Source organism: Micromonospora sp. NPDC005171 (genome assembly GCF_040608575.1).
GTDB lineage: Bacteria > Actinomycetota > Actinomycetes > Mycobacteriales > Micromonosporaceae > Micromonospora.
Genome location: NZ_JBEXIM010000001.1, coordinates 571,490 through 799,814, shown reverse-complemented (window position 1 = coordinate 799,814; position 228,325 = coordinate 571,490). Strand labels below are relative to the sequence as shown.

General features: G+C 70.8%; 211 protein-coding genes, 5 tRNA genes and 4 pseudogenes (2 of these 220 cut by a window edge). 133 read left to right on the top strand and 87 right to left on the bottom strand.

Going from position 1 to position 228,325, the window contains the following annotated elements; all coding sequences use genetic code 11:
• On the bottom strand, positions 1-455 hold the beginning of the coding sequence (locus ABZU74_RS03760; protein WP_355418099.1) for a ricin-type beta-trefoil lectin domain protein. The gene continues 658 nt to the left of window position 1, outside the view; 455 of the gene's 1,113 nt are visible here — the first part of the coding sequence; it begins with the start codon at positions 453-455; its stop codon lies beyond the left edge, outside the window.
• A 662-nt stretch (positions 456-1,117) separates the two neighbouring features.
• On the opposite strand from ABZU74_RS03760, the gene ABZU74_RS03755 reads away from it, so the two are divergent.
• The gene (locus tag ABZU74_RS03755; protein ID WP_355418096.1) at positions 1,118-1,459 is read left to right on the top strand and encodes a hypothetical protein; all 342 of its coding nucleotides are present in this window, start codon (positions 1,118-1,120) and stop codon (positions 1,457-1,459) included.
• Positions 1,460-1,876: 417 nt separating this feature from the next.
• Here the strand turns inward: ABZU74_RS03755 and ABZU74_RS03750 are convergent, their stop codons facing one another.
• The 3 genes from ABZU74_RS03750 to ABZU74_RS03740 form a co-directional block, all read right to left on the bottom strand.
• Entirely contained in the window at positions 1,877-2,596 is a 720-nt protein-coding gene (locus ABZU74_RS03750) for a PRC and DUF2382 domain-containing protein (RefSeq protein WP_355418093.1), read from the bottom strand.
• A 498-nt stretch (positions 2,597-3,094) separates the two neighbouring features.
• Positions 3,095-3,167 (bottom strand) — tRNA-Arg (locus ABZU74_RS03745).
• A 35-nt stretch (positions 3,168-3,202) separates the two neighbouring features.
• Positions 3,203-3,293 (bottom strand) — tRNA-Ser (locus tag ABZU74_RS03740).
• A gap of 788 nt (positions 3,294-4,081) precedes the next feature.
• Here ABZU74_RS03740 and ABZU74_RS03735 point away from each other — a divergent pair.
• Positions 4,082-4,846, top strand: coding sequence for a hypothetical protein (locus ABZU74_RS03735; RefSeq protein ID WP_355418091.1), 765 nt, complete (start codon positions 4,082-4,084; stop codon positions 4,844-4,846).
• Positions 4,847-4,850: 4 nt separating this feature from the next.
• On the opposite strand, the gene ABZU74_RS03730 is transcribed toward ABZU74_RS03735, so the two are convergent.
• A complete protein-coding gene (locus ABZU74_RS03730; RefSeq protein WP_355418088.1) occupies positions 4,851-5,621 on the bottom strand; it encodes a CPBP family intramembrane glutamic endopeptidase in 771 nt (256 codons plus the stop codon).
• 144 nt (positions 5,622-5,765) lie between these two features.
• Between ABZU74_RS03730 and ABZU74_RS03725 the strand changes: the two genes are divergently transcribed.
• A complete protein-coding gene (locus ABZU74_RS03725; protein WP_355418085.1) occupies positions 5,766-6,881 on the top strand; it encodes a globin domain-containing protein in 1,116 nt (371 codons plus the stop codon).
• A gap of 68 nt (positions 6,882-6,949) precedes the next feature.
• Here ABZU74_RS03725 and ABZU74_RS03720 read toward each other — a convergent pair whose 3' ends face one another.
• Positions 6,950-8,479 (bottom strand): peptide deformylase, encoded by a 1,530-nt coding sequence (locus tag ABZU74_RS03720; RefSeq protein ID WP_355418082.1) that lies wholly within the window; start codon positions 8,477-8,479, stop codon positions 6,950-6,952.
• 326 nt (positions 8,480-8,805) lie between these two features.
• Between ABZU74_RS03720 and ABZU74_RS03715 the strand changes: the two genes are divergently transcribed.
• Positions 8,806-9,582: a hypothetical protein gene (locus tag ABZU74_RS03715; RefSeq protein ID WP_355418079.1), complete on the top strand. Its 777-nt coding sequence runs from the start codon at positions 8,806-8,808 to the stop codon at positions 9,580-9,582.
• 61 nt (positions 9,583-9,643) lie between these two features.
• Here ABZU74_RS03715 and ABZU74_RS03710 read toward each other — a convergent pair whose 3' ends face one another.
• Positions 9,644-11,479: a hypothetical protein gene (locus tag ABZU74_RS03710; protein ID WP_355418076.1), complete on the bottom strand. Its 1,836-nt coding sequence runs from the start codon at positions 11,477-11,479 to the stop codon at positions 9,644-9,646.
• 212 nt (positions 11,480-11,691) lie between these two features.
• On the opposite strand from ABZU74_RS03710, the gene ABZU74_RS03705 reads away from it, so the two are divergent.
• Positions 11,692-12,402: a class I SAM-dependent methyltransferase gene (locus ABZU74_RS03705; RefSeq protein WP_355418073.1), complete on the top strand. Its 711-nt coding sequence runs from the start codon at positions 11,692-11,694 to the stop codon at positions 12,400-12,402.
• Positions 12,403-12,531: 129 nt separating this feature from the next.
• Here ABZU74_RS03705 and ABZU74_RS03700 read toward each other — a convergent pair whose 3' ends face one another.
• Complete coding sequence (locus ABZU74_RS03700) at positions 12,532-13,074, bottom strand: YbhB/YbcL family Raf kinase inhibitor-like protein (RefSeq protein WP_355418070.1); 543 nt, start codon at positions 13,072-13,074, stop codon at positions 12,532-12,534.
• Positions 13,075-13,218: 144 nt separating this feature from the next.
• Here ABZU74_RS03700 and ABZU74_RS03695 point away from each other — a divergent pair, with 144 nt between their 5' ends.
• Positions 13,219-13,374: a hypothetical protein gene (locus ABZU74_RS03695; RefSeq protein ID WP_355418067.1), complete on the top strand. Its 156-nt coding sequence runs from the start codon at positions 13,219-13,221 to the stop codon at positions 13,372-13,374.
• Between the two features lie 346 nt (positions 13,375-13,720).
• Here the strand turns inward: ABZU74_RS03695 and ABZU74_RS03690 are convergent, their stop codons facing one another.
• The 5 genes from ABZU74_RS03690 to ABZU74_RS03670 form a co-directional block, all read right to left on the bottom strand.
• Positions 13,721-14,593 carry a hypothetical protein gene (locus tag ABZU74_RS03690; protein ID WP_355418065.1) on the bottom strand — a complete coding sequence of 291 codons (873 nt, stop codon included), beginning with the start codon at positions 14,591-14,593 and terminating at the stop codon, positions 13,721-13,723.
• Positions 14,594-14,759: 166 nt separating this feature from the next.
• On the bottom strand, positions 14,760-15,986 hold the full coding sequence (locus tag ABZU74_RS03685; protein WP_355418062.1) for a hypothetical protein: 1,227 nt from the start codon (positions 15,984-15,986) through the stop codon (positions 14,760-14,762).
• Positions 15,974-16,465, bottom strand: coding sequence for a DUF4365 domain-containing protein (locus ABZU74_RS03680; protein WP_355418059.1), 492 nt, complete (start codon positions 16,463-16,465; stop codon positions 15,974-15,976). Before ABZU74_RS03680 ends, ABZU74_RS03685 begins: the two co-directional genes overlap by 13 nt.
• A 284-nt stretch (positions 16,466-16,749) precedes the next feature.
• The gene (locus ABZU74_RS03675; protein ID WP_355418056.1) at positions 16,750-17,463 is read right to left on the bottom strand and encodes an HAD family phosphatase; all 714 of its coding nucleotides are present in this window, start codon (positions 17,461-17,463) and stop codon (positions 16,750-16,752) included.
• Positions 17,460-18,326 carry a GntR family transcriptional regulator gene (locus ABZU74_RS03670; RefSeq protein WP_355418053.1) on the bottom strand — a complete coding sequence of 289 codons (867 nt, stop codon included), beginning with the start codon at positions 18,324-18,326 and terminating at the stop codon, positions 17,460-17,462. Before ABZU74_RS03670 ends, ABZU74_RS03675 begins: the two co-directional genes overlap by 4 nt.
• Before the next feature lie 405 nt (positions 18,327-18,731).
• On the opposite strand from ABZU74_RS03670, the gene ABZU74_RS03665 reads away from it, so the two are divergent.
• The 11 genes from ABZU74_RS03665 to ABZU74_RS03615 all read left to right on the top strand — a co-directional run bounded on the left by ABZU74_RS03665 (position 18,732) and on the right by ABZU74_RS03615 (position 28,766).
• A complete protein-coding gene (locus tag ABZU74_RS03665; RefSeq protein WP_355418050.1) occupies positions 18,732-18,977 on the top strand; it encodes a DUF6284 family protein in 246 nt (81 codons plus the stop codon).
• On the top strand, positions 18,977-19,351 hold the full coding sequence (locus ABZU74_RS03660; RefSeq protein WP_355418047.1) for an RRQRL motif-containing zinc-binding protein: 375 nt from the start codon (positions 18,977-18,979) through the stop codon (positions 19,349-19,351). Before ABZU74_RS03665 ends, ABZU74_RS03660 begins: the two co-directional genes overlap by 1 nt.
• The gene (locus ABZU74_RS03655; protein ID WP_355418044.1) at positions 19,348-20,139 is read left to right on the top strand and encodes an ABC transporter permease; all 792 of its coding nucleotides are present in this window, start codon (positions 19,348-19,350) and stop codon (positions 20,137-20,139) included. The genes ABZU74_RS03660 and ABZU74_RS03655 overlap by 4 nt, the downstream gene beginning before the upstream one ends.
• 90 nt (positions 20,140-20,229) lie before the next feature.
• Complete coding sequence (locus ABZU74_RS03650; RefSeq protein ID WP_355418042.1) at positions 20,230-22,446, top strand: cell division protein FtsK; 2,217 nt, start codon at positions 20,230-20,232, stop codon at positions 22,444-22,446.
• A gap of 142 nt (positions 22,447-22,588) precedes the next feature.
• Positions 22,589-22,837, top strand: coding sequence for a hypothetical protein (locus tag ABZU74_RS03645; protein ID WP_355418039.1), 249 nt, complete (start codon positions 22,589-22,591; stop codon positions 22,835-22,837).
• Positions 22,834-23,124, top strand: coding sequence for a hypothetical protein (locus ABZU74_RS03640; RefSeq protein ID WP_355418036.1), 291 nt, complete (start codon positions 22,834-22,836; stop codon positions 23,122-23,124). Before ABZU74_RS03645 ends, ABZU74_RS03640 begins: the two co-directional genes overlap by 4 nt.
• Before the next feature lie 4 nt (positions 23,125-23,128).
• A complete protein-coding gene (locus ABZU74_RS03635; RefSeq protein ID WP_355418033.1) occupies positions 23,129-24,289 on the top strand; it encodes a bifunctional DNA primase/polymerase in 1,161 nt (386 codons plus the stop codon).
• The gene (locus ABZU74_RS03630; RefSeq protein WP_355418030.1) at positions 24,286-25,059 is read left to right on the top strand and encodes a DUF6884 domain-containing protein; all 774 of its coding nucleotides are present in this window, start codon (positions 24,286-24,288) and stop codon (positions 25,057-25,059) included. The genes ABZU74_RS03635 and ABZU74_RS03630 overlap by 4 nt, the downstream gene beginning before the upstream one ends.
• On the top strand, positions 25,056-26,657 hold the full coding sequence (locus ABZU74_RS03625; protein WP_355418027.1) for a YfjI family protein: 1,602 nt from the start codon (positions 25,056-25,058) through the stop codon (positions 26,655-26,657). Before ABZU74_RS03630 ends, ABZU74_RS03625 begins: the two co-directional genes overlap by 4 nt.
• 481 nt (positions 26,658-27,138) lie before the next feature.
• Complete coding sequence (locus tag ABZU74_RS03620) at positions 27,139-27,339, top strand: helix-turn-helix domain-containing protein (RefSeq protein ID WP_203174352.1); 201 nt, start codon at positions 27,139-27,141, stop codon at positions 27,337-27,339.
• Positions 27,336-28,766, top strand: a complete 1,431-nt coding sequence (locus ABZU74_RS03615) for an integrase (protein WP_355418024.1) — start codon at positions 27,336-27,338, stop codon at positions 28,764-28,766. Before ABZU74_RS03620 ends, ABZU74_RS03615 begins: the two co-directional genes overlap by 4 nt.
• Positions 28,767-28,874: 108 nt before the next feature.
• Here the strand turns inward: ABZU74_RS03615 and ABZU74_RS03610 are convergent.
• Positions 28,875-28,961: transfer RNA gene (locus ABZU74_RS03610), tRNA-Ser, on the bottom strand.
• Positions 28,962-29,122: 161 nt separating this feature from the next.
• Here ABZU74_RS03610 and ABZU74_RS03605 point away from each other — a divergent pair.
• Positions 29,123-30,121: an NAD(P)H-quinone oxidoreductase gene (locus ABZU74_RS03605; protein ID WP_355418021.1), complete on the top strand. Its 999-nt coding sequence runs from the start codon at positions 29,123-29,125 to the stop codon at positions 30,119-30,121.
• Positions 30,122-30,174: 53 nt separating this feature from the next.
• Here ABZU74_RS03605 and soxR read toward each other — a convergent pair whose 3' ends face one another.
• A complete protein-coding gene (gene soxR / locus ABZU74_RS03600) occupies positions 30,175-30,648 on the bottom strand; it encodes a redox-sensitive transcriptional activator SoxR (protein ID WP_355418018.1) in 474 nt (157 codons plus the stop codon).
• Positions 30,649-30,695: 47 nt separating this feature from the next.
• Between soxR and ABZU74_RS03595 the strand changes: the two genes are divergently transcribed.
• Both ABZU74_RS03595 and ABZU74_RS03590 read left to right on the top strand, forming a co-directional pair.
• A complete protein-coding gene (locus tag ABZU74_RS03595; RefSeq protein ID WP_355418016.1) occupies positions 30,696-31,391 on the top strand; it encodes a transketolase in 696 nt (231 codons plus the stop codon).
• A gap of 5 nt (positions 31,392-31,396) precedes the next feature.
• Complete coding sequence (locus ABZU74_RS03590; RefSeq protein WP_355418013.1) at positions 31,397-32,290, top strand: transketolase; 894 nt, start codon at positions 31,397-31,399, stop codon at positions 32,288-32,290.
• Here the strand turns inward: ABZU74_RS03590 and ABZU74_RS03585 are convergent.
• Positions 32,276-32,983, bottom strand: a complete 708-nt coding sequence (locus tag ABZU74_RS03585; RefSeq protein ID WP_030487790.1) for a glycosyltransferase family 2 protein — start codon at positions 32,981-32,983, stop codon at positions 32,276-32,278. The two genes, ABZU74_RS03590 and ABZU74_RS03585, sit on opposite strands and share 15 nt — an antisense overlap.
• A gap of 122 nt (positions 32,984-33,105) precedes the next feature.
• On the opposite strand from ABZU74_RS03585, the gene ABZU74_RS03580 reads away from it, so the two are divergent.
• Both ABZU74_RS03580 and ABZU74_RS03575 read left to right on the top strand, forming a co-directional pair.
• Positions 33,106-35,409: a glycosyltransferase family 39 protein gene (locus ABZU74_RS03580; protein WP_355418010.1), complete on the top strand. Its 2,304-nt coding sequence runs from the start codon at positions 33,106-33,108 to the stop codon at positions 35,407-35,409.
• Positions 35,410-35,584: 175 nt separating this feature from the next.
• The gene (locus ABZU74_RS03575; RefSeq protein WP_355418007.1) at positions 35,585-37,186 is read left to right on the top strand and encodes a ricin-type beta-trefoil lectin domain protein; all 1,602 of its coding nucleotides are present in this window, start codon (positions 35,585-35,587) and stop codon (positions 37,184-37,186) included.
• A 59-nt stretch (positions 37,187-37,245) separates the two neighbouring features.
• Here the strand turns inward: ABZU74_RS03575 and ABZU74_RS03570 are convergent, their stop codons facing one another.
• The 6 genes from ABZU74_RS03570 to ABZU74_RS03545 form a co-directional block, all read right to left on the bottom strand.
• Positions 37,246-37,845, bottom strand: a complete 600-nt coding sequence (locus ABZU74_RS03570) for a hypothetical protein (RefSeq protein ID WP_355418005.1) — start codon at positions 37,843-37,845, stop codon at positions 37,246-37,248.
• 56 nt (positions 37,846-37,901) lie between these two features.
• Positions 37,902-39,368, bottom strand: coding sequence for a HAMP domain-containing sensor histidine kinase (locus ABZU74_RS03565; RefSeq protein WP_355418002.1), 1,467 nt, complete (start codon positions 39,366-39,368; stop codon positions 37,902-37,904).
• On the bottom strand, positions 39,361-40,053 hold the full coding sequence (locus tag ABZU74_RS03560) for a response regulator transcription factor (protein WP_124822475.1): 693 nt from the start codon (positions 40,051-40,053) through the stop codon (positions 39,361-39,363). Before ABZU74_RS03560 ends, ABZU74_RS03565 begins: the two co-directional genes overlap by 8 nt.
• Before the next feature lie 90 nt (positions 40,054-40,143).
• The gene (locus ABZU74_RS03555) at positions 40,144-40,650 is read right to left on the bottom strand and encodes a hypothetical protein (protein WP_355417999.1); all 507 of its coding nucleotides are present in this window, start codon (positions 40,648-40,650) and stop codon (positions 40,144-40,146) included.
• 111 nt (positions 40,651-40,761) lie between these two features.
• A complete protein-coding gene (locus tag ABZU74_RS03550) occupies positions 40,762-41,775 on the bottom strand; it encodes an aminoglycoside phosphotransferase family protein (RefSeq protein WP_355417996.1) in 1,014 nt (337 codons plus the stop codon).
• Between the two features lie 55 nt (positions 41,776-41,830).
• Positions 41,831-43,003: an acetyl-CoA C-acyltransferase gene (locus tag ABZU74_RS03545; RefSeq protein WP_355417993.1), complete on the bottom strand. Its 1,173-nt coding sequence runs from the start codon at positions 43,001-43,003 to the stop codon at positions 41,831-41,833.
• 112 nt (positions 43,004-43,115) lie between these two features.
• On the opposite strand from ABZU74_RS03545, the gene ABZU74_RS03540 reads away from it, so the two are divergent.
• Positions 43,116-43,544, top strand: coding sequence for a PH domain-containing protein (locus ABZU74_RS03540; RefSeq protein ID WP_355417990.1), 429 nt, complete (start codon positions 43,116-43,118; stop codon positions 43,542-43,544).
• Here the strand turns inward: ABZU74_RS03540 and ABZU74_RS03535 are convergent.
• Positions 43,537-44,454 (bottom strand): rhomboid family intramembrane serine protease, encoded by a 918-nt coding sequence (locus ABZU74_RS03535; RefSeq protein WP_355417987.1) that lies wholly within the window; start codon positions 44,452-44,454, stop codon positions 43,537-43,539. The genes ABZU74_RS03540 and ABZU74_RS03535 overlap by 8 nt on opposite strands.
• 88 nt (positions 44,455-44,542) lie before the next feature.
• The gene (locus ABZU74_RS03530) at positions 44,543-45,073 is read right to left on the bottom strand and encodes a peptidylprolyl isomerase (protein ID WP_355417984.1); all 531 of its coding nucleotides are present in this window, start codon (positions 45,071-45,073) and stop codon (positions 44,543-44,545) included.
• A gap of 84 nt (positions 45,074-45,157) precedes the next feature.
• On the opposite strand from ABZU74_RS03530, the gene ABZU74_RS03525 reads away from it, so the two are divergent.
• Positions 45,158-45,937: a hypothetical protein gene (locus ABZU74_RS03525; RefSeq protein WP_355417981.1), complete on the top strand. Its 780-nt coding sequence runs from the start codon at positions 45,158-45,160 to the stop codon at positions 45,935-45,937.
• A gap of 200 nt (positions 45,938-46,137) precedes the next feature.
• On the opposite strand, the gene corA is transcribed toward ABZU74_RS03525, so the two are convergent.
• The 4 genes from corA to ABZU74_RS03505 all read right to left on the bottom strand — a co-directional run bounded on the left by corA (position 46,138) and on the right by ABZU74_RS03505 (position 49,746).
• The gene (gene corA / locus ABZU74_RS03520) at positions 46,138-47,292 is read right to left on the bottom strand and encodes a magnesium/cobalt transporter CorA (protein WP_355417978.1); all 1,155 of its coding nucleotides are present in this window, start codon (positions 47,290-47,292) and stop codon (positions 46,138-46,140) included.
• 322 nt (positions 47,293-47,614) lie between these two features.
• Positions 47,615-48,709 carry a PLP-dependent aminotransferase family protein gene (locus ABZU74_RS03515; RefSeq protein WP_355417975.1) on the bottom strand — a complete coding sequence of 365 codons (1,095 nt, stop codon included), beginning with the start codon at positions 48,707-48,709 and terminating at the stop codon, positions 47,615-47,617.
• Positions 48,710-48,815: 106 nt separating this feature from the next.
• Positions 48,816-49,274, bottom strand: coding sequence for an ester cyclase (locus ABZU74_RS03510; RefSeq protein ID WP_355417972.1), 459 nt, complete (start codon positions 49,272-49,274; stop codon positions 48,816-48,818).
• Between the two features lie 79 nt (positions 49,275-49,353).
• A complete protein-coding gene (locus ABZU74_RS03505; RefSeq protein WP_030487774.1) occupies positions 49,354-49,746 on the bottom strand; it encodes a CBS domain-containing protein in 393 nt (130 codons plus the stop codon).
• A 112-nt stretch (positions 49,747-49,858) separates the two neighbouring features.
• Between ABZU74_RS03505 and ABZU74_RS03500 the strand changes: the two genes are divergently transcribed.
• The 5 genes from ABZU74_RS03500 (at position 49,859) to ABZU74_RS03480 (ending at position 53,634) form a co-directional block, all read left to right on the top strand.
• On the top strand, positions 49,859-50,308 hold the full coding sequence (locus ABZU74_RS03500) for an NUDIX domain-containing protein (RefSeq protein WP_355417969.1): 450 nt from the start codon (positions 49,859-49,861) through the stop codon (positions 50,306-50,308).
• Positions 50,305-51,072 carry a hypothetical protein gene (locus tag ABZU74_RS03495; protein WP_355417966.1) on the top strand — a complete coding sequence of 256 codons (768 nt, stop codon included), beginning with the start codon at positions 50,305-50,307 and terminating at the stop codon, positions 51,070-51,072. The genes ABZU74_RS03500 and ABZU74_RS03495 overlap by 4 nt, the downstream gene beginning before the upstream one ends.
• Positions 51,073-51,150: 78 nt before the next feature.
• Positions 51,151-51,882 carry a phosphocholine cytidylyltransferase family protein gene (locus ABZU74_RS03490; RefSeq protein WP_355417963.1) on the top strand — a complete coding sequence of 244 codons (732 nt, stop codon included), beginning with the start codon at positions 51,151-51,153 and terminating at the stop codon, positions 51,880-51,882.
• Positions 51,870-52,937 (top strand): iron-containing alcohol dehydrogenase family protein, encoded by a 1,068-nt coding sequence (locus ABZU74_RS03485; protein ID WP_355417960.1) that lies wholly within the window; start codon positions 51,870-51,872, stop codon positions 52,935-52,937. Before ABZU74_RS03490 ends, ABZU74_RS03485 begins: the two co-directional genes overlap by 13 nt.
• On the top strand, positions 52,912-53,634 hold the full coding sequence (locus ABZU74_RS03480) for a CDP-alcohol phosphatidyltransferase family protein (RefSeq protein WP_355417957.1): 723 nt from the start codon (positions 52,912-52,914) through the stop codon (positions 53,632-53,634). The genes ABZU74_RS03485 and ABZU74_RS03480 overlap by 26 nt, the downstream gene beginning before the upstream one ends.
• A 167-nt stretch (positions 53,635-53,801) precedes the next feature.
• Here ABZU74_RS03480 and ABZU74_RS03475 read toward each other — a convergent pair whose 3' ends face one another.
• Positions 53,802-55,073 (bottom strand): glycosyltransferase, encoded by a 1,272-nt coding sequence (locus tag ABZU74_RS03475; RefSeq protein ID WP_355417954.1) that lies wholly within the window; start codon positions 55,071-55,073, stop codon positions 53,802-53,804.
• Between the two features lie 136 nt (positions 55,074-55,209).
• Here ABZU74_RS03475 and ABZU74_RS03470 point away from each other — a divergent pair, with 136 nt between their 5' ends.
• The 5 genes from ABZU74_RS03470 to ABZU74_RS03450 all read left to right on the top strand — a co-directional run bounded on the left by ABZU74_RS03470 (position 55,210) and on the right by ABZU74_RS03450 (position 60,685).
• Positions 55,210-56,070: a DNA-formamidopyrimidine glycosylase family protein gene (locus ABZU74_RS03470; protein ID WP_355417951.1), complete on the top strand. Its 861-nt coding sequence runs from the start codon at positions 55,210-55,212 to the stop codon at positions 56,068-56,070.
• A gap of 263 nt (positions 56,071-56,333) precedes the next feature.
• Positions 56,334-57,905 carry a sugar transferase gene (locus ABZU74_RS03465; RefSeq protein ID WP_355418248.1) on the top strand — a complete coding sequence of 524 codons (1,572 nt, stop codon included), beginning with the start codon at positions 56,334-56,336 and terminating at the stop codon, positions 57,903-57,905.
• 39 nt (positions 57,906-57,944) lie between these two features.
• Positions 57,945-59,171 carry a histidine kinase gene (locus ABZU74_RS03460; protein WP_355417948.1) on the top strand — a complete coding sequence of 409 codons (1,227 nt, stop codon included), beginning with the start codon at positions 57,945-57,947 and terminating at the stop codon, positions 59,169-59,171.
• 23 nt (positions 59,172-59,194) lie between these two features.
• Positions 59,195-59,956, top strand: coding sequence for a LytTR family DNA-binding domain-containing protein (locus ABZU74_RS03455; protein WP_238657880.1), 762 nt, complete (start codon positions 59,195-59,197; stop codon positions 59,954-59,956).
• A gap of 66 nt (positions 59,957-60,022) precedes the next feature.
• A complete protein-coding gene (locus ABZU74_RS03450; protein ID WP_355417945.1) occupies positions 60,023-60,685 on the top strand; it encodes a DUF5701 family protein in 663 nt (220 codons plus the stop codon).
• Between the two features lie 32 nt (positions 60,686-60,717).
• Here the strand turns inward: ABZU74_RS03450 and ABZU74_RS03445 are convergent, their stop codons facing one another.
• The gene (locus ABZU74_RS03445; RefSeq protein ID WP_355417942.1) at positions 60,718-61,269 is read right to left on the bottom strand and encodes a Uma2 family endonuclease; all 552 of its coding nucleotides are present in this window, start codon (positions 61,267-61,269) and stop codon (positions 60,718-60,720) included.
• A gap of 183 nt (positions 61,270-61,452) precedes the next feature.
• Between ABZU74_RS03445 and ABZU74_RS03440 the strand changes: the two genes are divergently transcribed.
• The 20 genes and pseudogenes from ABZU74_RS03440 to ABZU74_RS03345 all read left to right on the top strand — a co-directional run bounded on the left by ABZU74_RS03440 (position 61,453) and on the right by ABZU74_RS03345 (position 82,487).
• Positions 61,453-62,133: a response regulator transcription factor gene (locus ABZU74_RS03440; RefSeq protein ID WP_355417939.1), complete on the top strand. Its 681-nt coding sequence runs from the start codon at positions 61,453-61,455 to the stop codon at positions 62,131-62,133.
• Complete coding sequence (locus tag ABZU74_RS03435) at positions 62,130-63,212, top strand: HAMP domain-containing sensor histidine kinase (protein ID WP_355417936.1); 1,083 nt, start codon at positions 62,130-62,132, stop codon at positions 63,210-63,212. Before ABZU74_RS03440 ends, ABZU74_RS03435 begins: the two co-directional genes overlap by 4 nt.
• Entirely contained in the window at positions 63,209-65,020 is a 1,812-nt protein-coding gene (locus ABZU74_RS03430) for a DUF4153 domain-containing protein (RefSeq protein ID WP_355417933.1), read from the top strand. The genes ABZU74_RS03435 and ABZU74_RS03430 overlap by 4 nt, the downstream gene beginning before the upstream one ends.
• A gap of 44 nt (positions 65,021-65,064) precedes the next feature.
• The gene (locus ABZU74_RS03425; protein ID WP_355417931.1) at positions 65,065-65,478 is read left to right on the top strand and encodes a hypothetical protein; all 414 of its coding nucleotides are present in this window, start codon (positions 65,065-65,067) and stop codon (positions 65,476-65,478) included.
• A 1-nt stretch (position 65,479) separates the two neighbouring features.
• A complete protein-coding gene (locus ABZU74_RS03420) occupies positions 65,480-67,123 on the top strand; it encodes a cation acetate symporter (protein WP_355417929.1) in 1,644 nt (547 codons plus the stop codon).
• 132 nt (positions 67,124-67,255) lie between these two features.
• Positions 67,256-68,020 (top strand): ABC transporter ATP-binding protein, encoded by a 765-nt coding sequence (locus ABZU74_RS03415; RefSeq protein WP_091396824.1) that lies wholly within the window; start codon positions 67,256-67,258, stop codon positions 68,018-68,020.
• Entirely contained in the window at positions 68,005-69,708 is a 1,704-nt protein-coding gene (locus ABZU74_RS03410) for an ABC transporter permease (RefSeq protein WP_355417926.1), read from the top strand. The genes ABZU74_RS03415 and ABZU74_RS03410 overlap by 16 nt, the downstream gene beginning before the upstream one ends.
• A gap of 89 nt (positions 69,709-69,797) precedes the next feature.
• Positions 69,798-70,565 (top strand): annotated as a pseudogene (locus tag ABZU74_RS03405) (alpha/beta hydrolase); the annotation flags it as partial.
• Between the two features lie 60 nt (positions 70,566-70,625).
• Positions 70,626-71,211, top strand: a pseudogene (locus ABZU74_RS03400) (flavin reductase family protein).
• 175 nt (positions 71,212-71,386) lie between these two features.
• Positions 71,387-71,752: a DUF485 domain-containing protein gene (locus ABZU74_RS03395; protein WP_196920279.1), complete on the top strand. Its 366-nt coding sequence runs from the start codon at positions 71,387-71,389 to the stop codon at positions 71,750-71,752.
• Positions 71,730-73,421, top strand: a complete 1,692-nt coding sequence (locus tag ABZU74_RS03390; RefSeq protein WP_355417922.1) for a cation acetate symporter — start codon at positions 71,730-71,732, stop codon at positions 73,419-73,421. The genes ABZU74_RS03395 and ABZU74_RS03390 overlap by 23 nt, the downstream gene beginning before the upstream one ends.
• A gap of 91 nt (positions 73,422-73,512) precedes the next feature.
• A complete protein-coding gene (locus tag ABZU74_RS03385; protein ID WP_355417919.1) occupies positions 73,513-74,490 on the top strand; it encodes an NAD-dependent epimerase/dehydratase family protein in 978 nt (325 codons plus the stop codon).
• 75 nt (positions 74,491-74,565) lie between these two features.
• Positions 74,566-75,792, top strand: a complete 1,227-nt coding sequence (locus tag ABZU74_RS03380; RefSeq protein ID WP_355417916.1) for an LCP family protein — start codon at positions 74,566-74,568, stop codon at positions 75,790-75,792.
• Positions 75,793-76,029: 237 nt separating this feature from the next.
• Entirely contained in the window at positions 76,030-77,214 is a 1,185-nt protein-coding gene (locus ABZU74_RS03375) for an LCP family protein (protein ID WP_355417913.1), read from the top strand.
• A 220-nt stretch (positions 77,215-77,434) separates the two neighbouring features.
• Entirely contained in the window at positions 77,435-78,352 is a 918-nt protein-coding gene (locus tag ABZU74_RS03370; protein WP_355417910.1) for an LCP family protein, read from the top strand.
• 58 nt (positions 78,353-78,410) lie between these two features.
• Entirely contained in the window at positions 78,411-78,746 is a 336-nt protein-coding gene (locus ABZU74_RS03365; RefSeq protein ID WP_355417907.1) for a rhodanese-like domain-containing protein, read from the top strand.
• 9 nt (positions 78,747-78,755) lie between these two features.
• A complete protein-coding gene (locus ABZU74_RS03360; protein ID WP_355417904.1) occupies positions 78,756-79,544 on the top strand; it encodes a glycerophosphodiester phosphodiesterase family protein in 789 nt (262 codons plus the stop codon).
• A 55-nt stretch (positions 79,545-79,599) separates the two neighbouring features.
• Positions 79,600-81,054 (top strand): PAS domain-containing sensor histidine kinase, encoded by a 1,455-nt coding sequence (locus ABZU74_RS03355; protein WP_355417901.1) that lies wholly within the window; start codon positions 79,600-79,602, stop codon positions 81,052-81,054.
• 66 nt (positions 81,055-81,120) lie between these two features.
• Positions 81,121-81,540 carry an ATP-binding protein gene (locus ABZU74_RS03350; RefSeq protein WP_355417898.1) on the top strand — a complete coding sequence of 140 codons (420 nt, stop codon included), beginning with the start codon at positions 81,121-81,123 and terminating at the stop codon, positions 81,538-81,540.
• A 59-nt stretch (positions 81,541-81,599) separates the two neighbouring features.
• Entirely contained in the window at positions 81,600-82,487 is an 888-nt protein-coding gene (locus ABZU74_RS03345) for a DUF5926 family protein (protein ID WP_355417895.1), read from the top strand.
• Positions 82,488-82,638: 151 nt separating this feature from the next.
• Here ABZU74_RS03345 and ABZU74_RS03340 read toward each other — a convergent pair whose 3' ends face one another.
• Complete coding sequence (locus ABZU74_RS03340; protein WP_355417892.1) at positions 82,639-83,856, bottom strand: arginine deiminase; 1,218 nt, start codon at positions 83,854-83,856, stop codon at positions 82,639-82,641.
• A 163-nt stretch (positions 83,857-84,019) separates the two neighbouring features.
• Here ABZU74_RS03340 and ABZU74_RS03335 point away from each other — a divergent pair, with 163 nt between their 5' ends.
• The 5 genes from ABZU74_RS03335 (at position 84,020) to pheA (ending at position 87,519) form a co-directional block, all read left to right on the top strand.
• Complete coding sequence (locus ABZU74_RS03335; protein WP_355417889.1) at positions 84,020-84,757, top strand: hypothetical protein; 738 nt, start codon at positions 84,020-84,022, stop codon at positions 84,755-84,757.
• Positions 84,758-84,926: 169 nt separating this feature from the next.
• On the top strand, positions 84,927-85,385 hold the full coding sequence (locus ABZU74_RS03330; RefSeq protein ID WP_355417886.1) for a hypothetical protein: 459 nt from the start codon (positions 84,927-84,929) through the stop codon (positions 85,383-85,385).
• 75 nt (positions 85,386-85,460) lie between these two features.
• On the top strand, positions 85,461-85,850 hold the full coding sequence (locus tag ABZU74_RS03325; protein ID WP_355417883.1) for an ACT domain-containing protein: 390 nt from the start codon (positions 85,461-85,463) through the stop codon (positions 85,848-85,850).
• A gap of 207 nt (positions 85,851-86,057) precedes the next feature.
• Positions 86,058-86,552: a hypothetical protein gene (locus ABZU74_RS03320; RefSeq protein WP_355417881.1), complete on the top strand. Its 495-nt coding sequence runs from the start codon at positions 86,058-86,060 to the stop codon at positions 86,550-86,552.
• 10 nt (positions 86,553-86,562) lie between these two features.
• Positions 86,563-87,519 (top strand): prephenate dehydratase, encoded by a 957-nt coding sequence (gene pheA, locus ABZU74_RS03315; RefSeq protein ID WP_355417878.1) that lies wholly within the window; start codon positions 86,563-86,565, stop codon positions 87,517-87,519.
• 120 nt (positions 87,520-87,639) lie between these two features.
• On the opposite strand, the gene ABZU74_RS03310 is transcribed toward pheA, so the two are convergent.
• The 3 genes from ABZU74_RS03310 to ABZU74_RS03300 all read right to left on the bottom strand — a co-directional run bounded on the left by ABZU74_RS03310 (position 87,640) and on the right by ABZU74_RS03300 (position 89,428).
• The gene (locus ABZU74_RS03310) at positions 87,640-88,362 is read right to left on the bottom strand and encodes an AIM24 family protein (RefSeq protein ID WP_030331719.1); all 723 of its coding nucleotides are present in this window, start codon (positions 88,360-88,362) and stop codon (positions 87,640-87,642) included.
• Positions 88,363-88,500: 138 nt separating this feature from the next.
• Positions 88,501-88,848 (bottom strand): metallopeptidase family protein, encoded by a 348-nt coding sequence (locus ABZU74_RS03305; RefSeq protein WP_030487733.1) that lies wholly within the window; start codon positions 88,846-88,848, stop codon positions 88,501-88,503.
• 148 nt (positions 88,849-88,996) lie between these two features.
• Positions 88,997-89,428: an OsmC family protein gene (locus ABZU74_RS03300; RefSeq protein WP_355417875.1), complete on the bottom strand. Its 432-nt coding sequence runs from the start codon at positions 89,426-89,428 to the stop codon at positions 88,997-88,999.
• Positions 89,429-89,559: 131 nt separating this feature from the next.
• Between ABZU74_RS03300 and ABZU74_RS03295 the strand changes: the two genes are divergently transcribed.
• The 3 genes from ABZU74_RS03295 to ABZU74_RS03285 all read left to right on the top strand — a co-directional run bounded on the left by ABZU74_RS03295 (position 89,560) and on the right by ABZU74_RS03285 (position 92,659).
• Complete coding sequence (locus ABZU74_RS03295; protein WP_355417872.1) at positions 89,560-90,300, top strand: hypothetical protein; 741 nt, start codon at positions 89,560-89,562, stop codon at positions 90,298-90,300.
• A gap of 725 nt (positions 90,301-91,025) precedes the next feature.
• Positions 91,026-91,847: an HAD hydrolase family protein gene (locus tag ABZU74_RS03290; RefSeq protein ID WP_355417869.1), complete on the top strand. Its 822-nt coding sequence runs from the start codon at positions 91,026-91,028 to the stop codon at positions 91,845-91,847.
• The gene (locus ABZU74_RS03285; protein ID WP_210787440.1) at positions 91,847-92,659 is read left to right on the top strand and encodes an HAD family hydrolase; all 813 of its coding nucleotides are present in this window, start codon (positions 91,847-91,849) and stop codon (positions 92,657-92,659) included. The genes ABZU74_RS03290 and ABZU74_RS03285 overlap by 1 nt, the downstream gene beginning before the upstream one ends.
• Positions 92,660-92,661: 2 nt before the next feature.
• Here ABZU74_RS03285 and ABZU74_RS03280 read toward each other — a convergent pair whose 3' ends face one another.
• Positions 92,662-93,264, bottom strand: a complete 603-nt coding sequence (locus ABZU74_RS03280; protein WP_091396749.1) for a bacterial proteasome activator family protein — start codon at positions 93,262-93,264, stop codon at positions 92,662-92,664.
• Between the two features lie 84 nt (positions 93,265-93,348).
• Between ABZU74_RS03280 and ABZU74_RS03275 the strand changes: the two genes are divergently transcribed.
• On the top strand, positions 93,349-94,146 hold the full coding sequence (locus ABZU74_RS03275; protein WP_355417864.1) for a prolyl oligopeptidase family serine peptidase: 798 nt from the start codon (positions 93,349-93,351) through the stop codon (positions 94,144-94,146).
• A gap of 80 nt (positions 94,147-94,226) precedes the next feature.
• Positions 94,227-95,414: an ABC transporter substrate-binding protein gene (locus ABZU74_RS03270; RefSeq protein WP_355417861.1), complete on the top strand. Its 1,188-nt coding sequence runs from the start codon at positions 94,227-94,229 to the stop codon at positions 95,412-95,414.
• Between the two features lie 66 nt (positions 95,415-95,480).
• On the opposite strand, the gene ddaH is transcribed toward ABZU74_RS03270, so the two are convergent.
• Positions 95,481-96,314, bottom strand: coding sequence for a dimethylargininase (gene ddaH, locus ABZU74_RS03265; RefSeq protein ID WP_355417858.1), 834 nt, complete (start codon positions 96,312-96,314; stop codon positions 95,481-95,483).
• A gap of 59 nt (positions 96,315-96,373) precedes the next feature.
• On the opposite strand from ddaH, the gene ABZU74_RS03260 reads away from it, so the two are divergent.
• Both ABZU74_RS03260 and ABZU74_RS03255 read left to right on the top strand, forming a co-directional pair.
• A complete protein-coding gene (locus ABZU74_RS03260) occupies positions 96,374-96,838 on the top strand; it encodes an Lrp/AsnC family transcriptional regulator (RefSeq protein WP_355418245.1) in 465 nt (154 codons plus the stop codon).
• 75 nt (positions 96,839-96,913) lie between these two features.
• Positions 96,914-97,870, top strand: coding sequence for a zinc-binding dehydrogenase (locus tag ABZU74_RS03255; RefSeq protein ID WP_355417855.1), 957 nt, complete (start codon positions 96,914-96,916; stop codon positions 97,868-97,870).
• A 7-nt stretch (positions 97,871-97,877) separates the two neighbouring features.
• Here the strand turns inward: ABZU74_RS03255 and ABZU74_RS03250 are convergent, their stop codons facing one another.
• The 3 genes from ABZU74_RS03250 to ABZU74_RS03240 form a co-directional block, all read right to left on the bottom strand.
• The gene (locus ABZU74_RS03250; RefSeq protein ID WP_355417852.1) at positions 97,878-98,984 is read right to left on the bottom strand and encodes a hypothetical protein; all 1,107 of its coding nucleotides are present in this window, start codon (positions 98,982-98,984) and stop codon (positions 97,878-97,880) included.
• A gap of 82 nt (positions 98,985-99,066) precedes the next feature.
• Positions 99,067-99,333 (bottom strand): DUF6457 domain-containing protein, encoded by a 267-nt coding sequence (locus ABZU74_RS03245; RefSeq protein WP_355417849.1) that lies wholly within the window; start codon positions 99,331-99,333, stop codon positions 99,067-99,069.
• Entirely contained in the window at positions 99,330-100,121 is a 792-nt protein-coding gene (locus tag ABZU74_RS03240; RefSeq protein ID WP_355417846.1) for an NTP transferase domain-containing protein, read from the bottom strand. The genes ABZU74_RS03245 and ABZU74_RS03240 overlap by 4 nt, the downstream gene beginning before the upstream one ends.
• A 467-nt stretch (positions 100,122-100,588) precedes the next feature.
• Here ABZU74_RS03240 and fdhD point away from each other — a divergent pair, with 467 nt between their 5' ends.
• A complete protein-coding gene (gene fdhD, locus ABZU74_RS03235; RefSeq protein WP_355417843.1) occupies positions 100,589-101,455 on the top strand; it encodes a formate dehydrogenase accessory sulfurtransferase FdhD in 867 nt (288 codons plus the stop codon).
• Positions 101,456-101,468: 13 nt separating this feature from the next.
• On the opposite strand, the gene ABZU74_RS03230 is transcribed toward fdhD, so the two are convergent.
• Positions 101,469-102,185, bottom strand: a complete 717-nt coding sequence (locus ABZU74_RS03230) for a GAP family protein (RefSeq protein ID WP_355417840.1) — start codon at positions 102,183-102,185, stop codon at positions 101,469-101,471.
• Positions 102,186-102,366: 181 nt separating this feature from the next.
• Positions 102,367-103,317 carry an NADP-dependent oxidoreductase gene (locus ABZU74_RS03225; RefSeq protein WP_355417837.1) on the bottom strand — a complete coding sequence of 317 codons (951 nt, stop codon included), beginning with the start codon at positions 103,315-103,317 and terminating at the stop codon, positions 102,367-102,369.
• Positions 103,318-103,366: 49 nt separating this feature from the next.
• On the opposite strand from ABZU74_RS03225, the gene ABZU74_RS03220 reads away from it, so the two are divergent.
• A complete protein-coding gene (locus ABZU74_RS03220; RefSeq protein WP_355417834.1) occupies positions 103,367-103,990 on the top strand; it encodes a helix-turn-helix domain-containing protein in 624 nt (207 codons plus the stop codon).
• A 60-nt stretch (positions 103,991-104,050) separates the two neighbouring features.
• Here ABZU74_RS03220 and ABZU74_RS03215 read toward each other — a convergent pair whose 3' ends face one another.
• Entirely contained in the window at positions 104,051-105,094 is a 1,044-nt protein-coding gene (locus ABZU74_RS03215; RefSeq protein ID WP_355417831.1) for a DUF4192 domain-containing protein, read from the bottom strand.
• A gap of 173 nt (positions 105,095-105,267) precedes the next feature.
• On the opposite strand from ABZU74_RS03215, the gene ABZU74_RS03210 reads away from it, so the two are divergent.
• From ABZU74_RS03210 to ABZU74_RS03190, 5 genes are all read left to right on the top strand, one after another.
• On the top strand, positions 105,268-106,182 hold the full coding sequence (locus ABZU74_RS03210) for a fructosamine kinase family protein (protein ID WP_355417828.1): 915 nt from the start codon (positions 105,268-105,270) through the stop codon (positions 106,180-106,182).
• On the top strand, positions 106,179-107,192 hold the full coding sequence (moaA, locus tag ABZU74_RS03205; RefSeq protein ID WP_355417825.1) for a GTP 3',8-cyclase MoaA: 1,014 nt from the start codon (positions 106,179-106,181) through the stop codon (positions 107,190-107,192). The genes ABZU74_RS03210 and moaA overlap by 4 nt, the downstream gene beginning before the upstream one ends.
• Positions 107,193-107,194: 2 nt before the next feature.
• Positions 107,195-107,449, top strand: coding sequence for a MoaD/ThiS family protein (locus ABZU74_RS03200; protein ID WP_355417822.1), 255 nt, complete (start codon positions 107,195-107,197; stop codon positions 107,447-107,449).
• Positions 107,450-107,462: 13 nt separating this feature from the next.
• Positions 107,463-108,707 (top strand): metallophosphoesterase, encoded by a 1,245-nt coding sequence (locus ABZU74_RS03195; protein WP_355417819.1) that lies wholly within the window; start codon positions 107,463-107,465, stop codon positions 108,705-108,707.
• Between the two features lie 61 nt (positions 108,708-108,768).
• Entirely contained in the window at positions 108,769-111,948 is a 3,180-nt protein-coding gene (locus tag ABZU74_RS03190; RefSeq protein WP_355417816.1) for a UvrD-helicase domain-containing protein, read from the top strand.
• Between the two features lie 96 nt (positions 111,949-112,044).
• Here ABZU74_RS03190 and ABZU74_RS03185 read toward each other — a convergent pair whose 3' ends face one another.
• Entirely contained in the window at positions 112,045-112,698 is a 654-nt protein-coding gene (locus tag ABZU74_RS03185; RefSeq protein WP_355417813.1) for a prepilin peptidase, read from the bottom strand.
• A 10-nt stretch (positions 112,699-112,708) separates the two neighbouring features.
• Positions 112,709-113,713: an EamA family transporter gene (locus tag ABZU74_RS03180; RefSeq protein WP_355417810.1), complete on the bottom strand. Its 1,005-nt coding sequence runs from the start codon at positions 113,711-113,713 to the stop codon at positions 112,709-112,711.
• Between the two features lie 357 nt (positions 113,714-114,070).
• On the opposite strand from ABZU74_RS03180, the pseudogene ABZU74_RS03175 reads away from it, so the two are divergent.
• The 3 genes and pseudogenes from ABZU74_RS03175 to ABZU74_RS03165 all read left to right on the top strand — a co-directional run.
• A pseudogene (locus ABZU74_RS03175) lies at positions 114,071-114,538 on the top strand (hypothetical protein); the annotation flags it as partial.
• 506 nt (positions 114,539-115,044) lie between these two features.
• Complete coding sequence (locus ABZU74_RS03170) at positions 115,045-115,491, top strand: hypothetical protein (RefSeq protein WP_355418243.1); 447 nt, start codon at positions 115,045-115,047, stop codon at positions 115,489-115,491.
• Positions 115,492-115,647: 156 nt separating this feature from the next.
• Entirely contained in the window at positions 115,648-116,889 is a 1,242-nt protein-coding gene (locus tag ABZU74_RS03165; RefSeq protein WP_355417807.1) for an ATP-binding protein, read from the top strand.
• Between the two features lie 24 nt (positions 116,890-116,913).
• On the opposite strand, the gene ABZU74_RS03160 is transcribed toward ABZU74_RS03165, so the two are convergent.
• Positions 116,914-117,462 carry an N-acetyltransferase gene (locus ABZU74_RS03160; protein ID WP_355417804.1) on the bottom strand — a complete coding sequence of 183 codons (549 nt, stop codon included), beginning with the start codon at positions 117,460-117,462 and terminating at the stop codon, positions 116,914-116,916.
• A gap of 133 nt (positions 117,463-117,595) precedes the next feature.
• Between ABZU74_RS03160 and ABZU74_RS03155 the strand changes: the two genes are divergently transcribed.
• Positions 117,596-118,141 (top strand): DoxX family protein, encoded by a 546-nt coding sequence (locus ABZU74_RS03155; protein WP_355417801.1) that lies wholly within the window; start codon positions 117,596-117,598, stop codon positions 118,139-118,141.
• Positions 118,142-118,356: 215 nt separating this feature from the next.
• Positions 118,357-119,823, top strand: a complete 1,467-nt coding sequence (locus ABZU74_RS03150; protein WP_355417798.1) for a glycosyltransferase 87 family protein — start codon at positions 118,357-118,359, stop codon at positions 119,821-119,823.
• 4 nt (positions 119,824-119,827) lie between these two features.
• Here the strand turns inward: ABZU74_RS03150 and ABZU74_RS03145 are convergent, their stop codons facing one another.
• From ABZU74_RS03145 to ABZU74_RS03125, 5 genes are all read right to left on the bottom strand, one after another.
• Positions 119,828-120,256: a molybdenum cofactor biosynthesis protein MoaE gene (locus tag ABZU74_RS03145; protein ID WP_130405760.1), complete on the bottom strand. Its 429-nt coding sequence runs from the start codon at positions 120,254-120,256 to the stop codon at positions 119,828-119,830.
• Entirely contained in the window at positions 120,253-121,509 is a 1,257-nt protein-coding gene (locus tag ABZU74_RS03140; protein WP_355417794.1) for a molybdopterin molybdotransferase MoeA, read from the bottom strand. The genes ABZU74_RS03145 and ABZU74_RS03140 overlap by 4 nt, the downstream gene beginning before the upstream one ends.
• 76 nt (positions 121,510-121,585) lie before the next feature.
• Complete coding sequence (locus ABZU74_RS03135; protein WP_355417791.1) at positions 121,586-122,056, bottom strand: MogA/MoaB family molybdenum cofactor biosynthesis protein; 471 nt, start codon at positions 122,054-122,056, stop codon at positions 121,586-121,588.
• On the bottom strand, positions 122,053-122,544 hold the full coding sequence (gene moaC / locus ABZU74_RS03130; protein ID WP_355417788.1) for a cyclic pyranopterin monophosphate synthase MoaC: 492 nt from the start codon (positions 122,542-122,544) through the stop codon (positions 122,053-122,055). The genes ABZU74_RS03135 and moaC overlap by 4 nt, the downstream gene beginning before the upstream one ends.
• 287 nt (positions 122,545-122,831) lie before the next feature.
• Positions 122,832-125,915 carry a BTAD domain-containing putative transcriptional regulator gene (locus tag ABZU74_RS03125; protein ID WP_355417785.1) on the bottom strand — a complete coding sequence of 1,028 codons (3,084 nt, stop codon included), beginning with the start codon at positions 125,913-125,915 and terminating at the stop codon, positions 122,832-122,834.
• 742 nt (positions 125,916-126,657) lie between these two features.
• Between ABZU74_RS03125 and ABZU74_RS03120 the strand changes: the two genes are divergently transcribed.
• From ABZU74_RS03120 to ABZU74_RS03100, 5 genes are all read left to right on the top strand, one after another.
• Entirely contained in the window at positions 126,658-129,180 is a 2,523-nt protein-coding gene (locus ABZU74_RS03120; RefSeq protein ID WP_355417782.1) for a bifunctional diguanylate cyclase/phosphodiesterase, read from the top strand.
• A 50-nt stretch (positions 129,181-129,230) separates the two neighbouring features.
• Complete coding sequence (locus ABZU74_RS03115) at positions 129,231-130,589, top strand: glycosyltransferase family 87 protein (protein ID WP_355417779.1); 1,359 nt, start codon at positions 129,231-129,233, stop codon at positions 130,587-130,589.
• Between the two features lie 41 nt (positions 130,590-130,630).
• Complete coding sequence (locus ABZU74_RS03110; RefSeq protein ID WP_355417776.1) at positions 130,631-131,263, top strand: phosphoribosyltransferase; 633 nt, start codon at positions 130,631-130,633, stop codon at positions 131,261-131,263.
• A gap of 22 nt (positions 131,264-131,285) precedes the next feature.
• Positions 131,286-131,666: a zf-TFIIB domain-containing protein gene (locus ABZU74_RS03105; RefSeq protein ID WP_238670049.1), complete on the top strand. Its 381-nt coding sequence runs from the start codon at positions 131,286-131,288 to the stop codon at positions 131,664-131,666.
• Between the two features lie 105 nt (positions 131,667-131,771).
• Positions 131,772-132,449, top strand: a complete 678-nt coding sequence (locus ABZU74_RS03100; protein WP_355417773.1) for a maleylpyruvate isomerase N-terminal domain-containing protein — start codon at positions 131,772-131,774, stop codon at positions 132,447-132,449.
• Positions 132,450-132,472: 23 nt separating this feature from the next.
• Here ABZU74_RS03100 and ABZU74_RS03095 read toward each other — a convergent pair whose 3' ends face one another.
• Positions 132,473-135,169: a replicative DNA helicase gene (locus ABZU74_RS03095; protein WP_355417770.1), complete on the bottom strand. Its 2,697-nt coding sequence runs from the start codon at positions 135,167-135,169 to the stop codon at positions 132,473-132,475.
• A 381-nt stretch (positions 135,170-135,550) separates the two neighbouring features.
• Between ABZU74_RS03095 and ABZU74_RS03090 the strand changes: the two genes are divergently transcribed.
• A complete protein-coding gene (locus ABZU74_RS03090; RefSeq protein ID WP_355417767.1) occupies positions 135,551-137,095 on the top strand; it encodes a hypothetical protein in 1,545 nt (514 codons plus the stop codon).
• A 102-nt stretch (positions 137,096-137,197) separates the two neighbouring features.
• Here ABZU74_RS03090 and rplI read toward each other — a convergent pair whose 3' ends face one another.
• From rplI to rpsF, 4 genes are all read right to left on the bottom strand, one after another.
• Entirely contained in the window at positions 137,198-137,644 is a 447-nt protein-coding gene (gene rplI / locus ABZU74_RS03085) for a 50S ribosomal protein L9 (RefSeq protein WP_355417764.1), read from the bottom strand.
• 14 nt (positions 137,645-137,658) lie between these two features.
• Positions 137,659-137,898 (bottom strand): 30S ribosomal protein S18, encoded by a 240-nt coding sequence (gene rpsR, locus ABZU74_RS03080; RefSeq protein ID WP_013289355.1) that lies wholly within the window; start codon positions 137,896-137,898, stop codon positions 137,659-137,661.
• A gap of 41 nt (positions 137,899-137,939) precedes the next feature.
• Positions 137,940-138,482, bottom strand: coding sequence for a single-stranded DNA-binding protein (locus ABZU74_RS03075; RefSeq protein ID WP_238687929.1), 543 nt, complete (start codon positions 138,480-138,482; stop codon positions 137,940-137,942).
• Between the two features lie 80 nt (positions 138,483-138,562).
• Positions 138,563-138,853 (bottom strand): 30S ribosomal protein S6, encoded by a 291-nt coding sequence (gene rpsF / locus ABZU74_RS03070; RefSeq protein WP_036391391.1) that lies wholly within the window; start codon positions 138,851-138,853, stop codon positions 138,563-138,565.
• Between the two features lie 628 nt (positions 138,854-139,481).
• On the opposite strand from rpsF, the gene ABZU74_RS03065 reads away from it, so the two are divergent.
• Positions 139,482-140,273, top strand: coding sequence for a deoxyribonuclease IV (locus tag ABZU74_RS03065; RefSeq protein WP_355417760.1), 792 nt, complete (start codon positions 139,482-139,484; stop codon positions 140,271-140,273).
• Positions 140,270-142,660, top strand: coding sequence for a hypothetical protein (locus ABZU74_RS03060; protein WP_355417757.1), 2,391 nt, complete (start codon positions 140,270-140,272; stop codon positions 142,658-142,660). The genes ABZU74_RS03065 and ABZU74_RS03060 overlap by 4 nt, the downstream gene beginning before the upstream one ends.
• Before the next feature lie 91 nt (positions 142,661-142,751).
• On the opposite strand, the gene ABZU74_RS03055 is transcribed toward ABZU74_RS03060, so the two are convergent.
• The 3 genes from ABZU74_RS03055 to ABZU74_RS03045 form a co-directional block, all read right to left on the bottom strand.
• Complete coding sequence (locus tag ABZU74_RS03055; RefSeq protein ID WP_355417754.1) at positions 142,752-144,254, bottom strand: glycosyltransferase 87 family protein; 1,503 nt, start codon at positions 144,252-144,254, stop codon at positions 142,752-142,754.
• Positions 144,255-144,377: 123 nt separating this feature from the next.
• A complete protein-coding gene (locus tag ABZU74_RS03050) occupies positions 144,378-147,266 on the bottom strand; it encodes a transglycosylase domain-containing protein (RefSeq protein WP_355417751.1) in 2,889 nt (962 codons plus the stop codon).
• Between the two features lie 197 nt (positions 147,267-147,463).
• A complete protein-coding gene (locus tag ABZU74_RS03045) occupies positions 147,464-147,913 on the bottom strand; it encodes a DUF5318 domain-containing protein (protein WP_355417748.1) in 450 nt (149 codons plus the stop codon).
• A gap of 175 nt (positions 147,914-148,088) precedes the next feature.
• Here ABZU74_RS03045 and ABZU74_RS03040 point away from each other — a divergent pair, with 175 nt between their 5' ends.
• Positions 148,089-148,727, top strand: a complete 639-nt coding sequence (locus ABZU74_RS03040) for a PadR family transcriptional regulator (protein WP_030331823.1) — start codon at positions 148,089-148,091, stop codon at positions 148,725-148,727.
• A gap of 23 nt (positions 148,728-148,750) precedes the next feature.
• Entirely contained in the window at positions 148,751-149,830 is a 1,080-nt protein-coding gene (locus ABZU74_RS03035; protein ID WP_238669615.1) for an inositol-3-phosphate synthase, read from the top strand.
• Positions 149,831-149,924: 94 nt separating this feature from the next.
• Here ABZU74_RS03035 and ABZU74_RS03030 read toward each other — a convergent pair whose 3' ends face one another.
• Complete coding sequence (locus tag ABZU74_RS03030) at positions 149,925-150,854, bottom strand: hypothetical protein (protein WP_355417745.1); 930 nt, start codon at positions 150,852-150,854, stop codon at positions 149,925-149,927.
• 140 nt (positions 150,855-150,994) lie between these two features.
• Positions 150,995-151,480 (bottom strand): methylated-DNA--[protein]-cysteine S-methyltransferase, encoded by a 486-nt coding sequence (locus ABZU74_RS03025; RefSeq protein ID WP_355417742.1) that lies wholly within the window; start codon positions 151,478-151,480, stop codon positions 150,995-150,997.
• 149 nt (positions 151,481-151,629) lie between these two features.
• On the opposite strand from ABZU74_RS03025, the gene ABZU74_RS03020 reads away from it, so the two are divergent.
• Both ABZU74_RS03020 and ABZU74_RS03015 read left to right on the top strand, forming a co-directional pair.
• Positions 151,630-152,142, top strand: a complete 513-nt coding sequence (locus ABZU74_RS03020) for a hypothetical protein (protein ID WP_355417739.1) — start codon at positions 151,630-151,632, stop codon at positions 152,140-152,142.
• Positions 152,143-152,170: 28 nt separating this feature from the next.
• Positions 152,171-153,688 carry an SPFH domain-containing protein gene (locus ABZU74_RS03015; protein WP_355417736.1) on the top strand — a complete coding sequence of 506 codons (1,518 nt, stop codon included), beginning with the start codon at positions 152,171-152,173 and terminating at the stop codon, positions 153,686-153,688.
• Between the two features lie 152 nt (positions 153,689-153,840).
• On the opposite strand, the gene ABZU74_RS03010 is transcribed toward ABZU74_RS03015, so the two are convergent.
• Complete coding sequence (locus ABZU74_RS03010; protein WP_355417733.1) at positions 153,841-155,301, bottom strand: CCA tRNA nucleotidyltransferase; 1,461 nt, start codon at positions 155,299-155,301, stop codon at positions 153,841-153,843.
• A gap of 126 nt (positions 155,302-155,427) precedes the next feature.
• Here ABZU74_RS03010 and murJ point away from each other — a divergent pair, with 126 nt between their 5' ends.
• The 7 genes from murJ (at position 155,428) to ABZU74_RS02975 (ending at position 163,822) form a co-directional block, all read left to right on the top strand.
• Positions 155,428-157,179, top strand: a complete 1,752-nt coding sequence (gene murJ / locus ABZU74_RS03005) for a murein biosynthesis integral membrane protein MurJ (protein ID WP_355417730.1) — start codon at positions 155,428-155,430, stop codon at positions 157,177-157,179.
• Positions 157,180-157,623: 444 nt separating this feature from the next.
• Complete coding sequence (locus ABZU74_RS03000) at positions 157,624-159,231, top strand: protein kinase family protein (RefSeq protein WP_355417727.1); 1,608 nt, start codon at positions 157,624-157,626, stop codon at positions 159,229-159,231.
• Between the two features lie 43 nt (positions 159,232-159,274).
• Complete coding sequence (gene sigM, locus ABZU74_RS02995; RefSeq protein WP_355417724.1) at positions 159,275-159,985, top strand: RNA polymerase sigma factor SigM; 711 nt, start codon at positions 159,275-159,277, stop codon at positions 159,983-159,985.
• On the top strand, positions 159,982-160,998 hold the full coding sequence (locus ABZU74_RS02990; protein ID WP_355417721.1) for a hypothetical protein: 1,017 nt from the start codon (positions 159,982-159,984) through the stop codon (positions 160,996-160,998). Before sigM ends, ABZU74_RS02990 begins: the two co-directional genes overlap by 4 nt.
• 183 nt (positions 160,999-161,181) lie before the next feature.
• Positions 161,182-162,132 carry a thioredoxin-disulfide reductase gene (gene trxB, locus ABZU74_RS02985; RefSeq protein ID WP_355417718.1) on the top strand — a complete coding sequence of 317 codons (951 nt, stop codon included), beginning with the start codon at positions 161,182-161,184 and terminating at the stop codon, positions 162,130-162,132.
• 31 nt (positions 162,133-162,163) lie between these two features.
• Positions 162,164-162,487, top strand: a complete 324-nt coding sequence (gene trxA, locus ABZU74_RS02980) for a thioredoxin (protein WP_030331849.1) — start codon at positions 162,164-162,166, stop codon at positions 162,485-162,487.
• Positions 162,488-162,658: 171 nt separating this feature from the next.
• Positions 162,659-163,822, top strand: coding sequence for an N-acetylmuramoyl-L-alanine amidase (locus tag ABZU74_RS02975; protein WP_355417715.1), 1,164 nt, complete (start codon positions 162,659-162,661; stop codon positions 163,820-163,822).
• A 13-nt stretch (positions 163,823-163,835) separates the two neighbouring features.
• On the opposite strand, the gene ABZU74_RS02970 is transcribed toward ABZU74_RS02975, so the two are convergent.
• A complete protein-coding gene (locus tag ABZU74_RS02970) occupies positions 163,836-164,501 on the bottom strand; it encodes a GNAT family N-acetyltransferase (RefSeq protein WP_110564833.1) in 666 nt (221 codons plus the stop codon).
• Positions 164,502-164,796: 295 nt separating this feature from the next.
• Between ABZU74_RS02970 and ABZU74_RS02965 the strand changes: the two genes are divergently transcribed.
• Positions 164,797-166,110, top strand: coding sequence for a PLP-dependent aminotransferase family protein (locus ABZU74_RS02965; RefSeq protein ID WP_355417712.1), 1,314 nt, complete (start codon positions 164,797-164,799; stop codon positions 166,108-166,110).
• A 7-nt stretch (positions 166,111-166,117) separates the two neighbouring features.
• Positions 166,118-167,119, top strand: a complete 1,002-nt coding sequence (locus ABZU74_RS02960) for a D-alanine--D-alanine ligase (protein ID WP_355417709.1) — start codon at positions 166,118-166,120, stop codon at positions 167,117-167,119.
• Positions 167,120-167,847: 728 nt separating this feature from the next.
• Here ABZU74_RS02960 and ABZU74_RS02955 read toward each other — a convergent pair.
• The 9 genes and pseudogenes from ABZU74_RS02955 to rpmH form a co-directional block, all read right to left on the bottom strand.
• A pseudogene (locus tag ABZU74_RS02955) lies at positions 167,848-168,213 on the bottom strand (hypothetical protein); the annotation flags it as partial.
• A 1,486-nt stretch (positions 168,214-169,699) separates the two neighbouring features.
• On the bottom strand, positions 169,700-170,713 hold the full coding sequence (locus ABZU74_RS02950; RefSeq protein WP_355417706.1) for a ParB/RepB/Spo0J family partition protein: 1,014 nt from the start codon (positions 170,711-170,713) through the stop codon (positions 169,700-169,702).
• A gap of 27 nt (positions 170,714-170,740) precedes the next feature.
• Complete coding sequence (locus tag ABZU74_RS02945) at positions 170,741-172,066, bottom strand: AAA family ATPase (RefSeq protein ID WP_355417703.1); 1,326 nt, start codon at positions 172,064-172,066, stop codon at positions 170,741-170,743.
• Positions 172,067-172,322: 256 nt separating this feature from the next.
• A complete protein-coding gene (gene rsmG, locus ABZU74_RS02940; protein WP_355417700.1) occupies positions 172,323-173,174 on the bottom strand; it encodes a 16S rRNA (guanine(527)-N(7))-methyltransferase RsmG in 852 nt (283 codons plus the stop codon).
• Between the two features lie 4 nt (positions 173,175-173,178).
• Positions 173,179-173,796 carry a R3H domain-containing nucleic acid-binding protein gene (locus tag ABZU74_RS02935; RefSeq protein ID WP_355417697.1) on the bottom strand — a complete coding sequence of 206 codons (618 nt, stop codon included), beginning with the start codon at positions 173,794-173,796 and terminating at the stop codon, positions 173,179-173,181.
• 212 nt (positions 173,797-174,008) lie between these two features.
• Positions 174,009-174,998, bottom strand: a complete 990-nt coding sequence (gene yidC / locus ABZU74_RS02930; RefSeq protein ID WP_355418241.1) for a membrane protein insertase YidC — start codon at positions 174,996-174,998, stop codon at positions 174,009-174,011.
• A 2-nt stretch (positions 174,999-175,000) separates the two neighbouring features.
• A complete protein-coding gene (gene yidD / locus ABZU74_RS02925; RefSeq protein WP_355417694.1) occupies positions 175,001-175,297 on the bottom strand; it encodes a membrane protein insertion efficiency factor YidD in 297 nt (98 codons plus the stop codon).
• A complete protein-coding gene (rnpA, locus tag ABZU74_RS02920; RefSeq protein WP_355417691.1) occupies positions 175,294-175,710 on the bottom strand; it encodes a ribonuclease P protein component in 417 nt (138 codons plus the stop codon). Before rnpA ends, yidD begins: the two co-directional genes overlap by 4 nt.
• Before the next feature lie 34 nt (positions 175,711-175,744).
• Positions 175,745-175,882, bottom strand: a complete 138-nt coding sequence (gene rpmH, locus ABZU74_RS02915) for a 50S ribosomal protein L34 (RefSeq protein ID WP_007453904.1) — start codon at positions 175,880-175,882, stop codon at positions 175,745-175,747.
• A gap of 626 nt (positions 175,883-176,508) precedes the next feature.
• Here rpmH and dnaA point away from each other — a divergent pair.
• The 5 genes from dnaA to ABZU74_RS02890 all read left to right on the top strand — a co-directional run bounded on the left by dnaA (position 176,509) and on the right by ABZU74_RS02890 (position 182,903).
• Positions 176,509-178,338: a chromosomal replication initiator protein DnaA gene (gene dnaA, locus ABZU74_RS02910; protein ID WP_355418239.1), complete on the top strand. Its 1,830-nt coding sequence runs from the start codon at positions 176,509-176,511 to the stop codon at positions 178,336-178,338.
• 774 nt (positions 178,339-179,112) lie between these two features.
• On the top strand, positions 179,113-180,246 hold the full coding sequence (dnaN, locus tag ABZU74_RS02905) for a DNA polymerase III subunit beta (RefSeq protein ID WP_355417688.1): 1,134 nt from the start codon (positions 179,113-179,115) through the stop codon (positions 180,244-180,246).
• A gap of 39 nt (positions 180,247-180,285) precedes the next feature.
• The gene (gene gnd, locus ABZU74_RS02900; RefSeq protein ID WP_203122499.1) at positions 180,286-181,158 is read left to right on the top strand and encodes a phosphogluconate dehydrogenase (NAD(+)-dependent, decarboxylating); all 873 of its coding nucleotides are present in this window, start codon (positions 180,286-180,288) and stop codon (positions 181,156-181,158) included.
• Positions 181,159-181,174: 16 nt separating this feature from the next.
• Positions 181,175-182,308, top strand: a complete 1,134-nt coding sequence (gene recF, locus ABZU74_RS02895) for a DNA replication/repair protein RecF (RefSeq protein ID WP_355417685.1) — start codon at positions 181,175-181,177, stop codon at positions 182,306-182,308.
• Complete coding sequence (locus ABZU74_RS02890) at positions 182,298-182,903, top strand: DciA family protein (RefSeq protein ID WP_355417682.1); 606 nt, start codon at positions 182,298-182,300, stop codon at positions 182,901-182,903. The genes recF and ABZU74_RS02890 overlap by 11 nt, the downstream gene beginning before the upstream one ends.
• Before the next feature lie 10 nt (positions 182,904-182,913).
• Here the strand turns inward: ABZU74_RS02890 and ABZU74_RS02885 are convergent, their stop codons facing one another.
• Positions 182,914-183,141 carry a hypothetical protein gene (locus tag ABZU74_RS02885; RefSeq protein WP_355417679.1) on the bottom strand — a complete coding sequence of 76 codons (228 nt, stop codon included), beginning with the start codon at positions 183,139-183,141 and terminating at the stop codon, positions 182,914-182,916.
• Positions 183,142-183,266: 125 nt separating this feature from the next.
• Between ABZU74_RS02885 and ABZU74_RS02880 the strand changes: the two genes are divergently transcribed.
• Entirely contained in the window at positions 183,267-183,755 is a 489-nt protein-coding gene (locus ABZU74_RS02880; RefSeq protein WP_210861593.1) for a MarR family transcriptional regulator, read from the top strand.
• Here ABZU74_RS02880 and ABZU74_RS02875 read toward each other — a convergent pair.
• The gene (locus ABZU74_RS02875; RefSeq protein ID WP_196920372.1) at positions 183,740-184,294 is read right to left on the bottom strand and encodes a hypothetical protein; all 555 of its coding nucleotides are present in this window, start codon (positions 184,292-184,294) and stop codon (positions 183,740-183,742) included. The genes ABZU74_RS02880 and ABZU74_RS02875 overlap by 16 nt on opposite strands.
• 521 nt (positions 184,295-184,815) lie before the next feature.
• Here ABZU74_RS02875 and gyrB point away from each other — a divergent pair.
• The 6 genes from gyrB (at position 184,816) to ABZU74_RS02845 (ending at position 190,844) form a co-directional block, all read left to right on the top strand.
• Positions 184,816-186,762 carry a DNA topoisomerase (ATP-hydrolyzing) subunit B gene (gene gyrB, locus ABZU74_RS02870; protein ID WP_355417675.1) on the top strand — a complete coding sequence of 649 codons (1,947 nt, stop codon included), beginning with the start codon at positions 184,816-184,818 and terminating at the stop codon, positions 186,760-186,762.
• A 130-nt stretch (positions 186,763-186,892) separates the two neighbouring features.
• The gene (gene gyrA / locus ABZU74_RS02865; protein WP_124776802.1) at positions 186,893-189,415 is read left to right on the top strand and encodes a DNA gyrase subunit A; all 2,523 of its coding nucleotides are present in this window, start codon (positions 186,893-186,895) and stop codon (positions 189,413-189,415) included.
• A gap of 4 nt (positions 189,416-189,419) precedes the next feature.
• The gene (locus ABZU74_RS02860; protein WP_355417672.1) at positions 189,420-190,331 is read left to right on the top strand and encodes a DUF3566 domain-containing protein; all 912 of its coding nucleotides are present in this window, start codon (positions 189,420-189,422) and stop codon (positions 190,329-190,331) included.
• A gap of 150 nt (positions 190,332-190,481) precedes the next feature.
• Positions 190,482-190,555, top strand: a tRNA-Ile gene (locus ABZU74_RS02855).
• Positions 190,556-190,597: 42 nt separating this feature from the next.
• Positions 190,598-190,726, top strand: a complete 129-nt coding sequence (locus ABZU74_RS02850) for a DLW-39 family protein (protein ID WP_209444550.1) — start codon at positions 190,598-190,600, stop codon at positions 190,724-190,726.
• 42 nt (positions 190,727-190,768) lie between these two features.
• Positions 190,769-190,844: transfer RNA gene (locus ABZU74_RS02845), tRNA-Ala, on the top strand.
• A 218-nt stretch (positions 190,845-191,062) separates the two neighbouring features.
• Here the strand turns inward: ABZU74_RS02845 and ABZU74_RS02840 are convergent.
• On the bottom strand, positions 191,063-191,530 hold the full coding sequence (locus ABZU74_RS02840) for a MarR family transcriptional regulator (protein ID WP_355417669.1): 468 nt from the start codon (positions 191,528-191,530) through the stop codon (positions 191,063-191,065).
• A gap of 128 nt (positions 191,531-191,658) precedes the next feature.
• On the opposite strand from ABZU74_RS02840, the gene ABZU74_RS02835 reads away from it, so the two are divergent.
• The gene (locus tag ABZU74_RS02835) at positions 191,659-193,089 is read left to right on the top strand and encodes an MFS transporter (RefSeq protein ID WP_355417666.1); all 1,431 of its coding nucleotides are present in this window, start codon (positions 191,659-191,661) and stop codon (positions 193,087-193,089) included.
• 22 nt (positions 193,090-193,111) lie between these two features.
• On the opposite strand, the gene ABZU74_RS02830 is transcribed toward ABZU74_RS02835, so the two are convergent.
• The 3 genes from ABZU74_RS02830 to ABZU74_RS02820 all read right to left on the bottom strand — a co-directional run bounded on the left by ABZU74_RS02830 (position 193,112) and on the right by ABZU74_RS02820 (position 195,190).
• Complete coding sequence (locus ABZU74_RS02830) at positions 193,112-193,420, bottom strand: hypothetical protein (RefSeq protein ID WP_355417664.1); 309 nt, start codon at positions 193,418-193,420, stop codon at positions 193,112-193,114.
• A gap of 115 nt (positions 193,421-193,535) precedes the next feature.
• Positions 193,536-194,336, bottom strand: coding sequence for an MBL fold metallo-hydrolase (locus ABZU74_RS02825; protein ID WP_355417661.1), 801 nt, complete (start codon positions 194,334-194,336; stop codon positions 193,536-193,538).
• A gap of 95 nt (positions 194,337-194,431) precedes the next feature.
• Positions 194,432-195,190, bottom strand: coding sequence for a TetR/AcrR family transcriptional regulator (locus tag ABZU74_RS02820; protein ID WP_355417658.1), 759 nt, complete (start codon positions 195,188-195,190; stop codon positions 194,432-194,434).
• A gap of 108 nt (positions 195,191-195,298) precedes the next feature.
• Here ABZU74_RS02820 and ABZU74_RS02815 point away from each other — a divergent pair, with 108 nt between their 5' ends.
• The gene (locus tag ABZU74_RS02815; protein ID WP_355417655.1) at positions 195,299-196,507 is read left to right on the top strand and encodes a DUF418 domain-containing protein; all 1,209 of its coding nucleotides are present in this window, start codon (positions 195,299-195,301) and stop codon (positions 196,505-196,507) included.
• Between the two features lie 95 nt (positions 196,508-196,602).
• Positions 196,603-196,791, top strand: coding sequence for a hypothetical protein (locus ABZU74_RS02810; protein ID WP_355417652.1), 189 nt, complete (start codon positions 196,603-196,605; stop codon positions 196,789-196,791).
• A gap of 136 nt (positions 196,792-196,927) precedes the next feature.
• Here ABZU74_RS02810 and ABZU74_RS02805 read toward each other — a convergent pair whose 3' ends face one another.
• A complete protein-coding gene (locus tag ABZU74_RS02805; RefSeq protein WP_355417649.1) occupies positions 196,928-201,394 on the bottom strand; it encodes an HAD-IC family P-type ATPase in 4,467 nt (1,488 codons plus the stop codon).
• Positions 201,395-201,612: 218 nt separating this feature from the next.
• Between ABZU74_RS02805 and ABZU74_RS02800 the strand changes: the two genes are divergently transcribed.
• From ABZU74_RS02800 to ABZU74_RS02780, 5 genes are all read left to right on the top strand, one after another.
• A complete protein-coding gene (locus tag ABZU74_RS02800) occupies positions 201,613-201,873 on the top strand; it encodes a hypothetical protein (protein ID WP_355417647.1) in 261 nt (86 codons plus the stop codon).
• 59 nt (positions 201,874-201,932) lie between these two features.
• Positions 201,933-203,321: an MFS transporter gene (locus tag ABZU74_RS02795; protein WP_355417644.1), complete on the top strand. Its 1,389-nt coding sequence runs from the start codon at positions 201,933-201,935 to the stop codon at positions 203,319-203,321.
• Between the two features lie 51 nt (positions 203,322-203,372).
• Positions 203,373-204,026: a GAP family protein gene (locus ABZU74_RS02790; RefSeq protein WP_355417641.1), complete on the top strand. Its 654-nt coding sequence runs from the start codon at positions 203,373-203,375 to the stop codon at positions 204,024-204,026.
• A gap of 116 nt (positions 204,027-204,142) precedes the next feature.
• Positions 204,143-204,337 (top strand): hypothetical protein, encoded by a 195-nt coding sequence (locus ABZU74_RS02785; RefSeq protein ID WP_030331904.1) that lies wholly within the window; start codon positions 204,143-204,145, stop codon positions 204,335-204,337.
• A 95-nt stretch (positions 204,338-204,432) separates the two neighbouring features.
• Positions 204,433-204,981: a YbaK/EbsC family protein gene (locus ABZU74_RS02780; protein WP_355417638.1), complete on the top strand. Its 549-nt coding sequence runs from the start codon at positions 204,433-204,435 to the stop codon at positions 204,979-204,981.
• 74 nt (positions 204,982-205,055) lie between these two features.
• Here ABZU74_RS02780 and ABZU74_RS02775 read toward each other — a convergent pair whose 3' ends face one another.
• From ABZU74_RS02775 to ABZU74_RS02760, 4 genes are read right to left on the bottom strand one after another with little or no spacing between them, the layout of a single operon-like run.
• Complete coding sequence (locus ABZU74_RS02775) at positions 205,056-205,697, bottom strand: DsbA family oxidoreductase (protein WP_355417635.1); 642 nt, start codon at positions 205,695-205,697, stop codon at positions 205,056-205,058.
• A 20-nt stretch (positions 205,698-205,717) separates the two neighbouring features.
• A complete protein-coding gene (locus ABZU74_RS02770) occupies positions 205,718-206,146 on the bottom strand; it encodes a SufE family protein (protein WP_355417632.1) in 429 nt (142 codons plus the stop codon).
• A gap of 35 nt (positions 206,147-206,181) precedes the next feature.
• Positions 206,182-206,607 carry a CBS domain-containing protein gene (locus tag ABZU74_RS02765; RefSeq protein ID WP_355417629.1) on the bottom strand — a complete coding sequence of 142 codons (426 nt, stop codon included), beginning with the start codon at positions 206,605-206,607 and terminating at the stop codon, positions 206,182-206,184.
• Between the two features lie 57 nt (positions 206,608-206,664).
• Positions 206,665-208,434, bottom strand: a complete 1,770-nt coding sequence (locus ABZU74_RS02760) for a proline--tRNA ligase (RefSeq protein WP_355417626.1) — start codon at positions 208,432-208,434, stop codon at positions 206,665-206,667.
• Positions 208,435-208,575: 141 nt separating this feature from the next.
• On the opposite strand from ABZU74_RS02760, the gene ABZU74_RS02755 reads away from it, so the two are divergent.
• From ABZU74_RS02755 to ABZU74_RS02725, 7 genes are all read left to right on the top strand, one after another.
• On the top strand, positions 208,576-209,106 hold the full coding sequence (locus ABZU74_RS02755; protein WP_355417623.1) for a SigE family RNA polymerase sigma factor: 531 nt from the start codon (positions 208,576-208,578) through the stop codon (positions 209,104-209,106).
• Positions 209,103-210,278 carry a hypothetical protein gene (locus ABZU74_RS02750; RefSeq protein WP_355417620.1) on the top strand — a complete coding sequence of 392 codons (1,176 nt, stop codon included), beginning with the start codon at positions 209,103-209,105 and terminating at the stop codon, positions 210,276-210,278. Before ABZU74_RS02755 ends, ABZU74_RS02750 begins: the two co-directional genes overlap by 4 nt.
• Before the next feature lie 229 nt (positions 210,279-210,507).
• Positions 210,508-211,629 carry a hypothetical protein gene (locus tag ABZU74_RS02745; RefSeq protein ID WP_355417617.1) on the top strand — a complete coding sequence of 374 codons (1,122 nt, stop codon included), beginning with the start codon at positions 210,508-210,510 and terminating at the stop codon, positions 211,627-211,629.
• 172 nt (positions 211,630-211,801) lie between these two features.
• Positions 211,802-212,569, top strand: coding sequence for an SGNH/GDSL hydrolase family protein (locus tag ABZU74_RS02740; RefSeq protein WP_355418237.1), 768 nt, complete (start codon positions 211,802-211,804; stop codon positions 212,567-212,569).
• A gap of 2 nt (positions 212,570-212,571) precedes the next feature.
• On the top strand, positions 212,572-213,018 hold the full coding sequence (locus tag ABZU74_RS02735) for a hypothetical protein (protein ID WP_355417614.1): 447 nt from the start codon (positions 212,572-212,574) through the stop codon (positions 213,016-213,018).
• Between the two features lie 126 nt (positions 213,019-213,144).
• Positions 213,145-214,503: a hypothetical protein gene (locus tag ABZU74_RS02730; RefSeq protein WP_355417611.1), complete on the top strand. Its 1,359-nt coding sequence runs from the start codon at positions 213,145-213,147 to the stop codon at positions 214,501-214,503.
• Positions 214,504-214,655: 152 nt separating this feature from the next.
• Positions 214,656-215,558 carry a sulfurtransferase gene (locus ABZU74_RS02725; protein ID WP_355417608.1) on the top strand — a complete coding sequence of 301 codons (903 nt, stop codon included), beginning with the start codon at positions 214,656-214,658 and terminating at the stop codon, positions 215,556-215,558.
• 214 nt (positions 215,559-215,772) lie between these two features.
• Here ABZU74_RS02725 and ABZU74_RS02720 read toward each other — a convergent pair whose 3' ends face one another.
• The 3 genes from ABZU74_RS02720 to ABZU74_RS02710 form a co-directional block, all read right to left on the bottom strand.
• The gene (locus ABZU74_RS02720) at positions 215,773-216,966 is read right to left on the bottom strand and encodes a hypothetical protein (RefSeq protein ID WP_355417605.1); all 1,194 of its coding nucleotides are present in this window, start codon (positions 216,964-216,966) and stop codon (positions 215,773-215,775) included.
• The gene (locus ABZU74_RS02715; protein WP_355417602.1) at positions 216,963-217,511 is read right to left on the bottom strand and encodes a SigE family RNA polymerase sigma factor; all 549 of its coding nucleotides are present in this window, start codon (positions 217,509-217,511) and stop codon (positions 216,963-216,965) included. Before ABZU74_RS02715 ends, ABZU74_RS02720 begins: the two co-directional genes overlap by 4 nt.
• 70 nt (positions 217,512-217,581) lie before the next feature.
• Positions 217,582-218,163, bottom strand: a complete 582-nt coding sequence (locus tag ABZU74_RS02710) for a TetR family transcriptional regulator (protein WP_355417599.1) — start codon at positions 218,161-218,163, stop codon at positions 217,582-217,584.
• A 106-nt stretch (positions 218,164-218,269) separates the two neighbouring features.
• Here ABZU74_RS02710 and ABZU74_RS02705 point away from each other — a divergent pair, with 106 nt between their 5' ends.
• Entirely contained in the window at positions 218,270-219,427 is a 1,158-nt protein-coding gene (locus ABZU74_RS02705) for an FAD-dependent oxidoreductase (RefSeq protein ID WP_355417596.1), read from the top strand.
• Here ABZU74_RS02705 and ABZU74_RS02700 read toward each other — a convergent pair.
• Positions 219,424-220,653, bottom strand: coding sequence for an MFS transporter (locus ABZU74_RS02700; protein ID WP_355417593.1), 1,230 nt, complete (start codon positions 220,651-220,653; stop codon positions 219,424-219,426). The two genes, ABZU74_RS02705 and ABZU74_RS02700, sit on opposite strands and share 4 nt — an antisense overlap.
• Positions 220,654-220,860: 207 nt before the next feature.
• Here ABZU74_RS02700 and ABZU74_RS02695 point away from each other — a divergent pair, with 207 nt between their 5' ends.
• The 3 genes from ABZU74_RS02695 to ABZU74_RS02685 all read left to right on the top strand — a co-directional run bounded on the left by ABZU74_RS02695 (position 220,861) and on the right by ABZU74_RS02685 (position 223,887).
• Positions 220,861-221,460, top strand: a complete 600-nt coding sequence (locus ABZU74_RS02695) for a TetR/AcrR family transcriptional regulator (protein ID WP_355417590.1) — start codon at positions 220,861-220,863, stop codon at positions 221,458-221,460.
• 71 nt (positions 221,461-221,531) lie between these two features.
• A complete protein-coding gene (locus tag ABZU74_RS02690; protein WP_355417587.1) occupies positions 221,532-222,869 on the top strand; it encodes a biotin carboxylase N-terminal domain-containing protein in 1,338 nt (445 codons plus the stop codon).
• A gap of 97 nt (positions 222,870-222,966) precedes the next feature.
• Positions 222,967-223,887, top strand: coding sequence for a hydroxymethylglutaryl-CoA lyase (locus ABZU74_RS02685; RefSeq protein WP_355417584.1), 921 nt, complete (start codon positions 222,967-222,969; stop codon positions 223,885-223,887).
• Positions 223,888-223,941: 54 nt separating this feature from the next.
• On the opposite strand, the gene ABZU74_RS02680 is transcribed toward ABZU74_RS02685, so the two are convergent.
• Positions 223,942-224,502, bottom strand: coding sequence for a snapalysin family zinc-dependent metalloprotease (locus ABZU74_RS02680; RefSeq protein WP_355417581.1), 561 nt, complete (start codon positions 224,500-224,502; stop codon positions 223,942-223,944).
• A 169-nt stretch (positions 224,503-224,671) separates the two neighbouring features.
• Here ABZU74_RS02680 and ABZU74_RS02675 point away from each other — a divergent pair, with 169 nt between their 5' ends.
• From ABZU74_RS02675 to ABZU74_RS02665, 3 genes are all read left to right on the top strand, one after another.
• The gene (locus tag ABZU74_RS02675; RefSeq protein WP_355417578.1) at positions 224,672-226,204 is read left to right on the top strand and encodes an acyl-CoA carboxylase subunit beta; all 1,533 of its coding nucleotides are present in this window, start codon (positions 224,672-224,674) and stop codon (positions 226,202-226,204) included.
• Between the two features lie 78 nt (positions 226,205-226,282).
• A complete protein-coding gene (locus ABZU74_RS02670; RefSeq protein WP_355417575.1) occupies positions 226,283-227,431 on the top strand; it encodes an acyl-CoA dehydrogenase family protein in 1,149 nt (382 codons plus the stop codon).
• Between the two features lie 133 nt (positions 227,432-227,564).
• Positions 227,565-228,325 carry the 5' portion of a helix-turn-helix domain-containing protein gene (locus tag ABZU74_RS02665; RefSeq protein WP_355417572.1) on the top strand. 1,894 nt of this gene lie beyond the right edge of the window, so the window shows 761 of its 2,655 coding nt (coding positions 1-761); the start codon lies at positions 227,565-227,567; its stop codon lies off the right edge, out of view.

Sequence of the window (228,325 nt, the reverse complement as noted above, 5' to 3'; positions counted from 1 at the left end):
TCTGCGGTGGGGGCTGTGGTGGTGATCCGGTCGATCAGGGTGGAGAGCCGGTTCGGCGCGGTGCTCACGTTGTAGTTCTGCAGGATGTCGTTGGTGCCGATGTGCAGCAGGACGGTCTGTGGCCGTTGGGTGTTCAGCCAGCCGACGATGTTCGCGTCGATCTGGTCGATGCGCCAGCCGGGATGCCCCTGGTGGTCGTGGTCACCCAGGCTGGCCGGCCCGTTGAACTGCGACCCGACGAAGTCCACCGTGTACCGACCGTTGACGAGGCGCTGCCAGAGCCCGATCCGGTACCCGCCCGGCACCTGGGTGCCCTCGGTGATGGAGTCGCCGAGCGGCATCACCCGCACCCCGCCGTTGGATTCCGCGTTGGCCGGGCCGGTCGAGGTCAGCACCCCGGCAAGCACGACACCGAGTGCGGCGGTCGCCGCGAGCCATCTTGCCCTCGTTCGCATAGATTTCTCCCCTGCAGTGGTAGTGCTGACCGAGGAGTCAGGCCGTGGCGACCGCTGCCACACCGGCATGACGATGCCGTCGCAGCACTGGGACGGATTGTTAACGCTAACAGCGATTCATGTAAATTCTTGTCGCTGATCTGCCTGGCGTCAAGCGCCAGCAACCGGGGTTCGCGCGCCGGAGCCCGCGCCATCGATCGCCACCTGCGTCGACGGTCACCTGGGTTGAGGGTCGTCGGTGCCGCCCGTCGTCGGTGCCGGCTTGCCGCCCGTAGTTCCGGTGAGCCCGTATACCTCTGAGTCAGATAAATACCTCTGAGGTATACCGCCTTCGACCGACCCGGCCTCCCGCATCCCCGGCACGCCGAGCGAGTGATCCTCCGTCTCGTGAAGTCGGCCGGTCCTGGTCGGCGCATGCTCGGCGGCCGGTTGGGCATGGGCAGGGTGGGGCCGGCGCGACGTGGGGTGACAACTACGCCGAATGTAGGTTTTTTTTCGCATAAGACCGTTTGATGTAAGGATCGCTCGACTACGTTCGTCTTGGTGGCAGCGAGGGCGGCGGAATCTTCTCCGACGGCGTCTTCCACCTCCGGCAGGGCAAGGTCCACCACAACGAAGCCGGCCAACGGGGTGGCGGCGTCTTCACCCAGATCGGCCAGTTCGTGGCCGAAGAGACCTGGATCAGCGAGAACGTCGCCAGCACGAACAGCACCATCGAAAACGGCGGTGGCATCTACAACACCAGCGGCAGCGTCGTACTGCGCCGCACCCACGTCGACCGGAACCGGGCCATCGGCTCGAGCTCCCAGGGCGGCCGGATCTACAACAATGCCACGCTCACTCTCACCGAGAGCAAGGTCACCGACAACATCTCCACCCTGGCACCCGGCGGGATCTTCAACGACGGCGGCCAGGTCACCGTGGACCAGAAGACCGTCATCAGCGGCAACCGGCCCACGAACTGCACACCCAGCTCACCGCCTGCGCCCAACTGCTTCGGTTGATCATCCGATCGCCCGGCACCCGGGCGGCAAGAGGTAAGGGGGCAGGTAGGAGCATCCGGTCCCGCACAGGTTCGGTCACGAAGATCGGACCTGCGGCGGGACCGGATGCCGTCCACCGGGATCCCCGGCTTCCTGCTTTCGCATCATCGGTTGCGTCGAGGAGCCGGCCGCCGCACACGTTGCGGGAGGTCAGGACCTGCCGGCGTAGGTAGTCGAGGTTGTCGGCCTCGGTCAGGATCGGCATTCCCGATAAGACGGTTCGGCGGAGTGCCGCAACGCTCCACTGGGCGGGCCGGACGCCGTCACAGCCTGAATCCAGCCGAACCTGGAGGCGAGGGCGGGCGGGTCCGCACGACCTGCCCGCCCCCAGCGAGCTCTCGGCACGGCAACGCGAGTGCGTTGCCGCGCCAAAGCCAGTTACCGCCGTCGCCGACTGGGCTCCGGGATGTTCGCCTCAACCTCTTCGTGACGGACCTGCTCGTCGACCGGCTGGTCCTGGACCACCTCGTCCTTGGCCAGACGGACACGCTCGACGGGCACCTGCTCCTTGCCCACCACGGGCCGCTCGGCGCGCAGGGTCATTTCCTGCTCACTCTCTCCGATGTCGGCCCGAGTGTTACCCGCGTTCGCGGCGGTGATCGGCTCGCGCTGCACATAGGCCTCGTCGTGCTCAACCGGCACCGAGGTGTGCACGTCCTCGGTCACCACGTACTTGCGCAGCACCGCCTTGCCCGCCGGCTGGCTCTGCGTACCGACGCGCAGCCGCTCCTCCGAGCGGATCACATCGCCAGCGCTCTGCGGAGCCTGTCGCGGCGGCTGCTGCTGGATCCGGTAGTGCGCGAACAACTGCGCGGTTTGTTCGGCGTTCAGCGGCTGGTCGGTGTCCGGCTGCACGGTCGGAGCGCTCTTAACCGTCGCCTTGTCGTGGGCGACCATCAATCGCCCGTCGCGCATCCGCGCGTCAACCAGCGGAGCCATCGACTCGTGATGACCCATGACGCCGGTCTTCACGCTGACCCACGTCGGATACCCCTCGGCGTCGGCCCACACCTGGCCGACCTTACCGATCTTGGCACCCGACTGGTCCTGGACATCCTGGCCGTACAGCGAACGCACCTGCTCGTCAGTGAGTCGCATCGATCGTCCTTCCTCTCGCGTGTCCACCCGCCGCGTACCCGAGCACACCCACGCCACGCATGCCCAACCGCCCTCGTCCAGCCGAGGCCGCAGCCCGTGGCAGTCGAGACGAGCGTGCCCTGCGGGCATGACCAGCGACCGATCGGGCAATTACGACCGACCTGCGGCCGACGCGTCGGACGGTGGCGCCGTGAACCTGGATGGCCAACTGAGGCATCACGCCCGGCACAGATGCTGAACTTTCTGGAAGGGCAGCCACAACGGCCACGACGGGCCAGCCGATCCACAGCTGTTTAATCGGCCCACGTCGACGGAATCGGTGATCCCCATTTGCGGCGCCGCTCGAACCAGATCGGACACACTCGGAGCCACACGGACACGCCGGGACGGAGGGGATGCTCGTCGGACGCGCAGCCACCGAGCAGCCAAACGTCCACGAGGGACAGAACGGCAGAGAGCGTGACTCGCGTTTCCGCAGGTCACGCTCTCTTGATCTTGTGCGCCCGAAGGGACTCGAACCCCTAACCTTCTGATCCGTAGTCAGATGCTCTATCCATTGAGCTACGGGCGCTTGTGCTCAGCCAGTCTACACACCCGGCTTTCGCGCGGAGACTCCGGGATTCGAACCCGGGAGGGGCTTTAAGACCCCAACCGCATTAGCAGTGCGGCGCCATAGACCAGACTAGGCGAAGTCTCCCTGGTGATCCTCAGACCACCGCGCCCGAGGATACAGGTCGCCACCCACCGGGAGCAAAACGACTTCCGGTGTACGCCCACCGGCGTCCGCCCGCCCCCGTGTTTCAACGCTGTGCGTCGGCGTGATCGGGACTACGCTCCATCGATATGCAGGAGCAGCCGCCCAGCGAGTCGACCCGTCGAGAGCCTGCTGAACGAGCGCGTCGGCGCTCCCCACGGGCCACCTTCCGGCCGCCGATCGTGGCCGAGCAGCCCACCGAGGCGGTGGAGCCGGCGGAGACGGCGCCGCCGGCAGCCGCTCCGGGGGGACAGCGTCCTCGACGGGCCAAGGCTGCCCCGGCTGTGCTCTTCCAGCCGCCGGAGCCGGACCGCGCCCTGCCTCGACAGCCCCGACGCGCACCGACCGAGCTAAGCACCGAGGCGAGCGCGGAGCAGCCGGAACTGCCGGACGGCGATCAACCAGGCCCCGCAACAGGCGTCGCACCGACACCGCCGAAGGCCCGGATCAACCCCGTTCGGAAGGCTGCCCCTCGGAAGGCAGCCGAGACGCCTACCGAGGTGACCCCGGCCCCGCCGGCACCACGCAAGCGCACCGCAAGCCCCACCAGAGCGGCAAGGACCACCAAAACAGCTAGCAGCACCAGAGCCGCGAGCACCACCGAAGAGGCGAGCCCGACCGAAGAGGCGAGCGCCGCCACTCCAACGACCCCGGCCAGAGCCGCAAAGACCACCAAGCGCGCGGTCACCCCACGCAAGAGCACCACGCTGACAGAGCCCGCCCCCGAACCCGTGGCCACGCAGCAGACGACACCCGCCACGCAGCAGTCGACACCCAATGAGCAGCAGACGACACCCACCGAGCAGCAGCTGGCACCGGCAGCACCCGCCGCGCGGCAGGCTGAGCCGGCTCTGAGGCGTACCCCGGAATCGGAGCTGCGCGCGGTCGCCGCGCGCGTGCTCGACCACCCGGGCTTCGCACCGGAGCTGTTGGCTCTGGCCGCGGTGCGGGCGTTCGGGCCCGGCGCGGCCGGGTGGGCTCTGGGGTTGCGCACCCGGTATCCGGACGCGTCAGCGGACGGCCTGGCCCGGTTGGCGACCCGACGGTTCGTCCGCTCGGCGAGGGCGGGTGGGGCGACGGCCGCGCTGGCCGGCTTCTTCGCGCCGGTGGCGGAGTTGGCTGCGGTGCTGTGGACGCACTCGGAGCTGGTGCTGCACCTAGCCGCCGCGTACGGCGAGGATCCGACGCATCCCGACCGGGCCGTCGACCTGTTGGTGCTGACTCAGGTGCACCCGGACCGGGCGAGCGCGGCGGCTGCTCTGGCCGCCGCCGAGTCGGCGGGCGATCCGGTCGAGGGGGCGTGGCCGCGGGCGGCGGAGGCGGCCTGGCGGCTGGCCGCGCCACTCACCGCGCAGGCCGGCGGTTGGGTGGCGTTGCGGCTGGTGGCCCGGTTGCTGCCGGGCGCGGCGGTGCTCGCGGCGGCGTTGGGTGACGCGGCGGCGGCCGACCGGCTCGCGGCCCGGGCGGTGGCCGTCTACCGACCCGACCGGCGTTGACCGGTCAGAGCCAGTCGAACCATTCCCTGGGCAGCAGCGCGTAGCCGACGAAGGCGAACACGTCGAGCAGTGTGTGCGCGATGACCAGCGGCATCACCCGCCGGGTGCGCAGGTAGAAGAGGCTGAACACGACGCCCATGATCGCGTTGCCGACGAACGCGCCGAAGCCCTGGTAGAGGTGGTACGAGCCGCGCAGCAGCGCGCTGGCCGCGATGATCGCGGCGAGCCGCCACTGGAGCTGGCGCAGCCGGGTGACCAGGTAACCGACCACGATCACCTCCTCCAGCACGGCGTTCTGCACGGCGGCGAGGATCAGCACCGGGACCGCCCACCACACGTCCGGCAGCGAGGCCGGCACCAGCGTGGCGTTGAGGCCCAGGTGGGCTGCCACCCAGAACAGCGCCAGCCCGGGTAGGCCGATCAGCGCCGCCAGCCCGGCTCCGCGTGCCACGTCCTGACCGGGCCGCCGGGCGTCCAGGCCGAGGGTCCGCGCCGGGTCGCCGGGGTCACGGCTGAGCAGGTGTACGGCGAGCAGCACCGGCAGCAACGCGAACACGATGCCGAGCAGTTGGTATGTGAGGTCCAGCCAGGGTCGGGCCGACGCCGAGGTGTTCAGCGAGGCGGTCTGCTTGGAGAGCGGACCGTCGGCGGTCAACTTCGCGATGATCGAGACCACCGCGTAGATCGCGGACTGGCCGAGGGAGAGGCCGAGGACCAGCAGCGCCTCGGTGCCCAGCAGTCGGCGGGACACCGGGCGGGTCAGCTCAACGGTCACCGCACCACTCTGCCCGACGGGCGGCACCCGGGACACAGCCGACCGGGCAGCGTGAGCCGATCGCACATTCTGTGCGACCGGTCGACACTCTCCGTGGAGATTCTATGGGCGCCCAAACCGCTGCCGTCTGGAGAAGGAGCCCCCGTGGACGACCTCGCACGGTTGCTGAAGGAGAGCTGGACCCTGGTCGAGGAGGATCGGGTCCGGCTGAGCGGTCACTTCTACGCCCGGCTGTTCCTGCTCGACCCCGCCCTGCGGCAACTCTTCCCGGTGCAGATGAGCGGTCAGGGCGACCGCCTGCTCGAAGCGATCATCACGGCGATCCACACGGTCGACGACCCGGAGAGCTTCGACGAGTTCCTCCGGGCGCTGGGCCGCGACCACCGTAAGTACCACGTCGACGAGCAGCATTACGCCACGATGGGCGTCGCACTGCTGGACGCGCTGCGCAGCACCGCCGGCGACGGCTGGAACCTGGAGTACGACCAGGCGTGGCGAGAGGCGTACGCGGCGATCGCCGCCCTGATGGTGGCCGGCGCCGCCTCCGACGACGACCCGCCGTTCTGGCACGCGGAGGTGCTGACCCACGAGCGGCACGGCCCGGACACCGCCGTGCTGACCTGCCGAGCCCTGCAGCATCCGATGCGCTGGCAGGCGGGGCAGTACGTGAGCCTGGAGGTGCCGCGCTACCACCCCCGGGTGTGGCGCAACTACTCGGTGGCGAACGCCCCGAACGACGACAACGTGCTGGAGTTCCACGTCCGGTCTCCGGGGGCGGGCTGGGTGTCCGGCGCGCTGGTGCGTCGGGTACGGCCCGGTGACCTGCTCCGCCTGGCGGCGCCGATGGGGTCGATGACAGTGGATCGCACCTCGGAACGGGACATCCTCTGCGTGGCCGGCGGCGTCGGGCTGGCGCCGATCAAGGCGCTGGTGGAGGAGTTGACCACCTTCAACCGGACCCGGTGGGTGCACGTCTTCTACGGTGCCCGGCAGGCGGCCGACCTGTACGGCCTTGCCGGGTTGCAGGAGCTGGTGGCCGTACACCCGTGGTTGTCGGTCACCCCGGCGTGCAGTGAGGACCCGGACTTCGACGGCGAGCAGGGCGAGATCACGGAAGTGGTGGCCCGGTACGGCCCGTGGACCACGCACGACTGCTACGTCTCCGGCGCGGCCCGGATGGTCCGGTCCACCCTGCGGGTGCTCGCCGCGGACGACGTGCCGCCGCCGCACATCCGCTACGACACCTTCGGTGACCTCTAGACGTTCCTCCCCCCACGCCGGGGCGCGTGCCTCTGCCCCCTGGGGCACGCGCCCCGGCCCCTTCCTGGTCAGTAGCGCCAGGGGTGCCCTGTCTCGCGGTATTCCTCCACTGGCACCAACGGCACGCCGGGTGCCATCCGGTCGACGTAGAGGCTGCCCTCCAGGTGGTCGATCTCGTGTGCGACCAACCGGGCCATGCCGAACTCGAACGACGTGATGATTCGGCTGCCGTCCCACTGGGCGTGCTCCACGTCCAGTCGCAGCGGCCGGGGCACCAGACCTCGGTGGTCGAAGAAGGAGAGGCAACCCTCGTACTGCTCGTCGGTCTCCAGGTCGGCGTCGACCACCCGGGGGTTGAGCAGTACAACCGGTTCCGCCGACCGGTCGGGGGGTCGCACCACGGCCGCCGCGCGGCCGATGCCGAACTGAGGCGCGGCGACACCCACCCCCTTGCTGAACGGGTGCAGCTCGTCGAGCCGGGCCAGGGCCATGGTGAGCCGGTCGACCACGTCCCGGGCGACGTGTTCCTCAGCGGGCAGGTCGAACGGGCGCGCTCGCTGACGGAGCAGGTCGTCCCCGCGTTGCACGATGCCGAGGCCGCGCATCCGGTCACTGGGTCGGACCCGGGAAGCGCCGGGGCCGATGTCCGGTTCGTTGTCCGGGCGGGCGCGGAACCGCCACTGCATCCGGTACCGGGCGTTCAAGGGCGGGTCGTCGGTCTGCCAGTCGTAGATCGCCCGGTCGCCCTCGTCGTGCCGCTGCGGCGCCGTCCGCAGCGGGCCCTCCTCCGCGCTGAGCGAGGTCTCCACGCCCCAGACCTGCGGGTCGAGCGCCGCGGGCAGATCCAGGCGTACGGCGAGCTGCCGGGTGGGCAGTCGGACGGCTCGCTGGAACCAGGGGCCCCACTTCTCGGCCCCGACGCTGTAGGCGTACTCGATGGTGGCCCGGTCGCCCGGGTAGAGGGGAAAGCGCCGCTCCTCGTTCTCGAAGAGCAGCCAGATCTCCTTGAACGCGTCCCGGTCGTGTTTGGCTCGCCAGTGCATCGGCTCCGGGTCGCCGCCGCCGTCGTCTCGGTGGGCCTGGATCTGCAGCTCGGCGAAGGTGAGAGGGTGCTCCCGGTGGTGCCGGTTGGATCGGCCGGGGTCGTTCGGGTAGCGGTCGACGGCGACCCGGACCAGGTAGCGGGTGACCGGCTCGGTGCCGGCGTTGTACAGCTCACGGTGGATGACGCACCGGTAGCCGTCGTCGGCGTGGGTGAGGGTGGCCAGCTCCCGTTCCACGACCAGGCCGGTGCCGGGCGGCAGCCACTGTCCCGGCAGGTGCGACTCGCGCTGCGGCTGACCCGTCCGGGAGTGCCGTAGGTCGTCGTACTCCCGGAAGCGCTGCCAGATCGCGCCGCTGGCTTCCAGGACGGCCTCTGCGCGGCGGGCGAAGTCTTCGGTTGGGCGGTGCCGGCGCCCCTCTACGTGGCTCACGTAGGACGGGTCGAACCCCATCAGGACGGCCAGCTGCTTCTTGGACAGCCCGCGCCCGGTCCGTTGCCGGGCGAGCTCGGCCGCGAAGGAGTCGGCAGCCCGTTCGAGGGGTGAGGTCGTCATGTGCTTCCTCGGGGCCGGGGATATAAGTTTCACGTTCTGTGCCCGAGCGCACACGCATGTGGCATGTTTTCGACACACCGCTTGACAATTCACCGATGACCATCGATTGTGTCGCCGCGTTTCCCAGCCCTGACTCCGGGTAGTACGCGAAGCACTACTCCCCTCGGATGCGGAGTGACCTGGGCCTCTGGGATGTGACCAAGGTGAGGCTTCCCTTACGACCGGGGGTCTGGTTAGGCTAGCCTTAGCTCAGGACGGCACTGGTTCGTCCGCCGGGGCGCACTCCTCGGTCACACAGACAGGGGACGACTCAGGTGACAGCGGTGATGCCGAGGCGGGAGGCCGCCACCACGCCACTCGCTCCGGTCACCGCAGCGCTCCGCGCCATGTTCGGCACCGACGACCTCCCCGGCCTCGCCCGGGGCCTGCTGGTCGACGACGAGCTCGGCTGGGCGCCCGCCACCACCCTGATCGACGGCAGCCGGCTGCCGGAGCTCCTGAACGGCGCAGCCGTCCGCTGGGGCGGCACCCCGCACGCCTGCGCTGCGCTGGCCTGGAAGTCGTACAGCTACTGGGCCGCACTGCCGGTCGTGCTCGGCTGGGCCTCCGCCCGCCGGGTGCCGCTGCTCGATCCGGCCGACCTGCTGATCCACTTCGAGGACCATCGGCAGCTGCTCACCATGGGCCTGCGCCGGGGCACCACAGTCGCGGTGCTGCCGAACGATCCGCTGGCGCTCGCCGGCCTGCCCGAGGTACGGGTCGTCGCCGACGAGGCGGAGCTGCTGGCCGCACTGCGCGCGTCGCTGCTCGACGCCCACCTGATGCCGCTCATCACGGCGATCCAGTCCGAGGTCCGGGTGGGCACCCGGACCCTGCTCGGCTCGGTCGCCTCCGGCATCGCGCACGGCATCCTGCGGGCCGCGGACGGTCTTCCCGGTTCCACGGTGCAGAGCATCGACACAGTGCTCGGCGCCCTCGACCTGGCCGACCTGATCGAGTTGGTGCCCGGGCCTACCGGTGAGCCGACCGTGCAGCGCCGCACCTGCTGCCTCGCCTTCACCCTGCCCCGACCGAAGGTCTGCCAGGGCTGCTGCGTCCGCTAGGCCGCAGCTGGGTGGTGGTGGCCCCGGGGTCAGCCCGTCGGCGACACCGCCGCCGCACGGGTCAGTCGGTGAACGACCGGACGTCCCACACCCACACGCCGCCGGTGAAGACCGGTTGGATCCCGGTCAGCTCGGTCATCCCCCGACGCAGCGCGGCCTCGTGCTCGTGTGGCCCGAGGATGACCACCCCCGCCCGCCAGTAACGCAGGTCGTCGACCGCTTGGACCCGGCTCTGCGGGGTGATCGGCGGCACCGCGCCGGTGCGCCGGATGGTGGCGAAGAAACTGCTGGTGGGGCGGGGAACCGCACCGAACAGCGCAACCTTCGGCGGGTCGGCGTTCGGGCGGGTGTCCGGGCCGAGGAAGTAACCACGCGCCAGCGGCATGTCCAGCCGGGTCGTCGCCGACCAGCGCAGCGGCTCCGCGTACGTGGTGTCCGGCAACGGCAGGGTCACCACACTGCGCCCACCTGTCACGTAGGGCCGCCACGCCCCACTGGTCACGAAGGTGGGGACCGGGTCGAGGCGGGCCACGGGTAGCGGGGTGGGGACGATCGGCAGCAGGGCCATCGTGAGCATGGTGGCGGTGACGAAGCGGACCTGGCCCCTGGCGGCCGGGTGTGCGCCGGCCAACTCGCGGGCACGTTCGGCGCCGTAGGCGAGCAGGAGCCCGATGATCGGGGTGATCGCCAGCGCCCAGCGCGTCGGCACCACCGAGTGCAGGATAGGCAGGTTCTCCAGCGCCGCCCAGGGGCCCGGCACACCCGTATCCCGGTTGTCCAGGCGGACCTCCCGGCCCAGCGAGAGCACCGCGAAGAGCAACCCGAGCGCGGCCAGGGCGAGCACCACGATCGAGCGGCGCAGCCACCAGACCAGGGCGATCACCAGCACCAGCAGGCTCCAACCGAAGAAGCTGTTCTCCTCGGTCGGGTTCTTGGCCAGACCCGCGGCGGTGCGCGCGCTACCGGCGAGTGATTCCCTGGAGTACGCGACGAACGAGGCCAGGTCGCTGGAGTAGCCGCGGATCAGGCGGGACAGCCCGGAGTACGCGTCCGGTCCGAAGAACTGGACGTACAGGGGGTACGCCAGCAGGAGTCCGGCGATGCCGGCGGCGACGGCCAGGCCGGCGAGGAAGGGTCGGGCCCGCGACCGCAGATCCGCGCGACCGAGGGCGAGCACGGCGATGACCACGCCGAGACCGATCGCGGTCATCAACAGGATCTCCAGGTTGAGGAACGCCTGCCAGACGATGACCAGCGCGAGCAGGACCCCGTTGCGCAGCCAGCGGCCCGGTTCGCCGAGTCGTAGCGTGCGCCAGATGATCAACGGGACGACGAACTGCGACACGATGTTCGGGTGCCCATTGGCGTGCGACACCATGGCCGGCGCGAACGCGCAGAAGCCCGCGCCCAGCCAGGCCGGCCCCCGGCTGCCGATCAGGACCCGGGAGAGCACGAAGTACCAGGCAGTGGCGGTGGCAATCAGGCCGGCGGTCAGGAAGAGCAGAAATGACGCCCGAGGCCCGAACAACAGGGTGACCGGCGTCAATGGCAATGAAATGGATAATACGGACGTATTGGCCATCAGATTCACGCCGTCGGGGACGTTCATCTGATTGGAATGGAATGGATACGCAAAGTGCGTGACTACTCGCGCTCCGTGGGCCATCATCCATTCGAACTGCGACTGATCGGACTGGTTGTCCCGCACATCACTGCTCGGGTCCAGCCAGAGTCGGCCGGTTACCCAGAAGCCGAGCACCACGAAACTCAGCACGGCGGCCAGATCGGCCCACTTCTCCCTCCGGGAAGGCCGCACGGCATCGGAGGTCCCCTCCGCCGGCGAAGCGGCGGCCGGGCCGCCGCTGCCGCTGGGCACGTCCGGTTCAGGAGTAGTCATGACAATTCATAGGGTAGTCAGCGCATGGCACCGCCGTGACATGTTTCGGGGTACTGCCGTACTATGTGCCGGGTTCGCCGACCGCCGATCACGAACCCACCCCCCGACCACAATTCGGCCACCCCGATGCCTCGATTCTTTCGCCGTCCCAGCGGATGATTGACTCTGTCGGTCCAGGCACCGGTCGAGTTCATATCGTGAGGAATCGACGCATGGCAGAAATCACTGGGGATCAGCGCGTGCAGTCCGAGGTCCTGGAAGGCCTGGCAACCGCTGTCAACCACCGTCGCTGGTTCATCGAACTGGCCGTGCCGTACCTCGGCGACGACCCGATCGAGATCGGCAGCGGCCTCGGTGACTACGCGCTGGAATGGTCCGAGCGGTTGCCCCGGTTCACCGCCACCGAGGCCGACCCGGACCGGCTGGTGCAGCTCAAGGAGCGCCTCGCCGACCGCCCGAACATCGACGTCCGGCAGATGCTGCTGCCGCACAACGACCGCGGCGACTACAGCGCCGCCGTCTCGTACAACGTGCTGGAGCACATCGAGGACCACGTTGGCGCGCTCCAGAGCATGCGCGACCTGGTCCGACCCGGCGGTGCCGTGATCATCATCGTGCCGGCGTTCCAGTTCGCGATGGGCCCTGCCGACATCGCCACCGGGCACGTCCGTCGCTACACGAAGAAGACGCTCGGGGCGGCGATGACCGAGGCCGGCCTGACCATCGAGAAGATCCACTACGCGAACGCGCTCGGGCTGATCGGCTACTTCATGGCCACCAAGGTCTTCCGGCTGATGCCGAAGGAGGGCCCGATGGTCAAGGTGTACGACACCCTCGTCCTGCCCGCCACCAAGGCCGCCGAGCAGTTGGTCCTCCCACCCTTCGGCCAGTCCGTCTTCGCCGTAGCCCGCGTCCCAGCCTGACCCGGGCCGCCGTCACCTCCGTTGATCATGGAGTTGTGGTGCCTGTTTTACGACATGGCAGGCGCTATGTCACCCACCACAACTCCATGATCGACTCGGCAGGGCAGACCGCGGGAGCTGGGGGCGGGGTTACTCCTTGATCTGGTACGTGGGGCGGATCACCGCTCTCGCCAGGGTGTGGAACGTCAGGTTGAAGCCGACGTAGGCGGGGGTGGCGTCCGGGGTCAGGTCCAGGCGGTCGACGTCCAGGGCGTGCACCGCGAAGACGTACCGGTGCGGGCGGTCACCGGGCGGCGGAGCCGCCCCGCCGTACCCCTGATCGCCGTAGTCGTTGCGGACCGAGAACGCCCCGCCGAGGTCGGTGCCCGCCGCGCCGCCGGCGCCGGTGGGCAACTGGGTCACGCTGACCGGCACGTTCACCAGCACCCAGTGCCAGAAACCGCTGCCGGTCGGCGCGTCCGGGTCGTAGCAGGTCACCGCGAAGCTCTTCGTCTCGGCGGGGAAGTCCGACCAGGTCAGCTGCGGCGAGACGTTGTCGCCCCCGGTGCTGCCATGCGCGTGCCGGGCGTCCATCGGCTCGCCGTTCTGCACGTCGTCGCTCGTCAGAGTGAACGAGGGCAGCGTCGGCAGCAGCTCGTACGGGTCCGGGGCGATCGGTCGTTCCAGGGTCATGGGGACGCGTCCTTCCGATGTGCGGAGATACCAGCCCCTTCTTACCCCGCCACGGCCCTCCCGACGACCGGAAGCACGCGCTGACCGACTGTGGTTTCGCGGAGCTACGTTTGAGTTCGGGCAACGTTCCGCAGGGGGAACACCGTGGCCGGCATCTGGCGGGACTTCGTGGTAGCCGTCTTCACCGCGTTCCGCCGCCGGGACGAGCGAGCCATCGCCGACGAACGCCGACGCGCGGTCGAGCTACTGGCCGAGGAGACGATCCGCCGGGAGCGGCAGGCTACCGACCCGCCGGAGTGACCGGGGACGCGGCGCACCGGACCGGCGCCACTCACCCGCACCAGATCCACTCGGCATTCAGGAAATCGCGGCATCCGCGTGGCCCGAACACCCCGACTTTCGGGAAGTCGAGTGGATCAAGGTGGCGGAGGGTGTGGGATTCGAACCCACGAAGACATCGCTGCCTTACCGGTTTTCAAGACCAGCCGCCGCAGCGCTACGACCAGGAGGTTCGGCGTGTTGCCCGTAGGCCCTGCCGCTCATTTGCCGCCGCACGTCAAGGCGATGGGTTGGGGCGCCAGGTCCCGGCTACGCAACGAGGGACGCCGGCCCACGCCATTCAACTCCTTCGACTTGCTCAGCGGTCCTAGTCGCCCCTGCTGATGAGTCCGGCGGACCCCTCCATACCCGCCTGTTTCACTACATGGCGCACGGTTTGCAGGACGGTGTGCTCATACCAGGCTTCGATGCCGTCGATATGCACCACGTCGAAGCGAAAGTCGCCCGTCACCGACGCCGACGAAAGTCGCCTTTCAAGGACTATTTGCTTCGTGGGATTTACGCGCGGCTTGCCTAACGGGAAGGAGACGGTATACATGGGCGAGGACACGAAGATCACTGGAAAGATGAGCTTGAGGGCACGTGGGAATGGGTCCCTGTCAAAATCGCCATGAATCCTGTCGAACTGTTCACGCAAAAAGGAGACAGCTTTAGCGAGAGGATACGTGAGATCGTTAAAAATGTCTCCGGAATGCGCCTCCCACCCTCCGCTCTTCTTATTCAGTTTGACCAACTGGACGGCCCGAGGACTCCTGTACCTCGCCGCACGGTAGCGACCGAAGAATGAATCAGGATTGTCGTAAGCCGTGAACCTGTTCGGGTTGAGGTCCATTCTTGCTGCCGGACTTAGTAAGATGTCGGTGGAGTTCCGTCCGTCCCATCCGGTCCACCCATCCTCCCATGATTTGGTCAGGGCGATCCACGGCCATTGGTAGCTCTTACACTCGCCAAGAATCGTCCAATCGATGCTGACAGTACCGGAAGGTGCTCTACCAACGACCTGACCAGACATATGGATATCTAGCTCACGACTCGCCCCTGAGTCCTGATCCTTGAAGGCCCATCCGGTAGAGACGCCTGGTCCTAAGAGAGTGGCCACGCGCTGCTCGAAGATATAGCCCGTGCGTTCGAGCGCGCTGAGAATCTGTTCCTCGGTGGGAACTGGCGGTTCCGACGACATGGCACATACTTGCACACCAGGAGCAGTGGGAGTAAGAGGTGCAACCATGGCATTACGCCTCACAGGCGTATGTCCCAACTTATAATCATTGGCATCGGCGGTAGCGCCAAGACCCAGCTTCGCGGCTCTGCGGCCTCGCATGCCTGCTCACGCCACTGGCCGCCGCCTACCCCGACTCCGCAGTCCGCTCCCACAACCGCCGCACCTCTAGCTCGTGCGCGTCAGAGGCCGAAGGTAAGGGTTCGGTGGCAGATCCATGCGTGGCTTCGATATGTGCGCCGTACAGCCAGTTCAGAGTTCCTTCGCGCTCAAGGTCACCAACTACCTCGATCATCAAGTCCTCTTCGTGCGCCCGCACTGCTAGGTGATAATCAGCAGCGTCAACGAGATGTGCGCGCACCCGACGTGGCTTTGCGGTCCCGGCCGAGACTATCCCAATGACCCCCGGCTGACCTGCTTCCTTCTTGGTTAGCAGGTGGACTCTTCCAACCACAGTCGTCCTTGGCTGCGGCTCGGTCAGTACTAATCGAGTAGCCGCCCTCTGGAAGGCGTCCGAATCCCTGCGACTATAGTCAAACCGCTCTGAAACAGCTCGCTCCTGCTCACCTGACGGATGCCACTCGATGAAGACCTCGGCTTCATCCGCATCCTCAGTCAGTGCTGCCAGAGCACTTGTTAATTCGTAAGAGATCCCCTGTGTAACCCCCGCATCAAAACCGGCCAACGATTGGTTCGCATGGAAGTGGGCCAGCGCCTCAGCGGCCGCACCCAGCGCGTTTGTGACTGATCTGGAGATCTCTCGGCTTTCCATGAAGTCAACACCGGGGATCCCGAGTGTTTGATTCGATGTTTGATGGAGCGTAATCGGCTCTTCGGAAAGCGCGTAGGCAGTAACTACGTAGCTCCCAGGAGCGGTTTGACCCATAAGGATATGGTCAAGATACCTGTTGGCGAACTGCCCATGGCGATTGCCGAACCGTCGGGCTTTACTAACGGCAGCCTTCGCACCAGCAGTCAGGGTGGCGCGAGCGGCCTGAATGAGGCTCTCCCCATCGCGCCACTTGATCAGGCCGGACGGCAGGGAGGTCTCTCTACGGAATCTGAATTCATCAGTTTCGGTTGCAATTAGCCGTGGAAGTAGCCGAGCGCTCCATTCCTGCCCATCACGGGCAGAAATCTTGCGGACCGCCGCTGCCATCATTTCGGCAAATTCCGGCGCTTCTCTGTCCAGCGGAATTACTAGCGAAAAGTCTCTGCCGTCAGGATCAGCGGGCGGGGCGAGCCGGTTGTAGGCATTACGGCGACCACCGACGAGGTGCCAACCCGTCTCTTCTAGCAGAACAGTCAGCTTCGCCGGATCAACTACTTGCAGACCAGAATCTAACTCTCGCACAAGCTCTCACCTCGATCGACCTTGTCGAGGATTTCTACAAGTGCTCTGGCATCGAATACATTTTTGGTAGGTATTTGGATGCTCGGCCTATCTGCCGAGGGAACATCCCTGCCTTCCAGGCAGATCCAGTAGCAACAGTGTCGCAGTCGCAAAAAATCGTGTGAGCAATCAGTCCACTGCGTCTGAAAGCGGTTGACCGACATTACGATTAGTATGTATTTGCTCCAACGCCTTGCGGTCGTGAGCCGCTGCATATACTCGCGTTTTGTGAACTGATAGCTAAAATAGTCCCTATCCGGACTGGGGCTAATTTGCGTAGTACTCTTCAGTTGCGCCTTAACCGAGACTTCCTCACGCGGGGCAGGGAATGAGCGCACGATTTCCAGATCCACGCCATACGTATCCCGCTCGATATTGGTGACACCACATCCAGCGGTAGAGGCAACACTCATGACGTACGCCTGCTGTAGCTGCTCCATGCAGCTCGTGAGCGTCCGCCCGTCCACAGCTTCGATACGTGAAAGTGATCCGCCGGTTGCTATCGCCGATGCCATTCGCCCCCCGCCCCTGACGCATAGTGTTCAGATACTAACGAAAGTAGGCAGGTGGAGCTAGATCCGGAACCAAAAACCCGCTATATACGGCACTATAAGTCGTCAGCGGAAGACATTGTCGCTAATCCGACACTTATAAGGGGCGTTAAGCAATTTTCGGCCAGGTGTCTCAGCCTTACGGCCGACGCCGCGCCATCCGACACGCGTCGCTATCTCTCCGCGCTGTCGCCGTGGCTGTCGAGAGCGACGAGGGAACGAGCTAGTTCTCCCATGCTCGTAATGACCACGTCGGCGCCCGCTGCCCGAAGAGCTCGTACCTTCGGCTCTCGATTCGCGTAGCCAATCGAACGTATGCCGGCCGCGCGCGCCCCCTCGACATCCGTCAGCGAGTCACCGACCAACACGCAACGGTTCGCCGGCAGACTTACGGCACGCACGGCTCTCAGAATCGGCTCCGGGTTGGGCTTCATGCGGGTCGGCTCGGCATAGGCCCGGCCGACCACCGGCGACACGTGCCCTGTGAGCCGGTGCGCCGCGAGGTAGGCGGTCAACGCACCTGCCGAGTTGTTGCTGACTGCCGCCACCTGCATTCCGGCCTGCCGGGCAGCCACGATGGCTTCCCGGCCGTACGGCGTTGGCTCGGCAGTTTCGACGGCCCGACGCTCGGCCGCGCAAAGCGCATCCTCTACCGCGCGAGTAACGCCGTAGTCCCCCGCCGCTCCGGTGCGGCGCAGCACTTCGAGCGGGTCCGCCTCGCTGGCGAGGTCCGGCGGCACGTCGATGCCGCGTCGCCGCAGCACGTCGACTAGCTCCGCTGCCGCCTGCGGCGCTGGGTAGCCGGCGAAGATGCTGCACACCGGCCCGTCGAAGTCGAACAGCACCGCGCCGACCTCGCGGAGCAGTCGACCAAGTTCCGCGCTCATCCGTCGTACCGGTAGGCGATGGTCGACCACACCGAGTCGAACCACTGGCGGGACGCCTCCACGAACTGCGTGCCGTGCGAGGCGTCGTCGTCGGTCACCGCGTAGTGGAACAGCGGCACGTCCTTGCCCATCAGGTCGTAGATCGCCATCGGTTCACCCTTGATCGAGACGGTGCGCTCAACAACCGGGTAGAAGCCATAGAAGACCTCTTCGCCGTTCAAGATGTAGAGCTTGAACAGCGGAGATGCCCGATGCAGTCGCACATCAACGGTGGCCGACCGGATCAGCCCGAGGTCGCCCAGCTCGCCGACCTGATCGATGATTCCGTCTGCGGCCCGCCGGGTGATCCGCTCCGCGCGTTCGCGTACTGCTGGGTCGTCTGCCTGCGTCTCGGCCCGCGACGGCAGCGCCATCGGCACAGCCATGTCGGAGATCAGGACCCGCACCGCGATCGTCTCCGGCGCAAGCCGGCCGACGCGCACCTTGTCGAGTGCTTCAGCGAGCGCGTCGCGAAGCGTCTCACCGGAGAATCCGGCGAAGTCGATGGTGACGTGGGGTCGGTCGAATGAGGCTTCGATGTGCGGTCGCAGCTCAACCGCTCGTTGTGTCTGCGCGCGAACGAACGCGCCGCTGCCCTGCCGCGACACGATCAGCCGCTCGGCCCGTAGCAGGTCTAAGGCTCGTTTGACCGTCTCTCGCGCCACGCCGTAGCGGGTGGCCAGGTCGGGCTGTGACGGCAGCTTGTCGCCGGGCGCGAGTCGGCGCGTGAGGATGGCCGCCCGCAGCTTGTTTGCGATCTGCTGCGAGGCCTGTTTGGGGTCATCGGGGTCCAGCTCGCCGAGGAAGTCAAGGTTCTCGCTCACCCGTTCACGGTAGCGCTGACTAGCCAAGTCAGGAAAGTTCGCCGCGCCCTCTTGACCTGACTAGCCAAGCCGGCCTACGTTCATCTCGTTGGACCTGGCTAGCCAGGCACGCCAAGCCGAGCGGAAGCCGGAGAAGGTGGCGCTTTGCGCTGCGCGCTCACGGGCCGGTCGTGTGGTCGTTCATTGAGAACTTCACAGCAGAAGCGCCGCGTAGATCCGTCTGCGGCATCCCCGCCTTGAGCCACACGGTGGCCGACCCCGGTAGATCCCGGGCGAGCGGGGCGAGCGGGCCGGGTCTGGCGCGCGGTTGCTTCTGCCTCTTGTTCCTGTTCGCCCCGGGGTGCGGCCGGTCTGGTCGAACCCCGGGCTTTCCCCCACTTCATTAACTCCACCGGAGGTTCCCCCGTGCGTACGTACCTCGCCCCCGTCGCCGCCGAGCCGACCGCCGCCGACCTCGCCGCGATCGACTCGGAGTGGCCGCTGATCGCGGCCGAGCTGGACCTGTTGGACGCCGAGATCACGCTGCTCTACGCCGAGGACCACGGCGGCCCGACCGAGCTGGACTGGCGTCGGGTGCGCCGGGCCGAGGCCCGAGTGACACGCGCCGCGACCGACACCGCTACCCGTACCGACCCGCGCCGCGCGGCCTGATGTCGCGCATCCGTGCCGCCTACTTCGATCCGGACGGGGCGCGGTACGGCATCCCTACCTACTGGTGGAAGGGTGCCCCGCCCGGCTACGCCACCCGCCGCCAACTGACCGCCGCCGGCCTGCGCCCCGGTGGTCAGCCGATCGCCGCTCAGGTGCTCTGGCGCGGCATCGGCGGCACCCGCACCGCCTACCTCTACCGGCTCGACCTGGCTGCCCCGAAGCGCACCGCGACCCCCGCGCAGCGCGCCGCCATCGGCAAAGCCCTCACGGCCCGCCGCACCTGCTCGACCTGCCACACGGTGCGGCCGTACTTCATCCCGCGCTCGCTGGGCGAATGCCTCGCGTGCGCCTTCCCCCAGGAGGACGCAGCATGACCGCCCCGACCATCAACGGCACCCGCTACCCCCAACCGATCGAGGACCTGTTGCCCGCCGCCCGCGCGTTGGACCTGCCCGACGGCGAGGTGTTCCCGTCGCGGAACCGGCTCATGCGGGAGTTCCGCATCGGGGCACCGAAGGCCGGCGAACTGCTCGCGCTGCTCAAGGCCGAGCCTGCCGCGCCGACGGCCGACGCCGCCGAGGCGGCCACCCCGGAACCGGCACCCGAGCCGGCCGCACCCGAGGCCGCGCCGCCGGTCGTACCGGACCCGACGCCCGCCCCGGAGATCACGCCGCCGACGCCGCCGGCCGAGGTCGCGCCGGTCAGTCGCCCGGACACGCCCGCCCCGCCCGCGCCGGTCCGGTCGGCGGTGGTGTGGCCGGTGGTGCTCCTGGCCTTGCCCGCGTTCGTCGCGATCTGGTCCGGGTGGGTTGGCCTCGGCGGACTCACCGGGTTCGGCATCGTGCACCCGCTCCCCGGGATCTGGGACAGCTTCTCCATCAACAGCGCGATCACGCTGCCGATCGGGGTGGAGACGTACGGCGCGTACGCGCTCTACGTGTGGCTGTCCGGTCGGGTGCCCGAGCGGGCACGCCGGTTCGCCAAGTGGTCCGCCCTCGGTTCCCTCGCCATCGGCGCGCTCGGGCAGGTCGCCTACCACCTGTTGGAGGCCGCCGGAGTGACCTCGGCCCCCTGGTGGATCACCACCGCCGTGGCCTGCCTCCCGGTCGCGGTGCTCGGCATGGGTGCCGCACTCGCGCACCTCGTCCGCACTCACGACTAGTTCCGCCCGGCGGCGCGGCCCCTGGCTTCCCAACCTGCGCCGCGCCGCCGGCCCCCTACCGATCTCCCGACCGTTGGAGGAACCCCCATCATGACTGCCCCTGATGACCGTTTCGACTGGCAGGCCGCCGAGAGCGACCTGACCGACCCGACCACCGGCCCGGATGCCGAGGTGGTCGACCTGGACGACGCCCGCGCCCGCCGAGTGCCGCGCCCCCGCCCGCCGGCCGACGCCGACACCACCGCCGAGGACGACACCGCCGAGGACGCCGAGACGATCGACGACGGCCCGGAGCGCCTCGGCGGGTTGGTCGACGCGGCCGAGGACATCCCGCCGGAGGTGCTCGCCCGGCAGCGGGAGCGCCGGCCGATCCTGGCCGAGTGGGCGCGTTCGTGGCGCGGCCTGCGCGCTGCGGTCCGGCACCAATCGAAGGATGCCGGCTACGTGACCGCGTACCACGCGGTGCGGCTGCCGAAGTACGCGGCGAAAACCGTTGTGTGGGCACCGGTTGGGCTGTTCCGCGGGCTCGGTCGGGCATTGCACTGGGCTAGCGCCGAAGAGGGCAACTGGCACCTGCGGCAGGCCGCCGCGACTCGTGGTGAGGCGGACGTGTGGCTCAAGCTGGACGCCCGCCGGCAGCGCCAGAGCGTGTGGCGGTGGTGGGTACTGGCCGCCGGTGCCGGCGCCACCGTCGCCGGGGCGATCGTCCTCACGGTTGGCCCGCCGTGGTGGCGGTGGGTCGCTCTCGCCGTGGTGGTGCCGCTGCTGGCCACCCTCGGCCGACCGGCGGACAAGCCCCTCACCGACCGGGTTACCGAGGGCACCCGCTACCGCAAGCTGACCGCTGACCTCGTGCGGCGGGCGTTGACCTCGTTGCAGATGGCCGCGATCAACAGCGCGGTTGCCAAGGACCCGAAGGCGATCAGCTTCCCGGTGGACATTCACCGCGACGGCCCCGGGCACCTCGCGGTGGTCGACCTGCCGTATGGGGTGGAGGCCGCCGAGGTGGTCGCCCGGCGCGGCCGGCTGGCCTCGGCGATGCGGCTGCCGCTGGATCAGGTGTGGCCCGAACCGGCACCCGGCCACACGGGCCGGCTGGCGCTGTGGGTCGGCTACGAACCGGCGTCGCAGATGACGCAACCCGCGTGGCCGCTGCTGTCGACCGGCGCGAAGGTGGACCTGTTCAAGGCGTTCCCGTTCGCCACCACCCCCCGACTGGACGCCATCAACGCGGAGATGATGTTCCGCAACTGGCTGTTCGGTGGTCAGCCCGGCTCGGGGAAGACGTTCGCGCTACGGACGTTGGTGCTGGCCGCGTCGCTGGACCCGCGCGCCGAGATCCGGGGTTACGAGTTGAAGGGCGTCGGGGACTTCGCCGTCCTGGAGCCGGTCATGGCCGAGTACGGCAACGGCTTCGACGACGACACGCTCGCCCGATGCTTCGCCTTCATCGAGTGGCTGTACGAGGAATGCCGCCGCCGGTCCAAGCGCATCGACCACTACGCCAGGTTGGGCAAGGCACCCGAGAACAAGGTCACCCCCGAGCTGGCCAACCTCAAGGGCTCCGGGCTTCACCCGCTCGTGGCGTACTTCGATGAGCTGCAAGAGCTGATGACCAGCAAATACGGCAAGGAAGCCGGCGAGATCCTGGAAAAGGTCATCAAGCTCGGCCGGGCGTTCGGCGTGATCCTGCTGATCGGGACGCAGATCCCCGACAAGGACAGCCTGCCGACCGGCATCACCCGCAACGTCAACAGCCGTTTCTGCCTCTCCGTGGCCGACCAGACCGCCAACGACATGATCCTTGGCACGTCGGCCTACAAGAACGGATATCGGGCCACGGTGTTCGTGCCAGGCGACGAGGCCGGGTGGGGCATCCTGCGCGGCTTCGGCCCCAAGCCGACTGCGGGCAAGTCGTACAAGGTAGACACCACCGCCGCCGCCCGGATCGTCGGCCGCGCCGTCGGCCTGCGGCAGGCGGCCGGGACGCTGCCCAAGCCGGACGAGCAGACCCGCGAGGTGGCCCCGGTCGCGGACGTGCTCGGCGACCTGGCGCGGATCTGGCCGGGCGACGAAAAGGCGGTGTGGAACGAGACGCTGTGCGGTCTGCTGGCCGAGCTGCGGCCCGAGGTCTACGGCGGGTGGGAGGCGGCACAGCTCACCACCGCGCTCAAGCCACACCCGGCGGTGAAGGTCGGCGACGTGGGCCGGCGCATCGACGGCAAGCCGACCACCCGGCGCGGCATCAAGCACCCCGACGTGCTCGCCGCGATCGCGGAGCGTGACCGGAAGCGGTCCGCCGGCTAACCCGCCGCGAGGGTGCTAGCGCTAGCGGCCCGATCTGCTAGCGCTAGCACCCTCGCTAGCACCCGATCCGAATCATGAGCTGCGACCTAGCAGATAGCAGCTCACGGCCCCGTGCACCCAAAAACCGGCCCGGGAGGCACCCGTGAACCCCCACCTGACCGCCGCTATCACCCTCGCCACGATCCCCGCCCTGATCACCCTCGGTTACGCCGGACTGTGCTGGGTCAAGCCCGTCAAAACCTGCCAGCGGTGCGCCGGCACCGGCCGCATCACCACCCGCGTCCTGCGCCGCCCGCGTGCCTGCCGACGCTGCGACCGAGGCCACCGGCTGCGCACTGGCCGACGCGTCTACAACCACTTTCACCGGCTGCGCGCCGAGGCGAACCGATGAACCGCCGCACCCGCGACGGGCACACCGAGTGGTGCGGCAAAGACCACCGCTGCGGCCTCGGAGAGCACCGCTCGGAAGAGATCGTGGTCGACGTTGCGGGCCGCTCTCGCGCCGTTTTGGTGCGGGTGCGCACTGCCGCCGGGCGCGAACACGCCGAGGTGCGCGTCAGGGTCGCGCTCGCCCCGTCCGAGCTGGCCGCCCGCCGGCAGTTGGTCGGGCTGCTCGGCGACCTGCGGCACGCGGTGACCCGGGCCGCGATCACCGCGCGGCCCCGGCCGAGGCGGTAACCCAATGGCCGCCCGGTGGCTGGCCGCGAGCGCGGTTCTCGGCCGGCCGGTGACCGACGCCGAGGCGTACCCGCACATCTGCGGCCGGCTGCTCGCCGCCGACAACGCGCGCAGCGGCCGGCCCGTCCTGATGCTCCGCCGCGACTGCGCCGCCTGCGCCCAAGGCCGACACGAACGCCTCCACGGCCGCCCGCCGGCCGCTCGCCTCACCACCTCACCCGCACCACCGGAGAGGACCTGCACCATGCCCGACAACCCGCTGCTCACCGCCGCGCTCGCGCACGCCGCACGCGGCTGGCACGTCTTCCCGCTACGCCCCGACGACAAGCGACCCGCTTTCCCCGACCACCCCGCCGACGACTGCGCCGGCCGCGACCCGCGCTGCCGCGCCGCCGGGCACCACCTCGGGTGGGAGGCACGCGCCACCACCGACCCCGACCGCATCCGCCGCGCATGGTCTGCCCGCCCGTACGGCATCGGATTGGCGTGTGGCCCGTCGCGGCTTGTGGTGGTCGACCTCGACACCCCGAAGGACGGCACCACCGGCCCGACCGGCCTGGACACTCTCGCCGACCTGGCCGCCGCGCACGGAACGGTCATCGAACCGACGTACACGGTGACCACCGGCCGGGGCGGCACCCACCTCTACTACGGCCACCCGGACGACGGGCCGGCGCTGCGCAACACCGCCGGGGAGCGTGGCAACGGCCTCGGGCCGCTGGTCGACACTCGCGCCCACGGCGGTTACGTGGTCGCGGCCGGCAGCGCCGTGGCCGGTCGGCCCTACCGGGTCGACCTGGATACCGACCCGGCCCCGCTGCCCGGGTGGCTGGCCACCCGGTTGGCCCCGGCGCCGCTTCCGCCGCAGCGGCCGGTGGTGGTGTCGCTGCCGACCGACCGCAGCGGCGCGTACGTCCGGGCCGCGATCACCCGGGAAGCCGACCGGGTGACCACCGCGCGGGCCGGGGAGCGCAATCGGGCGCTGTACATCGCGGCCGTGGCCCTCGGGCAACTCACCGCCGGTGGGTCGCTCACCGCAGAGGACGCCGAAAGCGTGCTGGAACAAGCCGCAGCACGGGCCGGGCTGGGCCACGTCGAGACGGCACGCACCATCCGATCCGGGCTGGCCGCCGGCAGCAAGCGACCCCGGCAGGTGGCCGCGTGACCCGGCCCCGTGACAACCGCAGTTGTCACCGCGCGCCCCAGCTCCGCCCCGCAGCCGCACATGTCGCCGACCACGCCGCCGCGCTGGCCGCCGCCCGAACGCCATCGGATCTCCTTGCCGCGTTGGCCGCGTTGGAGGCCGCGTGCCGGGAAGCCCGAGAGTGGATCGCGGTAGACCTCGTGCTCAACGACGGATGGTCGTACGCCGAGGTGGGCCGGGCCACGGGCACCACCCGGCAGGCCGCCAGCAAGGCATACGCCGACGCGGTGAACGCCCGGATGCGCCGCAGCGTGATGGGCCGCGCCGACGCGGTGGTGATCGTGCCGTGCGGTAGCGCGAAGCTTGACCGGCCCGCGCCGGCCGGGCGCATGTACACCGGCAGCTACCACCGCGCCTGCCGCCGCGCCGCCGACCGCCTCGGCGGGCGGCTGATCATCCTGTCCGCCCGCTACGGACTGCTCACCCCCGACACCGTGATCGAGCCCTACGAGCTGCGCATGGGCCAACCCGGGGCCGTCACCGCGCCGACCCTGTACGCGCAAGCACGCCGCCTCGGCATCGACATGGCCGGCACCGTGACCGTGCTCGCCGGCCGCGACTACGCCGACCCGGTATCGGAGGTGTGGCCGCACGCCCGCCGGCCGCTCGACGGCACACGCGGGATGCCCGAACAGATGGCCGTGCTCGCCGAGCTGGCGCGCGCGACGACAACTCCGGTTGTCACTGATCCCTGTCTCACCCCACCGCTAGCGGAAGGACGTGCCGCATGACGCCCGCCCGTCTGCACCTCGTCACCGACCACCCGGACGCCACCGACGCACCACCGGCCAGCGGCGGCCCGCTGTGGGATGTTCCAGTGCCCTTGACCGGGCCGTCCGCCGCGCCGCCACCGTTCCCGGTCGACGTGTTCCCCCGCTGGCTGGGCGACATGGTGACCGGCGTTGCCCGGTTCACCCAGACCGATCCGGCGATGGCCGGCACCCTCGCCGTGGCCGTGCTCTCCGCATGTGCGGGTGGCCGGTTGGAGGTGGAGCCGGTCGGCGGGTGGCGCGAGCCGGTGAACGTGTTCGCCGCCGTCATTGCCGGCCCCGGGGAGCGGAAGTCGCCTGTTCACCGGGCGATGACCGCGCCGCTGTTCGCCGCACAGTCGACGCTCGGTGAGGCGATGCGACCTCGGATTGCCGAGGCTGCGGCGCTGCGGGATATCGCCGACCGGCAGGCCGAACAGGCCAAGGCACAGGCAGCGAAGGCCAGCGACCCGGGCAAGCGAGACGAGGCCGCCGCCGAGGCGGTAGCCGCTGCGATCGCGGCCGAGGCGATCACCGTTCCCGGCCTGCCCCGACTGATCGTGGACGACGCCACTCCCGAGGCGTTGATCGGCCTGATGGCTGCCAACGGTGGACGGATGGCGATCATCAGCGATGAAGGCGGGATCTTCGACACCCTCGCCGGTCGCTACTCCGGTGCCCCCAACCTTGACCCCTACCTGAAAGGCCACGCGGGGCAGCCCATGAGCAACGAACGCCAGACCCGAGAGGGAGCCTCGGTCGACAAACCCGCGCTGACCGTGTGCGTCATGGCGCAACCGACCGTGCTGCGGAAATTCGGCGGCAACGCCGACCTCGCCGGGCGCGGCCTGCCGGCCCGGTTCCTGTTCGCCCTGCCCCGATCCCTCGCCGGATACCGGCTGGTCGACACGGAACCGGTGCCCGAGCAGGTGACCGCCGGCTACCGGAACCGGGTGCACGACCTGGCCGCCACCCTCGCCGAATGGGAAGACCCCGCCGTGGTCACCCTCACCCCCGAGGCCGGGCGGGTGCGGCTGGCCGCCGCTCAGGAGGTGGAGGCACAACTACGCCCCGGCGGCACGCTGCACGACATGCGGGAATGGGGCAACAAACTCTCCGGCGCCACACTGCGGCTGGCCGGGCTGCTGCACGTCGCCCACCACCCCGCCGACGCCTGGCGACGCCCGATCGACGCCGACCGGATGACCGACGCCGTCCGGCTGGCGGAGTTCTTCGCCGCGCACTACCGGGCCGCACTCACCACCATCGGCAGCGACGCCGCGATGGAGAACACCCGGTACGTGCTCGGCGTGCTCACCACCAAGGGCATGACCACCTTCACCCGCCGGGAGCTACACCGCCGCGTCTCCCGCCGGCTACCGAAGTCCGACGAGGTGTCGGCGGTGCTCGCCGAACTGGCCGCCCTCGGGTGGGTGCGCAACGGGCCGGACGGCCGCTACGAACTACACCCCCGCGCCGTGGCCGAGGTGCCCGACAGCGTTGACACGTTGACAACCGCCCCCGACGCCGACGTTTCCGCAGCTCAGACCACCCGTGAGGGTGTCAACGGGGTGCGTTGACAGCCGTTGACAGGCGTTGACAATCCGCCGCCGGCCGACCCGGTGTCAACGGGTGTCAACGCCTGTCAACGGGGGGCGTTGACACCCCGACACCGCCTCTCACCTGGTGAAACGTGACCGCGCCGGCCGATTGTCAACGTGTCAACGCTTCCCGGTCCCCTCCCGGCCCACATCCGCGCCGCCGCCGGGCGATCGGCACCCGGAGACGGCCCGCTGAGAGCCACACAGCCGGTTCGGCCCTATGCCCTACCCCAGACCTGCCCAGATCTTGCCTCCACGGCGCTCTGAGCGGGCCGCCCTACGCCGTTCTGCCGCACTGCCACCCCGACCCTCCACAGACGACCGACGCCGACCGGAAGGCGCTCACCGCGCCAATCAGCCCGTAAGACAACCCGCTGGAACAAGCCGCGACGCTGCCCGCCGCGACGCTGCGGCTTGTTCCAGCGCTCCACCTGCACCCCGCACGAGGGAGGCCCCGCCCATGACCGCGCGCCGCACCCCGACCGGCAACCTGCTCACCCTCGCCGAAGTCCTAGACGAACTCCGCGTACCCCGGTCGACCTTCTTCCGCTGGAAGGCCACCGGCCGCGCACCCCGAACGATCAAGTACCCAAACGGCAGCCTGTACGTCCGCCGCCGCGACCTGGACAACTGGCTCAATGACCACGAAGAGGCAGCATGAGCACCTACGAGGTACGCATTTGGGCCACCCGCGAATACCAGGGACGCGACCGAAAGACGCGCAAGGATCGCAAGAGCTACCGCGTCCGGTGGGAGGTAGCCGGGCGCGAATTCGGCAAGACGTTCCAGACGCGAGCGATGGCAGAGAGCTTCCGCTCACGCCTCGTCATTGCGCAGCGCGAGGGAATCGCGTTTGACAAGCCGACCGGCCTGCCCGAACCGATGGCGCGAGAATTGAACAGCCGGACGTGGTACGAACTCGCGGTGGCGTTCGTCGACATGAAATGGTCCCGAGCCGCCGCGACCCAACGAAAGAGCATCGCCGACGCTCTTACAACCGTGACGCCCGCATTCTTGAGTAGCACGCGGGGAGCGCCGACCGACGCCGAGATTCGGAAAGCGCTGTATACGTGGATCTTCAACAAGTCGCAGCGGGACGCCGAGCCGCCGGCCGACCTGGCATCGGTCATCAAGTGGCTCAAGACCAATACGCTGCCGCTGACCGAGCTAGCGAACGCGGCCACGATTCGGAAGGCGCTCGATACGCTGGCGACCCGGCTCGACGGCGGCCCGGCCGCCGCTAACACCGTTGCCCGTAAGCGAGCCGTCCTCTATGGCGCGCTCAAATACGCGGTGGAGCTGCGGTACCTCGACGCACACCCGATGGATTTTGTCCAGTGGCGCGCGCCGAAGAACGAAGAGAAAGTCGACCGAAAGATCGTCGCGAATCCGCAGCAAGCACGCTCACTGCTGGCCGCCGTGAGCGACCGAGATCCGGCACTAGCGGGATTCTTCGCCTGCATGTACTTCGCAGCGCTCCGACCGTCCGAGGTGATGCACCTCAGAAACGACGAATGCGAGCTTCCCGAAGAGGGTTGGGGATGGCTTCACCTCAGCGGCTCAACGCAACACGTCGGCGAGGAATGGAGCGACAGTGGCGAGATGCGCGAGGACCGGGAGTTGAAGCACCGAGCAAAGAAGACGACGCGCGACGTGCCGGCCTGCCCGGAACTTGTCCGCATTCTGCGGCACCATCGGCAGCACTACGGCAACCCGGGCGGGCGGATGTTCAACGCGCCAGGGTCACGGCCCGGTCCCGTCACGAAGAGCACCTACCTGCGAGCCTGGCGACAGGCACGAGAGACGGCGCTCAGCCCCGCCCAGCAGCGCTCTGTTCTTGCACGGGTGCCGTACCACCTGCGGCACGCTGCCGTGTCGCTCTGGCTGAACGCTGGCGTGCCGGCTACCCAGGTCGCCGAGTGGGCAGGACATAGCGTGCACGTCTTACTCAAGGTCTACGCCTCGTGCATCGATGGTCAGGACGAGGCGGCGCGGAAGCGGATCGAGGCGGCGCTAGCCACGCCCGACCAGCAGGAGAGCGGCCGACCGGCCGACGAAACTTTGCCGCCCATTTGCCGCGACGAGTGAGACGCGGCGGCCCCGAACGAGACGAAGTGAGACTTACTCGCCATTCACAGAAGCGCCCCCCGGCCAGCGTTCGCGCTGGTCAGGGGGCGTTTTTGCTGTCCAGAGGGGCGGAGGGTGTGGGATTCGAACCCACGAAGACATCGCTGCCTTACCGGTTTTCAAGACCAGCGCCATCGGCCACTAGGCGAACCCTCCTGGGCCGCCACCCGTGGGCGTACGGCCACGCATAGTCTGCCACGGCTCGCTCCGGGCGGCCCGGCGTCCCTCCCCGGTGCGCCGGCCAGGCGTCATGGCGCGTCCACTGTGGGCTGGAGGGTGCGCCTGCGGCACCCGGTGCGATCGGGAAGACTGGGCCCATGCGAGCCATCACGATTCCGCAGCCCGGTGGTCCCGACGCGCTGGTCTGGGCCGAGGTGCCCGACCCGGAGCCGGGCCCGGACGAGGTGATCGTGGATGTGCGGGCCAGCGGGGTGAACCGCGCCGACCTGCTGCAACGGCAGGGGCACTACCCGCCACCGCCGGGCGTGCCCGCGTACCCCGGGTTGGAATGCTCTGGGGTGATCACGGAGGTTGGCAAGGAGGTCGCCGGGTGGGCGGTCGGGCAGCAGGTCTGCGCGCTGCTGGCCGGTGGCGGCTACGCGGAGCGGGTGGCGGTCCCCGCCGGGCAACTGTTGCCGGTGCCGGCCTGCGACCCGGTCGACGCGGCGGCGCTGCCCGAGGTGGCCTGCACTGTCTGGTCGAACCTGGTCCAGGTGGCGCGGCTCGACGCGGGCGACACGCTGCTGGTGCACGGCGGGGGCAGCGGGATCGGCACCTTCGCCGTCCAGCTCGGGGCGGCCCTCGGCGTGACAGTGCTGACCACCGCGCGGGAGAGCAAGCACTCCCGGCTGCGCGAGTTGGGCGCGGCACACCTGATCGACTACCGGGAGCAGGACTTCGTCGAGGAGGCCCGGCGGGTCACCGATGGGCGCGGCGTGGACGTCATCCTGGACATCATGGGTGGGTCCTACCTAGGGCGGAACGTCTCCGCGCTGGCCACCGGCGGTCGGCTCGTGGTGATCGGGATGCAGGGTGGGCGCAAGGCCGAGTTGGATCTCGGCGCGCTGCTGACCAAGCGGGCGAGCGTCACCGCGACGTCGCTACGGTCCCGTCCGCTCGCTGAGAAGGCGGAGATCGTCCAGGGCGTACGGGACGAGGTGTGGCCGTTGGTCGAGGCGGGCCGGATCCGGCCGATCGTCGACCGGCGGCTGCCGATGACCGAGGCGGCGCAGGCGCACCGGCTCGTCGAGTCGAACGATCACTTCGGCAAGGTGCTGCTCACCCGCCCACCGGGCGGAGGGTCGGCCGTCAGCTGAGCCGCAAGCTCACCGGGTCGGCCGTCAGCTGAGCGGGCCCACCTGGCCATCCGTCAGTTGAGCGCGCTTGCCAGCGTCGGGTCGTCCGTCGGTCGGGGGAGCACCAGCCGGGCGCCCGGGCCCTCCCCGGCCAGGGTGTCCCCCGGGTTGTTGAGCGTGCAGCGCTGCAGGGACAGGCAGCCGCAGCCGATGCAGCCGTCCAGGTCGTCGCGGAGCTTGGTGAGCAGCCGGATCCGCTCGTCCAGTCGGCTCCGCCAGCTCGCCGAGAGCCGCGCCCAGTCCTGCGGGCTGGGGGTGCGGGCCTCAGGCAGCGAGTCGAGTGCCTCCCGGATCTCGTCGAGCGAGACGCCGACCTGCTGGGAGATCCGGATGAAGGCGACCCGCCGCAACTCGGCGCGGGCGTAGCGACGCTGGTTGCCACCGGTACGGTCGGCGCGGATCAGCCCGAGTCGTTCGTAGTAGCGCAGAGCCGACGGTGCCACCCCGGAACGGGCGGACAGCTCACCGATCGTCAGTAGATCCGGCATCACCAGGTCCTTGAGTTGAAGTCCACTTCAACTCACACAGTAGTGGCATGACCACGACGATGCCCACCGACAGCAGCGCCCGACTGCCCGGGCTGATCCGACGACTGACCGGCGACGAGAAGCACGCGCCGAGCGCGCACTCCACCATCGACGTGCTCCAGGTGCTCTACGACCGGGTGCTGCGGGTCACCCCCGACACCGTCGACGACCCGGAGCGGGACCGGTTCCTGCTCTCCAAGGGCCACGGACCGGCCGCCTACTACGCGGTGCTCGCCGCGCACGGTTTCATCCCGGATGCCTGGCTCGACGACCTGGCCGGGCCGGAGAGCCGGCTCGGCCACCACCCGGACCGAAGGCTGGTGCCCGGGGTCGAGATCGGCTCCGGCTCGCTCGGGCACGGGCTCGGGCTGGCCGTCGGCACCGCGCTCGGCCTGCGCGCCCAGGGGCTGCTGAAACCCCGGGTGTACGTGCTGCTCGGCGACGCCGAACTGGACGAGGGATCCAACCACGAGGCAATCGCGTACGCGGGAGCGACAGGCCTGGACAGCCTCACCGCGATCGTGGTCGACAACGCGTCGACCACGCACGGCTGGGTCGGTGGCATCGCCAGCCGGTTCACAGTCAACGGCTGGACCGCCGACACCGTCGACGGCCGGGACCACGACGCCCTGTACGCGGCCCTGACCGGGCACCGACCACGACGACCGCACCTGGTGGTAGCCCGCACCGAGAGCAAGGGATGACCGACATGCGTACCGCCTTCATCGACACCGCCACCGCGCTCCTCGACGAGGATCCGCGCACCGCACTGGTGCTGGCCGACATCTCGGCGAGCCAGTTCGCCTCAGCCGGCCACCGACACCCGGACCGGGTGCTCAACCTGGGGATCCGGGAGCAACTGATGATCGGCGTGGCCGGCGGGCTCGCCCTGACCGGGCTGCGTCCGATCGCGCACTCGTACGCGACGTTCCTGGTGGACCGGGCGTACGAGCAGATCAAGTTGGATCTGGGCCACCAGGGCGTGGGCGCGGTCCTGGTCAGCATCGGCGCGTCGTACGACGGTTCGGCGGAGGGCCGCACCCACCAGTCGCCCGGCGACGTGGCGCTCTTCGACTCCCTCGGCGACGGCTGGACGGTCCGGGTGCCCGGCCACCCGGACGAGGTGGCGCCGCTGCTGCGCAACGCCACGACCACCGACGATCCGATCTACCTGCGGCTCTCCGAGCAGCGCAACGCCGAGGCGTACCCGGATGCCAACCGGCTACGGGTGCTCCGGCGGGGCGGGACGAACGCGCCGCTCGTGGTGGCGGTCGGACCGATGCTCGACCCCACCCTGGCGGCGACCGAGGGAATGGACGTGACGGTGGCGTACACCCACACGCCCCGGCCGTTCGACACCGGTGGGCTGCGGGCGCTCGCCAACACCGACGTGGTGCTGGTCGAGCCGTACCTGGCGGGAACGTCGAGCGCGGTCGTCAACCGGGCACTGGCGGACGCACCGCACCGACTGCTCGCCCTCGGGGTGGGTCAGACCGACCTGCGACGGTACGGCGATCCGGCCGACCACGCCCGGTGGCATGGTCTGGACGCCGACGGCCTGCGGCGGTCGATCAGTGCGTTCCTGGGGTCAGTTGGCGGCTGAGACGGCGGGGCGGCGGCGAGCGCGCTCGCGACCGAGGATCCAGATCGCCTCGACGCCGTCCTTCCAGGTGATCTTCTTGCCCTCTTCCCGGCCACGGGCCCGGTAGCTGATCGGCACCTCGTACGGCCGGATCCGGCGACGCAGCAGCTTGCCGGTCACCTCGGCCTCCATGCCGAAGCCACGCGAGCGCACCTCGAGCGAGCGGTAGAGCGCCACCGGCATCAGCTTGAAGCAGGTCTCCAGGTCACCGATGTACGAGTTGAACAGCACGTTGGCCGCCATCGTGACGCCCTTGTTGCCCATCACGTACCAGAAGCTGTAGGCGCTGTGGCTGCCGAAGGTGCGATTGCCGTAGACCACCGTGGCCCGCCCGTCGAGAACCGGGTCGAGCAGCTTGGGGATGTCCTGCGGGTCGTACTCCAGGTCGGCGTCGAGGATGACCATGTAGTCGCCCTCGGCGCTGTCGACAGCCGTCTTGATGGCGGCACCCTTGCCGGCGTTGCGCTGGTGGGTGATGACCCGCAGACGCGCGTCGTCGGCGCGGCCGAGGACCTCGCCGGTGCCGTCCCGGCTGCCGTCGTCGACGACGACGAGCTCGATTTCACAGGGATAGTCCACCGCCAGTGCCTGCTTGAGGGCATCCGCGATGCGTTCTTCCTCGTTGTAGACCGGCATGAGGATCGAGAGCTTCACGGGAATCTCCACGGTGGCGGCAACACGTCGGCCATAGCCTAGCCTGGTTGGTTTGTTAACCGCGTACCGCCACCGTGGGCAGTCGGCGCGGCGGGTTCAGATCAATGGTGTTTACTTCCGCCATGTCGGCTGCCGGCTCCCTGCTCGCGGCGGTTCCTGCCGCCGCGTTGCTCCTGCTCACCGTCGCGGTGCGGCCACGCGAGGTTGGCGCGGTGGCACCGCTGCGGCTCGGCGTGGTGCGCGCCGTCCTGCTCTGCGGGGCGTACGCGGTGCTCGTCGTCGAGGTGCTCGGCGCGTCGCACGCACTGACCCGACCGGCGTTCGCCGTCGCCTGGCTGCTCTTCCTGGTCGTTGCCGCGACGGCTGCCGGTCTGCGTTGGCGACGGGGAACCCGCCTCGGGCAGCAGTCCGCCGCCGCACCGATGCCGGTCGACGCCGAGCCGATGACGGTTGGTACCCCGCCGGTGACAGTCGGTACCGCGCCGCGACCGGTTCCGGTGGGAGCGGTGGTGGCCGGTGGCGGCGCCGACGTTTCCGCCCCGACGGCCGAGCCCGGCAAGCCCGACCCCGCGCCGACCCGGGCCGGTCGAGGGCCTGCCGGCCTGCTCGCCGCGACCGTCGACGCCTGGCGTACGGCCCGACCGGGCGAACGGCTCCTCGCCGGTACGATCGGCGGGCTGGTCCTGGTGGAGCTGCTTGTCGCGTTGCTGGCCGAGCCGAACAACTTCGACTCGCAGACCTATCACCTGCCGAAGGTGGAGCACTGGGTGGCCCAGGGCGACCTGGACTTCTGGCCCACCGCCATCCACCGGCAGGTGACCATCCCGCCCGGCGCCGAGTACCTGCTGCTGCACCTGCGCCTGCTCACCGGCGGGGATCAGCTGCACAACCTGGTGCAGTGGGCAGCCGGAATGGTCTGCCTCCTGGTGGCCGCGCGGATCACCGCGCAGCTCGGCGGCGGTCGGCGGGCCCAGTTGCTCACCGCGTTCGTGCTGGCGACCACGCCGATGGTGGTGCTCCAGGCGACCAGCACGCAGACCGACCTGGTCTGCGCGGCATGGGTGGCCTGCGCGGCAACTCTGGCGCTGGACGGGCTGCGTCGACGGACCGGCTGGGGCACGCTGCTCGGGCTGGGGGCGGCCGCCGGGCTGACCGCGGTGACCAAGACCAGCGGCCTCATCGCGGTCGGCCCGCTGCTGGTGCTCTGGGGGTTGGCCCAGCTGAGGCTGGCCCGGACCGAGCATTCGGCACCGAAGGGCTCAACGGCCGCGGACCCGATACCGACGGGCCCGATGGCCGCGGAACCGACACCGACCGAGCCGGCCGCGCCGGGTGGGGGCCGGCGGTCCTGGCCGGTCGGCGGACTGGCCCGCACGGTCGGCGGTTCGGTGCTGATCCTGGTGGTCGCAGCCGTGGTGGTCGGCCCGTTCCTGGCCCGGGTGACCGCCGAGTTCGGGCACCCGCTGGGGCCACCCCGGCTGCGCGAGTCCATCCCGATGGAGCGACACGACCCGGCGTCGATAGTGGTCAACGCGCTGCGGATCGGGCACACCGCGTTCGACACCCCGCTGGCGCCACTGCGTCGGGCCGGCGCCGAAGTGATCATCGGCGGCGCCAAGGCGGTCGGCGTCGACCCGCAGGACCGCGCGATCACCTTCGGTCGGGAGCTGTTTCCGGAGCCGGCCTGGTATCCGGACGAGGACCGGGTGGCGTTTCCGCTGGCCGGGGCGTTGGCGGTGATCGGCGCGGTGATCGCGCTCGCCCGGCCACGGCGGATCGCCGCCGAGCGGGCCGGGTCGCTGCGGGCGTACGCCGTGGTGGTGCTGACCGCCGTGCTGCTGCACACCGCGATGATCAAGTGGCAGCCGTGGGGCAACCGGCTGCTGCTCTACGCAGTGGTGCTGGCCGTGCCCCTCGCCGGCCTCTGGTTGGACGCGCTCCTGCGTCACCGCGCGGGTGGGCGACGTTCGGTGGCCACCGTTGCGGCCGTCACCGTGCTGGCCACCTCGGCGCTGGCCGGGGTGCTCGCACTGTCGTACGGCTTCCCGCGCCGGTTGGTAGGTGCCGGCTCGGTCTTCACCACCTCGGACTGGGACACCCGGTTCCTGCGCCGTCCCCAGTGGGCCGACGAGTTCCGCTGGGCGGCGACCGCGGTCCAGGGCAGTGGTGCGCGACGGATCGGGCTGGCGCAGCAGAACGACAACTGGGAGTACCCGTGGTGGCTGCTGCTGCGGCAGCCCGACGGCGACTCACCGGACCTGGTGGCGTTGCAGTCGGTGCTGCCGGAACGACCGCCGGCGGAGCCGTCGTCGGTCGACGCGATCGTCTGCACCGGCAGTAAGGCGGCCTGCGCCAAACTCGTCCCGGCCGGCTGGCGGCTGGAGTTCCGCGGTTACGTCGGCTACGCCCTGCCACCGGGCCGCTGAACCAGGAGCCGGCTCAGAGCCGCCCTGGCGCCGGAGCGCGGGCCCGGATAGTCCGATCCGGGCGGTTCTGCATCCCGCGCGCAAGGATCTGAGGCGCATTCACATCTGCGAATCGGCAGGTTACCGTCTGGTAACTCAATCGACGTCCCGCGATTGAACCGAAAGGAGTGCGTCGATGCCTGCAATCCCCGCCAGGCCCGAACGCGCGACCCGACGACGGGCCATCTCCGTCGCCGTCGCCGTCGCCGCTCTCGTCCTACCGATGCTCGCCGGACCGGCCACCCCCGCCACCGCCGCCGACCGACCAACCGTTCAACCGCTCCCGGCCAACCTCGAAGCCATCCGGGCCGCCGAGGCGACCGCCCTCTACGGCAGCCCGACGATCCGCCCGATCGAACAGCGCCGCACCGCCTTGATCACCATGGGTGACAGCGAGATCTCCGGTGAAGGGGTCGGCAACTACGTCCCCGGCACCCACCAGGACGGCAACTGGTGCGACCGCTCGTACGACCAGGCGGTGTTCCGCACCGGCATCACGTCGGACGCGCAGTACAACATCGCCTGCTCCGGTGCCACCCCCTGGAACCTCATCGCCGGCGGCCCGACCCAGCACAACGAGCTGAACCAGGGCGACTACCTGGGCATCAAGGCGCGCAACACGCACGTGAAGCTGATCTGGGTGGTGGTCGGCGCGAACGGTGACGGCACCATCCAGTTCGGTCCGGTCGCCACCGACTGCGCCGTCCGCCGGGTCTTCTTCCAGGGCGCCTGCTACAGCACCTACACCGACCAGTGGACGATCCGCACCGACGGCAGCCGACAGGCGGTGGAGTCGGCGCTCACCGACATCCGGCAGACCATGACCAAGGCCGGCTACCTGCGGTCGGACTACGAGCTGGTGCTGATGTCGTACCCGAGCCCCGGCAGCCCCGACGTGGAGGACAACCCCAACTTCCCCGGCTGGTACTCCGGTGGCTGTCTGCTCTACCTGGCCGACGCGGCATTCGCCCGGAACAAGGCGGTGCCGATGTTCGAGACCGCGCTGCGCTCGGCCGCGGCGAACACCGGCACCCGCTACCTGGACGCCAGCCGGCTCTTCCATGGACACGAGGTCTGCACCGACAACACATCCGTCCGCGGCCTCTTCATCGAGGTCGGCATCTGGAACGAGAACGCCGCCCGCCAGTCGTTCCATCCCAACGCCCGTGGGCACGGCATGTTCGCCCAGTGCATCACCCAGTTCTGGAACTCCGGGCAGACGCGGGCCAGCTGCGTCGACCCGGCCAGCACCGGCAGCGGCGTGCTCTACCCGGGGCTGCTGGAGTTCAAGCAGCTGCGCAACCTCGCCACCGGCACCTGCGTCGACGGCAAGGGCTACGACTCCCGCAACGGCACCGCGCAGCAGCCGTACTCCTGCCACGGTGGGCGCAACCAGGGCTTCTGGTACGACTCGGCCCGGCGGTCGCTGCACTCGGAGCTGTCCCACGACCGGTGCCTGGACGTCGCCAACAGCTCGATGACCGCCGGCACCGCTGTCAACATCTACGACTGCAACGGCACCGGCGCGCAGCAGTTCGTCTTCGTGGGCAACCAGATCAGGCCGGCGAGCGCCAACAACCTCTGCGTGGCGTTCGACAACCCGCTGCTGGGCAGCTCGCGCCTGCGACTGGCGAACTGCTCCACCAGCACCCGGCAGCAGTGGTCGTTCGAGGCCCGTACCGCCGCCAACCCGGTCGGCTACGGTCACGACGACTTCATCGGTTCCCGCGTCTACTGACGAGGACGCACTCCCGTTGACGAGCGAAGGGGCCCTGGCGTCGGCCAGGGCCCCTTCGCTCACTTGGCGCGGGGAATGAGGATGAGCCGGGCCACGCCCTTGTCGCCGTCCTTCGCGCCGGCGACGCCGAGCGTCGCGCCGATTTTGACCTCGCTCGGCTGCACGGTGGCCCGCCGCTCGACCACCCGCAGGTCGTCGCCGAATGTCCAGGTCATGGTGAAGCCGTCGGTGGACTTGACGGTCATCGAGTCGCCGTCGACAGCGGTCACCTCGCCACGCTGCACGGCGACGGTCTGCGTACCGCCGTCCTTCGTCTTCACCACCGCCTCACCGTGCAGGGTGTTCTTGCGCAGCAGCACGCGGGCCTGGCGGCGCTTGCGCCACTCCTCGCCGCGCTTCTCCCGGCCCTTCTCCTGTGCGCTGGGCGGGGCACCCGGCGTCGGGGTGGCCGGTGCGGCGACGGTCAGCACGTCCAGGTCGTCGGCGTCGAAGCCCACCGCGGCCAGCGCCTGACCCTCGACCCCCATGGCGGCGGCGACCTCGACGGCGACGTCCCGGGCGGGCTGGCTGGCCACCTCGGCCGCGCCGCAGCCGCTGACGCCGAGCGCGACCGCCGCGAGCAGTGCCGTGGTGCCGGTGGCGATACCCCAACGTGGCATGACTCTCCCTCTCGTCTGTGGAGCCCTCAGCCTTCCCGGGAACGACGAGCGGAGCGTCAAGCCGATGTTCGGGTCAGGTAAGGATCACCGGGCAGCCGAACGGCGAAGGCGGCACCGCCCTCCGGCGCGTGCCCCGCCGCGATCTCCCCACCCAACCGGCGGACCAGCCCGGCGGCCAGCGCCAAGCCCAGTCCGGAGCCCACCTTGCGCACCCCCCGGTAACGCTCGTGCAGCGCACCGCGTTCGAAGGCCACCGCCAGGTCGTCGTCGGTGAAGCCGGGCCCGCCGTCGCGAACCTCCAACACGCCGCCGTGCGCCGGGTCCGCTCCGGCCGGCCGGACCGCGAGCACCACCGGCGACCCCGGGGGTACGACCCGCAGCGCGTTCTCCAGCAACCCGTCCAGCACCTGCCGGATCCTTCCCGGATCGGTGTACGCGGGCACCGGCCGACCGGGCGTCTCCACCCGGAACGGCACGCCCACCGCCGCGCACCGACCGGACCAGGTCGGCTCCGCGTCGAGTGCCAGTTGGGTCAGATCCACCGGCACCGGTTCCAGGGGGAAGTCGGCGGCCTCCAGCCGGGCCAGTGCCAGCAGATCACCGATCAGCCGGTCCAGGTGTTGGGCCTCGGCCAGCATCGTCCGACCGGTGTCCACCGTGTCGTCGGCACCGAGCACCCCGTCGGCGAGCGCTTCGGCGTACCCCCGGATCGCGGTCAGCGGGGTGCGCAGCTCGTGCGAGACGGAGAGCAGGAACTCCCGCTGTCGGCCCTCGCTGGTGGCCAGTGCGGCCGCCAGCCCGTTCAACGCCTCCGCCAGGTCGGCGACCTCGTCCGGCGGCTCGACCGGCACCCGGACGGCACGGTCACCCGCCCGCAGACGGGCGGCGGCGGTGGCCGCGACCCGGATCGGCCGGGCCAGCCGGCGGGCCAGCAGCAACCCGGCCACCACACCGGCGGTCAACCCGGCCAGCAGCGGCAACCAGAGGCTGAGCAGCACCCGGGCCCACAGCCCGCTGGCCAGCGGACGGGAGAGCACCACCCCGTTGCCGCCGGGCAGGGCCCGACCCTCGACCAGGGCCCGCGCACCGTTTACCGAGCGGCGGGCCGACACGTTGCGGCCCTGCCCGATCCGCTGCACCACCCGCTGTGGCAGACCCGCCCGGTCGACCGCCCCACGCCGGATCAGGTACGCGTCGATGCCCTGGTCGCGCAGTTGCTGGATCAACCGCTCCTCGTCGGCGCTGCGACCCCGGTCGAGGCGGGTCCGCAGCACCTCGGCCGCGAGCCGGGCCTGGGCGGCGAGCGCCTCCTGCTCGCTCCGCTCCGCGCCGCGGATCGCCAACGGCACCGCGACGATGGCGGTGACCAGCACCGACACCAGCGCCACCGCGCAGGTGACGAGCACCGCGCGGGCGGTCAGCGTGCGGCCGAGTCGGCCTCGTCGAGGTGCGGCGGGTGGGGTGGCGCCGACCACCGGCAGCGCCATGGTCGGCGACTCGACGTGCCCGGGGTGGTCAGGCATCGACCGCGTACCCCACGCCGCGATGGGTCCGGATCACGCTCGCCGGGCCGAGCTTCGCCCGCACCTGGGCGACGTGCACGTCCACCGTCCGGGTGCCGGCGTGCGCCGCATAGCCCCAGACCCCGGCCAGCAACTCCTCCCGGGTGAAGACCCGGCCGGGGCGGGCCATCAGGTGGGCCAGCAGGTCGAACTCGGTGGAGGTGAGCTGCACCGGGGCACCAGCGGCGGTGACGGTGCGTCGGGCCGGGTCGAGCGTCACCGGGCCGACGACCCGTGGCCGGTCCGCGCCCTCCGGGCCGCCAGCGGATCGGCGCAGCACCGCGCGCACCCGGGCGACCAGTTCCCGTGGGCTGAACGGCTTGGTGACGTAGTCGTCGGCGCCCAACTCCAGGCCGACGATCCGGTCCACCTCGTCGTCCCGGGCGGTGAGGAAGATGACAGGGGTCCAGTCGCCGGCCTCGCGCAACCGGCGGCAGATCTCGGTGCCGGGCAGGCCCGGCAGCGCGATGTCCAGGACGCAGGCCACCGGGCGTAACCGGCGGGCCGCGCTCAGACCGGCCTCGCCGTCACGTTCCAGGTGGACGCCGAACCCGTCCCGGGTGAGGTAGAGCCGGACCAGGTCGGCGATGGCCGGCTCGTCCTCCACGACGAGGACGAGCCCGCGATGCGGTGGTTCGACTGTCACCGGCCCATGATTGCCGACTGCGAAGGCTCGGCGCGATCGGTGCGTGTTCGAGTTCGGTAAAGGCGGTGCGACGCCCGGTGCGAGGTCAGCTCACCAGGACGGCGCGAACATCCCGGGCCGCGCGACGACGGGTGCGTCACCGATGCTGGCGACGACCCGGGCGCCGGACGGCCGCAGGCGGGTCCGGAACGCCTGGTTGAGCAACGCGTCGAGCTGCCAGACCTGCTTCGGGTGACTGGTCCGGATCAGGAACCGCTCACGGATCCCGTCGATCGCGGTGGCCGCCATCTCCACCGATTGCAGCCGCGGGTCCGGGCTCCAGGTGACGTTGCTCAGCTCGCGCAACTCGGTGTTGAGGTGCAGGCGCAGTCGGTGCAGGAGGCGGGTCTGCTGGGTCACCACCAGTCGACGGTGCGTGAGCAGCAACAGGTAGTCGCCGGTGACCGGGCGGTCGGGGCGGCTGCAACGGGTGACCAGGATGGTGGCGTCACCGGAGCCGACGCAGCGCCGGAAGACCGGCATGTGCCGGCTCACCGTCTGCACGGCCAGGCCAGCCTCAGCGGCGGCCGGAAGGAACGTTCGGGAGAAGACGTCCATGACCTGCCCAACGACCTCCCCAGCGGGGTGACGTGGGTCACGGCCGTTTTTTGGAAGTTCCACGCCGCGTGTCGCACTGCCTGTCCGACTTCTGACTCGGACGGATCATGGTCAGGAGTTGGGCTGAAGTGGACTGGCGGCGAACAGCTCCTCCAGCCAGCCCGGGACCGCGGCGGCGTACTCGGCGCGGGACTCCTCAGCGGTGTCCAGTGCCCGACGCCAGGAGAGCGACCGGCTCACCGGACCCAGGCCGATGGCGAGGTCGGCGGCCTCCACGAGGGTCCGGCGGTCGTACCTGTCGGTCCACGCCTCCAGGTAGGCGTCGCGCAACCGCACCAGTTGGGCATCGTCGGCGGCGAGCTTCCTGTCATGCCCGACGGACCGCAGGGTCACCAGCAGCGTGCCGAACGGGTGCGCCACCGAGGCGTCACCCCAGTCGAAGTAGCGGTACCCGGCCTCGCCGGCGAAGACGTTGCCGTCGTGCAGGTCGTCGTGTTGCACGGTCGCCGGGACGCCGAGGTCGGCGAGCCGGCGGCACCGCTGCGCGTACGACGGAAGCTCGGCCCGTAGCCGCTCGTGCATCTCCGGGCTGAGCCCGCCCTCGGCACCGATCAGCAGCGCCTCGTGATCGTCGAGCAGTTCGACGAAGAGGTCGGCCAGCACCTCCGGACGCTGATCCGGCACGCCCAGGGCGACCAGCTCGTCGGCGCGCGGCACGCTGGCCAGTTGCAGCGCCGCGTATCCGGGCAGCGCCCGCTCCCAGTGCGCCAGATCGGGATCGCGCCCCAGCACGTCGCGCAACGACTCGCCGCCGTCGGGCAGCAGCGACCAGCCCTGCGCCGGGTCCACAGCGATCGGCGTCAGCACCCGGTCGGGCGCCGACTCGGCGAGCGCCGAGATCAGGACCGCCTCGTGCACGGTGCCCGGGTTGTTGGCCTTGAACCAGACCGGCCCGTCGTCGGTGGGCACCCGCCAGACCAGCGACCAGGGCCGCACCCGAGACTCCACCAGCCCGGTCACCCGCCGGCCGACCCGACTCAGCTGCGCGTCGACCCAGGACCGGGCCCGCACCTGCCACTGCTCGCTGGACCAGTCGGGGGCCCGCTCACCGGCGATCGTCGTCACTCTGGGCACCTTAGGCGGCCGTGGCGCATCGAGGCGAGGCGTTTCCCGCTCCGCGTCAGACAAGCTCGACGATTGTGGCGTTGGCCATGCCGCCGCCCTCACACATGGTCTGCAGGCCGTAGCGGATGCTGTTGTCCCGCATGTGCTGCAGCATGGTGGTCATGATCCGGGCACCGGAGCCGCCGAGCGGGTGGCCGAGGGCGATCGCCCCGCCGCGCGGGTTGAGCCGGTCCGGGTCCGCCTCCGTCTCCGCCAGCCAGGCCAACGGCACCGGTGCGAACGCCTCGTTCACCTCGTACACCCCGATCTCCTCGATGCCCAGCCCCGCGCGGCGCAGCGCCTTCGCGGTGGCCGGGATGGGTGCGGTGAGCATGGTGACCGGGTCGTCGGCGGCGACCACCGCTGTGTGGATCCGGGCCAGCGGGCGCAGGCCGTGCCGGCTGGCCCACTCGGAGGTGGTCACCGCGAGGGCGGCGGCGCCGTCGGAGATCTGGGACGCGGAGCCGGCGGTCACCACGCCGTCGGCGCGGAACGGGGTGGCCAGCTCGCCCAGCTTCTCCAGGGAGGTCTCCCGGCGGATGCCCTCGTCGGCGGCGAACTTGCCCCCGTCGGCGAGCGGCACCGGGGTCAGCTCCGGGTCGAACGCGCCGGCGTCCTGGGCGGCGGCTGCCTTCTCGTGGCTGGCCAGCGCGAACTCGTCCAGCTGGGTACGCGAGAGGCGCCACCGCTGGGCGATCAACTCGGCCCCGACCCCCTGGTTGAACGGCAGCGGTGCGTCGTCGGCGAAGCCCTCGACACCCCGGTAGCGGGCGCGCAACTGGTCACTGAACGGCATCCCGCCGGCCACACTGGAGCCCATCGGCACCCGGGTCATCGACTCGACACCGCCGGCGACCACCAGGTCGGCCTGGCCGGAGAGCACCGTCGCGGCGGCGAAGTGCAGGGCCTGCTGGCTGGAGCCGCACTGCCGGTCAACTGTGGTGCCGGGCACCGTCTCGGGCCAGCCGGCGGCGAGCACGCCGTTGCGGGCGATGTTCCACGACTGCTCGCCAACCTGGGACACGCAGCCCCAGAAGACGTCGTCGACCTGGGCGGGGTCGAGCCCGGTGCGCTCGGCGAGGGCGCGCAGCACGTGCGCCGAGAGGTCGACCGGGTGGACGCCGGCGAGGCTGCCCTTGCGCCGCCCGACCGGGGTGCGTACCGCGCCGACGATGACCGCGTCACTCATGTTTACTCCCCGGTAACTTGGGCTGTCCCGATCCTACGTCGTCCCGCCGCCGGTCGTCCGGCCACACCGGCACGAGGTGCCGGAACCCGACGGCCGCTGGCATGCTGGGCGGGTGAATGAGACCTCCCCGGCACAGCAGTGGCGGGTGCCGTCGAGCCTGCCGGCGGCGAAGCTGGCCGGCGCCGTCCTGCTCATCGCGCTCGGGCTGCTCTTCGCCGACGGCGACCCGGTCCGCCTGGCGGTGGCCGCCCTGGCCGCCGCCGGGCTGGCATGCTGGGCGGTACGCGACCTGGTCGCGCCGGTCCGGTTGGCGGTGGACCCGGCCGGGCTCACCGTCATCCACGGCTTCGCCGGCCGGCGACTGCTGCCCTGGTCGGCGGTCGAGGCGATCGCCGTCGACCGACGGCCCCGACTGGGGCTGACCAGCGAGACCCTGGAGATCGACGCGGGCAACTCGCTGCACCTGTTCGGCCGGTACGACCTGGGGGCCACCCCGGAAGAGGTGGCCGCCGTGCTGCGGGCCGCCCGCCCGGTCAGCTGAGGATCTGGGCTGTCCGGAAGAGCACCAGCGCGAGCATGACCGCCAGGATGATCGCCGCACCGGCGACCTGCACCAGCGTGCGCCGACCCCGCGGCGCGTACGCCAGCACCAACGCCATCAGCGCGCCGACCACCAGACCGCCGAGATGCCCGGACTTGGAGATGCCCGGCACGGCGAAGGTGAAGACGAGGTTGATGACGAGAATCGGCACGATCGCCGAGGTGTTGCGACCGAGGCGGCGCATGATCACGAAGATCGCGGCGAAGAGCCCGAAGGTGGCCGTCGATGCGCCGACGGTCGGTGGCTGGTTGGGGGCGCTGAACAGGAAGACCGCGACGTTGCCCCCCAGCCCCGCGATCAGGTAGAGGGCGAGGAAACGTACTCGGCCGAGCGCCCCCTCCAACTCCCGGCCGAGCACCCACAGGGCCCACATGTTCAGCAGCAGGTGGAGCAACCCGTAGTGCAGGAACATGGCGGTGACGAGGCGGTACCACTCACCGGCCGCGACACCGTGCACGGGGCCGAAGGCGACGTACGAGGCGTAGCCGAGCACGCCACCCCAGCGGGTGAGCGGTGTCTCGTCGCCGGCCAGCCCACCCAGGCCGGAGCCACCCACCACCGCGTTACCACTCCGGGCAGAGGCGACCGAGAGCAGGAAGAACAGCAGGTTCAGCGCGATGAGGCCCTTGGTGACATAGCCGTGCCGGCCGGCCATACCGCCGCCGAAGGCGGTACGCGCCGGCCGGACACTGCGACGTCCCTCGTTGACGCACTCCGGGCACTGGTGCCCGACCGAGGCCTCCCGCATGCAGTCCGGGCAGATCGGCCGGTCGCAGCGGGTGCACCGGACGTAGGTCTCCCGGCCGGGGTGCCGGTAGCAGACCGGGGTGGTCGGCGGAGACTCGCTCACCGGGCCGACCCTCCATCCACCACCGCGCGGTCCACCGGCCGTGCTCCGGAGCGCTCAATCATGCGAGCAAAGGTACCTCGCCAGTCGCTCAGGAACCGGACCGCTCGATCTCGACCCGCTCGATGACGACGTCCTGGAGCGGACGGTCGCTCGGGCCGGTCGGGGTGCTGGCGATCGAGTCGACGACCTTCACCGACTGCTCGTCGGCGACCTGACCGAAGATGGTGTGCCGGTTGTTGAGGTGCGGCGTCGGCGACACGGTGATGAAGAACTGCGAACCGTTGGTGCCCGGTCCGGCGTTCGCCATCGCCAGCAGGTACGGACGGTCGAACCGCAGCTCCGGGTGGAACTCGTCGGCGAACTTGTAGCCCGGTCCGCCCCGACCGGTGCCGGTCGGGTCGCCCATCTGGACCATGAAACCGCTGATCACCCGGTGCGAGATGGTGCCGTCGTAGTACGGACCGTTGCCCGGCTGACCGGTGCGCGGGTCGGTGTACTCACGGTTGCCCTCGGCCAGGTCGACGAAGTTGCGGACGGTCTTCGGCGCGTGGTTGGGGAAGAGCTCCAGCCGGATCGGGCCAGCGTTGGTGTGCAGGGTGGCGTAGACAGCCTCGGCCACGGGTACTCCTCACTCGTTGGTCAGTTCCATGCGGATCCTCCCATGTGCCCGATCTGGCATCGCGGAGGCATCCGAAGGTGGAGGATGACGAAGGAACAACTCCCAGGAGGTAGGACCGTGTTTGGATTCGGGCGGCGTAAGTCCCAGGGGCAGTTGGCCAAGGCCGAGCTGAACCAGAGCATCAGCCACCTGATGCTGGCAGCCAACCACGCCGCGAAGGGCGCTGGCGCGACCGTCGGCCCGCGGGTCCAGGTGGCCCGGGGCTACGTCGGACCGACTGCGGCGAAGGTACGCGACCGCGCTTCGACCGGCTGGGGGACGACTCTCACCACGCTGGCACCGCTGGCGACGGCTGCTCGTGACGGCGCCGCGCACGCAGGGCCGCTGACCAGGAAGGCCAAGTCGAAGACCATGCGGATCACCGGTAAGAAGAAGCAGCCGCGTCGTCGCGGCTCGATGATGACGGGCCTGTTGGCGGCGGGCGCCATCGCCGGCGTGGCCGGCGCGGTCGCGCTGCGTCGCCGCCGAGAGCAGCAGGAGTGGGCCGAGTACGACCCGACTCGCAGCACCCTGGAGCCGATGCGCGACGAGGTCGACTCGATCGAGGTACGTACGCCGTCCGCCGCCCGGGGTTCCGACGGTTCCGCCATGTCCGGCGCGGCGGGGATGACCGGCGCGGGCAGCTCGGCGGTGGCCGGTGGCTCCAGCGCCAGCACCACCGCCCCGGCCAAGCAGACAGATGTCCGCCCGACCGACAAGGTTCCGTCGGTCGCCGAGGGTGCCACTGACGTCTCCGGCCGGCCGACCGACGACCTCACCAAGGCGGTGGGCAAGGACACGGCCCGCACCAACGGCCGCCGCTGAGGTCCAGCAGCAGCGCATCGGGTGCCGACGAGTGGGTTCCCACCCGCTCGTCGGCGCTCTCGCGTGAGCGGCGCTATCGCTATCGCAAGACCAACTCGGCTTCCTTGAAATCGCGGCATCCTGCCGACCAGGACACCCCGACTTCACTGAAGCCGAGTTGATCACAGCACCGGACGGCGCAGAGCCCGCCTCCCGCGCGGTCAGAGCCAGCCGTTGCGGCGGAACCAGCGGTAGAGGGCCAGCGAGACGCCGAGCATGAGGGCCAGCGCCACCGGATAGCCGTACGTCATCTTCAGCTCGGGCATGTTGTCGAAGTTCATGCCCTCGACGCCGGCGATGGAGGTCCAGACCGCGGCGATGGCCGCCCATGCGGCGATCTTGCGCATGTCGTTGTTCTGGTCGACGGTGACCTGGGCCAGCCGCGCCTGGAGGATCGAGTTCAGCAGGTCGTCGTAGGAGTTCACCTGCTCCACGGTGCGGCTCAGGTGGTCCTGCACGTCCCGGAAGTACTTGCGGATCTCCTTGGGCACGTCCCGGTTGACCTGGGAGGTCAGCGTCATCAGCGGCCGTTGCAACGGCACCACCGCCCGCTTGAACTCGACCAGCTCCCGCTTCATCTGGTAGATCCGCTGGATCCGCCCATGGCCGTGCCGGTCGAAGACCTCCGCCTCCAGCACGTCCAGGTCGTCCTCGATCTGCTCGGCCACCTCCAGATAGAGGTCGACCACCCGGTCGGTCACCCCGTACGCCACCGCCCACGGGCCGTGCAGCAGCAACTCCTGCTTGGTCTCCAGGTCGGCACGGATCGGGGCGAGCCGGCAGGCGTCCCCGTGACGGACGCTGATCACGAAGTTCGGGCCGATGAAGAGCATCACCTGCCCGGTCTCCACCACCTCGGAGTTCTCGGTCAGCTCGGTGTGCTCGCAGTAACGGGCGGTGCGCAGCACCAGGAAGACGACGTCGCCGAACCGCTCCAGCTTGGGACGCTGCTCGGCCTTGACCGCGTCCTCGACAGCCAGCTCGTGCAGGCCGTAGGTCTCCGCGATGGCGGTCATCTCGGCCAGCTCCGGCTGGTGCAGACCGATCCAGACGAAGCCGTGCTCCTCGCGGCGGGCGGCGGCCAGCGCCTCCGCGTACGTCCAGTCGCCGGGCTGCCGCTTGCCGTCGACGTAGAGCGCGCAGTCGACAACCGCGCTGCGGCCGGTGCCCGTGCCCGACGGGGCCGGGACGGGCGGCGAACCGTCGGCGTTGAGGATCCGGGTCATCGCCCGGACCGGGGACGGCCACGCCCGAGGTCGCAACACCCGACCGGTGGTCGACGGTGCCGTCCGGTCCCGCTCTGTCCGATCCGTCATCGCGTCACCTCCCGCGCTCAGCTGCGGCTTGCAGGCTACGCCGACTGCGGTCGAGGACCGGTGTGACGGCGGTCGCGCGGGGCGGCGCCGGGCGGGCCGGGCCGCATCGGGGGGTGTGCGGGGGACGACACGGCCCGCCCGGCACCTGTGGGGGCGGGAGGTTGTGCTGCCGCGTCAACCCGGGCGGAACCGGCCCGGAGGCCGGGCGGTGGGCTCCGCAGCTGGCGGGGTGACGCTCGCAGCATTGTGGGCCAGCCGGCCGCCCGGAGGGGAGCCCCAGGACGGCCGGCATCGTCGTTCTGTCGGGAACCCGACAGTTAACTCAGCTGCGAACGGCCTCGACAGCCGCCGCGAGCCGCCGGACACCCTCGTCGATCCGGTCGGCGGTCACCGCCGAGAAGGCCAGTCGGAGCGCGTGCCGCCCGCCGTCCAGCATGAAGTCGCTGCCCTTCACCACGGCGACCCCGCGTTCGGCCGCCGCCGGGGCGAGCCGGTCGACAAGCACGTCCTCGGGGAACTCCACCCAGAGGAAGTAGCCACCGTCGGGCTCCACGAACTGCGCCTGCGGCAGGTGCCGACGCAACGACTCGGCGAGCACCTGGGACCGCTCACCCAGCGCCGCCCGGACCGTCTCGATCGAGCGGTCGATGTCACCGGAGACGCAGAACTGGTGCACGATCGCCTGGGACACCATCCCCGGGGAGATGTAGAGGCTCGTCGCGTTCTTCGCGATGGAGGCGATCAGGTCCGCCGGGCCGACCAGGTAACCGACCCGCACACCCGGGCAGACCGTCTTGGTGAAGCTCGACGCGTGCACCACCACGTTGCGGGTGTCCAGCGAGAGCATCGACGGCAGCGCCTCGCCACGGAAGCGGACGTCCGCGTACGGGTCGTCCTCGAAGATCGTGAACTCGTACTCGACGGCCAGGTCGAGCAGCTCCCGGCGCTTCTCCAGGGAGAGCGTCATGCCGGCCGGGTTCTGGTAGTTCGGGATGACGTGCGCGAGCCGGGGCCGGACCCCGGACTCCAGCAGCTTGCGCAGCTCGGCAGTGTCCAGGCCATCCGGCTGGACCGCGACGCCGTGCAACTCGCTGCCCATCCGCTGGAGGTTGAGCAGCGTCCGGTCGTACGTCGGGCGTTCCACCACCACCGCGTCGCCGGGGCGGACCAGGTGGTCGAAGAGGAACGCGTCGGCCTGGAGCGACCCGTTGGTGACCAGCACCTGGTCGGCCTCGACCCCGTGCTTCTCGGCGATCCACTTCCGCAGCGGAAGGTACCCGACGGAGGTGCCGTACGCCGTCACCCCCGCAGGGTCGGCGTCGAAGGCGCGGACGGCGGCGGCCTTGAGCCCCTCGACATCGACGATGTCCAGCGAGGGAGCCCCACGGGCAAAGGAGATCAACTGCTCGGCGGTCATGGATGTTGAGCGTACGGGCGGCGGCGGGGAACGCGCGGTCGGCACGGCGATGTCCGCATCCTGAGCCACCGGGTCGGGTGACAGCAGTCCACCGGTCGGCGGCAGATCAGACCGGAAGGGCGAGCGCGTCGTGCTGCGCGGCCCGGGAAAGCCCCTCAAACTGCACGCCGAGCGCGTCGAGGAGCTGACTCCAGTCGAAGTAGGAGCGCCAGGCGGTGATCCGACCCTTGCGGGCCCGGACCACGTCGGCCACCTCCCAGCTCACCAGGCGGCCGGTGGGCGCCACTGTGCCGTACGGCGAATGCAGGGTGCCGGTGTGGGTGCCGGTCAGGCGCAGCTCAACCGCCGCGCCACCACCCGTGCGGACCGCGCCCATCGGGTCGACCCGCAGATCTCCGAAGGCGCCGGTCCAGGTGCGCAGCAGCGCAGGCAGCTCGATCGGCCGGACCGTCACACCCGGCATGGCGTAGAACGCCTCCGGGGCGTAGAGATCCGGCAGCCGGGCCACGTCCCGACGCAGGAGCATGGCGTACTGCTGCTCGACCAGCCGCTCCGCGTCGCGCATCGGGACCTCCCCCGCGGGCCACGGCATCTCCGCGCCCGCAAGGGATGCTTACCCATCGATCCGGCCCGGCACACCCCGGTCAGGTCGTGGCGACCGCCTGGCTCTCCGACCAGACCCGCATGATGTCCCGGACGGAGATCACGCCGGCCACCTCCCGGCCGTCCAGCACCACCAGGTGTCGGAACCCGCCCCGGGCCATCGCGGCGGCGGCCTCGGCCACCGTCCACTCCGGCCCGGCGTAGACCACGTCCCAGGTCAGGTGGGCGCCGGTGCGTTCCACGTCGCAGTCCAGGCCGGCGCCGATGGCCTTCAACACGTCGCGTTCGGTCATGATCCCCACACCCTCGGAATCGGGGTCGATCACGACCGCCGACCCGACACCGCGGGCCGACATCATCCGGGCCGCCTGTCGGAGCGTGTGCTCCGGACCGACGACGAGGACCTGGCTGGACATCGCATCCCGTACCTGCATCACACATCACCCCTTTGGGACGGTGGCATTCGGTACGGACATGGTGGTCGGTGGATGTTTCCGGGACAAGAGCGGCATCGCACAAGCTGCGGACGCTGGATACTGTCGGATCGTGTCCACCGAGCCCCTGCGCTGCGCCGGCGCGCTGATCGTCGACCATGACGGCCGCATCTTCTTTCAGCGCCGCTCACCACACCGACGCCTGTTTCCCAACTGCTGGGACATCGTCGGCGGCCATGTGGAGCCGGGCGAGGACATCGACGAGACGCTACGCCGGGAGATCACCGAGGAGACCGGCTGGTTCCTCTCGCACGTCCTGGGTCAGGTGGGCGAGTACAGCTACGTCGGCGACGACGGCCTGGCCCGGACCGAGTACGACTTCCTGGTCCGCGTCGACGGTGACCTCGACCGGCCGACGCTGGAGGCCGGCAAGCACACCGAGTACCGCTGGCTGGCCGAGCACGAGGTGACAGTGCTCGACGAACACCGCGACGTCAACGACGGGCTGATCCGACGGATCGCTGAGGAAAGCTTCGCCGTCCTGCGGTCGATCGGTCTGTGAACACCGTCGAGCTGCCGCCGCACCGGATCGCCGGGCTGCTCGCACCAGCCGTGGACCGGACCTTCCGCGCCGGCATCCTGGCCGGCCGGGACGGTGGGGGCGCCGAACTGTCCCAGCGCTACGGCGGAGTGACGGCGACCGGTTTCCTGGTCGACCTGCGCACCCGACTGGCCGCACCCGGTGGCACCGTCGACGGGCCCGGGTTCGCCGCTATCACCCGCTACCACGACCCGGTCGCCTGCCGGCGGGCCGTGGACAAGCAGGTCGCACACGGGATGATCTACCGCGGCCCGGACGGCTCCCTCTCCGCCACCGAGCGGGGCGCCGCCTTCCTCGCCGAGCTGTACCAGGTGCACGCCGAGGTGACCGAGGAGTTGTGGGCCGGGCACGACGACCGGGTGGCCAGGCTGGTGGCCCTGCTCGGCCGACTGCTGTCGTACGCCCTGGTGCTGGCCGACGAGGCGGGGGACCGGGACGGCTCTGCCTTCGCCGCGCTGGCACCCCCGTACGAACCGGACGGCACCCCGTCGGGCGTGCTGCTGCTCAACCGGCTCGGCACGCTGCGCCACCACCGGGCCGACGCGCACGCCGCCGCCTGGGCTGCCGCCGGGCACACCGCGTCGAGCATCGCCGCCCTGCCGCCCGGCCCCGAACGGCTCGCCATCGAGTTGGAGACCGACCGGCGGGCCGCCGGCCCGTACGCCGCGCTCAGCGCGGAGGAGCGCCTGACCATGCTCGCCGACCTGGCGGCCTTGCCCGGCTGACCCGGTTGGCCGGAGCGGCACACCCAGCCGGCGCTATCCTCCAGCGGTGACGGGAGCAGGACGAGGGAGGATGTCGCGATGATCGGAATGGTGCTCGCGGCCGGAGCGGGACGACGGCTGCGCCCGTACACCGACACCCTGCCCAAGGCGTTGGTGCCGGTGGACGGCGAGACGACGATCCTGGACATCGCGCTGGGCAACCTCGCCGAGGTCGGGCTCACCGACATCGTGATCGTCGTCGGCTACGCGGCGGACGCGGTCCGCGAGCGGCAGGCCGACCTGGAGAAGCGGTACGGGGTCACGCTCACCCTGGTGCAGAACGACAAGGCCGAGGAGTGGAACAACGCCTACTCGCTCTGGCTCGCCCGGGAGTACTTCGCGCGCGGGGTGCTGCTGGTCAACGGGGACACCGTGCACCCGGTGAGCGTGGAGAAGACCCTGCTCGCCGAGCGCGGCCCGGGCATCCTGCTCGCCGTGGACACCCTCAAGCCGCTGGCCGAGGAGGAGATGAAGACCACCTTCGACGCCGCCGGCCAGCTCACCCGGATCACCAAGATCATGGACCCGGGCGAGGCGTACGGGGAGTACATCGGCGCGACGCTCATCGAGCCGCAGGTCGCCGACGCCCTCGCCGACGCGCTGGAGGCGACCTGGCGACGGGACCCGAACCTCTACTACGAGGACGGCTACCAGGAGTTCTCCGACCGGGGCGGGGAGGTGCGGGCGGCGCCGATCGGTGACGTCCCGTGGGTCGAGGTCGACAACCACGCCGACCTGGCCCGCGCTCGGGAGATCGCGTGCCGCTACTAGCTCGGAGCGTCCTCACCCCGCTGCACATCGACGTGCGACGCGGGGCGGTCGCCGACCTGGGCGCGATCCTGGCCGACGGGCGGATCTCCTCCGGGGGCGACGTCGCGGTGGTGGTCGGCCCGGGTCAGGGCGCGCAGATCGCGGAGCTGATCCGACCGTCGCTGCGGACCGCTGACGTGTTCACCGTCTCCGGCGGGACGCTGGACGCCGCCGACGACCTGGGCGGCAAACTCCGCGCCCGGTCGTACGACGCGGTGGTAGGAATCGGCGGCGGCAAGACCATCGACGTGGCCAAGTACGCAGCCACCCGCCGAGGGCTGCCCATGGTGTCGGTGGCGACCAGCCTCGCCAACGACGGGATCGCCTCCCCGGTGGCCAGCCTGATCACCGACGGGATCAAGGGCTCCTACGGCGTCCACATCCCGATCGGGGTGATCGTCGACCTGGACTTCGTGGAGAGCGGCCCGGACCGGCACAACCGGGCCGGCATCGGCGACGTGATCAGCAACATCAGCGCGCTGGCCGACTGGGAGCTGTCCCGGCAGGTACGGGGCGAGCCGGTCGACGGGCTGGCCGCCTCACTGTCGCGAGCGGGCGCCGAGGCGGTGCTCAACCACCCCGGCGACATGAGCGACGACGCCTTCGTGATCGTCCTCGCCGAGGCGTTGATCTCCAGCGGCCTGGCGATGGCGGTCGACGGCACCAGCCGTCCGTGCAGCGGCGGCTGCCACGAGATCATGCACGCTGTCGACTCGCTCTTTCCCGGCACCGCCTCGCACGGCGAGCTGGCCGGGCTGGGCGCGCTGTTCTGCACCTGGCTGCGCGGAGACCTCCGCCGCTTCGGGGAGATGTCGGCCTGCCTGGCCCGACACGGCCTGCCCCGGCTCCCCGCCGAGGTGGCGCTCACCGACGACCAGTTCATCGAGGCGGTGCAGTTCGCGCCGCGTACCCGCCCGGACCGGTACACCATCCTCGAACACCTGGCACTGTCGCCTACCGGGACCCGGGAGCGGCTGGCAGACTACGCCGGTGCAATCCGCGACCAGCTTGGCTGACCCCCGTCCCACCGTCGCCGACTTTCACCGGGTGAACCGGGGCGGCGGCCTGTTCAGCGAATCCATCAGCCAGTGGCTGGGGGCCGTCTTCGCGCTCGTCGCCCAGCGGCTCGGGCTGCGACCGACCGCGCTGACCATCACCAACCTGGTGCTCGGGCTGGCCACCTCGGTCACCGTTGTGGCGCTCGCCGGCCCGGTCGCCGCCGGGGACGTACCGGCCTGGGTGGTCGGCCTGCTCGCCCTGGTCGGCTGGCAGGTGGCGTACTCGCTGGACTGCGCGGACGGGCAGTTGGCCCGGGTGACCGGCCAGGGCAGCGCGGCCGGCGCACGCGTCGACGTGCTCTGCGACGTGGCCGCGCAGATCGCGCTGGTGGCCGCCCTGGCCGCCACCGCCGTGGCGCAGGAGCCGGCCACGCCGACCTGGCTCGTGGCGACCTTCGCGGGCACCTGGATGGTCAACCTGGTGACGTCGGTGATGCAGGCCGGCCCGAACGCGGCCAGCATGGTCACCTCGACCTCGCTGCCGGTGCGCCTGGTGAAGCTGGTCCGCGACTACGGCGCGGTGATCTTCGTGGCCGCCCTGGTGCTGGCCGTGGCCCCCGCACTGGTCCTCTGGGTGATGATCGCCTTCACGATCGTCAACGGCGGTTTCCTGCTGGCCAGCATCGCCTTCTCCGCCCGCGCTTCCCTGCGCTGACCCTACCCGCGCGTCGCCCGTCCGCAAGATCCGCACGGGAGGGCCAAGATCGCGCTCAATCCAGGATGTAGTGGCCTCGGAGCAGCCAGATGGGACTACTTCCTGGATCGAGCGCGATCCTGCAGGGCAGGACAGGGCAGCGCGGGCCCAGCCGCGCGGGGCGGGGTTCAGACGTGGGTGGGATTGCGGGCCAGGCCCGCGTAGATGTCGATGAGCTGCTTGGTGACCACATCCGGGTGGAAGATGCGCTCGTAGCGGGCGCGGGCGGCCACTGTCAGCCCGGACGCACCGGCGCGGGCGACCGGCAGTGCGGCAGCGAGCGCCGCCGGCTCCGGGGCGACCACCCAACCGGCCTCGCCCAGGTCGATCCCCGCCGGCATGGCTGACCCGCCGCCACCCCCGGCGACGGCCGAGGCGTTCTCGGCGGGCCCGGTGCCGGCGGGCTCGTGCGGGGCGTCGGCCCCGACCAGGTAGGGGATGCCGCCCAACGCCGTCCCGAGCACCGGCCGGCCACTCGCCAACGCCTCGATGATCACGGTGGGCAGCACGTCGTGCCACATCGCGGCGACGATCACCACGGCGCTCGCCTCGACCGCGGCCTGCACGCCGGCCCGGTCGAGCTGGCCGAGGTAGACGACGTCGGGTCGCTCGGCGGCGGCTGCCTCCACGAGGGGGCGCAGCTCACCGTCGCCAGCCACCCGCAGCGTGCCCAGCGCACCCACCGGGTGCCGACGCCAGGCGTCCAGCAGCAGGTCGACGCCCTTCTCGGGGGAGAGCCGGGCCATGTAGAGGAAGCCGTCACCGAGCGGCGCCGGCCGACCTGGGTCGGGTACCGAGTTCGGCTTCACCACGAGGCGCTCGTCCGGAATCCCGTAGTCGCGGAGGTGATCGGCGATCGCCGAGGTGAGCGCGATGTACCGATCCACCGAGCGCCAGGTGCCCCGGTGCACGGCCAGGGTGGTCGCCATCAGCGCGCTCTGCACCGCCGAGTCGCGGTAGCAGCGGTGCTTGATCGCCGGCACCCCCAACGCCCGGCCCTTGCAGTCCTGACAGATCACGCCGTCGCGGAAGTAGATCCCCGATGAGCAGACCTGCCGGTAGTTGTGCACCGTCTGCACCACCGGCACGCCGTGCCGGTGCGCGGTCCGCACCACCCACGGCGAGATCAGGGGGTACGGGTTGTGCAGGTGCAGCACGTCCGGCCGGTGCTCGGTGAGCAGCCGGCTCAGGTCGTGCTGGGCGCGCGGAGCCCAGATCGGCGAGATCGGCAGCAGCGCCTTCGCCGCCTTCGACATCGACGGGATCTCGTCCGAGCTGCGGATGAAGGGCAGCACCTCGACGCCAGCGGCGGTGAGCTGAGCGATCTCCGAGTCGACGATCGTGTTCTCACCGGAGGGCTGGGCTTGCCGGTACCGGTTGTGTGCCACCACGATTTTCACGGAGCTCGCCTTTCGTTCGCGGCTGTGCCGACTGTTGCTCGCGACTGCGGGGCTCGCAAGCTCACTCCTCGCGCTCGCGGTGGGAACTCGCACGCTCGTTCCGCACGCTCACGGCAAAGAAGGCTACCGTTGTGTCGTGCCCGAACTACCGGAGGTTGAGGCGCTCGCAGGTTACCTGCGTCAGCGCGCGGTGGGGCGGCGCGTCGATCGGCTGGAGATCGCCGCGATCAGCGCCCTGAAGACATACCAGCCGGCGCCGACCGAGGTCGCCGGTCGGGCGGTCGTGGACGCCAGTCGGCACGGCAAGTTCCTCGATGTCCTCTTTGAGGGTGGCCTGCACCTGGTGGTGCATTTGGCGCGAGCGGGCTGGCTGCACTACCGGGAGGCGTTTCCCGCCACCACCCCGCTGCGTCCCGGCAAGGGTCCGATCGCGGTGCGGGTACGCCTGGATGACGGTTCCGGTTTCGACCTCACCGAGGCCGGCACCCAGAAGAAGTTGGCCGCGTACCTGGTCACCGACCTCGCGGAGGTCCCCGGGGTGGCCAAGCTGGGCCCGGACGCGCTCGCCGCGGATCTGCCCACCTTCGCCGAGCGGCTGCGGAGCCGGCGGGGGCAGGTCAAGGGGGTGCTGACCGACCAGTCGGTGCTGTCCGGGGTGGGCAACGCGTACTCCGACGAGATCCTGCACGCGGCGAAGCTGTCCCCGTTCGCGATCACCGATCGGCTCACCGACGGCCAGATCGCCACCCTGCACGCCGCCACCCGACAGGTCCTCGGCGACGCGGTCGAGCGGTCCCTCGGTCAGCGGGCGGCGGAGCTCAAGGGTGAGAAGCGCTCCGGGCTGAAGGTGCACGCCCGCACCGGGCTGCCCTGCCCGGTGTGCGGGGACACCGTGCGCGAGGTGTCGTTCGCCGACTCCAGCCTCCAGTACTGCCCGACCTGCCAGACCGGCGGCAAGCCGCTCGCTGACCGTCGGTTGTCCCGTCTCGTACGGTGAGTAATTCCACTCCACGACTACGGAGCGGAATCGCCCTCACTGAGTGGAAGCTCCGGTCCGCCGTTCTGGTCACGCGCGCATCCATCGGTATAGTGGCCCGGTCCCCGGCTTCTGAAATGGTGCGGAGCCGGCCAGATCCCGCCAGCACCGTCGGTCGCCAATCTCCTTCGGGGCGGCGACCGGTCGGAGCCCGCGTGGGAGACTGGGACGGTGGGCGACCGGGCCTTCACGGTGAGTGAGCGGCCCGTGTCATGCGGGAGGACATGGGTGAGGTGACGGCAAGCCTCCAGCGCCCGGTAACCAACGAAGGCCGGAGCAGACTCGTGCGGCACGTCGACAGCTTCGAGATCCAGCCGCCGACGCCGCCGTCCCACAACGGCGTCCCTCGGTCGGCGTGGACCAGGGCGCGACGTCGTGTCTCCCGTTGGCACCGTCCCTACATCGCGATCCTGCTGCTGCTCGACTTCGGCGCGGCGGCGTTCGCCAGTTGGATCGCGATCCAGTTGTTCGACCAGGCCGCCTCCGGGTTCAACGACCTCAAGCAGGACCCGACCTGGTTCCACACCGTCTCGTACCTGCTGCTCCCGCTCGGCTGGGTGGTCATTCTCTGGAGCAACCGGGCCTACGACAGGCGCTATCTGGGGCTCGGCCCGGACGAGTTCAAGCGGGTCATCCGGGCCGCGGTGACAGTCGCCGCGAGCGTTTCGTTCCTCGCGTTCGCCACCAAGACCGCGCTGTCCCGCTGGACGGTGGGCACGGCGCTGCTCGGGGCGCTGCTGTTGATCCTGTGGGGCCGTTTCGTGGCCCGCTGGGCGCTGCACTACATCCGGCGGCGGGCCGGCCAGGCCGCGCACCGGATGGTGCTGGTCGGCACCCTGCCCGAGTGCCTGGAGGTCTACGCGGCGGTCACCCGCAGCCCGGCCGCCGGGCTGATGCCCGTCGCCATCCACATCACCGACGGGTACGCGGCTGCCCGGGGCATGCCGACCCCGGTTCCGGTGTACGCCGGACGCGACGTCCTGGCCCTGGTTCGTGAGGTCGGCGGGGACACCATCGCGGTCTGCGGGTCGGCCAGCGCCGAGCCGGGCGAGCTGCGTCGGCTGGCCTGGCAGTTGGAGGGCTCCGGCGTCGACCTGGTGGTCGCCCCGCAGTTGACCGACATCGCCGGGCCCCGGGTGCACATCCGGCCGATCGAGGGTCTGCCGCTGCTGCACGTCGAGGAGCCGACCCTCTCCGGGCCGGCGCTGCTGGCGAAGAACCTGATGGACCGGGTCGCCGCCGGCCTCGGCCTGCTGCTGCTGATCCCGCTCTTCCTGGCCATCGCCGTGGCGATCCGGATCTCCGACCCCGGGCCGGTCTTCTTCCGCCAGCCCCGGGTGGGGCACGAGGGACGCACGTTCCGGGTGTGGAAGTTCCGGACCATGTACGTCAACGCCGAGGACCGGCTGGCCAGCCTGGTCGACCGCAACGAGACCGACGGCATGCTGTTCAAGATGAAGGAGGACCCTCGGGTCTTCCCGGTCGGTCGTTTCCTGCGGGCCACCTCGCTCGACGAACTGCCGCAGCTGATCAACGTGCTCTGGGGCGAGATGTCGCTGGTCGGGCCGCGCCCGCTGCCGGCCGACGACGGTGACTTCCTGGGTGACGTGCGCCGCCGCCTGCTGGTCCGCCCCGGCATGACCGGCCTGTGGCAGGTCTCCGGCCGCTCCGACCTGTCCTGGGACGAGTCGGTCCGACTGGACCTCTACTACGTCGACAACTGGTCGCTCGCGTACGACCTGAGCATCCTGTGGCGCACGGTCGGGGTGGTGCTCGCCCGCAAGGGCGCGTACTAGAGGGTTGGCTCGTCGGCTCGCAGGGGCGAGGATCGCTGCGTGGCTGCCAACCTCTCCGCCGTGGTCGGCGTCGTCTCACTCGTCACCGCGCTGACCGCAGCCCTGCTGGCGGTGCTGCGGCTGCGCGCCCGCCGTGGCATCGCCACCGCCACCCAGCGCGCCACCTACGAGGTGCTGCACACCGCCGGCCTGGCCGCCGAGCCGCTGCGCGCGGGGTTGAGCGAGGCAGGCGCGGCGAAGGCCGTACGCCATCTGCGGGCGCTGGTGGGCGCGGTCGGGCTGGCGCTCGCCGACGCCGACCGGCTGCTGGCCCTCGACGGACGCGGCACGCACCACGGGGACCAACTGCTCGCGGCGGCCCGGCGGACGGTGGACTCCGGCCGTTCGACGGTGCTGGGTGAGCAGGAGCTGCACTGCGACCGGGTCGACTGCCCGATCCGGGGGGCGGTGGTCGCACCGTTGCTGGCGGCGGACGGCCGGGTGGTGGGCGCGCTGGTGGCGGTCGCCGACAGCCCACCGCCGCCGGGGTTGGTGCAGGCCACCCTGGAGACGGCGCACTGGGCCGGCAACCAGCTCGCCCTGGCCGAGCTGGACTCGTCGCGGGAGCGGCTGGCCCGCGCCGAGGTCCGCGCGTTGCGGGCGCAGATCAGCCCGCACTTCATCTACAACGCGCTGACCGCGATCGGCTCGTTCGTGCGCACCGATCCGGAGCGGGCCCGGGAGCTGATCCTGGAGTTCGCGGAGTTCACCAGGTACTCGTTCCGGGCGCACGGGGAGTTCACCACGCTGGCCGAGGAGCTGCGGTCGATCGACCGTTATCTGACCATCGAGCGGGCCCGGTTCGGCGACCGGTTGCAGGTGCGGTTGCAGATCGCCCCGGAGGTGCTGCCGGTGACGCTGCCGTTCCTCTGCCTCCAGCCGTTGGTGGAGAACGCGGTTCGCCACGGGTTGTCCCGCAAGCCGGGCACGGGCATGGTGAGCATCGAAGCTCGGGACGCGGGCGCCGAATGCCACATCACGGTGGAGGACGACGGAGTGGGAATGGATCCGACCACGCTGACCGCCGGCATCGCCGAGCTGGCCCGCGGCACCGGCGACCCGGGTGACGACACGGGCCAGCACGTCGGCCTCTCCAACGTCGACGAGCGGCTGCGGTCGGTCTTCGGGGACCGGTTCGGCCTGGTCGTGGAAACCGGGTTGGGCTCGGGTACGAAGGTGAGCATGCGGGTGCCGAAGTTCCACCCCGGCGTACGGGCAGGATCGTGAGCGAGCGAACCGGGACGGGTGCGGTGAACGCGGCCGGCTTCCTGCGCGTCCTCGCTGTGGACGACGAGCCGCCGGCGCTCGACGAGTTGGCGTACCACCTGCGGGCCGACCCCCGGGTGGCCCGGCTGCACACGGCTGGGGATGCCACCGAGGCGCTGCGGCTGCTGCGCGACGGCGACGTGGACGTGGTCTTCCTGGACATCCGGATGCCCGGCCTGGACGGCATGGAGCTGGCCCGGGTGTTGCGCCGCTTCGCCCGGCCACCGGCGATCGTGTTCGTCACCGCGTACGACGACGGCGCGGTGGACGCGTTCGACCTGGGCGCCACCGACTACGTGCGGAAACCGGTTCGTGCCGACCGGCTGGCCGAGTCGCTGCGTCGGGTGATCGGGTCACGGGTGGTGCCGTCGCACCCGGCGGCGCTGGCCCGCGCGGAGGAGGACCCGACGATCCCCATCGAGTTGGCCGGCACCACCCGGATGTTGCCCCGCTCGGCGGTGCGGTGGGTGGAGGCGCAGGGCGACTACGCCCGGTTGCACACCGCGGAGGGGTCGCACCTCGTGCGGGTCTCGTTGGCCACGCTCGCGGAGCGCTGGGCCGATGCCGGGTTCGTCCGGGTGCACCGGTCGTACCTGGTGCAGTTGAAGTTGATCGCGGAGTTGCGGCTGGTCAACTCGGGCTACGTGGTGGTGATCGACTCCACCGAGTTGCCGGTGAGCCGGCGGCACACCCGGGAGCTGAAGGACAAGCTGGTCCGGGCCGCGAAGCAGGATTGGAGTCGCTGAGTCGGGAATGAGCGCAGCCCTACCGTACGTTGTACGCTAGTCCGTACGACTTCCGGGAGGCCTGCCGTGACCGCTACCCCGTTCAACGCCGAATCCGAGTTCGACAGCCAACTCGACCGGCTGGTGCAGCTCGGCTACCCCACTCTCGCCGGGCTGACCGAGGGCGCCTTCCGCGACCTGGTCGCGCCACTGCGCGCCCGAGCGGTCGAGGGCACCGCCGGGCTGCCCGCCCCCACCGAGGCCCGGGTGCCGTTCCTCCTGGTCATCACCCGGGACCTGATCGGCGTGCCGGAGCGGGTGGAGCTGACCACCCTGGCCGGCAAGCGCAAGCCCGGCGTCGTCGACCGGAACTACGCCGAGGACGACCTGCCCCGCTTCGACCCGATCAAGGAGTTGGAGGTGCCGGCCGGGCCGGCGTACCTGCTCTTCGACGTCGACAGGGGCGAGGAGTTCCGCAACCTGGCCCCGGCCACCGCCATGCAGGGGATTACCGCGCAGGGCCGGTTGCCGCTGAGCATCGACGAGGGGCTCGCCTTCATCACGCTGCACCCGGCCGCGTTGGCGAGCAACAGGTGCTTCTCGTTGATCGGCTCCCGCTGCGGCGACAAGCGGGTGCCGGCGCTGTGGATTAGCCAGGGCGCACCCAAGCTGGGTTGGTGCTGGTACGGCAACCCCCACACCTGGCTCGGCTCCGCCTCGGCCCGACCGGAGCGCATCGGCCTGGAGTGACCGCAGGCGGGGCGGGCGCTTCCGGTGACGGGTCAGAAGATGTCGGACAGCGGAAGGGCGAGGGGGAACGGCTGCTCGGTGCGGTAGACCTCGCCCACCGGGAGAACGGCCTGTTCGCGGTAGCCGCCCGCTCCGTTCACCAGCACGGTCAGGGTCTGCTTGCGGGGCTCCACCAGCCAGTAGAGCGGAATGCCGACGGCCGCGTACTCGTGACGTTTGAGCACCAGGTCGCGGCCGGCGTTACTCGGAGAGATCACCTCGACGACGAGGAGCACGTCGGCCGGGTCGAGCGCCGCGCCGCCGCTGTCCAGTGCGCTCTCGCCAGCTACGAACAGATCAGGCACGAAGTACGAGGAGCGTTTCGCACTCACCCCGATGTCCTGACCGACGAGGACACCGGCGGGGGCCTGCCGGTCGAGGATCCGGCGGAGGCGGTTGGCGACCGCGCCGTGGAAGACGTCCGCATGGGGGGACACGAGCAGGCTCCCGTCAAAGATCTCGTAGACCTGGTCGTCCTCAGGGAGGCTCTGGAGGTCGTCCACCGTCCAGGCGTCGCCCCAGCCGGGCCGGGCAGGGTTGGTCACCGTCACACCTCCTCTCTACCGGACCACCCTGACAGCTCGGTTGGTTGTCCACAACGAGACTCCGGAGTTCCCACACGCCAGCCGGCATGATCCCCGAGTTATCCACAGCCGTGAGCGGTTCTCCACAGGTTATTCACAACGCAAACCACTGATCTCCACGGCGGCTCCCTACAGTCAGGACCCATGAACCAACGCCGGGTACTGGTGGTCGAGGACGAACGGACCATCGCCGAGTCCATTGCCGCCCGATTACGGGCCGAGGGTTTCACGGTGGAGATCGCGGCGGACGGGCCCAGCGCGGTCGCACAGTTCCACGCCGGGCAGCCGGATCTCGTCGTCCTCGACGTGATGCTGCCGGGCTTCGACGGCCTGGAGGTGTGCCGTCGGATCCAGGCCGACCGACCGGTGCCGGTGCTGATGCTCACCGCCCGGGACGACGAGACCGACCTGCTCGTGGGGCTGGCGGTCGGCGCGGACGACTACCTCACCAAGCCGTTCTCGATGCGGGAGCTCACCGCCCGGGTGCACGTCCTGCTGCGTCGGATGGAGCGGGCCGCCGCCACCCCCGCGCCGCCCGCCATCCGCCTCGGCGACATCGAGATCAACGAGGCCGAGCGCCGGGTCCGCCGCGCCGGGGCGGACGTGCACCTCACCCCGACCGAATTCGACCTGCTGGTCCACCTCGCGGGTCGACCCCGCACGGTGCTCCCCCGGGAACGGCTGCTCGCGGAGGTCTGGGGATGGGGCGACGGAAGCGGCACCCGCACCGTGGACAGCCACATCAAGGCTCTACGCCGCAAGCTGGGCGCCGATCTCATCCGCACTGTGCACGGGGTCGGCTACGCCCTGGAGCTGCCGTCGTGACGGCGACAGTGCTCACCCGCCTGGACCGGGTGCTGGAGCTGCTGCCCCGACCGCTGGACCCGGTGCGCTCCATCAAGCTGAAGCTGGGTGTGCTGCTGGTCGCCTCCGGTGCGGCCGGGCTGGCCTACTTCTCGTACGGCATCGGCTGGCCACCGCCGGTCACCTCGGCCACCGCCATCGCCGTCGCCCTGCTCACGTCGCAGGTGCTCGCCCACGGCATGACCTCGCCGTTGCGGGACATGACGGCCGCCGCTGGCGCGATGGCCCGCGGCGACTACACACGTCGGGTACGCGCCACCTCCCGCGACGAGGTCGGCGAGCTGGCCCAGGCGTTCAACAAGATGGCAGAGGATCTGCACGCCGCCGACCAGCGTCGACGGGAGCTGATCGCCAACGTCTCGCACGAGTTGCGTACGCCGATCACCGCGTTGCAGGGCGTGCTGGAGAACATGGTGGACGGGGTGGCCGACCCCGAACCCGCGGCGCTGCGTTCGGCGTTGGCCCAGACCGAACGTCTCGGGCACCTCGTCGCCGACCTGCTCGACCTGTCCCGGCTCGACGCCGGGGTGGTGCCGCTGCGGCGAGTACGCATCGACGTGGGGGACTTCCTCGACGAGGCGGTGGAGCACGCCACGGCCAGCGCGTCCGGTGCCGGCCTGGACGTGCGCTTCCAGCTCCGCGACCTGCCGGCACCGCTGACTGTCAATGCGGACCCGTGGCGGCTGCACCAGGTCTTCGCGAACCTCCTCGACAACGCGGCGCGACACAGCCCACCCGGCGGCACGGTACGGGTGAGCGCCGAGGAACACGGCGACCAGCTCCGCTTCGAGGTGAGCGACGAGGGCCAGGGCATTCCGCCGGCCGAGCGTTCCCGGGTGTTCGAGCGTTTCACCCGCGGCGACCGGTCCGCCGGCGGCGGGACCGGGCTCGGCCTGGCCATCGCCCGGTGGGTCGTCGAACTACACGGCGGGCGGATCGGTGTCCTCGATCCCGCCGGACCAGACCGGGGTAACCGGCCCGGCTGCCGCATCCAGGTCACCATCCCGTGCGACGGGCCATACCGAGAAGAGGCCGCATGACCAGCCCCGGCAGCACCCCACTCCCGGCCACCGGGCCGACCGGGCCGCAGGTCTTCCCGGCCGTCGGCCCCGGCCCGGCTGCCACACCTGTCGCCGGCCGACCTCAGCCGTGGCCTGTCGCACCCGCCCTGCCCAGGCCCCCGTCGCTGATCCAGCGCCGCTGGCCGGGGCCGTCCGGACCTGCCCGCCCGCTGGCATTGGGGGCACTGACGGCCGCGGCGGTCGTCGGCGCGTCGATCCTGACGATGGTTCGTCCCGGCCTCGGCTGGCTGGTGGCCACGCTGGCCGTCACCGCCGCAGTGGTCACCGCCAGCGTCGTCCGTTCCGGGATGTCGGCCTCGGCGGCGGACCCCAGCACGCCGACCGCCGAGGCGACACCAACGGCTCCACCAGGACCGACCGCCGCACCCGCACCGACCGTCAAGACCGGACCGACCGCCGCACCAGCGCCGACCGTCCAGGCGGCTCCGACCTCCGCACCCGAGCCGACCGTCCAGGCGGCCACCGCCCGTCCCGGTGCCACGGGGGCACCGGGGCGGGCGGAACAGGCCATCTGGGCCGCCGCAACGGTCGCGTTGACAGCCGTCGGTACGGTCCGGGCCGCCGGCTGGCTCTTCGCCCTCTGCCTGCTCGCGGCCGCGGTGACCGGGGCCCTCGCGGTGACCGGCGCGCGAAGCACGCTCGGGATGCTGGTCGCCGTGGTGCTGCCGCCGGCCGCGACGGTACGGGCGCTCCCGTGGGCGGTACGCGGAGTACGCGACACCCGTCCAGCGGGGCCTGGTATCGGCTTCGGGCGCATCCTCACCAGCCTGGCGATCTCCGCCGTCCTGCTGGCGCTGTTCGGGTTGCTCTTCTCCTCCGCCGACGCGGTCTTCGCCGAACTGGTCGCCGGCCTGCTGCCGGACATCTCGCTGCCCGGCGTGATCGGCTGGACGTTCCGACTGTTGCTGATCGGCGGTGTGCTGCTCGGTGGGGCATACCTGGTCAGCCGCCCACCCGACCTGGAGGGCCTGCGGACGGCGTCGTCGCGCCCGGCTCACCGGCTGGAGTGGACAGTCCCACTGGTGTTGCTCGACGCCCTGTTCGCCGTGTTCGTGCTGGTCCAGCTGACGGTGTTGTTCGGCGGGGCGGGGCACGTGCTGCGGACGGCCGGGCTCACTTACGCCCAGTACGCCCGCGGCGGGTTCTGGCAACTGCTCGCCGTCACCGCGCTCACCCTGCTGGTGATCGCGATCGCCGCCCGCCGGGCGCCGAAGGCCACCCGGGGGGACCGGCTGCTGGTCCGCGTCCTGCTCGGCACGCTCACCGCGCTCAGTCTGGTGATCGTCGCCTCGGCGCTCTACCGGATGCAGGTCTACGCCGACGCGTACGGTGCCACCCGGCTGCGGCTCGTCGTGTCGACAGTCGAACTCTGGCTCGGGTTGCTCTTCGTCCTGGTCGGGGTGGCCGTGGCGCGGTTGCGGGCCGACTGGCTGCCCCGGTTGGTGGTCGGCACAGCGGTGCTGGCGCTGCTCGGGTTGGCAGTGCTCAACCCGGATCGCCTGATCGCCGAACGGAACGTCGACCGCTACCTGGAGACCGGCCGGTTGGACGTCAGTTACCTGTCCGGGCTGTCGGCCGACGCCGTACCGGCCCTGAGTCGTTTGCCCGAGCCGATGCGCTCCTGCGCGCTGGGGCAGATCGCCGCCGAGCTGCCCCGGGACGGCCTCTGGGTGGCGAACCTCGGCAGGGAGCGGGCCCGGCGGGTTCTCGACACGATCCGGGTGAGCGCCAGCGTGACCGACTGCCCCGGACTGCGACGCTGGTGAGCGTGAACGCTTGACAATCGCGCCCGGCCGGCGAGACTGCCGGGATGGCCAAGCAACTCCCTGATGTGGGGTCGGGCGGTGCGGTGCCGCCGCCCCGGCGGTCCCGGATCGTGCTGGCCGAAATCACCAGGCAGGACACCCGCGCCGAGCGGACCCGCGCCGAGCTGGCCCAGCAGACCCAGGTCGGCGAGGCGCTGGTCCGTGGCCTGGTTCGAGCCCAACTCGCGCTGGCGCTGCGGCTGTCCCTGGTGGTGGCCATCGGGTTGGGCGGGTTGCCCTGGCTGTTCGCGATCGCGCCCTCGCTCGGCCGGACCACAGTCGCCGGCGTCAACCTGCCGTGGCTGCTGCTCGGGGTGGCCTCCTTCCCGTTCCTGATCGGGGTGGGTTGGGCGTACGTGCGGTTGGCCGAGCGCAACGAGCAGGACTTCACCGACCTGGTGCAACGGCCGGAGCACTGAGGTGGGCAACGACTTCGTGGTCCCGGCCATCGTGGCGGTCACCCTGGTCACCGTGGGGATCGGCTTCTACGGTCTGCGGTTGGCCCGGACCACGTCCGACTTCCTGGTGGCGTCCCGGGCGATCAGCCCGACGTGGAACGCCGCCGCCATCGGCGGGGAGTACCTGTCGGCGGCGAGCTTCCTCGGCATCGCGGGGCTGGTCCTCAAGTACGGCGTGGACGTGCTCTGGTACCCGGTCGGGTTCGCCGCCGGCTACCTGGCCCTGCTGCTCTTCGTGGCCGCGCCGTTGCGCCGGTCCGGGGCGTTCACCCTGCCCGACTTCTGTGAGCTGCGGCTGGGGTCGCGCCGACTCCGCATCCTGGCCACCGCCTTCGTGATCTTCATTGGTTGGCTGTACCTGGTGCCGCAACTCCAGGGCGCCGGGCTGACCCTGGCCACTGTGGCCGGCTCCCCGTACCCCCTCGGAGCCCTGCTGGTGGCGGCCGTGGTCACCGCGAACGTGGCGCTGGGCGGAATGCGCGCGATCACCTTCGTGCAGGCGTTCCAGTACTGGCTCAAGTTGACCGCTCTCGCCGTACCGGTGATCTTCCTGGCCCTGCAGTGGCAGGCCGACGGCCGGCCGGCGGTGACCCCGCCCGACGGGCCGACGTTCCGGACCGCGACCACAGTCGTGGTCGAGCACCGCGCGACCCTCACCCTGCCCGACGGTGACATCCGAGAGGTACGCCCCGGCGACGAGTTGACCTTCGCTGCCGGTGATCCGGTGCCGGACGTGGCCGGGGTGGCCACCGATGCCAACGACTGGTTGCTGCCCAGCGCCGCCGGTGACGACGACCGGGGCCTGTTCGCCACGTACTCGCTGATCCTGGCCACCTTCCTGGGCACCATGGGCCTGCCGCACGTGTTGGTGCGCTTCTACACCAATCCGGACGGCGCGGCGGCCCGCCGGACCACCCTGGTCGTGCTCGCGTTGGTCGGCGTGTTCTACCTGCTGCCCACCCTGTACGGGGTGCTCGGTCGGATCTACACACCGCAACTGCTGCTCAGCGGCCAGACCGACGCGGTGGTGGTGCTGCTACCCGGCGCTGCCCTCGGCGACGGGCTGGTCGGGCGGCTGCTCGCCGCGCTCGTCGCCGCGGGCGCGTTCGCGGCGTTCCTCTCCACCTCGTCCGGCCTGCTGACCAGCGTCGCCGGGGTGATTTCGACGGACGTGCTCGGTCGCGGCTCGGTACGCGGGTTCCGGCTGGCCACGGTCATTGCCGGTGGCGTGCCGGCGGTGCTGGCGCTGCACGTCTCCGGACTGGACGTGTCGCAGGTCGTCGGGCTGGCCTTCGCGGTCGCCGCGTCGAGCTTCTGTCCGCTGCTGGTGCTCGGCATCTGGTGGCGCGGGCTGACCGACGTGGGCGCCACCGCCGGCGTGGTGGTCGGCGGCGGCGCGGCGATCGGCGCGGTGCTGGTCACCGTGCTCGGCCCACCGCTGTCCGGCTGGCCGGCCACGCTCATCGCGCAACCGGCCGCCTGGACGGTGCCGCTGGCGTTCACAGTGATGGTCGCCGTGTCGATGGCGACCCGCCGCCGGGCCCCGGCGGACGTCGCCGCCACCATGCTCCGCCTGCACACCCCGGAGGCTCTCCGGATGCAGTGAGCAGAGCAGCCGCGACGCCTCCCACCATGATCACCAGCGCCCCGGCGGCTGGCAGCCGTCCGCCTCGGGGATGATCGCGGGTCCGCCCGATGCCGGACGGCGGGACTGGCGATCGACGGTTAACGTCGGCGCATGACTGTTGAGCACCCCGCGCTCGCACTGCGTGGCCTGGCCAAGCGGTTCGACGGCACGATCGCGGTGGCCGGCGTCGACCTGGACGTCCCCGCCGGTTCCTTCTATGGCCTGCTCGGCCCGAACGGCGCCGGCAAGACGACCACCCTGTCGATGGCGGTCGGGCTGTTGCGGCCGGACGCCGGCTCGGCCTGGGTGCTCGGGCACGACGTCTGGCAGGACCCGGTCACCGCCAAGCGGCTGCTCGGCGTGATGCCCGACGGGGTCCGGCTGTTCGACCGGCTGACCGGGGCGGAGCTGCTGGCGTACAACGGGTTGTTGCGCGGGATGGACCCGGCGGTGGTCGACCAGCGGGCCGCCGAGCTGCTGGACGTGCTGGCGCTCGGCGACGCCGGTCGGACGCTTGTGGTGGACTACTCGGCGGGCATGAAGAAGAAGATCGGCCTGGCCTGCGCGCTGCTGCACGGCCCTCGGGTGCTGGTGTTGGACGAGCCGTTCGAGGCTGTCGACCCGGTCTCCGCCGCGCTGATCCGGGACATCCTCACCCGATATGCGGCCGGCGGCGGCACTGTGGTGTTCTCCAGTCACGTGATGGAGGTCGTCGAGCGGCTCTGTTCGCACGTGGCGATCCTGGCCGGCGGCACCATCAAGCGGGTCGGGACCATCGACGAGGTCCGTGGCGGTCGCTCGTTGGAGCAGGTCTTCGTCGAGGTGGTCGGCGGGCGCACCGCGACGGGCGAGGAGTTGTCGTGGCTCTCCCAGTGAACGCGGACGCCACCCCCGCCGCGCCGGCACGGCCGGTCTCCGCTCGACACTTCGTGCGGCTCAAGCTGCGGGTGATGGGCAACAACTTTCGGGGCCAGGGCTGGCGGATCGCCCTGTTCGTCGGCGGCGCGTTGCTCGGGCTCTGGTTCGCCGCCGCCGGGTTCTTCCTTTTCGCCGCCCCGGGCCTGACCGGCAACGGCCGGTACGCGGTGCTGGTCGCGGCGGCGGGTGGCGGGCTGCTGGTGCTCGGTTGGCTGCTGTTGCCACTGGTCTTCTTCGGTGTGGACGAGACACTCGACCCCGCCCGGTTCGCGCTGCTGCCGCTGCCCCGGCGCACGTTGGTGACCGGCCTGTTCGTGGCGGCCCTGATCAGCGTGCCGGTGCTGGCGGTGCTCATGGCGTCGTTCGGGCTGGTGCTGACCGCCTGGTCGTTGGGTGGCTGGTCGGCGGGGTTGGTCGCCGTCGTGGGTGTGCTCGCCGGGCTGCTGCTCTGCGTGGCCGCCAGCCGGGCGGTGACCAGCGCGTTCGCCAGCATGTTGCGGTCCCGGCGGGTCCGCGACCTGGCGGCCGTGCTGCTGGCGGTGACGGCCGCGTTGCTCGGCCCGTTGCAGGTCTTCGGCCTCGCCGCGCTGCGCGAGGCGGACTGGGACCGGCTCGTCGGCGTGGCGACCGTGATCGGTTGGACGCCGTTGGGCGCCCCGTGGACCGTCGGCATCGACGTGGCCCAGGGGCGGGTGTGGGCGGCACCGGTCAAGCTGCTGATCACGGTGGCGGCGCTGGGCGCCTTGCTGGCCTGGTGGTCCCGGTCGCTCGAGTCGGCGATGGTGGGTGCGGCGAGCGCCGGTAAGGCTCCGGTGCGACGCGGAGTCGCCGGTGGCGCTGTCGCCCAACTGTTCCCCCGGGTCGCCGGCTGGGCCGGCCGGGACCGGTTCGGTGCCCTGGTCGCCCGGGAGGCGCGTTACTGGTGGCGGGACGCACGCCGCCGGGCCAACCTGATCACGATCGCAGTGGTCGGCATCTTCGTACCCGTGTTCATCAACGTTACGGGCGGGGACTTCGCGGCCATGGACAGCGGGGGGTTGACGGCGGCTGCCAGCGACAGCTCACCGGTCGTGGTCACCATCTCGATGGTTCTCGTGGGTGTGCTCGCCGCCGCCACCCTGGCCAACCAGTTCGGCTTCGACGGCAGCGCGTACGCCGCGAACGTGGTGGCCGGGGTGCCCGGTTGGGTCGAGCTGCGGGCGCGGATGACGGCCTTCTCGCTGTACGTGCTGCCGATGCTGGCGTTCGTATCTGTGTTGCTGTCGGTGCTGCTCAGTCGACCGGGTTGGATCGGGCTCACCTTCGGCAGCCTGGTCGCCACCTACGGCGCCGGGCTGGCGGTGAACAGCCTGGTCTCGGTGCTCGGGGCGTACTCGCTGCCGGAGACGAGCAACCCGTTCGCGATGAACAGTGGCGCGGGCCTCACGAAGGGGCTGCTCACCCTGCTGACCATGCTCGCCTCGGCGGTCGCCGCGGTGCCGATGGTGGTGGCCGCCGCGCTGCTCGGCGACGCCTGGCTCTGGCTGGCCCTGCCGGTCGGCGTCGGGTACGGGCTGGGCGCGGCGCTGCTGGGCGCGTACCTGGCCGGTGACGTGCTGGACCGCCGCCAGCCGGAGCTGCTGGCCACTGTCACGCCGCGCCGCTGAGCGCGGGCCGTCCCCGTCCGGCCGAACGCCGGTCGGGGGCACCCGTCCCTCGTTATGGTGCGAGCAGTCGGGACGAGGGGGCAGTCGGCATGGGCTCGCACAGGCGTTACCGCAGCGTCGTCGTCGACGGGCTCTCGATCTTCTACCGGGAGGCGGGGGCACCGGACGCGCCCGTACTGCTGCTCCTGCACGGTTTCCCGTCCTCGTCGCGCATGTTCGAGCCGTTGTTCGACCGGCTCGCCGACCAGTTTCGGCTGATCGCGCCCGACTACCCCGGCTTCGGGCACAGCGCCGCCCCCGATCCGCGAAGCCCGTACACCTTTGACCGGATCGCCGAGACGATGACGGGTTTCACCGCCGCCGTCGGCGCTGAGCGCTACCTGCTCTACGTGCAGGACTACGGCGGGCCGGTGGGGTTCCGGATGACCCTCGCCGATCCGGGTCGCCTGCGCGGCCTCATCGTGCAGAACGCGGTGGCCCACGACACCGGGCTGGGCCCGCTCTGGGGCACCCGCCGGGCCTTCTGGCAGGACCGGGCCGCACACGAGGCGACGGTCCGGGAGAACATCCTCTCGATGGCGGCGATCCGGACCCGGCACGTCGGCAACGATCCGGACCCGGAGCGGTACGACCCCGACCTGTGGGTCGACGAGCACGCCTTCCTCAGTCGCCCGGGGGAGATCGAGCGTCAAGTGGACCTCCAGTACGACTACCGGACCAACGTCGCCTCGTACCCGACCTGGCAGGACTGGCTCCGCCGGACCCAGCCGCCACTGCTTGTCGTCTGGGGTAGGTACGACACCTCGTTCGAGGTCACCGAGCCCGAGGCGTACCGCTCCGACGTGCCGGGGGCGGAGGTGCACGTGCTCGACGGGGGGCACTTCGTGCTCGACACGCGAGCGGACGAGGTCGCTGACCTGATCCGCTCCTTCGCCGGTCGGGTTCGGGCGACGGGCGGGGCGGGTCACAATGTTTCACGTGAATCATGAGCCGGGTGCCGAGATCCACCACACCGATCCGTTCGCGGTGCCGACCGGGCAGCGCTCACAGGTACGCCGACTGCGTGGTCGTCTCGCCGCACCGGTGACCCTCTGGACGGCACCCGGTCCGGCCGGGCTGACCGTCTCGTCCACCCTGGTGGCCGAGGGGGAACCGGACCGGCTGCTCGGGCTGATCGACCCGGAGTCCGACCTCTGGGCGGCCGTCGAGGAGTCGGGCCGGTTCGCTGTCACGCCGCTCGGCCCGCCGCATCGGCAACTCGCCGACCGGTTCGCCGGCCTCTTTCCCGCCCCGGGCGGGCTCTTCGCCACCGGCGGGTGGACCGAGACGCCGTACGGGCCGGTCCCGGCGGACGCCGGCGGCTGGGCCGGGTGTCGACTGGACACCGCCCGGGAGTACGGCTGGGGCCTGCTGGTCGAGGCCACGATCGAGGCCGTCGACCTGGCCGAGGAGGCCGTTCCGCTGCTGCACTACCGCGGTCGCTATCACGAACTGCCGGCCTGACCGGACGCCTCGCCCGGGGCGACCGATCACCGCAGTGACCTGAGTCACTTGGCGCAGCCAGCCAACCGCTCGGCGCACTCGCCGACCGGCGTCGATCTCAGCCTTCCCTGCCGGGGAGTGCGCTCTTTACGGTGCGCGAAACTCCCCTGACGCCTGTGAAGGTGGTGATCCACAGATGTCCACGGACACACCCGCTCCGGCTGCTTCCCAGTCGGACAAGTACCTGGCCGTACAACGGTCGGACGAGTTCGCCGGGCTGCGGCGTGCGCTGCGCGGCTTCGTCTTCCCGATGACCGTCGCTTTCTTCCTGTGGTATGCGCTCTACGTCATTCTCTCCGCGTACGCCCGGGACTTCATGGGCACGAAGCTGTTCGGCAGCAACATCAACGTCGCGCTGGTCTTCGGCCTGCTGCAGTTCGTCTCCACGTTCCTGATCGCCTGGCTCTACTCGCGGTACGCGGACCGGAAGATCGACCCCGTCGCGGACCGGATCCGCGCCGAGATCGGGGAGGTGACCCATGAGCAGGGTCCTCGCGGTTGAGACGTTCCTCGCGGCCGAGGCGGGCAATCACACCGCCCGCAACCTGACCATCACGCTCTTCCTGGTCTTCGTGGCGGTGACCCTGGGCATCACCATCTGGGCCAGCCGGCAGACCAAGACGGCGACCGACTTCTACGCGGGCGGCCGGTCCTTCTCCGGCTTCCAGAACGGCATGGCGATCGGTGGCGACTACATGTCGGCCGCCTCGTTCCTCGGTATCGCCGGCATCATCGCGCTGTACGGCTACGACGGCTTCCTCTACTCGATCGGCTTCCTGGTCGCCTGGCTGGTGGCCCTGCTGCTGGTCGCCGAGCTGCTGCGGAACTCGGGCCGGTACACGATGGCGGACGTGCTGGCCTTCCGGATGCGTCAGCGTCCGGTGCGGACGGCGGCGGCGGTCTCCACCATCACGGTGTCGATCTTCTATCTGCTCGCGCAGATGGTGGGTGCCGGCGCGCTGGTCGCGTTGCTGCTCGGCATCCGGCCGGGCACGACCTTCCTCGGCATGGACGCGGACACCGCGAAGATCGCGACCATCATCATGGTCGGCGCGCTGATGATCATCTACGTCACAGTGGGTGGCATGAAGGGCACCACCTACGTACAGATCGTCAAGGCGTTCCTGCTCATGAGCGGTGCGCTGTTGATGACCATCCTGGTGCTGGCGAAGTTCAACTTCAACCTGTCGGAGCTGCTGGGCCAGGCGGCCGAGGCATCCGGCAAGGGCAGCGCGTTCCTCGAACCCGGGTTGCGGTACGGCGTCGAGGTCGCCGGCAACTCGACGCAGACCTTCTACAACAAGGTCGATCTGCTGTCCCTGGGCATCGCCCTGGTGCTCGGCACCGCCGGTCTGCCGCACATCCTGATCCGCTTCTACACGGTGCCGACCGCGAAGGCGGCCCGCAAGAGCGTGCTCTGGGCGATCGGCATCATCGGCACCTTCTACCTGCTCACCCTGGCCCTCGGCTTCGGTGCGGCGGCGCTGGTCGGCAGCCAGGCGATCACGGCACAGGACAAGGCCGGCAACACCGCCGCGCCGCAGCTGGCCGAAGCGCTCGGCATCGACTTCTTCGGCGGCGACCTCGGTGGGGCAGCCCTGCTGGCGATCATCGCGGCGGTCGCCTTCGCCACCATCCTCGCGGTGGTCGCCGGGTTGACACTGGCGTCGTCGTCCAGCCTGGCGCACGACTTCTACGCGAACGTGCTGAAGAAGGGTGAAACGTCGGAGCGGCAGGAGGTGCGGGTCGCCCGGATCTCCGCCCTGGTGATCGGCGCGGTGTCGATCGCCCTGTCGATCTACGCGCAGAACCTCAACGTGGCGTTCCTGGTGGCGCTGGCCTTCGCCGTCGCCGCCTCGGGCAACCTGCCGGCAATCCTCTACAGCCTCTTCTGGCGGCGGTTCAACACGTCCGGCGCGGTGTGGGCGATCTACGGCGGGCTACTCTCGGCCGTACTGCTGGTGTTCTTCTCGCCGGTGGTCTCCGGTGCGGCGACCTCGATGTTCCCGGACCACGACTGGCAGTGGTTCCCGCTGTCCAACCCGGGCATCCTCTCCATCCCGTTCGGTTTCCTCTGCGGGTGGATCGGCACCGTCATCTCCAAGGAGCACGACGAAGACAAGTACGCGGAGCTGGAGGTGCGCGCCCTCACCGGCGCTGGCGCCCACTGACCGCGCCACCTCTGGAGAGGGGTCCCCTGTCGACGCGCGACGTCAACAGGGGACCCCTTCCGCAAATTCGGCTGTCGGTAGGCTGAGCGGTATGAAGGTTGCTGAGCGCTTTGGTCCCGGTCACCGCGTCCTCGTCACCGGCGGAGCTGGCTTCGTCCCGTCGCACCTGGTGGACGCCCTGATCGCCCGAGGTTGCACTGTGGTGGCGCTGGACAACTTCGTGACCGGCTCCAAGGAGAACGTCGCCCACCTGCTGGACCGGCCGACCTTCACCCTCGTCGAGGCGGACATCTCCGACGGCCTGCCGACCCACCACCCGGCGCTGACCGAGCGGTTCGACGCGATCCTGCACATGGCCTCACCGGCCAGCCCCACCGATTTCGCCCAACTGCCGGTGGAGATCCTCCGGGTCGGCTCGGTGGGCACCCTGCACCTGCTGGAGCGCGCGACCGCCGACGGCGCCCGGTTCCTGATGGCCTCCACCTCGGAGGCGTACGGGGACCCGAAGGAGCACCCGCAGCGGGAGACCTACTGGGGCAACGTCAACCCGATCGGGGTCCGCAGCGTCTACGACGAGGCCAAGCGCTTCTCCGAGGCCGCGACGATGGCGTACCACCGCTACCGCGGGCTCGACGCGGCGATCGTGCGGATCTTCAACACGTACGGCCCGCGGATGCGCCCGGACGACGGCCGCGCCATCCCCACGTTCATCTCCCAGGCACTGCGCGGCGAGCCGATCACCGTGCACGGCACTGGCAACCAGACCCGGTCCATCTGCTTCGTCGAGGACCTGGTGCGCGGCATCCTGCTGCTGCTCGACTCGACCGAGACGGGCCCGGTCAACTGCGGCACCGAGCACGAGCTGACCATGCGGCAACTCGCCGAGTTGATCGTGTCGCTCTCCGACAGCACCTCGAAGGTGACCTATGTCACCCGCAGCTCGGACGACCCGGAGATGCGCCGGCCGGATCTCACACTCGCCCGTGAACTGCTCGGATACGAGCCGTCGGTCGCGCCCGAAGATGGCCTGCGACGCACGATCGAGTACTTCCGGACGCGGCTAGGGTAACCGGATCTTCGCGTACGCCCGCCGCTGAGTGTCGCCTGAAGGCGGCGGTGGCTTCCGCTACGTACCCTGAGTTACATGTCCGCGACCTCGTCTGCCGGCGTCCCGCATCCGTACCTGCACCGCAGCGCCGGGCGCGCGTCGGTGCCTGGCCCCGACCGGGGCGCCTCCGGGCGTGCCCGTCCGACCGAGGCGCGCTTCTACCCGTCGTACGACGAGGAGCAGCCTCGCTCCGGCGGCCCGGCGGGGCCGACCGGGCCCGACGGCCCGGGTGGCGCCGGTGGGCCGGGGCGGCGCGGCCCACGACCGCGCTGGGGTCGGATCGCCCTGGTGGCCGGGGCCGCGGTGCTGGTGCTGGCGCTGCTCGGCAGCGTCGGCGCCTGGCTGTACGCCCGCAACCTCAACAGTGACCTGGCCCGCACCGACCCGTTCGCGGAGATCACCGGTGGCCGGCCGGCGAAGACCGTCGACGGCGCGCTGAACATCCTGCTGGTCGGCAGCGACTCGCGGGACCCGGACGCGCCTGTCGACAGCAAGAGTCAGTGGCGTGCCGACACGATCATCGTCATGCACATCCCGGCCGACCACCAGGAGGCCTACCTGGTCTCCATCCCCCGGGACCTGTACGTGCCGATCCCGGAGAGCGCCGGCGCGGACTGCGGCTCCGGTTCGCGCGCGAAGATCAACGCAGCGTTCGCGTTCGGTGGGCTGCCGCTGGCGGTACGCACCGTGGAGTGCTTCACCGACGTTCGGATCGACCACGTGATGGCAATCGACTTCGGCGGTTTCAAGGAGGTCACCGACGCCCTCGGCGGGGTGGACCTGAAGGTGGAGCGCACCATCACCTCGATCCACAAGCCGTACCGGACGTTCACCAAGGGCACCAACCACATGGACGGCGCGGAGGCCCTGGACTGGATCCGGCAGCGCAAGCAGTTCCCGGACGGGGACTTCGCCCGGATGCGGCACCAGCAGGAGTTCCTTCGGGCACTGATGGACAAGGCGGCCAGCACCGGCACGCTGGCGAACCCGAAGAAGCTCAACGACTTCCTCAAGTCGGTGACCGCAGCCGTAACCGTCGACCAGACTTTCTCGGTTACAGACATGGCGCTGCAGTTCCGTAACCTGCGCGGCCAGAACCTCACCTTTGTGACCAGTCCGAACTCGGGCAGCGAGACGATCAACGGCGAGTCGGTGGTGGTGTCGGACCGGGAGAAGGCGCTCGCGATGTACCAGGCCATGTCGGCGGACACGATGGCCGACTGGGTCAAGGCCAACCCGCCGAAGAGCAACGACGGCGGCTGACCCCGGCCCGGCGGGCACCAGCCGTTCGGGTCATCGAGCGGCGACGATCGACCGAGTCTGCGAAATTCGACGTCCGGATTGACCCGGGATGAACTCGCCAAGTCGATTTGATGTACGTACAGTGGTGCCGCCCCCTCCTGATCACGAGCTGGAGCACGAATGCCGGTTCAGGCCAGTCGTCGCCCTTCTTCCCCCGGGTCCGCCGCCCCCAGCGGTCGAGTCGCTGCGGCCATACCCGTGCAGGCGCGCCCCTCGGGCGGCGGGCCGGGCTCGCGCCCGCCCGGCGGTGGTGGCGGGGGCGACCGCCCGGGTGGCGGTGGGTCGAAGAAGCGGACCAAGCGCAAGGACCCGCTCTGGGCCAGGCTGACAGTGATCTTCGGCGCCGTGCTGATGCTGAGCAGCGGCGTGGCCATCGTCGGCAGCAAGGCGCTGATCGGGCAGGCGACCGGCGGCATCGCGAAGGGCAACCTGCTGGGTGACGCCGGCAAGTCCGACGCCGAGGGCGGTGCGAGCCTGGACGGCCCGATCGACATGCTGCTGCTCGGCGTGGACGCGCGGGAGCGCTGGGCCGCCGACGACGTCCGCTCGGACAGCATCATCGTCCTGCACATTCCGGCCACCCACGACCAGGCGTACCTGATCTCGATCCCCCGGGACACCGAGGCGCAGATTCCCGCGTTCAAGAAGAGCGGCTACGGCGGCGGCAGCGGGAAGATCAATGCCGCGTTCCAGGCCGGTGCGGCCAACGGCGGCGGCTGGGAGGGTGGCGCCCAGCTGATGGCCCAGACGATCAAGCAGCTCACCGGGATCAGCTTCGACGGCGCGGCGATCATCAACTTCGGTGGCTTCAAGAACGTCATCGACACCCTGGGCACGGTGCGGATCTGCGTCAGCCAGGAGGTCAAGTCGCTGCACATGTCGTACGTCGACGGCAAGCCGATGTGGAACGCGGACGCCAAGAAGACCGGCAAGCAGCGGACCCCGGTGGTGCACAAGAAGGGCTGCCAGGAGATGGAGGGTTGGGCCGCGCTCGACTACTCCCGCCAGCGCAAGTCCCTCAAGAACGGCGACTACGACCGGCAGGCGAACCAGCAGCAGCTGATCAAGGCGATGGCCAAGAAGGCCACCGAGGGCGGGATGTTGTCCAACCCGGCCAAGATGAACAACCTGATCAAGGCGGCGGGCAAGGCGTTCGTGCTGGACACCGGCGGCGTGCCGATCGAGGACTTCATCTTCACCATGCGTGGGGTCACCGGCAACGAGCTGACCATGCTCAAGACCAACAACGGCACCTTCCACGCCAACACCAACAACACCGAGGGCCTGAGCGAAGAGACGATGGCCATGTTCCGGGCCGTCAAGCAGGACAAACTCGCCGAGTTCGTCTTCACCCACCCCGAGGTGATCTCCACCCGCAAGTAGGACCGGTGGTCGCGGAAAGCCAGCGACGACCTCGTCACCGCCCGTAGCCTGACGTGAGCAGGTTTCACGTATCGGCTGCGGGGAGGCGGTCACGTCCAGGTGGGGACGGAACGCAGCGGGCCGGGCCGGAGCGGCCCCGTCCGCCCGGCCATCTCGCGCCCGCGGGCCGCGGATCCTGCTCGGCGTCGGCCTGGTCCTCGTCCTGCTGGCCGGGCTCGCCATGACCGGTCTCAAGATGCTCAGCCACCGGTACGACCGCACGGTGACCAAGGAGCAACTGCTCGACCCCGACGCCCGCACCGCCCGCACCGACCTGGACGGGCCGCTCAACTATCTCCTGGTCGGCTCCGACCGACGCCCTAACGACACCGGCCCGGACCAACGCTCGGACACCATCCTCATCGTGCACGTCCCCGCTGGCCAGCGGGAGGCGTACCTGGTCTCCATCCCGCGTGACCTGCTGGTCGCCATCCCGCCCACGAACGGCTTCGGCGGCGGCCAAGACAAGATCAATGCGGCGTACGAGCACGGCGGCGGCGGGCAGGCCGGCGCCCAACTGCTCTCCGCCACCCTGCACCGGCTCACCGGAATCCGGTTCGACGGCGCCGCGCTGATCGACTTCTCCGGCTTCCGGAAGGTCATCGACCTGCTCGGTGGGGTGCAGATGTGCGTGGACACCGAGGTGCGCTCAATCCACACCAACCGGGTCTTCCCCACCGGCTGCCAGCAGATGGACGGTGCGCAGGCGCTGGACTACGTCCGACAGCGCTACGACCTGCCCGGCGGGGACTACGACAGGCAACACCACCAGCAACAGTTGCTCCGGGCGATGCTGGACAGCGCCGGCAAGGCGGACCTGCGGAACAACCCCGTCAAACTGGACCAGGTGCTCCGGGCGGTCGGCGGCTCGTTGACAGTCGACACCAACGGCGTACCACTGGAGGACCTGCTCCTCGCGCTGCGCGCGCTGCCGCCCGACGGGATGCGCGGCGTTCAGGTGCCCTCCTCGCCGCAGACCATCGACGAGGTCTCGTACGTGGTGCTGGACAACGGGGGCAACGGGCTCTTCGAGGCGATTCGCGGCACCCAGGTGCCGGCCTGGGCCCAGGCCAACCCGCGCTGGGTGACCCGGTTGTGACGGTGCCGACGGCCCGGTCGGTGCCGAACCGGGCCACGAGGATCTAGTGTTGCTTCCTGTGTTCGGACCCCAGGTTCCCACCGTGCCCGTGACCGAGATCGCCGACGAGACCTACCTGCTGGATGTGCGGGAGGACGACGAGTGGGCGGCCGGCCACGCGCCCACCGCCCACCACCTGCCGATGATGGAGTTGCCGACCCGGCTGGCCGAGGTGCCCACCGACCGGGAGGTGGCTGTCGTCTGCCGTTCCGGCGGTCGCTCCGCCCAGGTCGTCGCCTACCTGATCAACAACGGCTGGGAGCAGGTGCGCAACGCCGACGGCGGGATGCGCCAGTGGGCTGCCGTCGGCCGACCTGTGGTCGACGCGAACGGGCAGCCCGGCCAGGTCATCTGAGGCCGCGGAATGGGCGGACCACTGGTCTTCGCGCACCGCGGCGCCTCGTTCGACCTACCCGAGCACACCCTCGCCGCGTACCTGCGCGCCCTGGACGAGGGCGCTGACGGCCTGGAGTGCGACGTCCGGCTGACCCGGGACGGGCACCTGGTCTGTGTGCACGACCGACGACTCGACCGCACCAGCAACGGTCGCGGTCTGGTCAGCGCGCGTACGCTCGCCGAGCTGGACGCCCTGGACTTCGGCTCGTGGCACCCGGGCAGCGCGCCCGACGGCGACCTGCCGCCGGACGAGTCGCACACCCGGCTGCTGACCCTGGCCCGGCTCCTGGACGCGGTGCTCGCCGCCGGACGGCCGGTCCGGCTGCTGGTGGAGACGAAGCACCCGTCCCGCTACGGCTCGAACGTGGAACGGCGACTGGTCAACCTGCTGCGCCGGTACGGGCTGGCCGACCCCACGCCGGACGACCCGGTGCAGGTGACAGTCATGTCGTTCTCCCCGCTGGCGGTCCGTCGGATGCGCGAGCTGGCCCCGACGCTGCCCACCGTGCTGTTGCTGGAGGTGTTGCCGCGCTGGCTGCGGTTGGGTCGGCTGCCGTTCGGCACCCGGATCGCCGGGCCGGGCATCGGCCTGGTCCAGGCCCGCCCGCAACTGCTGCCCGCGCTGCGGGCGGCCGGCAACCAGGTGTACGTCTGGACGGTCAACGAACCCACCGACCTGGAGCTGGTGCTTGCCGCCGGGGTGGACGGGATCATCACCGACCGCCCGGCGTACGCCCTCGCCCGGCTGGACCGCTGACCCCATCGGCCGGGCGGGGGTGCCCAAAACCGGGTCGGCGGGGCAGACTCGGCACATGCCGGAGCGTATCGATTTCCCCGCTCTCCTCGCCGGCCACACCGTCGTGATCGAGATGATCAACTCGGGGGACGCGGGCCTGCCGGTCCTCACCCACCTGCTCCGGGTGGCCCAGCCGGCGCTCGGCGCGACCGGGATGGCGTTCGTCGAGTTCGGTCCCACCGGTGGTCGCGTGATCGCCGCGACCGGCGTGGCGGAATGGGCCCTCGGCCGACCGTTGGCGGTCGACGACCCGGACACCGTCTGCCTGCTCTCCGGGCCACGGGTGCGCCAGGTGCGGGTGGGTGACCTCAACGGCAAGCTGGCAGGTGAACTGGCCGGCAGCGGGCTGCGCAGAATGGTGGTCTCCCGGGCCGAGATCGGCGGTCACACCGTCGGCAGCCTGCACGCGCTCTATCCGGGCGATGACGAGCCGAGCGCCGACCAGCAGGGGGTGGTCGCCTACCTCGCGTCCTGCGTCGCGCACATGTACGGCGACCAGAGTGGCCTGCCGGTGCACGGCGACGGCCCGGTCGTGGCGGCCCTCGCCGACGGGCTGGCCGTCGTCGACCGGGATGGGCACGTCCGGCTCTGGAACCCGGCCGCCGCCCAGGTCACCGGCCGCACGGTCGAGCAGGCGCTGAGCCGCCCGTTGCCGTTCCCGCTGCCGCCCTCCGGGCAGGTCCGGGACCATCGGATGCCGGACGGCCGCTGGCTGCGGATCACCTCCGGCGAACTGCCCGGGCCGGGCACGTTGCGGGTGGTCACCTTCCGCGACATCACCGACCAGCAGCGCCGCGACCACGACCGGGAGCTGTTCGTCGCGGTGACCAGCCACGAGCTGCGCACCCCGGTCACCGTCATCAAGGGGTACGCGGACACCCTCACCGACCACTGGGAGTCACTGACCGACGTCGACCGACGGCAGGCGGCCCGGGTGATCGGGCAACGCGCCAACGAACTGGCCCGACTGGTCGACCGGCTGCTCAGCTCGGCGGCCGAGGTGGGGCCGGGCGACGACCCTCCCACCCCGTTCGACCTCGGTGAGGCGCTGCGCTCCGCCGTCGTGGACCTGCCGGCGGAGCTGCGCCGCCGGCTGGTGCTCCGCCTCCCGAGCGACCTGCCCAAGGCGCTCGGTCACCGGCCCAGCCTGGCCACCGTGCTGACCGAGTTGACGACGAACGCCGGTAAATATTCGGCACCGGAGTCTCCCATCGAGATCACCGCCTCGGTCGACGGCCAACTGGTGGCGTTCCGGGTCAGCGACCAGGGCATCGGCATCCGACCCGAGCACGTGGAACGGGCATTCGACAGGTTCTGGCAGGGCGAGTCCGGCGACCGTCGCGGCTACCCGGGGGCCGGGCTCGGCCTCTATCTCGTCCGCCGGATCGTTGAACAGCAGAATGGATGGGTATCCCTACGTCCGAGGACCGGCGGCGGTACGGTCGCAGAGGTGCGGCTACCACGCGGTTGACAGGGGTGGCGCGACGTGGAGGCGACGGTGGCAGCGGCAGCGGCAGCGAGGGATCGAGCCTGGTGTGTGGTGGTTCCCCACCACCCGGGCGGGGCACGGCTGGCCCGACACCGGCTCGCCGCCGAACTGGCGGACGCCGTACCCCCGACGCTCCTCGCGGACCTGATAGCGGTCCTCGCGGAGCTGGTGGGCAACGCGGTGCGGCACGCCCGGCCGCTGCCCGGCGGCGTGATCCGGGTCGCCTGGCGGCTGCGGCCCTCGGCCGACGGCGCACTGATCCAACTGCGGGTCACCGACGGCGGCGGCGCGAGCACCGGGCCACGGCTCCGGACGGCCAGCCCGGACGCTGCGGACGGGCGCGGGCTGCACATCGTGGCCGGCCTGGCCACCCGTTGGGGCGTCGAGCAGGACGGCATGGGCCAACGCGTCTGGGCGGAGTTCGACCCGGTGCCGGCACCCCGACCCGACCTGGTGCCGGCCGGCTGAGGACGCCTCGGGCGGGTCCCGGCCACGGCGTGCCGCTCGGGGCTCTAGGCTGTGACGCCGTGAGCAAGCGTCGAAAGAGCCAGCGCACCGCAGCCGACACCACCCCCCGCCGCGACAAGGTGCGGGACGTCTTCGTGCCGCGTCCGTTCGACGGGCTGGTCGACGAGTCCGAATGGATCGCGCTACGAGAATTGGTGCCCGCCGCCTCCGCCCCGCTGCGGCTGGCGCCCGCCCTGGTCGAGGAGTTCGGTGACCGGGAGGCGACGCTCGCCACGGTGCTGCCGATGGCCGCCCCGGCGATCACCAAACCCGACGGTCGCGTGCTCATCGGTCTCCAGCGCCACCAGCAGTCCGGCGACGTCTCCCGGGACCTCGCCGACGCGTTGCTCAGCGCGCTGCGCGCCGAGCCGGGCGGCCAGGTTTCCGTGCCGCCGCTGCCCGGCCCCGGGCCCCGGCTGCAGGACATCCTCGCGGACGGTCCGCTGGACATCACCATGCACGACGGTTTCGACTTCTGGCTCGACCCCGGGGCCGCCGACGATCCGACCGTCCAGGCGTCGCTGGAGCGGGCGAACGCGGCCATCTACCCGACGGTGCGGCTGACCGCGGCGAAGGCCGCGTACTGGTGTCAGGTCCCGGAGAAGGCCCACGTGCGCTGGGTGCTGCCGGAGGACGAGGACGCCGCCCTGGACGCGCTGGCCCGCCTCGGCGCGGCCGGCACGCTGACGCTCGGCGAGCAGACCAAGTTCGCCGGCATGTTCCGCGCGCACGGTCGACTCGTGCCGGTCTGGGACCTGCCGGAGGAGACCCCGGCGTCCGAGTGGGAGGAGCCGGTGGCGCAGTTCGCCAAGCGGTACGCGGAGGCGCTCACCGTCACCGACCCACTCGACGCCGCCGGCCGCCGGTCTCGTCAGGGGCTGCTCGGCCGCCAGCTCACCCTGCGCTGAGCCAGGCGCGGCCGTCCCGCTCGACCGGGCGCGGCCGTCCCGCTCCGCCGGGTGCGGCCGTCCCGCTCCGCCGGGTGCGGCCGTCCCGCTCCGGCCTGGCGGCGTCCAGGGTCGTCCCGCTCGGCCGGGTGGCCGGCCGGTCGTCGCGCGTTCAGCCGGCGACGGGTAGCGGGTCGCGGGTGATCGGGCAGGACATGCAGCGCGGGCCACCCCGACCGGAGCCCAACTCGGAGCCGGCGATCGGGATGACCTCGATGCCGGCCCGTTCCAGTTGGGCGTTGGTCTCGGTGTTGCGCTCGTACCCGACGCAGAGCCGGGGTGCCAGGGCGAGGGTGTTGTTGCCGTCATCCCACTGCTCGCGTTCCGCGGTGACCGGGTCCAGCCCGGTGTCGATGACCCGGAGCAGGTCGAGGTCCATCGCGTCGGCGGCGGCCCGCAGGAACGGTGCCGGCCCGTCCACCCGGGGGTCCTCGCCGTCCGCGCCAGCGATCACCGTGTACGCGGAGAGCGTGCTGGCGATGTTGGGATACATCAGCACCGCGTCCACGTCGACCATCGTGCACACGGTATCCAGGTGCATGGTGGCGCGTTTCTGGGCGATCGGCACCACAAGGATGGTGTGGGCCAGCCCGGCGGCGAAGACCTGCCGGCCGAGGCGTTCGGCGCCGGCCGGGGTCGTCCGCTCGCCCACGCCGACCGCCAGCACCCCGGGTGCCAGCAGCAGCACGTCCCCGCCCTCCAGGTGCTCAAGGCCGGGGCGGTAGACGAACTCGGTGCCGGCGAACCGGGGATGGTGGCGGTAGATGGCGTCGGTCAGGGTGGTCTCGCGGCGGCGGGCCGGCATGGCCAGGCTGGTGACTCCTACCCGGTTGCCGATCCACAGCGACGAGTCGCGGGTGAACAGCAGGTTGGGCAACGGATCGATGACGAAGTCGTGACGGTCCATCAGCGTGTAGACCAACCCACCCGGCCGCTCCGAACTGATCCGCAACTCCTCATGCGCCAGCCCGGCGGTGAGCACGTCGGCCAGGGCGGCCGGGTCCAGGTAGGAGAGGTGGTCCGCGACGCGGGCCCGCAGGGTGTCACCGAGCCGTCGGGAGCGCAGCACCTGCTCGGTGAGTTCGGCCCGGGCGTCCGCGACGGCAAGCGTCTCGGCCAGCAGGGTGGCCAGGTAGAGCACCTCCACCCCGCGCTCGCGCAGGGCGGCGGCGAACGCGTCGTGCTCCTCCTGGGCGCGTCCCACCCAGGGGATCGCGTCGAACAGAAGCGAGTCGTTGTTGCGTGGGGTGAGCCGGGCCAGTTCGGGACCGGGTCGGTGCAGCAGTACGGTGCCGAGCCGCCCGACTTCGCTGTCGACGTAGTGGGTCACTCCCGCAGCGTAGGGCAGGGTTTAGCGGCATCCGAGAAAAGAACTGTGGATGAATATGGCATTCATCCACAGTCACTCCGGCGCTCCGGCTTGCCGAACACCACTAGTGGCAACGTAGGGTAGTGAGGACATAACTTCGAGGGACCTTTTGCCGGAGGTCGCGATGACTGTCTTTCCCGCACGACGAGCCGTACCGTCCGCTCGGGCACTGCCGCCCGTCGCGGTGCCACACCCCCGCGTCGAGGCGCCGGGGGTTCTCGAACCGGTCCGTCCGACACCACTCGAATGGGCCCGCCGCCGTCGGGCCGAGCGGGGTGCACGCCGCCTGGAGGCGGCCGGGGCCCGGGCGTTGGGCCAACTCGACCACCTCGGGCCCGCCTGGCACGTGATCGAATGGCCGCGCACCGACGCGACGGACGTCCTCGACCGCGGTCAGGACGACCGGGCCGGGTTCCTCGCCATCGGGCCGAGCGGCCTCTTCGCCGTCACCATCGCCGACCACGGCCGGGCCAGGGTGCTCGTCGCCGGCGACGTGGTGCAGATCAACGGCAAGCGACCCCCTTACGTGGCCGAGTCCCGGCGGGACGCCAAGCGGGCCAGCAAGGCGCTCTCCGAGGCGGTGGGGCTCCCGGTTCCGGTGACGCCGGTGCTGACCTTCGTCGGCTCCGGCGTGATCAGCGTCTACGGCCTTCCGAAGGACTGTCTGATGGCCACCCACCGGGAACTGGACCGGCTACTCGTGGCCGGTGGCAGCCGGATCAGCCCCGCCACCGCCGAGAAGCTTTCCCGGGTCGCACAGCACCCCAGCACCTGGCTGAACGGCACGTACCGTCCAACGGCCGACTACCGGTGGTACGACGAGGGCCGAACGGCCGCTGACAAGCCGGCCCACCGCCGGTAACGTCACCGGCGACGCCACGCGGCTCCGGTCCCCCCGTCCACCTCACCGGTCTCCGCGCCGTCACCGGTCGCCTCGGCTCATGCTGCGCGGCCCGGTGACCCGGTGCGCTCGGTGATTCCGTCGGCGACCCGCTAGCGTGGACAGTCGATCGGTGCACATAGGAGGCGCGGTGGCCCACGTCGAACTTTCGCTCTCGGAAGCGTTCGTGCCGGCGGCACGGGCCTCGACAGAGCCGGAGTGCGACAACGTCGGCCAATGGTCGTCGACAGTCTCCCGGGCCGACGAGCCGTGTCTGCTGATCGACGCCGACACCCGGGTGGTGGCGATCTCCGCGGCCGGCTGCGAACTGCTCTGCCTCGGTGAGCCGGACGGGCTGATCGGTCGACCGCTGCTCGACGGCGGGCTGCGCCTGCTCGACTTCACCGCCAACCGGGGCGAGTTGACCGAAGCCGAGATCGACAAGATCCCGCCCCTGTTGGCGCTCTCCTCCGGCCGACTCGCCCGTGGACTGCTCCGGGTGCAGGCCGCCACGGCGAACAGCTCCGACGCGACAGTCGACGCGATCTCCACCCCGGTGCTCACCGACGGCACCGTCGCCGGCTCACTCACCTTCTTCTCCGAGGTCTGACCTGCAGCGGAGTGTGTCCTTCGCCGCACGCGGCGTTGCCGGGGTGGGCCCGCACGAAGGCCGTAGGGTGCCCTCATGCTCGATATCGCTCTACTGCCGGGGGAATACGCCGTGTGTCGGTTGGCCGCCGGCACCACCCTGCCGAACGCGCTGTCGAGCGGGCTGCGTGGCACGGACGTGGTGACGGTGAGCTGGACCTCCGACGGGATCTCCGTGATCTGCCCGACCGACCGGGCGCCGGCGCAGGCCGTGCTGGAGACGACCTGGCGCTGCCTCCGGGTCACCGCCCCGGTGGCGCTGGCCGGCACCGGCAGCCTGGCCGCGCTCGTCGACCCGCTCGCCGAGGCACGGGTCACCGCCGTCACGTTCTCCACGTTCGACACCGACTACCTGCTGGTGCCGACCGTCCGGCTGACCGAGGGCACGGCTGCGCTCCAGCGCGCCGGGCACCGCGTCACCGGCTGACCTTCACCCGATCGGCCGCTAACCCTACGATGGGCTCGGCCACCCCGGCCGCGACGAATTCTCCGATGTCCCGAGGATCGGCCCGTGCCGTTCACCCCACCCCGACCCGCGTCCCCCACACCGCGGGCGATGCATCACAGGCCACCGACGGCTCCTGGCCGGGCAGCCGATCGCAGTCCCGCGCGGACCATCGCCCGGGTCCTGCCGATGGCGCTCGCCGTCGCGGCGCTGGCCGGCTGTGGCGCCCCACCCGGGCTGGGGGAGCCGACGGGCGTGCCCACCCACAGCGCGACCCCGACGACGCCCGTTCCGAGCACCGCGCCGACGACCCCGCCGGCCACCACACCCTCTCTCGGCACCGTCACGCCCACCCCGGACGCCGGGTTGGTCGCGACGGCCTGCCGCAACGGGCCGACCGGGCAGCGGGTGCTGCAACTGTTGCGTGGCCAGGCCGGGGTGCTGCCGGCCAACGTCCGGGTCCAGGTCCGCAACGGGCCGCTCTGCGCCGCCGACTGGCAGTTCACCGTGCTGGCGGTGACCGGGCACGAGGAACTCCAGGTGGTCACCCGGGGCGAACCCAGCTCGCCGGTGCTCGTCACCGCCGGCACGGACGTCTGCACCATCGAGGTACGCGCCACCAGCCCGGCCGGAATCCGCACCCTCGCCTGCGACGCCGGCCCGGCCAACGGGCCAGGTGCGTAGGCTGATCGGCATGCCCGGAACACCGCCGACACGTTTCGTCTTCCTCGGGCCGGAGGGCACCTTCGCCGAGCAGGCCCTGCGCTCCGTACCCGCCGCCGAGCGCGGCACCCGCACGCCCGCCCGCAGCGTCGGAGAGGCGCTGGACAGCGTCCGCGCCGGCGACGCCGACGCCGCGCTGGTGCCGCTGGAAAACTCGATCGGCGGCGCGGTGGGCGTCACGCTCGACGAGATGGCCGAGGGTGAGCCGTTGGTGATCACCCGCGAGGTGATCCTGTCGGTGGAGTTCGTGCTCGCCGCGCGGCCCGGCACCTCGCTGACCTCGATCCGCACCGTGGCGGCCCACCCGCAGGCGTCCACCCAGTGCCGGGGCTGGCTGCGCGACCACCTGTCCGACGCCGTGGTGGTCGACGTGCTCTCCAACGGCGCGGCCGCCGCCGGCGCCGGCACGGGTGAGTACGACGCGGCGATCTGCGCACCGATCGGAGCCTCCCGGCACCGACTCACCACACTCGCCGACAAGATCGCCGACCACCCCGACGCGGTGACCCGGTTCGTGCTGGTGTCCCGCCCTGGGCCGCCACCGCCGCCGACCGGCGACGACCTCACCTCGCTCGCTGTCTACATCGCCCACGACCGGGTCGGCGCGCTGCTGTCCGTGCTGATGGAACTGGCCGTGCGGGGGGTCAACCTGACCCGGATCGAGTCCCGCCCGACCGGCGAGGCGCTGGGCCGCTACGTCTTCTTCCTGGACTGCACCGGCCACGTGGCCGACGTACGCCTGGGCGAGGCGTTGCAGGGGCTCCACCGGGTCTGCGCCGACGTCCGCTTTCTGGGCTCCTATCCCCGGCACAGGTGGGCCGAGGCGTCGGGCGAACGACCGGTACCCGCACCGGCGGGCCTCTCCGACGTCGACTACTCCGACGCGGCGGCCTGGCTCGCCCGCCTGCGTACCGGCGAGTTGACCTGACCGGGGCGGGGGCGCCCCCAAAGATCGGAAGCGCCCCGCGCCACTCCCGACCACTCAACAGATCGGAAGCCCACCACGTCGGTCCCGATCACTCAACAGATCGGAAGCGCCCCACACCGGTCAGCTCAGCAGACCGCCGAGCAGGCCGCCCTCCTGCTGCTGCTGGCCGCTGCCCATGACCGGCGGCTCCTCGGACGGCTGCACCACCACGAAGCCCTGACCGGCGAAGCTCATGGTGAACGACTCACCGGTGCGACGGCCGAGCAGTGTGCCGAGGCCGAGCTGCTCGGCCCGGTGGTAGCCGGTCTGGAGGTTGGCCGACCAGCAGACCGCGGCCTGCGGGTCGACGTACGTCGGGGCGTCCACGTTCAGCACCACGGGGGTGCCCTTGGTGGTGATGGCGATCCGGCCGTAGCCGCTGAACACACAGTTGAAGAGACCGGACGAGGACGCCATCCCGGCGCCGCCGACCATCCTGATGTCGTACTGGAGGGTGGAGTCGAAGGCGAGGACGCTGCTGCCGTTGATGGAGAGCGCGTCGCCCGGCTCCAGGTCGATGATGTGCACGTCCTTGGCCAGCTCGGCGAGGAAGACGTCACCCTGGCCGGAGACCTTCATCAGCGGGACGCCCTCGCCGGTGAGCTTCTGCTTGAGGAACTTGCCGAGCCCACCCGAGCCCAGGGCCTGGAACTGCACGTTCCCCTGGTAGGCGACCATCGACCCGACCCGGGCCATCGCCTCGCCGTTCAGCTCGATCTTCAACATCTTGGAGTTCTGCAACCGCATGCCGGGCTGCGCGGACTCCTTCTCCAGATTCTCCGTGGAGAACAGCTCGCTGCGCATGAAAGGGCCTCCTGAATAGGGTCGCGTTCGCTGCACCGACGGTAGGCGACCTCGGCAAGCACCGGCCATCGACCGCACGGCGCGGCGCGTTCGTTTGGCGGGCATCGAGTGACGCGGGCGGGCGTCGAGTGGTGGGGCTCAGCCCCAGCCGAGCGCGTGCAACCGCGCGTCGTCGATGCCGAAGTGGTGGGCGATCTCGTGCACCACCGTCACCGCCACCTCGTCGATGACGTCCTCGTCGTTGTCGCAGATCCGCAGGATCGGATGGCGATAGATGAAGATCCGGTCGGGCAGCACGCCGGAGTAGTCCCAACCGCGCTCGGTGAGCGCATGCCCCTCGTAGAGGCCGAGCAGGTCGACCTCGCCAGGTGGCGGGTCGTCCTCGACCAGGATCACCACGTTGTTCATCAGGCCGAGCAGTTCTTCGGGCACCTCGTCGAGGGCTTCGCCGACCAACTCCTCGAAGCGCTCACGGCTCATCTCCACCGGCACCTCGCCCATTGTGCCCGACGAGGGGGACCCGGCCCGGCCCTGCTGGACGACCGGGGCCGTCTTCCGCACATGCACGGAAGAAGCGACCACCCGGGACCGGGCGGAGGCTCCTTCCGTGAACGTACGGTGTGGGTCGGCTCGCTCAGGCAGCCAGGCGGGCGTTGAGGGTGATCTCGGCACCCGGCGAGAGGAGGCGGGAGATCGGGCAGTTGGCCTTGGCGGCCTCGGCGAGCTTCTGGAACTCCGCGTCGTCGATCCCCGGGACCTGGCCGACCGTCTCCAGGTCGATCCGGGTCACGGTCATGCCGGCGTCGGTCTTGTCCAGGTGCACCTTGGCGGTGGTCTCGACCGAGGTGGCCGTGGAGCCCGCGTCGGCAAGCGCCTTGGAGAACGCCATCGAGAAGCAGCCGGCGTGCGCGGCGGCGATCAGCTCCTCGGGGTTGGTGCCCTCACCCTCCTCGAAGCGCGACTTGAAGGAGTAGTTGCCGGCCAGGCCGCCCTTACCGGTGCGGATGGTGCCCGCGCCCTCGGTGAGATTGCCCTGCCATTGTGCTGAAGCGGTACGGATAGGCATGAGGCAAACGCTAGCGGAAAGGCGACCGCCGAGCGACAGAGCGGGGCGCTCGCCAGCCCTGCGATCCCTGTCACCACCAGCTTGCTGTGCCATGATGCGACCCAGGTCCGTGACCGGCGGAAGGGTGGCCGATGTCCGAGGAGCTTCCAATCCCGCGGCAGGGCGACCGGTCCGAGGCCCCTGCCGTGATCGAGTGGGGTGGCGCCGACCCGGCTCCGCGACGCCGCTTCGGTTGGTCCCTGGCCGACTTCGCGCGGGATCCTCGACTGCCCCTGCTGCTGGCCGGGCTGGGCGCGGTGGCCGCGATCGCCTCGCTGGTCGGTGAGTGGCTGGTGATGAGCCTGCCGAACGGCGGGCCCGAGGGGAACGCGACGATCGAGGTGCCCGCCGGAGTGTCCGAGGTCGGTGGCTTCGGGGTCGGCTACCTGGTCGGGCTTCTCGCCCTCGTCTGCACCGTGGCGCTGGCGTTGCGCGGCACGGCGGCCGTGCGGCCGAACGCCCGGCTGGCCGGTCTCACCCTGGCCGGTGCCCTGCTGGCGCTGCTGGTCGCCGCCACGGCCACCCTCGACGACCCCGGGCAGCGAAACTTCTTCTACTCGCCCCAGGACGGCTTCCAGGCCGAATACGGCCGCGGGCTGGTGATGGCGTTCGCGGCCTGTGTGCTGTTCGCGGCGGCGCTGCGGCTGGCGCCCGCCACACCCCCCGGCGCGTTCGCCGGGCCACCAGACGACGACCGGCCCGCCGACGCGCCAGCAGCGCGCCCCTGGCGCCGCCGCCGGGACCGCGACCCGGTCGAGGACGGCCTACCCGCTCCCGCCGACCTGACCGTCACCCCCTCCGCCCCCTTCGCCCGCCCCGACGCCCAGCCCTAACCCCCCACCCCACCCACCTCAATCCACCCCCACCACGCCCCACCACGCCCCACGCGCACACCCACCCTCGTTGGCGTTGGCGTTGGCGGCGGCGGGGCGCGGTGGGGCGGGCGGGCGCGTGGGGCGGGGCGGGCGCGTGGGGGGGGGTGTGGTGGGCGTGGGGCGGGTGTGGTGGGCGTGGGTGGTGTGCGTGGGGCGCGGTGGGGCGGGCTTGGTGAGGGTGGGTGTGCGCGTGGGGCGGGCGTGGTGCCAACGCCAACGCCAACGCCAACGCCAACGCCAACGCCAAGATCGTGCTTGAACGTGGATGTAGTGGCATCCGAGCGCCCGCAGACCACTACTTCCTTGATTGAGCACGATCTTGGAATGGGCGGCGAGCTGGCGGGCGCACAGGCCCCGCTTCTAGCGGGACAAAAAGCCCACAAACGCGGCACGACGACCGAAGTGCAAGATCGCGGGGAAACAGGGGCTCGCGGGGGAACGAAGGCTCGCGGGGAACAAGGGCTCCCGGGGAACAAGGGCTCCCGGGGAAACAGGGGCTCCCGGGGAAGCGGGGAACGAAGGCGCGCGGGGGACACTGCACGGGCACTGTGGGTTGGCGTCCGATTCGCCTGGAAGCCATGGATGCGACCCGTTCCGCGAGGTACGGTTGCTGCCCGCCGTCACGCCGGGCCTCGCTCTCCCTGGCCATGGCAGGTGCGACGGCGGCGGGCGAAGGAGGAACGATGACCCGCCCGGGACTGCCCAAGTTGATCGCGACCGACCTCGACGGGACGCTGGTCCGCAGCGATGACACCGTCTCCGCGTACACCCATGGGGTGCTCGACCGGGTGCGCGCCGCCGGGATTCCGGTGGTGGGCGCGACCGGACGCGGCCCTCGGTTGACGGAGTTGACCCGCAACGACATCCGCGCCGCCGACTTCCTGGTGATGGCCGGTGGTGGCCGGGTGGTCGACCAGAGCGACCCGGACGGCCCGGTGGTGCTCCGCGACGAGCGGCTGCCCGCCGAGGTGCTGGCCCGGCTCCTCGCCGACCTGGAGGCGGAGGTCGGCCCGCTGACCGTGATGGTCGAGGCGTCCGACGAGCACGACGCCCCGTTGTGGGGCGACTATCACGAGAGCTGGCCCTATCAGGACCGCTTCGAGGCGCGCACGCGCGACGAGTGCCTGGCCTGCGACGTGATCAAGGCGTTCGCCCGGACCGCCGACCACCACGTGGACGAGCTGCTGGCGGTGGCCCGCCGGATCGTCCCGCCGCAGGTCGCCACGCTCACCCAGGCCGGGCTCGGCTTCATCGAGATCTGCCCGCCCGGCGTCGACAAGGCGACCGGGCTGACAGTGGTGGCGCAGACCCTCGGGGTCGACCCGGCCGATGTGCTGGTCTTCGGTGACATGCCCAACGACCTGCCGATGTTCGAGTGGGCCGGTTGGTCGCGGGTGGCAGTGGCCAACGCGCACCCCGCGCTGCGCGCCGCCGCCGACGAGGTGACCTTGCGCAACGACGACGACGGGGTGGCGGTGTATCTGGACCGGCTACTGTCCCGGTAATGGGAGACACACCCCGCCTCATCGCCACCGACATCGACGGCACGCTGATCCGCGACGATCACACCGTCAGCCCACGCACCGCCGACCTGCTCGCGCGGATCTCCGCGCGAGGCACGCCGGTCGTCCTGGTCACCGGCCGTCCGGTCCGCTGGCTCAAGATGGTGTACGACCAGCTCGCCCGACCGCTGCCGGCGGTCTGCGCGAACGGCGCAGTGGTCTACGACCCGTTCGAGGACGAGGTGGTGCGGGCTGACCCGCTCGCCCCGCACCACCTGGCCGAGGTGGCCCGGAGGCTACGGGCCGAGGTGCCCGGGATCAGCTTCGCGGTGGAGATCCTGGACAGCCGGGAGATGCGGCACGAGGCGCACTATCCGCTGCGCTGGGACGCCGACGCCAACGGCATCCGGCCGATCGAGACGCCGGAGGAGTTGCTCTCGGTGCCGGCGGTGAAGCTCCTCGCCCGAGCGGGCGAGCAGGACCCGGATGCCTTCGCCGAGCTGATCGCCACGGCGGTGGCGGGGTTGGCCGAGGCCACGCACTCGTCGTCCTCAGGGCTGGTGGAGATCTCCGCGGCCGGGGTGACGAAGGCGGCGGGGCTGGCCTGGTACTGCGACCAGCTCGGGGTGGCCGCGGCGGACGTGCTGGCCTTCGGCGACATGCCCAACGACGTGCCGATGCTGACCTGGGCCGGGCGTGGCGTGGCGGTGGCCAACGCGCACCGCGCCGTCCTGGCGGTCGCCGACGACGTGACGACGGCGAACACCGAGGACGGCGTGGCGGCGTACCTGGAAAAGATCTTCGGGGTGGACTGAGGTCAGAGGTACTGACCGGTGTTGTGACCCTCGCCGCCGCCCGGCTGGCCGATGCCCGGCATCCCGGGGACGACGCCGCCGGGGCCGCTGGGCAGCGCCTGCCGGCCGCCGCGCATCTGCTCCAGCTGCACCCGGGCGGCCATCTGCTGGGCCACCAGGGCCGCCTGGATGCCGTGGAACAGGCCCTCCAGCCAGCCGACGAGCTGGGCGTGCGCGATCCGCAGCTCGCCCTCGCTGGGGGCCTTGTCCTCGGCGAAGGGCAGCGAGATGCGCTCCAGCTCGTCGCGCAGCTCGGGCGCGAGGCCCTCCTTGAGCTCGACGATCGACCGCTCGTGGATCTCCCGCATCCGGTTGCGGCTGGCGTCGTCGAGAGGTGCGGCCTTCACCTCCTCCAGCAACTGCTTGATCATGCTGCCGATCCGCATCACCTTGGCCGGCTGTTCGACCAGGCGGGTCGGGTCCTCACCCTGGCCCTCGTCGGTCTGCATCGTGCCGATCGGCCGACCGTCCGGGCCGACCACCACAACGGTGCCGGAGTGGCCGGAGTCGTCGGGGCCGGGCTCGTCGTTCTGTCCAGCGGAGCGCGCTTCGGTCATGGGGTCCATCTTTACCCAGCGAGCGCGAGCCATGCCGGCCGGGACCGACTCCCGGGGCCGAACCACCCGGGCGGGGCGCGCTACCGTCGCGCCATGCCTGTCGACCCGCGCGCCGTGTTGACCCGGCCCGCACCGGAGCCCGACCGGACCGTGGCGTACGGGGACGACCCGGATCAGGTGGCCGACCTGCGCCTCCCGGCGGGAACCGGGCCGGCCCGGCCGCTGGTCGTCGTGCTGCACGGCGGGTTCTGGCGGGCCGAGTACGACCGGCGGCACACCGGCCCGCTGGCCGCCGCCCTCGCCGTTGAGGGCTACCCGGTGGCGCAGTTGGAGTACCGCCGCACCGGGCAGCCCGGGGGTGGCTGGCCGGGCACCCTGACCGACGTGTTGGCCGGGGTGGCCGAGCTGCCGGTGCTGGCGGCCGAGGCGCTGCCCGGCCGGGTGAGCCTGGCCGCGCCGATCCTGGTCGGGCACTCCGCCGGCGGTCACCTGGCGCTGTACGCGGCGGCCACCGCCCCGGCGACGGTGGGCGGGGTGCTCGCGCTGGCCCCGGTGGCCGATCTGGGCGAGGCGTACCGGCGGGATCTGGACTCGGGCGCGGTCGCCGCGCTGCTCGGCGGCGGCCCGGCGCAGTTCCCGGACCGGTACGCGACGGCGGATCCACGGATGTTGGTACCGATACAAACACGCACAGTAGTTGTTCACGGCTCGGACGATCTCCAGGTTCCGGCGGAGATGAGCCGGGCTTTCGTCGCGGAGGCCCGTGCCGCATATTCCGATATCTCCCTTGTTGAACTGCCTGGATGCGAGCATTTCGGGCTGATCGACCCTGAGTCCGTCGCCTGGCCACAGGTCCTTGATGTGTTGCGCTCCTTGCACGATGATCACTAGCCATTGACGCAGCGTCGCGGACCAGGTAGAACGCCGGAGGGGCGGTGTTCGGCCCTGCAACGCTCCTTGGAAGGAACTCGGTGTCGCAGATGAATCGCAGGCGGGCGCTCCAACTGTTGGCCGCGCTCGGTACCACCGGGTTCGTCGCCGGATGTGGCTCAGACAGTGACGCCGAACCGACCGCCGACCGCAGCCCGATCAAGATCGGGTTGATCACGCCGCAGGCCGGTGGTTTCAAGAGCATCGGCGACGACATCACCAATGGCTTCCAGCTCTTCCTCGACCTGAACGACCAGCGGCTGGGCGGCCACCCGGTGGAGTTGCTGACCGCCGACGAGGGCGACACCGCGAAGACGGGCAAGGCAGCCGTCGAGGGTCTGCTCAAGCAGGGCGTGCTGGCGCTCACCGGCGTGGTCAACTCGGCGGTGATGGTCGGCATCCGGGACACCGTGGAGCAGGCCCGGGTCCCGCTGATCGGGTCCAACGCCTCACCGAGCAGCCTGCAGAGCGTCTTCTACATCTGGCGGACCTCGTACGTGCTCGACGAGGCCGGCCGGGCGCTGGGCCGCTACCTGCGCGACCAACTGCCGGCGAACGGCCGCGTCGCGATCATCATGCCGGAGAACGTCGGCAGCCCGGACGTCGTCCGCGGCTTCCGGCAGGAGTTCGGCGCGAGCGACTCCCGGATTCGCGACGCCGTGACCTACACCAGCGCCACCTCCAACCCCGGCAAGACGACGTACGCCTCGGACATCAGCAAGGCGCTGGCCAAGGACCCCACGGCGGTCTTCTGCTTCTTTGCCGGGGCGGCGGCCGTGGAGTTCATCAAGCAGCTGCGCGAGAAGTTCGCCGGGCCGATCTACGCACCTGGCTTCCTCACCGAGGGCACCGTGCTGGAGAACCTGAAGGACAACGCGCTGGGCATCCAGACCGCGCTGAACTACTCGGCCGACCTGAACAACACGTCGAACCGGGTCTTCGCCTCGGCGTACCGGAAGAAGTACCAGGTCACCCCCACCACCTACGCGATGGCGTCGTACGACGCTGCGCAGGTCCTCGACCAGGCCATCCAGCTGGCCGGTGGGAAGCCCACGCCGCAGCAGGTCAACCTGGCCCTGGGCAAGCTCGGCCAGATCGACAGCCCGCGCGGCATCTGGCAGTTCAACCAGCCGCGTACCCCGCAGCAGAAGTGGTACCTGCGCGAGGTGCAGCGCGACGGTCAGGTCATGTCGAACGTGCTGATCAACGAGCTGGCCACGCTGGGCTGACGCCCACCCGGAGCACGATTCGGGGCCGGTCTCCCAGCGGGAGGCCGGCCCCGAGACGTTCGCGGGTCAGTGCCGCAACTCGGCGATGCAGCACTTCACGCTGCCGCCGCCCTTCTTCAGCTCGGCCAGCTCGACCGGGACCGGGGTGTACCCGGCCGCCTTGAGCTTGCCCGCCAGACGGGTGGCCTCGCTGTTGAGCACCACGTTCGCGCCGTCGCTGACCAGGTTGAGCCCGAAGGCCATGGCGTCCTCGTCGTCGGCGATCACCGCGTCCGGGAAGAGTTGGGTGAGCACCCGCTGGCTGGCCGCGGAGAACGCGCCCGGGAAGTAGACGACGTTCGTGTCGTCGATGGCCGCGAGCGCCACGTCCAGGTGATAGAAGCGGGGGTCGATCAGGCGCAGCGACACCACCGGACGACCCAGCGCCTCCTGCGCCTCGGCGTGCGCCGGGATCTCGGTGCGGAAGCCGTGCCCGGCCAGGATGAGCCCGCCGTGCGCCTCCGGCACGTACGCGAAGTCGCCCTCACCCTCGTTGGTCTCGCTGGGTGCGATGAACCGCCAGCCCTGCGCCTCGTAGAAGGCGTGGTGGGCGGCGGCCTCGGCGGCCCGCTGCTCGTGCTTGAACCGGGCGCCGTAGACGCTGCCGTCCACCATGAAGCCACCGTTGGCGGCGTAGACCATGTCGGGCAGGCTCTGCTCGGGGCTGAGCAGATGCACCTCGTGGCCGAGGCCGACAAGCGTCTCGCGCAGCCGGTCCCACTGTTTGACGGCCAGGTTCCGGTCGACCGGGGTGGTCACGTCCATCCACGGGTTGATCGCGTACTCGACCGCGAAGTATTCCGGCGAGCACATGAGATATGTCCGCTTTCGCGGGAAACGCTGCTGGTTCACGGTCACCAAGAGTAGGTACCGTGGAACTTTGAAAACAGCCACAAGTGTTGCTTCCCAGAGGCGGAACGTTGCAGATCGACGCGGTAGACCAGCGGATCATTGCGTTACTCGTCGCGGACGCCCGCGCGTCGTACGCCGACATCGGCGCTCGGGTGTCACTCTCCGCCCCAGCGGTCAAGCGTCGCGTCGACCGGCTGCGCGCCACCGGCGTGATCAGGGGATTCACGGCTGTCGTTGACCCGGCCGCCGTCGGCTGGACCACTGAGGCGTTCGTCGAGTTGTTCTGCGCCGGCCGGACCACCCCTGCGCAGATCGGCGTGGCCGCCCGCCGACACCCCGAGGTGGTCGGCGCGTACACCGTCTCCGGGGAGGCGGACGCGCTCGTGCACCTGCGCGCCGCCGACATCGCCCATCTGGAGGCCGCGCTGGAGCGGCTGCGTGCCGAGTCCTTCGTGACCTCCACCCGCAGCACCATCGTGCTCTCCCGGCTGGTCGAATCGCCAGGCGTCGGCCCGTCCGCCGCCACCTCTTGACCTCAACCCGGGTTGAGGAGATGGACTGACCCGCGAGTGGGCGAGGCAGCCCACCGAGGCCGGGGAGGGGCTGCTATGCGGGCGATCTGGTTACGGGAGTTCGGCGGACCCGAGGTGCTGGTGCCCGGCCCCGCGCCCGACCCGGTGGCCGGCCCCGACCAGGTGCTGATCGACGTCGCGCAGGCGAACATCACCTTCATCGAGACGCAACTGCGCGCCGGTCGCCCCGGCCCGTTCCGCCTCACCCCACCGCTGATCCCCGGCAACGGCGTCGGCGGGGTGATCACGGCAGTCGGGTCGGACGTCGACCCGGCGTTGACCGGACGGCGGGTGGTCAGCGCCACCGGAGGTTCCGGCGGCTACGCCGAACGCGTGGCCGTGGACGCGTCGGCGCCGATCGCGGTGCCGGCCGGGCTGGCGTTGGACGAGGCGGTCGCGCTGCTGGCCGACGGACGGACCGCCACCATGCTGATCGAGGCGGTCGGCGTCCGCCCGGGTGACCGGGTGCTTGTGGAAGCCGCGGCCGGCGGCGTGGGCAGCCTGTTGGTGCAGCTCGCGGCCCGGGCCGGGGCCCGGGTGATCGGCGCGGCCGGTGGGCGAGGCAAGGTGGGCCGGCTACCCGGCCTGGGCGCCGAGTTGGCCGTCGACTACCTGCGGCCCGAGTGGGCCGAGCAGGTCCGCGCTGCGATGGGCGGGGTCGACGTGGTGCTCGACGGGGTCGGCGGTCCGTTGGCCCGGGCCGCCTTCGACCTGCTCTCCCCGGGCGGCAGGATGGTCAGCTTCGGGTTGGCGAGCGGCGAGTGGTCTCCGGTGTCGGCGGAGGCCGCCACCGCCCGGCAGGTCACACTGATCCAGCCGGACGTGCCACCCGCCCGACTGCGGGCGTACACCGAACAGGCCCTGGCGGACGCGGCGGCCGGCCACCTGCGACCGCTCATCGGCCAGCGTTTTCCGCTGGACCGCGCCGCCGACGCGCACGCCGCCATCGAGGCGCGCACGACGGTCGGCAAGACCCTGCTGGACGTGGCCTGATCGAGGTTCAGAGGTACATGCCGGTGCGGTGCTCCGAATCGTCGCGTCGGACCGGCTTGTCACCCTCACCGAAGAACCGCTTGCCGCCGAACTCGCCGTGCAGACGGTCGTCCAACTCGTCGGCGAGACCCGTCATCACCTGCACGGCCAGCATCAGATGGGTCGCCTGGAAGTTGCGCCCGAACACCGGAATGGACGCCCAGACCGTGTCGTCGGCGCAGTAGAGGCGGCCGATCGGCATCCGGTTCGTCAGCTCGGAGAGCTTCACGTAGAGCCGCTCGGTCGGCTCCACCTCGGTGAGCACCGGGGAGAAGACGTCCACCAGGGGCGGGTTGTCCCGCACCCGCACGAAGACCATCGCCGAGCCGGCGCGGATGTTGATGTCGCCGTCCGAGTCGATCTGCAACCGGTCGGTGTCCGACTTCAACATGGTGGAGACCACGGTACGAACCCGGTCGGCCAGGTCGAGCACGTCGTCCCGCTCGACCTGCGCGGCGGCCGCCTCGGCCAACGCCTCCTCAAGGTCCGCCTCGACGTCGGCGTCCGGGCCGAACTCGCTGCGCGCGGTGCCCAGCGGCTCCACTGCCAGCGGCTCGCCCTCGGCGTCGTGCACCAGGTAGACGAGGAAGGCTGGGTGCGGAGCACCGTAGACGTCCCGCAGCGTGCGGGAGAGCAGCGTGGCGACCTGGGTCGACTCGGCCGTCGTGGCGTTCAGCCCGAAGGAGCCACCGGAGCCGGCGACCACCCCGGGCGGAGACCAGCCGAGCGCGACCATGTCCGCCACCGCACCCCGGTCCAGGCGGTAGCCCGCCGGCAGGGCGGCATTCCCGACCGCGCGGGCGGACAGGACCCGGTCCGCGTCCACGTCGACGCTTATCGAATAGACGGCGTCCCCGGTGCCGGAGGCGGTGGGGTCAAGGGTCACGTCGAGGTGCGCGCCGACGGGAAGTTCCCGCAGCCGGACGGCCAGCGCCCGGGCGAACTCCCGCCACGCCTCGGTCACCTTCGCCCGCAGATCGGTGGTGCTGGGCTCGTCGAGCAGGATCGATTCCGCCGGCTCAGTCGAAGCGCCGGGCAGCTCACCGTGCGGCGCCGAGGGGTGGTCAGCCGTCATGATCGCCTCCGTCCGTCACGGATCACCCTACCCACGCCGCCCGCTGGCCGAATCAGCCCGGACCGGGATCGGACAACGGCGCTCAGGGGGCCGTCGGGTCCGCGGGGTCGGCGCCCAACCCGACCGGCCAGGTGCCCGCCAGCGCGCTGAGCCGCGCCGCAGCGTCCGCCGGCTCCGCGCCCCGGCCAACCGCCAACCCCATGAGGTACGCGGTGACCGGCGCACCCGGACGCAGCACCTGGTGAGCGACGTCCCGGGCCAGGTCCAGCACCGCCGGCACCGGCACCGCGGCCGGGTCCAGGTCCAACTCGGCGCACACCGCCGTGACCCAGTCGTCCATCACCGTCATCGCGCCCACTCCTCCGCCCGGCGTACGTCCTCGTCAGTGTCGCAGTCGAACCACGGCGGCGGGCCCTCGCCGGACCAGGCCACTTCCCGTACGACGAGGTCGGCCAGCAGCGCCCGGACCGGGGCTCCGGCCAGACTGCCGCCCCGCTCGACCGTCAACCGGTCCACCGCTGCCCGCAGCGCGGCGACCCGCCAGACACCGCAGAGCGACTGCCGCCGCCCGTCCCCGTCCACGAAGCACGCCCCGTCGGGTCTCCGCTCGCCGTCGCCGCCGCTGCGGGGCGGTGATGCAAGGCCGCCGTGGGCCGGCGCCGCCGGAGCAGAGCCGCCGTGGGCCGGCGCCGCCGGAGCAGAGCCGCCGTGGGCCGGCGATGCCGAAGCGAGGCCGCCGTGGGCCGGCGATGCCGGAGCAGCAGAGCGGTCACCCGTCGGTTCGGTGTCGGGGGTCTCCCGGTCGAGGTGGTTCAGCAGGTCGCCGATCGCGGCCCGGGTGAGCAGCGGCAGGTCGGCGGCGAGCAACGCGACCAGGCTGGTGTCGGCATCCAGCAGTGCCAGGCCGGCCGCCGCCGCGGCGACCGGGCCCCCGCCGGGCGGGTCCTCCCGGACGACCAGCACACCCGCCGGTACGGCGTCGGCCGCACCGACCAGCACCCGCGGCGTCGCGTCGGTGACGGCGGCCAGCACCCGGTCACGCATCGGTTGACCGCCGACCGGAAGCGCGGGCTTGTCGACCCCGCCCATCCGTCGGGCGGCTCCACCCGCGAGCACCACAGCGGCGTACGTCCCCATCCGGCCACCGTAGCCGGGACTGGTCCCACCCCGGTGGTGTCAGGCGGCTGCGCGACCCTGGCACGGCAGACGAGCGCCATGACCAACTCGGATTTGCCGAAGTCGCGGTGTCCCGGCGCCGGGGATACCCCGACTTCAAGGAACACGAGTGGATCACGCCCGAGCAACGAACCTCCCGGCACGGACCTCACTCACGCGCGGGCACGCCAAGTCGGAGGGCGCCCGTCGGACCGGCCCCGCTCGCGAGGCCCTCACCCGGCTCCTCAAACCCTCTGGCCCGACCCCTGGCCCGGTGATCATGGAGTTATCGATCGACTCACCGACGACACGCGCGGACAACTTCATGATCACCGCGCGGAGGTGGGGTGGGGGTGGGGGGTGGAGGTTGCTGGTCGAGGGTGGCCGATGGTCGGTGGTCGTGCGGGGTTGGGGGTGGGTGGGGTTGGTGCGGGGTGGAGGATGGCGGGATGGGACGGGCAACTGATCGACGAGGCGTACTCCGGATCGACCTCGACGCGGCGACCGCCGGGCGCGGGTCCGTCCGCCGGCCGGACACGCTCGCCGTGGAGGAGCCGCTGGAGATCCGGGTCGGCGCGGCAGGCCCCGGCCGACGCCGGCCGCTCGCCGTCACCATGCGTACCCCCGGCGACGACCTGGACCTGGCCATTGGGTTCCTGCTCACCGAGGGGCTGATCCGGTCGACCGACGACGTGTTGACCGCGCAGCTCTGCGCCGGCGCGGAGACGCCGAACACGTACAACGTGGTGGACGTGGTGCTCGCCCCCGGCGTACCGGAACCGACCACCGGCCCGTCCCGGAACTTCTACACGACCAGTTCCTGCGGGGTCTGCGGCAAGGCCAGCATCGAGGCGATACGCACCCGGTCGCTCTTCCCGGTCGCGGCGGATCCGCTCAGCGTGCCGGCCACGCTGCTCGCCGACCTACCCGACCGATTGCGCGCCGCCCAGCGCGGCTTCGATCGGACCGGCGGGCTGCACGCGGCGGGCCTGTTCACCCCCGACGGTGAGCTGGTGGTGCTCCGGGAGGACGTGGGTCGGCACAACGCCGTGGACAAGGTGATCGGCTGGGCCGTGCGGGAACGTCGACTGCCGCTCACCGGGCACCTGCTGCTGGTCTCCGGACGGGCCAGCTTCGAGCTGACCCAGAAGGCATGGATGGCGGGGTTGCCGCTGCTGGCCGCGGTGTCCGCCCCGAGCACCCTCGCCACCGAACTGGCCGACGAGGCGGGAATGACGCTTGTCGGCTTCCTGCGCGGACGGACGATGAACGTCTACACCGGGCCGCATCGGATCACCGTGGAGCGGCCAGCCTGACCGGAGCGGCCGGTCACCGACCGATCCGGTCGATCAGGTCGAAGAGGGCCAGCCGTGCGGCGGCGTCACGGGCGATCAGGAACCCGGCGATGCCGAGGATCCAGCCCAACGCGCTGCCCGCCTTCGTGACGATCCAGGTGTTCAGGCGGGCCAACACCGGCTCGACCAGTCGTGGGCGGGCCACCCTGGCACCCAGCAACAACACCGCCGGCAGCACCATGACCAGGCAGTACCCGGTGAGCAGCGCCACCACGCCGGCCGCTCTCACCCCCGAGGTGGCCAACAGGCCCACCGCACCGAGGTACGGCAGCATGGTCGCCACCTCGGCGAGCGCCGCGAGCAGCGCGAGCCCGACCAACCAGCGGGCCGAGGAGTCTCCGGCGGTGGCCCGGTCCCGCCAGCGCAACACACCATTGGTACGGGGACGCCGCTTGCCGTCGTAACGGAAACTGAGCACCAGCATTCCCACGCCCAGGACGAGTTGCGCCCAGAGGACACCGCGGTTGTCCAGGGCGCCGCCCAACGCGTCGCCCAGCGCGCTGCCGCCCCAGACCAGCAGCAACCCCACCGCGAGGTAGAACGCCGCGATGGTGGCGAGATAGCCCAGGATCCGCCGGACGTTCACCGGCCCGGGGGCGAGCAGCAACCAGACCGGAATGAAGAGGGTGCCGATGCTGGTGCTGTCGATCAACGCCAGCCCGGCCAGCGACAGCAGCAACTCGGGGGTCATGTCGTACCAATGCGGAGAACAGCCACGAGATCATTCTCCGGCGGCGGTGGCCCTGCCGCGTCGGCCGTGGACAGGATCAACGCGTACATCCTTCGACGGAGGGCGTCGCCGGGTGTCGTGCTTGTTGGCCACACCACGGAACCGGGTGACGGCAGCGATCTCCGCAAGGGGGGCGCCGACGTCAGTTGACCAGGACGATCCTTCCGGGTGCGTGGGGCGCCTCGCTCAACTCGTGCGCGGCCGCCGCCTCGGTCAGCGGAAACGTGGCCGCGACGGGAATGTGCAACCGACCGGATTCGGCGAGGCGCACCGCGATGTCAAGGCCGTGCACCGCGAGCACGTCGGCACCGGACCCCACCGCCTTGCCGGTCCGATCCGCGGGTGCGCCGTGCGACAGGTGCACGCCGTGGGCGGCGGCCGCGAAGTCGGCGATCGTCACCACACGTCCCGCATCTCCGGCGACGGCGATCAGGTCGGGCAGCGATCCTCCGGCGCAGTCGAACACCGCGTCGACCCCGCCCGGCGCCAACCCGCGGATTCGGTCGGGCAAGCCGGGGCCGTACGTCGTCGGCACGGCGCCGAGCGAGCGCAGGAAGTCGTGGTTGCGTTCACTCGCCGTGCCGATGACAACTGCGCCACGGGCGGCTGCCACCTGCACGGCGACGCTGCCGACCGCGCCAGCCGCGCCGTTCACCAGCACTGTGTGCCCCGCTGCGACCCCGAGCCGATCGAGAACGCGAGTGGCCGTCTCGACGCTGCCGGCCGCGCCGCCCGCCTCCTCCCAACTCCAGCCGGCGGGCTTACCTGCCCATGCGCTCAGCACCACGTGGTCGGCGTTGGCGCCGCGCGTGGCCGACGAGGCCATGCCGAACACCTGATCGCCGACTGTGACGTCGGTGACGCCGTCCCCAACCTCGTCGACCACGCCGGCCGCCTCGAAGCCGGTCCGGTACGGGAACGCCACGGGCACCATGTCGGCCAGCTTGCCGGAGCGAATGAGCACCTCTCCCGTCGAGATCCCGGAGGCGCGGACAGCGATGCGGACCTCACCCGGCCCGGCGTGCGGGGTCACCACCTCGGCGACGTGCACGACGCTGGGCGGCCCGAACTCGGCGAATACGACAGCTCTCATGGGCCGAACCGTAACGGAACACCCCGTCCGGTTAGCTAAAATGAGAACGGTGACTGTCGAAGTGAGAGAAGCCCGGCGCTCGGATGCCCGCGACAACCGGGAACGGATTCTGGCCGTCGCTCGCCTGGCGTTCGCGACCAACGGCCTCGACGTGCCAATCCGGGAGATCGCCCGGCGGGCGCAGGTCGGCGCCGCCACGATCTACCGGCACTTCCCCACCAAGGACGCGTTGCTCGCCGAGGCGTTCGCCGAACAGATGACCATCTGCTCGGCGATCGTCGAGGAGGGCCTGGCTCAGCCCGACGCCTGGCTGGGCTTCCGTCTGGTGGTGGAGAAGCTCATTGAGACGCATGCCCATGATCGAGGCTTCGCCCGCGCCTTCATCAGTCAACTTCCCCGGGAAGCCGGCTTCACCGCCGACCGCACCCGAACACTGCGCATGCTGGCCGAGCTCGTCGATCGCGCGCGAGCGACGGGAGAGCTGCGCGACGACTTCGTGATCGAGGACCTGATCCTGGCGCTGATGGCCAACGAAGGCATCCGAGCCGAGTCGACCGCCAGACGTCTGGCAGCCGCACGTCGCTTCGCGGCACTCATGATCCAGTCATTTCAGACAAGCCCCAGGCGGGAACCACTCCCACCAGCCGTCCGCCTACCGCTGTCGGCGGCCTGATCACACAAGGCGCGGCGGTGGAGTGCACCGGCGGTATTACCGCGCGGATGGCGGGGCCGGTCAGCGGCGGCCACGTCGGCTCCGTCTGCGGGGACGGATGACCCCGGGCATCCCGACCGACGGCCAGCCGTCCAGCTCGGCCGGGGGCACGCCGCGCCGGATCAGGTCGTCCAGCAGCAGGGCGAGCGAGTAGTCGGGGTGCAGACCGAGCGTGCGTTCGAGTGCGACCGCCGCCAACGCGCCCTGCCCAGCGCGCCAGGCGGCGAACGCCAGCAGCGCACCGGGAGCAGCGGCCACCTCCGGCTCGGCGCGGCGCAGCACGTCGGTCCAGAGGGCGATGTCACGGTCCCGACCGTCGGTGCGTTCCCACGCGTGATCGCGGACCGGCAGGTGGGTCATCAGCAGGCTCAACCAGGCCACCTCGTCGTCGTCGAGCCGCTCACCACGCCGCTGCCGGCGCTGCGCCTCGCGGACCGCCGCCACCCCGGCGGCGCGCAGCGCCCGCGCCCCGAGCAGATCGCTCTCGGGCGCCTGCTCCACCAACTCGGCCAGCCTCAGCTCGGCGCGGGCGGTGGCCGCGCGGGCCGCGTCGCGGGCCGGGCCGTCCACCGGCGCCACCTGCGCCACCAGGGCGGCCCGGTCGGGGAGTGCGACCTGACCGGCGAAGACCGCCGAGGCCGTCACCCGATTGGCGGTCGGGTCGTAGCGGCGCCCCTCGGGCGGGCAGCAGTCGGGCTCGGTGCAGAGATAGGACCACCAGCGGCCGTCGGTCACCCGCAGCGCGTCGAGCACGTGCAGCCCGAAGTCGTTCAGCGCGTCGCGTACCGCGTCCACAGCCGGGGTGACCCGCTCCGGTTGCCCGTAGCCCACCACCGTGGCGGCCTCCGCACCCTGCCGGCGGATCACCCCGGCCAGGTGCCCGGCCAGCCCGCCCAGCTCGGTCGGGTCGGGCAGGTCCGCCCGGGCGGCGAAGACGATCTGTCGGCCGACCAGGGCCACGGCGACCACGCTGTCGGTGGGGTGAAACCCCAGCAGGTACGGCACGGCGGCGATCAGGTCGGCGGGTGAGCGGACGGCGAGCTGAGGGCGTTCGGTCGAGGTCATGTCGGAAGCCTGCGGCGGCGGCGACGAGCCCTGCCACCCCTGTGGACGACACGCGGCTTATCCACAGTTACTGAACGTGTTTTCCCTGTTCACGCCTCACCTACGAGTGCGGAAAGAGCACCGATGTCGTCGGGCGATACCTGGCTGTCGTAAGGAGCGGTTACCGTGCGCTGATGGACCTGGCGTACCTGCGCGCGCATCCGGCACACCTCCCGACCTTCCGGACCCATCAGCGGCTCCGGGAGACGCCGGTGGCCGGTGGCAACATCTGCGCCGCCGCCCGGCTCACCCTCGACGACGGCCATTCCGTCTTCGCCAAGTCCTGGCCGGAGGGCGCCGACCGACCGGCCCCGGAGGGTTTCTTCGCCGCCGAGGCCGCCGGCCTGCGCTGGCTGCGGGAGGCGGGCATTGTCGGCGTACCCGAGGTGATCGTGGTGTTGCCGGAGCTGCTGGCGCTCGACTGGGTGGAGCCCGGCGAACCGACACCAGAGGCTGCGGAGCGCTTCGGCCAGGAGTTGGCCGGGCTGCACCGGGCGGGCGCAACCGCCTTCGGTGCCACCTGGCCCGGGTTCATCGGCTCGCTCCCCCAGGACAACACCCCCACCGGCGGGCGCTGGTCGACCTGGTTCGCCGAGCGGCGCCTCGCCCCCCACCTGCGACGCTCGGTCGACGGTGGCGCGCTGACAAGCGCCGACGCCGCCCTGGTCGAGCAGGTGATCGGTCGCCTCGACGGACTCGGCGGCGACGAGCCACCCGCGCGCATCCACGGCGACCTGTGGCCGGGCAACGTGCTGTGGGGGGCCGACGACCGAGCCTGGCTCGTCGACCCGGCAGCGCACGGTGGGCACCGGGAAACGGATCTCGCCCAGCTCGCCCTCTTCGGCGGCATCCCCCACCTGGATCGGGTGCTGGCCGCCTACCAGGAGAGTTGGCCGCTGCCGGACGGCTGGCGTGACCGGGTGCCAGTGCATCAGCTGCAACTGCTGCTCGTGCACACCGCGCTCTTCGGCGCCAGTTACCGAGATGTGGTCGTCCAGACCGCCCGTGCCGTCCTGAGCCGGGCCGAGCGCGCTACGGTCGACAGGTGAGCGCCGCACCGGGGACCGACGGCGTCCTCGTCGACCGGTACGGCCGCGTCGCCCGGGACCTGCGCGTGTCCCTCACCGACAAGTGCAACCTGCGCTGCACCTACTGCATGCCGGCGGAGGGGCTGCCCTGGCTGGCCGGCCCCGAGTTGCTGACCGACGAGGAGATCGTCCGGCTGGTCCGGGTGGCTGTCGAGCTGCTCGGCGTGACCGAGGTGCGGTTCACCGGCGGCGAGCCGCTGATCCGACCGGGGCTGGTCGACATCGTGGCCTCGGTCGCCGCCCTCGAACCCCGCCCTCGGGTCTCGCTGACCACCAACGGCATCGGCCTGGACCGGTTGGCCCCGGCGTTGCGCACCGCCGGCCTGGATCGGGTGAACGTCTCACTGGACACCCTGGACCCGGCCCGGTTCACCAGGCTCACCCGCCGTCCCCGCCTGGACGCGGTGCTGGCCGGGCTGGCCGGGGCGGCGGCCGCCGGGCTCAGCCCCGTGAAGATCAATTCAGTGCTGATGCGCGGTGTCAACGAGGACGAGGCGCCGGCGCTGCTCCGCTTCGCCCTCGATCACGACTACCAGCTACGGATCATCGAGCAGATGCCCTTGGACGCCCAGCACGGTTGGGCGCGCGACACCATGGTCACCGCCGAGGAGATCCTGGCGTCTTTGCGTACCGCCTTCGATCTCAGCCCCGACCCGGCCGAGCGCGGCGCGGCACCGGCGGAGACCTGGCTGGTCGACGGCGGCCCCGCCCGGGTCGGCGTGATCGCCAGCGTCACCCGTCCCTTCTGCGGGGACTGCGACCGCACCCGGCTGACCGCCGACGGCCAGGTCCGCGCCTGCCTCTTCGCCACCGAAGAGTCGGATCTGCGCGCCGCGCTGCGCACCGGCGCGGACGACGACGAGTTGGCCCGGCGCTGGCGTGCCGCGATGTGGGGCAAGCGCGCCGGGCACGGCATCGACGACCCCACCTTCCTCCAGCCGACCCGCCCGATGTCCGCGATCGGAGGCTGAGCATGGCGGAGACATCGTTGACCGTCCGCTATTTCGCGGGCGCCCGCGCCGCCGTCGGCCGCGCCGAGGAGGCCATCCCCGCCGGGCGGTCACTCGACGACCTCACGGCCGAGCTGACCCAGCGCCACGGTGATCGGCTCGCCGCGGTGCTGCGGGTGGCGAGTTTCCTCGTGAACGGCGTCACCTGTCATGATCGTCAGGCACCCCTACCGGCCGGGGCCACGATCGATGTCCTGCCCCCGTTCGCGGGCGGCTGAGGAAGGCACACACATGATGGCGGTTCTGGGGTTCGTGGCTGTCCTGGCGCTGGCCACCGGTCTCATTCACCTCTACCTGTGGAAGCGGCTCGTTCGGGACACCACCACACCGGGCCGCTGGCGACGCGTCGGCGGGATCGCCGCCCTGGTGCTGGCCCTGCTGGTGCCGGTCACCCTCGCCGGAACGCAGGCCGGTCTCTACTGGCTCGCCTGGCCGGGCTACCTGTGGCTCGCGCTGATGTTCTACCTGCTGGTCGTACTGGTCGTCCTGGAAGTCCCGATGCTTGTCGCCCGGCTGGTGCAGCGCCGCCGGGTGGTCGCCGCGGAACCGACCACGGCCGCGCCGGAGCCGGTGCTGGTCGGTGCCGCCGGGCCGACCGAGCCGCCGGCCGCCGGCGCCGTCGCGGCACCGGACCACGACCCGTCCCGTCGGTTGCTGCTGGCCCGTGGGGCGGCCATCTTCGCCGGGCTCACCGCCACCGGCATCACCGGGTACGGCGTCCGCACCGCCCTCGGCCCGCCCCACCTGGACCGGGTACGGATTCCGCTCGCCAAACTCCCCCGCAGCATGGACGGTCTGCGCATCGCCACCGTCTCCGACATCCACCTCGGCCCGCTGCGCGGCCGGGCGCACACCGAGCGGATCGTCGCCGCGATCAACCGGCTCGACGCGGACATCGTCGCGGTGGTCGGTGACCTGGTCGACGGCTCCGTGGCCGAACTCGGCTCGGCCGCCGAGCCGCTGCGCGACCTGCGCTCCCGCTACGGCAGTTTCTTCGTCACCGGCAACCACGAGTACTACTCCGGCGTTGAGGAGTGGGTCCAGGAGGTCGACCGGCTCGGTCTGCGGGTGCTGCAGAACCGGCGGCAGGAGATCCAGGCCCGGGGCGGTGTGCTCGACCTGGCGGGGGTCAACGACCTCACCGCGGCGGGCACCGGCCTCGCCGCCGGGCCGGACTTCGCCGCCGCCCTCGGTGACCGCGACCCGAGCCGCCCCGTGGTCCTGCTCGCGCACCAGCCGCTGGCGGCCAGGGAGGCGGCCCGCTACGGCGTCGACCTGCAACTGTCCGGGCACACCCACGGCGGGCAGATGGTGCCGTTCAACCTGGCCGTCCGGCTGGAACAGCCGGTGGTCAGCGGGCTCGGTGAGGTCGACGGCACCAAGGTCTACGTGACCAACGGCGCCGGTTTCTGGGGTCCGCCGGTCCGGGTCGGCGCGGAGCCGCAGATCAGTCTGGTCGAGCTGCGCTCGGCATAGCGGAGGTCACGTCCGCGCGTGGCGGCGGGTGGCCGGCGCGGCGGGCGTGACAGGATGCGGCGTGCCCCCGTTCAGCGCCGTACCCCCCGGTGGCCTACCGCCATTCGTCGCGGACCTGCACATCCACTCGAAATACTCGCGCGCGTGCAGCCGTGACCTCACCCTGCCGAACCTCGCGTGGTGGGCCCGGCGTAAAGGCATCGGCCTGCTCGGCACCGGCGACTTCACCCACCCCGCCTGGTACGACCACCTGGCCGAGACGCTGCGCCCGGCCGAGCCGGGGCTCTACCGGCTCGACCCGGAGGCGGAACGGGACATCGCCCGGCGGCTGCCACCCCGGCTCGCCGGGACGGCGGAGGCGGATCCGGTCCGTTTCATGCTGAGCGTGGAGATCTCCACCATCTACAAGCGGGACGACCGGACCCGCAAGGTGCACCACCTGATCTACCTGCCGGATCTGGACGCGGTGGCCCGGTTCAACACCGCGCTCGGCCGGATCGGCAACCTCGGCTCCGACGGCCGGCCGATCCTCGGCCTGGACTCCCGGGACCTGCTGGAGATCACCCTGGAGGCCAGCCCGGAGGGCTACCTGGTGCCGGCGCACATCTGGACGCCGTGGTTCTCCGCGCTGGGCTCGAAGTCCGGCTTCGACGCGATCGCGGACTGCTACGCCGACCTGGCCGAGCACATCTTCGCCGTGGAGACCGGGCTCTCCTCCGACCCGGCGATGAACTGGCGGGTCGGCAGCCTGGACGGCTACCAGCTGGTGTCCAACTCGGACGCGCACTCGCCGCAGGCGCTCGGCCGGGAGGCGACAGTGCTGACCGCCGAACGTGACTACTTCGCCGTTCGGGAGGCGCTGCGTACCGGTGACGGCCTGGCCGGGACTATCGAGTTCTTCCCGGAGGAGGGCAAGTACCACGCGGACGGGCACCGGCTGTGTGGGATCAACTGGTCTCCGGAGCGCACCCGGGCCGCCGACGGGCGCTGCCCCGAGTGCGGCAAACCCCTCACCGTGGGTGTCCTCAGCCGGATCGAGGAGTTGGCCGACCGCCCGGACGGGCACCGGCCGGCGCACGCCCGGGACGTCACCCACCTGGTGCCGCTGGCCGAGATCCTCGGCGAGATCAACAAGGTGGGTGCCCGGTCGAAGAAGGTCGAGGGGCGGCTCAACGAGCTACTGGCCGCCCTCGGCCCCGAGCTGGAGATCCTGACCACGACACCGCTGAGCGACATCGCGCAGGCCGGTGGTGAGCTGCTCGCCGAGGGCATCGGGCGGCTGCGGCGCGGCGACGTGCGCCGGGTGCCCGGTTACGACGGCGAGTACGGCGTGATCACGCTCTTCGACCCGGCCGAGCTGGGCGCGCAGGAGACGCTGTTCGACGTACCGGTGCCGGCGCAGCGACGGCCCGCGGAGCCGGCTCCCCGGGTCGCGGCCAAGCGCCCGGCGGCTGCCAAGGCCGAGCCGAAGCGCAAGCCGATCCCGGCGCCCGCGCCGCCGATCGCGTCGCCGCCGTCTCCGCACGAACCGTTCGAGCCGATGCTCTCCGGCATGGAGGAGGTCGGCACCGGCCTGCTGGACCGGCTGGACGCCATGCAGCGGGTGGCCGCCTCCGCACCCGGCGGCCCGCTGCTCATCGTGGCCGGCCCGGGCACCGGCAAGACCCGGACGCTCACCCACCGGATCGCGTACCTCTGCGCGGAGCTGAACGTCTTTCCCGAGCGCTGCCTCGCGATCACGTTCACCCGCCGGGCCGCCGAGGAGCTGCGACACCGCCTCGACGGCCTGCTCGGCCCGGTCGCCGAGGACGTCACAGTGGGTACGTTCCACGCGCTGGGGTTGACCATCCTGCGGGAGAACGCCGACGCGGCCGGCCTCCCGGCTGACTTCCGGATCGCCGACGACGCCGAGCGGGCGGCAGCCCGCACCGAAGCCGGCGACGACAGCGCCGCCTACACCTCGCTGCTCCGTAAGCAGGACCTGGTCGACCTGGACGAACTTTTGACCCTGCCGGTGGAGCTGCTGCGGGCCGACCGGAAGTTGGTCGAGCGGTACCGGGACCGCTGGCGGTGGATCTTCGTCGACGAGTACCAGGACGTCGACGAGGTGCAGTACGAGTTGCTGCGGCTGCTCAGCCCCGCCGACGGCAACCTCTGCGCGATCGGCGACCCGGACCAGGCGATCTACTCGTTCCGGGGTGCCGACGTCGGATACTTCCTGCGCTTCTCCGAGGACTTCACCGACGCCCGGCTGGTCCGGCTCAACCGCAACTACCGATCGTCAGCCCCGATCCTGGCCGCCGCCGTGCAGGCCATCGCACCGTCCTCGCTGGTCCGGGGCCGACGCCTGGACCCGGCCCGGCTCGACCCGGAGGCGCCGCTGGTCGGGCGCTACCCGGCGGCGTCGGTGGCAGAGGAGGCCGACTTCGTGGTGCGTACCGTCGACGACCTGGTCGGTGGGCTGTCGCACCGCTCGCTGGACTCGGGTCGCATCGACGGCCGATCCACCTCGCTGTCGTTCTCCGACATCGCCGTGCTGTACCGGACCGACGCGCAGGCCGCCCCGATCGTGGACGCCCTGACCCGGGCGAACATCCCCGTACAGAAGCGTTCCCACGACCGGCTGCGGGATCGGCCCGGGGTGGCGGCCATCGCCCGCGAGCTACGGCACGCCGACGGTCTGGCCGGCTCGCTGGCCGCCCGGGTACGGCTGGCCGGTCAGGTGGTCGCCGAGCGGTTCGCCGTGCCCACCCTGGACGGCTCGGGCAGCACGGTCCGTCCCGAGGATGTCCGCTCGGCCGTGGACCTGCTGACCCCGCTGGCCCGACGCTGCGGCGACGACCTGGAGACCTTCCTGTCGCAGTTGGCAACCGGCGCGGAGGTGGACGCGCTCGACCCGCGCGCCGAGGCGGTCACGCTGCTCACCCTGCACGCCGCGAAGGGCCTGGAGTTTCCGGTGGTCTTCCTGGTCGGCGTCGAGGACGGGCTGCTGCCGCTGCGCTGGCCGGGCTCGACCCCTGATGAGGACGCCATCGCCGAGGAGCGCCGCCTCTTCTTCGTCGGCCTGACCCGGGCCCAGGACCGGTTGTACGTCAGTCACGCCGCCCGCCGCACCCGCCACGGCACCGAACGCGACTGCGCACCTTCCCCGTTCCTCGGCACCATCGACCCGGGCCTCTTCGAACGCTTCGGCGAAGCCGAACCCCGCCGCCCCAAAGACCGCCAACTCCGCCTGATCTGAGCAACCCGGGCGCCCCGGGCCCGCACCCGCGCTCGCCCTCGCCGTCGCGCCCGGGCCCGGGCCCGGGCCCGGGGCGAGGGCGAGGGCCTGGGCGGGTTAGGGGAGGAGGGCGGCGAGCCAGGCTCCGGCCAGTAGGGCCGGGCCGAGGGGCAGCAGGGTGTTCCGGTGCACCTTCCGGGCAGCGAGCAGACCGAGGACCAGGCCGCCGTGCAGCACATGGGGCAGGAGCAGCCCGGCCAGCAGGGCGTCCCGCCCCAACCAGCCGAGCGGCAGGCCGAGGACGGCGGCGAGTTTCACGTCCCCGAAGCCCAGCCGGGAGCGGGGCAGCAGGGCCAGCAGCACGTGTGCCCCGCCCGCGCCCGCCGCACCTCCCAGCGCTCCGAGCAGCCGGCCGGGAGTGCCGGACAGCAGTGCCGCGGCACTCAGACCCCCGAGGGCCAGCAGCCCGGCGGCGAGGACCAGCGGGTCGGGCAGCCGCAGACAGGCCAGGTCGACCCCGGCCAGCACCAACCCCACCGCCGCCACGGCGAGGAAGACCGGCAGCGCCGGATCGTCACCCACTGCGACGGCAAGGCCGACGAAGACGCTGGCCGCCACCATCGGGGCGACCCAGGGCCGTCGGACCGGCTGCGGCCCTGGAAACGCCCATGACCGGGCGTCCGCCGTGGCGAAGCGCCGCGACACCAGGGGTACGACGAGGCCGACCAGCGCGCCGAGCAACGCGATCGACACCAGTGCGGCGGCCGACATGGGCCGGACGTTACTGGCGGTCGCGCAACGGCGTGGCCCCCGATCGTGATCCCGTGCCCGGCCCACGCGGCCGTTCGGTGGTCACCACCACAGCGACGCCGGCGACGATGACAGCACCGCCGAGCACCACCTGCGAGGTGATCGGCTCGGCCACCAGCAGCGCGCCGAGCGCCACCGCGACCGCCGGGTTCACGTAGGCGTACGTCGACACCAGCGAGATCGGCGCGTTCTGCAGGAGCCAGACGTACGCGGTGAAGGCCACCAGCGAACCGGCCACCATGAGGTAACCGACCGCCAACCAGGACCGGATGCTGACCGCCGCCGGGTGGAAGTCGGCGAGTTCGCCGCGACCGGCGGCGACGACCGCCAGCACCAGCGCGCCGGCCAGCATCTCGTACACCGTGGCCACGAACGGGTCGGTGGGCATCCGGATCCGTCCGGACAGGAACGACCCGACCGACCACGAGGCGGCCGCCACCACCACTGTCAACGCCCCGAGCAGCGGCACCGCGGCCGAGCTGCCGCCGGGCAGCACCAGCAGGATGAGGCCGACGAAGCCCACGGTGACCCCGGCGATCGTCCAGATCGGCGGCCGGTCCCCGTTGGCCGAGCGCAACAGCACCACCAGCAGCGGCACCGTGGCCACCAGCAGCGCGGCGATCCCGGACGGCACCGCCACACCCGGCGGCCCCGATTCGGCGAGCACCACCAGGCCGTTGCCACCAGCGAGCAGGAGCACGCCGATCAACACGGCCGAGCCGAGTTGCCGTCGGTCCACCCGGAGCGCGCCGGGGCCTCGGCGCAGTCGGAGCACCACCGCCAGGATCAGGCCGGCCACGGCGAACCGGAGGGTGGCCGACAGCAGTGGAGGCAGCGTCTCCACGGCGATCCGGATGGCCAGGTAGGTCGACCCCCAGAGCAGGTAGACCACGATCAACGCGGTCCAGATCAGGGTCGGCGTGGTGCTGGCGCGACGGCCGTCGAGGGCCGTGACGCTCGGTGAAGGTGAGCTCATCAGTGGACCACGCTACGGTGACCTCGGAGCCCGCGTCGCGCTTTGGTGGCCGGCCTCTCACCACTCGTGCAGGAGGGCGGCATGACGAACTACGGACAACCGGGGGGTGGCCAACCGGGCCCGTGGCGTGGGCAGAGACCCGACGAAACGCCGGGTCACCGTGGGCAGCCCTACCCGCCGGCGCCGGAGCCCTACCCGCCGGCGGTTCCGTCGTACCCGCCCGCGCCGCAGGGACCACCCGGGCCGTACGGCGGCCCGCCCGCCCCGCCCTACGGTCCGGAGCCCCGGGCGCCCTACGGCGGCTCGTACCAGCCGACCCCGCCCTACGGCGGGCAGCCGTACCGGCCCGACGGCCCGTACGGCGAGGATCCGGCACCGCGCCGACGCGGCCAAGGGCCGCTGATCGCGGTACTGGCCGTCGTCCTGTTGGTGGTGGCCGTCGCCGGCGTGTTCTGGTTCCGCCGTGGGCAGAGCGATCCGGCGCCGGCAGCCGCGCCGAGCAGTTCGGCTGCCGCCGGTGAGCCCAGCGCGGACGTGGTCGAGCCCGCGCCGAGCGCCGCCGCGCCGGAGTCGTCGGCCGATCCCCGGTTCGCGAAGGTCGGCCAGTGCGTCCGCAACGACGGCACCGCCGGTGGCAAGCCCAAGCTGCTGATCAGCGGCTGCACCGCCAAGTCGTACGAGGTGCTGAGCCGGATCGACGGCCCGACCAGCGGCGAGCGGGATGCCGAGGCCAAGTGCGGCAAGGTCGAGGGCTACACCAACTGGTACTTCTTCGACAGTGAGCTGGACACTCTCGACTTCGTCCTCTGCCTCAAGCAACGCTGAGACCACCCACCCCCGGGGATGACATGACGACCTACGGACCTGCGGGTTCCGATCAGCCGGACGACTCGTACCAGCGCCCGCCCAGCGGGCCTGACAGCTCACCACCCGTCGACCCGACCCTGCCCCAGTGGAGCACCCCGCCGGCGGCGGAGGACCCGACCCGGCAGCAGTGGGGCCCGCCGCCGACCGACGCGGAACCGCCGACCGCACCCCTGTGGGCGCCGCCGCCCACCGATCCGGAGCCGCCCACCACGCCGATGTGGGCGCCGCCGCCCACCTCGGGCCCGGGATACCCACCGCCCGGGCCGTACCCACCGGCCGGCCCGACGCCGCCCACGTCGGGACCGGGATACCCACCGGCCGGGCCAACGCCGCCCACCTCAGGCCCGGGATACCCACCGCCCGGGCCGTTCCCACCGGCCGGCCCGATGCCCGGCCAGCCGGCCGGGCCGACACCGGGTCAGCCACCCGCGCCGTGGGGTCAGCAGCCGCCCGGCGGCTACGGGATGCCGCCGGCCGCACCGGTGAAGACCGGCCGCAACGTCGCTCTCATCATCACGGTGGTGGTGCTGCTCGTCCTCTGTCCGTGCCTCGGCCTGGCCGGTTGGGCGGTCTGGAAGCTTGCCGACGCCGGTAGCGACGCCGCGCGTGCCCCGTCCACGAGCGCCCCGGTCGTGCCACCCGCTCTGCCCAGCGACGCTCCGACGCCGGCCGCGCCGACTCCGGACGAGGAGTTCGCGCGGGGTGACTGCGTGGTGAACGACGGCAGTGAGGACGACGCGGAGCTGCGCAAGGTGCCGTGTGGTCCGAACACCTATCAGGTGCTGCTGCGAATTCCGGCGACCACCGACGGCGACCGGTGCGAGACGCTCGCGCCGCAGGCGACCGCGAACTACGTGCACGACAACTCGGTGGACCTGTTCGACTACGTGCTCTGTCTGAAGGAGCGGTAGCCCGATTCGGGAGCACCGGTAACCGATTGCCAAAACTAGGGCTGTCTAGCGTGGACGCTAGACAGCCCTAGTTTGTGGTCGACGGTTTCGACACGCCGGTAGCCCCATCTATCCATGTCTAGCCTCGCAGCTAGATGGCCCGATAATCTGCGATGCGTGGATCCGGTCCGCAACCCGTACGCGCCGGGCGCCGGCCAGCGTCCGCCCGAACTCGCCGGGCGGGGGCGGGAGTTGGACGTCTTCGACATCGTGCTCGAGCGCATCGCCAGGGGCCGACCCGAGCGCAGCCTGATGCTCACCGGGCTGCGGGGCGTCGGCAAGACGGTCCTGCTCAACACCCTCCGGTCGCAGGCGATCAACCGGCTCTGGGGCAGCGGCAAGATCGAGGCTCGACCGGACCAGTCGCTGCGTCGCCCGGTCGCCGCCGCGCTGCACATGGCGGTCCGGGAGCTCGCCCCCCGGCACCGCGCACCGGACCGGATCGACGCGTTCCTCGGCGTCCTGAAGGCGTTCGCCCAGCGGTCCACCCCGACCGGCCGGTCCGGCGCCGCCACCAAACTGCGCGACCGGTGGCAACCCGGCATCGACGTGCCGGCCGCCAGCGGCCGGGCCGATTCCGGCGACATCGAGATCGACCTGGTCGAGCTGTTCAGTGACGCCGCTGCCGTGGCCAGCGACGTCGGCACCGGCATCGCCATCTTCATCGACGAGATGCAGGATCTCGGCCCGGAGGACGTGTCCGCGCTCTGCGCCGCGTGCCACGAGCTGTCCCAGCTCGGCGCGCCGCTGATCGTCGTCGGCGCCGGCCTTCCGCACCTGCCGGCCGTGCTCAGCGCCGCCAAGTCGTACTCCGAACGGTTGTTCCGCTATCAACGCATCGACCGGCTGGACCGGATCGCCGCCGACCGGGCGCTCTGCGCGCCCGCCGAGCGCGAGGAGGTCGAGTACGAGCAGAAGGCCCTCGACCTGCTCTACGAGAAGTCCGGCGGCTACCCCTACTTCGTGCAGGCGTACGGCAAGGCGACCTGGGACCACGCGCCGCGCTCGCCGATCACCGCGGCCGACGTGCGGGTCGCCGCGCCCGAGGCGGAGGCCGAGCTGGCGGTCGGGTTCTTCGGGTCCCGGTTCGAACGGGCCACTCCCGCCGAACGCGAGTACATGCGGGCGATGGCCATGATGTCCGCGGTCGAGGGCGAGCCCGGCGCGGTGATTCGCGACGACATGGACGCCGCGGTGCCCACCGCGGAGATCGCCCGTGCCCTCGGCCGCAAGCCGGCGAGCCTCTCCCCAGCGCGGGACGCGCTCATCAAGAAGGGCTTGATCTACTCCGGGGAACGGGGCACTGTCGCCTTCACGGTTCCGCACTTCGGCCGTTACCTGCGGACCCAGCCGGCCTGACCGCCGATCACCGCGCCGACCAGGTCAGACCTTCGACCAGGGCGCCGGAAAGAGCACCTCACCGCGCGGCGGGGGGCCCTCCTCGCTGGTGGACGGCGGTAGCACCAGCGCCTGCCAGGGCTCACCGAGGCCGGCCCACGGGCCGGTCAGGCCCAGCTCACTCGCCGGGCCGAACCCGAACCGGCGGTAGAAGGCCGGGGCACCGAGGACGACGACGAGCCGCTCGCCCAGCTCGGTGGAGGCGTCCAGGGCGGCCTGCACGACAGCCGTGCCGTGCCCGACCCGCTGTCGGTGCGGCGCGACCGCCACCGGCCCGAGCGCCAGCACGGGTACGTCCGAGCCCCGCTCCGGCCGCAGCCGCACCCGGGTGAGCAGCGCGTAACCGACGACCTCACCGCCGTACTCGGCGACCATGGCCAGCTCCGGCAACCAGGCGGTGGTGTCGCGCAGCTCGTCGACCAGGTTGACCTCCGGTGGCGTCGCCACGTCCGGGCGGGCGAAGGCGGCGGCCAGTACGCGGCGGACCGGGCCGGCGTCGGCCGGATCCTCGGGGCGTAGCCGCAGCGTGGTCACCCGCGCGACGTTACCCGCCAGCACTCGTCCATCCGTGCCGGTCGCTCGATTCGGCGTGGCGTACGTGTACGAACACCAATCCGATCCTGCGGTTGCCGGGGTAGCAAACGCCGCGACGGGGTATGACTGATCCATGACGCCCGTACGCTCCCTCGCCCGCGCCATGCTGAGCGGCATCTTCGTGGTCAGCGGGTATCGCAACCTCCGCGACCCCGGCCGGCTGGCGGTGGCCGCGAAACCGGTGACCGACAAGGTCGCACCGATGCTGAAGAAGGCACACCCGAGCTTCCCCACCGACACCGAGACGTTGATCCGACTCAACGCGGCGGTGCAGGTCAGCGCGGGTCTGATGCTGGCCACCGGCCGGTTCAGCCGACCGGCGGCGCTGGTCCTCGCCGGCACGCTGGTGCCGGTGACCATCGCCGGGCATCCCTTCTGGAACAACGACGACCCGATCGCCAAGAACAACAATCAGATTCACGTCCTGAAGAACCTCGGGCTCCTCGGGGGTCTGCTGCTAGCCGCGGCGGACACCGGCGGCAAGCCGGGTCTGCGGTGGCGGACGGGCCATCGCATCGGCCACTCTCGACGTTCCATGCAGCGCGCGGTCCGGACGGCCCGACGCGAGGCCCGAATCGCTGTCCGCTCCGCGTCCACCGCACGTCGACTCCCCGGCTGACCTGCGTCGATCCGTCTCTGCCTCACCCCCACCCCCCGCTAAGGCCACGAATTACCTGAACCACCCGGTAGGCGTTAACGCGGTGGAAATGTCAAAAACATGTGTGGGATCGGACACGGTCGCATAACGCGGGAGGCACTGACGTGAGGCGCCGTTCTAGGCTCCGTGCAGGACCTGGACGGGTAGGACGACCTTGGTACGGGGGTGGCCACGCCATGCCGACGGCTGTCGGTAGACGGGCGGACCGCCTCGCCCCAATCCAACGTGTGTCGCGCGGGATCGACCGCGTGACGCGCGGGATCGATCGCAGGAACGTCGTACGGGGCGCCATCGTGGCCGCCGTCGCCTATGCCGCATGGTTCGCCATCGGCACCTTCGGGCGGCCGTACAACTTCTTCGACATGAAGATCTACCACGGTGCCGTGGTGTGGTGGGCGAGCGGTCACGAGCTCTACGAGTTCATCGCGCCCGGAACCACACTGGGGTTCACGTACCCACCCTTCGCCGGGTTGGTCATGCTGCCGATGGCGCAGCTGCCGATCGGCGCGGCCGGCATGGTCAACGCCGCCGCCAGCATCGCCGCGCTGGCGCTGGTCCTGGCCGGGCTGCTCCGACCCATCGTGGACCGGCTGGGGTGGCCACTGTGGTTCACGGTGGCCGTGGCGGTGCCGCTCGCGGTCGCCATCGAGCCAGGTCGGGAGACGCTCGGCTACGGCCAGGTCAACATCCTGCTGTTCGCCCTGATCATGGCTGACCTGATCGGCCTCCGCTGGCGGTCCCGCCGGGGCACCCACTACGCCGCCACCGACGGCCCGCTGCTGCGCTTCATCTACGGCGGGGCCTGGGCCGGGGCCGGTATCGGCCTCGCCACCGCGGTCAAGCTCACCCCCGCGCTGTTCATCGCCTACCTGCTGATCACCCGTCAGTGGCGGGTGGCGGCCACGGCCATCGGCACCACGATCGGCGTGACGGTGGCAACCTTTGCGATCGTCGGTGACGAGTCGCGGACCTACTTCGGCAGCGTGCTGTGGCAGACCGAACGGGTAGGCGCGGCGGACATGACGCCCAACCAGTCCCTCGCCGGTCTGCTCGCCCGGCTGTATGACTCCATCGAGACCCCGGGGCTGCTGTGGCTCGCCTTCTCGGTGCTGGTCCTGGCGCTGGGCCTGTCCCGGGCGGCCAGTTCCCGCGCCGACGGTGACGAGTTGACCGCCTTCACGCTTGTCGGTCTCACCGCTAACGTGATCAGCCCGATCTCCTGGACGCACCACCTGGTCTGGGTGATCCCGGCGATCATCGTGCTGGCCGACGCCGCGGTGCGTCGCCGCGAGGCGAGCCGGGGGATGCCGCAGCGCACCGGCCAGGGGCCGGCCTTCGGCGGTCTGCCCGGGGTCAACGGGCTGCGCCCGCCGATCTGGTACCCGACGCTGACCGGGCTCCGCCATGGCGTGGCCGCGATCGGGCTCTACCTGCTCTTCCTGATCTCGCCGATCTGGCCGTACGAACACCAACTGCCGGAGATGTCGCACTACCAGGACGGTCTGTTCGGCGCGCTGATGGAGAACTCGCTCGCGCTCGCGCTGATCCTGCTGGTCGCCGCGCTGCCCTGGCGGCCAGGCGCGGAGCCGGCGTTCTACGGCGACCGGCTCGCCCGGGCCGTGGTGGTCAACGGCCACCGCTGAGCGGTTAGGGGCAGTTGACCCATTCCTCGGTGCCGTCGGTGAAGACCTGCCGCTTCCAGATCGGCAGTCGCGCCTTGACCTCGTCGACCAGCCGGGCGCAGGCCGCGAAGGCCGCCGCCCGGTGCGCGGTGCTCACCGCGGCGACCAGCGCCACGTCCCCGATCGCGAGGGGGCCGACCCGGTGCGAGACCGCCACCGCGTAGACGTCGGGCTCCGCGGCGATCTCGGCGGCCACCTCGCGCAGCACCTGTGCGGCGCTCGGGTGCCCCTCGTACTCCAGGCTGGTGACCTGGCGTCCGTGGTCGTGGTCGCGGACCACGCCCTGGAAGGACACCACGGCGCCCGCCCGGCGGTCGGCGACCGCCGCCTCGTGCGTGGCGAGGTCGAGCGGCTGGTCGGTGACCTCGCCGAAGGTGATCGCTGGTGCGGTCACGACGCACGCTCCCCGGGAAACAACGGCAGTGGCGCCATCGGCACCCGGTCGCCCGGCTCACCGCTGGTGCCGGGTCGGATGACCGCGAACCCGTCCGCGCCGGCCAGGCCACGCAGCATCGCCGAACCGACGTGGCGGACCGGGGACGCGACGCCGGAGGCCCGGTCCAGTCGGACCAGCGCCAGATGGGTGTGGTCGCCGCGACCGGGCACCGCCTCGGCCAACGTGACCTGCGGCAGCACCGGCATCGACCGGCCTTGGAGACCGGCCAGCAGCGGGGCGACCAACGACACCAGCGCGACAATGGCGGACTGTGGGTTGCCCGGCAGCCCGGCCACGAACCGGGCGCGCCCGTCGGGGCCGGTCAACCGGGCCAGCAGCATCGGGAAACCAGGGCGGACGGCCACCGTGTTGACCACGTAGTCGGCGCCGAGCGCCTCCAGGGTGGGGTGCAGGTGGTCGACCGGGCCGTTCATGGTGCCGCCGGTGGTGCAGACCAGATCGGCGTTGGCCAGCGCCGAGCGCAGGGCCGCCACGTGCGCGGGCAGCGTGTCGGCCACCGGGCCGACCACGTCGGATGGGCGGACCTGGCAGCCGTACCGCCGCAACCACGCCGGCACGGCGGGCCCCAGCGCGTCGCGGACGCGACCGGCGGCGGGCGGACCCGCCGTCAGCAACTCGTCGCCGAAGACCAGCAGCGCGGCACGCGGCGCCCGCCGGACCCGCAGCGTGTCGTGCCCGCAGGCGGCCGCCAGGCCGATCACCGCCGGGTCGACAGGCGTGCCGGCCGGCAACAACTCCTCATCGGCGTACGCCTCCTCGCCGGGTTTCCGCCACTCGGGCGCCTCCCGGGGAACGCCGCTGACCAGGCCGTCGACGCTCGTCGACTCTTCCACGCGCAGCACGGCCGTCGCGCCCTCGGGCACCATCGCACCGGTCGCGATCTCGACTGTGGTGTCGTCCTCGGTGAGCGGCGCGGGGGTGTTGCCGGCCAGGACCCGGCCGACGACGCGCCACGGCCCACGGCCACGCACCGCCCAGCCATCGACGCTGGAGGTGGGGAACGCCGGCAGGTCGGTGCGGGTGGTCAACGGCTCGGCCAGGGTCGACCCGTCGGTGTCGACAAGTGGTCGGGCCACGGCGGGCAGCGCGGCGGCCAGGCCGACCGCGTAGACCCGCGAACGTGCTTCCTCCCACCCGGCTGGCGGGGGTGCGGCGACCCGATCCGCTGTGGGTGCGGTTTCCGTGCTCACCGACCGAGCCTATCGGCACGGACCGACACCCGCCCGGGCCTGGCGTGCACCGGTCAGGGGCCTGGCCGGTCACCGGTCAGTGGTCCCCGCCGCGGAGCTGGTCGACGGTGTGCCCGAGGATCGGCCCGAGAACGGCGAGGCCGTCCCGGGCGCCGCCGGTCGAGCCGGGCAGGTTGACCACCAGCATCCGGCCGGCGACCCCGGCCAGACCCCGGGACAGCACCGACGTCGGCACCCGGTCACGACTGTGCGCGCGGATCGCCTCGGCGATGCCGGGGATCTCGTAATCCAGCAGGCCCCGGGTCACGTCCGGGGTCCGATCCGACGGGGTCACCCCGGTGCCGCCGCTGGTCAGCACCACGTCGACACCGTCGGCGCGGGCGGCCCGCAGGGCATCGGCGACCGGCTCACCGTCGGGCACCACCACCGGGTCGTCGACCTGGCAGCCAAGCTCGCGCAGGCCGGCGACGAGCAGGGGCCCGCTGGTGTCGGCGTAGACACCTGCCGCAGCACGGTTGGAAGCGACGATCACCCGGGCCCGGATCACGGCCGGTCCTCCGGACGGACCCACTCGCCGGTCTTGCCGCCCTCCTTGCGCAGCACCCGGACCGCCTCCACCGAGGCCGCCGGGTCGACCGCCTTGACCATGTCGACCAGGGCGAGACCGGCGACGGCAACCGCCGTCAACGCCTCCATCTCGACCCCCGTCCGGTCCGCCGTGCGGGCGGTGGCCGTGATCTCCACGGTGTCGGCGGTCAGCCGCAGGTCGACGGTGACACCGTGCAGGGCGATCGGGTGACAGAGCGGGATCAGCTCCGGAGTGCGCTTGGCCCCCATGATCCCGGCCAGCCGCCCGACGGCCAACGCGTCGCCCTTTGGCAGCCCGTCGCGATGCAACAGGTCGATGACCTCTGGTGTGGTCCGTAAACGGCCGGCCGCGACGGCCAGCCGCCCCGTCACCGCCTTGCCGGAGACGTCGACCATGCGGGCCGCGCCGGCGCGATCGACGTGGCTGAGCTGGGCGGGTTCGGTCACGGTCGTGAGCCTATCGGTGCGGTACGACGGTGGTCGGAAGGAGCGGCGTCACGCTGACGACCGCGCCGGGTGCTGACGGCGCAACGGCCCGGACGCCGCTCCTCCCTCACCAGCCCGCCGTCGAGGTCGCTGGGGGGACCCGGCAGCAGGCGTGTGTCGACGACCCGGTTCTGCCCAGGGGCAGAACCTCCCCCGTTCGCCGATACGGCCGGTAAGTTACCGGGCCCGCCGATAAGAAATCGATAAACGACGTTCAGGCTGGTCGACGCCCGGTGACCAGGGTTGCGTCAGTCGGTCAGCTCGGCGAGGCGGCGTTCGGCCTCGAAACGCTCCGGCACGCCCATCCGTCGGAAGATCGCCAACGCCCGCTCCCAGTGCCGTCGGGCCTCGGCAGGGTCGATGCGGGCGAAGTGTTCAGCAAGCCCGGCCAGGGCCCGACCCTGCTCGTGTGGGTGTGCGATCCGAGTGGCCAACCGCAACGCCTCCTGGTGCACCTCGTACGCCACGTCACCTCGCCCCTGCGCGAGCAGGGTGCGCCCGAGCTCGTTCAGCGCGGCCGCCTCGACGTGTCGTTCCCCCGAACCGATCGACAGTTTCCGGGCCGCCTCATGCTCCTGCTGGGCCTCGACCAGACGACCCAGACTGCGAAAGGCCATCCCGAGATCGATGCGCACCTCGGCCTCGGCGTACCGGTGGCCGGTGCGCTCACGCAGGGCCAACGAGGCCAGGAGAATGCGGATCGCCTGCGGAAGGTCACCCATCCGGAGGCGTACGGCGCCGATGTGGCTGAGCGCGTTGAGCGTGTGGAAGTCGTCGGAGTTCGTCCGGGCCCAGGCCAGGTGCAGGCGGTGCATCCGCAACGCCTCTTCGTAACGCCCCAGCGCCATCAACGCTATGCCGAGATTCGGCAGCACCATCGGCACTCTGACGGCGCCGTACCCCTTGTAATCGCGCAGGCACTCCTGACCGACCGTCACCGCTTCGCTCAGATTGCCGCTCCACCAGTAGACGGCGGCGAGATTGGCGCGGTAACGCGCAGCGTTCAGCACGTCCTGCGAGTCTGTGGCGAGGGCGACAGCGCGGGTCAGATGGTGCAGCGCAGCCCGGTTGTCGCCGGTCCGAACGTAGCCGGAGGCGAGGTAGTTGTTCACAAGTGCCGTCGCGCCGACGTCCCCGGACGCCTCCGCTGCGATCAGCGCGTGCCGCTGGGTGGTGATGATGTCCTCGAAGTATCCACGGATGTAGCAGAATCGCCAGAGGGCACGGGCCAGTCGCCAGGAGTGCTCGTAGAAGCCCTCGTCAAGCGCTGCCCTCACCATCGTCACCAGGTCCGTCCGCTTTATCTCCAACAAGTCGGCGGTGGGCTCCCCGATCGCCTCAATCAACTCGGGCCGCCCATAGGGGAGGTGCGTGAGGTGAGATCCCATGTCGTCAAACTCCAGCGTCTTGGCGACCCGCAGTGCCACCTCCAGAGTGAAGTCGAACAGGCGGGCGAGCCCGGCCTTCCGGTCGCTCGCGGAGTCGGTACGCAAGCACAGTTCGACCGAGTACTGCCGTATCAGGTCGTGCAGTCGATATCGGGCCGATTCCAGGTCCTCCACCAGGTTCCGGTCCACGAGGTCGTCGAGCGCCGCGCGAGCTTCCGCGATCGCCAGACCGGTCAGCGCGGCGACTGCGGGCGGGCCGAAGCGCCTGCCGGGATACAGGCCCAGGAATCGGAAGACCCGTTTGGTCGAACTCGGCAGCGGCTCATAGGAGGCGGCGAAGGCCCCGGTGACAGTGCTGTCTTCCTGGGCCAGATGGTGCAGCAGCGGAACGTCGCCAGTCATCTGCTTGACCAGGTCCGCCAACCGCCAGCCGCGCCGATGCGCCAGTCTGGCTCCGGCCAGCCGAATCGCCAGCGGAAGGTACCCGCACCGACGCACCACCTCGGCGGCCGCCTCCGGCTCGGCTTCGGCCCGGTCCCGGCCGACGCTCAGGCTGAGCAGATCGACGCTCTCTTGCAGGTTCAGCAGCGGCAGTGTCTGCGAGGGCCCGGCATCCGGGTGGGACAGCCGCCGCCTCGAGGTCACCAGCACGACGGTGGTCGGCTCGGCGGGCAGCAGGGGCATGATCTGCTCGCTGCTCGCCGCGTTGTCGAGCACCACCACCGAACGCCGGTGGGCCAGCTCCTGGCGCCACAACTCCACCCTGTCGTCGAACTCGATGGGAATCCGGCCTGCCGGAACGCCCAACTGTCGTAGCAGGGTGACCAGCGCACTCGCCGGCTCGACCCTGTTCTTGTCGCCGTGCCCGCACAGGTCGATGAAGAGCGCGCCGTCCGGATATCGACTGGACAGCCGGCGGGCCAGGTGTACGGCAAGGGTCGTCTTGCCGCTACCCGCCATGCCATCGATGATGTGTACGGCCGGCACCCGGTCCTCGACCCTCAAAGTCTCCGCCAGCAGCCGCGACACCACGTCCTCCCGGCCGACGAAGTCGGTGACCGCGCGGGGAAGGTGATCCACCAGGTCGGGCCACTGTGCTCTTTCCGGGGCCGCCGCGCCAACCCGGGACAGTGCGTTCGGGCCAGGGCGAGCGCTCTGGCCAGCTGGAAGGGGTCTGGCGTGGTTGGTCGGGTGCCGGGATGGCGCCGCCGCGACGATCGTGCGGTGGAGCGCCTGAAGGTCGGAGCCCGGGAGGACGCCAAGCTCGGCCATCAGCCTGGTCCGGACCTCGTCGCACGCGACGAGCGCGCCCACCTGGTCGCCGCGCTCGTACAGCGCCCGCACGAGAAGGACGTACGCCGGTTCCCGGAGGGGATGACGGACGATGGCCTCTCGTAGCAGGGGGATCGCCAGGTCGCCCCGTCCCGTCCGCAGCTGCGCGTCGGCCAGGAGTTCCACTGCCAACAGGCGCTCCTCCTCGGCGGCCACCACGCGCGCGCTGAGCATGGGCCCGAGCGACATGCCGGCGAGCATCGCCCCACGCCAGCGCGACACGGCGGACCCCAACAGTTCCAGGGCGCGATCCAGGTCGCCGACCATCAGGGCTTCCCGGCCCGCGGCGCACTCCATCTCGAAGCGAAATACGTCTATAGCTTCCGGCGCCAGGTTGAGCCGATAACCGCTTTGCTGCCTGACGATGACGTCCTTGCCAGACTCGAAAGCCTCGAAGGCTCGGCGCAGATTGGCGGCGTAGGTCCGTGCGTTCGCCACCGCAGAGCGTGGCGGTCCATCTGACCACAGCTCGTCGACCAGGTCGTCGAGAGTCACCAGTTGCCCCGGTTGGACCGCGAGCATCGCGAAGACAGCCTGCTGTTTGGGCGTACCAAGGTGCAGCTTGCGAGCGGGCAGTTGCACCGAGAGGCCGCCCAGAAGTTGAATCTCCACCCGTCCCCCTGCTCCAGCGGGGTATTCAGCCGATCACGCAACGAAGCTTACGGGCACCGGTCGTAACGTCCGACGCCAATCAAGCGGCCGGCGCCGACGCTCCCATCCTCGGCAGCGGCCCGCAGGACCGACGCGTGCAATGCGAACATTGCAAGAACCGTCTGTGTCCTCAGCGTTCTCGGCTCCTGTCGCATCACGGAAAGAAGGAGCGAAAGCCCTCAACTACTGGTTTCCGCACGCCGTCGGCCCCGACCTCGGGAAGGGCACGAGCCAGTGCCACCATCAATGCCCATCTGCGAACGGTTGCGCCCGTAGTCGACGAAGGAGACTCCTGGCTGAAGCTGACGAGCGGTTGACCGAATCGGCGGATGAGTTGCGGCACCCCAGCGCCCACACTGAGAGGCGCGGTCTAATCAGCCGGTACGGCTCGCGACATTCCGCAACGGACCGGATGCAACAGGCGAGCATCCCAGCGCTCTCCGCACCGGAACGCAAACAGAATGTCACTTATGCGCACAGGATTAACTAATGTTGAGGATAACGACATTTATCATCCCTAACTAGGGCCAACCCCATTTAAGCTCCATTCGTAGAGAGTCGGCTCCATCGGAGCCCGACAACCACACGAAGGAGAGGGTGGGTGAAATGCGCGGAAACGAGTGGGGCTGACATCGGTGCAGGACTTCTGCATCGCTCGGCGATATGGTTACGAGCAGGACGGGCGAGGTAATCCAGGAGTTGCGTGGCCTCTTCACAACGACGCGATGACGGGACCGATCGACGGCTACGGCTGATCGTCGGTCTCCTCGTCGTTGCTGCCACGATCGTTGCGGTCGCCTCCCTGAGACTGACCTTCCCCGCGGTCAAGGCTCCGACACCCGACGGAGCAACCCTGGTAACGCTGACCGCCATGATCGCCTTAGGTGCGTTCGTCAAGACACGCGTACGTGTCCGGTCCACGGTGCACCTGATCAGTTGGAGCGAGGCAGCGATCGTCATTGCGGCTGCCATCGCCCCCGTCTCCTGGGTGGTGCTCTGCACCTGCATCGGGATCACCATCGCCTCGGCTCGGCTACCACCGATCAAGCTGGCCTTCGGCGTCGGCAAGAACATCCTCGTCGCGGCCGGGGCCGGCATTGCCTTCGCACTGCTCGGTTGGACCTGGCCTGCCATGCAGGCCCCGCAGCTGGTGGGGATCCTGTCGGTCGCGTACCTCCTCGCCGCCCTCCTCGACGAACTGCTGGCGATCCCCGTGATCGCGCTCGCCTCCGGCACCAAAATCTCGACTCAGTTCCGCAGCAACCTGGATCTTCGCCTGGCCGGCTACGCGGTCCGGTTCGTGGTGGCGGCCCTGACCCTGCTCACCCTCCAGATGGACCCACGGCTCCTGCTCGCCGTCCCGCCACTGGTCCTGAGCCTGCACCTGGCCTACTCCGCACGCATTCGAGGCCGCACCGAACAGCAGGCGTGGCAGCGGCTGGCCCGCACCACCGACGCGCTCAACGTGGTCGACCTGGACAACGTCCTCACCACCGCCGTCACCCAGGCCGCCGAGTTGTTCTCCGCCGACGAGGTCGAGATCGAGTTGCGCGACGGCGGCCGCACCGTGCGCGGTGGCACCGGCGGCATCACCTTCGACGGCCCGACCGGCACGCCCACCGACGTGGACGGCACGATCGTCCCCGCGCCGCTCGAAGGACATGACCGGACCGTCGACGTCGGCATGCTCCGACTGCGCTTCCGCGGCCCGGTGCAGCTCTCCGAACGGGAGCAGTACACCCTGCGCACCTTTGCCTCCGCGCTCTGCACGGCCGTCCGCAACGCCCAGGCGTACGCCGAACTGGCCCGGGTCGCCGACGAGCACGCGTACGCGGCCTCGCACGACGCGCTGACCGGCCTGGCCAACCGCCGACACCTCCTCGACGAGGGCACCGAGCAGTTGAGCACCCGGCACGCCGACGGGGTGACCGCGCTGGTGCTGATCGACCTCAACCACTTCAAGGAGGTCAACGACACGCTCGGGCATGCCGCCGGCGACCAGGTGCTGGTGCAGGTGGCCGACCGGTTGCGGGATGCGGCCCAGGCGACCGACCTGGTGGCCCGCCTCGGGGGCGACGAGTTCGCCGTACTCCTGCGGGGTCTGCCGGCCCCGGCGGTGGCCGCGCACCGGGCCGAGACGCTGCTCGCCGCCCTGCACGAGCCGTTCGAGTTGGACGGCATGCGAATCAGCGTCGAGGCCAGCGGCGGGATATCCGGCGCCCCGTCCAACGGCGGCATGGCCGAGCTGCTGCGCCGCGCAGACGTGGCCATGTACCAGGCGAAGCGGGCCGGGCAGCGGATCTCGACGTACGCCCCGACCCGGGACACCGCCGACCTCGGTCGCCTCACCCTCGGCGGTGACCTGCCGCGCGCGGTCGCCGACCACGAGTTCGTCGTCAACTTCCAACCGATCGTCGACCTGGGCACCGGCGAGGTGACCAGCGCGGAGGCGTTGGCCCGCTGGCACCACCCCACCCACGGCATGATCGACCCGCTGCGCTTCCTGGAGGCGGTGGAACGTTCGGGCCTGCTACCGGCCTTCGCCGAGGCGATCCTCGACCAGGCGCTGACCGCGGCTGTCAGTTGGCGCGACGCCGGCTTCGACGTACCGGTCGCGGTGAACGTGTCACCACGCAGCCTGCTCGACGCGCGGTTCCCCGGCTCGGTCCTGGCCCGCCTGCGCGCCCACGACCTGCCACCGGACCGGCTGGTCCTGGAGCTGACCGAGACGCTGACCCTCAGCCAACTCGACGTGGTCGACCGGGTGCTCAGCCGGCTCCGTGACGAGGGAGTCCGGTTGGCGTTGGACGACTTCGGCACCGGCTACTCCTCCCTCTCGCTGCTCTCCCGGATCCCGGTACACGAGCTGAAGATCGACCGGAGCTTCGTGACGACGATGGAGAGTTCGGCGGAGGCCGCCGCCGTCATCCGTTCCACCCTCGACCTGGGTCGCAGCCTCGACCTGGACGTGGTGGCCGAGGGGGTGGAGAGCGAGCCGCAGCGGCGCGCCCTCTGGGAATTGGGCTGCGTCGCCGGCCAGGGGCACCTGTTCGCCCGGCCGGTGCCGTCCGGCACCCTGCTCGCGGCGATGCAGCGCGGCTCGGGGGGCCGGCCAGGCACGCTGGCCGCGCCACTGCACGACGCCGGGGCGGTGATCCGGTTGAGCCAGAACCGCCGCCAGGCCGGCCGTTCCAGGCCCGACCGGCTGCCACACCTGCCCGCCTGAGCAGGCGTCGGCCCGCTGCGCGGACAGCCCCGTCTGCCAGACTGTCGCGCGTGATCGTCGACGACCCGACCGCCCGCCGCCGCTGGCACTGGCGGACGCTCGACAACGCGGCCGGCGGACTCGCCCTCGACCTTGGCCTCTACGCCGTCTCGGCAGCCTTCGCCGCGATCACCGCGGTCACGTCGACACTGCTGCCGCACCGCGCCTGGGGCGCGGTCGCCGCCGTCGGCTACCTGCTCGCAACGCTGACGGTGATCGCCCAACTCCTGCTGCGTCGACGCTCACCGACCTCCCGGCTGGCCGGTCTGCCGGCCCGCTGGGTGGTCACCGGTCTCGCCTGGGCGGCCAGCACACTGCTGCCCCTGGCCTGGCAGAGCATCGACCGGGCCGGCGGGCGCACCGACCGCGCCCAGGAGGAGGTGCTGGTCGTGGAGCACGCCGGCAGCCGCCTCCTGGAGCACGGCACGCCCTACCTCGGACCCGACGCCATCGCCTCCCTGCCACCCGGCGAGCAACTGATGGGCTACACCCCGTACCAGCCCGGCATGGCGATGTTCGGCCTGCCCAGAGCACTGCTCGACACCTGGTGGACCGACTCCCGGGTCTGGTTCGCGGTGGGCACCGCGCTGGCGCTCGCCCTGGCCGTGGCCGCCCTGCGCGGAACACCTGCCACCACGGGCCAGGCCACCGCCCGCGAGGCCACCGCCACCGCTGCCCACTGGCGGGACGCCGCCCTGCTGCGCGGTGTGCAGGCCGCCACCGTACTGCCGATCTGCGCCCTCACCCTCGCCACCGGCGGCGACGACCTACCCGTACTCGCGCTCTGCCTGCTGGCCCTCGCGTTCGCCGCCGCCGACCGACCCGGCCGGGCCGGCCTCGCGGTCGGGCTCGCCGGCGCGCTGAAGTTGTTCGCCTGGCCGGTCGCCCTGGTCCTGATCGTCTGGGGTCTGACCCGGCGCGCCGGCACCCGGGTCGCCGTCGGGGCCATCGGCCTACCCGTCGCCGCACTACTGCCGGCGCTGCTGGTGGACCGCGACGCCCTCACCGAGAACGTGCTGCGTTTCCCCCTCGGCCACGGGCTGGTCACCAGCCCCGCGCAGTCCCCGTTTCCCGGCTACCTGATCGCCAGCGCGCTGCCCGCCGGCCGGCTGATCGCCGCCGCGCTGCTGGTCGCCGCCGGAGTGGCCATCGCCGTCCGGCTCGCCCGCCGCCCGCCCCGCACCGCCGTCGCCGCAGCGCTCATCTGCGGGTACGGGCTGCTCGCCGCCATCGCCCTGATGCCCACCACCCGCTTCGGCTACCTGCTGTACCCGCTGGCCCTGCTGACCTGGGCCCCGGCCCTGCACCGCCCGGTCGACACGGCGACCGCCACGGTCCCCGACCGGTCCGGTCGGGCCACTTCGGCGTAACTTCCGAGCGGAACGGCGTGTCAGGGCGTAAACCTGAAGGCATGACGACGTACCGCGACCGGGCCGACGCGGGCCGGGTGCTCTCCGAACGGCTCACCGCACTCATCGGCGAACCGGACGTCGTCGTCCTCGGCCTCGTCCGCGGCGGCGTGCCGGTCGCCCGGGTCGTCGCCGAACGGCTCGGCGCGCCACTGGACGTGCTCGTCGTCCGCAAGCTCGGCATGCCGTGGGCCCGGGAGGTCGCCTTCGGCGCCCTCGGTCCGGGCGGTGTCCAGGTGCTCAACGACGCGGTGGCCAGCCGACTCAGCAGCGACGACATCGCCGAGGTCCGCCACCGGGAGCAGGCCGAGTTGGAACGCCGGGAACGGCTCTACCGGGGCGACCGCCCACAGCTGGACCTCACCGGGCGGACCGCCGTGATCGTCGACGACGGCCTCGCCACCGGCGCGACCGCCCGCGTCGCCGTCGAGGTCGCCCGCCACCTCGGTGCGCACCGGGTCGTGGTCGCGGTCCCGGTCGGCGCGCAGGAGGCGTACGAACTGCTCGCCGCCGAGGCCGACCAGGTCCTCTGTGCCCAACGTCCAGCGGACTTCGGCGCGGTGAGCGTCTACTACGACGACTTCCACGAGGTGTCCGACGAAGAAGTCACCGAGGCGCTCACAGCAACTGCATAGGTCCACCGGGTACCGTCGGGCGATGAGTAGCCTCACCTGTCCCAAATGTCACGGAGAAATGCGCCAGTACGAGCGCAGCGGCGTCGTCATCGACCAGTGCGGGGAGTGCCGAGGCATCTTCCTGGACCGCGGCGAGTTGGAGAAGCTGTTCGAGGCGGAGGCCAACTGGAGCCGCCAACAGACCGGAGGCGCACCAGGGCAGCCCGCGCAGCAGCCGGCCGGCTACCCGCCCCCGCCGCCCCCGCCGCACCAGCCCGGTTACGGTGCCGTCCCGCCGCCGCCCCCGCCCGCCCACGGCTACCCGCCGCAGCCGGCCTACGGTCACCAGCAGCAGCACCACGGCTACCACGGCCACTACCGGCAGAAGAAGCGCAAGGGCTTCCTCGACGAGATGTTCGGCTGATCCAGGGCCGACGTTCCGCCCGGGTCGATCCACGTGTCGGCCCGGGCGCACCACCCGGGCCATTGATCGTTGGCGGGCGCGATGCTTCATGCGAGGCTGAATCGCATGACCGCGACGCGACCGGACGAGGCGCTGGCCCAGGCGTACGACGGGATCACAGCGGTGGTCGGTCACCTGGACGACGCCGGCCTGCAACGGGCCACCCGCTGTCACGGCTGGCTCATCGCTGACCTGCTCCTGCATGTGCTCGGCGACGCCCAGCGGGCACTTGTCACACTGGCCAGCCCCGCCGACGGCCCCGCCGACGTCGACGACGTGAGCTACTGGCGTGACTTTCCCGGCGGCGACGACGAGGCCGCCCGGCACGCCTGGTGGGTCCGCCGGTCGGCTGCCGCCTTCGACCGTCCCACCGGGATCGTCGAACTCTGGCGGGACACCGCCCCGGCGGCGGTCCGCGCCGCCCGGTCAGCCGACCCCGAGGGGTATGTGACCACGCAGGGGCACGTGCTGCGCGTACCGGATTTCCTCGCCACCCTGACCACCGAAGCCGTCATCCACCACCTGGACCTGACGCTGGAGCTGCCCGACGCGCCGCCGCCCGGCCCCCTGGCGGTACGCGTCGCTGTGGCGACGATGGATGGTCTGCTCAGCGACGACACCGTTCGACCCAGCGCGTGGGACGACCACGATTTCCTGCTGAAGGCCACCGGGCGCGTCCCGCTGACCGACCGGGACCGGCTGGAGCTGGGCGAGTCGGCGGGCTGGTTCCCACTGCTCGGCTGAGCGACGACGGGGCGTCGCGCCGGTCAGCCGATGGCCATGTCGACGAAGCGGGACAGGTGCAGCTGGGCTGCGACGGTCACCGTGTCGGTGGGGCCATTCCGGTGCTTGGCAACGATGAAGTCCGCCTCCCCGGCCCGCGGCGACTCCTTGTCGTAGTAGTCGTCGCGGTGCAGCAAGATGACAACGTCGGCATCCTGCTCGATGGAGTTGTGGGTGGCGATGCCATTTGCGATGAAGTTGTGCTTCCCGAGCACTGTCGCATCGAACACCTCCTGCTCACCGATCGACTCGATGGAGACGATCGAGTCCCAGAAGATGTCATTCGTGGCGTGTAGGTCCAGGTCGGCCGCATCAAGAACACCGGCGATCGCCGCCAGCCGGGAGCGGCTTGGCGCACGCTTCCAGAGGGTACTGCCGCAAAACTGGGTACCGATGGCCTTGGCGAACTCACGGTGAGTCATGCCCTGCTCGACCAGAATCTCCTTGACTCTGGTCCACACCTCTCGTGGCACGGTGTCGACGTTGGTGTTGCTCTCCGTCGACTCCAGCGCGGCCAGCAGAGCGGAACAGCCCTCCGACCGCTGCCCGTAGACACCGATCTCGCGCAGGAATCTCAGCTGGTCATCCCGGCCAGAGATATCGAGCGTGTACTGAGGGCGATGCCCCACGACCGGTACGACCTTAAGCCGGGCTGTAATGCCGTACCTCAGGAGCAGTCGAGAGATGTCCTCAAGCATTCGTCGGCTCGTGGATGCGAAATAGACGCGCCCTCCGCGGCCCGAGCCGTTGACCGTCACCGAACCATCCGTGGCCCACAGGTGCCGTAGGAAAGCGGTGATCTGCGCCTTAGGCAGGCTGAAGACCCTCGAAGGGAGAAACTTCTCGTGTGATCTCAGGCCGAAGAGGCCTAAGTCGTCCAGCCAAGCCGCGATGGGGTTACGCCGACCGCGAGCCAGCCGATAGGGCGTAGGCAGTCGGAGGGTGGTCACCCTCGCCGCCGCATAGTCGTCGCGCACGGCGGTGATCCCGAAATGCTTCGCGGCCTCCGCCACAGCCTGCAGGTTCAGCTCATCGCAGCTTGCGTATCGGATGGGTTGGCGGCGCACGAACGAGCCGTCGCCCAACAGGTGAGCCAACATGACGACCTCCGCGTCGGCCCATGGGCGGGTAACCATTGGCGGCGGTAGGTGGCGTGGCGTGGCGATGCGGTCTCCGGGCGACAGCTCACCGAGCGGCACCCACCCGGTGAAGGCGAGGAAGGGGTGGTTCGCTGTGGCATCGATCTGCTTGCCCGATGCGAGAGTCAGCCGGAACACCTCGCGGCTACCGCTCGGAAAGACGTGGGTCATGGTGCGGGGCGTGTACCGAAGGCTCTCGTCCAACGCCCAGACCGGGATGTCTTTTGCGTTGTTTGACAACAACTCGCCGAGCGTGATCTCGGTGTTGTCATCCGCTCGAACCACCCGGGTCTCCGCCGTGAGGCAACCTGATTCACGCAAATCGGACAGCTGAGGTCGCTTGTCGGTGCGCTGCTCGGGACCACGGTTCAGCTGACTGACCGCGATCACCGGGCACTCGACCTCCTTGGCCAACAGCTTCAGGCCACGGGACAGGTCAGCGACCTCCTGCTGGCGGCTCTCGGTGCGCTTCGGTGAGGTCATCAGCTGGAGATAGTCGACCACGATCATCTTGAGGTCGTGCCGCTGCTTGAGTCGGCGGGCCTTGGCCCTGATCTCCATCAGGTTCATGCTCGGCGTGTCGTCGACGAAGAGCGGTGCTTCGCTGATCTCACCCATGCATCGGGCCAGCTTGGTCCAGTCGTCGTCGGAGAGCTGACCGCTGCGCAGCACGTGCAGCGGCACCCGCGCCTCGGCGGAGAGCAGTCGCATCACGATCTCGACCTTGCTCATTTCCAGCGAGAAGATGGCGGCCGCCTGGTTGGCGCGAATCGCGGCATTTCGGGCAAAGTCCATGCTAGCGGTCGATTTACCCAAACCAGGTCTGCCTGCAACGATGATCAACTGCCCGGCGTGCAGGCCATTGAGCAGCCGGTCCAGGTCGCTGAAGCCGGTCGGCACGCCGGTCATCATGCCGCCCTGCGCGCCCACCGCCTCGATCTCGTCCAGCGTCGGCTGCAGCATGTCGGCCAGGACCGCGAAGTCCTCGCTGACCCGGCGTTCGGTGACGTCGTACACGGCCTGCTGGGCGAGGTCGACGACGTCGTCCACGTCGCGGCTGCCGCCGCTGGCGGTGCCGTACCCCAGCTGCACGATCTTGGTGCCGGCCTCGACCAGCCGGCGCAGCACCGCCCGCTCGCTGACGATCCGGGCGTAGTACGCCGCGTTGGCGGCGGTGGGCACGCTGGCGATCAGAGTGTGCAGGTACGGCGCGCCACCGATGCGTACCAGATCCCCGGAGTCGGCGAGCGCCGCCGCGACCGTGATCGAGTCGGCCGGCTCACCGCGACCGTAGATGTCGAGGATGATGTCGAAGATGGTGGCGTGCACCGGCCGATAGAAGTCGTTGGTCTTGAGGATCTCGACGACGTCGGCGATGGCGTCCTTGGAGAGCAGCATGCCGCCGAGGACGCACTGCTCGGCGGCGACGTCCTGCGGCGGGGTCTTGTCGAACTGGCCGTCCCGCTGCGCGGGTGGCTGGCCTCCGCCGGAGCGTGGCTCTGCCCGCATGTCGTCGGTGACCGACACGGGTCCCCCCTCCACTGCGCCGGATCCAGTCCCAGCTCTACCGCTGGGGTCTGACACTTCTCGTCCGACCGGGCCGGTCGATCGGGGGCCATCGCCGGCGGTCGAGGGCCAACCATACGGACCCCGAGGTCAGAGACTCAACAACGCCGGTGGACGAGCCTCGGGACAACCTGTGGATCCCGGTGGACAGCATGTGCGCAGCGTGTGCACAGCCTGTGGACAACCATTGGGGAATTCTCGGCCATAAGTCGTTGACCTGCGGAAACATGCTCCCCAGCCTGTGGAGGAGAATATTTCGGTCGGGCCTGTGACACGATCGTCCCGTACTATCTCCAGCGAACGGCTACACCTGGACAGCGGATTCCGCTTTCGGTTCAGAAGGGTCACACTCCGGCCGTGAACTACCGGGACTGGGGACGCGGCGATGGCAGCCCGCGCGAGCGCCAGCCAACCGCCTCGTGGGGTGAACGCGCGGCGTCTGTTCCGGTTGACCCGTACGACGAGGACGGGCGCTACCGCACCTCCAGCCGACGGCGTGCGTTGGACCGCGGCCAGGACGAGCCTGTCGACGCCTACCTGCCCCGGTGGGCGCTGGAGTCAGGGGTTCGGCACGCGGATGGCGCCGGTCGTCACGCGGCACCAGACGATGACGAGCCCGAGCCCGAGCCCGAGCGGCCGACCTCCGGCGCAGGCCGGCGGTCCGCCGAGTCGTCGGGTGGTCGGCGGCGGGGCGGCGAGACGCGTCGGCGAGAGCAGGCAGCGATCGGCCCGGCGCCGGACTCGGACCACACCCGGGAGTGGACGCTCGACCGGCCGCAGGACCAGGGCTACGCGGGTCGCCGGCGGGCCGACGCCGGGGAGGACGAGCCGATTTCTGGCGCTGTCGCGGACCGGCGTCCCCGCCGCGCGCCCGTCGGCCGTCCCCAGGTGATCTGGTCGGGCGGGGATCTGGAGGCCGCCCCGACGGAGCAGGTCCCGGACCAGGAACCGAGTCGTCGCAGCCGGCGGAGCCGCCGCGCGGCGGAGGAGTCCTGGTCCCGTCCTGCGGTCGACCCGTGGGTGCGCGGGTCGGACCGGGCGGCGGAGCCCGAACCGTCGTACCCGCCGGCGGTGGACCCGTGGGACGCCTCGGGCGTGCACGCCTGGCCGCCGGCCAGCGGCGCGGACGGTGTGGACCTGAGCGGGCAGTGGTCGGCGGTGGAGAGCGTCGGCGGCTGGGAGCGGTCCGACCGCACCGGCCAGTGGGAGCGGTCCGCGATCGAGGATGATCAGTGGGACAGTACGCTGGCGCCGCGCTCCGATCACTCGGTGGCCGCCGAGGGGTGGCCGAGCCGGAAAGACGGCTTCTGGTCCGGCACTCGACTGGCGGATGACGACCCGCGGTGGATGGATCCTCCGACGTCGGCGCCCCGGTCTCCGGTGGTGGGATACACCGCTCCACGACCGCGGAGCGCGCCTGCGCCGCGTGCGGGTGCGCCGCGGCGTCGGGCGGACCGACCGGCGGCGGGAACGGCGTCGGTACGTCAACGGGTCGAGTCGGCGGCCACGGGCGCCTGGGCACGGCGCCTTGAGGACGACCTCCTGGACCCGGATCCGGGTGGGTCTGTCCGGCCACTGCTGTACACGGCCGCCTGTTATCTGGTGCCGGCGATGCTGATCTTCGTGTGGCTGTTGACCTTGGACAGCCAGGCACCGGCTGGTTGTGTGACAGACATCAGTGGGGGCGGGTGCGACTCGGCCCGGTCCCGCGCCTTGGAATCACTCCTGGCCGGTTCGCCGCGCTTCGGGTTGGCTCTGGTGAGCAGTCTGGTGGTGGCGGCCCTGCTGCGGCGGGTCGGTACGACGTGGCGCTCGGCGACCATCGCGGTTGCCGCCGCGGTGGTGGGTGGTGGCCTCTCCACAGTGATGATCAGCGCGGTGACGGGCCAGCCCATCGGGTGACCCGGCGGCGCCGGCGGCCTGGGCAGTGCCGGTTCGGTCGACGTACGCACGAGGGCCCGCACCGATCGCTCGGTGCGGGCCCTCGTGATGGTGTTGCGGACGTCAGCCCTGAACGACGTTCAGGTTGAACGACGCGGTCACCTCGGGGTGCAGCTTGATCTTCACCGGGTAGGTGCCGGTCGACTTGATGTGACCGGGCACCTCCAGCCGACGCCGGTCGAGGACCGGGCCGCTGGCCGCCTTGACGGCGTCGACGATCTCGGTCGGAGTGACCGAGCCGAAGAGCCGTCCGCCGTCACCGGCGCGGACCTTCAGGTTGATCTTGAGGCCCTCGAGCTGAGCCTTGACCTCGTTGGCGTGGTCGAGGTCGCGGATCTCGCGCGCCCCACGGGCCCGCTTGATGACCGTGACCTGCTTTTCCGCGCCCTTGGTCCAGGCGATCGCGAAGCCCTGCGGCAGCAGGTAGTTACGGCCGTAGCCGTCCTTGACCTCGACGATGTCGCCCGGGGCACCGAGGCCGGACACTTCCTGAGTCAGGATGATCTTCATATCGGTGCCTCCTCTCAGCGGGTGGTGGCCGTGTACGGCAGGAGCGCCATCTCACGGGCGTTCTTGACCGCACGGGCGATCTGCCGCTGCTGCTGCGAGGTCACGCCGGTCACCCGACGAGCGCGGATCTTGCCGCGATCGGAGATGAACTTGCGCAGCAGCGCGGTGTCCTTGTAATCGATATAGGTGATCCCGTCCTTGTCGAGCGGGTTCACCTTCTTCTTCGGCTTGCGAAGTGCCGCAGCCTTGGCCATTGCACGTGCTCCTGGTTTGCGATCGCGGGCGCTCGGCGCCATTAGAACGGTGGCTCCTCGTCAAAATTGGCGCCCGAACCGGCACGCGCGGGAGAGGGAGCAGCCGAAGCCCAGGGGTCGTCGAAGTTGCCTCCGCCGCCACCCTGATTGCCACCGCCACCGCCACCGCCGCCACCGAAGCCGCCGCCACCGCCGCCGGAGCGGGACATCTTCTGCACCTTCGCCGTGGCGTAGCGCAGCGACGGGCCGATCTCGTCGACCTCAAGCTCGATGACAGTGCGCTTCTCACCCTCGCGGGTCTCGTACGACCGCTGACGCAGCCGGCCCGACACGATCACCCGAGCGCCACGCTGCAGCGACTCGGCGACGTGCTCGGCGGCCTGCCGCCACACGGTGCATGCGAGGAACAGCGGCTCGCCGTCCTTCCATTCGTTCGACGCCTTGTCCATGAAACGGGGTGTCGAAGCGACTCGGAACTTGGCGACCGCAGCCCCGGAGGGGGTGAACCGCAACTCGGGGTCATCGGTCAGATTGCCGATGACCGTGATGGTGGTGTCTCCTGCCATGACCATCTCCTCGCGCACTCAGCGTCTCGTTGTACAGGCTCGCAGAGCCGTACGACAGAGTCGCGGAGGCTGATCCGGACGAACCGGGGTTGGATGCTCTAGCGCATTTCCGGTCGGATGACCTTGGTGCGCAGCACGGACTCGTTGAGCCGGAGCTGACGGTCCAGCTCGGCCACCGCAGCAGGCGTGGCCTGCAGGTCGATGACGGCGTAGATGCCTTCGGCCTTTTTGTTGATCTCGTACGCGAGGCGCCGGCGGCCCCACACGTCGGTCTTCTCAACCGAGCCACCCGCGGTCCGAATCACGTTCAGGTACGTGTCGAGCGACGGTGCGACGGTGCGCTCCTCGAGGCTGGAATCGAGGATGACCATTAGTTCGTAGTGACGCAAGACGTGCTCACCTCCTGTGGGCTAAGCGGCCACGGTCCTTCCGTGGCAGGAGGTCTTGTGTCGCCGCCCGCACGCGCCGAGGGAACCCGGCCGGACGCGGACAACCTGACCAGGATACCCGGTCCCAACGATCATGCCCGGGGCGGTCGGACCCGCACTCGGACGTGCCGACGGGGGCCCACCGTCCGACCGTCAACCGGTCGGTGGTGAACCCCCGTCTACGAGGCCGCGGGGCGTCCGGTCCGCATTCCTTGGGTGGGACCTGGGGAGGAACGACCACACCGATGAGGTTGGACCGAAGACGCCCCGCGGAGCTTTATCGTGTTGTTATCTGACGATACAACAGCACTCGTACCGTGTCGGGGGGAAAAGCACAAATTTCCGAGATTCGTCATCGCTCGGTAGCCGCTGTGCGATGGGGGTCGCCCCCGCTGCGCCGGGCCGCGCGGCGGGGTGACCTCGCTATGGCCGTCGACCGCCGGACGCCGCGTGCGACGCTCGCGCCGCTGGCGGGCACCGGGTGCTGGTCGCCCGTTCAAACCCATCAACGATCGTCGGTCCGTCCGGTGACGCGACACCGCACCGGCCGTCGCCCCGGCCGTCGGGGTCGCGACGTAGGCTCGCTCGCATGCGTATCGGAGCCCACGTCGATTCGACCGACCCGCTGGCGGAGGCGGCCGCCCGGTCCGCCGACACCGTGCAGTTCTTCCTCTCCGACCCACAGGGTTGGAAGGCGCCCAAGCCTCGCGAAGATGCCGAGCGGCTGAGCGCTGCCGAGGTCGATCTCTACGTGCACGCCCCGTACGTCATCAACGTGGCCACTCTCAACAACCGCATCCGGATCCCGAGCCGGAAGCTGCTGCTCGGCCACGCCACCGCAGCCGCCGCCATCGGCGCCAAGGGCCTGATCGTCCACGGTGGGCACGTCAACGCCGGCGACGACCTGGCCGTCGGCTTCGACAACTGGCGCAAGACCTTCGCGTACGCGGCGGACTCCGGCGGCTTCGGCGTACCGGTACTGATCGAGAACACCGCCGGCGGCGACAAGGCCTGCGCCCGACGGCTGGACGCACTCGCCCGACTCTGGGACGCCATCGGTGACTACGAGGTCGGCTTCTGCCTGGACACCTGCCACGCGTACGCGGGCGGCGAGGAACTGCTCGGGCTGGTCGACCGGGTCAAGGCGATCACCGGGCGGATCGACCTGGTGCACGCCAACAACTCCAAGGGCGCGTTCAACTCCGGCCAGGACCGACACGACAACCTGGGCGGCGGGACGATCGACCCGGAGCTGGTGGTGGCGGTGATCCGGGCAGCCGGCGCGCCGGTTGTCGTCGAGACGCCGGGCGGTGTGACCGGCCAGGCCGCCGATATCGACTTTCTGCGTAAGCAACTCGGAGCGGAGAGCCCGGCGGCATGACGAGCGGACAGCCCGGGACCGGCAACGCCCGGCCCACCCCCACCGGCGCGGACGCCGAGAGTCGGCCCGCCACACCGACAGTGGCGGGCACCCCCACACAGCCGGCTCGTATCTCTGCCAAAGCTCCCGCCGAAAACACCGCGGACCAGCCGCGAACTGGCGACGGCGCAACGACCGAAGCCGCCCCGAACGGCACCCCCGAGGCCGACCCCGCGACGAGCGGCCCCGCCAAGGACGCGGCCCGGCGCGGCGACAAACGGGGCACCACGGCCAAGAAGAGCACCACAACCAAGCAGGACGGCACGGCCAAGCAGGACGGCACGGCCAAGCAGGACGGCACGGCCAAGCAGGTTGCCGCCAAGGGCGAAACCGCAGCCAGCGACAGCACCGCCACAGGCACCGACGCAGCCAAGGACAGCGACCCGGCCAAGGACAGCGGCACGGTGGATGGCGCGACCAAGGACAGCGCCGCGACCAAGGGCAGCGGCACGGTGGATGGCGCTGTCAAGGACGGCGACGGCGAACCGACCAAGGACGGCGAACCGGCCAAGGACGCGAAGGTGGCCGACGGCAAGGACGCGAAGGCGGCCGACGGCGAGGCGAAGCCGGTCGGCCCGGAGCGTTGGGAGGCGTTCGCCTCCGCGCCAGAGCCGCGGCCCTCCATCTTCACTCGGGCGGGCCGAGCTGTCGGTCGGTTCCTGATCCACGAATGGACCCTGGCCGCCCTCGGCGCGTTGGCACTGGCCGTGCTGATGACCTGGCCGACGCTGCGCTATCCGCGCTACACCCTTCCGCAGGACTATTGGGACCCGAGCCTGCAGTCCTGGCAGATGGCCTGGTCCGGCCACATCCTGCTGGCCGACCCGGCGCGCCTGTGGCAGGCGAACACGTTCTTCCCCGAGCTGTGGAGCTTCGCGTTCTCCGACACGCTGCTCGGCTACGCCCCGGCCGGGATGCTCGGCAGCGGTCCCGAGGACGCCGTACTGCGCTACAACATCATGTTCGTGCTGGCGCACGCGCTCGCCACGTTCGGGGCGTACGCGCTGGCTCGACAGCTCGGGGCCGGCCGGATCGGTGCGGCCGTGGCCGGGGTGAGCTACACCTACGCGCCGTGGCTGCTGGCCCAGGCCGGGCACCTGCACGTGCTCTCCAACGGTGGGATCCCGCTGGCGCTGGCGATGTTGGCGCGCGGGCACGGGTGGTCACTCCGACACGGCTACCGGCCGGAACGCCGGCATGACGGTTGGGTCTACGCCGGTTGGCTGGTGGCGGCCTGGCAGCTCAGCCTCGGTTTCGGCATCGGGCTGCCCTTCGCGTACTTCCTGGCGGGCGCGGTGCTGATCACTGCCGTCCTCTTCTACGCGCGGCGGCTACGCACCGGGCAGGCCGTTCCGTTCGGTCGCCGGTTGTTCGCCGCCGATGTGCTCGGCGGGGTGTTGTTCGCCGGTGTCGGTCTGTTGATGGCGGTGCCGTTCTTCAAGGTGACCGAGCTGCACCCGTACGCCGAGCGCACCATCGGCGACATCAGCCTCTTCTCGCCGCCGGCGACAGGCTTCGTGACGGCCCCCGGCGAGTCGCGAATCTGGGGTGGGTTGCACGAGGGGGCACGGGCGGCACTGCCGTGGCACCCGGAGATGACACTGCTGCCGGGCTTCGTGCTCTACGCGCTCGCCGCGGGTGGGCTGTTCTTCTCGGTCTGGCGGCTGCGGCACCGACTGCTGCTGCTCTCCGGGGTGCTGGTGACGATGGCCTTCGCGATGGGCACCCGTTTCTTCGACGGCACCTTCACCTACGTGCCGCTCTTCGAGCATCTGCCGGGCTGGAGCGGGTTGCGTACCCCCGGGCGGTTGATGCTCTGGACCACGTTGTTGCTCGGCCTGCTCGCGGCGGGTGCGGTCACCGCGCTCACCGACCGGGTCCGCGAGTTGACCGCGCAGCGAATTCCGTCGTGGCCGGGGCCGTGGCTGCGGATGGCCACCCTGCTGCCGCTGCTGCTGGTCACCGTCGAGGGCCTGAACACCACACCGCATCCGGTGGTGCCGACCCAACCGGCCGCGATGCGGTCGGCGCAGGGGCCGCTGCTGGTGCTGCCCAGCAATCAGAGCCTGGACCAGCACGTGATGCTCTGGTCGACCGACGGGTTCCCGGACGTGGTCAACGGCGGTAGCGGCTTCACGCCGCGTCAGCTCGACGACGTCCGTCGGGTGAGCCAGTCGTTCCCGGACCAGACGAGCGTCGACTACCTGCGCACGCTCGGCGTCCGCACTGTGGTGCTGCTGCGCGGCCAGGTGGTCGGCACGCCGTGGGAGATCAGCATCGACGCGCCGGTCGAGTCGCTCGGGATCAGCCGCCAGGACGTCGGCGACGCCGTCGTCTATCGCCTGTGAAGCTGTAGGGCGGTTTTCGGGGGAGCCGCCCGGCGCCGGGCGGCTTCCCCGAAAACCCTGACCTGGTCCGAGTCGCGTCCGCCTTGCGGGGTCAGGTGGTGACGAGTTCCTCGGAGGGCTCGCTTCTCGCGGGGCGGCGCCAGCGGTCTGTCCAGGGGGCGTCCGGGGCACCGTCGAGGACCCCGCCGTCCGGGTCGTCCGGGTAGGTGGCGCGCACCGCGTCCTGCTCGGGGTGCAGGATTTCCTTGACGACGAACACGCAGAGCACCACCACAGTGGCCAGTCGCAACGTCGAGGCCAGCACGAACACCCCCTCCGGGAAGACCGGCTTACTGGTTGCCGCGCCGAGCAGTTCCCCGTAGAAGGCGACGAAGTAGCAGACCTCGGCGATCTGCCAGGCCAGGAACGCGCCCCACTTCGGCCGGGCCAGCACCACCAGCGGGAGCAGCCAGAGCACGAACTGCTGCGACCAGACCTTGCTGAAGATGAGGAACGCCGCCACCACCAGGAAGCCGAGCTGGGCCAGCCGCGGTCGGCGCGGCGCCCGCAGCGCCAGCACGGCCACGCCGAGGCAGGCCAGCCCGAACAGCGCGTACGAAAGGGTGTTGAGGGTCGGGATGTTGACGTTCAGCCACTCGAACGGGCCGAGCTGGGCCGGGTCGTTGCCGACCTTGCCGTCCAGGTAACGCCCGATGTACCAGAGCGTGCCCCAGTCGATCGGCCTGGTGGTGTTCAGCTCGAAGAATCGGTCCCAGTTCTCCGGGTACGCCCGTGCGGCCGGCAGGTTCACCAGCACCACTGCCGCGATAGCCGTGCCGATGGCGACGAGGGCGGCGCGGACCCGGTCGGCCCGCAGCGCCAGAATGAGGATCGGCCCGAGCAGGAACAGCGGCCAGAGCTTCGCCGCGCCGGCCAAGCCGAGCAGCACTCCGGCCACCGCCGGCCGTTTACGGGCCCAGGCCAGCAGGCCGAAGGCGGCCAGCCCGATGGCGAGCAGGTCCCAGTTGACGGTGGCGGTGAGCACGAGCGCCGGGGCGAGTGCGAACAGCGCCGCGTCCCAGGGTCGTCGTCGGCGCAACGCCAGGATCACCGCCACAGTGGCCACCGCGAGCGCGCCCAGCACCAGCGCGTTGAGATTGTAGAACCACTGACCCTGGTTGATGCTCGGGTCGCCGTCACCGATGGCGTGCACCGGCAGGCCCAGCGCCCCCATGAAGTAGCCGGTCAGCACCGGGTACTCGACCGGGTGGTCGCGGTAGGGCACCTTGCCCTCGTTGAGACCCTCTGCGTAGTAGAGGGCAAGGACGTCGGTGTAGCAGAACCGGGTGTACTGGACGTTGTTCTGCCAGGCGCCGTCCTGGCAGGGCGACTTCTGCACCCAGTGCAACGCGAGCGTGAGGCACGCCAGTGCCAGCACGATCCGTACGGCGGTCCAGAAGCGACGCTCCCGGCCGGCCGGCCGGTCCAGCGCGGTCGCGTGGTCGCCCAGCGGCCCGCCGATGACGCTGGAGATGCCGCGGACGAACCCGTCGGAGCGGGACGGGTGATCGGTGGTTCCGGCGTCGTCGATGCCGGGCGTCGACTGGGTGCTCATGAAGAGGCATCCTGCCGTACGACAGGGCCGTCCGTCCTGTCCCGGCGCGGAGTTCCGGGTACGAAAACGCCGCCGCCGGCCAGGACCTGTCGTCCGGCCGGCGGCGGCGTCGTGCGCTGTGGCTCAGTCCCGGTTGGGCGGCAGGCTGGGCAACAGCCCGTCGCCACCACCTGTGCCGCCGCCGCCGGGGTTGCCGCCGGGGTTACCGCCGGGATTGCCCCCGGGGTTACCGCCCGGGTTGTTGCCCCCGGTGGGGTTGCAGAACAGATCGACCAGCGGGTTACAAGGGGTGCCCTGGCCGGGCTGGCCCCCCGGGTTGGTCGGTGGTGGCGGCGGCGGCTCTTTGCCGTTGCCCTTCGTGACGTCACCCTCGCCGGTGACGCTGGGCAGGGAGATCTCCTCCTGCCCGTCGAGGGCGGTGTTCATGTACTTCTCCCAAATGGGGCCGGGGAGCGTCGAACCGCCGATGGCCTTACCGCTGGTGAGGCGGATCTTCGGCTTCTTCGGATCGCGGCTGCCCACCCACACCGCGGTGGCGATCTGCGGGGTGTAGCCCACCATCCACGCGTGCGCGTTGTCCTTGTTGTCGTACTCCCAGGTGCCGGTCTTGCCGGCGGCCTGCCGGCCGCCCTCCAAGGAGAGGTTGTTCGGCCGGGGGATCTGCTTCAGGACGCCGGTGACCTCGTCAGTGATCTTCTTGGGGATCCGCTGCTCCGGCTTGATGCGCTCGCTGCCGACGACCTTCCACTTGCCGGTTTCCTTGTCCTGCTGCTCGACCTTGATGACGAAGTGCGCCGGGATGTACTTGCCGTCGTTGGCGAAGGTGGCCATGGCGTTGGCGTGATCGAAGACGGTGATCGGGTACTTACCGAAACCGGTCCAGTTGTCGAACGGGTTCCGCCCCTTCTTCGACAGGTCGAAGGCCTGCGGCGGGTCGACACCCCACATGGTGGTCACGCCGGCCTTCCGGGCCATGTCGACCACCTTCTCGGGACCGATCTCGTCGGTGACCCAGTAGAAGGGCACGTTGTACGACTGGATCGTCGACTCTTCGAGGGTGCACCACTTGCCACACTTACCGGCGCCGCGGTTGGCGTTGCCGATCTCGACGTCGGTGCCCTCGGGCTTGAACGGCGTGGCGTCCCAGTGCGACTTGACCGAGATGCCGGCCTCGATTGCGGCGGCGAGCGTGTAGACCTTCATCGACGAGCCCGGCTGGTGCCCACCGGTCAGGTCACCGTTCTTGTCGGTGTTCTTGCCGGCGTAGTCGAAGTCGGCACCGCTGTCGCCGCCGTAGTAGGCGAGCACGCGGCCCTTCTTCGGGTCGATCGAGACCACCGCCGCCATCAGGTTCTTCGGCTGGTCGTTGAGCTCGGAGCCCTTCTTCGACTGCATCGCCGTGTTCTCGGCGGCGGCCTGGAGCTTCGGGTCGATGGTGGTCTGGATCCGGTAGCCGCCGACGCGTAGGGCCTCGACGCAGCTGACCTTGCCGGCCGCCCCGTTGTCGGTGCAGAGGCCCATCCGGTCCATCTCCTGGCGGACGTAATTGATCACGTTGCCCCGAGGGCTGTCGACGCCGAACCCGGCCCCACCCTTCTTCGGAGCCGCCACCTTCGGGTATTCCGTGGGTCGCTGTGGCCGGTTCGGCTGGTCGAGCCAACCCTTCTTGGCCATGCCGTCGATGACGTAGCGCCAGCGGGCCTGGGCTTCCTCCAGGTTGATCGCCGGGTCATAGCCCTGGTGGGTGGCGCTCGGCTCCGGCTGCCGGATCAGGGCGGCGAGGACAGCGCCCTGCGCCACGTTCAACTTCTTGGCGTCGACGTTGAAGTAGGTCTGTGCCGCCGCCTGGATGCCGTACGCACCGCGACCAAAATAGATCACGTTGAGGTAGTGCTCCATGATCTGGTCTTTGGTGAACTCGTCGTTCAGCTTGGAGGCGAACATCGCCTCCTTGACCTTCCGGGCGTAGCTGTCGTCCTTGAGGTTCTCGTAGGCGTTACGCGCGTACTGCTGGGTGATGGTCGAGGCACCCTGCTTGTCGCCACCCGAGACGTTGTTCCAGGCGGCACGGGCGATGCCCTTGTAGTCCACACCCGAGTGGTCGTAGAAGTTCCGATCCTCGGCTGCCGCCACCGCATCCCGCACGTACTGCGGCATGTCGGTGATCTTGATCAGCTGCCGGTTCTCCTCGCCGAGCTTGGCCACGATCGTCTTGTTGTCGTTCGCGTAGACGGTGGTGGAGAGCGGCAGTGGCAGCGACTGTGGCAGCACCACGCTCGTCGAGTAGTAGGTGAAGGTCACCACACCGATGCCGGCGAGCATGATGAAGACGGCGAACCCGGCGATCAGCAGGTTCATCCGCTTGCGCTTCTTCGCCCGCGCCGCGGCGCCTGAGTCACCCGGACCACGACCACCCCGACCGGGACCGCCCGGCCCACCGGGACCGCCCGGCCCACCGGGACCCCCAGGGCCACCCGGCCCACCGGAGACCGGTGAGACGCTCGCCCGGGCGACCGCCGCACGACCACCGACCGATGCGGAGCCGACGCTGGCACGGCCCGCCGAAGCGGTGCCGACCGAGGCCGCACCGACGGCGGCGGCACCGACCGCGGCCCGACCTGCCGGCGCGCCCGGCGCCGGGGAGACCGGCACCGAGGCCCGACCGGCGCCAGCGCGGCCGGCGGCCACACCCGGTGCCGGCGACACCGGCACCGAGGCCCGACCGGCCCGGCCGGCCGCTGCCGAGCCCACCGAGGCGGACCCGGCGGCCGCACCGCCACGCGGCGGCACCGAGGCCGAACCGCCGACCGCCGCGCGGCCACCAGCGGCCCGCGGGGTCACCGAGGCGCGGCCCGGGATTGCCGCGCCGCCCTCCGAAGCTGACCAGCCGCTCCCGCCGGAGTCACCGCCGGGTCTGCGGTACGCGTCGTCCGCGCCCGGTCCGGGGTCACCGTCTGGACCCGCGTGCTGGGTCCGTCCGCGCGCAGAACTGGGATCGCCGTACGAGTTCATTCCTCACACCCTGCCGGTCGCGGTGGGGCGCGGCTGCGCCGCCACCGGGTTGCCGTGAGTTGCTTCACCCGGGACGCCGGCACGGGGGTGCCAGGTAACCGGGGTCATTGCCGTATCAATCGGGTCAATCGGACCAACAAGCGGTCGGCCGTCTCGGGTTTCGTCTACGGCCCCGAGGCCGGTCCAACCAGCTGATATCACCGTTGCGCCTCTCGCCTCCGCCGACCGCCACCTTCGGCGCCTGCCGCGTCCTGCTCGCTCGTGCCCTCACTGTCGCCGGTCAGGCCGTCCCGGCCGAGCAGGTACTGCTCGACGAGATGGTTCCAGTCACAACCGAGGCACACCTCCACCACGAAGACCTGGAACTCACGCAGCGTCATCGCCAGTACGGGCAACTCGGCAAGTGTCCGGGCCTGGCCGGCGGACTGCTTGAGTTCGTCACCGTAAATGTAGTGGACGAGGGTCAGGTTTTCGCTGCGGCAGATCGGGCAGCGCCGGTCGGTCGGCTCACCGTGGAACCGAGCGGCGTTCTTCAGGTAGGGCGAAGCGTCGCAGACGTCGTACGTGCCGACTCGGCCGGCCAGGAGCTCACGCAGCACTGCTCGCTTCTGAAGCGAGTAGTCGACGACCTGGCGCTGCGTACGCATGCGGAGAAGGGTACGCGGTCCGGCCCAAGCAGGCGACCACGCTCACAATCCGTGACGGCAGCAACTCGGAACGGGGGTTTGCCCTGGCCCACGCGACCCGCTAACGTGCGATGTATCGGTCCGATACATCGCGGCGGTTACCACTCCACGCCGGAGGGTAAAGAGAGGGTGGCCAGTGCTTGAGTTCGCCATCCTCGGCCTCCTGCAGGAGTCTCCGATGCACGGCTATGAGCTGCGCAAGGAGCTGACCGCCAAACTCGGCGCGATCCGGGCGGCGATCAGCTACGGCTCGCTCTATCCCACGCTACGCAGGCTCCAGGCGGCGGGATGGATCACCGAGGCTGCTGAGACGCCCGCCACTGCCGAGGAGGTTCCCGCGCTGACCAGCCGACGAGGTCGGGTGGTCTACAAAATCACCGCGGAAGGCAAGGAACGCTTCGCCCAGCTGATCGCACAGGCCGGGCCCGAGACGTACGACGACACGGGCTTCGGGGTGCACTTCGCGTTCTTCGCCCGGACCGACCAGGCGACCCGACTGCGCATTCTGGAGGGTCGCCGCCGCAAGATCGAGGAGCGTCGCGAAGGGCTTCGCGACGTGCTGGGCCGGGCGGCCGAGCGCCTCGACGCTTACACGCTGGAACTGCAGCGCCACGGCCTTGATGCCTGTGAGCGCGAGGTCCGCTGGCTGGAGGAGCTCATCGCCAACGAGCGCTCCGGCCGAGCCCCGACGGTCCCGAACATCGGGACAGCCGGCGGCCGACGAGAAGACAACAGCCCGCCTCCGCCTGGAGAGACCAGGAATGAGCGGCCGTGACAGAAAAGAAGGAGGCAGACGCTATGGGCTCCGTCCGCGTCGCCATCGTCGGTGTGGGTAACTGCGCCTCGTCCCTGGTTCAGGGCGTCGAGTACTACCGAAACGCCAACCCGAACGACCGCGTCCCGGGTCTCATGCACGTCGCCTTCGGCGACTACCACGTCAACGCCGTGGAGTTCGTCGCGGCATTCGACGTGGACGCCAAGAAGGTGGGCATGGACCTCGCAGAGGCGATCGTCGCCAGCGAGAACAACACCATCAAGCTCTGCGACGTGCCGCCGACCGGCGTCAGCGTGCAGCGCGGCCCGACCTTCGACGGTCTGGGCCAGTACTACCGCGAGATCGTCGAGGAGTCGGACGCCACCCCGGTCGACGTGGCGCAGGCGCTGCGCGACGCGCAGGTCGACGTCGTCGTCTGCTACCTGCCGGTCGGCTCCGAGCAGGCCGCCAAGTTCTACGCCCAGGCCGCGATCGACGCCGGCTGCGCGTTCGTCAACGCCCTGCCGGTCTTCATCGCCTCCGACCCGGAGTGGGCTCAGAAGTTCACCGACGCTGGCCTGCCGATCGTCGGTGACGACATCAAGAGCCAGGTCGGCGCCACCATCGTGCACCGCGCCCTCGCGAAGCTCTTCGAGGACCGCGGCGTCGAGCTGCTGCGCACGTACCAGCTCAACTTCGGCGGCAACATGGACTTCATGAACATGCTGGAGCGCAAGCGGCTGGTCTCGAAGAAGATCTCGAAGACCCAGTCGGTCACCTCGCAGATCCCGCACGAGATGAGCAAGAGCGACGTGCACATCGGCCCGTCGGACCACGTGCCGTGGCTGGACGACCGCAAGTGGGCGTACATCCGCCTGGAGGGCCGCTCGTTCGGTGACACCCCCCTCAACGCCGAGCTCAAGCTCGAGGTGTGGGACTCTCCGAACTCGGCCGGCGTCATCATCGACGCGGTCCGGGCCGCGAAGATCGCCCTGGACCGGAAGATCGGTGGCCCGATCCTGTCGGCCTCGTCGTACTTCATGAAGTCCCCGCCGGTGCAGTACGCCGACCACGACGCCCACCAGGCCGTCGAGGAGTTCATCGCCGGTGAGGTCACGCGCTGACGCGCTGAATCAGCAAGCAGGCCGAAGGGCCGGGTCCGCACGGACCCGGCCCTTCGTCGCGTTCAGTGCCTCGCCGATGGGTACGGCGACCGGCTCACTTCCAGCTCGGCGACTCCTGCTTCGCCTTGGCGGCCCGCCGGGCCGTACGGTCGGCGAGCGCCTCGGCGGTACGCGCGCCCGACGAGAACGGCAGGTACGCCGGGTTGACGGCGCCGATACCGATCACGAACGCCACCACGTCGAGGATGACGTGGGTGGTCTTGTTCGCGAAGACGGAGATGTAGTCCGCGTCGAAGCCGATGCCGGACATGAACGCGTTCGACAGCGACTGGTTGGCCTGGAAGTTGATCGTCGAGACGCTGATCGGGCCGGCGCCGTACGGGAAGACACGCGCGAAACCCGGGGCGGCGGTGGTCGTCACTGTGATGTTGCCGAACACCGCGTCGCCGAAGAAGACGAAATCTGTCAGGTCGAGGTGGATGGTCTGCCCCTCGCGCAGGCGGCCCGTGCTGTCCAGGGTGGTCGACGAGCGGTTGACGATCCGCTCACGCCCCGCGGCCGAGCGGGTGTCGATGACCCGCTGGGGAATGATCGGCACGATCCGGTTCGAGTTGCCGCTGGTGTGCACGTAATCGACGAGGGCCTCGCCGTTGTATTCCCCGGCGACCACCTGGAGGTTGCCGTAGTTGTCCATGCCGATGGATCCGGCCTCGGAATCCTGGTGCAGGTAGTCGCCGCTCGGCGTCAGCTGCAGCGACGGCCGGGCGAGGTCCAGGCCGTTCTCGCTGATGATGGCCGGATTGGCCAATTGCAGTGTCGGCCCTGCCGCGGTGCTGGTGAGGGTCGTGGTGGCGGTGCCAGCGCTGTTGGCGCGGCCCTGAAGCACCGGGTCACCGGGTGCGGCCTGGGCCGGCCCGGCGACGGCTGCGCCAACCACTGTGCTACCGGCGACGCCGGCGGCGACGGTGCCCGCTCGGCGCAGTAGACGGCGGCGGTCGACGGTCTTGTCCTGGTTCTCGGTCATGCGTCCCCCGGGTTGTTGGTGCATAGACGATCGATCGTCGCGGTGGTGGCGGTAAATCCACATCGACCGATCGGTCGAATCCATGCCCTGACAGGGTCCCCCCCGGGCAGAGGCGGGGCCGGCGGCCGCCACTCCGGACATCAGGCTCCCGACCAGGCGTGTCGCAGCGCGACCCCGGCCTCCAACTCCAGCAGCTTGACCTTGCGGGGCAGGCCCCCACCGAAGCCGACCAACTTTCCGCCCGCGCCGACGATCCGATGGCAGGGCACGATCACCGGGACCGGGTTGCGGTTGCAGGCCACCCCGACCGCCCGGGCCGCTCCCGGATCACCGACGATCTTCGCCACCTCGCCGTAGGTCATCGTCTCCCCGTACGGGATCCGGGTCATCTCCCGCCAGACCGCCCGCTCGAAGTCGGAGCCGCGCGGCGCCGACACCGGGACGGTGAACACGGTCAGCTCGCCGGTGAAGTACGCCCGCAGCTCGTCGACGGCCTTCCGGGACAACGCGTCGCCGGGCTCCTCGGCCGCCGCGTCCACCCGGCCGAAGTGGGCCCCGCACACGCTCGTGCCGTCGGTGGCGACGGAGAACTCACCAATCGGCGAGTCGAGCACAGTCCAGCGCATCCACCCATTCTCTCCCCGGTGCGGACTCCCTCGTCGGCCCGGCTACCAGCGTCGGGCTGAACGCCACTCCTCGGCGGCCCGAATCGGTAGATCATTTCCGCTTCTCGGCGGGCCGTTCGGCGTTGCGCAACGTCGATACCGTCAAGGTCGTGGCAACGGGGACGCTCATCTTTCTGATCATCGGCGGGGCGGGCATCGGCGTGCTCGCGCTCGCTCTGCTCGGCACCGAGCTGCTCCAGTTCGGGCACGCCGACGTGGACGGGCCGATCTCGATCGAGACGGTCGCCGGCTTCGCCGGGGCGTTCGGGTTCGGCGGGGCCATCGTCAACGAGCTGCTCGGTGCGCGTACACCCGGCATGGTCGTCGGGGCGGTGGCCGGCGGCGTGCTCGCGGCCGTGCCCACCGGCTGGTTGGCCTCCCGGCTGAGCCGGGCGGCGCGGAACATGCGCACCGACCCCACCCCCACCCGTGACGACCTGGTCGGCGCGCTCGGCCTGGTCGTCACCCCGGTGCCGGTCAACGGGTACGGCGAGGTCCGCATCCGCCTCGCCGGCCAACCGGTCAAGCTCAGCGCTCGCGCGGACCAGCCGATCCCGATCGGCGCCCAGGTCTTCGTCGTTCAGGCGCTCAGCGAGACCAGCGTTCACGTCGAAACCTACTGACCTCCCCCTCGTAGACGGGACTCCTTATATGGCCCTACTCATCGCCATCGGTGGCGCGGTCCTCCTCGCGCTCATCCTGGTGCTCTTCGTGCTCTCCCGGATCAAGGTCGCCGGCCCGAACGAGGCGTTCATCGTCACCGGTCGCAAGGGCCGCACCACGCAGACCGCCGACGGTGCGCGGTCCACCGACAACTCCGGGCAGAAGGTCGTGCTGGGCGCCTCGGTGTTCGTGCTGCCGGTGGTGCAGAAGCTCCAGTCGCTCGACCTGTCCAGCCGGCGGATCGACGTCGGCATCCGGGGCGCGGTGAGCAAGCAGGGCATCCGCGCCGACCTGCACGGCGTGGCGATCGTCAAGGTCGGCGGCACCGAGGACGCGATCCGGGCCGCGGCACAACGGTTCCTGCACCAGCAGGACGAGATCGACAACTTCACCCGGGAGGTGCTGGCCGGCGCGCTTCGCTCGATCGTCGGTCGGCTCACCGTCGAGGAGGTCATCCGGGACCGGGCGGCGTTCGCCAGCGCGGTCGCCGAGGAGGCCGAGCACTCGATGACCAACCAGGGTCTGGTGCTGGACACCTTCCAGCTCCAGGACATCCTCGCCGAAGGCTCCTACCTGCAGGATCTGGGCCGCCCCGAGGCCGCCCGGGTGCTCAAGGACGCGGCGATCGCCGAGGCGCGCGCCCGGCAGCAGGCCGAACAGGAGCGGCTGCTCGCCGAGGAGGCCATCGCCGAGGCGAACCGCAACCTGGCCCTCAAGCAGGCCGGCATCCAGGCCGAGATCGACGCGGCCAAGGCGAAGTCCGCGGCGGCCGGACCGCTCGCCCAGGCCGAGCGGGACCAGGCGATCCTCTCCGAGCAGCAGAAGGTCGCCGAGCGCAACGCCGAACTCAAGCAGCGCCAACTCGACACCGAGGTTCGCAAGCCGGCCGACGCCGCCCGGTACAAGGTGGAGCAGGAGGCCGAGGCGGCCCGCAACGCCGCGGTGCTGCACGCCGACGCGCAGCGCCAGTCCGTCATCGCCGCCGCGCAGGCCTCCGCCGAGCAGGCCCGCCTCACCGGTGAGGGCGAGCGGGCCCGGCGGGCCGCGCTCGCCGAGGCGAACGCCATCGAGGGCGCCAAGGAGGGTGAGGCCGAGCAGCGGCGGCGCTCCGCCATCGCCGAGGCGGTGGAGCGGGAAGGTCAGGCCGAGGCCGCGGCGATCCTGGCGAAGGGTGAGGCCGAGGCGGACGCGATGGCGCGCAAGGCCGAGGCGTTCGCCGCGTACGGCGAGGCGGCCGTGCTGGACCTGCTGGTCAAGGTGCTTCCGCAGGTCGTCGAGGCGGCCAGTGCGCCGATCGGGGCGATCGACAAGATGACGGTCATCTCCACCGACGGCGCGTCGTCGCTCACCAGGTCGGTGGCCGGCAACGTGGCCCAGGGCCTCCAACTCGGCAGCGACCTCACCGGGATCGACCTGCCCGGCCTGCTGGCGCGGCTCGGCTCCGCCTCCACTCCGGCCGGCAACGGCGCCGCGTCCGTCGACGGGAAGGCCGTCGAAAGCCGCTGACGGTGTACGTCGACGGGCGCCGCTCCCGGTTCGGGGGTGGCGCCCGTCGGCGTCTTCGTAGATCCACTCGGGTTCCCGGAAGTCGGGGCCTCCGAACTGCCCGGACACCGCGACATCACCAGAACCGAGTCGATCACCGCGAGGTGGAAGCGCTAGCTGATGAGACCTTCGGCGCGCGCCCAGCGCAGCAGTTCCGCCTCGGCGGCGTCGCGGTCCAGCGGGCCGTGCTCGAGGCGCTGCTCCTTGAGGTGCTTCCACGCCCGCCCGACCACCGGCCCCGGCGGTACGCCGAGCAACTCCATGATCGCGTTGCCGTCCAGGTCGGGTCGGACCCGCGCCAGGTCCTCCTCGGCCGCGATCCGCGCGATCCGATCCTCCAGCGCGTCGTAGTCGGCCGCGAGCTGGGCGGCCTTGCGCCGGTTACGGGTCGTGCAGTCGGAACGGGTCAGCTTGTGCAGGCGGGGCAGCAGGTCACCGGCGTCGGCGACGTAGCGGCGCACCGCCGAGTCGGTCCACTCGCCCCGCCCGTACCCGTAGAAGCGCAGGTGCAGCGCGACCAGCGCGGTCACCTTCGCGGTGACCTCCTTCGGGTACCGCATCGCCTTCATCCGGGCCTTGGTCAGCCGGGCGCCGACCACCTCGTGGTGGTGGAAGCTGACCCGGCCGTCGGACCCGACCGCCTTCGTCGCTGGCTTGCCCACGTCGTGCAGAAGGGCGGCCATCCGGAGGATGAAGTCGCAGCCGTCCTCCTCGTAGGAGACCGCGTTCTCGACGACAGTCAACGTGTGCTCGTAGACGTCCTTGTGCTGGGCGTGCTCGTCGATCTCCAGCTTCAACCCGGTCAGCTCCGGCAGGAACCGCTCGGCCAGCCCGGTGTCGACGAGCAGCCGCAGCCCGGTGATCGGGTCCGCGCCGCAGAGCAGCTTGGTGAACTCGTCGCGGATCCGCTCGGCGGTGATCCGGTCCAGGTCGGCGGCCATCTCGGTCATCGCGAGGTGCACGTCCGGGTGCACGGCGAAACGCAGCTGCGCGGCGAACCGCGCGGCCCGCAGCATCCGCAGCGGGTCGTCACCGAACGACTCACCCGGCGTGCTCGGGGTACGGATCACCTTGGCCGAGAGGTCGTCCAGCCCGCCGTGCGGGTCGGTGAACCGGTGGTCGGGCAGGCTGACCGCCATCGCGTTGATGGTGAAGTCGCGCCGCTTCAGGTCCTCGTCGAGGCTGGTGCCGTACACCACCACCGGGTTGCGGCTGACCTGGTCGTACGACTCCGCGCGGAAGGTGGTGATCTCCAGCCGGAGGCCGTCGCGCTGAGCACCGATGGTGCCGAACTCGCGACCGGTCTCCCAGATCGACTCGGCCCAGCCCTTGATGATCCGCAGGGTCTCGTCGGGGTGCGCGTCGGTGCAGAAGTCGAGGTCGTCGCCGAGTCGACCGAGCAGGGCGTCCCGCACCGAACCGCCCACCAGGTGCAACTCGTGACCGGCGCGGACGAAGCGGCGGCCCAACTCGTCGGCGACCGGGGACACCCGGAGCAGTTCGGCGACGGCGTTGCGCTGCGCGGCGGTGAGTTCGCGGCGGTCGGCGGCGTGAGGTGCGGAGGCTTCGGACATGGGATCGCCAGCTTATCGGGCCGGGGTGTGATCCGATCCGCCGGGCGCGGGTAACGGGTGGGGGTTGACTATGGTCTGTGGCGTGCGGGTCGGTGTCCGGCTCGACGTACCCCTGGGAGGCTGGAGATGAGCGGCGGGCTCTACCGCAGCGCCAACGCCGCGAACGATGGCGGTGCCGACGCTCGCCCCGGGGACGGCGCCACGTTCATCTCCGCGGAGCCACTGAACCAGCCGGCCATGGAGTCGACCGCGCCGCCGCAGGAGCAGGTGGGCGAGGCGAGCGCAGCGGCCAACAGCGCGGTGATGGCGATCGGCAGCCTGGTCAGCCGGGGCACCGGCTTCCTGCGCACGTTGGCGTTGACCGCCGCGCTGGGTGGGGCGCTGGTGGGCGACGCGTACACCACCGCGCAGATCCTGCCCGGCATGGTCTACGAGTTCCTGCTCGGCGGCATCCTCACCAGCGTGCTGATCCCGGTGCTGGTCCGTCGACGCCGGGTCGACACCGACGGCGGTCAGGCGTACGCCCAGCGGTTGCTGACCCTCGCGGTGCTGGCCCTCGCCGTGGCGGCGCTGATCGCGGTCGCCTTCGCCTCGGTGCTGACGTCGCTCTACGCCAGCAAGAAGACGGGGACCGATTTCCGGGAACTGGTCACGGCACTGTCGTACCTGATGTTGCCGATGATCTTCTTCACCGGCCTCAGCGCGCTGATCAGCGCGGTGCTCAACACCAGGGGGCACTTCGCCGCCCCGATGTGGGCGCCGATCCTCAACAACATCGTGGTGATCGCCACCGCAGGGCTCTACATCGCGATCTTCGGGGCGGAGATCGTCAAGCCGGATGAGATGACCCCCGGCCGAATCCTGTTGATCGGTGGCGGCACCCTGCTCGGCGTCGCGATCCAGGCCGCCGGGCTGCTGCCGGCGTTGCGCAAGGTCGGCTTCCGGTGGAAGTTCCGGTTCGACTTCCGGACCCTCGGCCTGCGTGAGCTGGGGCGCCTCGGCGGCTGGATGTTCTGTTACGTCGCGGTGAGCCAGGTCGGCCTGATCGTGCTGTTCAACCTGCTGAACCGGGCCGGCAGGGAGAACGCCGCCGGCCCGCTGATCTACAACAACGTGTTCCTGCTGCTGATGATGGCGCACGGCATCATCGCCGTATCGATCATCACTGCGCTGATGCCCCGGATGAGCGCCGCCGCCGCCGATGGCCGGTACTCCGACGTGGCCGCCGACCTGTCCCGGGGCACCCGCACCGTCTCGGCGGTGCTCGCCCCGATCGCGGTCTGCTACGCGGTGCTGGCGACGCCGCTGGCCGTGACGCTGTTCCGGTACGGCGCGTTCACCGATGAGAACGCGGCGGACACCTCGCTGGTGCTGCTCCTGGCGGCGCTGGCGTTGGTGCCGTTCGCGATCAGCCAGCTCTTCACCTTCGCCTTCTACGCCCTGCCGGACACCCGCACCCCGGCGCTGATCAACATCCCGGTGGTGGCCCTGCGGATCGGCGTGCAGGTGGTGCTCTACGTCGCCTTCGCCGCCCACTTCGCCGCGGCCGGAATGATGATCGGCAACGCGGTGTCCTACCTGGCGGCGGCCTTCGCCTCGGCCTGGCTGCTGCGACCCCGGGTCGGCCGGATCGGGATGGGTGCCATCCTGCGCACCCTCGGTCGGGTGGCGGTAGCCGCGTTGGGAGCCGCCCTGGTCGGTCTCCTCGTGGTGAGTCTTCTGCCCGGCGGCGACAGGCCGAGTTGGATGCAGGCTGTCGTGCAGTTGGTGATCGGCGGCGCCGTGATCGGCGGGACCTACCTGGGTCTGGCCATGGTGCTGCGGATCGGCGAGATCACCGAGGTGGTCGGCATGGTCCGCCGCCGCCTCGGTCGCTGAAAGTTGGCGGCTGATTACAACAAGTTGGCGTTCATACGGACCGTCACTGCGGATCACCAGGCTGGGGATGCTCCTGTGGATAACTCCGCGATTCGCCGGTCAACCACCGCTTCAGCCTGTGGATAACCACCCGTACGGCTGAGGGTGGCAACCCGATCGGTGGGAACGTACGAGGCAGCGCGAGCGCCACGCCAGCCCAGCCCCGGCGTCGGTCACTTGCGGTGAAGCCGTAGATTAGCTAGTACATGTGCCAGCAACGTGGCTGACAACGGTCGTAACCGGACGAGTTCGCCGACTGCCGGAACCCCGCCAGGTACGGCGGGAAGATGACATGTCGGAGAGACGGGCAACCCGGGTAAGGTCGCTCTCGACGGGTACGGCAGTGCCGACGCTGGGCGTCGACACCGGTCGGCCGGTTCCTTCAACGGCAGAGCGGGAAGCCACATGCCCAGCAGTTCGGGTTCATCGATCGACACGATCACCGAGGGAGGACGGGTGACCCAGGTCGGCGAGGGTCAGGAGGCAGACGAAAGCGCTCCTCCGGTCATGACCTTCGGTGCTCCCACGGCCGGTGAAGTCCTCGCCGAGCGGTACGAACTGGTTGAGCACATCAACAACGACAGCGCGGGTCGGCTGGTCTGGCGCGGAATCGACGTCATCCTTCGCCGTCCCGTCGCCGTGGTGCTGCGTTACCCGGGTGGCGACTCCGCCACCGAGATGCTTCAGGCCGCCGTCGCGGCCAGCCGGGTCATCCACCCCAACCTGGTCGGCGTCTACGACGCGATCGACGAGGCCGACCGGGCGTACGTGGTGCGCGAGTGGGTCGACGGGCAGTCCCTGCGGGACCTGGCGACCGACGGCCCCCTGGACCCGGCTCGGGCCACCGCCATCGGCAACGCCGTCGCGAGCGCGCTCGCCGCCGTGCACGCCACCGGCATGGTGCACGGCAACGTCCACCCCGGCACCGTCATGATCAGTGACGAGGGCCGTGTGGTCCTGGCCGATGCCCGCACCGACGGCGCCGACAGCCAGGAGAACGACATCCGCGCGGTCGGCGGAGTCCTCTACTTCGCACTGACCGGTTCCTGGCCGCACGCCGAGGCACCGCTGCACGGCGCCACGGCCGGCCACGGCCGCGCCGCCATCCCGGACGCTGTTCGGGACGCCGCGGGCGCCATCGCCGCACCCCGCCAGGTTCGGGCGGGCGTTCCGGCCTACCTGGACGACCTGACCATGGATCTGCTCGACGCCGAGATCGCGCCGCCCTCCTCCGACGTGCTCGCCGCCGAGTTGGCGCGACTGGACGTGCCGGCCGAGGACGAGCACTACCTCGACAACAGCGGGCCGCTGCGGTTCGCCGCCGACACCGGGGAAGAGCCGTCGCCGCTGGCCGCGGCCGGGGGCCGCAAGGTCGCCGTCGGCATCGCCGGTCTGCTGGCCGTCGCCCTGGTTGGTCTGCTGATCGGGATCATCTCGCTGGGCGGCGACGACGAGGATCCGCAGTCCAACCCGGTCGCCGCGCCGACCTCCAGTGCCCCGGCCGGCGGTGCCACCCCGGCCGCCGCGACGGCGCGCAAGCTGACGATCAAGGACGTCCGGATCATCGACCCGGACAGCAAGAACCGCAGCGAGGTCGACGGTGCCGAGAAGGTCATCGACGGTGACGAGGACAAGGGCTGGGAGACCGAGACCTACGTGAACAAGCCCAACTTCGGCAACCTGAAGAAGGGCATGGGCGTCTGGCTCGACCTCGGCGAGCCGCACACCGTCAAGTCGGTGCAGGCAGTGCTGTCGGCCACCAACGCGTCCGCCCAGCTGCTCGCCGGCACCACCAACCCGCCGTCCAGCTCCAGCGGCGACAAGCAGTTGGTCGCGAGCTACAAGACCGCGATCGGCCAGCCGTTCGAGGACCACGACGGCACCACGATGACGTTCAACGGCTTCGACGCCGACAAGAAATACCAGTACCTGCTGTTCTGGATCACCGAGTTGGCTCCGGCCGAGGGTGGTTTCAAGCTGGGGGTGCAGGAGATTACGGTCCAGGGGTCGTGAGCCGGGCGCCACGATCCGGGCACCGCATTCGCTGGACGCGGTGATGGGCGGGCGTGCCGCCGCAACAGACCTGGAGCTGCTGCGCGCGCACGTGACCGGAGACCGGGACGCCTTCGCCGAACTGTTCCACCGGCACCGTGACCGGTTGTGGGCGGTGGCGCTGCGGACGCTCGGGGACCGCGAGGAAGCAGCCGACGCCCTGCAGGACGCCCTGCTGTCGGCGCATCGGGCGGCGGCGCGGTTCCGCGGCGACTCCGCCGTCACCACCTGGCTGCACCGGATCGTGGTCAACGCCTGCCTGGACCGGATCCGACGTCGGCAGGCGCACCCCACAGTGCCGCTGCCGGACGGCAACCGGGCCGAGGACGGCACCGGCGGGCTGGAGCCGGCGGCACCGGCAACCGACCACGACACAGTGCTGGTGGTCCGCGACGCGCTCGCCGCGCTGCCCCTTGAGCAACGCGCCGCACTGGTGCTGGTCGACGTGCAGGGCTATCCGGTCGCCGAGGTCGCCCGCATCCTCGGCGTCGCCGAGGGGACTGTGAAGAGCCGGTGTGCCCGGGGCCGGGCCCGGCTCGCCGTGCTGCTCGGGCATCTCCGCCCCACTGCCGTCGGGGCGCCTTCGGCCCGGCCGGACCATGCCGCCCCGATGACGGGCGTGCCCGGCGTCACGCCGGGGAACCCCGGCCCGGTGGAGGGCGTCGGATCGGGGTCGGGCCGTTACCGGCGGGACGCCAACCAGGAGGACACGTGACGACCGAGGGGTTCCGGGAGGTCGACGCCGACCTCCTCGCTGACTACCTCGGCGGGGCGTTGGACGGCACCCCGCAGCGGGACGAGGTCGCCCGACTGGTCGCCGCGGACCCGTTCTGGGCCGAGGCGTACGCGCTGCTGGCCCCCGCCGTGACCGCGGTCCGGTCGGACCTGACCCGCTGGGCCGGGCCGTCCCCGGAGATGCCGTCGGCGATCACCGACCGCCTGCTGGCCGCGCTGGCGTCCGCGGACCCGCCGGACGACACCTCGACCGAGGAGGCACCCGCCGACGCGCCCACCGTCGACGCGGACGGCGACGCGGCGACACGGTTGGTCGTGCCGGCGCAGGTGGGTCGGCGGCCGGCGGTCCGCACGCCCGTCGGGTCGGGCCGCGGGGCGTCCACCGGGCCGGGCCGCCGCCAGCGCGGCTGGGCTCGCCGTGGGGCGCCCGTGGCCGCCGCCGCTGTCGCCGTGATCGCCGTCGCACTGGGCCTCAACCAGCTGTCGATGCGGGCGGCGGACGACTCCGCCGGCACCAACGCCATGAACCAGCCGGCCAGCGCGCCCGAGGGCGTCGCGGGGGCCGGGACGGTCCGCACCACCGGACCGACACTGCGCAGCGGTACGAACTACACCCCGCAGATCCTCGGCGACGCGTACGGCACCAACGCGCCAAGCACGTCGGCTGCCAGCCGGGCGACCGGCAACACCCCGTTCGAGCAGCCGAAGGTGGATGCCGAGGGCGAACGCCGTCCCTCTCCCGACGGGTCGGACCAGCTGGCCCGGCTGACCGACGAGGTCGCGCTGACGACATGTCTGGCCAGCGTCGCGGCGGAGCACGGATCGGCCCCACTTGTGGTCGAGGTGGTCGACTACGCGCGGTTCCAGGGCGATCAGGCGCTTGTCATTCGTTTCACCGATGCGACCGGAGCCCGGTGGGCCTGGGTGAGCGGCCCGGAGTGCGGAGTGCCCGGGTCCGGCTCGGACAGCCGGTATTCGGCGCGGGTAGGGTGAATCCACGGTCAATGGCACGATGACCGCCCACGTGACCTGACCCACCGGATGCCCGGCTCGGGAATCCCCGGTTCGTACGATGGCGTTCTGGAAGTCAGCTGCCGGCCCCACCCAGGCGTCGGCAACTCGGATCAGCATCGGTGCTCGCGCCGACGCCGAACACACACAACTCGGGAGACGGCAGTGGACGAGGTCCGCAACCTGATCATCATCGGCTCCGGGCCGGCCGGTTACACGGCCGCGGTCTACGCCGCGCGCGCCAACCTGAAGCCGCTGATCATTGAGGGCGTGCAGTCCGGTGGCGCGCTGATGACCACGACCGAGGTGGAAAACTTCCCCGGCTTCGCGGACGGCATCCTCGGCCCCGAGCTGATGGACAACATGCGCAAGCAGGCCGAGCGGTTCGGCGCCGAGTTCCTCACCGACGACGTGACCCGCGTCGAGCTGGTGGACACCGGTGACGCCGGCTCCGGCGCGGTGAGCACCGTCTGGGTTGGCGAGACCGCCTACCGGGCCCGATCCGTCATCCTCTCCACCGGTTCGGCCTGGCGTCCGCTGGGCGTGCCCGGCGAGCAGGAATACCTGGGCCACGGCGTCTCCGCGTGTGCCACCTGTGACGGCTTCTTCTTCCGTAACCAGCAGATCGTGGTCGTCGGCGGTGGCGACTCGGCGATGGAGGAGGCCACTTTCCTCACCCGCTTCGCGGAGTCGGTGACGATCATCCACCGCCGCGACTCGTTCCGGGCCAGCAAGATCATGGCCGACCGGGCGCTGAGCAACGAGAAGATCAAGGTCGAGTGGAACAGCACCGTCGAGGAGATCCTCGGCGAGGACGGCAAGGTCACCGGGGTACGCGTCCGCAACGTGCACACCGGCGAGACCAAGGTGATGGACGTGACCGGTGTCTTCGTCGCCATCGGTCACGACCCCCGCAGCGAGCTGTTCCAGGGCCAGGTCGAGCTGGACGACGAGGGCTACGTGAAGGTTCACGCCCCGAGCACCCGCACCAACGTGCCCGGTGTCTTCGCCGCCGGTGACGTGGTCGACCACACCTACCGTCAGGCGATCACCGCGGCCGGCACCGGTTGTGCCGCAGCGCTCGACGCCGAACGGTTCATCGCGACGCTCAGCTGAAACAACGAACACATCCCGGAGGAGGGGCATAGTGGGAACAACCAAGGCGGTCACCGACAAGAGCTTCGTCGCTGACGTGCTGCAGGCCGACAAGCCGGTGCTGGTGGACTTCTGGGCGGAGTGGTGCGGCCCGTGCCGCAAGGTGTCGCCGCTGCTCGAGGAGATTGCCCGGGAGATGGGTGACCAGGTCACCATCGTCAAGCTCAACATCGACGAGAACCCGGAGACCGCTCGGGCCTACCGGGTGATGTCGGTGCCGACGCTCACCGTCTTCAAGAACGGCCAGCCGGTGCAGTCGATCGCCGGTGCCAAGCCGAAGGGCGAGCTGGTCCGGCTCATCGAATCAGCCCTCTGACCAGCAGAAACATCAACCGGACCCCGTACCCGCTCGCCGGGTGCGGGGTTCGGCGTCTTCCCGGCCGTACCGTCGACGTATTTCTCCGCCCCAGCCACCTCGCCCGCCCGGAGCGCATAGCCTCAAGCCTGGGCCGCCCGGCCAGCCAGCGTCGTGCAGAGGGGGTCGTGCGTGCGTCCGATCCGACCCGGTGACCGGGGACCCGCGGTCACGGAGATCCGTACCATCCTGACCGGCCTTGAGCTGCTCGCCGCCGCCGGCCCGCACACCGACGAGTTCGACCTGGACACCGACCGGGCGGTCCGCGCGTTCCAGCAGTCGCGGGGGCTCAGCGTGGACGGCCGGGTCGGCGCCGAGACCTGGCGCGCCCTGGACGCCGCCCGCTGGCGGCTCGGCGCCCGCACCCTCTACCACGCGGTCCCCGAGCCGCTCACCGGCGAGGACGTCCGTTCGCTGCAGGAGCGACTGCTGGAGATGGGGTACGACGTGGGCCGCGCGGACGCCATCTACGGTGTCCGGACGTCGCGGGCGGTGGCCCAGTTCCAGCGCGAGGTCGGGCTCACGCCGGACGGCTCCTGCGGCCCATACACCATGAACGCGCTCCGCCGGATCGGTCGCAAGGTGGTCGGTGGCCGCCCGCAGTGGCTCCGCGAATCCGACGCGATCCGGCAGTCCGGGCCGGCGTTGGTCGGCAAGACGGTAGTGATCGACCCGGGGCACGGGGGCACCGACCCCGGGATGGTGGTGCCCGACGGCTCGTTGCGCTGGACCGAGGCGGACCTGGTGCACGACCTGGCCAGCCGGCTGGAGGGGCGACTCGCCGCCACCGGGGTGCGGGTGCAGCTCACCCGGGGGCCGTCGCCCGACAGCTGCCTGCCGGACACCGACCGGGCCCTGCTCGCCAACTCACTCGGCGCCGACGTGTTCATCTCGCTGCACCTGGACGGCCACGCCAACCCGGAAGCGGAGGGCGTCGCGACCTACCACTACGGCACCGACAACGGGGTGACCTCGGCGACCGGTGAACGCCTCGCCGGGCTGGTGCAGCGGGAGATCGTCGCCCGCACCGGGCTGCGGGACTGCCGTACCCACGCCAAGACGTGGGAGCTGCTGCGACTGACACGGATGCCCGCCGTCCGGGTCGAGGTCGGCTATCTCACCTCACCGACCGACCGTGCCCACCTCGTCGACCCCCGGTTCCGGGACCGGGTGGTGGAGGCCATCGTGGCTGCGGTGCAGCGGATGTACTACCCGATCGAACGGGACGTCCCGACCGGATCGCTCGACGTCAGCGAACTGCGTGCCGTGGTGACCGCCGGCACTGTGGTCGACTGAAACGCCGCCGGCGTCAGCCGTTGGTGGAGCGGGTGGCCGGGGCCGGACGGACCGGACGGAGCAGGGTCTCCGGGCTCATCGACCCGAGCAGCTTCTCCAACGCGTACTCGACGTCGGACTTCCAACTCAGCGCCGTCCGCAGCTCAAGGCGCAACCGAGGGAAACGCGGGTGCGGACGGACGGTCTTGAAGCCAACGGAGAGGAAGAAGTCGACAGGGGCCACGCAACCGCCGGCCGGATCGTCCGCGTCGCCGAACTTGGCGTCGCCGAACGCCTCGATGGCCTTGATCCCACGCTTGGTCAGATCCCGGGCGACACCCTGCACCAGCATCCGGCCCAACCCGCCGCCGGCGAACGCGGCGACCACGTTGGCGGTCATCAACAGTGCCGCGTCGGCGGAGACCGGTGAGGTCGGGAACGCCATCGAACGGGGCACGTAGGCGGGCGGGGCGTACATCACGAAGCCGGCCGGCATGCCGTCGACGTAGGCGAGTTTGCCGCAGGAGCCCCACTCCAGCAGCGTCTGGGAGACCCACGCCTCCTTCTCCAGGCCCGGATCGCCGGCGGCGCAGGCCCGGTCCGCGGAGACCGGATCGAGCTCCCAGTAGACGCACTGGCGGCACGGGCGCGGGAGGTCTTCCAACGTGTCGAGGGTCAGGCTGACCAGACGTCGCGACATATGGCGCATCCCCACAATAGGCTCGGTGGTGAGACCGGCATGGAACGACAGCGCCGCCTTCCTGCCCCCGACGAGCGATCGTACGCCGCCGATCGGCGATACGGGAGGGGACGCGCAGATGGCCACTCCAGCGGGGGACGCCGAGGGCGGTCCGCCATGTGGTCGATCTGCCTCGGCCCGGCGGCAGCACGGGCCTGGCGGACTAGGATCGACAATCGGTGTGTCCGCCGCCATGGTCAGCGGTGTGCGGGGTACCCGGGGCGGGAACCACCCGAGCAGCGATCGAGGTGAGGTCATGACCGGCACGACACTCGACGACTACACCGACCGGTACGCCCGGCGGGTACGCGGGATGACCGCCTCCGAGATCCGAGCATTGTTCGCGGTGGCTAGTCGTCCGGAGGTCGTCTCGCTCGCCGGCGGCGCACCGTACATCGCCGCCCTTCCGCTGGACGCGGTCGGCGAGATGCTCGGCCGGCTCGGCTCCGAGCACGGCGTGACCACCCTTCAGTACGGCATTGGTCAGGGCACCCTCGAACTGCGCGAGCGGATCTGCGAGGTGATGTCGCTCTCCGGGATCGACGCCGCGTGCGGGGCCTCCCCGGAGGACGTCGTGGTCACCGTGGGCGGGCAGCAGGCGCTGGACCTGGTGGCCCGGCTCTTCCTCGACCCGGGCGACGTGGTGCTCGCCGAAGGGCCGACGTACGTCGGTGCGCTCGGCGTTTTTCAGGCCGCCCAGGCGCAGGTCGTCCACGTACCGATGGATGAGGACGGGCTGATCCCGGAGGCGCTGGAGACGGCCATCGCCGACCTGGCCCGCGCGGGCCAGCGGGTCAAGTTCCTCTACACGATCCCCACCTACCAGAACCCGACAGGTGTGACGCTCAGCGAGGAGCGCCGGGAGCGGGTGCTCGACATCTGCGAGCGCGCCGGCCTGCTCGTCGTCGAGGACGACCCGTACGGTCAGCTGGGGTTCGAGGGTGAGGCCCCGGCCCCGCTGCGGGCCCGCCGCCGGGATGGCGTCTTCTACCTCAGCACGTTCTCCAAGACCTTCGCCCCCGGGCTGCGGGTCGGCTGGATCCTGGCGCCGCACGCGGTCCGCGACAAACTGGTCATCGCCAGTGAGGCGCAGATCCTCTGCCCCAGCGGTTACGCCCAGGCCGCTGTGGCCACCTATCTGAGCACGATGCCCTGGCGGCAGCAACTCAAGGTCTATCGCGAGGTCTACCGGGAACGCCGGGACGCCCTGCTCGACGCGATGGCCGACCTGATGCCCGAGGGCACCAGCTGGACCACCCCGGCCGGCGGTCTCTTCGTGTGGGCCACCCTGCCCGACGGGCTCGACTCGAAGGCCATGATGCCGCGAGCGGTCGCCGCCCGGGTCGCCTACGTTCCCGGCACTGGTTTCTACGCCGACGGCACCGGCACCGGCGCCATGCGGCTCAACTTCAGCTTCCCGCCGCCCGAGCGGATCCGCGAGGGCGTCCGCCGGCTGGCGGGTGTGATGGAGCAGGAGATCGCCATGCGCCGGGTCTTCGGTGCCGTGGGTGGCGCCGCCGGCCGACGCGGCCGGGCCGGCTCCGACGTGCCCGGGCCCGACTTGGCATGATGCCGGCATGGCTACGACCGCCGAGCGCCTCCTCGTGACCGATTCCGCCATCTCGGCCGACCTGCGCGTCGTGGTGCTCGCGGGTGGGCTCTCCTACGAACGGGACGTGTCGCTGCGTTCCGGCCGTCGGGTGCTCGACGCGCTGCGCGCCGTCGGGGTGGAGGCCGAGCTGCGAGACGCGGACGTGGCCCTGCTGCCGGCGCTCGCGGCCGACCCGCCGGACGCTGTGGTGATCGCACTGCACGGCGCGACCGGTGAGGACGGCTCACTGCGCGGGGTGCTGGATCTGTGCGACATCCCGTACGTCGGCTGTGACGCCCGAGCCTCCCGGGTCGCCTGGGACAAGCCCTCGGCCAAGGCGGTGCTCCGCGAGACCGGCATCCCCACACCGGACTGGGTGGCGCTCCCGCACGACCGTTTCTCCGAGCTCGGCGCGGTCGCCGTCCTGGACCGGATCGTCGACCGTCTGGGCGTACCCCTGATGGTCAAGCCGGCGCAGGGCGGGTCCGGGCTGGGCGGGGCGGTGGTCCGGGACGCCTCCGCGCTGCCCGCCGCGATGGTCGGCTGCTTCGCGTACTACTCCACGGCGTTGGTGGAGCGGTACGTGCCGGGGATGGATGTGGCGGTCTCGGTCGTCGACCTCGGTGACGGCCCGCAGGCGCTGCCGCCGGTGGAGATCGTGCCGCGCAACGGCGTGTACGACTACGCGGCCCGCTACACAGCGGGCCGGACCACCTGGCACGCCCCGGCCCGGCTGGACCCGGAGGTGGCTGCCACGGTCGCTGACGTGGCCCTCGCCGCGCACACCGCCCTCGGTCTGCGGGATCTCTCGCGCGTCGACGTGATCGTGGACTCGGCCGGCCAGCCGCACGTGCTGGAGGTCAACGTCTCGCCAGGCATGACGGAGACGTCACTCCTTCCGCTCGCCGTGCAGGCGGCCGGGTTGGATTTCGGCCGACTCCTCGGCACCCTGGTCGCCAGAGCAGCGGCCCGCCTCACCAAGCACTGACCTACCCGCCACCCCGTCGGTCGAGCGCACCGCCCGCAGATCGGCCATGAGGTTGGTTTCGGTAGGCCAACCTCATGGCCGATTTCAGCTCAGTGGCTGGCGCGTACGTCGGGTTCGTCGTTGCCATTGGTACGCACGGCCGGGCCCGGAGCGCCCTCGACGCCGCTCTCGGCGGTGGTCTTGCTGGCGGCCTCAGTGAAGGCACCCCCGTTGCCGGAGACGGACGCGGCCGGATTGGCGGGACCGGCCTCGTCGCCGCTTCCGCTCGCCGGGCCCACGGCGGGTCCGTCGGTGGGCGTCTCCGCCGGGCCGGCCTGAGATCCGCCGGAGGGCGTCTCGGTCGTGACGGCGCTGTCGGACGCCGCGCTGCCCGACGTTCCCCCGGCGGAGTTCCTCGCGGCGGAGGCCGGGGTGACGAAGGTCGGAGTGCCGGGCAGGTTGGTAGCGGATCCGGTCCGAGCGGGTGCGGTCGCCGGACCGGAGGCCGTCCGAGCGGGTTCCGCCGTCCGGTCGGTGACGGTGGCCGCCGGCGAGCTGGCACCGGCGTCCGGATCCGCGGCCGGTTCGGCCGGGGGCGCGCTGTCGGCGTCGGTCGAATCGGTGGAGTCGAGCGCTGGTTCCGGGATCTCCTCTGCAGCCTCGATGACCGAGACCGCCTCCACCCCAGCAGCTGCCGCTGAGGCGGCCTCCGCGGCGGCGGCATCCGCAGCGGCGGACTGGGCCAGCAGGCTGGACGGCGCCTGCCACTGGATGCGGGGCGGCTCGGCGAGCGGGCGGCCTCCGAACTCCGCGAGCCAGGCGGCGACCAGCGCCAGATTTTCCCGCCACTGCGCCTCGGAGATCGGCGGCAGAATCGAGTCCCACAGAGACAGGAACGTGCCCCGCAGCTGAAGGCGGCCGTACGGACGGGCGAGGAACCACATGTGCAGATGAGCCGAGCCGTCGCCCCAGCGATTGACGTGCACCCGCGCCACACCGTCGAGCGACCGGATGGCCCGCTCCAGACGTACGGTCATCACCCCCAGCTCGGCAGCCAACAGGTTCGGCAGGTCGCCGAGGTCCAGGTGGGTCCGCGATTCCAGGATGAGCACCATGGGCAGACCTGTGGGCCGGTCCATGGCGCGGACCCGCCACCGCTCGCCCACCCAGATGTAGGCGTCGTCGGGTGCGTTGCAGGCGGTGCATTCCCGGAGACCCTCGCCCTTCCGGGGCGGTTCGACCGGGACCGGATCATCGAGTTGCTTCACGTGGAGGTCACCCTCGAAGGGAAATGACGGCCACTGGGTGAAGTCCGGGACTGAGGGAGGGGTGTCGTGCACGACGCTGACCCTAACCGAGTCTGGCACCGCTGTCCCTACCTGTTTGAGCGGTCCCGGGCCACCGGATCGGTGCCCGCCGGTGACCGGGGGCCGCGTGGTCTTGTGGGCACCGCGAAGCGATATCCACAGGCTGCCGAGATCCTGAACACAGGCCGTCATCCACAGGCTCGCACCCGCTCCCACGCGCTGTTTCACGTGAAACGGGGGGTGCCTGTGGACAACCGGTGTGGATAACTTTTCGGGCGGTCGCTCGTTGTCCGCGAACCCCAAATCGGCGGAGTCGATGATTACCGGGACCGGCGGTGGACGGGCGTGCTCCGATCGCTTCAGTGCCGCCGTTACCCCACCCGCCGACCGACCGCTCATGGACTCCGGGAGCGCCTCGGCGATGACCACCTGCCCAGTCGAGGAACAGCGTCATCTCTCGGCGGTGTGCACGACACCCGAAGGGCGCAGTCCTGATTCCGGCTCGTGCACCAGCGGACCCGGCCGTTCGGATGGGGCGCGAGATCGAACCCCAATGCCGGTCGTCCGAGTGGAGGCGGCGGCTCTCTTGGACCGTCACTCCCGTCAGGGGTTCGGCTCGGTACCAGCGCGGCGACGTCTCTGTTTCACGTGAAACCGAATGCGCCGAGCACACCCCCTCGACCGGCTCGACTACTCGGCCGACTCCTGTCGGGGCCGCGGCGCGGCTAGCGACGACCCGACTGACCGCGACCGCAAACTCGGCCCGCTCGAGGATGACCACGGAGACGCCACTACGCGCCACTCAGCGGCTCGCTGACGCTTGCAGCGGCGCGAGGGGTGGTTGCGGTCGAGTGGACCATGCCGAGGGCTTCTGCGACGCGTGTAGAGGGATCCGCCCGTCACCCGGGCGCTTCGCCGCCGGGTTGCCACCGCGCATGCACCTTGCCGTCGTCGCGCGCGGGGCCCGCTGCCACGTCCGCCGCCCGCCGTGGTAGGTCTGGGACGACAGCATCATCGCGTACGTCCAATCTGATGGCCCGCCCCCTCTGCCCGCCGCCCGCGGATTGCGCTGCCAGAGGCGCCGGGCCAGTGCGAGCGGCCCACGTACCCCCGTCTCCTTGTCCCCTGCGGTCAGGTTGAGCCGAACTGGCTGAACGAGGGGAGGGCGGCGCCCGGTCGATCGGGCGCGCCGATCCGCTCGGGGCCGCCGGTTGTTTCACGTGAAACGCGACGCCCTGGACGCAGAACGGCCGCGCCCCCGGTGGGGTAGCGCGGCCGTGGGTGACAGATGGGGCTAGCCCTCCCCGCCCTCCTCCTGCTGCACTCCGATGATCCCGACGATCCGCTCAAGGTCGTCCACCGTCGCGAACTCAATCGTGATCTTGCCCTTGCTGCGGCCGATGTCGACCTTCACCCGAGTGTCGAACCTGTCGGACAGCCGATCGGCGAGATCGGTCAGGGCTGGCGCGTGGGCCTTCGGTCGTCGCTTTGCGGTCTGACCCTTCGCCGGCCCGTCGTTCAGCGTCAGGGCCACGATCTCCTCGGTCGCCCGAACCGACAGCCCTTCGGCCACGATCCGCAGGGCCAACTGTTCCTGCGCCTCGGACTCGTCGAGGCTCAGCAGAGCGCGGGCGTGCCCCGCCGACAGGATGCCGGCGGCAACCCGGCGCTGCACCTGTGCGGGCAGGTTCAGCAGTCGGATGGTGTTGGAGATCTGCGGGCGACTCCGGCCGATCCGGCGGGCCAACTCCTCGTGGGTGGCCCCGAACTCCTCCAGCAGTTGCTGGTAGGCGGCAGCCTCTTCCAACGGGTTCAGGTTCGCCCGGTGGATGTTCTCCAGCAGGGCGTCGCGGAGCATGGCGTCGTCACGGGTGTCCCGGACGATCGCCGGGATGCTCTCCCGCCCCACCGCCTGGGCGGCCCGCCAGCGCCGCTCGCCCATCACCAGTTCGTACTTCTCGTCGTCGAGCTGCCGAACGACGATGGGCTGGAGGAAGCCGACCTCCTGGATCGAGGTCTTCAGCTCCTCCAGCGCCTCCTCGTCGAAGACCTGGCGGGGCTGCTTCGGGTTGGGCATGATCGCGTCGACCGGGATCTCGGCGAATCGAGCACCGGGCACCGGGCTGAGCACGGGCTCCGGCTCGCGGACCGGTGCTCCGGCTGACGGCGCGGCGGCGACGGTGCCCGCGTCGTCCGGCTGCTCGTACTCCGGCTCGGCCGTCGCGGTGCCAGCGGCACCCGGCGCCGGCCCGGTCGGGATCAGGGCCCCCAGGCCCCTACCCAGACCGCCCCGAGGACGGTTCTTCATGCCACGCCTCCCAGCGACTTGTCCGCACTACGCATTCCGGCCCACCGGCTCCTTGACTCCCCGCTCGGCGATCTCCTGGGCGGCCTCGAAGTAACTCGTGGCGCCCCGCGAACCGGGATCGTAGGTCATCACCGACTGGCCGTAGCTCGGCGCCTCGGAGACCCGGACGTTGCGGGGGATGACCGCCTGGAGAACCTTGTCGCCGAAGTGGTTCCGGACGTCCTGCTCGACGGCGTCGGCCAACCGGGTGCGGCGGTCGTACATGGTCAGCAGGATGGTGGAGACGTCGAGCTTCGGGTTCAGGTGCTGGCGTACCAGGTTGATGTTGTTGATCAGCTGGTTGAGGCCTTCCAGCGCGTAGTACTCGCACTGGATCGGGATCAGCACCTCCTGCGCGGCAACCAGAGCGTTGACCGTGAGCAGACCGAGGGAGGGCGGGCAGTCGATGAAGACGTAGTCGAACTCGCCCGGGTAGGCGGCGATCGCACGGTCCAGGCGGGACTCCCGAGCCACCACCGACACCAGCTCGATCTCCGCGCCGGCCAGGTCGATTGTCGCGGGTACGCACCAGAGGTTGGGGATGCCCTCGACCGCCTGAGCCACCTCGGCCAGCGGCACGCTGTTGATCAGGCAGTCGTACACATCGGGGATTCCGGTGTGGTGTGGGACGTTGAGCCCGGTCGAGGCGTTGCCCTGCGGGTCGAGGTCGACCACGAGCACCCGGTTGCCGTGCAGGGCGAGCGCCACCGCAAGGTTGACGGTGGTGGTGGTCTTACCCACGCCACCCTTCTGGTTGGCGACGCACATGACCCGGGTCCGGTCCGGCCGAGGCATGGTCACCTCGCCACTGGGATTCAGGATCTGCACGGCGCGCATCGCCTCCATAGCCAACGGTGGGTCATCCTCTTCGCGCGTCGGGGTTTCACGTGAAACGTACGTGGGGTCAGCCGCCACGGCAGCCAACGACTCGGTCGAAGCGACCGGCGCGTCGGCGACCACCGGCGCGGCGTCCCGAACGACGGCCGCAGTGGGTTGGTGTGGGACGGCCGGCTCGAACCGAACCGCCGCGGCGGTGTTGCGGCGACCCGAGGTCGCCCGCACCTCGGCGGCGTTGACCGGGCGACCCGACGCCTCCGGCGACCGACGACCACTCGCCGGCTCCGGAATGGCCGAGCCCTCCGGCCGCCCGGTGCCCGACGGCGGGTCGAGCGCTGCCGGCGGATCGCTGTCGGTAGGTCTGGTCGATGGCCCGGTCGCACCGGGCGACCAGCTCGGGTAGTCGGTTTCACGTGAAACGGGATCGTCTGTCGACCCGGTCACGCGTGGATCGTCGTACCTGCCGTCGTCATGCACCTGTCATCCCTGCCCGCTTCGGATGGTCGGTCCGCGCCCCGGTCAACTTGGCCGCATCCACGCCCGCAACCCGGAGCGTACGGCCCACGGGAGCGGTCGGAGACCCGCGACGTCCGTCACCCGCTTCACACTATCGACGCGCGGTCAGCCTACGGCGGACGGGCGCGGCCGGTCCACGTCGGGTTCTCATCCCCTCGTCCATCCGTACCGGTACAACGAGGCAACCCACCGGCCGGAAGCCCGATGGCGCGAAGTGTCAACCTCGGCGGGAGCGTCCGCCCCGGGCGCGCTTCTTGGCCGCCGGGCGGGCCGGGCCGACCATCCGCTCGCGCACGATCTCCACCACAGTGGTGGGTGGATCGATCACCCCGACGCCGCAGAGCCGCACGGCCGGCTCCCCGCCGCCGAGTCGCGCCACCACGTCGGCGTGCTCCTCGATCTCGGCCGCGGCGGACGAGCCCTTGAGCGCCAGCAGTCGACCACCGCGAACCGCCAGTGGGAGGCTCCAGCCGGCGAGCCGATCCAGGGGCGCGACCGCGCGCGCGGTCACCACGTCCCCGCTGATCGGCTCCCGGCCGCTCGAACCGCTGGCAGCCTCGTCGGCCCGGCCGCGGAACACCCGTACCGACCTGGCCAGACCGAGTCGCTCGACGACCTCGATCAGGAACGACGTCCGTCGGGCGAGCGGCTCGATCAGGGTGACGGTGAGGTCGGGGCGGGCGATGGCCAGGACGAGACCCGGCAGACCAGCGCCGGAGCCGACGTCCAGGACGGTAGCGCCGGACGGGATGCGCTCGGCGACCGCAGCACAGTTGAGCAGATGCCGATCCCAGATGCGGGGTGCCTCCCGGGGGCCGATCAGGCCGCGGACCACCCCGTCGGTGGCCAGCAGTTCGGCGTACGCGGCGGCCAGGTCGAGACGATCACCGAAGAGGGTCAGCGCCGCCGGAGCCAGCTCGGGCGGCAACGCCGCGTCGGCGGGTGACGGGGCGGTCCCGTTCGACTCACCGTCGGCGTCGGACGAGGTAGCGGGGCGGACAGCGGACGGCCCGGGCGGCGTGCCGCCCGGGCCGGACACGGCATCGGCCGTGATGTCGTCGTGGGTCACCCGGTCAGTCCGCCGGCCGTACGACGATGCGCCGGTTCGGCTCCACACCCTCGGACTCGCTCGCCACACCGGACATGGCGTTGACGACGTCGTGCACGCACTTGCGCTCGAACGCGGACATCGCCTCCAGCCGGACCGGCTCCCCGTACTCCTTGACCTTCTCGACAGCGTTCTTGGCGACCGCGGCGAGTTCCTTGCGGCGGTTCGCCCGGTAGCCACCGACGTCGAGCAGCAGACGGCTCGGCGTGCCGGTCTGCCGGAAGACGGCGAGGCGGGTCAGCTCCTGGAGCGCCTCCAGGGTGGCCCCGCGCTGACCGACCAGGTTCTGCAGCCGCTCGCCGACCACCTCGACCATCGGACGGCCGGCGGCGACCAGCTCGTCGATGTCGCCGTCGTAGTCGAGGATGTCGAGCAGGCCCTCGACGTAGTCGGCGGCGATCTCGCTCTGCCGGAACAGGTCGCCCTCGCCCACAGCCTTCTTCGCCCGGGTGCCAGCGGCGGTGTCGGTGTCGTCGTCCGCCTCGGTGTCGTCGGCGTCGGTGTCGTCGCCGTCCACCGCGAGCGTGGCGGTCTCCTCCTCGTCCAGGGACTGCTCGGCGCGGGGGATGCTGGTCTCGGTCACGGTCTCATCTCCGTACTCGCTCGGCCGGACCGTCGGGTCCGACTGGTTTCCCGGGGCCGGCGGGAGGTCGCCGGTGCCCACGGGCACGTCTGTACGGGCAGTGTCGCCCGTGGCCGCGCGGTGCGCGGTCGGTTCCACCCGGCGCCGGCCGTACGGCGGCTGCGCGGTGCGGAACGGGCCGCCGCCGGTGGTCCGACGGCGGCCCTCGCGGGTCAGCCCTGCCGTTTGGCGGGGCGGTTCTTCTTCGGGTTGTTCATCGGCTTGGCGCCCGGCTTCGGCCCGGCCACCTTCGGCGCGGTGGCCTTGACCGGCGCCGGCGGGGCCGCCTTGCCACGACCGAACAGGCCGCCGGACTTGGCGGGCTGCACCGGGTTGCGGGTGGCGGCGGGGGCGACTGCCTTCTTGGCGGTCACCGGCGGCGGGAACTTCCGCAGCACCCACTGCTGCTGGCCGAGGGTGAAGAGGTTGTTGGTGACCCAGTAGATGATGACACCGATCGGGAAGATCGCGCCGGAGATCAGCAGCGACGCGGGGATGCCGTACAGCATCAGTCGCTGGATCATCCGCTGCTGCGGGTCCTCGGCCCAGCCGGTCTTGAGGATCATCTGACGGCTGGTCAGGTAGGTGGTCGCGATCATGACCAGCACCAGGACACCAGCGATGATCTTCACCGTGCTGCCGTTGGCGCCGAGGCTGGCCAGCTCGTCGGCCGTGGAGCCGAACTTGCCGGCGATCGGGGCGGTGAAGAGCTTCGCCTGCGAGGCGCTCTGGAACTGGTCGACGGTCCAGCCGTAGAGGGTCTTGTTCCCCTTGTCCGGATCGAGCCGGCGCAGCACGTGGAAGAGGCCCAGGAAGACCGGGATCTGAAGGAACATCGGAAGGCAACCCATCAGCGGGTTGGCCTTCTCCTTCTTGTAGAGCTCCATCATTTCTTTCTGGAGCGTCTCCCGGTCACCCTTGTGCTTCTCCTGAAGCTCCTTGACCTTGGGCTGGAGCGCCTGCATCGCCCGCTGCGACTTGATCTGCTTGACGAAGACCGGGAACAGGATCACCCGGACGGTGACCACCAGGAAGATGATGGACAGGATCCAGGCGAAGTTGGTGCCGAGCACCGCGTCGACGGGCACCCCGATGGCGTCCCAGGCAGAGTGCCAGGTCAGCAGGATCCACGAAATCGCGTAGTAGATCCAGTCGAGACTCAGACTCAATTCGGGGCTCCAGTCACATCAGCACGTCGGCGGCCGCCCGGCTCCGGCACCGGGTCATGTCCACCAGGGTGAAAGGGGTGGCAGCGCAACAACCGCCGGACCGCCAGCACGGCTCCCCGGAGCGCGCCGTGCCGGGCGACCGCCTCCTGGGCGTACGCGCTGCACGACGGGTAGAACCGACAGCGAGCCGGCAGTGCCGGACTTATCCACCGACGGTACGCGATGATGGGCGCGATCAGCACCTTGGCACCGGTTGTCGACGGGCGTGGGCTGCTCTGCTCGGTGCCGCTCATCGGGACCGCCGCTCGCGGGGCGACCGGGCGACCGCGATGGCGGCGTCCAGGTCGGTGGCGAGCCGAGGGTACGACGCCTGCGCCGCGGCGGGGAGCGCCCGGACGACCAGGGTGCTGCCGGCGGGCAGGTCGGTCAACCGTTCCCGGACCAGCGCCCGCAGTCGACGCCGGACCCGGTTACGGGTCACCGCGTTGCCGACCGCCTTGGACACGACGAAGCCGGCACGGGACGGCGCGGACGACTGCTCCGCACTGTTGTCCCGTACCGGCTCCGGCGAGGTCGGTGCGTTGGGGTCGACGGTCACCGGCACGGCCAGATGGACCACGACGGCGCCACGTCCGGCGCGTCGGCCACCGCGAACCGCTGCGGCGAAGTCAGTGCTGCGCCGCAGTCGCTGTGCGGCGGCCAGCATGACTGCCCACGTCCCCTGGACCGGCCCGGTCGGCTCAGGCCGACAGGGTGGTGCGACCCTTGGCGCGACGGCTCGACAGGATGGCACGGCCGGCACGGGTGCGCATGCGCAGCCGGAAGCCGTGGGTCTTCGCGCGCCGGCGGTTGTTCGGCTGGTAGGTGCGCTTGCTCACGTCAGGCTCTCCGTTTTCGTACGCGCCCCGCGCGACGGGATCGCCGGGGTCGTGTGGTGGTCCAGGCCACCTCGGGGGTGGCCCACGATCGGTGCTGTCCGGCGGAGCGGGACCTCGACGGTGCGGGGGATGCGACCGCGGACAGCAAGCACCCATCACCCTAGCAGAGGGCGAGAAAGCAACCGTTCCAGCCTACGCAGGGGGGCAATGACCGTCAAACACCCCGAGCAGCGGACAACGGGACGCGCCCGAGGCCGTAGGGCGGTTTTCGCTGATGCCGACAAGGGCGCTGCCGCGTCGCCGGTTGATGGCGCAGGGACAACGCTGTTACCGTGCCCGATTGCGGTGAGCGTCGGAAGCTCCGGTCGTCGCGCAGGCAAGACCGGACAAGGCAGTGAATCGTTCGGCACGGTGAACCCGCTTCAGCGCCCGTTCAGGCAGGGGCAGGTCCCACCCGCGTCCGGCGGCGGCCACAATCGGTCGGTACACAGGCTGTGGATAACTTGTGGATGACCACCGGTCGACCGTCCGGGTGGGTGTTGTTCCACCCGCGAACCCGGCGGGCCCGGGACGGCCGGCTGGCAGACAGCGGCGGCCGGGAGCAGAAGCGAGGGGGTGGCACGACGGTGGCCGGTACGACCGACCTTGCCGCAGTGTGGTTAGCGGCGACCGACGAGCTCGCCGACGAGATCATCTCCGCCCAGCAGCGTGCCTATCTCCGACTGACCCGGCTGCGAGCGATCGTCGAGGACACCGCACTGCTCTCCGTCCCGGACGCGTTCACCCGCGACGTGATCGAGTCACGGCTGCGCCCGGCGATCACCGAGGCGCTCACCCGCCGGCTCGGCCGACCGATCCAGGTCGCGGTCACCGTCCGGGTGGCCGAGGACGCCACCGGTCGACCGGCCGGCACCGTCTACCGCAGCGCCCCGGAGCCCGGGCCGCTCGACATCGACGGCCCCAGCGTCGCGCCGTTCGACGACGACCAGGGTGCGCGACCGTCGGCCGACGCGCTGATCCCCGAGCAGTCACCCGCACCGCGTACGCCCGATCCTGGTCCGCCGCCCGCACCGGCGGGTCCGCCGCTCGCGGCACCCGTGGACGGGCATCGCTCGGGACTCATTCCCGCCAGCAGGGACGGGCAGGAGGCGTTGTTCAGCGCCTCCTTCGCGGAGCCCCTGCGGTCGCCCCGACCGGGCCCGGACCGGCGCGGTTACGACGAGCAGGCCGCCCGCCTGGACCCGCCCGGTCCGGACACCCGGCCCTACGAGCCCCGCTACCGGGACGACTCGGCGTCACCGCGCGACCAGCACGTGATCCGCTCGCTCCCCCGGGACAGCGGAACGGACAGCGGCCCGGGTCGCAGCGCGGTGGACCATCGGGCCGGTGGCCGCGACGATCGCCGGCTGCCCGGCGCCGACACCGGCGGTAACCGGCTCAACCCGAAGTACATGTTTGAGACGTTCGTCATCGGCTCGTCCAACCGCTTCGCCCACGCGGCGAGCGTCGCGGTGGCGGAGTCGCCGGCCAAGGCGTACAACCCGCTGTTCATCTACGGGCACTCCGGGCTGGGCAAGACGCACCTGTTGCACGCCATCGGGCACTACGCCACGACGCTCGGCAACGCCCGCTCGGTCCGGTACGTCTCGACCGAGGAATTCACGAACGACTTCATCAACTCGCTCCGGGACGACAAGACCAGCGCGTTCCAGCGGCGCTACCGCGACGTCGACATCCTGTTGATCGACGACATCCAGTTCCTGGAGAACCGCGAGCGCACCCAGGAGGAGTTCTTCCACACCTTCAACACCCTGCACAACGCCAACAAGCAGATCGTGATCACCTCTGACCGGTCGCCGCGACAGCTGGCCACCCTGGAGGACCGGATGCGAACCCGGTTCGAGTGGGGGCTGCTGGCCGACATCCAGCCACCGGATCTGGAGACCCGGATCGCGATCCTGCAGAAGAAGGCGGCGCAGGAGCGGATGTACGCCCCGCCGGACGTGTTGGAGTTCATCGCCTCCCGGGTGTCGAACTCGATCCGGGAGCTGGAGGGCGCGCTGATCCGGGTGACCGCGTTCGCCAGCCTGACCCGGTCGACGGTCGAGCTGTCGCTGGCCGAGGAGGTGCTTCGGGACTTTATGCCCGACGGCGCCGGCCCGGAGATCAACGCCGACCAGATCATGGCTTCGACCGCTGACTACTTCGGGGTGAGCCTGGAGGACCTGCGCGGCCAGTCCAGGTCCCGGGTGCTGGTGAACGCCCGCCAGGTGGCCATGTACCTGTGTCGGGAGTTGACCGAGCTGTCGCTGCCCCGGATCGGGCAGGCGTTCGGCGGCCGGGACCACACCACTGTGATGCACGCCGACCGCAAGATTCGTCAGCAGATGGCGGAGCGCCGCTCGCTGTACAACCAGATCGCCGAGCTGACCAACCGGATCAAGCAGAACAGCTGAGGGGTACGACCGCCGTACGGCGGCGCACAGCCCGGGACACGCCCGGCCGGATCTCCGGTCGGGCGTTCTTTTTGGTCTGTCAGCTGGACTCTCGACATGGTGGAGACCACAGGATTGAGGCCGTGACCGCCTCGATCCCCACTCGTTGTCCACAGCTTGTTATCCACCGTCGGTGGATAACTACGGTCCGTCCTCCGCCAGTTACCCACAGGCTGTGGAGAAACCCTGTGTACGAGGCTGTGGACGCCTGGGGACGACGGTCGGGTTATCCACCGATCATCATCAACCTGTGTACGGGCTGTTGAAGGTTCTGGGGATGACGGCAATGGTGATCTTCCCCGCGATCCACAGGCTTGGGGAGAAAGTCGGTGGATTACCGGTGGACAACCGGTGGACAACGGTGGACAACCGGCCGCCGTCGCCGGGCTGTGGACACACAAGGCAGTTGTACCCCCGGTTCTCCACAGCTAAATCACCGGTGGATAACCTGTCTGAGCTGCGCAGACCTCGGTTTTCCACAGTTTGCACAGGTGCGATGAAGACGATGAGTTATCTCTTCTAAGAGAACAAAAACCAATCATCACCGTTGGGCTTTCTGTGGATCGGGCCGAACGCTGTCGGATCAGCCGGTCAGCATCGACACGATCCATGGGGTCGGGCGCACAGCCGATACCCCCGCGCCCTAAGGTGCGATGGGTACCCGCACGGTCGGGCGGGACGGTAGGCAGCGGTCGGCATGAGAGAGTTGTCGCTGACGTCGACGCGGAGGCATTGATGAAGTTCCGAGTGGAGCGCGACGCGCTCGCCGAGGCTGTGGCGTGGACCGCGAAGAGCCTGCCCAACCGGCCATCCGTACCGGTGCTCGCCGGGGTGATGCTCCGCGTCACCGACGGCAACCTGCGGGTCTCCGGGTTCGACTACGAGGTCTCCAGCCAGGTGACCGTCGAGGTGCAGGGCGACGCCGACGGCGCCGCGCTCGTCTCCGGCCGCCTGCTCGCTGAGATCACCAAGGCGTTGCCGGCGAAGCCGGTCGACATCGCCGCGGTCGGCGCGCACCTCGAGTTGGTCTGCGGCAGCGCCCGGTTCACCCTGCCCACCATGCCGGTGGAGGATTACCCAGCGCTGCCCGAGATGCCGCAGAGCGCCGGCACTGTCGACGCCGCCGCGTTCGCCACAGCGGTGTCCCAGGTGGCCATCGCGGCCGGTCGCGACGAGACGCTGCCGATGATGACCGGTGTCCGGGTCGAGCTGTCCGGCAACACGCTGTCGATGCTCGCCACCGACCGTTACCGGTTGGCCCTGCGCGAGATCCAGTGGCGGCCGGACGACCCCGAGGTGAGCATCAACGCCCTGGTGCCGGCCCGCACCCTGAACGACACCGCCAAGGCCCTCGGCCCGCTGGGCGGCGAGGTCACCCTCGCCCTCGCCCAGGGCGCTGCGGGCGAGGGCATGGTCGGTCTCGCCGGCGGCACCCGCCGCACCACCAGCCGACTGCTCGACGGCGCCAACTATCCGCCGGTTCGGTCCCTCTTCCCGGCCACCCACAACGCCGCGGCCCGGGTGTCGGTCAGCACGCTGATCGAGGTGGTCAAGCGGGTCGCGCTGGTCGCCGAACGGACCACCCCGGTGCTGCTCAGCTTCAGCGCCGACGGCCTGGTGGTCGAGGCCGGCGGTTCCGAGGAGGCGCGTGCCAGCGAGGCGATGGAGGCCACCTTCACCGGTGATGCGCTGACCATCGGCTTCAACCCGCAGTACCTCATCGACGGTCTGGCAAACCTGGGCGCCCAGACGGCCGTGCTCTCGTTCGTCGACGCCTTCAAGCCCGCGGTGATCTCTCCCGCTGGCGAGGATGGCGAGGTCATTCCGGGGTACCGGTACCTCATCATGCCGATCCGCGTCTCGCGCTGATCGCGCCCAGCAACACCAGATCCACGGAGGTAGAAACACATGCAGCTCGGCCTGGTAGGACTCGGCCGTATGGGCGGCAACATGCGGGAGCGGTTGCGTTCGGCCGGGCACGAGGTGGTCGGCTTCGACCACAACGCGCAGATCAGCGACGTCACGACCCTTGCCGGCCTGGCGGAGAAGCTTGAGTCGCCGCGCGCGGTCTGGGTCATGGTGCCCGCCGGTGTCACCGATGCCACGATCGACGAGCTCGCCGAGGTGCTCGGCGAGGGCGACATCATCATCGACGGCGGCAACTCACGCTTCAGCGACGACGCTCCCCGCGCCGAGCGGCTCAACCAGCGGGGCATCGGCTACCTGGACGTCGGGGTCTCCGGCGGCGTCTGGGGCCGGCAGAACGGCTACGGGCTGATGGTCGGCGGCGCCCAGGAGCACGTGGACCGCCTGATGCCGATCTTCAACGCGCTCAAGCCGGAGGGCGAGTTCGGCTTCGTGCACGCCGGTCCGGTCGGTGCCGGGCACTACTCGAAGATGGTGCACAACGGCATCGAGTACGGCCTGATGCACGCCTACGCCGAGGGCTACGAGCTGATGGCCGCCTCGGAGCTGGTGACAAACGTGCCGGGCGTCATCAAGTCCTGGCGGGAGGGCACCGTCGTCCGTTCCTGGCTGCTTGACCTGCTGGACCGGGCGCTCGACGAGGACCCGGAGCTGGCCGACCTGAGCGGCTACACGGAGGACACCGGCGAGGGCCGGTGGACTGTTGACGAGGCGGTCCGGCTGGCCGTGCCGCTGAACGTCATCACCGCTTCGCTGTTCGCCCGGTTCGCCTCGCGGCAGGACGACTCACCCGCCATGAAGGCCGTCTCCGCGCTGCGTCAGCAGTTCGGTGGCCACGCCGTCCACAAGCGCTGAGCGGTATCCACAACCTGTGTACGTTCACCGGCTGGAACTGGTCGACTTCCGCTCGTACGAGCGGGTGGCCGTCGACCTCCAGCCGGGCGCGAACGTCCTGATCGGCGCCAACGGCGTCGGCAAGACCAATCTCGTCGAGGCGCTGGGCTACGTGGCGACCCTGGACTCACACCGGGTCGCCACGGACGCTCCGCTGGTCCGGATGGGCGCCACGTCCGCGGTGATCCGCTGTGCGGTGGTGCACGACGGCCGCGAACTCCTGGTCGAGTTGGAGATCGTGCCCGGCAAGGCCAACCGGGCCCGACTGGGCCGCTCACCGGCGCGGCGGGCCCGGGACGTGCTCGGGGCGCTCCGGCTGGTGCTCTTCGCCCCGGAGGATCTTGAGCTGGTTCGGGGCGACCCGGCCGAACGCCGCCGCTACCTGGACGACCTGCTGGTCAACCGGCAGCCTCGGTACGCGGGCGTGCGGGCCGACTACGAGCGGGTCGTCAAGCAGCGCAACGCACTGCTGCGCACCGCGTACCTGGCCCGCAAGACTGGTGGGTCCCGGGGTGGCGACCTCGGCACCCTAGCGGTCTGGGACACCCATCTGGCCCAGCACGGCGCGGAGCTGCTCGCTGGTCGCCTGGAGTTGGTGTCCGCGCTCACCCCGCACGTGGCGAAGGCGTATGACGCGGTGGCCGCCGGTCGGGGTGCGGCGAGCATCACCTACCGACCGTCGATCGAGCTGGCCGAGCCGACCACCGACCGGGCCGCGCTGGCCGAGGCGCTGACGGCGGCCCTGGCCGCGTCCCGCTCCGCCGAGATCGAGCGGGGCACCACACTGGTCGGCCCGCACCGCGACGAGTTGGCCCTGAGTCTCGGCCCGCTGCCCGCCAAGGGGTACGCCAGCCACGGCGAGTCGTGGTCGTTCGCCCTCGCGCTGCGCCTGGCCGGGTACGACCTGTTGCGCGCCGACGGCATCGAGCCGGTGCTGGTGCTCGACGACGTCTTCGCGGAGTTGGACACCGGTCGCCGGGAGCGGTTGGCGGAGCTGGTCGGCGGGGCGAGTCAGCTGCTGGTCACCTGCGCGGTGGACGACGACGTGCCGGCCGCCCTGCGCGGCACCCGCTACCAGGTCGGCGAAGGGACGGTACGCCGTGTCGGATAAGCCAGGCACCGATCGGCCAGCGGCAGGCGGCGACCCGGCTGCGCGTACTCCCAAAACGGAGGCGGCGGGCGGTGAGCCGGCGGCGGCCGCCAGCGGGCCGGAGCTGGCCCGGGCGGTGCTCGACGCGGCGCTGTCCCGACGGCAGGCGGCCGCCCGCGCCCGGCGTACCCCCGGCGGCGGCGACGCCGCTGCCGGCTCGGGGCGGCGGTTGCGCGGCTATTCCGGGCCCGGCCCCGACCCGCGCGATCCGCAGCCGCTCGGCGCGGTGCTGAACCGGCTGGTGAAGGCGCGCGGCTGGCAGCAGCCGGCGGCCGAGGCAACAGTGTTCGGCGCCTGGGAGCGGGTCGTCGGCGCGGAGGTCGCGCAGAACAGTCGCCCGGTGAAGTTGGAGAACGGCGAGTTGACAGTGGAGGCGCGTTCGACCGCCTGGGCCACCCAGCTGCGGCTGCTCGCCGGCTCGCTGCTGAAGCAGATCGCCAGCGAGGTCGGTCACAACGTGGTGCGCAAGCTGCACATTCACGGCCCGGCCGCGCCCTCCTGGGGGAAGGGCCCACGCCGGGTCCGCGGCCGGGGCCCGCGCGACACGTACGGCTGAGCTGCGTTGCTCAGCCGCGCCGGTCGGCCTCGCGGGCGGCCCGCTTGCGTTCCCGCTGCTCCCGGGTGAAGCGTTTGCGCTCGGCCAGGTCGCGTTTCCACGCCTCACGGGCCACGGCCGAGCCGCCCTGTACCGCGCCCTGCACACCCTCGGCCGGGCCGGCGAGGTGCCGGAAGGCCCACCGCATCAATCGGCCGCCCTCGCCCGGTGCCCTGGTGACCGCGCCGTCCTCGCTCATCTGCCGTCCTCTTCCCCGCGTCGCCTCGCCGGTTCTCGCCCGTCGCACGAGCAGACCTTTGGGGCACCAATGGTTGGTGTACCAATGATCGGTACGATAATCATCGTGCGGAGAGAGGGCAACCGATGAGCGAACGACCCGACGGCGTCGACCCGCTGGCCCTGGAGCAGCAGGTCTGCTTCGCGCTCTCGGTCGCCGCGCGCAGCGTGGTGGCCGTCTACCGGCCGTTGCTGGAGCCGATGGGGCTGACCCACCCGCAGTACCTGGTGATGTTGGCGCTCTGGCAGCACGCGCCGTTGTCCGGCCGCGACCTCAGTCGCCTGCTCCAGCTCGACCCGGGCACGCTGTCACCCCTGCTCAAGCGCCTTGAGGCGGCCGGCTACCTGCGCCGGGAACGCGACCCGAGCGACGAGCGCAGCCTCGCCGTCACCCTCACCGCCAGCGGCGCCGCGCTGCGGAGTCAGGCCGAACTGATCCCGGCCGCGATCGTGCAGCGGCTCGGGCTGCCCGTCGAGGACCTGCAACACCTGCACGCGGTGCTCACACAGCTGATCTCAGCCGCCAACCGGCCGGCCGGCCCGGAGACGGACGCGGCGGCTCAGGCGTCGGCGTAGACGGCGAAGCCGCGCTCGGCGCAGCGCCGGTAGAACGCGGCCAGCACGCCCAGCTCGGCGCAGGTGAAGTTCCACTGCGGCGGGTCTCCGCGCTCGTCGCGCAGAGCGTCGAGTCGGCTCTCCAGCCAGCGCAGCTGCTGCTCGGCCAACCGCCCGTCGCCGAGCAGGGAGCGCAGCACTGTGCTCACCGACTCGAAGGTGACCGCCTCGCCGTTCGCGCGGTGCGCGGCCACGAACCGCTCGATGCCGCTCGCGATCCAGGAGCAGCCGTCCGGGTCGATCACCGGGTCCTCGTCCTCGGCGGCGGCGTCTGTGGCGTACAACACACCTTCGAGGCCGAGCAGGAGATCCACCAACTCGGTGTAGGCGGTCGCCCGGATGGTGCCGGTCTTCGCGATCAGCTCGGCCAGCGCCGCTGTCGGCGCGGAGATGCGCGGCAGGTCGACGATCTCGCCGAAGTCGACGAACTCGGCCGGCGCGACCGGATCGTAGAAGCGGCCGGTCCGCGGCCAGTGCACCGCGACGTTGTCCAGCCCCATCTGTCACCTCTTAAAGAGCACGTGTCGGGTCGATCGGGTCGATCGTCCCGGTTCCAACCGGTAAAGATCAAGGCTGGTTCCGGGGCGCCGCAAACGTACGGCACGGACGCTTCGGCCGCGACCCCCGACCCGCCCGACCGCGGGTCAACCCGTCCGGCGGCGGCGCGTGCGATCGGACCCTGGCGTGTGGGGGGAGTCGCAGGCGATGGGGTTCTGCCGGCTACGGACATCTCAGCAGGCTCTCTGAGGGTGCCGAGTGGTGGTTCTGTCCCCCGCGCACAGTAGGATTGACAGCGAGACGAAGACCCGGTGCGGGAGTGGGACGGGGCCGGTGGCCCCGGATTCATTCTCCACGTCGGGTCGAGCCGATCGCGATCCGCGGGCAACCGCGGCGACCGGCGCGTTCGACCCGCTGTCCGGAGGTCTCCGGCGTCGGTCCACGCGCCGACGTCGCGTCCTGTCCGCCGAACCCGCGCCCGACGCGCCCTACCGGCGCGGCTGACGCGAGAAAGTGGCCGAGGGTGGCAGCGCAGGACAAGCAGGAGTACGGCGCAGAGTCGATCACCGTTCTCGAGGGGCTGGAGGCGGTTCGCAAGCGGCCCGGTATGTACATCGGGTCCACCGGCGAGCGCGGTCTGCACCACCTCGTCTGGGAGGTCGTCGACAACGCGGTCGACGAGGCGCTGGCCGGATACTGCGACACCATCGACGTGGTGCTGCTCGCCGACGGCGGCGTCCAGGTCACCGACAACGGCCGTGGTTTCCCGGTCGACCTCCACCCGAAGCTCAAGAAGCCGGGTGTCGAGGTCGCGTTGACCATCCTGCACGCGGGTGGCAAGTTCGACGGCAAGGCGTACGCGGTCTCCGGCGGTCTGCACGGTGTCGGTGTGTCAGTGGTGAACGCGCTCTCGACCAAGATGTTCGTCGAGATCCACAAGTCCGGCTCCGTGTGGCGGCAGCACTACACCAACTCCAAGCCGAGCCCGCTGGAGAAGGGCGAGGCCACCGACCGCACCGGCTCGGCGGTCTCCTTCTGGCCCGACCCGGACGTCTTCGAGACCGTCGACTTCGACTTCCAGACCATCTACCGGCGCCTGCAAGAGATGGCCTTCCTCAACCGCGCCCTCCGCATCCACCTGCTCGACGAGCGGGTGGCCGAGGAGGAGGACGGCCGGCAGCGCGAGGTCACCTTCTACTACGAGGGCGGCATCGCGGACTTCGTCCGGCACCTCAACGCCTCGAAGAGCCCAATCCACAAGACAGTGGTCGAGTTCGAGGCCGAAGAGGAGGGCATGTCGCTCGAGATCGCCATGCAGTGGAACGAGTCGTACGGCGAGTCGGTCTACACCTTCGCCAACACGATCAACACCCACGAGGGCGGCACCCACGAGGAGGGCTTCCGGTCCGCGCTGACCAGCGTTGTCAACCGGTACGGCACCGACAAGAAGCTGCTCAAGGGCGACGAGAAGCTCTCCGGCGAGGACATCCGCGAAGGGCTCGCGGCGATCATCTCGGTCAAGCTGGCCAACCCGCAGTTCGAAGGCCAGACGAAGACCAAGCTGGGCAACACCCCGGTGAAGAGCTTCGTGCAGCGGGTCTGCAACGACCGGCTGGTCGACTGGTTCGACCGCAACCCGGCCGAGGCCAAGATGATCATCACGAAGGCCTCCCAGGCGGCCCGGGCCCGGATCGCCGCGCAGCAGGCGCGCAAGCTGGCCCGCCGCAAGTCGCTGCTGGAGTCCGGCTCGATGCCGGGCAAGCTGGCCGACTGCCAGTCGACCGACCCCCGCGAGTCCGAGGTGTTCATCGTCGAGGGTGACTCGGCGGGCGGCTCGGCGAAGCAGGGCCGCGACCCGCGGACCCAGGCGATCCTGCCGATCCGCGGCAAGATCCTCAACGTGGAGAAGGCCCGGATCGACCGGGTGCTGAAGAACAACGAGGTCCAGGCGCTGATCACCGCGCTGGGCACCGGCATCCACGACGACTTCGACATGGAGAAGCTGCGCTACCACAAGGTGGTGCTGATGGCCGACGCGGACGTCGACGGCCAGCACATCCAGACGCTGCTGCTCACCCTGCTGTTCCGCTTCATGCGTCCGCTTGTCGAGATGGGGCACGTCTACCTGGCCGCCCCGCCGCTCTACAAGATCAAGTGGAACAAGAAGGGCGACGACGCCCAGTACGCGTACTCCGACCGCGAGCGGGATGGGCTGATCCTGCTGCGCCAGCAGAAGAAGCCGAACGCCAAGCCGGACGACATCCAGCGCTTCAAGGGCCTCGGCGAGATGAACTATCCCGAGCTGTGGGAAACCACTATGAACCCGGCGACGCGTACCCTGCGTCAGGTCACTCTCGACGACGCGGCGACCGCCGACGAGTTGTTCAGTGTGCTGATGGGTGAGGACGTCGAGGCGCGCCGGTCGTTCATCCAGCGCAACGCCAAGGACGTGCGGTTCCTGGATATCTGACGGACGGCGCCGGATCGGCCGGGCTCTGCCCGGCCGATCCGGCGGTCCACAGAGTTATCCACAGCTTGGCCGGTATCCACAGCCGTTATCCACAGCACGAAAACGACTTTGAGTCTGATAAGGGTATACAGTGACCGATTCTCCCGAGTCCACACCGAACGAGCCCGAGGTCCCCGCCGAGGCCATCGCCGCGGTGGTCGCGCACGACCGGATCGAACCGGTCGGGCTCGAGGTGGAGATGCAGCGCTCCTACCTCGACTACGCGATGAGCGTCATCGTCGGTCGCGCGCTGCCGGACGTCCGGGACGGCCTCAAGCCGGTCCACCGCAAGATCCTCTACGCGATGTTCGACTCCGGCTACCGGCCGGACCGCGGCTACGTGAAGTGTTCCCGCGTCGTCGGTGACGTGATGGGTCAGTTCCACCCGCACGGCGACTCGGCGATCTACGACGCGCTGGTCCGGATGGCGCAGCCCTGGTCGCTGCGCTACCCGCTGGTCGACGGCAACGGCAACTTCGGCTCGCCGGGCAACGACCCGGCCGCGGCCATGCGATACACCGAGTGCAAGCTCGACCCCCTCGCCATGGAGATGCTGCGGGACATCGACGAGGACACCGTCGACCTGCAGGACAACTACGACGGCCGGGCCAAGGAGCCCACCATCCTGCCGTCGCGGATCCCCAACCTGCTGGTGAACGGCTCCGAGGGCATCGCGGTCGGCATGGCCACCAAGATCCCGCCGCACAACCTGCGGGAGATCGGCGCGGCGGTGCAGTGGTGCCTGGAGCACCCGGAGGAGGACGAGGAGACCACCCTCGAAGCCCTGCTCGGCATCGTCAAGGGCCCGGACTTCCCGACCCACGGCCTGATCGTCGGCACCACCGCGATCCAGGATGCGTACCGCACCGGTCGTGGCTCGATCCGGATGCGTGCCGTGGTGGAGGTCGAGGAGGACAAGCGGGGTCGCCCCTGCCTGGTCGTCAGCGAGCTGCCCTACCAGGTCAACCCGGACAACCTCGCCGAGCGGATCGCCGAGCTGATCAAGGAGGGCAAGCTCGCCGGGATCGCCGACATCCGCGACGAGTCCTCCGGTCGTACCGGCATGCGGATCGTGCTGGTGCTCAAGCGCGACGCGGTCGCCAAGGTCGTGCTGAACAACCTCTACAAGCACACCCAGCTCCAGGAGACCTTCGGCGCCAACATGCTGGCCCTGGTCGACGGGGTGCCGCGCACGCTCAACCTGGCCCAGTTCATCCGCTACTACGTCGAGCACCAGATCGACGTCATCCGTCGGCGGACCGCGTTCCGACTGCGCAAGGCCGAGGAGCGGGCGCACATCCTGCGCGGCCTGGGCAAGGCGCTGGACGCGCTGGACGAGGTGATCGCCCTGATCCGGCGCTCGCCGACCGTGGACGACGCCCGGCAGGGCCTGATCCGGCTGCTGGAGATCGACGAGATCCAGGCGACCGCGATCCTGGACATGCAGCTGCGCCGGCTCGCCGCGTTGGAGCGGCAGCGGATCGTCGACGACCTGGCCAAGCTCGAAATCGAGATCGCCGACCTCAAGGACATCCTCGCCAAGCCCGAGCGGCAGCGGAAGATCGTCTCGGAGGAGCTGGGCGAGATCGTCGCCAAGTGGGGCGACGACCGCCGGACGCAGATCATCCCGTTCGACGGCGAGGTCTCGATGGAGGACCTCATCGCGCGCGAGGACGTGGTCGTCACGATCACCCGCACCGGGTACGCCAAGCGGACCAAGGTCGATCTGTACCGCTCGCAGCGGCGCGGCGGTAAGGGCGTCAGTGGCGCCACGCTGCGGCAGGACGACATCGTCAGTCACTTCTTCGTCTGCTCGACCCACGACTGGATCTTGTTCTTCACAAACAAGGGCCGTGTCTACCGGGCCAAGGCGTACGAGTTGCCGGAGGCCAGTAGGGTAGCCAAGGGCCAACACGTGGCCAATCTGCTCGCCTTCCTACCCGACGAGCAGATAGCGCAGATCATTGAGATCCCGAACTACCAGGTAGCCCCCTATCTGGTACTGGCCACGAAGAACGGCCTGGTGAAGAAGACGCGGCTCGAGGAGTTCGACTCCAACCGTTCCGGCGGCATCATCGCGATCAACCTGCGCGATGAGGACGAGCTGGTCGGTGCTGCGCTGGTTGCGCCGGAGAACGACCTGCTGCTGGTCTCGAAGAAGGCACAGGCGATCCGGTTCAACGCCTCGGACGAGGCGCTGCGGCCGATGGGCCGGGCCACCTCGGGCGTGATCGGCATGCGCTTCACGGACGACGACGTCCTGCTCGCCATGGAAGTCGTGCGGGAAGGTTTGGACGTTCTGGTGGCCACGAACGGGGGATACGCGAAGCGCACCCCGATCGAGGAATACCCGGTGCAGGGCCGGGGAGGTAAGGGCGTGTTGACTGCGAAGATCACCGAACGGCGCGGTGGTCTGGTTGGCGCGGTGGTGATCGACCCGGACGACGAGCTGTTCGCGATCACCAGCAACGGTGGTGTCATTCGGACTCCGGTGAAGCCTGTACGCCGTACGCGTGACCGGAACACAATGGGGGTCAAGCTGATGGACCTCCCGGACGGCGTGACTATCGTGGCGATTGCTCGCAATGCCGACGAGCCTGACGAACAGGACTAGTTGAATGACGGAGACACAGGCGAAGTCGGGGAACACGGGGACCTCGGCCAAACCGGTCGACGAGGAGGCCGCCAAGGGCGGCACACCAGCGACCGGCCGCGCGGCCGTGGGCCGGGCGACGGTCCCCGCCGACGCGCCTGCCCCGAAGTTCACCAGGGCTCCCGGCATGACACCCCCGCCGGAGCAACCGGGCGAGGACGGCGGGTCCGGCGACAAGACCGAGGCGTCCAGCGCCGAGGCGTCGACGTCGGCGGCCGCCAGCCCTCCGGGTCCGGCGGCGGCGCCCTCGGCCCGTCCGGCGACCACCCAGCCGATCGGTGCCCGGCCCGGTCAGGCGACGTCAACCGGGTCCACCGGCACCCAGCCGCGGATCACTCCCGGGATGACCCAGCCGCAGCCCGACGCGGGGCGGGCCACCGCTCCCGGACGCCCGGCCAGCGGTGGTGGTCTGCCACCGGGGATCGGCAACTCGTCCGCCGTCGGGGCCGCCCGCGTCGGTGACGCGGTGCGTGCGGCGCGTACGTCGGTCAGTTCGGCCGCCTCCCGCGGACCGCGCCGGGCCCGGCTGAACCTGAAGCGGATCGACCCGTGGTCTGTGATGAAGTTCGCTTTCGCGGTGTCGGTGGTGCTCTTCATCGTCGTGGTGGTCGCCACCTCGGTGCTCTACCTGGCGCTGGATGCGATGGGTGTGTTCCAGAGCGTCAACGAGAGCCTGAGTGACCTCGTCAACGCCGGCGGCGGCCAGAGCACCAGCGGCTTCCAGATCACCGCCAAGGGCGTGATCCTCAGCTCGGCGCTGATCGGCCTGGTCAACGTGGTGCTGTTCACCGCGCTGGCCACCCTGGGCGCGTTCGTCTACAACGTCTGCGCCGACCTGGTCGGCGGGATCGAGCTGACGCTCGCCGAGCGGGACTGAGTGACCGGGACGCCGGGGCACCGCGGAATGCGGTCGCTCCGGCGTCCCGTACTCAGGTAGGTTTTGCAGGCGGCGACGGACCGGCTCGCAGGCGCGGACCCCGATTTGGGGCCAGCGGAGCGGATGGGTTAATCTTGCTCGTCGCAACGCGGGGCTATAGCTCAGTCGGTTAGAGCGCAGAGCTGATAACTCTGAGGTCGATGGTTCGATTCCATCTAGCCCCACCGCATGTCGTCCGACGGTAGTCGAGCGCGAGGGGTCGCCCCATGTTCAAGAAGCTGCTGATTCTGGCTGGCGTCGTCGGTGTGGCCGCCGTCGTGTTCAACAAGATCAAAGCGTCGAACGACGAGCGTGCTCTGTGGCACGAGGCGACCACCGCGCCCGACCTCCGCTGACGTTCGGCCCAGCGACGAGCGATCGTCGCTGTGGCCAATCACGGGGCCCTAGCTCAACTGGCAGAGCACTGCCTTTGCAAGGCAGGGGTTAGGGGTTCGAGTCCCCTGGGCTCCACCAGCACTTTCCCCGGTTGACCTCGGTGTCGAGTACAGCCAAGCGGTCGCGCCGACCCCTCCCCCGCCCAGCAGTCGATCAATGTCTGCAGCCTGACGAGCCCGCGCCGGCAGGACGTGGCCGCAGGGTGTCGGCCCTTTGAGGATCACCTCGGGCGTCAGGTGGGACGTGAGCGTCAAGCATGTTCCCGTCTCGCGAGCCCGCCACTGGCGGGCGCTTCGTCATGCCGGTAGCTGCTCGGCGCCCTGCAGGGTGGCGGTGTGCCGGTCGAGGATCGCCGTGGAACGGCGGGAGAACTCGTTAAGGAGACGCAGCTGCTCGTCGGAGTAGTCCTCGATGAGGGCGAGGTAGTCGCGGCTGAACTCGTCGAGGGTTTGTTGCAGACGCTCGTACGCCTCGCCGCGCACCAGCTCGATCGTCACTTTCCGCCGATCGCCGGGATCGCGCTGCCGGCGCAGGAAACCGGCCCGCTCCAGCCGGTCCAGCGCTGCGGTGATGGCGCCGCCGCGGGTGAGGCCGATCTGGCGGGCGAGGCGACCTGCGGGCATTGGCCCGTCCTTGTCGAGCACGCCGAGGCAGCTGATGTCGGTCACGGTGATGCCTGCCCGCGCGGCGAGGGCGCCGTGGAACAGGACTGCGGCTTGGGCCGACGCGCGCTCCAGGTGGTACAGATCGGCGACCAGCGACATCCGTGACGAGGATGTTGACACCCGGCATCTCTCCTCATAAATTCTCGGACTTAGAGAGAATCTAAAACCGAGCAGATCGCCATGCGAGAAGCTCTGTTCCGACCGTAGCAAAAGCCGGGAGGATCGACATGGCTACCGACGTCGCGCCCCAGCGGAGTGACACCCGCCCATGGCTGGCCTTCGCCGTCGTACTCACCGCCGCCTTCATGGACCTCGTCGACGGCACGATCGTCAGCATCACCCTGCCGCGGATCCAAGCCGACCTGGGTGCCGGGTACGCCGCTGCACAGTGGATCCTGGTCGGCTACTCGGTCACGTTCGCACTGGTCCTTATTCCGGGAGGCCGCCTCGGCGACATCTACGGCCGGCGTCGGGTCTTCCTGATCGGCATTGCGGCGTTCATCGCCGCCTCGATCGTCTGCGGCGCCGCCACGACCGCCCCGGTTCTGACCGTCGCACGCCTGATCCAGGGCGTCGCCGCCGGCCTGATGATCCCGCAGGTGATGTCCGTGGTGGTCATCCTGTTCCAGAACGCCGAACGGGCCAAGGCGTTCGCCCTGTACGGCGCCACCCTCAGCCTCGCCAACGTCAGCGGGCCGCTCCTCGGGGCGCTGTTCACCGAGTACAGCGTCTTCGACCTGGGCTGGCGGGCGATCTTCTACGTCAACGTGCCGGTCTGCATCCTCGCGCTGTTCGGCGCGCTGCGGTGGCTGCCGGAGTCGCGCTCGGAGACGCCGTTGCGCGTCGACGTGGCCGGCATCGCGCTGGTCAGTCTCGCCTCGTTCGCCCTGATGTACCCGGTGATCCAGGGCCGGGAGGCGGGTTGGCCGATCGGCATGATCGTGCTGCTGGTCGCCGCGGTACCGCTGCTCTGGGCCTTCGGGGTGGTGGAACGGCGGCGGGACAGCCGCGACGGCTCCGCTCTGGTCCCGCCGGACCTGTTGCGGCAGCGCTCGTTCCTGGCCGGCCTGATCGTGCTGCTGATCGTCTTCTCGACGCTGGCGTCGCTGTTCCTGGTGCTCAACTACACGCTGCTGACCGGCTACGGCTGGAGCCCGATGCGTACCGCGCTGACCGGCCTCGGCTTCCCAGTCGGCATCTTCCTCACCACAGGCGTGGCCCAGCGGTTCGCCGCCACACATGGCCGCCGGCTCATTCAGATCGGGCTGACCGTCATGGCCGCCGGCATGGTCCTGCTCATTCTCATGTTCACCCGCAAGGGCATGACCGTCACCTTCTGGCAGCTCGCTGCGCCGATCCTGGTGATGGGTCTGGGCATGGGCCTGTGCGTCTCCATCGTGACAACAGTCGTGCTCGCCGATGTTCCGCCGCGCAACGCCGGCGCTGGCTCCGGGGTGACAAACGCGGTGCTGCAACTGGGTGCGGCCACCGGTGTCGCCCTCGTCGGTGCCGTCTTCTTCTCGCTGCTCGAGTCCCGGAGTTTCCCGGATGCCGCAGGAATGGCGCTCTGCTACAACGCGGCGGTCATTGCCCTTGCCGTCCTGCTCACACCCTTCCTGCCCGCAGCCGCCCGCGCCCCGCAGGGCACGGAGGCGTAGCACGCATCTGGCCCACCGGCACTCACGGCTCCCGTAACGGGGAAGTGGCGGCTTTGGCGATCGCTTCGGCGACGCACTCGTAGTCCTTGACCAGCGGGCCGACCAGGCCCGGTTCGGGCTCGACTGCCTCGACCAACCCGCGCACCAGGTCGCGAATCCTGGCCTCCTGTGAAGGTTGGCCAATACGAGAGTGTCGCCGATGGAAGCTGTGCCAGCGGCGTAGGCCGATGTCGACGAGGCGATCGCGGTCATGGGGTGAGGCGATCGGACATCCCTGCTCCCACAGCTCGGTCAACGCCGCCAGGGCGACCGCACGAGTCGGTTCGGGCATCCTCGCCTCCACGTTGCTTCGATGTGGATCAGTGACGCTAGCCGACCGGGTCCTCTCCGCTCTGACGAGCGGTGACGACACTGGCGGGCGGCATGGAGCCCCGGGCGGCGAACGCTCACAACTGTGGCGTGAGGGGGGCGGTCTCGCCGCGGGCGATGGTGCGTACCTGCTTCACCCAACCTCGGCGGCGGGCCTCGTCGACGAAGTGCGCCAGCGGGGAGCGGAAGACCGGGTAGTCGTCGTAGTGGATCGGCACGGTCAGCTGTGGACGGATCAGCTCCACCAGGTCCGCACCCTGGCGGGCGTCCATGGTGAGCAGGATGCCGGCGACCTTCGTGCCACCGAGGTGGATCAGCATCGCGTCGATGTCCGGGTAGCGTTCGGGGATGGCGGTGAGTAGCGGCCGGTTGAGGGTGTCGCCGGTGACGTAGAGCCGGAACTCCCGCCGCCCGGAGCGTTCCACGTCGATCATCGTGCCCATCACGTCGGGCATCAGCAGGTCCAGTGCCCCCGGGCCGTGCTGGCCGGGCATCGAGGTCAGCCGCACCGTCGTACCGTCGCGGTGCAGTTCCCGGGACGACCACGTCGGCAGGCCCTGGGCGGCCCGGAAGCCCCAGCGGCGCAGCTTGCGTTCCGCCTCGGGGGTGGTGACGATGGGCAGCTCGCGGTCCAGTTCCCGACGGGCCACCCGGTCGAAGTGGTCGCCGTGCAGGTGGGAGAGGACCACCGCGTCCAGTTCGGGGAGCTGGGCGATCCGCAGCGCCGGGTCCGTGCGTCGGCGCGACCACAACCCCTTGCCCAGGTACGCCCGCTGACCCCGGTGCAGGAAGTTCGGGTCGGTCAGCAGGGTGAAGCCGCCGATCCGCAGCACAGTCGTCGCGGTACCGATGAACGTCACCTGCGGTTGCTCCGCCATCCTGCCCACCTCCTCAGGCTCCGGTACCCCGGTGAGCCGTCGGCATGCGGCTCAGCCCCGGCGCGCTGACGGGTCGACCAGAGCACGCGGGCGGGTCAGGGGTCGGAGCGCGCGATCCGGACGGCGACGCCGTCGAGGATCAACTCCAGCCCGAGTGAGAAGTCCGCGTCGGCGATCGCCTCGTCGGGGGTGTCGGACGGTGGCGCCTCGAACAGCGTCGAGGAGAACAGCCGGGCTGTCTCGGGGAAGCGGTCGGGGTTGACGAGTCGCGCCAGCGCCCGGCCGTAGTCGCGTTCGGCGTCGGCCTGGCCCTGGCCTTCGGCCCTGCCCTCGGCGAGCTCGCCGTACTGCCGTACCGACTGGACCACGTAGCCGCTGATCAGTGACATCGCACCGATCTTGTGCGCCCAGTCCAGGTGGGTGCCGGACATGATCGCCAGCGCGGCCTCCATCCAGGCGATCTGGTGCGGGCCGGAGGGCGGTCCGGCGGCGGGCACGCGGGTCAGCCACGGCCGACGCTGAAGCACCGCGCGGTGCGCGAAGGCCCAGCGGCGCAGCCCTTCCCGCCAGTCGGGGGCGGCAATGTCCGGCGGTGGGCCCAGTGCGGCGTCGGCCATGAGGGTGAGCAGTTCGTCCTTGGAGCCGACGTGCCGGTAGAGGGACATGCTCGTGAAGCCGAGGCTCTTGGCGACCTTGGGAAGCGTCACGCCGTCGAGCCCGTCCCGGTCGGCGATCTCCACCGCCGCGGCGACTACCACGTTGACGTCGAGGGACGCGGGCCGTCCGAGACGCGACGACTCTGACATCCCCCATAGGCGGCGCAGCGGCGCCGGAACGAAATCGTCGCTGGTCATGGGCTCCCACGTTCGCCCGAAAGGTTACGTCCACATCATGACAGACAGCATTAGTTTATGTCTGATACTTTATGCATGAAACTAAAGCCGAGTCACGGGGAGTCGCTCATGACCATCGACACCGCACCGCGGACTTCGAGAGGGCCGGTGCTGCGCGCCGAGCGTGCCCTCGCACCGGACCTTGCCCGGGGAGCGATGCTGCTGATCATCGCTTTGGCCAACGTCGCCGGAGTGGTCTTCGCTGGCGAGCCCGGCCTCGACGCCGCCCCGGAAGGCGTCGACCGGGGCCTCAACTTCCTGCTCTTCGAACTCGTCCATGCGCGCGGCTATCCGGTCTTCGCCGTGATGTTCGGCTACGGCCTCGTCCAGCTCGCCCGCCGTCAGGACGCCTCCGGTGCCACGCCGAAGCAGGTCCGCTCGGTGCTGGTACGTCGTAATCTCTGGCTGGTCGCGTTCGGGTTCGCGCACGCCGCGTTGCTCTACTACGGCGACTTCCTCGGCGCGTACGGGATCGTCGGGATCGCGATGACCCTGTTGCTGCTGCGCCGCGGCGACAGGTTCCACCGCATCGTGCTGGTGCTCTGGGCCCTGTCAGCCGTCGAGATGCTGGTCATCGGTGCCATGGTGGTGAACGGCGTCCTCGGCGGGTCGGGCGGGTCGACACCCCTGCCGTCGGGCCACGTCGACTCTCTCGCCGCCCCCGGTTACGTCGCGTCCATGCTGGATCGCCTCGGCGAATGGCCGGTGCACACGCTCACCGTCCTGCCCTTCATCATGATCGCCTGGCTGGGCATGTGGGCCGCTCGCCGCCGCGTCCTCGAAGAGTTGGCCCGGCACCGGACCCTGCTCACCTGGACCGCCGTCCTCGGCCTCGGCGGCGCAGTCGCCGGAGGCCTCCCGGCCGCCCTGGTCAGTGCCGGATGGCTGCACGTCGACGAGTCAACCGCCAGTCTGATGATGGTGCTGCACGGGGTCAGCGGCATGTTCGCCGGACCGGGCTACGTGGCCGTCTTCGGCCTGATCGCCATGCGAGCCAACCGGTCCGGCCCCGTCGTCGGCGCTCTCTCCGCCCTGGGCCAGCGTTCCCTGTCGGGATACCTGTTCCAGTCCGTGGCCTGGCTCGTCCTCCTGGCACCCTTCACGCTCGCCCTCGGCCACCAGTTCGGCAGCCCGACGGTGACCGGACTCATCATCGCGGTGGCCGTCTGGCTCGCCACCGTCCTGGTCGCCCGTCAGCTCGACAAGCGCAAGCAGCCCGGCCCGGCCGAGGTCGTCCTGCGTCGGCTGACCTACGGACCACGAACGGGATCGCAGTGACGGTTTGATGAGGGTTTGGGCCATTCGATCACGGGGACCTCGAATGTGCAGATCAATATCGACGAGCCGGATATAACTGAACAGTTCTGGGCCGGATGCGGGAGGCGGTCGCCGCTGCGGCACGGCACCGGGACGACAGCCTGTACGAGGCGATCATCAAGATCGGCAAGTCGGCTCTGGCTCAGGGCGTCGAGCTGGTGCCATCTGGCGGCCTCTTCCTCTGGTGTCCGGTTTGTAGTGCCAGAGCGGCCAACAATGCATCAACACGCCTCGCCACCCATTGAACGAGAGCAAGCTGCACCCGGAGCGAACGGAACTGGCGGAGAAGGCGATGAGGGGGGAGGTTCCGCTCCCAGGCCCTTCGCCTGATGACCGGGGCGGCGGGTCTTCTCCGCGCGCACCGAGCGCAACGCCCGGTGCTCAGCCCTTGGAGCCGGTCGCGCCGTCGCTGTCCGCAGTGGTGGTGTGGGGTCGGGCCGGCGGCACGTGCTCCATCAGCTTGGTGAGCGCGCCGTTGGCGAAGGTCGCGCCGAGCGCGGTGCCGGCCCCGATGGTCCAGCCGACCGGCCCGAGCGGGGTGCAGCCGAAGAACTGGCTCACCCCCGGCGTCTGCACCACCACGACCAGCACACCCAGTGACGCCGCCGTGGAGGCCAGCACGGCCGGGCTGGTGCCGCCGGCCAGGATGGTCTGCCCGAGTTGGGTGCCGACCAGGGAGACCAAGGCGATCGTGCCGGCCCGCTGCCGGCGTCCGGTGTAGCGGGCCAACGTCCAGCCCGCGGTCGCGCCCAGCGTGGTGGCGGCCGCCCGCAGCCCGATCTCCCTGGTGAGGCTCTCGCCGAGCGCTGTGTCCGGGCCCTCCCGCAGCAGCGCGTCGGTGCGGTCCGACGCGGGTGGCCGGACCGCGATGGCCAGCGCCGGTGCCAGGTCGGTGAGCAGGTTGACCAGCAGCAGTTGGCGTCCGGTGAGCGCGGAACGGCCGGTAGCCGCTGCGGTGAGCACACTGAACGCGATCTCGCCGAGGTTGCCGCCGACCAGGATGCTGAGCGCGTGTCGCACCGACGACCACATCGCCCGCCCTTCGATCAGGGTGGCGATGATGGTTTCCAGCCGGTCGTCGGTGACCACCAGGTCGGCTGCGGCCCGGGCGGCCGGGGTGCCCCGTTGGCCGAGGGCGATGCCGACGTCGGCCAGCCGAATCGCCGGGGCGTCGTTGGCGCCGTCGCCGGTCATCGCCACGGTCCGCCCGCACTTCTGCAACGCCTGGATGATCCGCACCTTGTGGGCCGGGGTGCAGCGGGCCACCACGTCGGTGTTGGCCAACCGCTCGGCGAGCGCGTCGTCGTCCAGCTGGTCGAGTTCGGCGGCGGTGACCACCCGCTGTTCGTCGTGCTCGCTGATGGTGGACGCGATCGCCTCGGCAGTGGCCGGATGATCACCGGTGATCATGATGGTGTGCACGCCGGCCTGCCGGATCCGACGTACCGCCGGGGCGGCGCTCTCCCGGACACCGTCCGCGAGGGCCAGGAAACCCACGAAGGTCAGCCCTCGAACGTCCCCGTCGGTCACCTTCGAGTCGTTCACCGGGCACTCCGCGACGGCCAGGATCCGGTTTCCCGCCCCGGCCCGGTCGGCGAGCATCCGCTCCAGCTCCGCACGGCCGGCGTCGTCCAGTGGCTCCTGACGACCGTCGGTGCGTCGGGATGAGCAGCGCGGCAGCACCGTCTCCGGAGCACCCTTCACGCTCAACAACAGGTGACCGTCGGTCTGTCCGATGCTCGCGTGGTAGCCGCGGGACGGCTCGAAGGGCAACCCTCCGGCGGCCCGCCAGCCGGCGGCGCCGGTCTGCTCCACCACACCGGCCTCCCCGGCACCCCGCCGGACCGCCCGGTCGGTCTGCAACGCCAACTCCTCGGGATTCTTCGCGGCGGGGGTGGCCCGCAGCGCCGCGGCCAGCGTCATCCGGAGCCGGTCGTCCAACCGGTCCAGCGGCGCGTACCTCTCGCCGACGCTGTCGCCGACCCCGGCGAGCAGCAACTGGCCTTCGGTAAGGGTGCCGGTCTTGTCGAAGCAGAGCACGTCCACCCGGCCCAGCGCCTCGATGGTGCGCGGGTTGCGGACCAACGCGCCGTGTTCGGCCAGCCGCCGGGCCGCCGCCAGCTGCGCGGCGCTGACCAGGAACGGCAGCCCCTCCGGCACCGACGCCACGGCGAGGTTCGCGGCGGTCGCCGCCGTCTCGGCCAGGGGTACGCCTCGAAGCAGGCCCGCCCCGGCCACCGCCACCGCGGAACCGGCCGCCAACGGGATGGCGGCGCTGGTCAACGAGCCGAGCCGGGCTTCCACTCCACTGGCCGGTGGGTCCTGCTTGACCAGGGCGAGGCTGCGGCCGGATTCGGTGTCCGACCCGGTCGCCACCACCACGGCAGTGCCATGCCCGGCGGCCACGGTGGTGCCCTCGTACACCATGGAGTGCCGGTCGGCGATCGCGGCGGCGACCACGGGTCGGTTGGACTTGGCGACCGGCAACGACTCGCCGGTCAGCGACGATTCGTCCGCCTCCAGACCCACCGACTCGAGGACGCGACAGTCGGCGGGCACCGAGTCACCTGACTCAAGTGTGATGACGTCTCCGAGGACCAGGTCTTCGGCGGCGAGGACCTGCTCGGCGGCGTCGCGGCGGACCCGTGCGGTCACCGCCGAACGGGACAGGAGTTCGGCAAGTGACCGTTCGGTGTTGCGTTCGTGCACCGCGCCGATCAGGGCGGACCCACCGACGACGCTGCCCACCAGCGCGGCGTCGACAAGTGATCCGAACGACGCGGAGAGCACCGCACCGGCGACCAGCACCGGGGTGAGCGGGTTGGACAACTCGTCCACGAAGGCACGCAGCAACCCTCCGCTCCCCGTGCCGGCATTGCCGTTTCCGCCAATGCCCTGGTGCCGGCGCTGCGCTTCCGCGCTGGTCAGGCCGTCCGGTGTGGAGCGCAGGTGGTCGAGCACCGTGCCGACGGGCATCAGGTGCCAGGGGGTCGTGACCGGCGCCGGGGTGTCCGACTGGTCGTGCAACCGGTGGGCCTGCCAGACCCCGTTCGCGAAGGCCAACCCGGCCGCGCTGTTCACCGCGACGAGCGCCCGGCCGGGCAGTTCGGTCGGCGGGGCCGTGAACGCGCCCAGCGCCCCGAGACCGGTGCCGGCCATGGCCAGCCGGATGTTCTGCTGTGCCGTACGCCGAGCCACCCCGGTCGCCTCGATCACCAGGGCCACCACCCGCAGGTCGGCACCGACCAGCAGGTGCGCACCCCACGGCGGCAGGTCCTCCGGCGCGGCGAACCCGAGACCGCAGTCGGACGCGCCGAGCGCCTTCCGGTCCGCGGAAACCAGCATGACCACCGCGCCGTCGCGCTGTAACGCGCGTACCGACTCGGCCAGCCGGTCCCCACCGGGCAGCATCGCATCGGCGAAGCCGTACCGCTGCTCGTCGCCGCCGGCAACGACCAGCCGCAGGCCGGCCCGCCGCGCGGCGGCCGGCAGCCCGTCGACGCCGGGTGCGGGTTCCGGCTCGACCCGCAACAGGGCGGCAAGTCGGTCACCGTGGGCGAGGCCGAGCAGTTGGCCGCCGGCCGAGCGCAGCCGGGCCGCGTCCGGAATGGCGTCCGGGTCGTGTGAGGGCATCTGGTCCAACGGTCCGAGCCGCCAGCCGTCCGACGCACGGGAAGCGGCCGGGTCGTCCGGGTCGAACAACGCGAAGGCCCGCTCGGCCACCTGGTCGACGTCCGCGCCCGGCGCCGGCGCCAGATCGGCAAGTACGCCCCGGTCCGAGCCGAGCACCGCAGCGTCCAGCACGAGCGTGTCGACCCGGTCCAACTCCCGCAGCACACTTCGGTCCATCGCGATCACCCCGCGCCGCGCCAGCATTCGGCCGAACTGGGCGCCGAACCCTTCGCGTCCGCTGCCGGGTGCCTTTGGCAGCGCGGACAGGCCCAGCGCGGCGGCCCGCTTGCGCCCGGCGAAGGGCGCCGCCGCAGCGCCGGCCGCCGTACCGGCGGCGAGCGCCCGGTTGACGTACCGCTCGACCGGGCCGTGCGGCTTGGGGCGGGGACGGTCGGCGATCGGCCACCGGGCGACGGCACGCTCGGGGTCGCCGGTCAACCGCGGTTCGGCGCTCGCCCAGGCGGAGAACTGGGCCCGGTCCTCGCCCCACTGCACGAGCCGTTGGGCGCCGTCGAGGACGATGCCGGTCCAGCGGCCGGTCAGGCCCTGCACCACGGCCTCGGCCAGCGGAAAGAGAACCTCCGCTCGCGGGTCGGAGCGCAACGCCTTGCCAAGGAACGCGTGCAGCTTCGGCTGCAGGTCGACCGCCGCCAGCGCGCCGGCCACCTCACCCGGCAACGGCGCGAACGGCAGGATCCGGGTGGCCGCCCACAGGGTCAGACCCAGCGCGTCCGAGGCGAGCGCGCCGAGGGTGCGCGGGTTGTGTGGGCCCTCCTCGGGCGGATGCGGAGGTGGGATCTCCGGGTCGGGCTCGTGATCGCAGGTCCGCTCGACCCGGCTGATCGTGGCGATGAGGTCACCGAGATCCGGTTCGGGGGCCTGCACGGCCACCACCACCCGCCCGGATGAAGCGTTCACCCTGGCCCAGGCCACCCCGGGCATCCGCTCCAGCGCGCCCTCCACCTGCCGGGCGAGCTGGTCACCGCCCTCCTGGCAGACACCGTGCACCTCGATGTGGTGCCGACCGGGCCGTGACCAGACCCGCCGCCGAGCGAGCCCGACCGACCGGGCCAGCCGGGTCGCGGCCGACCCGACGGTCCGGGACGCCTCACCTACCAGGTGCGGTACGCCGAAGGACGGCAGGATGCGGCCGACAGCGCGACCCGCCGCAGTCATCGAGGCGTACGGCTGGACGGGCGCCGGCCCGGCTCCCCGTTGCCGCCTGTCCTGACCTTGGCCATGTCGTCCTCCCACCGCGCTCATGTCCGGCGGCCTGGCTTCCCGACCTGCCATCCGTTATGCCCCCTGAGCGGCGGAATTTTCCGCCGTCGCTGCCGCATGGACGGGGTGGGGCGTGGAATCCGACGACCATCACCGGACATGGGGAGGCCGGCATGAGCACGCTGACGCGACATCTCAACGGTGCACGGGAGAACGTCCGGATGTACAACCGGCGGGTGCAACTGCCGATGCTGGGCGAGGTGGCGGTGCCGCCACCGGACAAGGTCGTCTACTACGCCGGGCTCGGCGTGCTCGCCGCGCTACAGGTCATCGAGTGGCCGATCGCCGTGGTGATCACCGCCGGTCACCTGCTGGCAGACCAGCATTTTTCCGGACTGGCACGCGGGGTGGGGAGGGCGCTGCAGGACGCCTGACGAGAGCCGGGTCACCGGACGGTTGACATGAATCAGGGTTGAAGTCGCATGCTCGGTCGATGCCGAGCACAGTCGTCACCGCCGCACCCGCCGCACCCGGACTCTTCGCACCGCGGCTGCGCGCGATGACGGTGGGCAGCGTCGCGTTGATCTCACTCCTCGCGTTCGAGGCGTTGGCGGTCGGTACGGCGATGCCGACCGTCGCCCGCAGCCTGGACGGGTTGGCGCTCTACGGGATCGCGTTCGGTGGCCCGTTCGCCACCGGTGTGCTGGCCATGGTGGTCTCCGGCATCTGGTGCGACGCGCGGGGTCCCCGGGGGCCGATGTGGCACGGCGTCGCCTGGTTCGTGGTCGGGTTGCTGATCGCCGGGACCGCCCCCGCGATGAGCGCACTTGTCGTGGGGCGGGTCGTGCAGGGTTTCGGCTCCGGGCTGCTCACGGTGGCGCTCTACGTGATCGTCGCGCAGGCGTACCCGCAGGAACTGCACCGGCGGATCTTCGCGGCGTTCGCGGCGGCGTGGGTGGTGCCGTCGCTGGTCGGCCCGGCGGTTGCCGGCCTTATCGTGCAGTACCTGGGCTGGCGGTGGGTCTTCCTGGCGGTGCCGGCGGTGGCGGTGCCGGCGGTGCTGCTGATCCATCCCGGCCTGCGGTCGTTGGCCAGGAGCGCGGCAACGAGCCCGCCGGCGGGTGCGGCCGCGCGGATCGGTTGGGCGTGTGGGGCCGCGGTGAGTGCCGCACTGCTGCACATCGGGGGACAGCAGCGCGGCGCCACGGCCCTGGTGCTTGTCGCGTTCGCCGTGGTCGGTCTGCTGGTCTGTGCCCCGCGCCTGCTGCCGGCCGGGTTCCTCCGGGCCGCGCGAGGGTTGCCCACCGTGGTGGGGCTGCGTGGCCTGGCGTCGGCGGCGTTCGTCGGCGCCGAGGTGGTCATTCCGCTGATGCTCTCCCGGGAACGGGGCCTCTCGCCGACCGCGGCCGGGCTGGTCCTCACTGTCGGCGCGCTGGCCTGGTCGGCGGGCTCCTGGTTGCAGGGCCGGATGCCGTTGCCGGCGTCGCGGGCCAGCCTGCCGCGTGCCGGGCTGAGCTGCATCACGGTCGGCACCGCCACGGTGGCGCTGGCCGTCCGGCCCGAGCTGCCGGTGGCGGTCGCCGTGGTCGGTTGGGCCCTCGCCGGTCTGGGCATGGGTCTGCTCTATCCGTCGTTGTCGGTGCTCACCCTGGAGTTGTCCGCGCCGGGTGAGCAGGGCCGCAACAGCTCGTCACTGCAACTGAGCGACAGCCTCTTCGCGGCGACGGTGCTCGCGCTGACCGGGGCCGTGTTGGCGGCGGGAAGTGCGCCAGGCCCGGCCAGCTACACGACGACGCTCGTGGTGACAGCGGGACTGGCGCTGCTCGGGGCCCTGCTGGCCGGCCGGGTCGTGGTGGGCGGGGGTGCGCGGCCGGCCGGGTGATCCGGGGATTCGACAGCGTCCCACCTGCTCGTGCCGGGAGGATGGCGGGCGATGAACCTCCTGAGCGTGCTGCCGCTCGCCGTGGTCATGGTCGCCGGGACGCAGTTGGTGGTGGCGGTCTTCCTGGCCTCGTCGGATCGGCCCCGGGCGGCGTCGCTGGGCTTCCTCGCCGGCGCGGGGCTGGTGGTCGCCGCCGGGGTGACGGTGGCCTGGTTGTTGACCCGGCTGGTCGGCGGAGTGGCCGCCGACGCCAGCGCCGTCGCCGGGAAGGTCGATCGTGGCCCCGCCATCGACCTGGTGGTCCTGGCCCTGCTGGTGTGCCTGGCCGTGCTGATCTGGGTACGCCGCTACCGCTCCGGACCGCCGCGCTGGCTGGGGAGCATCGAGCACGCCGGTCCGCCGCAGGCGCTGCGGCTGGGTGCGCTGCTCTTCGTGGCGACGCCCACCGACGACCTCACCATGGCCACCGTCGGGGCGAGTGTGGCCCGACACGATCTGCCGTGGTGGCACCTGCTGCCGTTCGTGTTGGTCACCGTGCTCCTGCTCGCGCTGCCCCTGCTGGCGTTGCTGCTGCTCGGGAACAGGGCGGCCCAGGTGCTGACCCGGATGCGGGAGTGGGCCGAGGGGCACGCCTGGATCGTCAACGAGATCGTGATCGCGTTCTTCGCGCTGCTGACCGTGCTGGACCTGATCCGGTCGGGTTGAGCGACCGCACCCTGTCACGAGGTGCCGCGCCTGGGCCGACCACCTGGCCGACACGTATGGGGGAACCGGCCGGAAATGAGAGCAACAACGGTTCACGTTCGTCTTACTGTGACGCCATGTTCGCTGTCGTCACCACGGTGATCCTCTACGTCTTCGGCTTCGTCTTCCTCTACGGCGTGATCCGGCTGGGTGTCCGGCACGCCTTCGAGGATCTGGAGTTGCAACGGGCCAAGGCCCAACGCGAAGAGGAGTTGGCGGCTGCCCGCGACCGCTCCTTCATGCGCGACAACGCTTTCCTCGCCGGCAGTTGAGCGCCGGATCGATCCGGCCCGGGCCGGTGGCGTCGCCGGGGGGCCGGGGAGCCGTCGGGCGGCTCAGCGTGGCGGATGCGAGGATCGCACCCGTGATGGGAACGCTGAAGACCGAACCGGCCCGCGCCCGCCTGGATCTGCTCGCTCCGCCGGTTGCAGAGGCCATCGCGCAGTGGCCCGCGGAAGCGCTGGTGGACGTCAACGACGTGCTGGTCGCGCCGATCGACGCCGACCTCGCCGACACGGCGGCGTTCTGCGCGGCCTACGAGGTGGGGCTGGACGTGTCGGCCAACTGCGTCGTGGTGGCGGGCAAGCGCGAGGGCGTGGTCCGCTACGCGGCCTGCATCGTCCTGGCCACCACCCGGGCCGACGTGAACGGCGTGGCCCGCCGGGCGTTGGACGTCCGCAAGGCGAGCTTCGCCTCGATGGCCGACGCTGTCGAGTTGACCGGCATGGAGTACGGCGGCATCACCCCGATCGGGCTGCCGGCGCAGTGGCCGATCCTGGTGGACGCGCGGGTCATCGCCACACCGCACGTGATCGTCGGTTCCGGCGTACGACACAGCAAGATCGCGCTGCCGGGGCCGGCGTTGGGCGCGCTGCCGGGAGCGCAGGTGGTGGAAGGCCTGGCCAGGCCGGCCTGACCAGGCATCGACATCAATGTTGTTGCACGTGAAACATCGTGATCATCGATGCCGGACGTCCGGCCGACGGTGACTCAGTGTGAGTGGGCTGCGGATTCGCGCTGCTCGACCTCGGCGAGCGCGGCGAGCAACGTCTGCACCTCCTGCGCGCCGGAGACCGCGTACTTCCCGGCCAGCACGAAGGTCGGCACGCTGGTGATGCCCAGGTCCCGGGCGGCGGCGAGGTCGGCGGCGACGTCGGCGACGCGCTCGTCCGAGTCGAGGAACCGGCGCGCGTCGGCCGCGTCCAGGCCGATCTCACCGGCCAGGGCGGCCAGCGCCACCCGCGACCCGACGTCGACCCCGTGGTTGAAGTGCGCCTGGTAGAGCGCCTCCACCATCTCGGCCGCCCTGCCCTGCTCGGCCGCCCAGGACACCAGCCGGTGCGCCTCGAACGTGTTGGCGATCACCGCGCGGTCGTAGTCGAGCCGCAGCCCGTCGGCCGCCGCGACCTGGGTCACGTGATCGACCATCTGCCGGGCGCGCTCCGGGCCGCCGAACTTGCCGGCCAGGGCCTCCACCAGCGGAAGTGGTTGCGGCACCGGCGACGGGTCGAGCTGGAACGGTCGGTAGCGGACCGTCACCTCGCCCTCGTAACTGGCGAGGGCCTCATCCAGGCGGCGCTTGCCGATGTAGCACCACGGGCAGATGACGTCCGCGTAGATCTCGATCTCCATGATCGGTGGCAACCTCACGGTCAGGCGAGTTGTTCCCGGATCTGCCGCTTGAGACGGCCCAGGATCGCCGTACCCCCGCGCACCCGCAGTGGGCTGATCGCCTGCGCCAGCCCCATCCGCTGGTAGAGGTCGTCCGGCACGGCCAGCACCTGCTCGGCGCTCGCCCCCGCCAGCCCCTCGGCGAGGATCCCGGCGAACGCCCGGGTGGTGGGCGCCTCCGGCGGGCAGTCGAAGAGCGTCTCCACGGTGCCTTCCGGGGTCACCCGGGCGCGCAGGAAGAACGCCGTCTGACACTCGGGCACCTGCTCCATGCCCTCGCGCTCCGCAGCGCCCTCCGGCAGCGCCGGGATGACGTCCGCGTACTCCAGGAGCATCTCCAACACCAGGTCGCGGGGCGCGGCGGCGAACTCGTCGACGATCTCGGCCAGTCGGGCCGGCATGTCAGCCATGCGTCGAGGCTACCGCCGTCGCGCGGGGGCCCCCGTCACACAGTGGGCGACTGCTCGCTGATCTCACCGAGCGCGCTGGTCGGGTCGAGCTGCATGGCCAGGTCACCGAGCGAGACGATCCCCACCAGCTTGCGGTCACTGTCACAGACCAGCACCCGTCGGATGCCCCGCTCCCGCATGAGCGCCGCCGCCTCACCCGCCGTGCAGTGCTGTTCGATCATGACGACCTCGCGGGTGACGATCGATCCGATGGTGGTGGCCGCCGGGGAGCTGTTCTCCGCCACGGCCCGCACCACGATGTCCCGATCGGTGAGCATGCCGGCGAGGCTGGCGCCGTCGGTGACCACCACATCACCGATGTCGGCCTCCTTCATCACCCTGGCCGCCTCGTCCAGGGTGGTCTCGGCCGGCAGGTACACAACCTGCTTGGTCATCACATCACTGACCCGGTAACCGGTCATGAGAGCCTCCGAAGACGTTTCCACCCGATCCAACTGCACTACCCCGTGACGCTGCGGCTACACCAGGCTCGCACGTTCCTGGCGCACCTCGTGGACGAGTCGATCCACCAGGCCGTCCAACGGCAGCTCGGTGCGCCCGTTGCCGGCCCGCTCGCGCAGCTCGACGTACCCCTCGGTGAGTCGGCGGCCGACCACGACGGCCCGGGGGATGCCGATCAGCTCGGCGTCGGTGAACTTGACCCCGGCCGAGACGTGCGTGCGGTCGTCGACCAGCACCCGCAGGCCGGCGGCGGCGAGGCTCCCGCCGAGCTCCAGCGCCGCGTCGAGCTGCGGGCCCTTGCCCGCAACCACCAGGTGTACGTCACACGGCGCGATCGCCGCCGGCCACACCAACCCCCGGTCGTCGTGGTGCTGCTCGGCGATGGCCGCCACCGCTCGGGAAACCCCGATGCCGTAGCAGCCCATGGTCGGCCGGACCGGCTTGCCGGCCGGCCCGAGCACGTCGACCGCGAACGCGTCGGTGAAGCGGCGGCCGAGCTGGAAGATGTGCCCGATCTCGATGCCCCGCCGGATGGTCAGCTCGCCCGCCGCGCAGTCGGGGCAGGGGTCGCCGGCTCGTACGTCGGCCGCCTCGATGGTGCCGTCGGGGGTGAAGTCCCGTCCGCACACCACGTCGGTCGCGTGTCGGCCCGGCTCGTTCGCCCCGGTCAGCCAGGCTGACCCGGTCACCACCCGAGGATCGACCAGGTAGCGGATGCCCAGCTTGTCGAGCAGTTGCGGGCCGATGTAGCCGCGAACCAGCTCCGGATGGTCGGCCCACTCCTCGAAGACGGTCACCTGGGCCGGGTGCAGTGCGGCACCGACCCGCTTCAGGTCGACCTCCCGGTCACCGGGCAGCCCGACGACCAGGGGCTCGGCCCGGGCGGCACCAGGCTGCCGGACGGACAGCACGACGTTCTTCAGGGTGTCGGCGGCGGTCCAGCCGTCCCGACCGCCCAACCGGCGCGCGTTGGCCAACTCCACCAGGCTCGCGATCGTCGGGGTCTCCGGAGTGTCGTGCACCTCGACGGTCGGCTGGCTGCTCGGGTCACCGGCGCTCGGAGCCCGGGTGGCCACCGCCTCGGTGTTGGCCGCGTAGGCGCAGGAGGTGCAGCCGACGAAGGTGTCCTCGCCGACCGGCGTCGCCGCCAGGAACTCCTCCGAGGCGGAACCGCCCATCGCGCCGGACATCGCCCGCACCACCGTGTAGTCCAACCCCAACCGGTCGAAGATCCGCTGGTACGCGGCGCGATGGCGCCCGTACGCGTCCCGCAGCCCCGCCTCGTCCAGGTCGAAGGAGTACGCGTCCTTCATCAGGAACTCCCGGCCGCGCAGCAGCCCGGCCCGTGGCCGCGCCTCGTCGCGGAACTTCGTCTGCACCTGGAACAGCGTCACCGGGAAGTCCCGGTACGAGGTGAACAGATCCTTGACCAGCAGCGCCGCCATCTCCTCGTGGGTGGGCGCCAACAGGTGCTCGGCGCCGCGCCGGTCGGCGAGGGTGAAGATGTCGTCGCCGTACTCCGCCCACCGGCCGCTGGTCCGGTACGGCTCGGCGGGCAGCAGCGCCGGGAAGTGCACCTCCTGGTCGCCGATCGCGATCAGCTCGCCCCGCACCACCTCGGTGATCCGATCCAGCACCAGCTTGCCCAGCGGCAGCCAGGTGTAGCCGCCCGGCGCGGCACGACGGATGTAGCCGGCGCGCAGCAGCAGCCGGTGGCTCGGCACCTCCGCGTCGGCCGGATCCTCGCGCAGGGTCCGCAGCAACAGGGTCGACATGCGTAGCTGCATCCGCGCAGCCTACGGCTGGTGCGGCAGGATGAGCGATCCATTTCGATCCGAGCCGCACCCGCCGCCGACAACCATCGGCGCCATCGCCGACGTCTGCAATGACATCAAGCCCTCGCACCCTTATCCGAAGGATCGGCCCGTGTGGACCCTCTGCTGAGTGAGTTCGACTCGTTCGTCCGTACCCGCACGCCGGCGTTGCTGCGCTCGGCCTACCTGCTCACCGGCGACCAGCACCTGGCCGAGGACCTCGTCCAGTCGGCCCTGGCCCGGACCCACCGCTCCTGGAACCGCCTGCACCACAGCGGCAACGCCGAGGCGTACACCCGCAAGACCATGTATCACCTACAGGTTTCCTGGTGGCGACGGCGCCGGGTACCCGAGTCGATGCCGGGCGACCTGCCCGAGCCACGCGGAGGCGACTCGGCCCCCGACCACGCCCACCAGACCAGTCTGCGGCTCACCCTGCGGGCGGCGCTGGCGAAGCTCTCTCCGAAGCAACGTGCCGTGCTGGTGCTGCGGTTCTTCGAGGACCGCACCGAGGCGGAGGCGGCGGACCTGCTCGGCGTCACGGTCGGCACCGTGAAGAGCCAGACGGCCAAGTCACTGGCCAGGCTGCGCGTCGTCGCGCCCGAACTCGCTGAGCTGTACGTCCTGGAAGGGAGCACCCGATGAACGACCAGCGCCTCCGGCTCGACCTGACCGCCCTGGCCGACGAGGTCACCTCGGTCGACCTGCGGGACCGTACGCTGCGCACGTCCCGTCGGCTCGGTATCCGGCGGGCGGTGGTCACGTCGGCCGCAGCGCTGGTGCTGGTCGCGGCGGCGGCCGGCACTGCCTTCGCCATCCGACCGGACCAGTCCCCGAACCCGCTGCCCGCGGACACCCCGTCAATCACCCCGACCCCGACGCCGACGCAGTCGCCCACCCCGACGCCGTCCACCAGCGTCGACGACACGCCCGTCGCCCCGCCCAGCGGCGGGTCCGGCACGAACACCCAGACCGCGCAGTTCGGGAAGCTCTATTACGGCCTCACCGGCGTGATCCGCGTGCAGACGTGGAACCTGCGGTCCTGGCACCCCGGCGGGAGCCCGGTGAAGCTGTTGGCGCTGCCCGAAGTCGCGTTGAGGGGCAACATGGGCGTCTCGTCGGGCGGTCACCGGGTGGCCTGGGTGGACCCCAACAACGACCTTTTCGTCTCCGACGCTGACGGCTCCGACAAGCGAAAGGTGCGCTCGGGGGTCGATCCGTACTGCGTCGGCGCGGCCTGGTCGCCGGACGGGCGGCAGTTGCTGTTCCGCGAGTTGAAGGCGGCGGGTGGCCCCGGCCGGTACGGCGTCCTGGACACGCGCTCGGCGGGAAAGACAGTGCGCTGGTGGACCACCGCACCCGAGGCCTGCAACGCCTTCTGGTCGGCGGACGGTCAGACCATCGCCATGACCACCGACGACGGCGTCACGCTCTACGGCGCGGACGGTACGAAGAAGCGAGTCGTCCCCGGCTTCTCCCAGGGCGGATGGCGCACCGACGACATCGTCAGTCTCGCCCCGAACGGCTCCCGGGTCGCCCTGCTGCGGCACAAGACGGCCGGGGACTCCGGCGAGGCCGCTCGTGACCTGCGAGTCAACGTGGTGCTGGACACGCGTTCGGGCAAGGAGATCTCGTTGCCGTTGGGTGGGCGCAACCTGCGCCAGGTCTACTTCCAGTCGGACGGTTCGATGGTCGTGCGGGTTCAGGCCGGCAGCGGGTACGCAGTGCTTCTGCTGGACGAGGACGGCAAGAAGGTCTCCGAGACCGCCGAGCCGGCGAGTCTGGAGGACCTGCAGATCCTGGCCGTCGCCGACTGACGATCAGCGCGAACTGGGCGGGTCACCCTCGGGTGGCCCGCCCCTTCTGCGTCTGCGCACCGCCGTCTGGCCGTCGTTGACCACGGTCGGTGAACTGCGAAAAGGTTGCCGGTGCGAGCGGATCCGACTGTCCGGTAGTGGCGCGCTGCGGCGGCAACTCGCCACAGCCAGGGGCTCGTCTTGGGGGGTGTCAAGCTCAGTAGCCCTCCCTCCACGAAGGATTAAAGCGATGAACCTCGGCCCGTTCACCCCCACCACCCGTTCCGCCTCGGCCCGCCGTTTCGGCACGCTCACCGGTACGGCGGCTCTGCTGCTCCTGGCCATCGGTGCCACGGCCTGCGGCACCGCCGACCCGATCACGGCGCCGGCCACCGCCACCCCCGTACCCGCAACCGGCGACGCCTCGGCCGCCGGCACGGGCGGCTCCGTGCCGGATGCGGCTCCGGCGGCCCCGGCCGGCGCGCCGGACCGCCCGGCCGCCGGTTCGACGCAGTGGCCGCCGCTGACCTGGTACACGGCCGAGGAGTACGGCCAGAAGCAGAACGACCCGGCCCGGATCTGGCGACGTACCCCCAGTGGGAAGTGGCAGCTGGTGCGTTCGGGTCGTCTCCAGAACGGCACCGCCAGCGGCCCGCTCGCCGTCTCGCCGGACGGTCGGCGGGCGGCCTGGGTGGAAGCGTCCGCCCGTCGGCTGGTGATCAGCGGGTTCGACGGCGCGAACCGACACGCCGTCCCGACCCAGGGCCAGCAGACCTGCGCGCCGAGCTGGCTCGACTCCGGGCGGGTGCTGTACGGCCTGGGCCGGGAGAAGGACTGGACGATCATCGCGATCGACGCCGATGGGACGGGGCGGAAGGTGCTGGCCACCCACCAGCAGAGTTGCCCGACGGTGTCCGAGGCCTGGATCGCCCAGTTCACCGGTCGGGCGGTGCGCGTCCGCAACGAGCGTGGCAGCACGCGCTCGATCAGCCCGCGCATCCCCGCCGGCCTCGTCATCGGTGGGGTGGCTGCGATATCCGGCAACGGCCGGACGTTGGTGATCAGCGCCCACACGACCAGCCCCGGGGGATGTGGCTGCGGCTGGCGGTTCCGCAACTACCGGCTCGACGCCTCCAGCGGGGCCGTCACCGAGCTGGCGCCGGTGGACCCGGCGTGGAAGCAGCCGACCGGGCACGGCGAAGCCACCGACGGGGTCGTCCTGGCCGACGGCGGCCTGGTGGTGCAGGTCAACGCGGCGACACCGGCCGACGACGCGCCGGCGTACCGGCTGGTCCGGTACGCCGCCAGCGGTCGGGTGCTGGCCACCGCGTCGGTGCCCGCCGGCCAGCCGTGGGGCGCTCTGCTGGGCTGAGCGACCGGCGCACCGCCACCGGGTACGAGGGACCGGCCGCCCACGGGGTGGTCGGTCCCGCCCGTCGGATGCGCAATGACCTCCGACACGTAGTGGAATCGGGGCGGTGCCGGGCGTTCCTGCGGTGACAGACTGGTCGCCGCAGGCAACGAGTGGCGTGAGGGAGGCGCGGGTGCGCTGGCGCAGTTTTGTCGCGGTCGGGGACAGCTTCACCGAGGGTATGGACGACGCGTACCCCGACGGCACCTTCCGAGGTTGGGCGGACCTGGTGGCGACCCGGCTCGCGGCCGATGCGGGGCCCGACTTCCGGTACGCCAACCTGGCCATCCGGGGCCGGCTCTTCCCCAGCGTGGTCGCCGAGCAGGTGCCCTCCGCGGTGGCGATGAAGCCGGATCTGATCAGCTTCGCGGCCGGTGGCAACGACGTGCTGCGGCGCACCTTCGACCCGGACACGCTGGTCGCCCGCTTCGACGAGGTGGTCCGGCAACTCCGCTCGGGCGGCGCGGACGTGCTCCTCTTCCGGTTCGCGGACGTGATGGCCCGACTGCCCGGTCAACGCCTCGTCGCCCCCCGGGTGCAGCTGCTCAACCAGGCGGTCGGTGAGACCGCCGAGCGGCACGGCGCCATCATGGTCGACCTGTACGCCGACGACACGTTCCTCAACCCGATGCTCTGGAGCACCGACCGGTTGCACCTCTCCCCGGCTGGCCACCGGCGGGTCGCCGGGCAGGTGTTGAACGCCCTCGGGGTTGGTTGCGACGAGGAGTGGCTGATGGTCCCGCCGCACCCGGCGCCGTCGCCGTGGCTGGCCGCCCGAGCCGCCGACCTGCGTTGGGCCGGTCAGTACCTCGCCCCCTGGGTGAAGCGGCGGTTGACCGGTCGGTCGTCCGGCGACACGGTGACGGCGAAGCGCCCGCAACTCGGGCCGCTCGTCGACTGAGCGTGCTCACTCTGCACACCGCGGCACTGCTGCGCCGGGACCGGGACGGCGAGCCGGTGCCGGAGCACGCCGTGCTGGTCAGCGGCGACCGGGTCGAGGCCGTCGGCCCGCTGGCCGAGCTGAGTTCGGCGTACGCCGGTGCCCGGGTTCGCCGCTGGCCTGGAACGCTGGGGCCGGGTCTGCTGCACGACGGTCCGCTGCCGGCCGCGCCAACCCCGCGCGAGCGGGTGCACGCGCTGCTGCGTGTCGGGGTGACTGCGGTGCTGGCGGAATACCTGGCCGACCCGGCGCTGCGGGCCGCCGCCGGGCGCAGCGACCTGTTGGTGCTGCCCACCGCCGTGGCCCCGACGCTGCGTCCGGATGGGCGGGCCGACCTCACGGTGCACGGCGTCGACGGCACCTGTCTGGTGACAGTGGTCGCCGGTCGGATCGTCCACCGGCGCGCCTGACCAGGGCAGCCATTCCACTGTGGAGCGCCATGTCGAATCGGGGTCGCCCGATGTCTGCCCTCCCCGATAGCATCCGCTGCCCCCGCTGATCGGAAGGCGGGGACATCGGGGAAAGGTGGCTGAGGGATGACCCTCATACCTGGCACGACGACACCCGCAAGACCGCTCCGGGCCCTGCTGGCCGTGGGGCTTTCCGTGGCGGTCGCCGCCGGGACGCTCACGCTCACGGCTGCGCCGGCCGCGGCGAACGATGTGACGTACGCGCTGTCGCTCGGCGACAACCACCCACCGGGTGTGCCGACCGAGCTGCAAACCTCCGGTCAGCCGTGCACGGCGGACGAGCCGTACCAGTTGTGGCAGAACGACGACCTGACGCTCTCCGCCATCCTGCACGACCCGGACATCGACGTGAACGGTGGCACCGACCGGCTGACCGCGACCTTCGCGCTCTGGCCGGTCGACGAGCCGACGGCTCGGATCGAGCGGTTCGGGGCCAACGGGCGGGCAGGCGATCGGGAGAGCGGCCTCTTCGAACGGGAGACGCTGACCCACGACCGGGTGTACGCGTGGCAGGTCCAGGCGGCGGACAGTTGGGCAACCGGCGAGTGGAGCGGCCTCTGCTATCTCCGGACCGACTTCCAGGGCCCGGCCGTCCTGCCGGTCGTCACCTCCACCGACTTCCCCACCGAGGGCTGGCACCCGGCGCTGCCGGGTCAGTTCACCTTCGACGCGGCGGCGACACCGGACGCGGTCGGCTTCCGGTACGAGCTGCTCGGCGGCGACGGCGTCCACACGGTGTCGGCGGACCAGCCCGGTGGCTCGGCCACTGTCACGCTCCACCCGGATGCGGGCCCCAGCACCCTCGTGGTGTCGAGCCTTGACGCGGCCGGGAACAGGTCGCCCGAGGCGCGGTACGAGTTCCGGGCCAGCGACGTCGCGCCGATCATCACTGGCAGACTCACCGAGATCGGCGTGCCGACCACGTTCACCGTGCAGCCGCAGATGGCTGGAGTGGTCCGCTACCGGTTCCAGTTGGACGGCGACCCGGAGCAGACGGTGGACGCGGCGGCCGACGGCACCGCCACGCTCACCGTCACCGCGACCCGGGGCGGCTACCGGACGCTCTCCGTGACCAGCGTCACCGCCGACGGCGTGACCGCGACCGCGGCGAGCACCTTCCGGCTGACCACCGCCCCGAAGATAACCGCGACGGTCTATCAGCAGGGCGGCACCAGTGGGGGGCCGGGCGTGCCCGGAGTCTTCACCTTCACCCCGCGCCAGCCCGACGTGGTCAGCTACCGCTATCGCTTCGGCACGGTGACCAGCACCGTGGCCGCTGCGACCGACGGCACCGCGTCGGTGACCTGGACGCCGACGAAGGCGGGTCTGACCTCGCTCACCGTCTGGAGCATCGACGGGAACGGCACCCAGTCGGACGCGGCGTCCTTCACCTTCTTCGTCGGCAACCTGCCGCCGAGCAGCTAGCGGCTGCTGCCCCGGCTCGAGCAACCCGGCGGGTGGCTCAGCCGGGGATCAGTGAGCGACCGACCGGCCAACCGGCCCACCATCCCGTGCGGGGTGGTGGGCCGGTCCTGTTACAGCGGTCGTGAACGGCGATCCGGCGTACCTTGGGGATCATGTCTGTGCCGAACGATCCCGATCCCCGCCTCCAGTCGTACGCGGACCCGCAGCGGCTGGTCACCACCGAGTGGTTGGCCGAGCATCTGGGCGACGAGGGTCTCGTCGTCGTCGAGTCCGACGAGGACGTGCTGCTCTACGAGTCCGGTCACATTCCCGGTGCCGTCAAGGTCGACTGGCACCTGGAGCTGAACGATCAGGTGACCCGGGACTACCTGGACGCCAAGAGCTTCGCCGAGATGTGTGCCGCGAAGGGCATCGGCCGGGGCGACACCGTCGTCTTCTACGGCGACAACTTCAACTGGTGGGCCGCGTACGCCCTCTGGGTCTTCTCGCTCTTCGGCCACGCCGATGTGCGCCTCCTCGACGGCGGCCGGCAGAAGTGGATCGCCGAGGGGCGCGAGGTGACCCGCGACAAGTTGGCTCGCCCGCGCGCCGACTATCCGGTGCCGCTACGCGACGACGCCCCGCTGCGGGCGTTCCGTGAGCAGGTCATGGCGCACGTCGCGTCCGGCCGGCCACTTGTCGACGTCCGCTCGCCGGGTGAGTACACCGGCGAGATGCTGCACATGCCGGACTACCCGCAGGAGGGCGCGCTGCGCGGCGGGCACATCCCGGGCGCGGTCAGCAAGCCGTGGAAGTCCGCCGCCAACGAGGACGGCACGTTCAAGTCCGCCGACGAGCTAAAGGCGATTTACGCCGACCAGCTCGGGCTGAGCCCCGACGACGACGTGATCGCGTACTGCCGGATCGGCGAGCGGTCCAGCCACACCTGGTTCGTGCTGCGGCACCTGCTGGGCTACCCGCAGGTGCGCAACTACGACGGCTCGTGGACCGAGTGGGGCAACCTGGTTCGGGCGCCCGTCGTCAAGGGCGACCAGCCCGGTGGCCTGGCCGCCTGACCACCGGCCGCTCCCCGCTTGATCGACTCGGGTTCACCGATGTCGGGCTATCCCATCCGCCCGGACACGGCGAAATCAATGAACCCGAGTCGATCATGCCGAAACGACGCCGGCCGAGACGAGACGTCGCTGGCCGTGAGACCGCCGGCCGGGCGGGACGAGACGTGCCGGCCGTGAGACCGCCGGCCGGGCGGACCGCGCTCCGGGAATCTGGTCAGCCAGCGAGCGCGATCACGCCGCGCAGGTCGCCGATGATGCCGGTGATCTCGCCGGTCTCCGGGTGCCAGCGGGCCAGGGCGGCCGGTTCGAGTCGGAGCAGCACCGCGCCCTTGTTGTCCCAGCCCAGCACTGGACAGCAGCCCTTGGCGCGATCCCGGCCCAGGTCGAGCAGGTGGAGCACGGCACCGGTCCGCGCGTCGAGCACCGCCGCCGCCTCGGCGCCGTTGATCTCGCTGCTGGTGATCCAGGCTGCTCGGGCCAGCCGCTCGCCGTGCAGCCAGCCCCGGCCGTAGAACTCGTTGACCTGGTAGGGCGACGGCAGCGCCGAGGCATTGATCGGCTGTTCGGAGCGGAGCTCGCCCTCCCGGGCGGTCCGGCTGCGGAGCATCAGGCTGGTCCCCTCGCCGTACGTCTCGATCAACGGGGCCTCGCGGCCGGCGGCCGGGTCGGGTGCGATCAACTCCCAGGTCGACACGTCGATCGTGCTGGCCGCCCCGGTGACCCGGTCCACCGCGTACGTCCGGTCGTCGCCGCCGACCAGCACCCGGTCGTGCGCCCACACCACCTGCTCCAGGTAGCCGTCGAGCGGTATCCGGCGGACGGCCGCCGTGGTGAGGTCGATCATGACCAGCTCTTTGGTCTGCGCGAACGCGGCCGACCGGCCGTCCGGCGACAGCACCCCGGGCTTCACGGCGGGCGCCTCGTTGCCGCCCGCGTCCCGGGTCGGTGCCAGCGTCACCACGTCGAGGCTGCGCACCACGCCGTCGTTGCCGAGCACCCGGACCGGGCCGTTCGCGCGGTTCTCCTCGTCCAACGGCTGGAACAGCGCCAGTGCCCGCTGGACCGGTCGCTCAGAGAGTGGCACGGTCGCCGGGTCGCCGAGCCGGGCCAACGGATCGGGCGGGAAGGTCAGCTCGGCGGGCGGTCGCTGCACCGGACCCGCGTGGGAGGGGTCGACGGTCGGGGTCACCGTCGGACCCACCGGAGGGACCGGCGCCGGATCGGTGGGCGGTCGCAGCGCCGCCACCGTGCCACCACCGACCAGTGCCACGGCCAGGGCGACCACTCCGACGGCCCGTCGGGTACGCCGGGTCCGCCGAGCCCGCTCCCACCCGGCGGCGGCCGGCTGGCTGGGCAGCACGTCCTCGACGCTGACGGTCAGCAGTCGGCGCAGCTCCTGCTCGTTCACGGGTTCACCTCCAGACCGCTGGCCAGATCGGCCGAGCCTCGGCCCGGTCGGGCATCGGGGGCGAGGTCCGGGGCGACCTCGCGGAGTCGGCGCAGCGCCGCGTGGCACTGGCTCTTCACGGTGCCGACGGTCACCCCCAGCGCCTCGGCGGTGGCGACCTCGGTCAGGTCCTCGTAGTAGCGCAACACCAGCACGGCCCGCTGCCGTGGTGGCAGCAGGCCGAGCGCGTCGTGCATCGTCAGCCGTAACGCGCCGTCACGGTCGTGGGCCACCTGGTCCGGCGGCGCGGCGCTCAGCCATTCCCGCCGCCGGCGACGCCACCACGACACCGAGTCCCGGTAGAGGATGGCCCGCACGTACGCGGAGGGGTCGCCGTTGCGGACCGAGGACCAGCGCAGCGCCAGCTTCAGCAGCGCGTCCTGGAGGAGGTCTTCGGCCTGATGCTGGTTGCCGCAGATCAGGTAGGCCGCGCGGAGCAGTCGGTGCTGGTGGTTCTCCACGAAGGCGAGGTAGCCGTCGCGTCCGTCGTCGCCCGTCGGCGCCATCCGCCCTCCTCCCGGCCGTCGCGCTGTACGCGTCATCTGGCAGACGCACGGGAGGTGGGAAAAGGTTGGGTCAGCTCGGTGGCGTTCCGGTCAGATAGCGCTGGAGGGTCGGCGCGACCCAGCGGACCAACTCTTCCGGCGTGGTGTCCACCATGGGCGGCAGCCGGACGATGTATCGGGTGAACGCGAGGCCGAGGACCTGACTGGCCACCAGGCCGGCCCGGCGCGCGGTCAGCGCCGGATCGGTGCCGAACGTGGCCACGGCGGCGGTGAGCTGGTTGGCGAAGATGCCGCGCATGCGGTCGGCCGCGCCGGGATTGGTGCTGGCGGCCCGCAGCAGCGCCACCAGGGTCTCGTCGCCCTCCCAGCGGGCGAGGAAGTGTCGGACCAGCACCTCGCCGAGGTGGGCGGGCGACACCGAGGCCAGGTCGGGCAGGCGCAGGTCGAACTCGGCCGCCGCCGCGAAGAGCCCTTCCTTGCTGCCGTAGTAGCGCATGACCATCGACGGGTCGATCTGGGCGTCGGCGGCGATGGCCCGGATCGTGGCGCGCTCGTAGCCGTCCGCGGCGAACCGTTCCCGGGCCGCTCGCAAGATCGCCGCCCTGGTGGCGTCGGAGCGGCGAGGTTGGGTCGACGGGGCGGACGAGGTCATGCCAACGACCGTATGCCAACAACTGTTGACACGCAATCAGCAGGGATCTAGCGTTGCCAACACGCGTTTGCCAACAGGTGTTGGCAACGGTCTTCCGGAGGTGGCCATGCTGCCCACGAGCACCGACGTCCTGGTGGTGGGCGCCGGCCCCACCGGTCTCGCCACCGCGTTGACGCTGGCCCGGCGCGGTGCCGAGGTGACAGTGCTGGACCGGTTGGCCGCGCCGCCAACGACCTCCCGCGCCGCCGTCGTGCACGCGTACACCCTGGAGGTGCTGGACCGGATCGGCGCCGCGGCGCCGCTGATCGCCCAGGCGGTGCGGGCGCCGCGCTTCACAGTGCGCGACCGGGACCGGGTGCTGCTGTCGGTGCCGTTCCACGAGTTGCCATCCCGCTTCCCCTACGCGCTGCTGGTCTCCCAGGCGGTCACCGAGGCCGTGCTCACCGAGAAGCTGGCCGAACTCGGTGTCCAGATACGACGGTCGCGTCAGCTCAGCGGGCTGAGCCGCACCGGAGGCGGCCTGCTCGCGCAGGTCGACGGGGAGACGCTGCGCGCCCGGTTCGTGGTCGGCGCGGACGGCCTGCACAGCACCGTCCGGCAGCTGGCCGGCATCGGCTTCACCGGGAGCAGCGACGAGGAGTCCTTCGTCCTCGCCGACGTGCGGGTGCGCAGCGTGCTGCCCCGCGACGAGGCGGCGCTCTTCCTCGCCCGCCCCGGGCCGATGGTCTGGGCGCCACTCCCCGGCGGGGTGGTCCGGTTGGTAGCCGCCGTGGAGACGGCCCCGGCCGAACCGGACGTGGCCTACCTGCAAGCGCTGCTCGACGAGCGCGGCCCAGCGCGACGACCCGACCGGGTGACCGACGTGCTCTGGGGCTCCCGGTTCCGGGTGCACCACCGGATCGCCGACACCTTCCGAGCCGGGCCGGTGCTGCTGGCCGGCGACGCCGGGCACGTGCACAGCCCGGCCGGTGGGCAGGGCATGAACCTCGGCATCTGCGACGCCGTCGCGCTCGGCACCGCCGTGGCGGACGTGCTCGACGGTGGCCCGGAGACGCTGCTCGACGACTACAACACCCGGCAACGGCCGATGGCCGAGGACGTGATGGGCTTCGCCGCCGGGCTGACCAGGTTAGCCGGCACCTCCCCGGCCGGTCGGCCCGCCCGGGACGTGCTGCTCCGGCTGCTCGGTGCCGTCCCACCGGCCCGTCGGCGGATCGCGCTGCGCCTGTCCGGGCTTTCCCACCGGGAGCGAACGCCCGGCTAGACCGCGCCGCTGCGGCTCAGCACACCGGGTGCGACCGGCCTCAAGGCCCGCCATGCCACGACGGTGACCAGCGCGAACGTCCCCGCCGCCGCGCCCGCCACCGGCACCGTGCCGTACGCCGCGGCGGCCAGCCCGGCAAGTGCCGCCCCGAGCGGCGCGGTGAGCAGACCGACCATCCGCTGGGCCGCGCCGACCCGGCCGAGCAGCTCGCTCGGCACGTGCCGTTGCCCGTACGACGCGCAGAGGCTGTTCCACACCACAGTGCCGGCGGCGAAGACGGCCAGCGCGATCCCACCCGGTAGCGGATGCCGGGCCAGCGCGAAGCCGGCAAGCGCCACGGTCTCCACGGCCAGCACCACCCGCAGCGCCGGCACCTCGCCGAGCCAGGCGGCCAGCCGCCCCGCCCCGAGTGCCCCGGCCACACCCCCGACGATGGCGGCGGCGGCGAACAGCCCGTACCCGGCCGGCGGCACCCGCAGCACGTCCAGCGCGTAGAGCACCAGCACCGCGATGATTCCGCTGATCGCCAGGTTGCTCGCGGCGGCGAGCACTGTTACCCGCCACAGGGGCCGGTGCGCGCGCAGCCAGCGCAGCCCCTCGACGATCTCGCTCCACACCGAGCCGCGCCGCCGGGCCGCCCCGGCGCTGACGGCGGGAACCGGGCTGAGCGCCAGGACCAGCAGGGCGGCCGCCGCGAAGGTGACGGCGTCGAGGGCGAACGGAAGGGCCGGGGCGACGGCGAACAGGACACCGGCGGCGGGCGCCCCGAGGAAACCACCGGCCACCGCTGCCCCCGCCTGGAGCCGGCCGTTCGCCCGGGGCAGCGCGTCCGGCGGCACCAGCGCGGGGAGTAGCGCGAACGAGGCGGAGTCGAAGAGGGTGCCCAACGTGGCGAGCAGAAACGCCGCCACCAGCAACACCAGGACGCTGATCCGGTTGAGCGCGACCACCACGGCCAACGCCGCCACCACCGCAGCGCGTACCCCGTCGACCACTGCCATCGTCCGCCGCCGGTCCCAGCGGTCCGCGTACACGCCACCGAGCAGGCCGAAGAGCAGCGGCGGCAACTGACCGGCCACGGTGACCGCCGCGATGACCCGAGGATCGCGGGTCACGGTCGCGGCCAACAGGGCCAGCGCCGGCGTACGTAGCGCGTCGCCGAACCGGGACGAGACGGCCGCGGACCACAGGAGCCGGAAGTCCCGGCCGAGAGCGGAGGAAGTCATGCCGGCGACCGTGCCGGTTCGACCGGGTCGAGGGTCAAGCCGCCGGGTTGAAGGGGGGCCACGCCGCCGCGCTGCGCGCGGAGCACGACCTGGACCAGGACGCTGACCCTCGCTGGCCGCCCCTGGCCAGGTCAGGGGCGGCCCGCCTCGGGGCGGACGGAACTGACCGGCAACCATCGCGAGCTTCTCGCGGTCTAGGCTTGCCCGGTGACGGTGGAGCAGCAGGCACGGGGTGCGTCGGGTGCGGGCCGGCGCAGGTCCCGCAAGGACGAGATCCTGGAGATCGCGGTAGGTCTGTTCGCGGCGCGTGGCTACCACGGCGTGTCGATGGACGACATCGGCGCCGCCGCCGGGGTCACCGGTCCGGCGCTCTACCACCACTTCGCCGGCAAGGAGGCCATGCTGGCAGCCGCGCTGATTCCGGTCAGTGAGGGGTTGCTGGCCGGCGGGCGGGAACGCGCCGCCGGGCGCTCCGACGACCCGCGCGGCGTGCTGGAGTCATTGATCGACTTCCACGTCGAGTTCGCGCTGGCCAACCCGGCGGTGATCGCGCTGCACCTGCACGAGCTGGACCGCCTGCCCGAGGAGCCGCGGCGGCGGATCCGTCGCCTGCAACGGCTCTACGTCGAGGAGTGGGTGACAGTGCTCACCGCGCTGCACCCGGGGATGCCCGACGGTGAGGCGCGGGTGCTCGCGCACGCCGCGTTCGGTCTGATGAACTCGACGCCGTTCCTCGGTGGTGAGGTGGATCGGCGACGCCGGGCCGAGTTGCTGCGCGGCGCGACCCTGGCCGCGCTGCTCGCCTGAGCCGACTCGTCAGAACCGTGTCGGTCATGATTCCCTGACATCGTCCCACCATCCGGACGCCGGGAGGAAACATGATCGAGTCACTGCTTGTCGCCAATCGCGGCGAGATCGCCCGCCGGATCATCCGGACCGCCAAGCGGCTCGGCATCCGCGCGATCGCTGTGCACTCGGAGGCCGACGCCGACCTGCCGTTCGTCGCGGAGGCGGACGAGGCGGTCCTCATCGGCCCACCGAACCCGGCGCTGAGCTACCGCAACACCGAGGCGATCCTCGCCGCCGCCAAGTCGACCGGCGCGCAGGCCATCCACCCCGGGTACGGCTTCCTGTCGGAGAACGCCGAGTTCGCCCGTACCGTCGAGGCGAGCGGCCTGATCTGGGTCGGGCCCGACGCGGACGCGATCACCGCGATGGGCGACAAGATCAACGCTCGGAACCTGATGGCGGCGGCCGGTGTTCCGGTCGCGTCCGGTACCACCGACCCGACCGTCGACCTGGACGCGGCGGTGACGGCCGCTGCCGAGATCGGCTACCCGGTGATGGTCAAGGCCGCGGCCGGCGGTGGCGGCATGGGCATGGGCGTGGCCGTCGACGAGGCCGCGCTGCGCACCGAGTACGACAAGGTGCGCGCGTTCGCCGAGCGGATGTTCGGCGACGGTTCGGTGTTGATCGAGCGGTACTTTCCCCGGGTGCGGCACGTCGAGGTGCAGATCCTCGGCCTGGCCGACGGCCGGGTGGTGGCGCTCGGCGAGCGGGAGTGCTCGGTGCAGCGGCGCAACCAGAAGCTGGTCGAGGAGTCCCCGTCGCCGGCGGTCTCGCCGGAGCTGCGGTCCCGGCTCCTGGCCGCGGCGGTGCGGGCCGGCGAGGCGGTCGGCTATCGCAACGCGGGCACTGTGGAGTGCCTGCTGGACCCGGCCACCGGCGAGTTCTTCTTCCTGGAGATGAACACGCGGTTGCAGGTGGAGCACCCGGTGACCGAGTACGTCTACGGCATCGACCTGGTCGAGGAGCAGTTGCGGGTGGCCTCCGGGTTGGCGCCGACGTTCGACCCGGACGCGTTGACCCCGGGTGGCCACGCCATCGAAATGCGGATCAACGCGGAGGACCCGAAGCGCTTTCTGCCCGGTCCCGGTGTGATCAGGACGTGGGTGGAGCCGACGGGCGAGGGTGTCCGGGTGGACTCCGGCTACACCGAGGGCAACACGGTCACACCGTTCTACGACAGCCTGCTGGCCAAGCTGATCGTCAGCGGCGCGACCCGCGAAGAGGTGCTCGAACGTGCGGAGGGTGCGGTCGCCGCGTTCCAGATCGTCGGCCCGAAGAACAACGTCTCCTTCTTCGCCGAGTTGCTGCAGAACGAGGAGTTCCGCTCCGGCGCCTACGACACGGGCATCGTCTCCCGCATGCGTTGACCAGCCAGGTCGTCGTTCCCGGGTCGGCGGGGCGAGACTGGTAGAGAGCAAAGCGGCCGACATCCCGCCCCGACCCGACGTCACAGCGAGGTGACCGATGAGCCAGTTGCCAGATTCCGTCTCGATCCGCGAGGTTGGGCCGCGGGACGGGTTGCAGAACGAGGACCCGATCCCGACCGACGCCAAGGTGCGGCTGCTCGACGCCCTCTCCGCCACCGGCGTACGCCGAATCGAGGCGGTGTCGTTCGTGCACCCCAAGGCGATTCCGCAGATGGCCGACGCCGACGAGGTGTGGCAGCGGGCGACGAAGGCCGACGGGGTGCGGTACTCCGCGTTGGTGCCGAACACCCGGGGCGCCCAGCGGGCCCTCGCCGCCGGGTTCACCGAGATCGAGGTGGTGGTCTCGGCCAGTGACACGCACAACCGGCGCAACGTCAACCGGTCCACCGACGAGTCGCTGGACGACATCGCCGAGCTGATCGACCTGCTGCACGGCGCGTCGGCGCGGGTCGAGGTGATCGTGGCGACCAGCTTCGGCTGCCCGTACGAGGGGGACATCGACCCGCAGCGGGTGGCCGGGATCGTGGACCGGGTGGTCCGCGACGGCGCGGACCGGGTCGCGTTCGGCGACACCACGGGCATGGGAACCCCACGCCGGGTCCGCGAGCTGGTGACCGCGGTACGTGACCGCAACGCGCACGTGCCGGTCCTGCTGCACTTCCACAACACCAGGGGTACGGCGCTGGCCAACCTGTTGACCGCGCTGGAGCTGGGCGTTACCGAGTTCGATGCCAGCGTGGGCGGCCTGGGCGGCTGCCCGTACGCGCCGGGGGCGAGCGGCAACCTGGCCACCGAGGAGGCCGTGCACATGCTGCATGACATGGGCATCGACACCGGCATCGACCTGCCGGCGCTGATCGAGGTGGCGGAGTTGGCCGAGGAACTGCTCGGCAAGAAGCTGCCGTCCGGGGTGCTGCGGGCCGGCCCACGCACCCGGCTGACGCCGCTGCCGAGCTGAGGACGTGACGAAGGGGCCGACGCACGCGCCGGCCCCTTCGATGTGCCAGGTCGGTCAGCTCACGGGGGTGAGCATGCTCGGCCAGCTGTCGCGGAAGATGTCAGCGCTGCGGTCGGTGGCGCTGAACGTGCCGGCGAAGAGGCTGCTGACCCGGCTCGCCTCGGCGCTGCTCGGGTACGGGTTGGTGCAGCTGGTGCCGGCGCTGCCGCCGGACATCAGCAGCGCGCAGTTCCCGTTGTAGTTGTCCGGCAGGCCGAGGATGTGCCCGATCTCGTGCGTCATGATCCGCAGCGGGCTGTACTGCGCCGCCTGCTGGGTGTCGATGTAGACCCGGCCGTTGCCGAGGCTGGTCCGCACGGCGTACGAGCCACCGCCGGTGATCTGGTAGATCCGCAGGTTGGAGCCGCAGTTCGCGGAGAGCGTCAGGTTCGTGGTGGCGTTGTTCCAGATCGAGGCGGCCTGGTTGGCGGTGCCGGCGTAGTTGCCCGCCTGGCTGGTGTTGTAGCAGATGGTCATGGCGGCGGACGCGGGCGCGGGGTTGGCGACCGTGACGCCGAGGGTGGCACCTGCGGTCGCCACCAGGGCGACCGCGAGCCGACTGAGTCGTGAGGTCATCGCTGACTCCAATCCGGGAGGAGGGGGTGCCAGGAGCCTAGCGATATGTATTCATGTTTTTCAATGTCTTGCCCTCGGCCCGGCTGTCTGGTTCGCTCGTAGGTCGCCGACAGTCGTCCCCATGCGATAGCCTAACGATCGTTCAGGTCAGTATGGCGGAGGAGTCGGCGTGACGCTCGACGGTGAGGCACTTGAGCAGCTGCGCAAGCGGGCCCGGTCCGGCGGCGCGGACAAATACCACGCGGCCAACGCGGCCAAGGGCAAGCTCTTCGCCCGTGAGCGGGTCGCGCTCCTGGTCGACGAGGGCTCGTTCGTCGAGGACGGCCTCTATGCCAACGCGCTCGCCGAGGGGTTGCCCGCCGACGGCGTGGTGACCGGCACCGCCACGATCGACGGTCGCCAGGTCTGCCTGATGGCCAACGACTCCACCGTCAAGGCCGGCAGCTGGGGCGCCCGCACCGTCGAGAAGATCATCAGGATCATCGAGCGGGCGTACGGCGCCAGCGTGCCGATGGTCTACCTGGTCGACTCGGCCGGAGCCCGGATCACCGACCAGGTCGATCTCTTCCCCGGCCGACGCGGCGCCGGCAAGATCTTCTGGAACCAGGTTCGCGCCTCAGGCTCGATCCCGCAGGTCTGCGCGCTGTTCGGTCCGAGCGCCGCCGGTGGGGCGTACATCCCGGCGTTCTGTGACGTGGTGGCGCTCGTCGACGGCAACGCGAGCATGTATCTCGGCTCCGACCGGATGGTCGAGATGGTCACCGGCGAGAAGACCACCCTGGAGGCGATGGGCGGGGCCAAGGTGCACACCGCCGAATCCGGGGTCGGGCACTTCCTCTGCAAGACCGAGGCCGACGCGCTCGACGTGGTGAAGACCTACCTGTCGTACCTGCCGGCGAACTGGACGCAGGCGCCGCCGACCGCGCCGGCGGTCGCCGCGCCCGCGAAGGCCGACCTGGCCGCGCTGGTGCCGGCCAGCGAGCGGCAGGCGTTCGACATGCGACGGTACGTGAAGGGCCTGCTCGACGAGGGTTCGTTCTTCGAGATCCAGGCGCTCTGGGCCAAGGAGTTGACCATCGGCTTCGGCCGTCTCGACGGTCAGGTCGTCGGCGTGGTCGGCAACAACTCGATGTTCAAGGGCGGCGTGCTCTTCGTCGACTCGGCCGACAAGGCCACCCGGTTCGTGCAGCTCTGCGACGCGTTCAACGTGCCGCTGCTGTTCCTCAGCGACGTGCCCGGCTTCATGGTCGGCAGCGCGGTGGAGAAGCAGGGCATCATCCGGCACGGCGCCAAGATGATCACCGCGATCTCCGAGGCGACAGTGCCGAAGATCTGCGTGGTGGTCCGCAAGGCGTACGGCGCCGGTCTCTACGCGATGGCCGGTCCCGGCTTCGAGCCGGACGCCACGATCGCGTTGCCGACCGCGAAGATCGCCGTGATGGGCGCCGAGGCCGCCGTGAACGCGGTCTACGCCAACAAGATCGCCGCCATCGCGGACGAGGACGAGCGGGCCGCCTTCGTCGCCGCCAAGCGCGCCGAGTACGAGCAGGACATCGACGTCGTCCGGCTCGCCAGCGAGCTGGTGGTGGACGCCATCGTCGAGCCGCACGACCTGCGCACCGAGCTGGTCCGCCGCTTCGCGGCGGCGCGTACCAAGGATCGGCACTTCTCCCGGCGTCGGCACGGCGTCACCCCGGTCTGATCATCGACTCAGGCCCGCACAGCGACCCGCCCCCGGCGTCACGAGCGTCGAGGCGGACCGTCCTTACAGGAGGATGAGATGGACTTCCGGCTCACCGACGAACAAGCGGCGCTGCGCGAGAGCGTGCGGGAATTCGCCCGCGAGGTGGTCGCCCCGGTCATCGCCGAGCACTACGAGCAGCACACCTTCCCCTACGAGGTGGTCCGGCAGATGGGCAAGATGGGCCTGTTCGGCCTGCCCTTCGACGAGGAGCACGGCGGCATGGGCGGCGACTACTTCGCGCTCTGCCTGGCCTTGGAGGAGTTGGCCCGGGTCGACTCCAGCGTGGCCATCACGCTGGAGGCGGCGGTCTCGCTGGGCGCGATGCCGATCTACCGCTTCGGCACCGAGGAGCAGAAGGCGACCTGGCTGCCCCGGCTGCTCAGCGGCGAGGCGCTGGCCGGCTTCGGTCTGACCGAGCCGGGCACCGGCTCGGACGCCGCCGGCACGCAGACCCGGGCCGTGCTGGACGGCGACGAGTGGGTGATCAACGGTTCGAAGGCGTTCATCACCAACTCGGGCACCGACATCACGGTCATGGTCACGGTCACAGCGGTGACCGGCACGAACCCGGACGGCTCCAAGGAGCTGTCGACGATCATCGTGCCGACCGGCACGCCCGGGTTCACCGTCGCGCCCGGCTACTCCAAGGTGGGCTGGACCGCGTCGGACACCCACGAGCTGACCTTCGACGACTGTCGGGTGCCGGCCGCCAACCTGCTCGGCGCCCGGGGTCGGGGTTTCGCGCAGTTCCTGCGGATCCTCGACGAGGGCCGGATCGCCATCGCCGCGCTGGCCGTGGGCCTCGCCCAGGGCTGTGTCGACGAGTCGATCAAGTATGCGAAGGAGCGGCACGCCTTCGGTCAGCCGATCGGCGCCAACCAGGCGATCCAGTTCAAGATCGCCGACATGGAGATGAAGGCCCACACCGCCCGGTTGGCGTACTACGACGCCGCCGCGCGAATGCTGGCCGGTGAGCCGTTCAAGCGGCAGGCCGCCATGGCGAAGCTGCACGCCAGCACGATCGCGGTGGACAACGCCCGGGACGCCACCCAGATCCACGGCGGGTACGGCTTCATGAACGAGTACCCGGTGGCCCGGTTCTGGCGGGACTCGAAGATCCTGGAGATCGGCGAGGGCACCAGTGAGGTGCAGCGCATGATCATCGCTCGAGATCTGGGTCTCTGACTGGTCCAGCCCGACCCATCGGCCGGTCGTCCCGGATGGACTGTCCGTACGGCTGTCGGGTTTCGGCGAGCGGGCGTCAGTAGCCCGACGTTCGACTGCCGATGGTCGGAGTCCATCCGTACTCTTCGTGCCCATGACTCCGGATCATGACCGGTCGCGGAGCCCGGCTGGACAGACCACTCTGCCGGAGCTGCTCCGCGGGCATCGACGCGCCGCCGGCCTGACCCAGGCCGAGTTGGCCTCCCGGGCCGGGGTGGGTGTGCGAACGGTGCGCGACCTGGAGCGTGGTCGGTCGGTCCGGCCGCAACGCACCACTGTCGAGCTGCTCGCCGGGGCGCTGGCGCTGACCGGCGCCAGCCGGGCGGCGTTCCTGGCCGCGGCCCGTGGTGCCGGTGCCGAACCGGCCCCGCCGGACGCCACCCCGACGACGTTCGCGGTCGGCGGCAACGCCACGGTGGCGCCCGCGCCCGCCGGTCCGTCGGTCGCGCTTCCACCGCCGGTCGCATTGATCGGCCGGGAGCGCGACCTCACCGAGCTGGCCGGAATGCTGACCGAGGAGCGAGGGCCCCGGTTGGTGAGCCTGGTCGGGCTGGCCGGCGTCGGCAAGACCGCCCTGGCCACGTCGGTGGCGCACCTGGTGGCCTCCGCCCACCCGGCCGGCGTCGGCGGGGTGCTGGTCGGCGAGGGCGCGGACGGTCCGGACGTGCTCGCCGCCTCGATGTCGGTGCTCGGCGTGGCGCGCCTGTCCGAACTCGTGGCGCTGCTCGCCGGGCGGCCGACGCTGCTGGTGATGGACGCGGTGGAGCGCGCGCCGGGCCCGGTGGCCGCGACCGTGCACCGCTTGATCGGCGCACTGCCCTCGCTGCGGGTGCTGGTCACCGGGCGGCATCCGGT

What these genes read in the sequence shown, in the direction of transcription:
- ABZU74_RS03565 (WP_355418002.1), bottom strand. Translation starts at nt 39,368, where the DNA reads ATGCCTGACCACCCCGGGCACGTCGAGTCGCCGACCATGGCGCTGCCG.
- ABZU74_RS02730 (WP_355417611.1), top strand. Translation starts at nt 213,145, where the DNA reads ATGACCCTCATACCTGGCACGACGACACCCGCAAGACCGCTCCGGGCC.
- ABZU74_RS03525 (WP_355417981.1), top strand. Translation starts at nt 45,158, where the DNA reads ATGACGAAGGAACAACTCCCAGGAGGTAGGACCGTGTTTGGATTCGGG.
- ABZU74_RS02710 (WP_355417599.1), bottom strand. Translation starts at nt 218,163, where the DNA reads ATGACCTCGTCCGCCCCGTCGACCCAACCTCGCCGCTCCGACGCCACC.
- rpsR (WP_013289355.1), bottom strand. Translation starts at nt 137,898, where the DNA reads ATGGCCAAGGCTGCGGCACTTCGCAAGCCGAAGAAGAAGGTGAACCCG.
- corA (WP_355417978.1), bottom strand. Translation starts at nt 47,292, where the DNA reads ATGACGGATCGGACAGAGCGGGACCGGACGGCACCGTCGACCACCGGT.
- ABZU74_RS03705 (WP_355418073.1), top strand. Translation starts at nt 11,692, where the DNA reads ATGGCAGAAATCACTGGGGATCAGCGCGTGCAGTCCGAGGTCCTGGAA.
- ABZU74_RS03010 (WP_355417733.1), bottom strand. Translation starts at nt 155,301, where the DNA reads ATGTCCGAAGCCTCCGCACCTCACGCCGCCGACCGCCGCGAACTCACC.
- ABZU74_RS03195 (WP_355417819.1), top strand. Translation starts at nt 107,463, where the DNA reads ATGATGGCGGTTCTGGGGTTCGTGGCTGTCCTGGCGCTGGCCACCGGT.
- fdhD (WP_355417843.1), top strand. Translation starts at nt 100,589, where the DNA reads ATGGGACGGGCAACTGATCGACGAGGCGTACTCCGGATCGACCTCGAC.
- ABZU74_RS03545 (WP_355417993.1), bottom strand. Translation starts at nt 43,003, where the DNA reads ATGAGTGACGCGGTCATCGTCGGCGCGGTACGCACCCCGGTCGGGCGG.
- ABZU74_RS03675 (WP_355418056.1), bottom strand. Translation starts at nt 17,463, where the DNA reads ATGAGCGCGGAACTTGGTCGACTGCTCCGCGAGGTCGGCGCGGTGCTG.
- ABZU74_RS03505 (WP_030487774.1), bottom strand. Translation starts at nt 49,746, where the DNA reads ATGCAGGTACGGGATGCGATGTCCAGCCAGGTCCTCGTCGTCGGTCCG.
- ABZU74_RS03555 (WP_355417999.1), bottom strand. Translation starts at nt 40,650, where the DNA reads ATGGACGTCTTCTCCCGAACGTTCCTTCCGGCCGCCGCTGAGGCTGGC.
- ABZU74_RS03390 (WP_355417922.1), top strand. Translation starts at nt 71,730, where the DNA reads ATGAGCAGGGTCCTCGCGGTTGAGACGTTCCTCGCGGCCGAGGCGGGC.
- ABZU74_RS02700 (WP_355417593.1), bottom strand. Translation starts at nt 220,653, where the DNA reads ATGACTTCCTCCGCTCTCGGCCGGGACTTCCGGCTCCTGTGGTCCGCG.
- ABZU74_RS02825 (WP_355417661.1), bottom strand. Translation starts at nt 194,336, where the DNA reads ATGGCGGAGCAACCGCAGGTGACGTTCATCGGTACCGCGACGACTGTG.
- ABZU74_RS02715 (WP_355417602.1), bottom strand. Translation starts at nt 217,511, where the DNA reads ATGGCGCCGACGGGCGACGACGGACGCGACGGCTACCTCGCCTTCGTG.
- ABZU74_RS02840 (WP_355417669.1), bottom strand. Translation starts at nt 191,530, where the DNA reads ATGTCGCTGGTCGCCGATCTGTACCACCTGGAGCGCGCGTCGGCCCAA.
- ABZU74_RS03155 (WP_355417801.1), top strand. Translation starts at nt 117,596, where the DNA reads ATGACGCCCGTACGCTCCCTCGCCCGCGCCATGCTGAGCGGCATCTTC.
- rnpA (WP_355417691.1), bottom strand. Translation starts at nt 175,710, where the DNA reads ATGCTGGCCGCCGCACAGCGACTGCGGCGCAGCACTGACTTCGCCGCA.
- ABZU74_RS03370 (WP_355417910.1), top strand. Translation starts at nt 77,435, where the DNA reads ATGACCGGTCTCAAGATGCTCAGCCACCGGTACGACCGCACGGTGACC.
- ABZU74_RS03230 (WP_355417840.1), bottom strand. Translation starts at nt 102,185, where the DNA reads ATGACCCCCGAGTTGCTGCTGTCGCTGGCCGGGCTGGCGTTGATCGAC.
- murJ (WP_355417730.1), top strand. Translation starts at nt 155,428, where the DNA reads ATGAGCGGCGGGCTCTACCGCAGCGCCAACGCCGCGAACGATGGCGGT.
- ABZU74_RS02815 (WP_355417655.1), top strand. Translation starts at nt 195,299, where the DNA reads ATGACCATCGACACCGCACCGCGGACTTCGAGAGGGCCGGTGCTGCGC.
- ABZU74_RS03210 (WP_355417828.1), top strand. Translation starts at nt 105,268, where the DNA reads ATGGACCTGGCGTACCTGCGCGCGCATCCGGCACACCTCCCGACCTTC.
- ABZU74_RS02800 (WP_355417647.1), top strand. Translation starts at nt 201,613, where the DNA reads ATGAGCACGCTGACGCGACATCTCAACGGTGCACGGGAGAACGTCCGG.
- ABZU74_RS03000 (WP_355417727.1), top strand. Translation starts at nt 157,624, where the DNA reads ATGCCCAGCAGTTCGGGTTCATCGATCGACACGATCACCGAGGGAGGA.
- ABZU74_RS03055 (WP_355417754.1), bottom strand. Translation starts at nt 144,254, where the DNA reads ATGAGCACCCAGTCGACGCCCGGCATCGACGACGCCGGAACCACCGAT.
- ABZU74_RS03065 (WP_355417760.1), top strand. Translation starts at nt 139,482, where the DNA reads ATGCGTATCGGAGCCCACGTCGATTCGACCGACCCGCTGGCGGAGGCG.
- ABZU74_RS03100 (WP_355417773.1), top strand. Translation starts at nt 131,772, where the DNA reads ATGACCGCGACGCGACCGGACGAGGCGCTGGCCCAGGCGTACGACGGG.
- ABZU74_RS02705 (WP_355417596.1), top strand. Translation starts at nt 218,270, where the DNA reads ATGCTGCCCACGAGCACCGACGTCCTGGTGGTGGGCGCCGGCCCCACC.
- ABZU74_RS03715 (WP_355418079.1), top strand. Translation starts at nt 8,806, where the DNA reads ATGCCGAGGCGGGAGGCCGCCACCACGCCACTCGCTCCGGTCACCGCA.
- ABZU74_RS03615 (WP_355418024.1), top strand. Translation starts at nt 27,336, where the DNA reads ATGAGCACCTACGAGGTACGCATTTGGGCCACCCGCGAATACCAGGGA.
- ABZU74_RS02770 (WP_355417632.1), bottom strand. Translation starts at nt 206,146, where the DNA reads ATGGCTGACATGCCGGCCCGACTGGCCGAGATCGTCGACGAGTTCGCC.
- ABZU74_RS03650 (WP_355418042.1), top strand. Translation starts at nt 20,230, where the DNA reads ATGACTGCCCCTGATGACCGTTTCGACTGGCAGGCCGCCGAGAGCGAC.
- ABZU74_RS03320 (WP_355417881.1), top strand. Translation starts at nt 86,058, where the DNA reads ATGGCGCTCGCCGTCGCGGCGCTGGCCGGCTGTGGCGCCCCACCCGGG.
- ABZU74_RS03595 (WP_355418016.1), top strand. Translation starts at nt 30,696, where the DNA reads ATGACCACGACGATGCCCACCGACAGCAGCGCCCGACTGCCCGGGCTG.
- ABZU74_RS02830 (WP_355417664.1), bottom strand. Translation starts at nt 193,420, where the DNA reads ATGCCCGAACCGACTCGTGCGGTCGCCCTGGCGGCGTTGACCGAGCTG.
- ABZU74_RS02835 (WP_355417666.1), top strand. Translation starts at nt 191,659, where the DNA reads ATGGCTACCGACGTCGCGCCCCAGCGGAGTGACACCCGCCCATGGCTG.
- gnd (WP_203122499.1), top strand. Translation starts at nt 180,286, where the DNA reads ATGCAGCTCGGCCTGGTAGGACTCGGCCGTATGGGCGGCAACATGCGG.
- ABZU74_RS03635 (WP_355418033.1), top strand. Translation starts at nt 23,129, where the DNA reads ATGGCCGCCCGGTGGCTGGCCGCGAGCGCGGTTCTCGGCCGGCCGGTG.
- ABZU74_RS03620 (WP_203174352.1), top strand. Translation starts at nt 27,139, where the DNA reads ATGACCGCGCGCCGCACCCCGACCGGCAACCTGCTCACCCTCGCCGAA.
- ABZU74_RS03250 (WP_355417852.1), bottom strand. Translation starts at nt 98,984, where the DNA reads ATGACGGCTGACCACCCCTCGGCGCCGCACGGTGAGCTGCCCGGCGCT.
- ABZU74_RS02670 (WP_355417575.1), top strand. Translation starts at nt 226,283, where the DNA reads ATGGACTTCCGGCTCACCGACGAACAAGCGGCGCTGCGCGAGAGCGTG.
- ABZU74_RS02885 (WP_355417679.1), bottom strand. Translation starts at nt 183,141, where the DNA reads ATGAGCGAGGACGGCGCGGTCACCAGGGCACCGGGCGAGGGCGGCCGA.
- ABZU74_RS03415 (WP_091396824.1), top strand. Translation starts at nt 67,256, where the DNA reads ATGACTGTTGAGCACCCCGCGCTCGCACTGCGTGGCCTGGCCAAGCGG.
- ABZU74_RS02725 (WP_355417608.1), top strand. Translation starts at nt 214,656, where the DNA reads ATGTCTGTGCCGAACGATCCCGATCCCCGCCTCCAGTCGTACGCGGAC.
- ABZU74_RS03245 (WP_355417849.1), bottom strand. Translation starts at nt 99,333, where the DNA reads ATGACGGTGATGGACGACTGGGTCACGGCGGTGTGCGCCGAGTTGGAC.
- ABZU74_RS03605 (WP_355418021.1), top strand. Translation starts at nt 29,123, where the DNA reads ATGCGAGCCATCACGATTCCGCAGCCCGGTGGTCCCGACGCGCTGGTC.
- ABZU74_RS03580 (WP_355418010.1), top strand. Translation starts at nt 33,106, where the DNA reads ATGTCGGCTGCCGGCTCCCTGCTCGCGGCGGTTCCTGCCGCCGCGTTG.
- ABZU74_RS03030 (WP_355417745.1), bottom strand. Translation starts at nt 150,854, where the DNA reads ATGACCGAGAACCAGGACAAGACCGTCGACCGCCGCCGTCTACTGCGC.
- ABZU74_RS03200 (WP_355417822.1), top strand. Translation starts at nt 107,195, where the DNA reads ATGGCGGAGACATCGTTGACCGTCCGCTATTTCGCGGGCGCCCGCGCC.
- sigM (WP_355417724.1), top strand. Translation starts at nt 159,275, where the DNA reads ATGGGCGGGCGTGCCGCCGCAACAGACCTGGAGCTGCTGCGCGCGCAC.
- ABZU74_RS03180 (WP_355417810.1), bottom strand. Translation starts at nt 113,713, where the DNA reads ATGAGCTCACCTTCACCGAGCGTCACGGCCCTCGACGGCCGTCGCGCC.
- soxR (WP_355418018.1), bottom strand. Translation starts at nt 30,648, where the DNA reads ATGCCGGATCTACTGACGATCGGTGAGCTGTCCGCCCGTTCCGGGGTG.
- ABZU74_RS03570 (WP_355418005.1), bottom strand. Translation starts at nt 37,845, where the DNA reads ATGCCACGTTGGGGTATCGCCACCGGCACCACGGCACTGCTCGCGGCG.
- ABZU74_RS03050 (WP_355417751.1), bottom strand. Translation starts at nt 147,266, where the DNA reads ATGAACTCGTACGGCGATCCCAGTTCTGCGCGCGGACGGACCCAGCAC.
- ABZU74_RS03440 (WP_355417939.1), top strand. Translation starts at nt 61,453, where the DNA reads ATGAACCAACGCCGGGTACTGGTGGTCGAGGACGAACGGACCATCGCC.
- ABZU74_RS03700 (WP_355418070.1), bottom strand. Translation starts at nt 13,074, where the DNA reads ATGACCCTGGAACGACCGATCGCCCCGGACCCGTACGAGCTGCTGCCG.
- ABZU74_RS03395 (WP_196920279.1), top strand. Translation starts at nt 71,387, where the DNA reads ATGTCCACGGACACACCCGCTCCGGCTGCTTCCCAGTCGGACAAGTAC.
- yidD (WP_355417694.1), bottom strand. Translation starts at nt 175,297, where the DNA reads ATGAGCGGCACCGAGCAGAGCAGCCCACGCCCGTCGACAACCGGTGCC.
- ABZU74_RS03710 (WP_355418076.1), bottom strand. Translation starts at nt 11,479, where the DNA reads ATGACTACTCCTGAACCGGACGTGCCCAGCGGCAGCGGCGGCCCGGCC.
- pheA (WP_355417878.1), top strand. Translation starts at nt 86,563, where the DNA reads ATGCCCGGAACACCGCCGACACGTTTCGTCTTCCTCGGGCCGGAGGGC.
- ABZU74_RS03335 (WP_355417889.1), top strand. Translation starts at nt 84,020, where the DNA reads ATGACTGTCTTTCCCGCACGACGAGCCGTACCGTCCGCTCGGGCACTG.
- ABZU74_RS03225 (WP_355417837.1), bottom strand. Translation starts at nt 103,317, where the DNA reads ATGAGAGCTGTCGTATTCGCCGAGTTCGGGCCGCCCAGCGTCGTGCAC.
- ABZU74_RS03575 (WP_355418007.1), top strand. Translation starts at nt 35,585, where the DNA reads ATGCCTGCAATCCCCGCCAGGCCCGAACGCGCGACCCGACGACGGGCC.
- ABZU74_RS03045 (WP_355417748.1), bottom strand. Translation starts at nt 147,913, where the DNA reads ATGCGTACGCAGCGCCAGGTCGTCGACTACTCGCTTCAGAAGCGAGCA.
- ABZU74_RS03355 (WP_355417901.1), top strand. Translation starts at nt 79,600, where the DNA reads ATGCCGGAGCGTATCGATTTCCCCGCTCTCCTCGCCGGCCACACCGTC.
- ABZU74_RS02875 (WP_196920372.1), bottom strand. Translation starts at nt 184,294, where the DNA reads ATGGGGCTGGACAACGTCGCGGTGCACTGGCCGCGGACCGGCCGCTTC.
- ABZU74_RS03275 (WP_355417864.1), top strand. Translation starts at nt 93,349, where the DNA reads ATGCCTGTCGACCCGCGCGCCGTGTTGACCCGGCCCGCACCGGAGCCC.
- ABZU74_RS02850 (WP_209444550.1), top strand. Translation starts at nt 190,598, where the DNA reads ATGTTCAAGAAGCTGCTGATTCTGGCTGGCGTCGTCGGTGTGGCCGCC.
- ABZU74_RS02785 (WP_030331904.1), top strand. Translation starts at nt 204,143, where the DNA reads ATGTTCGCTGTCGTCACCACGGTGATCCTCTACGTCTTCGGCTTCGTC.
- ABZU74_RS03515 (WP_355417975.1), bottom strand. Translation starts at nt 48,709, where the DNA reads ATGACCGCCGAGCAGTTGATCTCCTTTGCCCGTGGGGCTCCCTCGCTG.
- ABZU74_RS02685 (WP_355417584.1), top strand. Translation starts at nt 222,967, where the DNA reads ATGAGCCAGTTGCCAGATTCCGTCTCGATCCGCGAGGTTGGGCCGCGG.
- ABZU74_RS02860 (WP_355417672.1), top strand. Translation starts at nt 189,420, where the DNA reads ATGACGGAGACACAGGCGAAGTCGGGGAACACGGGGACCTCGGCCAAA.
- ABZU74_RS03215 (WP_355417831.1), bottom strand. Translation starts at nt 105,094, where the DNA reads ATGACCTCGACCGAACGCCCTCAGCTCGCCGTCCGCTCACCCGCCGAC.
- ABZU74_RS03625 (WP_355418027.1), top strand. Translation starts at nt 25,056, where the DNA reads ATGACGCCCGCCCGTCTGCACCTCGTCACCGACCACCCGGACGCCACC.
- ABZU74_RS03680 (WP_355418059.1), bottom strand. Translation starts at nt 16,465, where the DNA reads ATGGAGCAGCTACAGCAGGCGTACGTCATGAGTGTTGCCTCTACCGCT.
- ABZU74_RS03285 (WP_210787440.1), top strand. Translation starts at nt 91,847, where the DNA reads ATGGGAGACACACCCCGCCTCATCGCCACCGACATCGACGGCACGCTG.
- ABZU74_RS03360 (WP_355417904.1), top strand. Translation starts at nt 78,756, where the DNA reads ATGGGCGGACCACTGGTCTTCGCGCACCGCGGCGCCTCGTTCGACCTA.
- ABZU74_RS03380 (WP_355417916.1), top strand. Translation starts at nt 74,566, where the DNA reads ATGTCCGCGACCTCGTCTGCCGGCGTCCCGCATCCGTACCTGCACCGC.
- ABZU74_RS03385 (WP_355417919.1), top strand. Translation starts at nt 73,513, where the DNA reads ATGAAGGTTGCTGAGCGCTTTGGTCCCGGTCACCGCGTCCTCGTCACC.
- ABZU74_RS03240 (WP_355417846.1), bottom strand. Translation starts at nt 100,121, where the DNA reads ATGGGGACGTACGCCGCTGTGGTGCTCGCGGGTGGAGCCGCCCGACGG.
- ABZU74_RS02750 (WP_355417620.1), top strand. Translation starts at nt 209,103, where the DNA reads ATGAACGACCAGCGCCTCCGGCTCGACCTGACCGCCCTGGCCGACGAG.
- ABZU74_RS02880 (WP_210861593.1), top strand. Translation starts at nt 183,267, where the DNA reads ATGAGCGAACGACCCGACGGCGTCGACCCGCTGGCCCTGGAGCAGCAG.
- ABZU74_RS03720 (WP_355418082.1), bottom strand. Translation starts at nt 8,479, where the DNA reads ATGACGACCTCACCCCTCGAACGGGCTGCCGACTCCTTCGCGGCCGAG.
- ABZU74_RS02780 (WP_355417638.1), top strand. Translation starts at nt 204,433, where the DNA reads ATGGGAACGCTGAAGACCGAACCGGCCCGCGCCCGCCTGGATCTGCTC.
- ABZU74_RS02795 (WP_355417644.1), top strand. Translation starts at nt 201,933, where the DNA reads ATGCCGAGCACAGTCGTCACCGCCGCACCCGCCGCACCCGGACTCTTC.
- ABZU74_RS03490 (WP_355417963.1), top strand. Translation starts at nt 51,151, where the DNA reads ATGATCGGAATGGTGCTCGCGGCCGGAGCGGGACGACGGCTGCGCCCG.
- ABZU74_RS03105 (WP_238670049.1), top strand. Translation starts at nt 131,286, where the DNA reads ATGAGTAGCCTCACCTGTCCCAAATGTCACGGAGAAATGCGCCAGTAC.
- ABZU74_RS03280 (WP_091396749.1), bottom strand. Translation starts at nt 93,264, where the DNA reads ATGGACCCCATGACCGAAGCGCGCTCCGCTGGACAGAACGACGAGCCC.
- ABZU74_RS02690 (WP_355417587.1), top strand. Translation starts at nt 221,532, where the DNA reads ATGATCGAGTCACTGCTTGTCGCCAATCGCGGCGAGATCGCCCGCCGG.
- ABZU74_RS03295 (WP_355417872.1), top strand. Translation starts at nt 89,560, where the DNA reads ATGTCCGAGGAGCTTCCAATCCCGCGGCAGGGCGACCGGTCCGAGGCC.
- ABZU74_RS03465 (WP_355418248.1), top strand. Translation starts at nt 56,334, where the DNA reads ATGGGTGAGGTGACGGCAAGCCTCCAGCGCCCGGTAACCAACGAAGGC.
- ABZU74_RS03690 (WP_355418065.1), bottom strand. Translation starts at nt 14,593, where the DNA reads ATGTCGTCGGAACCGCCAGTTCCCACCGAGGAACAGATTCTCAGCGCG.
- ABZU74_RS03170 (WP_355418243.1), top strand. Translation starts at nt 115,045, where the DNA reads ATGCCGCCGGCCGCACCGGTGAAGACCGGCCGCAACGTCGCTCTCATC.
- ABZU74_RS02680 (WP_355417581.1), bottom strand. Translation starts at nt 224,502, where the DNA reads ATGACCTCACGACTCAGTCGGCTCGCGGTCGCCCTGGTGGCGACCGCA.
- ABZU74_RS02820 (WP_355417658.1), bottom strand. Translation starts at nt 195,190, where the DNA reads ATGACCAGCGACGATTTCGTTCCGGCGCCGCTGCGCCGCCTATGGGGG.
- ABZU74_RS02950 (WP_355417706.1), bottom strand. Translation starts at nt 170,713, where the DNA reads ATGAAGAACCGTCCTCGGGGCGGTCTGGGTAGGGGCCTGGGGGCCCTG.
- ABZU74_RS03255 (WP_355417855.1), top strand. Translation starts at nt 96,914, where the DNA reads ATGCGGGCGATCTGGTTACGGGAGTTCGGCGGACCCGAGGTGCTGGTG.
- rplI (WP_355417764.1), bottom strand. Translation starts at nt 137,644, where the DNA reads ATGAAGATCATCCTGACTCAGGAAGTGTCCGGCCTCGGTGCCCCGGGC.
- ABZU74_RS02970 (WP_110564833.1), bottom strand. Translation starts at nt 164,501, where the DNA reads ATGTCGCGACGTCTGGTCAGCCTGACCCTCGACACGTTGGAAGACCTC.
- ABZU74_RS02760 (WP_355417626.1), bottom strand. Translation starts at nt 208,434, where the DNA reads ATGCAGCTACGCATGTCGACCCTGTTGCTGCGGACCCTGCGCGAGGAT.
- ABZU74_RS03110 (WP_355417776.1), top strand. Translation starts at nt 130,631, where the DNA reads ATGACGACGTACCGCGACCGGGCCGACGCGGGCCGGGTGCTCTCCGAA.
- ABZU74_RS03290 (WP_355417869.1), top strand. Translation starts at nt 91,026, where the DNA reads ATGACCCGCCCGGGACTGCCCAAGTTGATCGCGACCGACCTCGACGGG.
- ABZU74_RS02775 (WP_355417635.1), bottom strand. Translation starts at nt 205,697, where the DNA reads ATGGAGATCGAGATCTACGCGGACGTCATCTGCCCGTGGTGCTACATC.
- ABZU74_RS03590 (WP_355418013.1), top strand. Translation starts at nt 31,397, where the DNA reads ATGCGTACCGCCTTCATCGACACCGCCACCGCGCTCCTCGACGAGGAT.
- ABZU74_RS03655 (WP_355418044.1), top strand. Translation starts at nt 19,348, where the DNA reads ATGACCGCCCCGACCATCAACGGCACCCGCTACCCCCAACCGATCGAG.
- ABZU74_RS03025 (WP_355417742.1), bottom strand. Translation starts at nt 151,480, where the DNA reads ATGCGCTGGACTGTGCTCGACTCGCCGATTGGTGAGTTCTCCGTCGCC.
- ABZU74_RS03750 (WP_355418093.1), bottom strand. Translation starts at nt 2,596, where the DNA reads ATGCGACTCACTGACGAGCAGGTGCGTTCGCTGTACGGCCAGGATGTC.
- ABZU74_RS02745 (WP_355417617.1), top strand. Translation starts at nt 210,508, where the DNA reads ATGAACCTCGGCCCGTTCACCCCCACCACCCGTTCCGCCTCGGCCCGC.
- ABZU74_RS03035 (WP_238669615.1), top strand. Translation starts at nt 148,751, where the DNA reads ATGGGCTCCGTCCGCGTCGCCATCGTCGGTGTGGGTAACTGCGCCTCG.
- ABZU74_RS02960 (WP_355417709.1), top strand. Translation starts at nt 166,118, where the DNA reads ATGGCTACGACCGCCGAGCGCCTCCTCGTGACCGATTCCGCCATCTCG.
- dnaN (WP_355417688.1), top strand. Translation starts at nt 179,113, where the DNA reads ATGAAGTTCCGAGTGGAGCGCGACGCGCTCGCCGAGGCTGTGGCGTGG.
- ABZU74_RS03660 (WP_355418047.1), top strand. Translation starts at nt 18,977, where the DNA reads ATGTCGCGCATCCGTGCCGCCTACTTCGATCCGGACGGGGCGCGGTAC.
- ABZU74_RS03640 (WP_355418036.1), top strand. Translation starts at nt 22,834, where the DNA reads ATGAACCGCCGCACCCGCGACGGGCACACCGAGTGGTGCGGCAAAGAC.
- ABZU74_RS03325 (WP_355417883.1), top strand. Translation starts at nt 85,461, where the DNA reads ATGCTCGATATCGCTCTACTGCCGGGGGAATACGCCGTGTGTCGGTTG.
- ABZU74_RS02965 (WP_355417712.1), top strand. Translation starts at nt 164,797, where the DNA reads ATGACCGGCACGACACTCGACGACTACACCGACCGGTACGCCCGGCGG.
- ABZU74_RS03015 (WP_355417736.1), top strand. Translation starts at nt 152,171, where the DNA reads ATGGCCCTACTCATCGCCATCGGTGGCGCGGTCCTCCTCGCGCTCATC.
- ABZU74_RS03060 (WP_355417757.1), top strand. Translation starts at nt 140,270, where the DNA reads ATGACGAGCGGACAGCCCGGGACCGGCAACGCCCGGCCCACCCCCACC.
- ABZU74_RS03300 (WP_355417875.1), bottom strand. Translation starts at nt 89,428, where the DNA reads ATGCCTATCCGTACCGCTTCAGCACAATGGCAGGGCAATCTCACCGAG.
- ABZU74_RS03310 (WP_030331719.1), bottom strand. Translation starts at nt 88,362, where the DNA reads ATGCGCAGCGAGCTGTTCTCCACGGAGAATCTGGAGAAGGAGTCCGCG.
- ABZU74_RS03425 (WP_355417931.1), top strand. Translation starts at nt 65,065, where the DNA reads ATGGCCAAGCAACTCCCTGATGTGGGGTCGGGCGGTGCGGTGCCGCCG.
- ABZU74_RS03185 (WP_355417813.1), bottom strand. Translation starts at nt 112,698, where the DNA reads ATGTCGGCCGCCGCACTGGTGTCGATCGCGTTGCTCGGCGCGCTGGTC.
- ABZU74_RS02810 (WP_355417652.1), top strand. Translation starts at nt 196,603, where the DNA reads ATGCGGGAGGCGGTCGCCGCTGCGGCACGGCACCGGGACGACAGCCTG.
- ABZU74_RS02805 (WP_355417649.1), bottom strand. Translation starts at nt 201,394, where the DNA reads ATGACTGCGGCGGGTCGCGCTGTCGGCCGCATCCTGCCGTCCTTCGGC.
- ABZU74_RS02790 (WP_355417641.1), top strand. Translation starts at nt 203,373, where the DNA reads ATGAACCTCCTGAGCGTGCTGCCGCTCGCCGTGGTCATGGTCGCCGGG.
- ABZU74_RS03430 (WP_355417933.1), top strand. Translation starts at nt 63,209, where the DNA reads ATGACCAGCCCCGGCAGCACCCCACTCCCGGCCACCGGGCCGACCGGG.
- ABZU74_RS03150 (WP_355417798.1), top strand. Translation starts at nt 118,357, where the DNA reads ATGCCGACGGCTGTCGGTAGACGGGCGGACCGCCTCGCCCCAATCCAA.
- ABZU74_RS03510 (WP_355417972.1), bottom strand. Translation starts at nt 49,274, where the DNA reads ATGCGCGACGCGGAGCGGCTGGTCGAGCAGCAGTACGCCATGCTCCTG.
- ABZU74_RS02765 (WP_355417629.1), bottom strand. Translation starts at nt 206,607, where the DNA reads ATGACCGGTTACCGGGTCAGTGATGTGATGACCAAGCAGGTTGTGTAC.